205 protein-coding genes, 2 tRNA genes and 1 other RNA gene (2 of these 208 only partly in view) are annotated in these 230686 nt (G+C 42.8%); 179 read left to right on the top strand and 29 right to left on the bottom strand.

Annotated elements, in window-relative coordinates; genetic code table 11:
• Both NQ541_RS07840 and NQ541_RS07835 read left to right on the top strand, forming a co-directional pair.
• Positions 1–483 carry the 3' portion of a DUF6070 family protein gene (locus NQ541_RS07840; RefSeq protein WP_005610829.1) on the top strand. 525 nt of this gene lie to the left of the window's left edge, so only the last 483 of its 1008 coding nucleotides appear in the window; its start codon lies beyond the left edge, outside the window; its stop codon occupies positions 481–483.
• An 8-nt stretch (positions 484–491) separates the two neighbouring features.
• A complete protein-coding gene (locus tag NQ541_RS07835) occupies positions 492–1724 on the top strand; it encodes a DUF6070 family protein (RefSeq protein WP_005610830.1) in 1233 nt (410 codons plus the stop codon).
• 64 nt (positions 1725–1788) lie between these two features.
• On the opposite strand, the gene NQ541_RS07830 is transcribed toward NQ541_RS07835, so the two are convergent.
• The 4 genes from NQ541_RS07830 to NQ541_RS07815 form a co-directional block, all read right to left on the bottom strand.
• Positions 1789–3588 (bottom strand): BlaR1 family beta-lactam sensor/signal transducer, encoded by a 1800-nt coding sequence (locus NQ541_RS07830; protein WP_081442948.1) that lies wholly within the window; start codon positions 3586–3588, stop codon positions 1789–1791.
• A gap of 21 nt (positions 3589–3609) precedes the next feature.
• Complete coding sequence (locus tag NQ541_RS07825) at positions 3610–3978, bottom strand: BlaI/MecI/CopY family transcriptional regulator (RefSeq protein WP_005610833.1); 369 nt, start codon at positions 3976–3978, stop codon at positions 3610–3612.
• Between the two features lie 385 nt (positions 3979–4363).
• Entirely contained in the window at positions 4364–5203 is an 840-nt protein-coding gene (locus NQ541_RS07820; protein ID WP_005610834.1) for a patatin-like phospholipase family protein, read from the bottom strand.
• 23 nt (positions 5204–5226) lie between these two features.
• Positions 5227–5769: a TetR/AcrR family transcriptional regulator gene (locus tag NQ541_RS07815; RefSeq protein WP_023922855.1), complete on the bottom strand. Its 543-nt coding sequence runs from the start codon at positions 5767–5769 to the stop codon at positions 5227–5229.
• Positions 5770–6028: 259 nt separating this feature from the next.
• Here NQ541_RS07815 and NQ541_RS07810 point away from each other — a divergent pair, with 259 nt between their 5' ends.
• Both NQ541_RS07810 and NQ541_RS07805 read left to right on the top strand, forming a co-directional pair.
• Positions 6029–7027, top strand: a complete 999-nt coding sequence (locus NQ541_RS07810) for an alpha/beta hydrolase (protein WP_005610838.1) — start codon at positions 6029–6031, stop codon at positions 7025–7027.
• Positions 7028–7177: 150 nt separating this feature from the next.
• Positions 7178–8125 (top strand): alpha/beta hydrolase, encoded by a 948-nt coding sequence (locus tag NQ541_RS07805; RefSeq protein WP_005610839.1) that lies wholly within the window; start codon positions 7178–7180, stop codon positions 8123–8125.
• Here the strand turns inward: NQ541_RS07805 and NQ541_RS13370 are convergent.
• Positions 8087–8368 (bottom strand): TnpV protein, encoded by a 282-nt coding sequence (locus NQ541_RS13370; RefSeq protein ID WP_005610840.1) that lies wholly within the window; start codon positions 8366–8368, stop codon positions 8087–8089. The genes NQ541_RS07805 and NQ541_RS13370 overlap by 39 nt on opposite strands.
• 38 nt (positions 8369–8406) lie before the next feature.
• On the opposite strand from NQ541_RS13370, the gene NQ541_RS07795 reads away from it, so the two are divergent.
• The 40 genes from NQ541_RS07795 (at position 8407) to NQ541_RS07600 (ending at position 58599) form a co-directional block, all read left to right on the top strand.
• Positions 8407–8598, top strand: a complete 192-nt coding sequence (locus tag NQ541_RS07795) for a hypothetical protein (protein WP_005610842.1) — start codon at positions 8407–8409, stop codon at positions 8596–8598.
• A gap of 393 nt (positions 8599–8991) precedes the next feature.
• Positions 8992–11070, top strand: coding sequence for an excinuclease ABC subunit UvrB (gene uvrB / locus NQ541_RS07790; RefSeq protein WP_005610845.1), 2079 nt, complete (start codon positions 8992–8994; stop codon positions 11068–11070).
• A 242-nt stretch (positions 11071–11312) separates the two neighbouring features.
• A complete protein-coding gene (gene uvrA, locus NQ541_RS07785) occupies positions 11313–14219 on the top strand; it encodes an excinuclease ABC subunit UvrA (protein WP_005610847.1) in 2907 nt (968 codons plus the stop codon).
• A 100-nt stretch (positions 14220–14319) separates the two neighbouring features.
• A complete protein-coding gene (mreB, locus tag NQ541_RS07780) occupies positions 14320–15309 on the top strand; it encodes a rod shape-determining protein (protein WP_005610848.1) in 990 nt (329 codons plus the stop codon).
• Between the two features lie 86 nt (positions 15310–15395).
• Complete coding sequence (gene recD2, locus NQ541_RS07775) at positions 15396–17603, top strand: SF1B family DNA helicase RecD2 (protein ID WP_023922864.1); 2208 nt, start codon at positions 15396–15398, stop codon at positions 17601–17603.
• A 26-nt stretch (positions 17604–17629) separates the two neighbouring features.
• Positions 17630–18316, top strand: a complete 687-nt coding sequence (locus tag NQ541_RS07770) for a ComF family protein (protein ID WP_226978707.1) — start codon at positions 17630–17632, stop codon at positions 18314–18316.
• A 24-nt stretch (positions 18317–18340) separates the two neighbouring features.
• A complete protein-coding gene (locus NQ541_RS13170; RefSeq protein WP_081442950.1) occupies positions 18341–18523 on the top strand; it encodes a hypothetical protein in 183 nt (60 codons plus the stop codon).
• A gap of 51 nt (positions 18524–18574) precedes the next feature.
• The gene (locus NQ541_RS07760) at positions 18575–18991 is read left to right on the top strand and encodes a hypothetical protein (protein WP_005610851.1); all 417 of its coding nucleotides are present in this window, start codon (positions 18575–18577) and stop codon (positions 18989–18991) included.
• Complete coding sequence (locus NQ541_RS07755) at positions 18984–20054, top strand: hypothetical protein (RefSeq protein WP_005610852.1); 1071 nt, start codon at positions 18984–18986, stop codon at positions 20052–20054. Before NQ541_RS07760 ends, NQ541_RS07755 begins: the two co-directional genes overlap by 8 nt.
• Positions 20055–20095: 41 nt before the next feature.
• On the top strand, positions 20096–20962 hold the full coding sequence (gene cdaA, locus NQ541_RS07750) for a diadenylate cyclase CdaA (protein ID WP_005610853.1): 867 nt from the start codon (positions 20096–20098) through the stop codon (positions 20960–20962).
• Positions 20959–22251: a CdaR family protein gene (locus tag NQ541_RS07745; RefSeq protein WP_233417827.1), complete on the top strand. Its 1293-nt coding sequence runs from the start codon at positions 20959–20961 to the stop codon at positions 22249–22251. Before cdaA ends, NQ541_RS07745 begins: the two co-directional genes overlap by 4 nt.
• Positions 22252–22302: 51 nt before the next feature.
• The gene (locus tag NQ541_RS07740; RefSeq protein ID WP_005610856.1) at positions 22303–22578 is read left to right on the top strand and encodes an HPr family phosphocarrier protein; all 276 of its coding nucleotides are present in this window, start codon (positions 22303–22305) and stop codon (positions 22576–22578) included.
• 25 nt (positions 22579–22603) lie between these two features.
• Positions 22604–23524: a nucleotidyltransferase family protein gene (locus NQ541_RS07735; RefSeq protein ID WP_023922867.1), complete on the top strand. Its 921-nt coding sequence runs from the start codon at positions 22604–22606 to the stop codon at positions 23522–23524.
• Positions 23525–23546: 22 nt separating this feature from the next.
• Complete coding sequence (locus NQ541_RS07730; RefSeq protein ID WP_005610858.1) at positions 23547–25085, top strand: LCP family protein; 1539 nt, start codon at positions 23547–23549, stop codon at positions 25083–25085.
• A 253-nt stretch (positions 25086–25338) separates the two neighbouring features.
• A complete protein-coding gene (locus NQ541_RS07725) occupies positions 25339–27192 on the top strand; it encodes a sulfatase-like hydrolase/transferase (RefSeq protein ID WP_044940638.1) in 1854 nt (617 codons plus the stop codon).
• A gap of 274 nt (positions 27193–27466) precedes the next feature.
• Complete coding sequence (locus NQ541_RS07720; protein ID WP_005610860.1) at positions 27467–28879, top strand: sugar transferase; 1413 nt, start codon at positions 27467–27469, stop codon at positions 28877–28879.
• Between the two features lie 2 nt (positions 28880–28881).
• Complete coding sequence (gene pssD, locus NQ541_RS07715; protein ID WP_005610861.1) at positions 28882–29340, top strand: PssD/Cps14F family polysaccharide biosynthesis glycosyltransferase; 459 nt, start codon at positions 28882–28884, stop codon at positions 29338–29340.
• 19 nt (positions 29341–29359) lie between these two features.
• Positions 29360–29869: a glycosyltransferase gene (locus NQ541_RS07710; RefSeq protein WP_023922874.1), complete on the top strand. Its 510-nt coding sequence runs from the start codon at positions 29360–29362 to the stop codon at positions 29867–29869.
• Positions 29866–30987: a polysaccharide pyruvyl transferase family protein gene (locus NQ541_RS07705; RefSeq protein WP_005610863.1), complete on the top strand. Its 1122-nt coding sequence runs from the start codon at positions 29866–29868 to the stop codon at positions 30985–30987. The genes NQ541_RS07710 and NQ541_RS07705 overlap by 4 nt, the downstream gene beginning before the upstream one ends.
• Positions 30971–32149, top strand: coding sequence for a Coenzyme F420 hydrogenase/dehydrogenase, beta subunit C-terminal domain (locus NQ541_RS07700; RefSeq protein WP_005610864.1), 1179 nt, complete (start codon positions 30971–30973; stop codon positions 32147–32149). The genes NQ541_RS07705 and NQ541_RS07700 overlap by 17 nt, the downstream gene beginning before the upstream one ends.
• A complete protein-coding gene (locus NQ541_RS07695) occupies positions 32149–33249 on the top strand; it encodes a glycosyltransferase family 1 protein (RefSeq protein WP_005610866.1) in 1101 nt (366 codons plus the stop codon). The genes NQ541_RS07700 and NQ541_RS07695 overlap by 1 nt, the downstream gene beginning before the upstream one ends.
• A gap of 40 nt (positions 33250–33289) precedes the next feature.
• Positions 33290–34318, top strand: coding sequence for a glycosyltransferase family 2 protein (locus NQ541_RS07690; protein WP_005610867.1), 1029 nt, complete (start codon positions 33290–33292; stop codon positions 34316–34318).
• Positions 34319–34334: 16 nt separating this feature from the next.
• Positions 34335–35282 (top strand): glycosyltransferase family 2 protein, encoded by a 948-nt coding sequence (locus NQ541_RS07685; protein WP_005610869.1) that lies wholly within the window; start codon positions 34335–34337, stop codon positions 35280–35282.
• 137 nt (positions 35283–35419) lie between these two features.
• Positions 35420–37366 carry a GH25 family lysozyme gene (locus NQ541_RS07680; RefSeq protein ID WP_005610871.1) on the top strand — a complete coding sequence of 649 codons (1947 nt, stop codon included), beginning with the start codon at positions 35420–35422 and terminating at the stop codon, positions 37364–37366.
• 2 nt (positions 37367–37368) lie between these two features.
• Positions 37369–38442 carry a polysaccharide pyruvyl transferase family protein gene (locus NQ541_RS07675; protein WP_005610872.1) on the top strand — a complete coding sequence of 358 codons (1074 nt, stop codon included), beginning with the start codon at positions 37369–37371 and terminating at the stop codon, positions 38440–38442.
• Positions 38423–39574 (top strand): Coenzyme F420 hydrogenase/dehydrogenase, beta subunit C-terminal domain, encoded by a 1152-nt coding sequence (locus NQ541_RS07670; protein WP_005610873.1) that lies wholly within the window; start codon positions 38423–38425, stop codon positions 39572–39574. Before NQ541_RS07675 ends, NQ541_RS07670 begins: the two co-directional genes overlap by 20 nt.
• Positions 39575–40852 (top strand): hypothetical protein, encoded by a 1278-nt coding sequence (locus NQ541_RS07665; protein WP_005610875.1) that lies wholly within the window; start codon positions 39575–39577, stop codon positions 40850–40852.
• A 3-nt stretch (positions 40853–40855) separates the two neighbouring features.
• Positions 40856–42406 carry a lipopolysaccharide biosynthesis protein gene (locus tag NQ541_RS07660; RefSeq protein WP_005610876.1) on the top strand — a complete coding sequence of 517 codons (1551 nt, stop codon included), beginning with the start codon at positions 40856–40858 and terminating at the stop codon, positions 42404–42406.
• 6 nt (positions 42407–42412) lie between these two features.
• Positions 42413–44299, top strand: coding sequence for an NlpC/P60 family protein (locus NQ541_RS07655; RefSeq protein WP_005610877.1), 1887 nt, complete (start codon positions 42413–42415; stop codon positions 44297–44299).
• A 31-nt stretch (positions 44300–44330) separates the two neighbouring features.
• Complete coding sequence (locus NQ541_RS07650; protein ID WP_005610878.1) at positions 44331–45275, top strand: glycosyltransferase family 2 protein; 945 nt, start codon at positions 44331–44333, stop codon at positions 45273–45275.
• A 27-nt stretch (positions 45276–45302) separates the two neighbouring features.
• Positions 45303–46625 (top strand): DUF3329 domain-containing protein, encoded by a 1323-nt coding sequence (locus NQ541_RS07645; RefSeq protein WP_005610879.1) that lies wholly within the window; start codon positions 45303–45305, stop codon positions 46623–46625.
• The gene (locus tag NQ541_RS07640; RefSeq protein ID WP_005610880.1) at positions 46626–47051 is read left to right on the top strand and encodes a GtrA family protein; all 426 of its coding nucleotides are present in this window, start codon (positions 46626–46628) and stop codon (positions 47049–47051) included. It begins immediately after the preceding gene.
• Between the two features lie 124 nt (positions 47052–47175).
• On the top strand, positions 47176–47967 hold the full coding sequence (locus NQ541_RS07635) for an ABC transporter permease (protein ID WP_044940608.1): 792 nt from the start codon (positions 47176–47178) through the stop codon (positions 47965–47967).
• A gap of 20 nt (positions 47968–47987) precedes the next feature.
• Positions 47988–48734, top strand: coding sequence for an ABC transporter ATP-binding protein (locus tag NQ541_RS07630; RefSeq protein ID WP_044905628.1), 747 nt, complete (start codon positions 47988–47990; stop codon positions 48732–48734).
• A gap of 32 nt (positions 48735–48766) precedes the next feature.
• Positions 48767–51469 (top strand): glycosyltransferase, encoded by a 2703-nt coding sequence (locus NQ541_RS07625; protein WP_005610883.1) that lies wholly within the window; start codon positions 48767–48769, stop codon positions 51467–51469.
• Between the two features lie 8 nt (positions 51470–51477).
• Positions 51478–52512: a glycosyltransferase family 2 protein gene (locus NQ541_RS07620; RefSeq protein WP_005610884.1), complete on the top strand. Its 1035-nt coding sequence runs from the start codon at positions 51478–51480 to the stop codon at positions 52510–52512.
• Positions 52509–53780: a glycosyltransferase family protein gene (locus NQ541_RS07615; RefSeq protein ID WP_005610885.1), complete on the top strand. Its 1272-nt coding sequence runs from the start codon at positions 52509–52511 to the stop codon at positions 53778–53780. The genes NQ541_RS07620 and NQ541_RS07615 overlap by 4 nt, the downstream gene beginning before the upstream one ends.
• A 21-nt stretch (positions 53781–53801) precedes the next feature.
• Positions 53802–54917, top strand: coding sequence for a non-hydrolyzing UDP-N-acetylglucosamine 2-epimerase (wecB, locus tag NQ541_RS07610; RefSeq protein ID WP_005610886.1), 1116 nt, complete (start codon positions 53802–53804; stop codon positions 54915–54917).
• Positions 54918–54929: 12 nt separating this feature from the next.
• Positions 54930–56213 (top strand): protoporphyrinogen/coproporphyrinogen oxidase, encoded by a 1284-nt coding sequence (locus NQ541_RS07605; protein ID WP_005610887.1) that lies wholly within the window; start codon positions 54930–54932, stop codon positions 56211–56213.
• Positions 56214–56397: 184 nt separating this feature from the next.
• Positions 56398–58599, top strand: a complete 2202-nt coding sequence (locus NQ541_RS07600; RefSeq protein ID WP_023922892.1) for a VanW family protein — start codon at positions 56398–56400, stop codon at positions 58597–58599.
• A 56-nt stretch (positions 58600–58655) separates the two neighbouring features.
• On the opposite strand, the gene NQ541_RS07595 is transcribed toward NQ541_RS07600, so the two are convergent.
• Positions 58656–59876 (bottom strand): O-antigen ligase family protein, encoded by a 1221-nt coding sequence (locus NQ541_RS07595; protein WP_023922894.1) that lies wholly within the window; start codon positions 59874–59876, stop codon positions 58656–58658.
• A gap of 185 nt (positions 59877–60061) precedes the next feature.
• Here NQ541_RS07595 and NQ541_RS07590 point away from each other — a divergent pair, with 185 nt between their 5' ends.
• From NQ541_RS07590 to NQ541_RS07555, 8 genes are all read left to right on the top strand, one after another.
• Complete coding sequence (locus NQ541_RS07590) at positions 60062–61429, top strand: sugar transferase (RefSeq protein ID WP_005610890.1); 1368 nt, start codon at positions 60062–60064, stop codon at positions 61427–61429.
• Positions 61430–61450: 21 nt separating this feature from the next.
• On the top strand, positions 61451–62206 hold the full coding sequence (locus tag NQ541_RS07585; RefSeq protein WP_005610891.1) for a WecB/TagA/CpsF family glycosyltransferase: 756 nt from the start codon (positions 61451–61453) through the stop codon (positions 62204–62206).
• On the top strand, positions 62199–63470 hold the full coding sequence (locus NQ541_RS07580; protein ID WP_005610892.1) for a glycosyltransferase: 1272 nt from the start codon (positions 62199–62201) through the stop codon (positions 63468–63470). Before NQ541_RS07585 ends, NQ541_RS07580 begins: the two co-directional genes overlap by 8 nt.
• Positions 63460–64764, top strand: coding sequence for a glycosyltransferase (locus tag NQ541_RS07575; protein WP_005610893.1), 1305 nt, complete (start codon positions 63460–63462; stop codon positions 64762–64764). Before NQ541_RS07580 ends, NQ541_RS07575 begins: the two co-directional genes overlap by 11 nt.
• Positions 64695–65909 carry an immunoglobulin-like domain-containing protein gene (locus NQ541_RS07570; RefSeq protein ID WP_049905093.1) on the top strand — a complete coding sequence of 405 codons (1215 nt, stop codon included), beginning with the start codon at positions 64695–64697 and terminating at the stop codon, positions 65907–65909. Before NQ541_RS07575 ends, NQ541_RS07570 begins: the two co-directional genes overlap by 70 nt.
• A 25-nt stretch (positions 65910–65934) precedes the next feature.
• Positions 65935–67317, top strand: a complete 1383-nt coding sequence (locus tag NQ541_RS07565) for an LCP family protein (protein ID WP_005610896.1) — start codon at positions 65935–65937, stop codon at positions 67315–67317.
• A 60-nt stretch (positions 67318–67377) separates the two neighbouring features.
• Complete coding sequence (locus tag NQ541_RS07560) at positions 67378–68907, top strand: cohesin domain-containing protein (protein WP_005610897.1); 1530 nt, start codon at positions 67378–67380, stop codon at positions 68905–68907.
• A gap of 153 nt (positions 68908–69060) precedes the next feature.
• A complete protein-coding gene (locus tag NQ541_RS07555; protein ID WP_005610898.1) occupies positions 69061–70401 on the top strand; it encodes a S1C family serine protease in 1341 nt (446 codons plus the stop codon).
• A gap of 105 nt (positions 70402–70506) precedes the next feature.
• On the opposite strand, the gene NQ541_RS07550 is transcribed toward NQ541_RS07555, so the two are convergent.
• The 3 genes from NQ541_RS07550 to NQ541_RS07540 are packed head-to-tail and all read right to left on the bottom strand — an operon-like array spanning position 70507 to position 71680.
• Positions 70507–71103 carry a manganese catalase family protein gene (locus tag NQ541_RS07550; RefSeq protein ID WP_005610899.1) on the bottom strand — a complete coding sequence of 199 codons (597 nt, stop codon included), beginning with the start codon at positions 71101–71103 and terminating at the stop codon, positions 70507–70509.
• A 2-nt stretch (positions 71104–71105) separates the two neighbouring features.
• Complete coding sequence (locus tag NQ541_RS07545) at positions 71106–71384, bottom strand: spore coat protein CotJB (protein ID WP_023922908.1); 279 nt, start codon at positions 71382–71384, stop codon at positions 71106–71108.
• Positions 71375–71680, bottom strand: a complete 306-nt coding sequence (locus NQ541_RS07540; RefSeq protein ID WP_226978712.1) for a spore coat associated protein CotJA — start codon at positions 71678–71680, stop codon at positions 71375–71377. The genes NQ541_RS07545 and NQ541_RS07540 overlap by 10 nt, the downstream gene beginning before the upstream one ends.
• Before the next feature lie 113 nt (positions 71681–71793).
• Here NQ541_RS07540 and NQ541_RS07535 point away from each other — a divergent pair.
• From NQ541_RS07535 to NQ541_RS07435, 21 genes are all read left to right on the top strand, one after another.
• Positions 71794–71868 (top strand) — tRNA-Pro (locus NQ541_RS07535).
• Positions 71869–72047: 179 nt separating this feature from the next.
• Entirely contained in the window at positions 72048–73928 is a 1881-nt protein-coding gene (gene asnB, locus NQ541_RS07530) for an asparagine synthase (glutamine-hydrolyzing) (RefSeq protein ID WP_005610903.1), read from the top strand.
• Between the two features lie 18 nt (positions 73929–73946).
• Positions 73947–75338, top strand: coding sequence for an FtsW/RodA/SpoVE family cell cycle protein (locus NQ541_RS07525; protein ID WP_005610904.1), 1392 nt, complete (start codon positions 73947–73949; stop codon positions 75336–75338).
• A 205-nt stretch (positions 75339–75543) separates the two neighbouring features.
• The gene (locus NQ541_RS07520; protein ID WP_005610906.1) at positions 75544–76383 is read left to right on the top strand and encodes a DegV family protein; all 840 of its coding nucleotides are present in this window, start codon (positions 75544–75546) and stop codon (positions 76381–76383) included.
• Between the two features lie 49 nt (positions 76384–76432).
• On the top strand, positions 76433–76675 hold the full coding sequence (locus NQ541_RS07515) for a hypothetical protein (protein ID WP_005610907.1): 243 nt from the start codon (positions 76433–76435) through the stop codon (positions 76673–76675).
• 402 nt (positions 76676–77077) lie between these two features.
• The gene (gene mraZ, locus NQ541_RS07510) at positions 77078–77515 is read left to right on the top strand and encodes a division/cell wall cluster transcriptional repressor MraZ (RefSeq protein WP_005610911.1); all 438 of its coding nucleotides are present in this window, start codon (positions 77078–77080) and stop codon (positions 77513–77515) included.
• A 44-nt stretch (positions 77516–77559) separates the two neighbouring features.
• A complete protein-coding gene (gene rsmH / locus NQ541_RS07505; RefSeq protein ID WP_023922913.1) occupies positions 77560–78495 on the top strand; it encodes a 16S rRNA (cytosine(1402)-N(4))-methyltransferase RsmH in 936 nt (311 codons plus the stop codon).
• Positions 78496–78586: 91 nt separating this feature from the next.
• Positions 78587–79120: a hypothetical protein gene (locus tag NQ541_RS07500; RefSeq protein ID WP_005610913.1), complete on the top strand. Its 534-nt coding sequence runs from the start codon at positions 78587–78589 to the stop codon at positions 79118–79120.
• Positions 79121–79133: 13 nt separating this feature from the next.
• Positions 79134–81176 (top strand): peptidoglycan D,D-transpeptidase FtsI family protein, encoded by a 2043-nt coding sequence (locus NQ541_RS07495; RefSeq protein WP_005610914.1) that lies wholly within the window; start codon positions 79134–79136, stop codon positions 81174–81176.
• A 60-nt stretch (positions 81177–81236) separates the two neighbouring features.
• The gene (locus NQ541_RS07490; RefSeq protein WP_005610915.1) at positions 81237–82961 is read left to right on the top strand and encodes a peptidoglycan D,D-transpeptidase FtsI family protein; all 1725 of its coding nucleotides are present in this window, start codon (positions 81237–81239) and stop codon (positions 82959–82961) included.
• A gap of 99 nt (positions 82962–83060) precedes the next feature.
• On the top strand, positions 83061–84017 hold the full coding sequence (mraY, locus tag NQ541_RS07485) for a phospho-N-acetylmuramoyl-pentapeptide-transferase (RefSeq protein WP_005610916.1): 957 nt from the start codon (positions 83061–83063) through the stop codon (positions 84015–84017).
• Between the two features lie 3 nt (positions 84018–84020).
• Positions 84021–85394 (top strand): UDP-N-acetylmuramoyl-L-alanine--D-glutamate ligase, encoded by a 1374-nt coding sequence (gene murD, locus NQ541_RS07480; RefSeq protein WP_005610918.1) that lies wholly within the window; start codon positions 84021–84023, stop codon positions 85392–85394.
• A gap of 14 nt (positions 85395–85408) precedes the next feature.
• Complete coding sequence (locus NQ541_RS07475; protein WP_044940610.1) at positions 85409–86542, top strand: FtsW/RodA/SpoVE family cell cycle protein; 1134 nt, start codon at positions 85409–85411, stop codon at positions 86540–86542.
• Between the two features lie 15 nt (positions 86543–86557).
• Positions 86558–87328, top strand: coding sequence for a cell division protein FtsQ/DivIB (locus NQ541_RS07470; protein ID WP_005610921.1), 771 nt, complete (start codon positions 86558–86560; stop codon positions 87326–87328).
• A gap of 160 nt (positions 87329–87488) precedes the next feature.
• Entirely contained in the window at positions 87489–88667 is a 1179-nt protein-coding gene (ftsZ, locus tag NQ541_RS07465) for a cell division protein FtsZ (protein ID WP_005610923.1), read from the top strand.
• 239 nt (positions 88668–88906) lie between these two features.
• Entirely contained in the window at positions 88907–89716 is an 810-nt protein-coding gene (locus NQ541_RS07460) for a sigma-E processing peptidase SpoIIGA (protein ID WP_023922921.1), read from the top strand.
• Positions 89717–89729: 13 nt separating this feature from the next.
• The gene (gene sigE / locus NQ541_RS07455) at positions 89730–90470 is read left to right on the top strand and encodes an RNA polymerase sporulation sigma factor SigE (protein WP_044940613.1); all 741 of its coding nucleotides are present in this window, start codon (positions 89730–89732) and stop codon (positions 90468–90470) included.
• Positions 90471–90597: 127 nt separating this feature from the next.
• Positions 90598–92202: an MBL fold metallo-hydrolase RNA specificity domain-containing protein gene (locus tag NQ541_RS07450; protein WP_005610931.1), complete on the top strand. Its 1605-nt coding sequence runs from the start codon at positions 90598–90600 to the stop codon at positions 92200–92202.
• A gap of 164 nt (positions 92203–92366) precedes the next feature.
• Positions 92367–93146, top strand: coding sequence for an RNA polymerase sporulation sigma factor SigG (gene sigG, locus NQ541_RS07445; protein WP_005610935.1), 780 nt, complete (start codon positions 92367–92369; stop codon positions 93144–93146).
• A gap of 124 nt (positions 93147–93270) precedes the next feature.
• On the top strand, positions 93271–93921 hold the full coding sequence (locus tag NQ541_RS07440; RefSeq protein WP_023922925.1) for an HAD family hydrolase: 651 nt from the start codon (positions 93271–93273) through the stop codon (positions 93919–93921).
• Between the two features lie 15 nt (positions 93922–93936).
• Complete coding sequence (locus NQ541_RS07435) at positions 93937–94200, top strand: hypothetical protein (protein ID WP_005610942.1); 264 nt, start codon at positions 93937–93939, stop codon at positions 94198–94200.
• A gap of 52 nt (positions 94201–94252) precedes the next feature.
• On the opposite strand, the gene NQ541_RS07430 is transcribed toward NQ541_RS07435, so the two are convergent.
• Positions 94253–94687 carry an FMN-binding protein gene (locus NQ541_RS07430; protein WP_044940616.1) on the bottom strand — a complete coding sequence of 145 codons (435 nt, stop codon included), beginning with the start codon at positions 94685–94687 and terminating at the stop codon, positions 94253–94255.
• 209 nt (positions 94688–94896) lie between these two features.
• Here NQ541_RS07430 and pth point away from each other — a divergent pair, with 209 nt between their 5' ends.
• From pth to NQ541_RS07415, 3 genes are all read left to right on the top strand, one after another.
• Positions 94897–95475: an aminoacyl-tRNA hydrolase gene (pth, locus tag NQ541_RS07425; RefSeq protein ID WP_005610948.1), complete on the top strand. Its 579-nt coding sequence runs from the start codon at positions 94897–94899 to the stop codon at positions 95473–95475.
• Position 95476: 1 nt separating this feature from the next.
• The gene (gene mfd / locus NQ541_RS07420) at positions 95477–98830 is read left to right on the top strand and encodes a transcription-repair coupling factor (RefSeq protein WP_005610951.1); all 3354 of its coding nucleotides are present in this window, start codon (positions 95477–95479) and stop codon (positions 98828–98830) included.
• Between the two features lie 160 nt (positions 98831–98990).
• A complete protein-coding gene (locus NQ541_RS07415) occupies positions 98991–100097 on the top strand; it encodes a peptidyl-prolyl cis-trans isomerase (RefSeq protein ID WP_005610952.1) in 1107 nt (368 codons plus the stop codon).
• A 228-nt stretch (positions 100098–100325) separates the two neighbouring features.
• On the opposite strand, the gene NQ541_RS07410 is transcribed toward NQ541_RS07415, so the two are convergent.
• Positions 100326–100811, bottom strand: coding sequence for a cytidylate kinase-like family protein (locus NQ541_RS07410; protein WP_023922936.1), 486 nt, complete (start codon positions 100809–100811; stop codon positions 100326–100328).
• 176 nt (positions 100812–100987) lie between these two features.
• Between NQ541_RS07410 and NQ541_RS07405 the strand changes: the two genes are divergently transcribed.
• The 16 genes from NQ541_RS07405 to NQ541_RS07330 all read left to right on the top strand — a co-directional run bounded on the left by NQ541_RS07405 (position 100988) and on the right by NQ541_RS07330 (position 120996).
• Positions 100988–101938: an AAA family ATPase gene (locus tag NQ541_RS07405; protein ID WP_005610956.1), complete on the top strand. Its 951-nt coding sequence runs from the start codon at positions 100988–100990 to the stop codon at positions 101936–101938.
• Positions 101939–101942: 4 nt separating this feature from the next.
• A complete protein-coding gene (locus NQ541_RS07400) occupies positions 101943–102998 on the top strand; it encodes a DUF58 domain-containing protein (protein WP_005610958.1) in 1056 nt (351 codons plus the stop codon).
• A 22-nt stretch (positions 102999–103020) separates the two neighbouring features.
• Positions 103021–105210, top strand: a complete 2190-nt coding sequence (locus tag NQ541_RS07395) for a transglutaminase-like domain-containing protein (RefSeq protein WP_005610960.1) — start codon at positions 103021–103023, stop codon at positions 105208–105210.
• A 176-nt stretch (positions 105211–105386) separates the two neighbouring features.
• Complete coding sequence (locus tag NQ541_RS07390; protein ID WP_023922941.1) at positions 105387–108680, top strand: DUF5717 family protein; 3294 nt, start codon at positions 105387–105389, stop codon at positions 108678–108680.
• A 15-nt stretch (positions 108681–108695) separates the two neighbouring features.
• Positions 108696–109979, top strand: a complete 1284-nt coding sequence (locus NQ541_RS07385) for a DUF5716 family protein (RefSeq protein WP_005610964.1) — start codon at positions 108696–108698, stop codon at positions 109977–109979.
• Complete coding sequence (locus NQ541_RS07380; protein ID WP_023922943.1) at positions 109954–110721, top strand: hypothetical protein; 768 nt, start codon at positions 109954–109956, stop codon at positions 110719–110721. Before NQ541_RS07385 ends, NQ541_RS07380 begins: the two co-directional genes overlap by 26 nt.
• A 201-nt stretch (positions 110722–110922) precedes the next feature.
• On the top strand, positions 110923–111741 hold the full coding sequence (locus NQ541_RS07375; RefSeq protein ID WP_044905637.1) for a transporter substrate-binding domain-containing protein: 819 nt from the start codon (positions 110923–110925) through the stop codon (positions 111739–111741).
• Between the two features lie 25 nt (positions 111742–111766).
• Positions 111767–112453, top strand: coding sequence for an amino acid ABC transporter permease (locus NQ541_RS07370; RefSeq protein ID WP_005610974.1), 687 nt, complete (start codon positions 111767–111769; stop codon positions 112451–112453).
• Positions 112454–112466: 13 nt separating this feature from the next.
• Positions 112467–113255 (top strand): amino acid ABC transporter ATP-binding protein, encoded by a 789-nt coding sequence (locus NQ541_RS07365; protein ID WP_005610979.1) that lies wholly within the window; start codon positions 112467–112469, stop codon positions 113253–113255.
• Between the two features lies 1 nt (position 113256).
• Positions 113257–113442, top strand: a complete 186-nt coding sequence (locus NQ541_RS13165) for a hypothetical protein (protein WP_081717118.1) — start codon at positions 113257–113259, stop codon at positions 113440–113442.
• A gap of 177 nt (positions 113443–113619) precedes the next feature.
• Positions 113620–115047, top strand: a complete 1428-nt coding sequence (purF, locus tag NQ541_RS07355) for an amidophosphoribosyltransferase (RefSeq protein ID WP_005609175.1) — start codon at positions 113620–113622, stop codon at positions 115045–115047.
• Positions 115048–115075: 28 nt separating this feature from the next.
• A complete protein-coding gene (purB, locus tag NQ541_RS07350; protein WP_044939989.1) occupies positions 115076–116509 on the top strand; it encodes an adenylosuccinate lyase in 1434 nt (477 codons plus the stop codon).
• A 123-nt stretch (positions 116510–116632) separates the two neighbouring features.
• Positions 116633–117202, top strand: a complete 570-nt coding sequence (locus NQ541_RS07345; RefSeq protein ID WP_005609178.1) for a hypothetical protein — start codon at positions 116633–116635, stop codon at positions 117200–117202.
• On the top strand, positions 117171–117608 hold the full coding sequence (locus NQ541_RS07340) for a hypothetical protein (RefSeq protein ID WP_049931128.1): 438 nt from the start codon (positions 117171–117173) through the stop codon (positions 117606–117608). Before NQ541_RS07345 ends, NQ541_RS07340 begins: the two co-directional genes overlap by 32 nt.
• Before the next feature lie 87 nt (positions 117609–117695).
• The gene (gltX, locus tag NQ541_RS07335) at positions 117696–119153 is read left to right on the top strand and encodes a glutamate--tRNA ligase (RefSeq protein WP_005609182.1); all 1458 of its coding nucleotides are present in this window, start codon (positions 117696–117698) and stop codon (positions 119151–119153) included.
• Positions 119154–119166: 13 nt separating this feature from the next.
• Positions 119167–120996, top strand: a complete 1830-nt coding sequence (locus tag NQ541_RS07330; RefSeq protein WP_005609184.1) for an ATP-dependent helicase — start codon at positions 119167–119169, stop codon at positions 120994–120996.
• A 2-nt stretch (positions 120997–120998) separates the two neighbouring features.
• Here the strand turns inward: NQ541_RS07330 and NQ541_RS07325 are convergent, their stop codons facing one another.
• Entirely contained in the window at positions 120999–121301 is a 303-nt protein-coding gene (locus NQ541_RS07325) for a DUF1292 domain-containing protein (RefSeq protein WP_005609186.1), read from the bottom strand.
• 212 nt (positions 121302–121513) lie between these two features.
• Between NQ541_RS07325 and NQ541_RS07320 the strand changes: the two genes are divergently transcribed.
• From NQ541_RS07320 to NQ541_RS07280, 9 genes are all read left to right on the top strand, one after another.
• Positions 121514–122497: a substrate-binding domain-containing protein gene (locus NQ541_RS07320; RefSeq protein WP_226978720.1), complete on the top strand. Its 984-nt coding sequence runs from the start codon at positions 121514–121516 to the stop codon at positions 122495–122497.
• Between the two features lie 14 nt (positions 122498–122511).
• A complete protein-coding gene (locus NQ541_RS07315; RefSeq protein ID WP_005609193.1) occupies positions 122512–124335 on the top strand; it encodes a hypothetical protein in 1824 nt (607 codons plus the stop codon).
• Positions 124295–124843 carry a DUF5662 family protein gene (locus NQ541_RS07310; protein WP_005609194.1) on the top strand — a complete coding sequence of 183 codons (549 nt, stop codon included), beginning with the start codon at positions 124295–124297 and terminating at the stop codon, positions 124841–124843. Before NQ541_RS07315 ends, NQ541_RS07310 begins: the two co-directional genes overlap by 41 nt.
• 2 nt (positions 124844–124845) lie before the next feature.
• A complete protein-coding gene (locus tag NQ541_RS07305; protein WP_005609195.1) occupies positions 124846–125484 on the top strand; it encodes a histidine phosphatase family protein in 639 nt (212 codons plus the stop codon).
• Positions 125485–125785: 301 nt separating this feature from the next.
• A complete protein-coding gene (recA, locus tag NQ541_RS07300) occupies positions 125786–126907 on the top strand; it encodes a recombinase RecA (protein WP_005609198.1) in 1122 nt (373 codons plus the stop codon).
• A complete protein-coding gene (locus NQ541_RS07295; RefSeq protein WP_005609199.1) occupies positions 126904–127518 on the top strand; it encodes a regulatory protein RecX in 615 nt (204 codons plus the stop codon). Before recA ends, NQ541_RS07295 begins: the two co-directional genes overlap by 4 nt.
• An 80-nt stretch (positions 127519–127598) precedes the next feature.
• Positions 127599–129158: a ribonuclease Y gene (gene rny, locus NQ541_RS07290; RefSeq protein WP_005609201.1), complete on the top strand. Its 1560-nt coding sequence runs from the start codon at positions 127599–127601 to the stop codon at positions 129156–129158.
• A 143-nt stretch (positions 129159–129301) separates the two neighbouring features.
• Entirely contained in the window at positions 129302–129841 is a 540-nt protein-coding gene (locus NQ541_RS07285; protein WP_023922949.1) for an NUDIX hydrolase, read from the top strand.
• A gap of 69 nt (positions 129842–129910) precedes the next feature.
• Positions 129911–130450 (top strand): hypothetical protein, encoded by a 540-nt coding sequence (locus NQ541_RS07280; RefSeq protein WP_023922950.1) that lies wholly within the window; start codon positions 129911–129913, stop codon positions 130448–130450.
• Here the strand turns inward: NQ541_RS07280 and NQ541_RS07275 are convergent.
• Positions 130395–131798, bottom strand: coding sequence for an oligosaccharide flippase family protein (locus NQ541_RS07275; protein WP_005609204.1), 1404 nt, complete (start codon positions 131796–131798; stop codon positions 130395–130397). The two genes, NQ541_RS07280 and NQ541_RS07275, sit on opposite strands and share 56 nt — an antisense overlap.
• 140 nt (positions 131799–131938) lie before the next feature.
• On the opposite strand from NQ541_RS07275, the gene NQ541_RS07270 reads away from it, so the two are divergent.
• The 9 genes from NQ541_RS07270 (at position 131939) to NQ541_RS07230 (ending at position 140258) form a co-directional block, all read left to right on the top strand.
• Positions 131939–132394: an RrF2 family transcriptional regulator gene (locus NQ541_RS07270; protein WP_005609205.1), complete on the top strand. Its 456-nt coding sequence runs from the start codon at positions 131939–131941 to the stop codon at positions 132392–132394.
• 57 nt (positions 132395–132451) lie between these two features.
• Positions 132452–133633, top strand: a complete 1182-nt coding sequence (nifS, locus tag NQ541_RS07265; RefSeq protein ID WP_005609207.1) for a cysteine desulfurase NifS — start codon at positions 132452–132454, stop codon at positions 133631–133633.
• A gap of 83 nt (positions 133634–133716) precedes the next feature.
• Positions 133717–134160 (top strand): Fe-S cluster assembly scaffold protein NifU, encoded by a 444-nt coding sequence (nifU, locus tag NQ541_RS07260; protein WP_005609208.1) that lies wholly within the window; start codon positions 133717–133719, stop codon positions 134158–134160.
• Complete coding sequence (mnmA, locus tag NQ541_RS07255; protein WP_005609209.1) at positions 134160–135236, top strand: tRNA 2-thiouridine(34) synthase MnmA; 1077 nt, start codon at positions 134160–134162, stop codon at positions 135234–135236. The genes nifU and mnmA overlap by 1 nt, the downstream gene beginning before the upstream one ends.
• Positions 135233–136054: a histidinol-phosphatase HisJ family protein gene (locus tag NQ541_RS07250; protein WP_005609210.1), complete on the top strand. Its 822-nt coding sequence runs from the start codon at positions 135233–135235 to the stop codon at positions 136052–136054. Before mnmA ends, NQ541_RS07250 begins: the two co-directional genes overlap by 4 nt.
• A gap of 158 nt (positions 136055–136212) precedes the next feature.
• Positions 136213–137232 carry a type I glyceraldehyde-3-phosphate dehydrogenase gene (gene gap, locus NQ541_RS07245; protein ID WP_005609211.1) on the top strand — a complete coding sequence of 340 codons (1020 nt, stop codon included), beginning with the start codon at positions 136213–136215 and terminating at the stop codon, positions 137230–137232.
• 128 nt (positions 137233–137360) lie between these two features.
• Entirely contained in the window at positions 137361–138560 is a 1200-nt protein-coding gene (locus tag NQ541_RS07240; protein WP_005609212.1) for a phosphoglycerate kinase, read from the top strand.
• Between the two features lie 139 nt (positions 138561–138699).
• Positions 138700–139449, top strand: coding sequence for a triose-phosphate isomerase (tpiA, locus tag NQ541_RS07235; RefSeq protein ID WP_005609213.1), 750 nt, complete (start codon positions 138700–138702; stop codon positions 139447–139449).
• Between the two features lie 116 nt (positions 139450–139565).
• Positions 139566–140258: a 5'-methylthioadenosine/adenosylhomocysteine nucleosidase gene (locus NQ541_RS07230; RefSeq protein ID WP_005609214.1), complete on the top strand. Its 693-nt coding sequence runs from the start codon at positions 139566–139568 to the stop codon at positions 140256–140258.
• A 78-nt stretch (positions 140259–140336) separates the two neighbouring features.
• On the opposite strand, the gene NQ541_RS07225 is transcribed toward NQ541_RS07230, so the two are convergent.
• On the bottom strand, positions 140337–140663 hold the full coding sequence (locus tag NQ541_RS07225) for a helix-turn-helix domain-containing protein (protein WP_005609216.1): 327 nt from the start codon (positions 140661–140663) through the stop codon (positions 140337–140339).
• A 151-nt stretch (positions 140664–140814) separates the two neighbouring features.
• On the opposite strand from NQ541_RS07225, the gene NQ541_RS07220 reads away from it, so the two are divergent.
• The 11 genes from NQ541_RS07220 to NQ541_RS07170 all read left to right on the top strand — a co-directional run bounded on the left by NQ541_RS07220 (position 140815) and on the right by NQ541_RS07170 (position 150577).
• Positions 140815–141093 carry a hypothetical protein gene (locus NQ541_RS07220; protein ID WP_023923023.1) on the top strand — a complete coding sequence of 93 codons (279 nt, stop codon included), beginning with the start codon at positions 140815–140817 and terminating at the stop codon, positions 141091–141093.
• Positions 141094–141108: 15 nt separating this feature from the next.
• Positions 141109–141438 carry a DUF2500 domain-containing protein gene (locus NQ541_RS07215; protein WP_005609219.1) on the top strand — a complete coding sequence of 110 codons (330 nt, stop codon included), beginning with the start codon at positions 141109–141111 and terminating at the stop codon, positions 141436–141438.
• A 14-nt stretch (positions 141439–141452) separates the two neighbouring features.
• Positions 141453–142316, top strand: a complete 864-nt coding sequence (locus NQ541_RS07210) for a hypothetical protein (RefSeq protein ID WP_005609222.1) — start codon at positions 141453–141455, stop codon at positions 142314–142316.
• 230 nt (positions 142317–142546) lie between these two features.
• Positions 142547–143434: a ribokinase gene (gene rbsK / locus NQ541_RS07205; RefSeq protein ID WP_005609224.1), complete on the top strand. Its 888-nt coding sequence runs from the start codon at positions 142547–142549 to the stop codon at positions 143432–143434.
• Positions 143435–143564: 130 nt separating this feature from the next.
• The gene (locus NQ541_RS07200; RefSeq protein ID WP_005609226.1) at positions 143565–144548 is read left to right on the top strand and encodes a LacI family DNA-binding transcriptional regulator; all 984 of its coding nucleotides are present in this window, start codon (positions 143565–143567) and stop codon (positions 144546–144548) included.
• 141 nt (positions 144549–144689) lie between these two features.
• On the top strand, positions 144690–146228 hold the full coding sequence (gene gpmI, locus NQ541_RS07195; protein WP_044939991.1) for a 2,3-bisphosphoglycerate-independent phosphoglycerate mutase: 1539 nt from the start codon (positions 144690–144692) through the stop codon (positions 146226–146228).
• 851 nt (positions 146229–147079) lie between these two features.
• Positions 147080–147583, top strand: a complete 504-nt coding sequence (locus NQ541_RS07190) for a GreA/GreB family elongation factor (protein WP_005609233.1) — start codon at positions 147080–147082, stop codon at positions 147581–147583.
• Between the two features lie 54 nt (positions 147584–147637).
• Positions 147638–148300 carry an HAD family hydrolase gene (locus NQ541_RS07185; RefSeq protein WP_005609234.1) on the top strand — a complete coding sequence of 221 codons (663 nt, stop codon included), beginning with the start codon at positions 147638–147640 and terminating at the stop codon, positions 148298–148300.
• 89 nt (positions 148301–148389) lie between these two features.
• Positions 148390–149181 (top strand): TrmB family transcriptional regulator, encoded by a 792-nt coding sequence (locus NQ541_RS07180; RefSeq protein WP_005609236.1) that lies wholly within the window; start codon positions 148390–148392, stop codon positions 149179–149181.
• Entirely contained in the window at positions 149144–150415 is a 1272-nt protein-coding gene (locus tag NQ541_RS07175; RefSeq protein ID WP_005609238.1) for a diaminopimelate decarboxylase, read from the top strand. The genes NQ541_RS07180 and NQ541_RS07175 overlap by 38 nt, the downstream gene beginning before the upstream one ends.
• A gap of 79 nt (positions 150416–150494) precedes the next feature.
• A tRNA-Leu gene (locus tag NQ541_RS07170) sits at positions 150495–150577 on the top strand.
• Between the two features lie 105 nt (positions 150578–150682).
• Here the strand turns inward: NQ541_RS07170 and NQ541_RS07165 are convergent.
• Positions 150683–151306, bottom strand: a complete 624-nt coding sequence (locus NQ541_RS07165; RefSeq protein WP_023923037.1) for an HAD family hydrolase — start codon at positions 151304–151306, stop codon at positions 150683–150685.
• Between the two features lie 167 nt (positions 151307–151473).
• On the opposite strand from NQ541_RS07165, the gene polA reads away from it, so the two are divergent.
• The 6 genes from polA (at position 151474) to NQ541_RS07135 (ending at position 158125) form a co-directional block, all read left to right on the top strand.
• Positions 151474–154089, top strand: coding sequence for a DNA polymerase I (gene polA, locus NQ541_RS07160; RefSeq protein WP_005609242.1), 2616 nt, complete (start codon positions 151474–151476; stop codon positions 154087–154089).
• A gap of 1 nt (position 154090) precedes the next feature.
• Positions 154091–154669, top strand: coding sequence for a dephospho-CoA kinase (gene coaE, locus NQ541_RS07155; RefSeq protein ID WP_023923038.1), 579 nt, complete (start codon positions 154091–154093; stop codon positions 154667–154669).
• Position 154670: 1 nt separating this feature from the next.
• Positions 154671–155468, top strand: a complete 798-nt coding sequence (locus NQ541_RS07150) for an MBL fold metallo-hydrolase (protein WP_005609244.1) — start codon at positions 154671–154673, stop codon at positions 155466–155468.
• A gap of 35 nt (positions 155469–155503) precedes the next feature.
• Positions 155504–155776 carry an ACT domain-containing protein gene (locus NQ541_RS07145; RefSeq protein ID WP_023923040.1) on the top strand — a complete coding sequence of 91 codons (273 nt, stop codon included), beginning with the start codon at positions 155504–155506 and terminating at the stop codon, positions 155774–155776.
• Between the two features lie 47 nt (positions 155777–155823).
• Positions 155824–157188 carry a PFL family protein gene (locus tag NQ541_RS07140; RefSeq protein ID WP_005609246.1) on the top strand — a complete coding sequence of 455 codons (1365 nt, stop codon included), beginning with the start codon at positions 155824–155826 and terminating at the stop codon, positions 157186–157188.
• 79 nt (positions 157189–157267) lie between these two features.
• Complete coding sequence (locus NQ541_RS07135; protein ID WP_005609247.1) at positions 157268–158125, top strand: DegV family protein; 858 nt, start codon at positions 157268–157270, stop codon at positions 158123–158125.
• 753 nt (positions 158126–158878) lie between these two features.
• Here NQ541_RS07135 and NQ541_RS07130 read toward each other — a convergent pair.
• Positions 158879–160513 (bottom strand): ABC-F family ATP-binding cassette domain-containing protein, encoded by a 1635-nt coding sequence (locus tag NQ541_RS07130; RefSeq protein ID WP_023923042.1) that lies wholly within the window; start codon positions 160511–160513, stop codon positions 158879–158881.
• Between the two features lie 110 nt (positions 160514–160623).
• Here NQ541_RS07130 and NQ541_RS07125 point away from each other — a divergent pair, with 110 nt between their 5' ends.
• The 10 genes from NQ541_RS07125 to NQ541_RS07080 all read left to right on the top strand — a co-directional run bounded on the left by NQ541_RS07125 (position 160624) and on the right by NQ541_RS07080 (position 171529).
• Positions 160624–160773 carry a hypothetical protein gene (locus NQ541_RS07125; protein ID WP_167528443.1) on the top strand — a complete coding sequence of 50 codons (150 nt, stop codon included), beginning with the start codon at positions 160624–160626 and terminating at the stop codon, positions 160771–160773.
• Positions 160742–161605 carry a patatin-like phospholipase family protein gene (locus tag NQ541_RS07120; protein ID WP_005609812.1) on the top strand — a complete coding sequence of 288 codons (864 nt, stop codon included), beginning with the start codon at positions 160742–160744 and terminating at the stop codon, positions 161603–161605. The genes NQ541_RS07125 and NQ541_RS07120 overlap by 32 nt, the downstream gene beginning before the upstream one ends.
• A 1-nt stretch (position 161606) precedes the next feature.
• Positions 161607–161789 (top strand): hypothetical protein, encoded by a 183-nt coding sequence (locus NQ541_RS13160; protein ID WP_081442924.1) that lies wholly within the window; start codon positions 161607–161609, stop codon positions 161787–161789.
• A 50-nt stretch (positions 161790–161839) separates the two neighbouring features.
• Positions 161840–163990 (top strand): polyphosphate kinase 1, encoded by a 2151-nt coding sequence (gene ppk1 / locus NQ541_RS07110; RefSeq protein ID WP_005609811.1) that lies wholly within the window; start codon positions 161840–161842, stop codon positions 163988–163990.
• A 16-nt stretch (positions 163991–164006) separates the two neighbouring features.
• The gene (locus NQ541_RS07105; protein WP_005609810.1) at positions 164007–165053 is read left to right on the top strand and encodes an aldose epimerase family protein; all 1047 of its coding nucleotides are present in this window, start codon (positions 164007–164009) and stop codon (positions 165051–165053) included.
• A 23-nt stretch (positions 165054–165076) separates the two neighbouring features.
• Positions 165077–167146 carry a DNA topoisomerase gene (locus NQ541_RS07100; protein ID WP_005609809.1) on the top strand — a complete coding sequence of 690 codons (2070 nt, stop codon included), beginning with the start codon at positions 165077–165079 and terminating at the stop codon, positions 167144–167146.
• On the top strand, positions 167143–168108 hold the full coding sequence (locus NQ541_RS07095; protein WP_005609808.1) for a D-2-hydroxyacid dehydrogenase: 966 nt from the start codon (positions 167143–167145) through the stop codon (positions 168106–168108). Before NQ541_RS07100 ends, NQ541_RS07095 begins: the two co-directional genes overlap by 4 nt.
• 13 nt (positions 168109–168121) lie before the next feature.
• Positions 168122–168796 carry an acyltransferase gene (locus NQ541_RS07090; protein WP_005609807.1) on the top strand — a complete coding sequence of 225 codons (675 nt, stop codon included), beginning with the start codon at positions 168122–168124 and terminating at the stop codon, positions 168794–168796.
• A gap of 86 nt (positions 168797–168882) precedes the next feature.
• Positions 168883–169794: an NAD(P)-dependent oxidoreductase gene (locus NQ541_RS07085; RefSeq protein WP_005609806.1), complete on the top strand. Its 912-nt coding sequence runs from the start codon at positions 168883–168885 to the stop codon at positions 169792–169794.
• A gap of 211 nt (positions 169795–170005) precedes the next feature.
• Positions 170006–171529: a sodium:solute symporter family transporter gene (locus NQ541_RS07080; RefSeq protein ID WP_005609805.1), complete on the top strand. Its 1524-nt coding sequence runs from the start codon at positions 170006–170008 to the stop codon at positions 171527–171529.
• Between the two features lie 872 nt (positions 171530–172401).
• Here the strand turns inward: NQ541_RS07080 and NQ541_RS07075 are convergent.
• Together NQ541_RS07075 and NQ541_RS13155 are read right to left on the bottom strand one after the other, a co-directional pair.
• The gene (locus tag NQ541_RS07075; RefSeq protein ID WP_044940256.1) at positions 172402–173580 is read right to left on the bottom strand and encodes a ribose-phosphate pyrophosphokinase; all 1179 of its coding nucleotides are present in this window, start codon (positions 173578–173580) and stop codon (positions 172402–172404) included.
• Between the two features lie 62 nt (positions 173581–173642).
• Complete coding sequence (locus NQ541_RS13155; RefSeq protein WP_259935980.1) at positions 173643–173825, bottom strand: hypothetical protein; 183 nt, start codon at positions 173823–173825, stop codon at positions 173643–173645.
• A gap of 399 nt (positions 173826–174224) precedes the next feature.
• On the opposite strand from NQ541_RS13155, the gene NQ541_RS07065 reads away from it, so the two are divergent.
• From NQ541_RS07065 to rnhA, 8 genes are all read left to right on the top strand, one after another.
• Positions 174225–175595: a DUF512 domain-containing protein gene (locus NQ541_RS07065; protein ID WP_005611762.1), complete on the top strand. Its 1371-nt coding sequence runs from the start codon at positions 174225–174227 to the stop codon at positions 175593–175595.
• Between the two features lie 26 nt (positions 175596–175621).
• The gene (gene der, locus NQ541_RS07060; RefSeq protein ID WP_005611763.1) at positions 175622–176950 is read left to right on the top strand and encodes a ribosome biogenesis GTPase Der; all 1329 of its coding nucleotides are present in this window, start codon (positions 175622–175624) and stop codon (positions 176948–176950) included.
• Positions 176951–176954: 4 nt separating this feature from the next.
• Entirely contained in the window at positions 176955–177623 is a 669-nt protein-coding gene (gene plsY / locus NQ541_RS07055; RefSeq protein WP_005611766.1) for a glycerol-3-phosphate 1-O-acyltransferase PlsY, read from the top strand.
• 2 nt (positions 177624–177625) lie between these two features.
• A complete protein-coding gene (locus tag NQ541_RS07050) occupies positions 177626–178642 on the top strand; it encodes an NAD(P)H-dependent glycerol-3-phosphate dehydrogenase (protein ID WP_005611767.1) in 1017 nt (338 codons plus the stop codon).
• 65 nt (positions 178643–178707) lie between these two features.
• The gene (gene spoIVA, locus NQ541_RS07045; RefSeq protein ID WP_044940889.1) at positions 178708–180180 is read left to right on the top strand and encodes a stage IV sporulation protein A; all 1473 of its coding nucleotides are present in this window, start codon (positions 178708–178710) and stop codon (positions 180178–180180) included.
• Between the two features lie 80 nt (positions 180181–180260).
• Positions 180261–181082, top strand: coding sequence for a purine-nucleoside phosphorylase (locus tag NQ541_RS07040; RefSeq protein WP_044940872.1), 822 nt, complete (start codon positions 180261–180263; stop codon positions 181080–181082).
• A gap of 16 nt (positions 181083–181098) precedes the next feature.
• On the top strand, positions 181099–181839 hold the full coding sequence (locus tag NQ541_RS07035) for an MBL fold metallo-hydrolase (RefSeq protein ID WP_005611775.1): 741 nt from the start codon (positions 181099–181101) through the stop codon (positions 181837–181839).
• 23 nt (positions 181840–181862) lie between these two features.
• Positions 181863–182339, top strand: coding sequence for a ribonuclease HI (gene rnhA / locus NQ541_RS07030; RefSeq protein ID WP_005611777.1), 477 nt, complete (start codon positions 181863–181865; stop codon positions 182337–182339).
• 72 nt (positions 182340–182411) lie between these two features.
• Here rnhA and NQ541_RS07025 read toward each other — a convergent pair whose 3' ends face one another.
• Complete coding sequence (locus NQ541_RS07025; RefSeq protein ID WP_005611779.1) at positions 182412–186455, bottom strand: discoidin domain-containing protein; 4044 nt, start codon at positions 186453–186455, stop codon at positions 182412–182414.
• Between the two features lie 233 nt (positions 186456–186688).
• Between NQ541_RS07025 and rnpB the strand changes: the two genes are divergently transcribed.
• Positions 186689–187049: RNase P RNA component class A (gene rnpB, locus NQ541_RS07020), an RNA gene on the top strand.
• Between the two features lie 158 nt (positions 187050–187207).
• The gene (locus NQ541_RS07015; RefSeq protein ID WP_005611781.1) at positions 187208–188239 is read left to right on the top strand and encodes a 3-deoxy-7-phosphoheptulonate synthase; all 1032 of its coding nucleotides are present in this window, start codon (positions 187208–187210) and stop codon (positions 188237–188239) included.
• Between the two features lie 765 nt (positions 188240–189004).
• On the opposite strand, the gene NQ541_RS07010 is transcribed toward NQ541_RS07015, so the two are convergent.
• Genes NQ541_RS07010 through NQ541_RS07000 form a run of 3 tightly spaced genes read right to left on the bottom strand, consistent with a single transcriptional unit; the run spans position 189005 to position 190991 of the window.
• Positions 189005–189445, bottom strand: coding sequence for an aspartate carbamoyltransferase regulatory subunit (locus NQ541_RS07010; protein ID WP_023923067.1), 441 nt, complete (start codon positions 189443–189445; stop codon positions 189005–189007).
• 46 nt (positions 189446–189491) lie between these two features.
• Entirely contained in the window at positions 189492–190412 is a 921-nt protein-coding gene (gene pyrB, locus NQ541_RS07005) for an aspartate carbamoyltransferase (RefSeq protein WP_023923069.1), read from the bottom strand.
• 42 nt (positions 190413–190454) lie between these two features.
• On the bottom strand, positions 190455–190991 hold the full coding sequence (locus tag NQ541_RS07000) for a nitroreductase family protein (RefSeq protein ID WP_005611789.1): 537 nt from the start codon (positions 190989–190991) through the stop codon (positions 190455–190457).
• 271 nt (positions 190992–191262) lie between these two features.
• On the opposite strand from NQ541_RS07000, the gene pheA reads away from it, so the two are divergent.
• The 3 genes from pheA to NQ541_RS06985 all read left to right on the top strand — a co-directional run bounded on the left by pheA (position 191263) and on the right by NQ541_RS06985 (position 194706).
• Positions 191263–192411 carry a prephenate dehydratase gene (gene pheA, locus NQ541_RS06995; protein ID WP_005611791.1) on the top strand — a complete coding sequence of 383 codons (1149 nt, stop codon included), beginning with the start codon at positions 191263–191265 and terminating at the stop codon, positions 192409–192411.
• Between the two features lie 82 nt (positions 192412–192493).
• Entirely contained in the window at positions 192494–193786 is a 1293-nt protein-coding gene (locus NQ541_RS06990; protein ID WP_005611792.1) for an ATP-binding protein, read from the top strand.
• Positions 193787–193788: 2 nt separating this feature from the next.
• A complete protein-coding gene (locus tag NQ541_RS06985) occupies positions 193789–194706 on the top strand; it encodes a DUF6612 family protein (protein ID WP_005611794.1) in 918 nt (305 codons plus the stop codon).
• Between the two features lie 131 nt (positions 194707–194837).
• On the opposite strand, the gene NQ541_RS06980 is transcribed toward NQ541_RS06985, so the two are convergent.
• On the bottom strand, positions 194838–196577 hold the full coding sequence (locus NQ541_RS06980; protein WP_023923076.1) for an Rqc2 family fibronectin-binding protein: 1740 nt from the start codon (positions 196575–196577) through the stop codon (positions 194838–194840).
• A 198-nt stretch (positions 196578–196775) separates the two neighbouring features.
• Between NQ541_RS06980 and NQ541_RS06975 the strand changes: the two genes are divergently transcribed.
• From NQ541_RS06975 to NQ541_RS06940, 8 genes are all read left to right on the top strand, one after another.
• Positions 196776–197654, top strand: coding sequence for a YicC/YloC family endoribonuclease (locus tag NQ541_RS06975; protein WP_005611797.1), 879 nt, complete (start codon positions 196776–196778; stop codon positions 197652–197654).
• A gap of 24 nt (positions 197655–197678) precedes the next feature.
• On the top strand, positions 197679–198314 hold the full coding sequence (gene gmk, locus NQ541_RS06970) for a guanylate kinase (protein WP_005611799.1): 636 nt from the start codon (positions 197679–197681) through the stop codon (positions 198312–198314).
• Positions 198315–198316: 2 nt separating this feature from the next.
• Entirely contained in the window at positions 198317–198565 is a 249-nt protein-coding gene (gene rpoZ / locus NQ541_RS06965; protein WP_005611801.1) for a DNA-directed RNA polymerase subunit omega, read from the top strand.
• Between the two features lie 99 nt (positions 198566–198664).
• Positions 198665–199987, top strand: a complete 1323-nt coding sequence (gene rimO, locus NQ541_RS06960; RefSeq protein WP_005611803.1) for a 30S ribosomal protein S12 methylthiotransferase RimO — start codon at positions 198665–198667, stop codon at positions 199985–199987.
• Entirely contained in the window at positions 199984–200526 is a 543-nt protein-coding gene (gene pgsA, locus NQ541_RS06955) for a CDP-diacylglycerol--glycerol-3-phosphate 3-phosphatidyltransferase (protein WP_005611805.1), read from the top strand. The genes rimO and pgsA overlap by 4 nt, the downstream gene beginning before the upstream one ends.
• A gap of 3 nt (positions 200527–200529) precedes the next feature.
• The gene (locus NQ541_RS06950) at positions 200530–201048 is read left to right on the top strand and encodes a CinA family protein (RefSeq protein WP_005611807.1); all 519 of its coding nucleotides are present in this window, start codon (positions 200530–200532) and stop codon (positions 201046–201048) included.
• 295 nt (positions 201049–201343) lie between these two features.
• Positions 201344–202036: an iron-sulfur cluster assembly scaffold protein gene (locus NQ541_RS06945; protein WP_023923083.1), complete on the top strand. Its 693-nt coding sequence runs from the start codon at positions 201344–201346 to the stop codon at positions 202034–202036.
• A 14-nt stretch (positions 202037–202050) separates the two neighbouring features.
• A complete protein-coding gene (locus tag NQ541_RS06940; RefSeq protein WP_005611813.1) occupies positions 202051–203061 on the top strand; it encodes a GGGtGRT protein in 1011 nt (336 codons plus the stop codon).
• Between the two features lie 970 nt (positions 203062–204031).
• On the opposite strand, the gene NQ541_RS13150 is transcribed toward NQ541_RS06940, so the two are convergent.
• The gene (locus tag NQ541_RS13150; RefSeq protein WP_226968922.1) at positions 204032–204136 is read right to left on the bottom strand and encodes a zinc-ribbon domain-containing protein; all 105 of its coding nucleotides are present in this window, start codon (positions 204134–204136) and stop codon (positions 204032–204034) included.
• A gap of 35 nt (positions 204137–204171) precedes the next feature.
• On the opposite strand from NQ541_RS13150, the gene NQ541_RS06930 reads away from it, so the two are divergent.
• The 3 genes from NQ541_RS06930 to NQ541_RS06920 all read left to right on the top strand — a co-directional run bounded on the left by NQ541_RS06930 (position 204172) and on the right by NQ541_RS06920 (position 206420).
• Positions 204172–205599 carry a hypothetical protein gene (locus tag NQ541_RS06930; protein ID WP_005611815.1) on the top strand — a complete coding sequence of 476 codons (1428 nt, stop codon included), beginning with the start codon at positions 204172–204174 and terminating at the stop codon, positions 205597–205599.
• Between the two features lie 198 nt (positions 205600–205797).
• Positions 205798–206025: a type II toxin-antitoxin system HicA family toxin gene (locus tag NQ541_RS06925; RefSeq protein WP_005611816.1), complete on the top strand. Its 228-nt coding sequence runs from the start codon at positions 205798–205800 to the stop codon at positions 206023–206025.
• A gap of 50 nt (positions 206026–206075) precedes the next feature.
• Positions 206076–206420 (top strand): type II toxin-antitoxin system HicB family antitoxin, encoded by a 345-nt coding sequence (locus NQ541_RS06920; RefSeq protein WP_005611817.1) that lies wholly within the window; start codon positions 206076–206078, stop codon positions 206418–206420.
• Positions 206421–206670: 250 nt separating this feature from the next.
• On the opposite strand, the gene NQ541_RS06915 is transcribed toward NQ541_RS06920, so the two are convergent.
• From NQ541_RS06915 to NQ541_RS06905, 3 genes are all read right to left on the bottom strand, one after another.
• Complete coding sequence (locus tag NQ541_RS06915; protein WP_005611818.1) at positions 206671–207216, bottom strand: Uma2 family endonuclease; 546 nt, start codon at positions 207214–207216, stop codon at positions 206671–206673.
• A 206-nt stretch (positions 207217–207422) separates the two neighbouring features.
• Positions 207423–207797 carry a helix-turn-helix domain-containing protein gene (locus NQ541_RS06910; RefSeq protein WP_005611819.1) on the bottom strand — a complete coding sequence of 125 codons (375 nt, stop codon included), beginning with the start codon at positions 207795–207797 and terminating at the stop codon, positions 207423–207425.
• Positions 207798–208017: 220 nt separating this feature from the next.
• Entirely contained in the window at positions 208018–209289 is a 1272-nt protein-coding gene (locus NQ541_RS06905) for an MFS transporter (protein WP_005611820.1), read from the bottom strand.
• Between the two features lie 360 nt (positions 209290–209649).
• Between NQ541_RS06905 and NQ541_RS06900 the strand changes: the two genes are divergently transcribed.
• Positions 209650–209985, top strand: a complete 336-nt coding sequence (locus tag NQ541_RS06900) for a cupin domain-containing protein (protein ID WP_005611822.1) — start codon at positions 209650–209652, stop codon at positions 209983–209985.
• Positions 209986–210192: 207 nt separating this feature from the next.
• On the opposite strand, the gene NQ541_RS06895 is transcribed toward NQ541_RS06900, so the two are convergent.
• Positions 210193–211023 carry a hypothetical protein gene (locus tag NQ541_RS06895; protein ID WP_005611824.1) on the bottom strand — a complete coding sequence of 277 codons (831 nt, stop codon included), beginning with the start codon at positions 211021–211023 and terminating at the stop codon, positions 210193–210195.
• 175 nt (positions 211024–211198) lie between these two features.
• On the opposite strand from NQ541_RS06895, the gene NQ541_RS06890 reads away from it, so the two are divergent.
• From NQ541_RS06890 to NQ541_RS06875, 4 genes are all read left to right on the top strand, one after another.
• Complete coding sequence (locus NQ541_RS06890) at positions 211199–213043, top strand: ABC-F family ATP-binding cassette domain-containing protein (protein ID WP_005611825.1); 1845 nt, start codon at positions 211199–211201, stop codon at positions 213041–213043.
• 140 nt (positions 213044–213183) lie between these two features.
• Complete coding sequence (ilvN, locus tag NQ541_RS06885; RefSeq protein WP_005611826.1) at positions 213184–213681, top strand: acetolactate synthase small subunit; 498 nt, start codon at positions 213184–213186, stop codon at positions 213679–213681.
• Positions 213682–213817: 136 nt separating this feature from the next.
• A complete protein-coding gene (gene ilvC / locus NQ541_RS06880; protein ID WP_005611827.1) occupies positions 213818–214837 on the top strand; it encodes a ketol-acid reductoisomerase in 1020 nt (339 codons plus the stop codon).
• Positions 214838–214986: 149 nt separating this feature from the next.
• Positions 214987–215628, top strand: coding sequence for a type I phosphoribosyltransferase (locus tag NQ541_RS06875; protein WP_005611828.1), 642 nt, complete (start codon positions 214987–214989; stop codon positions 215626–215628).
• 86 nt (positions 215629–215714) lie between these two features.
• On the opposite strand, the gene rpsT is transcribed toward NQ541_RS06875, so the two are convergent.
• Complete coding sequence (gene rpsT, locus NQ541_RS06870; RefSeq protein WP_023923287.1) at positions 215715–215978, bottom strand: 30S ribosomal protein S20; 264 nt, start codon at positions 215976–215978, stop codon at positions 215715–215717.
• A gap of 189 nt (positions 215979–216167) precedes the next feature.
• Here rpsT and gpr point away from each other — a divergent pair, with 189 nt between their 5' ends.
• The 13 genes from gpr to NQ541_RS06805 form a co-directional block, all read left to right on the top strand.
• A complete protein-coding gene (gpr, locus tag NQ541_RS06865; RefSeq protein ID WP_005611831.1) occupies positions 216168–217160 on the top strand; it encodes a GPR endopeptidase in 993 nt (330 codons plus the stop codon).
• 47 nt (positions 217161–217207) lie between these two features.
• Positions 217208–218389, top strand: a complete 1182-nt coding sequence (spoIIP, locus tag NQ541_RS06860) for a stage II sporulation protein P (RefSeq protein ID WP_005611833.1) — start codon at positions 217208–217210, stop codon at positions 218387–218389.
• Positions 218390–218433: 44 nt separating this feature from the next.
• Positions 218434–220356, top strand: a complete 1923-nt coding sequence (locus NQ541_RS06855; protein ID WP_005611835.1) for a DNA gyrase/topoisomerase IV subunit B — start codon at positions 218434–218436, stop codon at positions 220354–220356.
• 11 nt (positions 220357–220367) lie between these two features.
• Positions 220368–222608 carry a DNA gyrase/topoisomerase IV subunit A gene (locus tag NQ541_RS06850; protein WP_044940879.1) on the top strand — a complete coding sequence of 747 codons (2241 nt, stop codon included), beginning with the start codon at positions 220368–220370 and terminating at the stop codon, positions 222606–222608.
• 293 nt (positions 222609–222901) lie between these two features.
• Entirely contained in the window at positions 222902–223369 is a 468-nt protein-coding gene (gene rimP / locus NQ541_RS06845; protein WP_005611839.1) for a ribosome maturation factor RimP, read from the top strand.
• Positions 223370–223386: 17 nt separating this feature from the next.
• The gene (gene nusA, locus NQ541_RS06840) at positions 223387–224580 is read left to right on the top strand and encodes a transcription termination factor NusA (protein ID WP_005611841.1); all 1194 of its coding nucleotides are present in this window, start codon (positions 223387–223389) and stop codon (positions 224578–224580) included.
• Between the two features lie 20 nt (positions 224581–224600).
• Entirely contained in the window at positions 224601–224876 is a 276-nt protein-coding gene (gene rnpM, locus NQ541_RS06835) for an RNase P modulator RnpM (RefSeq protein WP_044940882.1), read from the top strand.
• Positions 224863–225174 (top strand): L7Ae/L30e/S12e/Gadd45 family ribosomal protein, encoded by a 312-nt coding sequence (locus NQ541_RS06830; protein WP_005611844.1) that lies wholly within the window; start codon positions 224863–224865, stop codon positions 225172–225174. The genes rnpM and NQ541_RS06830 overlap by 14 nt, the downstream gene beginning before the upstream one ends.
• A 23-nt stretch (positions 225175–225197) precedes the next feature.
• Positions 225198–227924, top strand: a complete 2727-nt coding sequence (gene infB, locus NQ541_RS06825; protein WP_005611846.1) for a translation initiation factor IF-2 — start codon at positions 225198–225200, stop codon at positions 227922–227924.
• A gap of 11 nt (positions 227925–227935) precedes the next feature.
• Positions 227936–228319, top strand: coding sequence for a 30S ribosome-binding factor RbfA (rbfA, locus tag NQ541_RS06820; protein ID WP_005611847.1), 384 nt, complete (start codon positions 227936–227938; stop codon positions 228317–228319).
• Positions 228312–229283, top strand: coding sequence for a DHH family phosphoesterase (locus NQ541_RS06815; protein WP_005611849.1), 972 nt, complete (start codon positions 228312–228314; stop codon positions 229281–229283). Before rbfA ends, NQ541_RS06815 begins: the two co-directional genes overlap by 8 nt.
• Before the next feature lie 2 nt (positions 229284–229285).
• Positions 229286–230200, top strand: coding sequence for a tRNA pseudouridine(55) synthase TruB (truB, locus tag NQ541_RS06810; protein WP_005611850.1), 915 nt, complete (start codon positions 229286–229288; stop codon positions 230198–230200).
• A 2-nt stretch (positions 230201–230202) separates the two neighbouring features.
• Positions 230203–230686, top strand: partial view of a bifunctional riboflavin kinase/FAD synthetase gene (locus NQ541_RS06805; RefSeq protein WP_005611852.1) — the 5' portion only. Its footprint extends 425 nt past the window's final position; the window shows 484 of its 909 coding nt (coding positions 1–484); the start codon lies at positions 230203–230205; its stop codon lies off the right edge, out of view.

The raw sequence follows: 230686 nt of genomic DNA, 5'->3' as shown, positions 1-230686 counted from the left end.
TTTTATGATCTTTATGAAAAAATGTATTATATGAAATATGGAAAGCAAGTTCCATATGAAGCAAATTATGGTGGAGCAGAATATGAAGTTCCAAAAGATGAGTTTGAAGAGGTTATAAAGACCTATTTACCATTTAGTAATAGCGAGATTGAAAAAGGAACTTTTTATAACTCTGATAATAGAACTTTTAGATACAGACCGCGAGGGTTATATGATTGTGAATTCCCATATGAGCCATATCCGGAAGTTATCTCATATGAAAAATTACAAGATGGAACATTAAAACTTACGATAGAAGCAGTATGGGAAATCAGAATGTTAGATCAGGCAATCACCAGTGAATTGATGATAAAACCTATGGAAGACGGAAGTTTCCAGTATTTATCAAATAAGGTAATCAAGTCAGATCAAAATGCAAATGCAGGGTGGTATATGCCAAGGTTAACAGAAGAAGAGTGGGAAGAGAATTACAGTAATAATTAGGGGGCAATATGAAAAGAAAAAGTATTTTGTTAGTACTTTGTATAGGAATGATTCTGACTTCCTGTGAAAGTAAGATATCGTTAAACAGCACAGATGTAAAAAATGAGAAGAATCAGAAAAACACTACCATGGAAAATCCGGATAAGGGATATAATCTACCAATCGATGAAGACAAGAAAAAGGAAGCTGTGAACGATTGTGAAGAAATTATGGGCATTATCCGAGATATTTATTCTGAATATAATGGAATACAAGAAGCAGATCAGAACACTGCTGAGCAAATGATGAATCGGATGAAAGAAATTATCAAACAAAATGGGAATCCGGTCATTGGTTCCGATCATTATTCTGTTATGGATAATTATCAGAAGATGGAACAATTTTTAAAATCTGCAGAACAAGAAGAAAAAGGAAGTGTAATTTTATATGAAGCAGATACAGATGGTGGAATTACCAGAAAAGAATATAGTTATGATGGAAAAGAAATGAGTGTGATGTCCGCAAAAATGATCTGGAGTGAGGATACAGAGCCTGTACTTACATACATATCGCTATCAAAAATAAAAGAATGGGCATATACTGAAAATGGGAATTTCTGTTATGAATTATGCGTACCTGAACCACCGGAAGTGACAGAGATTGTAGATGGAAGTTGTATTATCCGGGTAAAGCCTTTGAGTGAGGAGTGTCGGGAATATTCAAAAAAATATGTGAGTACGTTCGGCTATCAGGGAAACAATCTGTTATGTTCAAACTGGAATGCGGAGGATATGCAGGGGTTGGATTATAATGGACTTTATGAATATTTTTATCAAATGAAATATGGAGAAAAATTTACGGCAGAAAAAGAGGTTGTGGGAATTCCAGCAGAAGAGTTCGAAAATGTAATTATGACATATCTTCCTGTTACAAAAGAAGAATTGAAAGAATGGGCGGTCTACGATGAACAAAGTAATATGTTTATCTGGGAACGATTGGGATGTGGTAATTATTCACCAACACATTTTGGCTTGTCTTTACCGGAAGTAACAGAAGTCAGGCATAATGAAGATGGAACCATTGTTTTGACAATTCATGCAGTATGTGATTCTGTTGTATGTAATGATGCTGTTATTACACACGAACTTACGATGAAAATTCAGGATGATGGAACGATTCAGTATGTTGGAAACAGGATTTTAGATAATGGTATTGATAATATACCGAGGTATCAGTACCGGTTAGGTAATTTGCAGAATTGATCAGTAGAGAAGAATGAAATAAAGAGAACTGATAACAGGAAATTATGCTATCAGTTCTCTTTATTTATTTCCAAATACCAAGATTAGAAAGTACAGATTCTGTTATTTCGGTAGCCTGACTTCCAGTTGCACCAGAAGAGGATTGAATATTTGTTGCGAAGTAGTAAGTATTATTCGCTGTTTCAATGTATCCGATAAACCAGCCATTGACATCTTTACCATTGACACGCCCGGTTCCTGTTTTCCCGTAAAGAGAACCGGAAGAAGTAGTGGAAAGCAGCAGGGCTTTTTTTACTGCCTGGATATTTTTACTGTCAAAATGAAAATTATTTTGATAGAAATCCTGTAACAATTCCACCTGTTCTATGGGTGATATCTTCAGAGAGAAATCTGTCCAATAGAGATTTAGATTTGTTCCAGTATTTTGATTCCCATAGTTTATTGTCTGTAAAAATGTTCTTACGGCTTCAAAACCTGCCTGTGAATCAATTGCCTGAAAATACCAGTTTACAGAATTATGTATAGCCGAGGTTAAATCTTGATCGGCTTCCCATGAATTAAAAGGATATGGTTCTCCATTCCATGTGAAAGTGGAATGTTCTGGTGTAATAATTCCAGATTCCAAGCCAAGTAATGCATCATATATTTTATAAGTCGAATTCGGTGATACACGTGTGGAAGCATGATCCATATTATAAATATTCCATTTATCAGCAGACTGATTATATAAAACAAAACTTCCGGTGTAGTCCCCAAAATTGGAAGAAAGATTTAGCTGAGTAATATTCTTTTCGGTTGTGTCAAAATGATAGCCAGTCTGATCAGAAGCATAAACAGAAAGTATGGGAATGCATCCAATGATGATAGTAGAGACGAATATGCATATAAGATATCCACGAATTTTTTGTTTAAAAGTAGGTTGGTGGAATGATGCAATATTTAAAATGCGTCCTTTTAACTGTTTTATATTTCCACTGATTCCCATAGTAAGAGGGAATGGAGACAGAGCTATTGTTTCGGCAAAGTTAATCAGTGTATTTCCATATGACTTGTATTCTGTTTCTTTCAATAATTGTAATACAGCACTGTCGCAGGCAAGTTCGCGTTCCTGCCGTATTCTTTTTAGAAAATACCAGATTAGGGGATTGAACCAGTAGAAAACATGTACTGTATTTATCAAATATCCAATTAGAATATCTTTATGCTTGTAGTGCTGCAGTTCATGAAGAAGCATATATCGAATATCAGTTGAGCTTATAGTTCCAGCGTTAAAATCTGAAATCAAGTGAATTGGAAGATAAATGCGAGGATGCAGGAAACCAGCCAAAACAGGAGATTTCAAAAATGCTGTACTATAAATCGGAATGGTATGCTTGCTGTTCACTTCGTTTAAACATTCTATATAAAGAGCGTTTAGTTCTTCATTTTGAAGAGGTAAAGCAGAACTATGTAAGGCTTTTACTTGTCTTACTGAGTGGTAGAGAAGAAAAAACATTATGAATATACCGATACTCCAGAAAAATACAAGTAATGTGTGAATAAAAGTTGGTATTTGGGTGCTGACAGAGACAGCAAAATCATTTATTTTATCCAAATTATAACCATTACCAGAAAGAAAAGTGGTTTGAATGTCACCATTGGTACTTGAACTGGCTGTCAGCAAATGGCTCCACGATATAGAAGATGGGGCAGAGCTTATTGGTAAAAAGGGAACAATTAGAACGGCAAGAAATATAATCGAAAGATTATATTGCATACGTGCGGATAATTGCCTTTGCAATAAATTTTTTAATCCCAGTAAACTACCTAAAAAAATACAAATGATGGCATTACACAGTAAAAATCGAAAACTAAAATATATCAAAATATGCTCCTCCTCCCATGGTTAATGATTGGAAAGAAGATTCCGTAAGCTGGCAATGTCTTCTTCAGACAATTTATCATCCTCAATGTAAGAGGCAAGCATAGAAGTGATATTACCATTATAATATCGTTTTAAAAAAGAATTACTTTCCTGCCGAATATATTCGTCTTCCTTGACCAATGGGGTATAGACAAAAACCCGGCCTTGTTTTTCGTAGGTTAGTGCTTTTTTAGAAACGAGACGTTTAATCAATGTCTGAATTGTTTTAGGACTCCAACGGGAAATTTGTGTTAATTTTTCAGTAATTTCATTGGTGCTGATTGGTGCGTATTTCCAAACGATTTTCATAACTTCAAATTCAGCTTCTGAAATTTGAGGCAGATTGCTCATGTGATATCCTCCAAATCTTACAAATGTAATAAAAATATTATATATCTTAAAAGGTTAGTCTGTCAACGAAATAAAAACTTGACTTTAAATCTTACAGACGTAATAATAGATAAAAATTACGCTTGTAAGATTTGGAATATGAAAGGTTTTTATAAAAATGGGAGGGGTAGTTGTTGTAACATTTGATGAAAATGAGGAAGAAAAAGCTATTTTTAGAGCCTATACTTTGAGGGGCAGGGTGTTTGTACCTTACCCCTCGGTTTTGCATATTGTGCCATTACGGTGCTATTTTCTTATCTTTATCATAAGTTCATCAACAGCTTCCGTGTATTTTGCTTGTGCTATCAGCTTGTTCCTCAAAGAGAGAAATAAGGAACCTCCGATTTTATTTTATAAAGTCTTTAATTTTTTGCAGATTGGCATTGCCGTCTTTTGCTCCAAGCTCATACACCGCTTGCAGTTTGTCGGGATTTTTCTCAATTCTCCCGATTTCAATAGGGCTTGACGGACGAATCACCATAGCTTTTCCACCGGCTTCCCATTTTCTCAATTCTTCCACGGCACGATTATAGTTATTGTGACGCTGTAATAATCTCTCCGCAATTTTGGGGTATTTTCGTCCGTACAACTTAACTAAGACCGGAGACATTGGTTTCTTTCGGTATTCCATATCACGAGTAAGAATTACAATCAGCTTGTCACAATCTTGACCGGCAAGCCATTCAAAAGGAATACTGTCAGCAATTCCTCCGTCAAGGTATTTCTTGTCACCGATTGCCACAGGCTTTGAAACAAAGGGCATAGAGCCGGACGCTCTTAAAGTGTCCATCTGTTCAAATACGCTGTGTATTTGTATGTATTCCGGGTTTCCGGTAGCAACATTTGTAACCACAGCATAAAAAGGAACATTGGACTTTTTGTACGCTTCATCATCAAAGGGGTCAAGGGTTTTCGGAACATCTTCGTAGGCATATTTTGTGCTGACAATATTACCCTCACGAAGCAAGGGGTGAAATCCCATATAGTTTTTGTCTTTGTTAAACCTCTTGTTATAGCGGATTACTCTGCCTTTTTGTCCTGACAGATAGTTTACACCGAACAATGCTCCGGCGGAAACACCGACCACGGAATCCATCTTGATGTCATTATCAAGAAATGTGTCTAAGACACCGGCGGTGAACATTCCACGCATAGCACCGCCTTCTAATACCAATCCGATTTTCATAATGGTTTCCTCACATATTTTGATTATTGTTTTGGTTGCTCTTTATTAAGTTGGGCGGTAAGCAAAACGATTTCCTCCGGCGTTTCGGGCATACCCTGACGCATCCATTCGTCAACCCATCCCCAAATCATTCCGGCTATCATTGACTTTGCATATCTTTCCAAATTGTTATTCGCTTCCTCGAGCTTGACTGAAACTCGGAGTGCTTCGAGAATCATATTGGATAAGCCCTGATTGTAAAGAAGCAGATAAAAGTCCTTGTGCTTATAGTAATGTCGCAATAGGCTTTCGGAAAAATAGGTTGGGTCATTTTTACCCTCATAATCCTTTTCCCACTCCTGTATCAGTTGCAGGAGTTGTTTTTTTATTACATCTTCTTTGCTTTCGTAATTGCGGTAAAAAGACATTCTTCCGACACCGGCAGTTTCGCATATCTCACTTATGGAAATTTCATTAAGGGATTTTTCTTTAAGCAGACCCAAAAGTGCTTCATTTATATGTTCAATCACATAGGCATTTCTACCTTCATTGCTCATCGGTGATACACTTTTTGACTTTTGTATCATTTTTGCTCCTCCTATTGACTGCATTAAAATTTGCAGATATAATTGTAACAGCGATACAAATGTATCATCGAAAAGATATCACAAAAATTGTGCAAAGTCAATAAACAAAGGAAAGGAAAGAAAAAATGACACTTATACCCAAAAGGCTGATTATTATATTTGTTCTCATCATTGCCGGTATCGTACTTGGCAGATTGGCAGTACGAGGATTTATGAACCTTTTATTGGGCGGCACTTTGTTTGGAGGCAACATATTGTGATGAAAGAAAAGAAGATAGATGAAAAGACAAAGAAAGGTCGAATGATTATGTGGGCATTTATTTATAGCGGTGTTTTTATTGCTGCATTGATAATTGGCGTGGTAAGCAAGTTTGTCCAACCGTCCTGGACAAAAGATTTTACGGCGGAGTGGAGCGATTCTGTCGGCACAGTTTATAAGGATATTACATACGGAGAGAAGGACGCTAACAAATTCGACCTCTATGTCCCGGCAGATAATACGAAAGAAAACTACGGATTGGTGGTTTATCTCCACGCAGGCGGATTTACTGCTGGTGATAAATCCGGAGACGAACAAATTCTCAAATGGCTGTGTTCAAAAGGCTATATAGCGGCAGGAATTAACTACACCTTGCGTGACGAAGCACACCCGGAAGCCAGCGTTTATTCCCAGTCAATGGAAATTAAAGAGAGTATGCCCGCAGTTATTGCAGAAGCGGAGAAACTCGGCTATCATATCGATGAGATGTCCATCGGTGGCGGTTCGGCAGGTCATTGTCTTGCAATGCTCTATGCCTATCGTGATGAAGAAACTTCTCCCGTTCCTGTGAAAATGGTGTTCGGTGCTGTCGGCCCTTCCAGTTTCTACCCGGAGGATTGGAAATGCTATGGCTTTGACAAGGAAACAGAAGAAAGCAGAGCTGCCGCCGCAGGACTGTTTAGCGTGATGGCTGGCAAAGAGATTTCTCCCGATATGTTTGGAACACCGGAATATGATGAAGCAATCAAGGACATTTCCGCTCTTTTGTGGATTGACGAAAACACAGTTCCGTCTGTTTTAGCGTATGGCAAGTTTGACAAGGTGCAATCCTTTGAAGCGTCTGTTCGTCTTGATAAGGCTTTGACGGAACACAACGTGCCGCACGAATATATCGCTTGCGAGCACTCCGGACACGGCTTGCAGAATGATAACAAGGAATTTCTTCTGCATAATCAAAAAATGGAAGAATATCTTGATAAATATATGCCTGTGAAATAATAATGAAAGCGTGAACATTGTATGGACAAGAAAAGAAAGAAAGTATTCATCAATATTGGCATAACCATTGCCGTAATAATCTTTGCCGCCATACTTGGCATCGTTGTCGGGGAATTATTGCTCGACAATTTGATATAAGGTGGTGGCGGTATGAAGAAAAGAACAAAAATAACACTTTGGAGTATACTATTCGTTATCGTGTTTACCGTCAGTGCTTTAATCAGAGTAAATTTGCTCGGTTCGGCACCTATGAGGCTGATGCAGGTCAAATGGGACGATACCGTAGGGACGATTTACAACGACTTAAACTATGAAAATGATTACGGACATAAATACGATTTGTATGTTCCTGCAAACCTTGATATAGGAAACGCACAGCAGCTTATTCTTTTTATCCACGGTGGCAGTTTTAATTCCGGTGCAAAAGAGGACGGAGAAGTTTGGTGCAAATATTACGCTTCAAAGGGGTATATTGCAGCTTCACTTGACTACTCTCTTCAAACTGTTCAAGAGGACGCAAGCCTTGTGAGAATGAACACGGAAATAAAAGAGTGTGTGAACGCAATCAACGAAAAGTGCAAAGAACTCGGTTATACCCTTGATGGTATGGCAACCTGCGGTGTTTCCGCAGGCGGAACGCTTGCAATGAATTATGCCTACACCTGTGCCGAAACCTCCGTCGTTCCTGTGAAATTTGTGTTTCAACTTGCTGCACCTGCTGACTTTGAACCGAGCGATTGGGATATACTAAAAAAGGTCAACAAGCTCGATACCGATGCTGAATTTCTTTCTATGATGACAGGCGTAAATATTACAGAGGAAATTATTAAAAGCGGCGAATATGAGAAGTATGTCGATATGATTTCTCCCGCAAGGCTGGTAAATGAAAACTCTGTTCCCACATTACTGGGATATGGACTGAAAGATCATCTTGTACCGAGAGAGTTAAAGTACAAATTGGTTTCTGCATTAGAAGATAACGGTGTAGAGTATGATTATTTTGAATTTCCCAACTGCAATCACGGTATGTACCGTGACCTCGATATGCTGAAGCAGTTTTTAGAACTGTCTCTTGAATACTGTGAAAGGTACTTTTGAAAAGCATAAAGTTTCAACATATTGTTTTTGAATAAATGTGTTAAACAGTAGCCTCTGGTCTTTTAATATAGCGGTGCTACGAACGGCGTTCATTTTTCCAACCCACAACATCGGCTTGGTTGCCTTTAACTGTTCGGTAACACCTTGCTTTTCCGCCATTTCATTTACCAGCCGAGAAAACATTTTCTCAGCCTGCTTGTCAATATCTGCAAGGTATGAGTTTAGTTTCCCGCTTGTCAGCAAGTTTATATCGCTTTAATTCAAAAGGTGTTTCGCATTTATTGGGACATGCCAAGGAAATCATATCAGTAGATGTCTATGGAGATACGCAGGAAATCATAGAAGACTGTCTGGATGTATTGGAACCATTTATTGAAGAAGTTATTCCAAAAGAGCGGAAAGATCAGCAATATGATTATTCAGAAGTGATTGAAATAGACTTAATCCTGGAGGAATATTTCAACGCAGCATGATAAAAAATAGAATAGTAGTAAGAGAGAAAAGTACAAATAAGAATCGAACATTTGTACTTTTTTCTTGCCTTCATCTATATACTTTCAAAAAAATGTCTGATATAATAGGGACTGTTACAAGAAAAAACAGTAAAAATATGACAGAACCGGAGCCTAGTATCATCAGGTATTTCCGAGTGCTGTTTTATCCGCAAATATGAATTTTGTGACTTTTATTCGTAACGAGGTGAGAAACACATCTATTCACTATAAAAATGAGATTTTCGTTACGAATCTGGATACGAATTTTTGGATGATAATGATCGTAATAAAAAAGTTCACAGAACTTTTTCAATCGCATTTATGCGATTGAAAGTCACATCTTATTGAACATTAGCAGTTCAATAAGCGTGAATGGAGGGATTTACCATGAATGCAGAAAAAGGACATTCGCAATCCGCTGACAATAGTCAGCTACTTGCTCATAAAAGCAGCTCGCAGGGCGGACATGCTTTTAAATTAAAAGCCCCATATAAGCCAACCGGAGACCAGCCACAGGCGATTGCAGAGCTTGTGAAAGGGTTCAAGGAAGGCAATCAATGCCAGACTTTACTAGGGGTTACGGGTTCGGGAAAGACTTTTACGATGGCAAATGTGATTCAGCAATTACAGAAGCCGACGCTTGTCATCGCTCATAATAAGACGTTAGCAGCTCAGTTGTATGGAGAATTCAAGGAGATGTTCCCTGACAACGCGGTGGAGTATTTTGTCTCCTACTACGATTATTACCAACCGGAGGCCTACGTTCCATCTTCAGATACTTACATTGCCAAGGATTCAGCCATCAATGATGAAATTGACAAGCTCCGTCTTTCCGCTACAATGGCACTGATGGAGAGGAGAGATGTGATCATCGTTGCCAGTGTTTCCTGCATTTATGGATTGGGTAACCCGGTGGATTATCAGAACATGGTGATCTCCCTTCGTCCCGGAATGATCAAAGACCGGGATGAGGTGATGGCAAAACTGATTGAGATCCAGTATGACCGCAATGATATGGATTTTCACCGTGGTACATTCCGGGTGCGCGGAGATGTGCTGGAGATCATTCCGGCTTACGAGAGCGATACGGCGATCCGTGTGGAATTTTTCGGGGATGAGATTGACCGGATTTCAGAGATTGATATTCTGACTGGCGAAGTTAAGGATGAACTGAAGCATATTGCAATCTTTCCGGCTTCTCACTATGTTGTTGACCGCGAGAACATTAAGCGTGCTGTGGCAGATATTGAGGAAGAGTTGGAAGAACGGGTGAAAGAGTTTAAGCGGAATGATAAACTGCTGGAGGCACAGCGTATCGCAGAGCGGACGAATTTTGATATTGAGATGCTCAAAGAGACAGGGTTTTGTTCCGGAATCGAGAATTATTCCCGGCATTTGTCAGGATTAAAGCCGGGACAGGCACCTTATACACTGATTGACTATTTCCCGGACGATTTCATTATGATGATCGATGAGTCACACAAGACGGTTCCGCAGATCGGAGGAATGTATCATGGAGATCAGTCAAGAAAGCAGACGCTGGTAGATTATGGATTTCGTCTTCCGTCGGCAAAGGACAACCGTCCGCTGAATTTTGAAGAGTTTGAAAGTAAGATTAATCAGGTCTTATTTGTGTCGGCAACGCCTGGGCAGTATGAGATGGATCACGAACTTCTCAGAGCAGAGCAGGTAATCCGACCGACAGGTCTTCTTGATCCTGAGGTTGAAGTCCGTCCGGTGGAAGGACAGATTGATGATCTTTTAGGTGAAATTAATAAAGAAATTGAAAAGAAAAATAAGGTTTTGGTCACTACTCTGACAAAGAAGATGGCGGAAGATCTGACGGATTATATGAGAGAGGTTGGTATCCGTGTGAAATATCTTCATTCTGATATTGATACCCTTGAGCGTACCGAGATCATCCGTGATATGAGACTGGATGTATTTGATGTCCTTGTAGGAATTAATCTGTTAAGGGAAGGACTAGACATTCCGGAGATTACACTGGTAGCGATCCTTGATGCCGACAAAGAAGGTTTCCTTCGTTCGGAAACGTCTCTGATCCAGACTATTGGACGTGCGGCACGAAATTCGGAAGGGCATGTTATCATGTATGCAGATACAATGACCGAATCCATGCAGCTTGCGATTGATGAGACACAGAGACGTCGTGAGATTCAGATGCAATATAATAAGGAGCATGGAATTACGCCAAAGACCATTCAGAAATCAGTACGTGATCTGATCAGCATTTCCAAAAAGGTGGCAGCACAAGAACTGAAGATGGAGAAAGATCCGGAATCTATGAGCCGCAAGGAACTGGAGAAGCTGGTCAGGGATTTGGAAAAACAGATGAAGAAGGCGGCAGCAGAGCTGAACTTCGAGGTGGCAGCAGAGCTGCGTGATAAGCTGATTGATCTGAAAAAGATGTTGAATGATATGGATAAATAATTTAATGATGCCAGGGTTAAAAGCCCCCGACTTTGATGCCTACGGATTGCTCCGTGCTACGCACTCCCACAATCCTACCCAATATTCGCATATCGTGGGATTATCATCCCACTTTTATGCTCATATCGGGGCGGTTCCTAAGGTCTTTCACCCACCTATGAGCAAGCTCATGTGGGCTTAGACCTTTTGACCCTGGCATCTATATTATTGAACTATGGACATGAAAATAAGGAGAAAAGAGAATGGCAAAGAAAATGGATGCCCGCCAGTATATCAGGATCAGGGGAGCAAATGAAAATAATCTGAAGAATATCGATGTGGATATTCCAAGGAATGAACTGGTTGTTTTGACGGGTCTGAGTGGTTCGGGAAAATCGTCTCTTGCATTTGATACGATTTATGCAGAGGGGCAGAGAAGATATATGGAGTCACTGTCTTCTTATGCAAGACAGTTCTTAGGACAGATGGAGAAACCGGATGTAGAGAGCATTGAAGGTCTTTCACCTGCAATTTCCATTGATCAGAAATCGACGAACCATAACCCGCGTTCTACCGTTGGAACTGTGACGGAGATTTATGATTATTTCCGTTTATTGTATGCGAGGGTAGGAATCCCTCACTGCCCGAAATGTGGACGTGAGATTGCAAAGCAGACGGTGGATCAGATGGTGGATCAGATCATGGCACTTCCGGAGCGGACGAAGATCCAGCTTCTGGCTCCGGTCGTAAGGGGAAGAAAGGGAACGCACGCTAAATTATTTGACAGAGCGAAGAAGAGTGGTTATGTGCGTGTCCGTGTAGATGGAAATCTGTATGAACTGTCAGAGGAGATCACACTGGACAAGAATATCAAGCATAATATTGAGATCATTGTGGATCGGCTTGTAGTTAAACCGGGGATTGAGAAGAGGCTGACAGATTCTGTGGAAAATGTGCTGCATCTGGCAGAAGGATTGCTGATCGTAGATGTAATCGGCGAAGAGTCTATGAATTTCAGCCAGAGTTTTTCCTGTCCTGATTGTGGGATCAGTATAGAAGAGATAGAGCCGAGAAGTTTTTCATTTAATAATCCGTTTGGAGCGTGCCCTGAATGTTTTGGACTTGGATATAAGATGGAATTTTCGGAGGAACTTATGATACCGGATCCGTCGCTGAGTATCAATGAAGGTGCAATCACGGTTCCTGGCTGGCAGTCCTGTGCGGATAAGACCAGCTTTACCAATGCAATCCTGCAGGCTCTTTGCAGGGAATATGATTTTGATCTGGATACACCTTTTCAGGACTACCCGAAAAAAGTACATGATGTTCTGATCTATGGAACCAATGGAAAAGAAGTGAAAGTGTATTATAAAGGGCAGCGGGGAGAAGGCGTTTATGATGTCGCATTTGACGGACTGATCAAGAATGTGGAACGCAGGTATCGTGAGACCGGTTCGGAGACAATGAAAGCAGAATATGAGACTTTCATGAATATCACCCCATGTTCGGCATGTGGTGGTCAGCGGTTAAAGGCAAGTGCATTGGCAGTAACCATAGGTGAAAAAAATATTTCAGAGGTCACAGCCCTTTCTATAGAGAAGCTTCAGAAATTTCTTCAGGAACTGCATTTGACGGAGACGCAGCAGATGATCGGTGGTCAGATCCTGAAAGAGATCCGTGCAAGGATTCAGTTTTTGATGGATGTAGGACTGGATTATCTGACGCTGGCGAGGGCAACAGGAACTTTGTCGGGGGGTGAAGCACAACGTATCCGTCTGGCGACCCAGATCGGTTCAGGACTGGTTGGAGTTGCTTATATCCTTGATGAACCAAGCATTGGACTGCATCAGAGAGATAATGATAAGCTTCTTGCGACATTGAAGCATTTGCGGGATCTGGGAAATTCTCTGATCGTGGTAGAACATGACGAGGATACTATGCTGGCAGCAGACTATATTGTAGATATTGGACCGGGAGCCGGAGAACATGGCGGACAGGTTGTTGCCACAGGAAATGCACAGGAAATCATGAAAAATCCGGCTTCTATAACAGGAGCTTATCTCAGCGGTAAGATTAAGATTCCGGTTCCGACGGAAAGAAAAGAGCCAAAAGGATGGTTAAAGGTGATTGGTGCAGAGGAAAATAATCTGAAGAAGATCAATGTCAGTTTTCCGGTCGGTGTACTGACCTGTGTGACGGGAGTATCAGGTTCAGGAAAAAGTTCGCTGGTGAATGAGATCCTTTATAAAAAGCTGGCAAGAGAACTGAATCGTGCCAGAACGATTCCGGGTAAGCATAAAAAGATAGAAGGACTGGAGCAGTTTGACAAGGTGATCAATATAGATCAGTCACCGATCGGACGCACGCCACGTTCCAATCCGGCAACTTACACCGGTGTATTTGACCTGATCCGTGATCTTTTTGCGTCTACACCGGATGCGAAGGCAAGAGGATATAAAAAAGGAAGATTCAGTTTCAATGTAAAAGGCGGACGATGTGAAGCCTGTGCAGGGGATGGAATCCTGAAGATTGAAATGCATTTCCTGCCGGATGTCTATGTGCCTTGTGAGGTGTGCGGGGGTAAGCGGTACAACCGGGAAACGCTGGAGGTAAAATATAAAGGAAAGAGTATTTATGATGTCCTAAATATGACGGTGGAAGAAGCGGTAGAATTTTTTGCACATGTACCGTCGATCCGGAGAAAGATGGAAACGCTGAATGATGTGGGACTTTCGTATATCCGTCTGGGTCAGCCATCCACGGAGTTATCGGGAGGAGAGGCACAGAGGATCAAACTTGCATCCGAGCTGAGTAAACGCAGTACCGGAAGAACGGTTTATATTTTAGACGAGCCGACAACAGGGTTACATTTTGCGGATGTTCATAAACTGACAGAGATATTACGCAGACTGACAGAGGAAGGAAATACAGTGATCGTAATTGAACATAATCTGGATGTGATAAAGACTGCGGACTATATTATAGATATCGGACCGGAGGGCGGAGACCGTGGTGGAACCGTTGTAGCATACGGAACACCGGAAGAGGTGGCAAAAAATAGCAGATCCTACACTGGAAAATACCTTGATGCAATTCTAAAGAAAAATAAAGACGAAATTAAAAGAAAAAAAAGTCCAAAATATATGCAAAAAATGACTACCAATTTTTGAAAAAGTTTATTATACTAGGTGGTACGGAATAAGACCCTTCAGGGGAAAAGGACACTTGAATGATAAAAAGTAAAAAGCGTTTTAGAAGGGAGATTAAATTATGTCAGTAGATCTTGGTATAGATTTAGGAACGGCCAGTGTACTGGTTTATGTAAAAGGAAAAGGGGTTGTGCTGAAAGAACCATCGGTAGTTGCATTTGACCGGGATTCAAATGTGATCAAAGCCATCGGAGAAGATGCAAGGCTGATGCTTGGACGCACACCGGGGAATATTGTTGCAGTGAGACCACTTCGTCAGGGAGTTATCTCTGATTATACAGTGACAGAGAAGATGATCAAATATTTTGTGCAGAAAGCATTGGGAAAGCGTCTGTTCAAAAAGCCGAGGATCAGTATCTGTGTGCCGAGCGGGGTGACAGAGGTGGAGAAGAAAGCAGTAGAAGAAGCAACTTTTGCTGCGGGAGCAAGAGAAGTACATCTGATTGAAGAACCGGTAGCAGCAGCAATCGGTGCGGGGATTGATATTTCCAAGCCATGCGGTAATATGATCGTAGATATCGGAGGTGGAACGGCAGATATTGCCGTGATCTCTTTGGGAGGAACAGTCGTCAATACATCAATCAAAGTGGCAGGAGATGATTTTGATGAAGCCATTGTCCGTTATATGAGGAAGAAGCATAATCTTCTGATCGGAGAGAGAACAGCCGAGGATATTAAGATTAAGATCGGTACAACGTATCCGCTTGCCGAGGAAGAAAAAATGGAAGTACGCGGAAGAAATCTGGTAACCGGACTTCCGAAGACGGTAACGGTAACTTCATCTGAGACGGAAGAGGCATTAAGAGAGTGTACGGGTCAGATTGTAGAGGCAGTCGTATCAGTATTGGAGCAGACACCTCCGGAACTTTCTGCCGATATTCTTGATCGTGGAATCGTGCTGACCGGAGGCGGATCACTTCTTCGTGGACTGGAAGAACTGATCGAAGAGAAGACCGGGATCAATACGATGACAGCAGAAGATCCGATGAAGGTAGTGGCGATCGGAACAGGAGAATTTGTTGAATTTATGAGCGGCAGAAAAGACTATTAAGTAGAAAAGCTGCTTTGAGTGAGGGGTGTGGACAGATACTGCACTCCTTTTTTGTTATTGAATGGAAAAGGAGAAAAGGAACGGACGTGGAAAAAGTAACAGGATATGTAGAGCACATCGTGTTTCGGAATGAGGAAAATGGATATACGGTATTTCATTTGGAAAATGAAGACGGAGAAGTAACGTGTGTGGGGAATCTGAATTTCATCACAGAAGGAGAAATGTTGGAATTAGAAGGAGAATACGTGAATCACAGCGTATATGGCAATCAGTTAAAAGTTTCGGCATATCGCGTGAAAGAACCGGAAGATCTGGTTTCCATCGAACGTTATCTTGGATCTGGTGCGATTAAGGGAATCGGTCAGACCATGGCTTCAAGGATCGTAAAAAAGTTCAGGGAGGATACATTCCGTATTATAGAAGAAGAACCGGAACGGCTCGCAGAGATCAAGGGAATCAGTGAACGGAAGGCGATGGAGATCGCTTCGCAGATGGAAGAAAAAAAGGATATGAGAAAATCCATGATCTATCTGCAAAAATATGGAATTTCGACCAAGCTTGCAGCAAAGATCTATCAACGGTATGGAATGAAGGTGCATCAAATTCTGGAGGAAAATCCGTATCGGCTTGCAGATGATATCGAGGGAGTCGGATTCAGAACCGCAGATGAGATCGCGGCAAGAATCGGGATTCATACGGATTCAGATTACAGGATCCGGAGTGGATTGTTTTACATTTTGCAGCAGGCAGTTGCAGAGGGGCATATCTATCTGCCTGAAGAATTACTTTTACGCAGGGCAAAGGTTCTGCTTGGAATTGAAATAGAAGATATTGAAAAGTATATTATGGATCTGTGCATGGAGCGGAAGACCGTGATGAAAGAGAAAGACGGAAAAGTGATTGTCTATCCTGCACATTATTATTATATGGAACTGAATACGGCAAAAATGCTCAACGATCTTGATATTGATTGCCAGATGCCAGAAGATATGATGGAAAAAAGACTGAGAGCTGTGGAAGAAAAGGAAAAGATAGAACTTGATCCGCTGCAGCATAAAGCGGTGATCGAGTCGATCAAGCATGGACTTCTGATCCTGACCGGAGGTCCGGGAACAGGAAAGACTACGACGATCAATACAATGATCCAGTTTTTCGAGAGCGAGGGATTGAGCATTCTTCTGGCGGCTCCGACGGGACGTGCGGCAAAGCGTATGACTGAGGCAACCGGATATGAGGCACAGACGATCCACAGACTGCTGGAAGTGAATGGAAATCCAGAGGAGGAGAGTACAGGCGGATTTTTGAGAAATCGGGAGAATCCACTGGAGGCAGATGTGATCATTATAGATGAAATGTCTATGGTGGATCTGAATCTGATGCATGCATTATTGTCTGCAGTAGTACAGGGAACAAGACTGATCCTGGTAGGAGATGTGGATCAGCTCCCATCCGTCGGACCGGGAAGTGTTCTGAAAGATATTATTTCTTCAGAACGATTTCATGTTGTGACGCTGACAAAGATTTTCCGGCAGGCAGGAGAGAGTGATATTATCATGAATGCACATAAGATCAATGCAGGAGAACCGGTAGAATTAAATAAAAAGAGCAGAGATTTTTTCTTTGTCAAATGTGATGAGGCAGATACGATCATAGGGGGAATCATTGCATTAATCCAGAGAAAACTGCCGCAATATGTGCAGGCACATCCCAATGAGATCCAGGTGATGACACCGACAAGAAAAGGTCTTCTGGGAGTAGAACGAATGAATGTGATCCTTCAGAAATACCTGAACCCGGCAGACGAAAAAAAGACGGAACGGGAGATTAACGGAAGGCTGTTCCGTGAAGGAGACAAAGTGATGCAGATAAAGAATAATTATCAACTGGAATGGGAAATCTGTACCAGGTTTGGTCTGACGGTAGATAAAGGAATGGGTGTTTTCAACGGTGACATGGGTGTGATCTCAGAAATCAATGAGTACAAAGAAACGGTAGAAGTAGAGTATGATGAAGGAAGAAAAGTGAAATATGGATTTGACATGGTGGATGAGCTGGAACTGGCATATGCGATCACAGTACATAAATCCCAGGGAAGTGAATATCCGGCAGTGATTCTTCCTCTTTTGCCGGGGCCTAAATTATTATATAACAGAAATCTTCTGTATACTGCTGTTACGAGAGCCAAGAAATGTCTTACAATTATAGGGAGTGATACAACATTTCAAGAAATGATCAGGAACAAAAGCGAACAGGAAAGATATACCAGTCTTGCAGAACGTATCGGAGAGTTCTGAAAAAGAGCGGGAAAAAAGTAAAGGCAGTGATTCTGAATCTGCTCTATCCCGGACGATGTATTTTTTGCGGAAAAGTCGGAGAGAGTATCTGCTGCCGTTGTGAAAAGAAAATGATATGGATCAGAGAACCACGTTGCATGCGTTGCGGGAAAATGCTGAAAGATGAAGTGGCAGAATATTGTGAGGACTGTGCAAAAAGGAAATCTTATATCACACAGGGAAGGAGCCTCTGGCTGCATCAGAAACCGGTATCGGATGCATTATACCGATTTAAGTATCATAATAAACGATGTTATGGATCAGTCTTTTCGGAAAAACTGGCGGAAAAATATGAAAAGAAACTGAAAGAGTGGAAGATTGGGCTGATCCTGCCGATTCCGCTTCACTGGAAAAGGAAAAGAAAAAGAGGCTATAATCAGGCGGAAATCCTGGCACGTGAACTGGGAAAGAGAACCGGGATTGCGGTGTGTACGGATCGGTTGCTGAGGATCAGGAATACCCGCCCACTGAAGCTGTTTGACAGAAAAGAGCGGATGGAAGTACTGCAGGGAGCATTTGCAGTGAGGAGCAGCAGCGATTTTCCTGAAAATATCCTGCTGATTGACGATATTTATACATCAGGAAGTACGATGGAACATGCTGCAGGAATATTAAAAAGAGCAGGTGTTCAAAATGTCTACTTTTTAACGGTAAGCATTGGACAAGAAAGATAGGTATATGATATACTAAAATATAAGATGCCAGGGTCAAAAGCCCCTGACTATGATACCTACGGATTGTTACGCACTACGTGCTCCCACAATCCTACCCAACATTCGCATATCGTGGTGCTTACGCCCCACTTTTATGCTCATATTGGGGCGGGTCACAAGGTCATTCTACCACTAGTGTGCGAGCACACGTGGTGTCAGACCTTTTGACCCTGGCATCAAATATAATTAAGAAAAGAACGGAATTATTTAAGAGAGGGCATGGACGCGGATATGTTGGATGAGAACAGGATACGTCTGATGACGAAACTTGCGATTTGCGAAAAAAAGGGGATAGAAAAGGATATACAGATCAGTGGATATTATAAAAAGGATTATGCGAGCCTGAAAAAATGGATTACGCTGATCGGGATCACAATCGGATATGGACTGGCAGCAGCATTATTTGCAGTATGTGCATCAGATACGTTATTAGAGGATCTTACGTTTATAAAGCTGGTATTGCTGGGTGTGATCGTGGTAGGAGTCTATCTTGCGTTACTGATTTTGTATGGAATCGGGGCTGGATCTTTTTATAAAAAGAAGCATCAGAAAGCAAAAGAGAATGTAAGAAGTTATTATAGAGGTTTGGTAAAACTGGAAAAGGTGAGCAAAAGGAGAAAAGCAGAGCATGAGTAGTATACTTGTATTAAGAGAACGGTTGAAGCAGATTTATGCTTCCTATTCTATTTATATCCAGAAGGCGGCACAGTTTCTGCTGGGACTGTTTGTGTTCTGGCAGATCAATTCCAATGTTGGATTTATGAAGAACGCCGCATCCATTTTCTGCACATTAGGGCTTGCAGTTGTCTGCACTTTTTTCCCTGTGATTATTATGGTACTTGCGGCTACGGCATTGATCCTGGTACATTTTTATACATTGTCATTGCCGATTGCAATCGTATCAGCCGTTATTTTCCTTCTGATGTATATTTTTTATTTCAGATTTACACCGGAAAAAGCGTGGCTGATCCTGGTGAGTGCATTGGCATGTGCGTTGAAGATTCCATTTATCATACCGGTTCTGTTTGGACTTCTTGGAACTCCGGTGTGGGTTGTACCTGCATCCTGTGGAGTGATATCTTATTATATGCTTCATTTTGTTAAGGGATCAGCTACGGCATTAAAAGAGACAGATGGGCTGACAAATGGTCTGATGAATTTTGCAAAGCAGGTGATTGCTGGAAAAGAGATGTGGCTGATGGTACTGGCTGTAGCAATCGGAGTACTGGTTGTGAATCTGATCCGCAGCCGTGCGGTGGATCATGCGTGGAAGATTGCATCTTTTGCAGGGGGAGCGGTATGCATAATCATTGCGACAGCGGGAAATATGGTATTAGAACTTCATATTTCTTATGGAACGATCATTCTGAGTTCGATTATCGGAATCCTTCTTGGATTTGTATTGGAACTGGTTTTCTTTTCGGTGGATTATTCAAGAACCGAGAGAGTACAGTTTGAGGATGACGAATACTATTATTATGTAAAGGCTGTTCCAAAGGTTGTTGTTGCAACCCCGGAGAAGACAGTAAAGCATATTACTGAGCATACGCAGGAAAAAGAAGATAAAGATGTGGGAGAGCAGGAGGAACAGGAAACGGAGTGGGAAGAAGTGAAACGAAGAACCGATGATCTCCTGCTTACGCAGAGCCTGAGCCGGGAATTAGGACTGGATAACGATCCAAATAAGAGACAGCCGTAATGAACCGGTAACCGGGAGAAAAGTAAGGCGGTGTAACTTTTATGTTAGCTGGAATTAGAACGTTTATAAGTAATTATACAAATGGAATGTATTTTCCACATATACAGATTATTGATATCATTGAAATTCTGATCATTACAGTGATCGTGTATGAGATCATGCTGTGGATCAAGAATACAAAAGCATGGATGCTGTTACGCGGCATCCTTATGCTTGGTGCGTTTATTCTTGTAGCGTGGATCTTTCAGATGAATACGATCCTGTACCTGGCAAAGGCATCGATCAATGTTCTGGCAGTTGCGGCGGTTGTTGTATTTCAGCCGGAACTGAGAAGGGCTTTGGAGAAACTTGGCGAAAAGAATCTGTTCAGTAATATTAATCCCTTTGATAAGAACAGGGAAAATGAACGGTTCTCAGATGAGACGATGGAAGGAATCGTACGTGCGTGTTATGAGATGGGAAGTGTCTGTACGGGTGCTTTGATCGTCGTAGAGCAGGCAATCCAGTTGACGGAATATGAAATGACGGGAATTGAGCTTGACTGTAAAGTGTCTTCCCAGGTGCTGATCAATATATTTGAACATAATACGCCACTGCATGACGGAGCCGTGATCATCAGAGGAAACCGTATTACTTCGGCAACCTGTTATCTGCCGTTGTCTGATAATATGACAATCAGTAAGGATCTTGGAACGAGACATCGTGCAGCTCTGGGTATGAGTGAGGTATGTGATGCACTGGTGATCGTAGTATCGGAAGAGACGGGACTGGTTTCAGTTGCAAGCGGCGGCAGATTATCCAGGGGAATCAATGCAGAGGAACTCAGAAAAGAACTGAGCCAGATTCAATATAGAAATTCCGATCCTAAAAAGAAGAAATTCACTATAAGGAAAGGATGGCACAGATGATCAAGAAGTATAAACTGACAACAAACCTTTCATTAAAAATAGTTGCATTTGTATTTGCTGCATTTCTCTGGCTGATTGTGGCGAATGTGGATAATCCGGTTGTACCCAATACGTATGCAAATATTCCGGTAACGATTGTGAATGAGGATGTGATCACGCAGGGCGGAGAAGTTTATTCGGTATTGGATGAGCAGAATGTCAATGTAGTAGTTTATGCGAAACGTTCTGTTATTCAGCAGATTTCATCAGATGAGATTGTGGCAACAGCGGATATTAAAGAAATGGATGCCCATACAGGACTGATTCCGATCAAGATCACGATTCCATCACACAGTGGGGAATATCAGTCAGCAGAAGCGTCTCCGAGAAATATCCAGATCAAGACAGAAAAGACCGGAAAAGCCGTATTTACGCTATCAGTCAGTGCGACAGGAGTTCCGAGAGATGGATATATGACCGGTGAAATGAAGGTGAATCCGGAAAAGATTACGATTACCGGTGCAGAATCCAAGATCAGTCAGATTAAAAAGGCAGAAGCAAAGATCAATGTGGACGGACTTTCAAAAGATACGGAAGTAGAGGCAGAACTGGTGCTTTATGATGCGGCAGAGAACGTCATCAGTCAGAGCCAGTTGAGTAATAACCTTGGAAGTGAGGGAATTACCGTGGATGTGGAAGTTCTTCAGAAAAAGAGCGTTCCGGTACAGTTCAGTGTGTCAGGAGAGCCGGCAGAGGGATATCGTTATACGGGATGCACCAGTGAACCTGCCAGTGTCCAGATCTGTGGAAAAAGTACGGCTCTTGCGAATGTAACGGAGATCACAGTTCCGGGTTCGGAAATGAACATACAGGGAGCTACTGAGAAAGTGGAGAAGACGATTGATATCAGCAAGTATCTTCCGGAAGGAGTTTCACTGGTAGACGATGCAGCTAAGAATGTGACGGCAACGGCAACCATCGAGGAAGATGGAACCCGGACAGTTGATTTTATGGTAGCTTCGATCAAAATCCGGAATCTGTCAGATTCCCTTCAGGTTTCTTATGAGCCGGATGCAGAAGTGATCCTCACGTTCAGAGGAAGTCCGAAACTGCTGGAGGCATTGGATGTGAGCAATGCGGTTTCAGTTAATCTGCAGAATTTTACAAAGCCGGGAACGTATGATGTTCCGGTTGATGTAGATCTGCCGACAGGAGTGAGCCTGAGCGAGAAAGCAGTAGTGAAACTGACGCTGACAGAGAAGGAAGAACAGGACAGTTCAGAAAGTCAGGATTTATTTAAGGAACAATAAGGGAAAGTTAAAAAAGTCATAAGAAAAGTCAGATAGAATAGGAGAATCAGGATGGTAAGCGGCAAAGTTGTAATTAAAAATCCGACGGGTCTGCATTTAAGACCGGCGGGACTTTTCTGCAAGACAGCAATGCAGTACAAGAGTAAGATAACGGTTCACAAAGAACTCCGCCATGAGGAGATCACCGCAAATGCAAAAAGCGTATTAAGCGTGCTTGGTGCATGCGTTAAAAGCGGAGATGAGATCGAGATCATCTGCGAAGGTGAAGATGAGGCAGAGGCACTGAAAGCAATGCTTCAACTGGTTATGGATGGTTTGGGAGAGTGAGAAAAGAAAGAGAGGATACAAGGAGATGAGTCAGGCAACTCTGGTAATCATGGCTGCGGGAATGGGAAGCAGGTTTGGCGGAGGTATCAAGCAGCTTGCACCGGTAGGCCCTAATGGTGAGATCATTATGGATTATTCGATTTACGATGCGATGGAAGCCGGATTTGATAAAGTGGTATTTGTCATCCGTAAAGATCTTGAGGAAGAATTTAAAAAAGTGATCGGCAACCGGATCGAGAAGCAGGTGGAAGTGACATATGCATATCAGGAATTAAAAGATATTCCTGAACAATATCAGGACAAGTTTGCTGAGAGAAAGAAACCATGGGGAACAGGACAGGCAATTCTTTGCTGCAAAGAGGTGGTTGATTCTCCGTTTCTGGTGATCAATGCAGATGATTATTATGGAAAAGAGGCATACAGAGAAGCTTTTGAATATTTGACAAAGAAAAGCCCGACTGATATAATGCAGATTTGTATGGTTAGTTTTGTTTTGAAGAATACATTGAGTGACAACGGGACAGTGACAAGAGGAATATGCAGGGTCAGTGAAAACGGAATGCTTACAGATATCAGAGAGACGCATGATATCGCCAGAACCGAACAGGGAGCAGGTGTGCTGACGGATGGAAGAATTGTGAAAGAACTTGATGCAGATGCAACTGTTTCCATGAATATGTGGGGGATGACTTCGGAGTTCTTTGAAGTTCTGAAGAGCAGGTTTGACAGTTTCCTCAATAAGACTGAAGCGGAGGATCTGAAAGCAGAGTATCTGTTGCCAACCCTGATCGGTGAGCTGCTGAGTGAACATCAACTGGAAGTCAGGGTATTAAAGTCTCATGACCAGTGGTTTGGTGTGACTTATCAGGAAGATAAAGCAACGGTAACAGAAGCAATTCAGAGATTGATTTCCAGGGGAATTTATCCATCCCGGTTGTTTAAATAGGAATAGGTGAAGGAATTCTAAGATGGAGAGACAACGAAAGACAGCGAAAAATACATCGCATAACAGAAGAGGCAGAGTGAAAGAGTCAAAAAGATCAAAGAGAAACCGGTTTGGAACGGTATGTATTGTGATTCAGACGATTGCAAGTATTGCTTTGATGATTGTACTGAATCTTTTGGGAATGATTCCGTTAAAATATCTCATTCTTGTAGCGGTATTACTTTTTTTCTTCTGGTGTATTACTTTAAATTCCCAGGTTGCGAGAAGAAAGAAAGGTACGTTTGGGAAAGTTTTTAGTTTATTATTAACGTTCTGCTTATTTATAGGATCTTATTATGTGGCAGAAGCCAATGATATGATCAGCAGGATCACCGGCGGAAATTATAAAGTTGATAAGATGATCGTTGCTGTAAGGGCAGATGATCCGGCAGAGACACTGGAAGATGCGGCTGATTATACGTTTGGTGTTCAGTTTAGCAAGGGATCTGACAATATGCAGGCAGCAGTATCTGATATTCAGAAGCAGATTGGTTCGGAGATACAGACAACAGAGTGTGATTCAGTACAGACTCAGGCACAGCAGCTTCTGGATGAGGAAGTGGATGCTATTATTTATAATGGAGCATACACCAGCCTGATGGAAGAAAATGTGACGGATTTCAGTAAGAAGATAAAGATCCTGTATACATTTGATATCCGTGTACAGCTTGATTTTGGAAATTCGGGTGCTACAGATGACAGTATTACCAAGGAACCATTTACCATTTATATCAGTGGAATTGATACCTATGGTGAAGTGAGTGAGACGAGCCGGAGTGATGTGAATCTGATCGCAGTTGTAAATCCAAAGACCTATCAGATTCTGCTTGTAACGACTCCGAGAGATTATTATGTTCCGATTCCTGGAGTTTCCGGTGGACAGAAAGATAAATTGACACATGCCGGAATTTACGGTATAGATGCCTCTATGCGTACCTTGGGTGAGTTATATGAGACAGATATTAACTATTATGCAAGACTGAACTTCACGTCCCTGATTGATATTGTAGATACGTTGGGTGGAGTTGATGTATATTCAGAACTTGCATTCCAGACGGGAACAGAGTCCGGTTGTATTGTGGATGTTCAGGAGGGGTGGAATCATCTGAATGGCGAACAGGCACTGGCATTCTCAAGAGAACGTCATGCACTTGCAGATGGAGATAATCAGAGAGGAAAGAACCAGCAGGCAGTTCTGACCGCGATGCTCAGAAAGTGTCTTTCCCCGACCATGCTTCTGAAAGCCGGTACGATCATGAATCAGGTAAGCAGTGAAGTGGAGACTAATTTATCCCAAGCACAGATTAATTCACTGATCAAGTATCAACTGAATAAGAATGCGACATGGACGATCCAGTCAGTTGCCGCTACGGGAACAAATGATAAAGGATATTGTTATTCCAGTGGAGATATACCGTTATTTATCATGGATCCGGATGAAGATGTTGTTCAGGAGATTATAGATCTGGCAAATGTTGTTGAAGAGGGTGGCACATTGAAAGACGGAGAATCCTTGAATTAGCAGGATTGAATAAAAAATCAGAGAGAGCTGTGAAAAAATGAAACTTTTCTCATTTTTTCATGGCGCTCTTCTTGTTATATCTGTGAACTTTCCAAAAACAAACTTTCCAAAAAAATAGTGCAAATGTTCAAAAATATGTTATAATGGCGGATAGTGTGTGAAAATTAAGTAAAAATTAAGAAAAACTAAAGAAAAGAGAACGGGAATGCAAAATAATAGTTCAAAAAGAAGGGAAAAAAGGCGGAAAAGAAAAATGGGAGAAAAGCAGCCGTCAAAATGGAAAGAGATTCTATTGAAGATTTTATACTGGGTGGGTGAAATACTGACTGTTTTTATAGCCGGACTTAGTGTACTCCTGGCATTAAGTGTAAGATGGATGTTTGCAACATGGACGAATTTGTCGATGGATGAACTGGTGTATCATCTGACAGCACCTTTAGACGGTACAAATACGGATATGATATGGGATTATGTCCGTGTCTGTGCTGTCCCGACAATTCTGGTGATTTTCTTCCTTATTTTGATCCTGATAGCATGGAGAAAAAAAGAAAAAGTACATCTGTTCAGAGGAATCATCAACCTGGTCGCACTGGTCGGGATTATTGTGATGTTGGGATATACCTGGACAGAACTGGGAGTCGGAGATTATCTGAAAGATCAGAATACAGAATCAAAGTTTATTGAGGATGAGTATGTAGATCCTACGGATGTTGAAGTGGTTTTCCCGGAACAGAAAAGAAATCTGATCTATATTTTCCTGGAATCAATGGAAACGACATATTCTGATGTTGATGATGGAGGAGCATTTGATGAGAATGTGATTCCTGAGCTTACAGAAATCGCACAGACCAATGAGGACTTCTCAGGAGCAGATCCAAAACTGAACGGAGGATATTCTCTGGCAGGAACTACATGGACAATGGGAGCGATGTTCGCACAGACATCAGGACTGCCGCTGAATATTTCTATTTCTGCAAATGATATGGACACGCAGGATAGCTTTTTCCCGGGAGTCACGACACTGGGAGATATTCTTTCAGATGCAGGATATACACAGACGCTGCTGATCGGGTCTGAAGCACAGTTTGGTGGCAGAAAGCTGTATTTCCAGGAACATGGAAATTATGAGATGGAAGATTACAGCTATGCAATAGAAAATGGTCTGATCCCGTCAGATTATAAAGTGTGGTGGGGATATGAAGACCAGAAATTATTTGAGTTCGCAAAAGAAAAGCTTTTGCAGCTTTCCCAGGGCGATGAGCCATTCAATCTGACTATGCTGACAGTCGATACTCATTTTGAAGATGGATATGTATGTGAGCAGTGTCCGACAGAATATGATACGCAGTATTCTAATGTTATGGCATGTTCCAGCCGTCAGGTAGGAGAATTTCTGAAATGGATTCAGCAGCAGGATTTTTATGAAAATACAACCATTGTGATCAGCGGAGATCATCCGACGATGGACAGTGATTATTGTGCGGAGATCGATCAGGAAGGAAATTATGACAGAAGGGTTTTTACGGCTTATATCAATGCAGCAGCCTATGCACAGGATCAGCAGGAAAGAACCTATTCAACCTTCGACAATTTCCCGACAACGCTGGCAGCACTGGGCGTACAGATTGATGGAGACCGGCTGGGACTTGGAACGAATCTTTTCTCGGGAACGAAGACGTTACTGGAAGAATTTGGCAATAGTAAAGTGAATGCCGAGTTGAAGAAAAAGTCTGAGTTTATTGAAAAATTATCCGCTATGGATAAGACGAATGATGCACTTCTGATCCGTGAAGGAAAAATGAATGGAGCGGATGCGGATATTGATATGACGCATGTTGCAGAGGGATATATTCCGGTAGCGGTCACAAATGTGTCTGATTCCATCGTTAATAACCTGCAGGGACTGGTTCTGACCGTATGGACGGAAGACGGACAGGCAGATGTGACATGGTATGAACTGAATCCGGATGAAGAAGGAAATTATGCAGGCGTTATAGATCTGAGCCGGTTTAATTATAAGCCAGGAACTTATTATGTAAATGTGCGGGCAGTAGAACAGTCCAAGCGAGAATATGATATTAATTGTATGGAGATCAATGTTCCCTGATCTTTCATAAAATTTTTCTAAAAGAGAGCGTGTTATGCTCTCTTTTATGTTATAGTAAGAAAAAAGACGGATGAACGGGCAGCAGTCAGAGGCGGTACTTTTTTTGAAAAAGTCAGAAAATGGATGGGGGATTACCGAAATCAGAGTGTGATGGAATAAGAAGCACCGGTTAGACAAATAAAGCAAGTTAGTATATAATAAAAAAGTTACAGTAAAAATTGCTTTTGAAAAGTATCAGTAAAGAAGAAAAGCGTGAAAGGCAGGAAGAAAAGTTATGGAAGCAAAGCAGATGCAACTACAGAATTTCTTCATTTTTTTGATGGACTGTATCTGTATCGTCCTTAGTTACATACTGGCAAGTTACCTGAGATTTGGAAATCTCTGGGGTGGATATACGAAAGGAATCGTACTGTTGCGTATGGGCATTCTGCTGATGTCCATTACTCTGGTTTATTTCATTTTTAATCCAAACCGTAACTTTTTCAGCAGAACGAAGAAGCAGGAGCTGATCGCTGTATTCAGAAATATACTGATCATGGGTGCTGCGATCAGTATGGCAGCCTTTTTGATGCAGGATGCACAGAAGTATTCCAGATTGGTATACGGATATTTTTGTGGGATCGATTTTGTTGTGATGTATGTAAGTCATTTATTGTATAAAAAATATATGAATGATATTTACAGTAAGGGGATTGGTGGAAGAAAGGTTCTGATCCTCACATCAGCAGACCGGGCGGAAGGAATCTGTCAGAATATTCAGGTAAATAATTCGTGGAATATCAAGATCGTCGGGATCGTGTTGGCAGATGAGCAGGAAAAGAAGGAAATTGCAGGTATTCCGGTCGTATGTGAATACAGCAATATGATGGAATATATCCGCCGGAATATGGTGGATGAAGTATTTGTACACCTGTCCTCTCAGACGAATCTTCCGATCAATAAGATTATCAAAGAACTGGAAGTAATGGGAGTTACCGTGGATCTGAACATCAATGTGTTTGAAATGGAAATCCCGGTTCAAAGAGAGATCGAGCGGATCGGAAATTATTATACCGTTTCGTTCAGTCCGAAGATCCATTCGTTTAAGCAGATCTTTTTTAAGCGGGTGATGGATATTGTCGGAGCGATCGTGGGACTCCTGATCACGGGGATCGTAACGGTGTTTCTTGCACCGGCACTGCTGATTGAATCACCCGGACCATTATTCTTCTCACAGGTGCGTGTTGGAAAGAATGGAAGAAGATTTAAAATATACAAATTCCGTTCCATGTATATGGATGCGGAAGAGCGGAAGAAAGAGCTGATGTCTCAGAATGAGATGGAGGGTCTGATGTTTAAAATGGAGAATGATCCGCGGGTGACAAAAGTTGGAAAATTCATCCGGAAGACAAGCATTGATGAACTCCCGCAGTTCTGGAATATCCTGAAAGGAGAGATGAGCCTGGTGGGAACAAGACCGCCTACGGAAGATGAATTTCTGCAATATGAAGGATATCACCGGAGAAGACTGAACATGACACCGGGACTGACCGGATTATGGCAGGTGAGCGGCAGAAGTGATACAAAGAATTTTGAAGAGATTGTCGCAATGGATGTAGAATATATCGATAACTGGTCACTGAAGGAAGATATCAAAATCTTATTCAAGACGGTCGGGGTCGTGCTGAAAGGAAAGGGTGCAAGTTAGTGATGGAATGTAAAAAAATCGGACTCGTAGGCTCAAGTGGAGGACATCTGACCCACTTATATATGCTGAAACCATTCTGGCAGAAAAAAGACCGTTTCTGGGTTACGTTTGATAAAGAAGATGCAAGAAGTCTTCTGGAGGGAGAAAGAGTGTACCCTTGCTATTATCCGACCAACCGGAATCTTAAAAATCTTCTGAAAAATACAGTGGTTGCATGGAAGGTACTCAGAAAGGAGAAGCCGGATCTGCTGATCTCTTCAGGAGCGGCGGTTGCAGTTCCTTTCTTTTATCTGGCAAAGCTGATGGGAAAGAAGCTGATCTATGTGGAAGTTTATGACCGGATTGATAAGCCGACTCTGACGGGAAGACTGGTTTATCCGATTGTAGACTGTTTTATTGTGCAGTGGGAAGAGCAGAAGCAGGTATATAAAAAGGCAGTAAATCTTGGAAGTATCTTTTAAGGTCGGAAGGAAGCAGAATATGATATTTGTTACAGTAGGAACTCATGAACAGCAGTTTGACCGGCTGGTCAGGTGTGTGGACAGACTGAAAGCGGAGGGAAAGATCACGGAAGAGGTCATGATACAGACCGGTTTTTCCTCCTATGAACCAAAGGCATGCAGGTGGAGTAAGTTATGTTCTTATCAGGAAATGAATGAATATATGGATCAGGCAAGGATCGTGATCACGCATGGCGGACCAAGCAGTATCATGATGGCTCTTCAGCGGGGAAAGATTCCGATTGTTGTTCCGAGACAGAAGCAGTATGAAGAGCATGTCAATGACCATCAGGTGGAATTTTCCAGATTTATCGAGGAAAAGCAGAAAAATATTATTGTTGTAGAAGAAATTGATACATTGGAAAAAGTGATTACTTCTTATGAAAAGACGGCTGCTGCCCTCGGTCAGAAGCAGAGCAGTAATAATCAGCGGTTTAACGAGAAATTTGAAGCAATCGTAGATAAACTATTTGAGGGAAAAAGAAGATGAAAAAAGCAGGAATCCTTTCCATGCAGAGAATCTATAATTATGGTTCGTTCCTGCAGGCATATGCATTGAAAAAGATGATGGAAGAGTGTGGTGCAGAAGTAGAATTTGTTGACTATCATCCTGGAGAATGTATCCTTCCGTCAAAAGAAACCACCGGAATGAAAAGGAAAATACAAAAAGGTCTGGAAATTCTTCGGATGAAAGGCAGATTGAGAGATAAGATCCAGTTTGTGAAATATAAAAAGAATTATGCCAGAAAGAATTATCCTGTATTGGGACTGAAAGAGACATATAATTATGCTCCGAAGCTGGATCTGCTGGTGATCGGAAGTGATGAGGTTTTTAACTGCATCCAGGATAATTCCAATGTCGGATTTGCACCGGAACTTTTCGGAGCAGGGCATCAGGCTAACCGGTTGATCAGCTATGCAGCTTCTTTTGGAAATACAACACTGGAAAGTCTGAAAAAGTATCAGGTGGCGGATCAGGTAGCACAATGGCTGCGGGCATTTGATGCACTATCGGTGAGAGATGAAAATTCCAGAAAGATCGTACAGGAACTGATCGGAAAAGATCCGGTCTGTCATTTAGATCCTGTGCTGGCTTATGATTATCCGGCAAAGCTGCCGGAGACAAAAGCAAAGATTCCTCATGATCCTTATATGATCCTTTATGGGTATTCAGGCAGGTTTAATAAAGAAGAGGCAGGAGAGATCCGTAAATATGCAAAAAGAAAAGGGTTGAAGATCTTGTGCATCGGAGGAATCCAGCGTTGTGGGGATAAATTTATTGATTGTTCTCCTTTTGAGATCTTTGAATATTTTAAGCATGCGGAATCGGTTGTGACGGATACATTTCACGGGACGATTTTTTCCGTAGTCACGCAGAAAAAATTTGCAACTTTTGTGAGAAAGAACGGGTATGGAAATTCTGAAAAGCTGACGGATCTTTTAAAAAGACTGGGGCTGGAGCGGCAGATCGTGACGGATACAAAGAAGCTTGGAAAAATCCTGAATCTGACGGTCGCATATGAGCCGGTTATGGAAAAGATAAAAAGGGAAAGGCAGCGGACATATTCATATTTAAAGGAAATGACAGGACATGGTGCAGAAGAGTAATCGCGAAAATATCATGATAACAGGCGGGGAATGTGTGGGATGCAGAAGCTGTGAGCAGGTCTGCCCGACCGGGTGCATTGTATTTAAGCCGGATGAGGAAGGATTTTTGTATCCGAAAGTGGAAGAAGAACAGTGCATCCGTTGTGGAAAATGTCTCAGGCATTGCCCGGTTCTTTTCAGAAGAGAAGAAGAGAGGCAGCCTGAAATGTATGGCGTGCGGAATAAAAATGCAGAGCATTGCAGCCGTTCGGCGTCTGCGGGGGTGGCAGATATGGCTGCACGTGAAATGATCGCGGCAGAAGGCAGTGTCTTTGGCTGTGCTTATACAGATGAATGGAAAGCAGAACATAGAGAGATTAAAGCGGAGAAAGATCTGTGGAAGATCCAGTCTTCCAAATATGTACAGTCTGATATCGGACGATGCTATGAGACTGCAAAAGCAAGGCTGAAAGAGGGGAAAAAGGTGCTGTTTACAGGAACTCCCTGTCAGATCGCAGGTCTTTATGCCTTTCTTGGTGCAGAAAAGGAGAATGCAAATCTGATTACCATCGATCTGATCTGCCATGGAGTACCGTCTCCGTTGCTGTGGAAAAAATATCTTGATTATCGGGAGCAGAAAATGGGAGGCAGGGTGACCGAGTGTAACTTCCGTTATAAAGGGAAAAAAGGCTGGGGAACGAATCTACGGATCCGGACAGAAAGGAAAGATTCTGTCCGGCCGCTGAGTTTAGACCGGTATGGAATCCATTTCCTGAATGGGGACTGCTACAGGGAAAGCTGCTATCAGTGCCGGTATGCCGATACGAACCGCGTAGGAGATCTTACCTGCGGGGATTTCTGGGGAGTGGAGAAAGTGAGGACGCAGTTTATGGATACCAAAGGAGTCTCAGTGGTTTTGGTCAACAGTGAAAAAGGAAAAGCCTTTTTTGAAAAAATAAAAGAGCAGGCGATCATACTGGAAGTGAAGCCGGAAGAGATCCTTCCATTTCAGGGAAATCTGGTTCATCCGACCAGAAGACCAAAGCTGCGGGATACCTTTTATCAGGGAATCAATGAAAATGGGTATATAGAAAAATTAAAGACAGGGCTGCAGTTATCAGAAAGGATTAAGGCTCTGCTGCCCCAAAAAGTGACGATATTTTTGAAAGGGAAATTAAAATAATGAAGATCCTGATCATTCATACAATGGCAATCGATTATAACGGTGTAACAGATTGTATTGTTCAGTATTTAAAGCATATGAATCGTGAAGGAATGGAAGCTACGATCCTTTCCACGGTAACAGTACATCCTGATTTTGAAAAATTATTTCAGGAGCTTGGATGCAGGCTGGAACGGATAGAAATAAGAAAAGAGCATCCGCTCAGATATATGTTCAGACTGGCGAAACTGGTCAGAAGGGAAAAGTTTGATCTTGTGCATGCCCATGGGAACAGTGCAACAATGTTTTTTGATATGGCAGGTGCAAAGCTGGGGGGCTGCAGGATCAGGATCGCACATGGACATAGTACCAGTTGTGGAAATCAGAAACTGGACAGACTTCTGAGACCCTTCTTTTATCATTCGTATACGCAGGCGGCTGCCTGTGGGAAAAAGGTGGGAGAATGGTTGTATGCTGGAAGAAAATTCCGGATTCTTCCAAATGGAAGAGAACTGGAGGCATATAGGTTCAGGAAAGATATAAGAAGAAAGATAAGAGAGACTTATCAGTTGGGAGAGACATTTACGATTGGTCATGTGGGAAGATTCAATGGACCGAAGAATCAGAAATTTGCCCTGGAAGTTTTTGCAGAGCTGCTGAAGGAAGAACCGGAAAGTCATCTTGTATTTATGGGAGACGGTGCTTTACTGGAAGAAGTGAAAGCACGGGCAGTCAGACTGGGAGTAGCGGAGAATGTGACGTTTACAGGAAGTGTGAAGAATATTCCTGAAATGCTCTCAGCTATGGATGCAATGATCTTTCCAAGCATGTATGAGGGAATGCCGCTGGTTGTGCTGGAATGGCAGGCAGCAGGACTGCCGTGTATTGTGTCCGATACGATCACGGATGAGTGTGATGTAACAGAACTGGTGTGCAGAGTATCTTTGAAAGCTGACAGAAAAGTGTGGGTTGAAAAGTTAAAAGAGATCCGTCAGAAAAGTGATGAGCGTAATTGCACTTTGTGGCAGCAGAAGCTTAAGTCAGCAGGATTTGATATCTGGGAAGATGCAGAAAAGCTGAGAGAATGGTATCAGGAGCTGAATAAAAAGTTGAGAGAATAATCGGGAACTGAAAAAAGCTGAGAGAAAGGGATCTGAATCTATGATAAGTGTGATCATGCCGGTTTATAATGTGGAAGATTATGTCGCAGAGGCAATCGAAAGCGTGAGGCAGCAAAGTTACGGAGAATGGGAACTGCTGCTGATTGATGACGGATCAACGGACGAAAGTTCAAAGATCTGTAAAGCATATGCTGAGAAAGAAGAAAAAATCCGCTATATCAGAAAAGAAAATGGAGGAGTATCCTCAGCGAGAAACCGGGGGCTGCAGGAAACGGCAGGAGAATGGATCTATTTCATGGATGCGGATGACTGGCTGGATCCGGAGTGTTTTAAGACCATTATGGAGTACCGGGAACTGGAAAGTGTGGATATTGTCAGTTGGAATTATTATCTGAAAGAGGAAGGATGCAGTACGAAAGCATCAGCAATCAGACCGGAGCGATTTGTTGAAACTGTGGATGAAGCGTTGATCCGTGAAATTTTATTTTATGGGTATGCAGAGAAGCGGGAAAGAAAGCACGGTTCAATGAGGACGTTGTGGACGCGGATGTTCCGTACTTTTGTGATAAAGGGATTGAGATTCTGTGAAGATGTTAAAATTGGTGAAGATGCTCTTTTCTGTGCAATGGCATATCAGAGAGCAGAAAAAGCCGCATTTCTGAATGAATATCTGTATAATTACCGGAAAGTGAGTTCTTCGGCAGACCGAAGATTCCGCCCGGATATAGAAGAGACATTTGAAAATCTGCTGAAGCACACTTATGAGTTCCTTGAGCAGGATACGTCCCTTTCCGGGAAAGACACCTGTTATACCGGACTTGTGTATGACTGTATGGCACGTGCTTTGGAAAAAAAGTTTGTCCATCGGGAAAATCCGGCAGGGTACCGAGAACGGATTTTACAGATCAGAAGATTTGCAGATAATCCCTGGGTAAGAGCAGGAATTACGCAGAAATTTGACAGAAGTATATTCAAAAAAAAACAGCAGGCAGTTCTTTTCTGTATGAAATTCAGATTGTATCAGGGATTGTATCTGCTGCAGAAAATGAAAGAACAAAAGAAAAATTAAAAGGAGCAGGTAGAAAATGCAGGATTTGATCAGTGTTATTGTCCCGGTATATAAAGTAGAAAAATACTTAAAGCGTTGTGTGGATTCGATCCTTGCACAGACCTATCCCTGTCTGGAAGTGATCCTGGTAGATGATGGTTCACCGGATGGATGTCCGGCAATCTGTGATGAATATGCCAGAGAGGACAGGAGAGTCCGGGTGATTCATAAAGAAAATGGAGGACTTTCGGATGCCAGAAATGCGGGAATTGATGCTGCAAAAGGAAAATTTCTCGGATTTGTTGATTCAGATGACTATGTGCATCCACGATTTTATGAATTGCTGCTTCAGGCTCTGAAAGAAGAAGGAGCGGATATTGCAGGATGCGATGTGAAGAAAGTCTGTAAGACAGAAAAGATCGAAGAGAAAGAACAGCAGCCAATTCAGAGAACAGTTTACAGCGGAAGAGAGGCAACGGCAAATCTGTATGATGCACAAATGTATCTGAAAAGTGTGGTTGCATGGAATAAACTGTATAAAAAAGAATTATTTGAAGAGATACGGTTTCCCAAAGGAAAGCTTCATGAAGATGAATTTACTTCTTATAAACTTCTGTATCAGAGTGAGTCTGTCGTATATATAAACCGGGCCTATTATTTTTATTTCCAGCGTGAGGATGGAATTATGGGAAAGGAACAGCGAAAGATCAGTCCGGCTGTACTGGAAGCATATGAGGAAATGGAACGTTTCTTTTCTGAAAAAGGAGAGAAAGATCTTCTTCAGATGATGATGTACCGGTATCTCAGCATGGTCCGCCGCTATGCTTCAGATGCGGTGAAAAGCGGAGATGAAGAAGAAATCAGGCTGGGAAGATATTATGATAAAAAATTCCGAAAAGATTATAGAAAATATATATGGAAAATAAAGAAACCTAAACGGAAATTCCGCCTGTGGATGTACTATCATTTCAAAATATGTGTCTGATCATGGGAAAACTGGAAAAAACTTCCAGGTATTATTAAGGATCAGGCCAGATTGCATTAAAAGAGGATATATGGTATTATAAAGATTAATGAAGTTTTGTTACAATGTATGATTATAGGAAAAATGAGGCATAAAGAATGAAATACAAAAAGATTACCTGCTTATTAGTAATGGTATGTCTGGCGGCAACATTGAATGGTTTTCCGGTCATTGCAATGGAAAATGATACTGCAATCCAAGGTGAATTAACGGATACTATAAGCTATGATGGCGTGAATGAGAAGCCAGAAGAAGCTTCAACAGATACAGAGGAGAGTTCCCCGAAAGCGGGGACACAAGAGATAGAAGAACCTGCAGATCAGGAAGAAATTCTGGAAGAGACAGCAGGATCGCAGGAGAATCTGAGAGAGAACAGCTGGCGGTATCAGAATGGTGAGCTGATCAGTAATTCCGTGTCAGCTTACAGTAATGAAAGAGCAGCTGCGAATGCGTGGTCAAAAGTGAACGGCAATTTTATCAGTTCTTCAGGTGAAATCATTCCGAATGCGATTGCAAAAGGAATTGACATCAGTTATCACAATGGAACGATCAATTGGGATAAAGTAAAAAATTCGGATGTAGATTTTGTGATCATCCGTTGTGGATATGGGGATAATTATACCAGTCAGGATGATAAGAAGTGGCTGGAGAATGTACAGGCATGTGAGAGCAGAGGCATTCCGTACGGTGTCTATATTTATTCCTATGCCGAGAATGTTGCACAGGCACAAAGTGAGGCAGACCATGTACTGCGTCTGATCAGAGGACATAAATTAAGTTATCCGGTTTTTTATGATCTGGAAGATGAACCGACAACCGGAAGGCATACGAATCAGGAAATACTGAATATGACCAGGACGTTCTGCACGGCAATTCAAAATGCCGGATATAATGTGGGGGTGTATGCGAACAAGTACTGGTTTACATCAAAGCTGACAGATTCTTATTATGATACCCTGCCAAAATGGGTAGCCCAGTACAACAGTAAGTGTACTTATGCAAAAGAATATATGATGTGGCAGTGTGCGGATAATGGAAGAGTGAATGGGATTGGCACAAATGTGGATATCAATTTCCTGATGAAAAGTTCCTGGAACAATAGCGGAAATAACAGCGGAAATAACAGCGGAAATAATAGCGGAAATAATAGCAGCGACAGTAAACTGAATGGCTGGCAGATGGAAGGAGGAAAAAGGTATTATTATCAGAATGGTTTCAAAGTCTGCAATCTGGGGATAAAGATCGATGGCTACTGGTATTATTTTGATGCCAGTGGAGTAATGAAGCAGAATTATTGGAGACAGAAGGATGGTCAGTTGTATTATTATGATGCAGACGGACATATGTATCAGAATGCCGGAGCACAGATCGATGGCTATTGGTATTATTTTGATGCCAATGGAGTCATGAAAAGAAATTCCTGGAGAGAGAAGGATGGCTTACAGTACTATTATGATGCAGACGGTCACTTAAGCATGAATATAGGATTGCTGCTCCATGGCTACTGGCATTATTTTGATGCCAGTGGAGTAATGAAGCAGAATTATTGGAGAGAGAAAGATGGTCAGTTGTATTATTATGATGCAGACGGACATATGTATCAAAATGCCGGAGCACAGATCGATGGCTATTGGTACTATTTTGATGCCAATGGAGTCATGAAAAGAAATTTCTGGAGAGAGAAGGATGGCTTACAGTACTATTATGATGCAGACGGTCACTTAAGCATGAATATAGGATTGCTGCTCCATGGTTACTGGCATTATTTTGATCAGAATGGAGTTATGAAGATAAATTACTGGCGTCAGAAAAATGGACAGCGGTATTATTATGATGCAGATGGACATATGTATCAGAATCAGGGCGTTGAGATTGGCGGTTACTGGTATTATTTTGACAACGATGGCATAATGAAGGCAAATTTCTGGAGAAAGAAAGATGGAGACAGATACTATTATGATGCTAATGGTCATCTGGTAACGAACAGGACGATGGTGATCAATGGTGTTACTTATAGATTTTCCAGTAGCGGAAAGGTAATCTGACTATGAAAATAGGAATTGTGACAGTAGAAAAATCAGCGAATGTAGGGTCTTTTCTGCAGGCGTATGCCCTGCAAAAGGTACTGGAAGCATGGGGGCATGAGGTGTATTTCGTATCAGCAGGGCAGGAAAGCTTTTTTAAAAGAGAATATTGCTGGTTTATACCTAAGAGAGGAAATTTGAAATATCCAGTCAAATTCATCAAAAGAAATCTGGACGGATTAAAAAAATATAAGCTCTTTGCTCAGGATCATAAAAAATTAAAGACCTGGGATAAAAAAGAAAAATTAGATCTTTTTATTTTGGGCAGTGACGAAATCTGGAATGTTCAAAGAAAAATTTTTCAGAATCCGATTTATTATGGAAAAGATCTTTCTCCGGTCATTTCCTATGCGGTCAGTGTCGGAGACTCAGAAGGAAAGGATTTTCTTCCTTTTCATGAGGTGACAGAGTGCATCAGAAAAATAGAATTTCTGTCAGTGAGGGATGAAAAAAGCTGTGAAGCAGTGAAAAGAATAACCGGAAAATACCCGGAAAAAGTATGTGATCCTACATTTTTACTGGACACAGAGGCATATACAGAGCCTTATGAGGACATTTATCTGAAAGAGAACCGTTATATACTGGTCTACTTTTATAATGGTTCCATTTCTGTGGAAATAAAGAAAAAGATTCGTGAGTATGCTCATGCGAAAGGACTGAAAGTAGTCTCAGCTGCATTGTATAATGACTGGTGTGATTATCATGTAACGTGCAGACCGACACAATATAATGATATAGTAAGAAGAGCGGAGTATGTGATCACAGGGACATTTCATGGAAATGTATTTGCAATACAGAACAGAAAAAGGTTTATCACAATTCCTTTATCTGAAAAGGTGAGAGATTTGATCTGTAATTTTGGATTGCAGGACAGAATCCTGGAGTTAGATGATCTGTCAGGGGAAACTATGGAAGCAATCCTGGAACATCAGAATATGGATTATGAAAAAATAGGAAAAAAAATTCAGAAGATGCGACAGTCATCTCTGGAATTTTTAAAAAATGCATTGGAGAATTATGATAGCTCAGATATGTGAAGAATCAAAATGCACAGGGTGCCTTGCGTGTATGAATCTTTGCCCGTGTGGGGCAATAACCTGTCAGGAAAGAGAAGATGGAAATGTAATTCCGCAGATTGATCCTGAAAAATGCATAGAGTGCCATCGTTGTGTCCAGGGATGCCCGGAGAATCATGTGAAAGAAAAGCATGAGCCAAGGCAATGTTACGCTACATGGCAAAAAGACAGGAAAGAAAGAAAGTACAGTGCATCAGGAGGAATTGCATTCGGTTTTTATAAAAGATGGATACAGAATGCAGGGATTGTGTATGGTGCTGCCTTTAATGAAAAAGGGATCCTAACCCAGCAGAAAGCAGAGACCCTGGAAGAGGCAAGAAAATTCAGAGGTTCAAAATATGTACAGAGTTACAATGGATTCAGTTATTCTGAGATAGGAAAAGAACTGAAAAAAGGGAAAAAAGTACTTTTTATCGGAACACCCTGCCAGATTGCCGGATTAAAAGCTTATCTGGGCAAAGCTTCAGACGCACTGGTGACGATAGATCTGATCTGTCACGGGACTCCTCCGATGAGTTATCTGGAAGAGTATATTAAGGAGATAGCAGGAGCAGAAAAAGTGGATCGTGTCTCATTTCGTGGCGAAAAAGATTACCATATGGTTTTTTATAGTCAGGATCGAGTAGTGTATTCGCAACGTTTCCGTAAGGATTTGTATTATACGGCATATTTGCAGGGAATTATCCACAGAGAAAATTGTTATAAATGTGAATATGCAGACAAAAGGAGAATTTCGGATCTGACAATTGGTGATTTTTGGGGGATTGACAGAAAATCTTTAAAAGTTCCATATAAGGGGAAAATTTCAGTCGTGCTGGTGAACAGTGAAAAGGGCAGAAAGTTTTGGGATCTTGTAAAAGATGAATTTATTTACGAAGAGCGTTCGCTTGAAGAGGCTGTCAAAGGGAATGTCCCACTTCAAAGACCGGCCGCACTTCCGAAGGATCGGATGAAATTCATTGAAGTTTACAAGGAAAAAGGCTTTATGTCTGCTGTAAAGACGCCAGGTGTACAAAAGGCGATAGAAGAGGCAAAAGTCAAAGATAATTTATTTTACCGGATTTTGGGAAAAATAAAAAGGAGATTCAGATAAATGATCAGTATAAAGCGACCCTATATTGAAAATGAAAATGGAAAAAGTCGTTTGTGTGCAGAGATTGCAATTGCTCCGGAGATTTATGAAAAGTGGAAAAAGCAGATTGGAAGCCGCAGAGAATATGCGGGATATGAAAAAGCGTACAGTTACGGGAAAGATAAATTTCAATTATGGTATGAAGTAGAAGACCGGTCAGAGCAGATCCTCTGCCAGGAACGAACAGATGCATTTGTAGTTGCAGTGTTGTATTTTGCGATGGTAACAGGTGAGGACATTGAATATGAAGGTGTTTTATCGAATGAGTTATATCATAATCTGAATACGAATCTGATCCCGATGCATTGCAATGAAAGAAGTGGGTTGAAACCGATTCGGATCATCGGGAGAACAGAAAGCAGGAAAATAGAAAGTCTTGATAAAAATGGTACAGGTGTAAGTCGCGGGGTTGATTCATTTGATACGATTTTCACCTATCTTGCTGAGAACATGGATGCAGAGCACAGATTAAACTGCCTTACTGTCTTTAATGTGGGATCCTACAATAATATGCCAGATCTGCGGGCGAGAAAAACCGGGATGATGACGCTTGATGAATATAACGAAAAAGCAGAAAATTTTTTCTCCCATGATGTTGAGAAGGGCAGGCAGATAGCAAAGGAACTTGGAACAGATTTTATTGCAGTAAATTCCAATATTAACAGTCTTTATCAGGGAGTTTTTCTGGAGTTACACGGCTATTCAAATAGCTCGGCTGTACTTGCAGTTCAGAAGTTGTTTTCCCATTATTATTATTCATCTGCAGGTGAACCTGAGAAAGCCAGATGGGGAGTTGAAGAAGATGCATCGGATAATGTGCAGTTCTTTTCGACGGAAAGTCTCCAATTCTATCTGGCACGTGAAAATGTGACAAGAATTGAAAAAATACAGCATATATCGCAGCATGAGACAGGAAGAAAAAGATTGCATGTCTGCTGCGATGAGACAGAGAACTGTGGTAAATGTGGGAAATGTTTCAGGACGCTGCTTATTTTGGAACTGATTGGAAAGCAGCCTGAATTTAAGGAAAGCTTCAAGGATACATCCGCCTATGAGAAAAAAGGATGGAAAAAATATGTCTGGATTTTAGATAAAAAAGATCAGGATTTTTTCGCAAAGGATATTTATGAATATATAAAAAGGGAAAAAATGAAAATTCCAATGATAGCAAAAGCCTATCATTATACATTACCTGTAAGAAAGGTGATTCATGCAATCAGAGGAGACTGGAAAGGATAGAGGATGTCTAAGTCTAGGGTAGTAAATTCAGCAGTTAATACGATATTTAATTTTTCAGTAAAATTATTTGATTTTGGAATAAAATTTGTATTACGTACAGTATTTATTTATACACTCGGAATGCAATATGTAGGAGTGTCGGGCCTGTTTACGGATATTTTATCAGTTTTGTCTTTCGTTGAGCTGGGGATAGGCAGTGCGATCACTTATGCGTTATATAAACCACTGGCAGAGAATGATGAAGAGAAGCTCGGCAAATTGATGCATTTTTACAAATGGGCATACCGGATCGTTGCACTGGTGATTCTGATCTGCGGTCTGCTTGTTGTTCCATTTTTATCGAAAATTGTTACCAATGTGCCGGATATTAAAGAAAGTATTACGATTATTTATATTCTTTATTTATCTAATACGGTCTGTTCGTATTTACTGATCTATCGTTCTACAATTTTATCTGCGAGCCAGAAGCAATATGAAATATCAAAAATTTCAATCTGCATTTCGATGATCAAGTGTACGATTGAAAGTATTTTACTGGTAGTTTTTAAGAATTTTATTTTCTATCTGCTGCTGGAAATTTTATTTTCTGTCAGTCAGAATATCTGGATTTCGAGAAAGGCAGAAAAATTATATCCAAATGCTTTTCAGAAGAGTAGTGGGAGACTAAGCAAAGCTGAGATCAAAAAGCTTTTTAAGGATATCAAGGCACTTTTTCTGTATAAAGTTTCAAATGTAGTTCTGAATGGAACAGACAGTGTGATCGTGTCTTCATTTCTTGGAACCGGAATGGTCGGTATATTAGCCAATTATAATATGATCGTAAAGAATATATATAATCTTGTGCTTCAGGTATTTACTTCTACTTCTGCCAGTATCGGAAATCTTGCAGCAACAGAGGATGGAAAGAAGCAGTTTAAAGTCTTTAACGCCATGCAGTTGATGTGCTTCTGGATTTTTGGGTTATGCACTACAGTATTATATGTAAATGTAAATACATTTATGAAAATCTGGGCAGGAAAAGAAAATTTATTTGGAACAGCTACAGTACTGGTTCTTATTATTGATTTTTATCTAACCGGGATGATGAGTACAGTCAGCCATTTCAGAACGTCCAATGGTCTGTTCGTACAGGGACAGTATCGTCCATTGATCATGTCGATCATCAATATTGTAGTGTCGGTGTTTCTTGTGAAAAAAATTGGAATTACAGGAGTGATTTTGGGAACTGTAATATCCAGACTGCTGACTCAGATATGGTATGATCCGTATCTGATCTATAAATATGTATTTAAACATTCATTTTCGCATTATCTGAGGCAGATTACGATATATACTGCAAGTACAGCAGTAAGCTGCCTGATATGTATTGAATTCAGAAATATGCTGATGATCCGGAACAGTTGGATCGATCTTATTGTAAACGGAATTTTTAATGTGATAGTTTTTAATGGAATTTTTCTTTTAATTTATGGAAGAAGTGCGGAATTTGTCTACTTAAAGAATATAGGAATAAATTTATCAGGGATGATTGTGAGGAAAATAAAAAGGAGATAAATCAAAATGAAAAATAAGGCAGTAATTTTTATGATGTCGATGGTACTTGCGATGGGGAGTGCAGTGCCAGCCCATGCAGATACAGAGATTTCGGAGAACAAGGATCTTGCAGAAAATGGACAAGGAGTTTCTGAGTATGCGAATGGCTGGGTAACAGGTGACAATGACACATTTTTTTATATTGACGGAATAAAGCTTTATGATGCCGGATGTGAAATTGACGGTTACTGGTACTATTTTGATGCAACAGGTGCAATGCAGAAAAATTACTGGAGAGAAAAAAATGGGGAATGGTATTATTATGATGCGAATGGGCATCTGGTAATGAACCAGGAGATGGATATTAATGGAAGACATTATAAATTTACAGAAAATGGTGCAATTTATAGAGGATGGTATACAGATGGAACAGATACTTACTATTATGAGACAAATGGAAGCCGTTTAGAAGATACCGGAAAGCAGATAGATGGTTACTGGTATTATTTCCAGAAGGATGGAAAGATACTAAGTTCTGGCTGGAGAGAAAAAGCAGGAAATTACTATTATTATGATGAAGCAGCCCATTTGGTGATGAATCGTGGAATAGGGATAAACGGACACTGGTATTATGTGGATGAAAACGGGAAAAAGTATGTGTCTCAGTTCCGCCAGAAAGACGATACGTGGTACTATTATGATGAAAATGGATATCTTGTGCTGAACAGAGAGCTGGATATCAATGGAAAGCACTATAAGTTTACAGGAAGTGGTGCAGTTTATACAGGCTGGTCTGTCGGTGAAGACGGAGCATATTATTATGATCAGCAGGGATCCTGCCTGACCGACATGGGAAGCCAGATAGATGGTTACTGGTATTATTTCCAGAAAGATGGAAAAATGCTGTATTCTGACTGGAGAGAGAAAGATACTGGATATTATTATTATGATGATCAGGGGCATCTGATCCTGAATGCAGGGATACAATTTAATGGTTACTGGTATTATCTGGATGGAAGTGGAAGACGTTATGAATCTCAGTTCCGTCAGAAAGGTGCAGACTGGTACTATTATGATGAGGAAGGTCATTTGGTGATGGATCGGGATTTGAAGATTGGAGGATACCGGTATATTTTCCAGAGCAACGGAGCAGCATATCGTGGATTGAAGACAGAGAATGAAAAAGTGATCGGCTTTACGCCGATGGGTCGACAGGCATTTGATGATAGTGTGCAAGATGGAACTGACTGGTATTATTTTGATGCTTCAGGTGATATGAAGAAAGATTACTGGCGTACAAAAGCGGGTGAAAAATACTATTATCAGGCGGATGGAAAACTTGCAAGAAATAAGGGTCTGGAGATTGATGGTATCTGGTATTATTTTGCAGATAGTGGAAAAATGTATACAGGCTGGAGAGAGAAGGATGGTAATCGCTACTATTATAACAGTTATGGATATTTGATTACAAATGATACAGTGATAATTGATGGAGTGAATTGCCGATTTGATACTTCTGGAAGACTGCTTAATGATGTTCCGGCTAAAATAGCGGAAATTTGTACTTATACATGGGTTCCATACCGCTGGGGCGGAGCAACAACCGGTGGATGGGACTGTAGTGGATTTACGCAGTGGGCTATGGCTCAGCTTGGTGTGTCAGTTCCGAGACTCGCTCATGAGCAGGCACAGGGAGGAACCTGGATCGATCCATGGGATATAAGTCAGTGGAAGCCGGGAGATCTGGTATGCTATACAGAAGGAAGTGGAGTCTCTCATATGGCATTATATATAGGGAATAACCAGATCATCCATGCATTAAGTCCAAAATACGGAACTATTATTCATGACGTGGATTATTATGAAAAATGGGACAGAGGAACCTGGAGAGTAGCTGTCAAGAGATATCTGTAAAGAAGATCTGCAAAAAGGAAGGAATCAGGCGATGAGAGAATTATTGTCAGTGATTGTTCCATGCTATAATGAAGGAGCAGTGATTGAGCGGACTGCAAAGGCAATCGTGGATACGTGTACGGGCAGGGCATTTGATTTTGAAATTATTTTTGTAAATGATGGAAGTAAGGATGATACGTTAGCTTTCCTGAAAAAACTTGCCGGAAGGTCAGAAAAAATAAAATACATTTCTTTTAGCAGGAACTTTGGAAAAGAGGCAGCAATGCTTTCCGGGCTGGAACATTGCAAGGGAAGTTGTGCAGTGATCATGGATGCGGATCTGCAGCATCCGCCGGAGCTGATCGTGCAGATGTACGAGAAATATCAGGAGGGATATGACCAGGTCATTGCGAAAAGGAACAGAAAAGGCGATTCGAGATTATCAATTGTTTTTGCAAAATTGTATTATAAGCTGGCGAACAAACTGGTGAATGTAGAAATGGTCGATGGAGCAGGTGATTTCAGGCTTTTATCCAGACGCACGATTCATGCGTTGTTGGAACTGAAGGAGAATAACCGGTTTTCAAAGGGATTATTTTCGTGGGTCGGCTTTAATCAGATCTACATCGAATACGAGAATCAGGAGCGTGCAGGAGGAAACAGCAAGTGGTCCTTTAAATCGCTTCTGTCATATGGAGTAGATGGGATTTTATCATTTAATAACCAGCCATTGCGGATCTGCATTTATCTTGGAGGGATTTTTATGGGGATCAGTATCCTTTATCTGCTGTATCTGCTGATAGAGATCCTGCTTCATGGGATCGATGCACCGGGATATTTTACGACGATCCTTCTAATCACGACGTTGGGAGGAATCCAGCTTTTTTCTATTGGTGTCATTGGAGAGTATATTGGAAGAATTTATTTTGAAGTAAAGAAAAGACCGGTTTATCTGATCCAGGAGACCAATATAAAAGAAGAAAGTGAGTCAGAATAATAGAAAAAGAAAGACGGGAAAAAGAAAATGAAGACGCTCAGAAAAATGAATGGGAACAAGTATTTATTTTACCTGCTTGTGGCAGGAATTTTTGGCATCATGTTCCTTCTGAACCATTATACCTTTTATGCAGCAGATGACTATTCTTATATGAACAGCTTTGCTACACATAAGAAGATACAGACGGTGTGGGATATTTTTCCATCCATGTATGCACATGCGAAAGGAATGAACGGAAGACTGGTGGCACATTTTTTTGTTCAGCTTTTTTTGCTGTTGCCGTCCGGGATTTTTGATGTGGTGAATGCAGTGATTTTTACCATGCTGATCCTGATTCTATATCGGTATTTATTCTGGAATAAAAAAAGAAATGCACTGGCACTGGTAAGCATTTTTGGTCTGGTCTGGTATTTTGCACCGGCATTTGGACAGACGATGCTCTGGCTGGACGGATCGTGTAATTATCTGTGGGGCTGTACTTTTTCACTTTACTATTTATATCCTTTTATGAAGCTGGCAAAGAATGAAAAAGTAATGGAAGGTAAGATTCAGAAAATTCTGTTTCTTGTTGCCGGATTTGCCATGGGAGATTATCTGGAGACAGCCTCCTTCGGGACAATCGTGCTTGCGGTCTTATTACTGGCATATCACAGGTGGATGAAGAAAGAAAAAATTCCGGTATGGGGAATGGGAAGTGTCTTGACGATGCTGGCAGGATTTCTTTTTATGATGACGGCACCGGGTACATTGAAAAATAAAGTTGCCACATCCGGTCTGCACGGCTATGTGGACAATTTTATCAATGCGATGGATCTTTATGTAGAACATCTGCTTATTTTATTGCTGATCCTGATTGTACTGATCGTATGTTCGGTGATTTTGGAATGGTATAAAAAAACATGGATTGCACTTTTCTTTTTAGCTGCAAGCCTGATTACAAATTTTATGCATACAGTTGCCTCTTATTACCCGGAGCGGAATATGCTTTCATCAGCCCTTTTCCTGATCGTCGGGATCTTGATCATGGTTGAGGAGTTCTGGCACAGAAAAATCGGAATAGCAGTTACCTGCTCCTGCTGGATTCTTCTTGTATTTTTTACTGTTCAGTTTTTCCACGGAAGCTGGGATATTTATAATACCTATGCAAAATGCATGGCGAGAGACAGGCTTGCAAAAGAGCAGATTGCGGCAGGTGAGAAGAATCTGACGCTTCCGGTAGTCATACCGGAGACGGAATATGCAGCATTGAAGGGGCTTGCAGATTTGGATGTGGCCAATCAGTATGTATGGAATAATGCAGCAATGGCTGCGTACTATCAAGTTGAATCGATAATCGGAGTGGCAGAGTAAATGAAAGAGAAGAAACAGAAGTTGATTGATATAACAACAGTGAAATTTTTACTGGTCGGAGTGATCAATACACTGGTTGGAACAGGAACAATGTTTGGATTATATAATTGTCTTGGCTGCAGTTATTGGGTGTCGAGTGCCGGAAATTATATAGTAGGCAGTATTGTGAGCTATTTTCTGAACAAGTATTTTACTTTTAAAAATCATCAGAAAAGTGCAAAGACTGTGCTGAAATTTGTTGTGAACATTGCGGGATGTTATCTGGTGGCATATGGACTGGCAAAACCGGTGGCAGCATGGATCTTTTCCGGATTTAGTGTGAAGACTCAGGAAAATATAGCCATGCTGGCGGGAATGTGTATTTTCGTGGGAATGAACTATTTAGGCCAGCGGTTTGTGGTATTCAGAGAAGAGAAAAGTGAATAAAGATCGACTCATGAAAACCTGCTGTTAAGGATTTTTTAATAAAAGCTGAATAGCCAGAATATTGACACTACAGGCAATTTAGTTTATCATAACAAAGATGTATACCAAGAGAAAGGAAGATAAGATGAAAACTGTTAAAAATATTTGTCTGAGTCTGAAGCGGTATTCTTTTTTGCTGGAACAGTTGATCTCCAGAGATTTTAAAGTTAAATATAAAAGATCTGTGCTGGGAGTGCTGTGGAGCTTACTGAATCCGATTCTGATGATGTGCGTTATGGCAATCGTATTTACCAATGTATTCAAGTTCTCGACACCGGGAGTAAATTACCTGACGTATTTGCTGACGGGTCTTGTATTTTTTAATTATTTTAATGAGGCAAGCAACCTTTCGATGAGTTCGGTCGTTGCAAACTTTTCACTGATTAATAAGATCTATATTCCAAAATATATTTTCCCGTTATCAAAGTGTTTATTTGTGGGGATTAATTTCCTGTTGACACTGATTCCTTTGTATGCGGTGATCATCCTGACAGGAACGGGGCTGAATATTTATCATTTTCTGCTTCCGCTTTCCTTTATTTTCTTATTTGTATTTACACTGGGAGTCAGTCTGTTCCTTGCGACAGTTTCAGTATTTCTGAGGGATATGTTCTATATTTATGGAATTATTATACAGATTTTATCTTATATGACCCCAATCATGTATGATATTAATATGTTAGATCCGAGATTGCAGATGGTTCTGAAGCTGAATCCGTTATATCATATTATTACTTTTGCAAGAACGATCATTTTGTATCATCAGATTCCGACGTCCATGGATTTTGCGGCATGTATTATTTCTTCGATCGCAAGTCTGATCATCGGAGCAGTCGTATTTAGAAAGAATCAGGACAAGTTTATTTATTATGTATAAAGAGGTGCAGTATGGACAGCATGATAAAAGTTGAAGATGTCTCGATGAAATTTAATCTTGGCATAGAGAAAAATTTTTCGCTGAAGTTATTTTTCATCAATATGTTTAAGCCGAAAAAGAAAGATGAGAAAAAGGGAAATAAAGATTTCTGGGCATTAAAGCATGTGAATTTTGAAGTGGAACGGGGCGAGGTTGTCGGATTCGTCGGTGGGAACGGTGCAGGAAAAAGTACGCTTCTGAAAGTGGTTTCCGGAGTTATGAAGCCGACAGAAGGAAAGATCACTGTAGCGGGAAATATCTGTCCTATGATCGAGCTGGGAGCAGGATTTGATATGGATCTTACGGCACGTGAGAATATTTATCTGAACGGCTCTATTCTGGGATATTCCAGAGAATTTATCGATCAGAAGTTTGATGAGATCGTTTCATTTTCAGAATTGCAGGACTTTTTGGAAGTTCCGGTGCGGAATTTTTCAAGTGGTATGGTTGCAAGACTTGCATTCTCGATTGCAACACAGGTAGATCCTGAAATTCTGATCGTGGATGAGATCCTGTCGGTAGGAGATCTGAATTTCCAGCAGAAGAGTGAGGCCAAGATGAGAAGTATGATTACTGGTGGTACGACGGTATTATATGTATCACATTCCATTGATTCGATCAGAAGTCTTTGTGACAAGGTAGTGTGGCTGGATCATGGAAAAGTTGTGATGAGCGGGAATACAGAAAAGGTTTGTCAGGCTTATTATGACAGTCAGGTTTCAAAATAATCATAGTATGGTGCGGATCAAAGGAGAAACTGATGATTAAGAAGATGACCGCCGGGACTTTTGGACTGACAGAGTCTGTGATAAAGAATGACTCTTCAGAAAGACTGGTACTTGAAGCGGGAGAAGCCATAGAATTTACAGATCCTGAAACTAAATATTGTAAGATTACTTTCAGAGGAAGCGGAGAAAATGCCGGGGGATACATCAATATTAATAAGTATTACCCGGTCTTAGCCGGTTCTACGGCTGTTATGGAGCTGACGACACCGGTTCGGCTGGAAGTGGAACTTGTGATTTCTGCGGAATCGACATTGAAGTTTGATGAGATTGAAATTGAGGAACTGAGTCAGCCTTATTATCTTGCATCGGAGTGCTCCGGGGCCAAAGATGTACTGGTGGTAGTTCCGAATTATCCATCATTTGCGAATCTGTATTTATGTGCATTTGCACATTCAAGAAATAAAGAATATCAGAAAAAGGGAATCCATATCCAGGTTGCATCCATTCTGGCATCCAACTGGTACGAGATGTCTTATGAGCTGGAGGGAATCCCGGTGCTGCAGGGAAATTACGGAACGTTGAAGCAGCTTTTAGATTCAAGGCAGTATCATGTGATCGTGACTCATTTTGTGGATGAAAATCTGATGTCGATCTATGATGGATATGTTTATCCGCCGGATCAGCTTATTTTTATCTGCCATGGGGCAGAGTCCATTTACAGGTATGTTGAAAATCTGGTAAGACCGTATTTCACAAGACCGCTTATAAGGACAAATTCAGCGGAAGTTTTTGACAGGCGGGATGCGTTCATTAAAAAATACTCACAGATGGATAATGCGGAATGGGTCTTTGTATCAAAGTGGCTGAAAGAGTTTGCGGAAGAGCAGCATCGCCTGAAATTTAAGAACAGCAGTGTGATCAATAATGTGATCAATGAACAGCGATTTCCATATCATGCAAAGAATGCAGAGGACAGGAAAAAGATCATTATTATCAGAAAATTTGACAACTGCATGGTACATTCCCTGGATCTGAGTGTGCGGGCAATCCTTGAATTATCGAGAAAAGAATTTTTCAAAGAACTGAGTTTTGAAATATATGGAGATGGGGATTTTTACGAAGTGCTGACAGAACCGCTCAGGCAGTTTGAAAATGTCCATTTTCACAGAACATTTATTCCGAACGATAAGCTTTCTGAGATTTATAAAGAGCAGGGAATCGCCCTGCTCCCGTCAAGGCATGATGCACATCCGGTATCCATGGGAGAGTGTGCTTCGTCGGGACTGGTCGTGATCGGATCCAGGGTAACGTCCAATGGATATTTTATGCAGGAGGAACGGTTTCATACACTGGCAGATCCGGAAGATCCGCTGGAACTTGCACAGATCATTGAAAGATTGTATTATAATCCGGAAGAGTATCTGAAGATCAGCAGAGAACTTTCAGAGTTTACGAGAGAAAATTTCTGCGTGGAGAAAACTGTAGAGAAAGAGATTGAACTGATCCGGCAGAGACAGGTCCTGAGCAGAACTCCAAGGGAATCGTTTCCTAAAAAAGTGGAACGCCCGCCGGTGCTTTCGGTACTTGTATTGAACCCGGCAGAACATAAAAAGACGAAAAAATGTCTTTTATCTTTGCTGAATCAGAAGTATAATGGAAAGATCGAGATTCTGCTCTCTGATACGGGAACGGAGCTGGAGGCAGAAGAAAAAGACGAATTTATGCGACTGGGAGGAGAGGTTCTGCGATTCGTGCATCCGGCAGAGACAGATGTGGGGTGTATGATAAAAGAGGGAATCCGAAGTGCAGCAGGAAAGTATACGGCTTTGATCCATGGAAATGACTGGGTAGACACTGAGCAGTTTGCAGAACTGATCGAAAGACTGCAAAAGGAAGAAGCGGATGTTGTTCTTTGCAGAGGCTCTTATGCAGATTATGAAAAAAGTCTTCTGGAAGAAATAGCTGATTATGATATGCTGATGGATGGAAGTCAGTACCGGTTTGAAGATCTTTTGTATCCGGGATATGGATTTAAAGATTCCGGTCCTCTGTTATCCACAGCAGTATACAGAACAGAGAAACTTGAGAGCATCTCGAAATTCTGTGCATCGGGTAAGGAGAGCGTTGACCGGCAGTGGCAGGCTCTCAGTATCAGGGAAATTGATACGATCCGATATTATGATCTGAACGTTTATCGGTATCTGAAAGGGGAACGGAAAAAAATCCAGGAGGAAAAACTTTCACTTGGACATGAGATCCATTCCATTTTAAGAACTATCATTAATGACGGATACACTGCAGGGAAAAAGGAATATGTATTCCGTTTCCTGATCGCTCCACTGGTATACAGGCAGTTGAACTGGTACTGTGACCGGCAGATGAGGCAGGAGGCGTGGGACTTTTTTGAAAGTCTCAGTCTGTATCCTGAGGCATACAGTTATGTGATGCAGTATCTCAGAAAGAAACCGGATGGGAAGTATGTGATTCCTGAGAAGCCGGTTGAAGAAAATGAGGGGGAGGCTGAACAGGAAATACCGGTTCAGGAAGAAAAAAGTAAGGCTTCTGCCAGAAAAAGGGACGGCAGGAAGTCTGAAAATAAAAATCCCGAAAATAAAAATCCCGAAAAGAAAAATACTGAAAAGAAGAAAAGCACGTATTACGTGAAAAAAGGTATTAAGTCGGTGATGCCGCACGGGATAGTAACATTGATTTCAAGCAGACGTAAGGAGGAGTAATAATTAATATGAAGGTATTAACAGTATTAGTTCCGACATATAACGTTGAAAAATATCTCAGAAGATGTCTTGATTCGTTATTGTTACCGGAAGTTTTGGAAGAGATAGAAGTACTGGTTGTGAATGACGGAAGTAAAGATGGCTCGGCTGACATTGCAAGAGCGTATGAGAAAAAATATCCGCAGACAGTTGTCTTTGTAGATAAAGAAAATGGCGGACATGGTTCTACGATCAATGTCGGAATCGAGAAAGCACAGGGAACTTATTTCAAAGTGCTGGACAGTGATGACTGGGTCAATATCGGAGATTTTATTGAATTTGTAAAGCGTTTAAAAGAAGAGACGGCAGATGCCGTGATCTGTGACTACAGAAAAGAGCATGTCTATAATGGAAAGTCCGAATATTTTGAATATAAGGATCTGGAAGACGGAAAAAAATATAATCTCAATGAGATCGATCTGAATATACTTCACGGAGAATATTTCATGATGGCAACGACGACCTACCGTACGGAAGTTCTGCGTGCATCCGGACTTAAAATGCTCGAAAAGACTTTTTATGTAGATATGCAGTATAATATTGTGCCGATCACAAAGGTGGATACATTTGCTTATTATCATCTGGATATTTACCGCTATTTTATCGGTCGTAAAGATCAGAGTATGAATATGGACAATTTCGTGAGAAATCAGGAACACCACAAGCGGATGATCAAATGGCTGATCGAGTATTATACCGGAATTGAAAAGGATCTGACTCCGAATAAGAGGGAGTACATTGAGATGATTCTGACTTATACATTGAATACACATTATTCAATTTATTGCGAATACGATAAGGATCATAAGCGGGCATATAATGAAATCCGAGAGTTTGATGCTTACCTGAAAAAGACGAATCAAAGGCTCTATGACCGTCTGAACTGTATGGCTTATGTGAGATATAACCGTGAGACGCAGTTTAAATTTGTAAAAGTAGATGGATCAAAATGGCACAAGGTGATGGTATTAGCAAGAAAAGTGAAAGGAAGATTCGCACGATGAAAAGAATATTAGTAATTAGTTGGTATTTTCCACCGATCAATTCTTCAGAGGGACTTGTAACATATAAGTTATTGAAAAATTCAAAGTATCAGTATGATGTATGTATGCAGGACAGCAATGATTCCTGGTCTTATGGAAAGAACGAGCAGCTCCCTGAGTGTGGGAATGTAAAGAAGATCTGTCTTCAGGGAGAGTCACTGGACACATGGAAGAGTGCTGCGGTTGAATATTTCAGAAAGCATCAGAACGAATATGATATTGTTATGACCCGTTCCATGCCGCCTGAGTCGCATGAGATCGGACTTGAGATCAAGAAAATGAAACCGGGGATTACCTGGATCGCATCATTTGGAGATCCGATTGCCAATAATCCGTTTGTGCTGAAAGGAATGCAGACGATGTCCCCATATTCTTTACAGATGCGGTATGTAAGAAAGATGGGAATCCGGGAAATGATCTCTCCGGTCCGGGAGATGAAGAATCTGCTCTGGAAGCGCAGACAGAAAGCTCCGCTTCAGGCACTGGAAAAGGAGAGAACACTGGAACATAATATTCTTTCCAACTGCGATAAGATCATTTTCAATAATCCTTATCAGAAAAAATATATGCTCAGTTCCTGTGGAAAAGAAATTGCAAAGAAGGCGGTCGTACTTCCACATAGTTTTGATGCGGAACTGTATGATGCGTCGATTGCACCGAGGAGCAGTGATAAGATCCAGATGGTTTATATCGGGCATCTGGATGCGACCAGGACTCCAAGACTGTTTCTGAAAGGAATTGCGGCACTGAAGAAAGAGCATCCGGACCTTGCAGAGCATCTGGAAGTACTGTTCTATGGACATATGGCAGCAAATGACAAAGTCTATCTGATCGACCATGAATTGCTGGATGTAGTGAAGATCAAGAAACCGGTAGATTATAAGACAAGTCTTTCTATTATGAGAAACAGTGACTGGCTGCTGCATGTAGATGCGAACCTGCATGGAATCCTGGATGAGAATATCTTTTTTGCCGCAAAGCTTGCAGATTATATCGGAGCAAACCGTCCGATCTTTGGAATGACGATGTTTGAAGGGGCAGGAGCAGATGTTGTACGTGCCGTGAATGGCGTGACAGTTTCTTATTCTGTAGATGAGATCAAGAACTATCTGTATCTGATCGCTTATGAAAATTATACAGTAGAAATAGATCAGGATGGCATGAATCAGTTTAATGCAACAGAGGTTGCAGAGAAATTTGATGCAATGGTAGAGAAACTGGACAGATAAAAGAAAAGAGAGGAAACGAAAATGGGCAAGATAAAAGTCATGACGGTTTTTGGAACCAGACCAGAGGCAATTAAAATGGCTCCACTTGTAAAAGAATTAAAATCCAGACCGGAGATCGAACAGATCACCTGTGTTACGGCACAGCACCGTCAGATGCTGGATCAGGTACTGGAGACTTTCCATATTGTACCGGAATATGATCTGGATATTATGAAGCAGGGACAGACCCTGAATGAAGTCGTACAGAGAGTGCTTGGAAGTATCGGGGAAGTGCTGGAGAAAGAAAGACCGGATATTGTACTTGTACATGGAGATACGACGACTACATTTGCCGGTGCACTGGCGGCATATCACAGTCAGATCGCGATCGGTCATGTCGAAGCAGGTCTCAGAACATGGAACAAGTATTCACCATTCCCGGAGGAGATGAACCGTCAGATGGTAGGATGTCTTGCAGATATGCATTTTGCACCGACAGAGGTAAGTGCCAAGAATCTCCGCGATGAAGGGAAAAAGGAAGAAAATATTTATATTACGGGAAATACAGCAATCGATGCCATGGCAACGACAGTTGATGAAAATTATGAAAATCCGATCTTTGACTGGATCGGGGATGACCGGATGATCCTTCTGACTGCACATAGAAGAGAAAATCTCGGTGAACCAATGTACCATATTTTCAGAGCGATCAAAAGGATCGTAGATGAATTTGCAGATGTGAAAGTTGTATATCCGATCCATATGAATCCGAAGGTACGTCAGATTGCAAAAGAAGTTTTTGATGACTGCGACAGAGTTCGCCTGATCGAGCCACTGGAAGTATTTGATTTCCATAATTTCCAGAATAAGAGTTATCTGATCATGACAGACAGCGGCGGAATCCAGGAGGAGGCTCCATCTCTTGGAAAACCGGTACTTGTCCTGCGTGATACGACGGAAAGACCGGAGGGAATCAAGGCAGGTACGCTGAAACTGACCGGAACAGATGAGGAAGTTATTTATAATGAGACGAAAAAGCTTCTCAGTGATAAAGAGGCTTATAATGCAATGAGTCATGCAAGCAATCCGTATGGAGACGGTCATGCGAGTGAAAGAATTGCAGATGCGATCATTGAGAAGTTTAAAGACAGATTATAAAGGAGCGGCCTTATGGAAAGAAATGTGAAATATCTGATCATCGGAGCAGGAATATCAGGACTTACGTTTGCAAATTATGCAGATGGGGATTATCTGATCGTAGAGAAGGAAGATGAAGTCGGTGGATATTGCCGTACGATCAAAGAAAAAGATTATGTATGGGATTATGCCGGACACTTTTTCCATTTCAGTACAGATGAGTTTAAAAAGCGGTTTATCGACAGTGTGGATGAGGATGAGATCATCTATAAAGATAAGAATACAAAGATCATCTACAAGGGAGAACTGGTAGATTATCCGTTCCAGACCAATATCCATCAACTGGAAAAAAGTGAGTTTATCGACTGCCTGTATGATCTTTTCCATAAAGAGGAAAAAGAAGAGTATGATAATTTCCTGGATATGCTGTACGGGAAGTTTGGAAAATCTATCGTTGAGAAATTCCTGAAGCCATATAATGAAAAGCTGTATGCGGTTGATCTGACCACTCTGGATAAAGATGCAATGGGAAGATTTTTCCCATATGCGGATATTCCGGCGATCATTGACAATATGAAGGCGAACAAAGACAGTACTTCTTACAATAATTCGTTTCTGTATCCACGTTCAGGAGCAGGATCTTTTATCCAGATCCTGTATGATGCACTGGATAAGGAGAAAGTACTGTTAAATCATGTGGTTGATAAGATCGACAGAGCGAATAAAAAAGTGATCCTGAATGATGGATCAGAGATTTCTTATGAATATCTGATCAATACGTCACCACTGAACCGGTTCCTTACTTTATTTGATGAAGAAAAGATGCATGAGCTTCAGTCCAGACTTTCTTACAATAAAGTACTGGTGTTCAATCTTGGATTTAATAAAAAATCGAAGTATACGAAAGAACACTGGTTCTATATCCCGGATAAAAAGATCAATTTTTACCGGATTGGATTTTATGATAATATTCTGGATGCGGATAAGCTCAGTATGTATATTGAGATCGGATACAGTAAAGATGCGGTTGTAACGCAGGGGATGATCGATGAGCAGTTAAGACTGACACTTGAGAATCTTCTGAAGCTGGGAATTATTGACGAAGAGACAAAATTAGAAGCACATTCCACCATTTTAATGGATCCGGCTTATGTGCATATTAATTCAGAGACAGACGCTCAGATCACAGAGCTGAAGAAAAATCTGGCAGATGAAAATATTTACACGATCGGAAGATATGGTGCATGGACTTATTGTTCCATGGAAGACTCTATGATCGCTGCCAAAAATCTTGCTGAAAAATTAAAAGATAATTAGTCAGACCGTGAGGGGAGAAAATGAAAGTTTTCTCCCTTTTCGTGCGTTTAAAATAAAAAAGCGTAGAAAATACAGAATATGGAAAAAGAAAGTAAATTTTTCTTTTTTTACTGGTCAGAAAAAGAATTTATTGGTACAATATTACTATAAGATTTTCAGAAAAGGAAAGGATGGAAGGGACATTATGAAAAAGAAATGGCTGACAGCCCTGGGGCTGACGTTTGTTCTCTCCCTGTCTGGGATGATGACTTCTTATGCAATGGATAATTCAGCAGAGAATGTGGCAGAAAGCTTTGTGGAAGAGAAGAATGCAGAGACGGAAAGTGCAGCAGCTATACAGCAGGAAAATGAACATGAGGCAGACGTAACGGATTCAGAGAAAAGTACAGAAGACGTGATAGATCCAGAGGAAAGTTCAGAAAATAGCGGAATAACGGAAGAGAAAAATGGCTGGGTGGAAGAGTCCGATGGAATCCACTATTATCAGGAGGGTAAGGATTTAAGAAATGCCGGATACAGTCTGGATGGTTACTGGTACTATTTTGATGCTGATGGTGTGATGAAGCAGAATAGTTTCAGGCAAAAGAACGGACAGAGCTTCTATTATGACGGGGAAGGACATCTTGTACTGAACGAGGAGTTGGACATCAATGGAAAGCACTATAAATTTACCGAAAGTGGTGCAGCTTATACAGGCTTGTATACAGACGGCACAGATACATATTATTATCAGGCAGACGGCAGCCGGGCAGAAGATGCAGGAATGCAGCTGAATGGCTACTGGTGTTATTTCCAGAAAGATGGAAAGCTGTTAAGCTCAGGCTGGAGAGAGAAGGCAGGAAATTATTACTATTATGATGAAGCAGCTCATTTAGTAACGAACCGTGGAATTGAGCTGGACGGTCACTGGTATTATGTCGATGGAAGCGGAAGAAGATATACGGCTCAGTTCCGTCAGAAGAACAATACGCAGTATTATTATGATGAAAATGGATATCTGGTGACAAATTGTGAACTGGATATCAATGGAAAGCATTATAAATTTACAGGAAGCGGTGCAGTTTATACAGGATGGTATGTTGGGGAGGACGGACTGTATTATTATGACCAGCAGGGATTCTGCCTGACAGATACAGGGAAAAAGCTGAGTGGTTACTGGTACTATTTCCAGAAAGATGGAAAGATGTTAAGCTCCGGGTGGAGAGAAAAAGATGGTAGTCACTATTATTATGATGCTCAGGGACATCTGATCCTGAATGCAGGGATGAAGATTGATGGCTACTGGTATTATCTGGATGGAAATGGCAGACGATATGAATCCCAGTTCCGTCAGAAAGGTGCTGACTGGTATTATTATGATGAGGAAGGTCATCTGGTACTGAACCGGGATATGAAGATTGGAAAATATCGTTATATTTTCCAGAATAACGGAGCAGCATACCGGGGACTGAAGACCGAGAATGGAAAAGTGATCGGTTTTACCCCGTTGGGCCGACAGGCATTTGATGATGGTGTAAAAGATGGAAATGACTGGTACTATTTTGATGCTGCGGGTAATATGAAGAAAGATTACTGGCGGACGAAAGATGGTGGAAAATACTATTATCAGGCAGATGGAACGCTTGCAAGGAATAAAGGATTAAAGATTGGCGGAAACTGGTATTATCTCACCGACAGCGGAAAGATGCATACAGGCTGGAGAAATAAGGACGGTTATCGTTATTATTATAATAGTTATGGTCATCTGGTAATGAATGGCACGATCACGATCAATGGTGTGACATACAGATTTGATGCGTATGGCCGGCTGATGAACAGTCCAAGACGTATTTCTGTATTTTCTACCGTATCTACCAATAATTATAATGGTACATACAATATGACGAAAGCATTGCTTTACTTTAACCAGGTTACGATCCAGCCGGGACAGACGCTTTCTTTCTTTGGAATAGCAGGTCCATGTGGAAAGGCTCAAGGCTTTCTTCCGGGAGGCGTTGTAGGCGGAGTCGGTTATGGCGGAGGAATCTGTCAGGCAAGTACGACGCTGTACGGTGCGGCATTGAGAGCAGGGCTTACGATCGTGCAGAGAAGGAATCATTCTGTACCATCTACCTATGTGCCGATCGGACAGGATGCGATGGTGAATTATGGATCGTCTGATCTGAAGATCAGAAATGATTACAATTATGCAGTGAAACTTGTAACATACGTGAGCGGAAATACACTTTATGCTGAAGTATGGGGCATCCAGCCGGACTGGTTTGATTCAGTAGACATTGTGTCATGGAAGACCGGAAGCAGAAGTGCTGTGGCATATCGTAAGTATATTAAAAACGGGCAGGTTGTAAAGACAGAGCAGCTTCCTTCTTCCTATTATTCAAGATAGGCGGAGAAAAAAGAAAAAGGCATTGGAGATAAAAATCCGATGCCTTTTTGTGATATTCAGTCAGAAATCTGTTCCTTTGTATTCGGAAGGAAAAAGATCATATAAAAGTAAAAGAAAGTCAGAGTAAATTCCCGCCCTAAAAGAGAATAATCCATTCCGAGAGAGATAAGGAAAGCAATCCAGATCCCGATATGAAGGAAAAAGAACTTCTTTTTCAGGGAGTAGATCAGGATGCTGACAAAAATCAGTGTGAATAATAATCCTACCGGCAGAGAAAATCTCCACATTTCATTCAGAAATACATTGTGGCAGTTATAGACCTGAAAAGAAATTCCCGGAACAGAGAATTTGGCAGGTCCAAAGCCGGTTCCAATCCCCAGAGGATTTTTCAGTATCTGTCGGATTCCTTCTGCCCAGATATAAGTACGGCTGCCAAGTGTCCAGATATTACGTTCACGGCTCATACGCCAGATAACAAATGCCAGGAGGATGACCGGTGGAATCAGGAGAAGAAAATACTTCTTATTGAGCGTCCGGAGTTTTGACCGGAGAGCATCAAGTGCAAGTCCTGCATAGATCAGCACGGCAGCAAAAAGTGCAGTATATGTATGGGAAATCACGATTCCAAAAAGGAAAACAAGATTGGAAACCGGGAAAAACCATTTATTCTTAAACTGCTTCCGGCAGATCACACTGAAAGCAATAAAGAGGAGAAGAACAAAGCAGTACTGGCTCTTATGGTAATAGATCCAACTGAAACGGGTCTCGTAATAATTCGGATCTTTTGCGACCGGTATGACCATGCCGTTTATGAAAGAAACGGAGGTGTATCCCAGATAGTATACGATAATACCAAGAATTGTTGTTACAACCTGAAAAACCAGCAGTACCGAAACAGCCAGAGGTTCTTGCCGGAAGAAAGCTGCCCCATGGATCAGAAGTACTATAAAAAACAAGACCGCCAGTGAAAAGTTGAACTGTTCCCATAACCACCGTGAATGTGTGAAGTTTATATACAGAGAAAAAAGGTTATACAGGACTAAAAGCACCAGGATCCAGCAGCAGAATCGTCGGTCAGACGGATCAGTCAGACGGACCGGACGATGATAGGCGAAAACGGTCCAAAGGATCAGCAAGCCGGCAAAAAGACCTGCAAAGGTAAATTCTGTATAGTAAGCACTGTCAAAGCTGACATACTGCATTGGATAAAATAATGCGATCAGAAAAAAGTAACTATATAGAAGGAATGATATTTTATTTTTGGTTTGTGGTTTCATATAGAGATCTCCTTTGATTAATCTGCCTTTCAGTTTAATATATTTGTCATAATTCGTCAAATTTTCTTAAAAAATTCTTATTTTGCTGTACAGAGCAGGTTTGCAGGGGTTGAATTGTTGAAAAAAAGGGAATTATATACTATAATCAAAATTGTATGATTATGAATTGATTGGAGCAAAGATAGATGAAGCAACAAAATAAACTGGATCCGTATAAATGTCTGATCCGATTCCTGACTGTGATGGTTCTTGTACTTGTGCTGACAGGGATGTTCATCGTTGTCTGGAAAAGATATCATAACTGGGGAATTGTATTTCCATTTTATCATAAAGGATATTGGCTGATGGGAGCATTTTACGCTTTCTTCTACTTTATCTTTATGTATCTTATGGGAGGAATGAATGTGGGGTCCCTGCGGATGAGTAATCTGTGCCTTTCCCATGGACTGGCAGCAGCGGCGGCCAATGTATGTATTTATCTGGAGACAGTGCTTCTTTCGGCAAGATTTGTAAGTGTCCTGCCATTGACATGTCTGACGTGTGTGGATATGCTGGTGATCCTGCTGTGGGTGATCTTTTCGGCAAAGCTGTTCCGGCGTCTGTTCCCGGCGAGAATTGTACTTTTGCTGTATCAGGAGTATGACCCGATGCCGTTCCGCAGGAAAGTGCGGATGAGAAGTGACCGTTATATCATTAAAGAATCATTTAATGTGGATGAGGAGTGGGACATGGTCGTAAAGAAGATTGATGATTATGATACCGTCTTTCTCTGCGATATTCATGCACCACTTCGCAACCGGCTTTTAAAATATTGTTACGCACATGGAATCAGAACGTATATCACACCAAAGATTTCCGATATCATTATCAGAAGTTCGGAAAATAACCATATGTTTGATACACCGTTATTGCTGGCAAAAAATGAAGGACTGACGTTTGACCAGCGGCTGGCAAAGAGAGTACTGGATCTGGTTGTATCGATTATTGCACTGGTCATTACTTCACCGGTCATGCTGGTGATCGCGATTGCCATTAAGGCATATGATGGCGGCCCAGTATTTTTTGTCCAGGATCGTTGTACGATCAACGGAAAGGTATTTAAGATCCATAAGTTCAGAAGTATGATCGAAAATGCAGAAAAGGACGGAGAAGTAATCCCGGCGACAGATGATGATGCAAGGATTACTCCGGTTGGAAAGATAATCCGCAAGACGAGGCTGGATGAACTTCCTCAGTTCTTTGATATTCTGATTGGAAATATGAGCGTGGTCGGTCCAAGACCGGAACGTGTGGAACATGTAGAAAAATACGTGGAGGAAGTACCGGAATTTACCTACAGAATGAAAGTGAAAGGTGGACTGACAGGGTATGCACAGATTTATGGAAAATACAATACTTCAGCTTATGACAAGCTGAAGCTGGATCTGATGTATATTCAGAATTATTCAATCCTGCTGGATCTGCGGCTGATCCTGATGACGGTAAAGATCATGTTTATCAAGGACAGTACAGAAGGGTTTGAGGAGATAAAGCCTTCAGAGAAAAAAGACTGAGAGATCGGAGAGGAGGCTTTCTTGTCTCTGATCATAAAGAACAGGATACAGGAGTTTGATGTGAAAGAGTATTATAAGAAGATCTATAAGGGTTCAAAAGCGGAGTTTATGAAAAAGCTGGAAGGGGAGATTGAGGCAGGGAAAAAGCAGTGCGTGGTGACTGCCAATCCTGAAATCTTTATGCTTGCCGACCGGATGAAAGAGGTAAGAGGACTGCTGATGGCGGAGGATACGACGATCGTTGCAGACGGGATTGGAATCCTCATAGGCGGGAAAAAGCTGGGATTTCATATAAAGGAAAGGATTCCGGGTGTTGAAATCTGCAGTGATCTTTTTGAATGGGCAGATAAAAACCGAAAAAGCCTGTTCCTTTTTGGAGCAAAGCCTGAGGTGGTAGAGACGCTGGCTAAAGAGATCGAAAGAGAATATCCGGGGATTTATTTATGCGGATATGAAAATGGATATGTGAAAGATAAGGATGCGGTTCTTGAACGGATCGCAGAAAAAGAGCCGGATATTTCACTGATTGCACTGGGAGCCCCAATGCAGGAACTCCTGATCCGCAGGCATATGGCGTCTTTTAAAAAAGGCGTACTGATCGGCGTCGGCGGAAGTTTTGATGTACTGAGTGGAATGAAAAAGAGAGCTCCGCAATTCTTCGTAAAATGTAATCTGGAATGGTTATACAGGATCGTAACAGAACCAAAGCGGCTGAAACGGTTCTGGAATAATAATATAAAATTTTTGTTTGTTCTGAGAAAGGAAAGCCATGAGTGAACTGATCGGAAAAATTAAAGAAAAAGGTATCAGGCAGAGTGTGCGCATGATTTCTGTCAAGATGAAAAAGCAGGAGAAGTGGGACGTAAAAAATCTTCGTGGGAAAAGAAAGAATGCGATAGATAAATTACTGAGCCGGGAATTTGATACAGTAATTATTTTTGAGAACCATTTTGGGTTTTACAATATCATGCTTCAGCGTCCCCAGCATCTGACAAAAAAGCTGGCAGATGAGAGAACGCTGGTCTTATACAATTCTTATTATGATGTGGACTATAAAAATCCATCCAGGATCACCCGGGTAGCCGGAAATTGTTTTGTACTGGATCTGTATTATTACAGGAATGAGATTCTCAGACAGTTACGTCAGAAAAGGGCGGACAGGTATCTGATGGTCTATTCTACCGATACAGTTCCAATGAGCCGGATTCGTCAGTATCAGCAAGAAGGATTCAAAATTTTATATGAGTATGTGGATGATATAAATCCTGACCTGATCGCACCGGGCAGACTGGATATGATCCTTGAAAGACATGAGTCTCTTATAAAAGATCCTGCGACTTATGTTATTGCAACGGCAACCCGCTTATATGAAAATGTCAGGAAGATTAATCCGGCTGCGAAGGCTGCATTGATCTCGAATGGTGCAGAGTGTGAAAAATTTCCACCGGATCAGAAGACAGGAGAGAAAGAGTACCTGTCCTGGCTCAGGCCGGATTCTGTGAAAGCAGGTTATTACGGGGCAATGGCAAGCTGGGTGGACTATGATCTGCTGAAGGCACTGGCAGACCATCCGGAGATACAGATCATCCTGATCGGGATCGAGCATGATGCAAGTCTGCAGGAAAGTGGCATTTTAGAATATAAAAATGTCAGATTTCTCGGAAAGAGACCATATGAAGAACTTGCCGGTTATGCACATTTTTTTGATGTATGTATGATCCCGTTTGTTGTGAATGATATTACGGAATCTACCTCTCCGGTGAAGTTATTTGAGTATATGGCTATGGGAAAACCGGTTGTTGCAACATCACTGCCGGAGTGCAAAAAGTATGAACTGGTAAAGATCGCTGATACAAAAGAAGATTTTGTGGAGGATGTTCTTAAGCTGGCAGAAAAAGGAAAGTCAGAAGAGTTCCAAAGCAGGTTGATGGAGTGTGCCAGAGCGAACGACTGGAAAGCAAAAGCGGCAGAGCTGAAGGATTTTATTAAAGAAGGCGGAATGCCGGACAGTGTGAAAAAGGAGCTGAAAAATGAAAGATAAGCTGAGCAAAGTGAAAAATCTTGTAAAAAAATATGGACTGACCGGAACAATAAAAAAAATGACCGGATATATTTATTCCAATTATATTGTGCGGATTTCGATGAAAGAGAAAATCTATGTGGCATTGAATAAAAAGGAGATCCGAAAGCGATTGAAGCGGATGCTGGAGAGAGAAGACTACGACCGCATTGTGGTATGGAGAAGTTCTTTTGGATGGGATGTGCCTCTGTATCAGAGACCGCAGCATATTTTTACTAACTTTGCAAAGCAGAGAACCCTGGTGCTGTATGAAGTGACAAGATTTACAGATGATGTAAAAAGGATCAAAAGACAGTCAGAAAATCTTTACCTTGTCAATTTTATGAATAAGGCATTTGCTAACTATATTTTTGAAGCCATTGAGCAGCAGGAAAAACCAAGATATGTTCAGTTCTATTCAACAGACTGGACACTGACCAAAGGGCAGATCGAGGAGTATGAGCGACGTGGATATAAGGTTGTATATGAATATATTGATGATCTGAATCCTCACCTTGCCGGAACGGATGAATTGCCGGTCAATGTCAGGGAAAAGTACGAGAAGACCATGAAGGAGAAAGACTCGATCGTGGTTGTAACAGCAGATGCACTGCAAAGGGATGTCCTGTCAAAAAGAGGGGATTCTCATCTGGTGTTTTCTTGTAACGGTGTGGATTATAACCATTTCCATAATGAAATTGATCCGGACTTTAAGTTTGAAAAAGAATTTGCAGAGATTCTTGAAAAGGGACAGCCGATGATCGGATATTACGGGGCATTGGCAAAGTGGTTTGATTATCAGCTTGTTAAAGAACTTGCAGAGACGGGAAAGTATCAGATCGTACTGTTTGGAATTAAATATGATGATTCTTATGAAAAGGCGGGGCTTGACAGACAGGAGAATGTCCATTTCCTGGGTTCAAGGGATTATCATGTATTGCAGAATTATGCTGCAAAGATGGATGTACTGACCATCCCGTTTTTGATCAATGAGATCACAAAAGCAACCTCTCCGGTCAAATTGTTTGAATATATGGCATTGAATAAGCCGATCGTCACGACTGACATGGATGAGTGCAGAAAGTATCAGTCAGTCCTGATCGGGCATGACCATAAGGAATTTGAAGCAAAACTGGATGAGGCATTGGGAAAAAGGTCAGATAAAGCGTATATAGAACTGTTAGACAGGGAAGCATTGGAGAATACATGGGAAGAAAAGGCAAAAGCAATCATAGAAGAAATGAAGCACTGCGAAGAAGCAGACGGGAACCGGTAAGTAGACAGCCGCATATGCAGACTTCAGGCAGAAGGCAGAGACATCGAAGAAGATCCAGAAGACTTCGGCGGAGAAGAAGGCTTTTTGGAATTGTTGTGGTACTGATCCTGGCAGCGGGGATGGCAGGAATTTTTCTGTGGAAAAGAAGTCATACTGCGGGAAGTCCCCCGACATCTGAAAATAAGGGGGGATCAAAGGATACAAAAAAGAAAGATGCTCAGAGCGGGACATCCGATTATACGATAGAACTTCAGGGTGACAGTGAAGTGACTGTCAGGCTTGGAGATCCGTATGAGGATGCCGGTGCAGTTGTGAAAGACCGGCAGGGGAATAGAACAGATATCAGCGTCAGTCTGGAGGAATATGATCTGAATACGGCAGGAGAACACCAGTTGGTTTATAAAGCCACCGATCCCAAAGGAAAAGAAATCTCAGCACAGAGAACCGTTACGGTGACTCCGAATAAAGAATATGGAGCAAAAGGTCTTCCGATTTGTATGTATCATTATGTATATGATGCTAACAGTGTCCCGGAGAATCTGAACTCCAATTATATAGAAGTGGGAACACTGGAAGAAGAATTGAAATATCTGCATGAGAATGACTATTATTTTCCGACCTGGAAAGAAGTGAGGGAATATCTGGACGGAGAGAGAATCCTTCCGGATAAAAGCATTGTACTTTCTTTTGATGATGGTCCGCTGTATATAGAACTGGCAATCCCTTTATTTGAAAAGTATCAGACACCTGCAACTTCTTTCGTGATCACCAGTTATTATAATGATAAAAGCATGTTGGATCCTTACCGAAATAATCAGTATCTGACACTGGAGTCGCATACAGATAATATGCACCGTGGTGGTGGAACTTACGGACACGGAGGTATTTTCCCGGCTTTATCGAAAGAAGAAGCCCTGGCAGATCTGAAGAAATCCATTGAGTATTGTGGAAATGGAGATGCACTTGCATATCCGTTCGGGGATTATACGGCAGAGTGTGAACAGACGGTGGAAGAGGCTGGATTTTTATGTGCAGTTACGACAGAACCGGGCAAATGTTATCCGGGAGATGATCCCTATGCTCTGACGAGAGTACGAATGTTAGGAAGTCAGTCATTAGATCAGTTTATTTCAGAGATCAACTAAAGAGGAATAAAGAGAGGTGCTTCTTATGGGCAGAGAAGTGAGAAGACGCGGTAGAAGGCGTGCAGCGGCAGCGAAAGAAAAAAATAAGAACTGGTTTATGAAGTTGAAAATGTGGCAGCGGGTCCTGCTCTGCACCGTAGGGGTGCTGATCTGTACTTTTTCTGCGGCAGCAATTTATGTCGCAGCAAAGTGGGGAAAGATCCAGACGCAGGATATTGAGGCAAAGGATCTGATTATCAATGAGGAAGTTCAGGAGAAGAACGGGGAGATCAATCTGGGAAAAGGTTATACCAATATCGCCCTCTTTGGTGTGGATTCCCGTGATGGAAATCTTGGAAAGGGAAACCGCACGGACTGTATTATTGTAGCCAGTCTGAATAATGAGACGAAGGAAGTAAAGATGATATCAGTTTACCGGGATACACTGCTGGATCTTTCTGACGGAACTCTTCAGAAATGTAATGCTGCTTACAGTTATGGAGGACCAACGCAGGCTGTCAATATGCTGAATTTGAATCTAGATCTTGATATCCAGAAATATGTGACCGTAGATTTCGGTGCCATTGCAGATGCGATTGATCTGCTGGGCGGAGTGGAGATCGAGATCAAAGAGGAAGAGATCCAGTATCTCAACAAGTTTGTTCAGGAAACTGCAGACTCTGCAGGAAAAGAGGCACACCGGGTAGAAACTGCAGGACTTCAGTTATTAGACGGAGTTCAGGCAACGACTTATGCAAGAATCCGGTCGACAGCCGGTGGTGACTTTACAAGAACAGAGCGACAGCGTCTGGTTATTGAAAAAATCGTAGAAAAGGCAAAAAATGCGGATCTTATGACTTTGAATGCGATCATCGACAAGGTATTTCCACAGGTTGCAACCAATTTTACACTTTCTGATATCCTTTATTATGCCCAGGCTTATACGGAGTATCAATTATCCGGTAATATGGGATTCCCACAGGATAAATCGACTGATACGATATCAGGACTTGGAAGTATTGTAATCCCGGAAGATCTGACATCGAATGTATCTGCACTTCATCAATTTCTATATGGGGTAAATGATTACAGTCCGTCTTCTAAAGTGAACAGTATCAGTGAAAAAATTGCTGCGAGGGTCGGCACAGGTGGAAATGCACAGGATTCAGGAAATTCATCGGGAAAAAGTGATTCATCATCCACGGGAGGGACGCAGGATCGGACCTATAATGAACCACAGCCATCGGCTCCTGATGACTATGAGCCGACAGTACCGGATCAGCCGTCAGATAATGGAAATAGTGGAACTGATCCCGGAACAGACAGTGGAACCGGTGATGGAAATCCGGGAGCAGATACCGGTGAAACCGATCCGGGAGACAGCAGTGGAGACAGCAGTGGAACTGGTGAAAATGGTGGACAATTATAGAAAAACCGTGTATGATAAGAGATAATGACTTAAATCTAATATGAACAAAGGGGTAGTTACATGAAGATGATGAAAAAAGCAGCAGCGATGATTTTATCGGTCTGCCTTACAGTACCAATGTTTGGCACGATTGTCAGTGCTGCACAGGGACAACTGATGTTCTCAGACCCGGAGACAAAGGTAGGAGAAACGGTAGATGTAAGCCTGGTTGTAAAGACCGGAGGAGATGCGATCGGAGATGCAGATATCACAATGAGCTATGATACATCTGCTCTTGAATTTGTCAGTGGTGATGGTGTTCAGGCAGATGGCTCAGGGAATCTGACTTACTCAGGCAGTGGAACAGGTTCTGAGAATGAACTGCGTACGACACTTCAGTTTAAAGCACTGAAAGCCGGAGATACAACGATCAGTGTTCAAAGCTCCAAAGCGTATCTTTACAATGACGAGACACTGACACTGGCAGAAGGTTCTTCCGCAGTAAAAGTAGCAGCAGGCGATGATGGCAGTACAGAGATTACGACAACTGCGGCAGAGGGAGGGACTCCCGTTGCCGGAGAGACAACCAATATCACAGTTTCAGTAAACGGGACAGATTATCTCTTCTCAGAGGCATTTACTGCAGCAGATCTTCCGGAGGGATATACAGAAACAAAGCTTACATTCAATGGTGAAGAAAGAAAATTTGCGAAGAATGGTGCAGGTGTATGTATCGGATATCTTGTAGATTCTGCGGGAACAGGAAAGTTTTTCCTTTATAATGAAGAGGATGCTACATTTTTACCGTATACGGAGATTCAGATTTCAGACAGTACCTCGATCATTCTTCTGAGTGATACAGGAGATGTATCGCTTCCGTCTTCTTATCAGCAGGGAGAACTGACAGTTGGAGACCAGAGTTATCCTTACTGGGCTGATCCGGAGAATGACCGGTATGATCTGATGTATGCTTTAAATACAAGAACCGGAGAAAAAGGATTTTATCAGTATGATTCATCAGATGGAACTTATCAGGCGGTTGAGACACCGACAGAGCAGGTAAAAGAGAAGACGAATGAGTCAGCTCTTTCTAAAATAGGAAATTTTATCGCAGATCATACTTTATTTGTCCTGATCGCAGCAGGAGCATTTGTTCTGATTCTTCTGATCCTCATGATCATTTTTGCAATCAAGCTTGTTCACAGAAATCAGGAACTGGATGATCTTTATGATGAGTACGATATCCCGTTTGAAGAGGAAGAAGAAAAGCCGGCAAAGAAGAAAAAAAACCGCAAGGCAGAGAAAGAGCCGGACGATGAGTATGAAGACGAGTATGACGATGAATACGACGATGAGTACGAAGACGAGTACGACGATGAATATGAAGACGAAGACGATGATGAGTATGAAGACGAAGACGATGATGAGTATGACGATGAATACGACGATGAGTATGAAGACGAGTATGACGATGAATACGACGAATATGATGACAGCGAGATAGAAGAAGATGAGAAGGCAGATCCTTTAAAAGGAGATACAAGAAATTTTAAGAGACCACGAAGAGGCAGAAAAAACCCGGAATATGATGTGGATTTTGTAGATCTGTAAGGAAAAGAGAGGCAGGCATATTATGAAATTGATCATAATGTGCCTGCTTTCAACATTTGTTAATCAAATGAACACACTTTCATCACAATCCTTTATTACTATATAACCATAAAAGAAATACAAAATAAATATAAGAGAAAGCGGGTATGAATCATGGATAATCAGTATAGTTATTATAATCCAAATGAGACAGAAGGAAATACATCAAACGGTACGACATTTTATAATAATGGACAGGGTGATGATGGAAAGACACCAAAAAAGAAAAAGGAGCATAAAAAAATGCCGAAGGCTGTTGCGGTAACAGGACTGGCACTGATGTTCGGAGTTGTATCAAGTGCTACATTCCTTACTACTAATTATGTGGGAACGAAAGTACTGAAGCTCGGAACAACGCAGAAAAGTACCAGTACTACATCGACCAGTGCAGTTACCAGTAATGCATCACTGACGAAGACATCCAGTGTGGTCACATCAGATGTATCCAGTGTGGTGGAAAATGTAATGCCATCCATCGTTTCTATTACGAATATGAGTGTGCAGGAGGTTCAGAACTATTTCGGAGGAACTTCCAAGCAGGAAAGTGAAAGTGCCGGTACAGGAATCATCATTTCACAGAATGATTCAGAACTTCTGGTTGTGACAAATAACCATGTGGTTGCCGGAAGTGATACACTGACAGTTACCTTTGCAGATGGCAACAGTGTTGAAGCAAATATTAAAGGAACGGATTCAGAATATGATGTTGCTGTGGTTGCAGTTCCGCTGGATTCTATTTCTGAAGATACGAAGAAGGCTATCTCAGTTGCAACGCTTGGTGATTCTACAGAGCTGAAAGTGGGAGAACCGGCGATCGCGATCGGAAATGCACTTGGATATGGACAGTCAGTTACAACAGGAGTCATCAGTGCTTTGAACCGTTCTGTATCAGAGACAGACCAGACAACCGGAGAAACGACAGAGAGCAGTGTGAAACTGATTCAGACAGATGCAGCGATCAATCCTGGAAATAGTGGCGGAGCTCTTGTCAATGCCAGTGGTGAAGTAATTGGAATTAATTCATCCAAGCTGGTAGGAGATTCTGTTGAGGGTGTTGGATATGCGATCCCGATCAGTGATGTATCAGATCTGATCGAGAACCTGATGAATCAGGAGACAAAGACCAAAGTTGCCGAAGCAGATCAGGGAGCAATCGGAATCAAGGGAATGAGCGTTTCTACAGAGTATTCCCAGCAGTTGAATATGCCAGAAGGTGTATATGTATCAGAAGTTACTAAAGGTGGCGGAGCAGAAAAAGCAGGCATGACAAGGGGATGCATCATTACAGGAATCAACGGAACAACGGTTTCAAGCATGGATGATCTTCAGGAACAACTGCAGTATTATGCAAAAGGTGATGAAGTAGAGCTTACGATCCAGGTACCACAGAGCAATGGAGAGTATCAGGAGCAGAGTGTGAATGTTACTTTAGGAGCAAAGCAGACAAGTAAATAAAAAGCATAAAAGCTGAGTTTGTGTTATAATATGCAAAGAGGCTGACACTTTTACGAGCAAGAATCGCAGAGTGTCAGCCTTTTTTCTCATCAGTGCCGGACAGAATTACCGGTCAAATTCAGGATTGACAGCATAAAAATTCTTACTGTCCAGTTTTTCCTGAACAATGCGGAGACTTTCACCGAATCTCTGGTAATGTACGATCTCCCGTTCCCTTAAGAAACGGATCGGATCACAGACTTCAGGATCTTTGATCAGCCGGAGAATATTATCATAGGTAGTGCGTGCTTTCTGTTCAGCACTGAGATCTTCATGGAGATCGGTGATCGGATCCCCTTTTGACTGAAATGTTGTTGCACTCCAGGGGACACCTCCTGCAGACTGTGGCCAGAGAGCAAGAGTGTGATCCACATAATAGGGAGCAAATCCGGAATGTTCGATCTCCTCAGGGGAAAGATTGCGGGTCAACTGGTGGACAATCGCACAGACGATCTCAAGGTGGGCAAGCTCTTCTGTTCCAATATCGGTCAGTATTCCGGTAACTTCTTTATATGGCATGGTATACCTTTGGGATAAATACCGCATAGATGCACCCAGTTCCCCGTCAGGACCGCCAAACTGGCTGATAATAACCTGTGCAAGACGGGGATTAGTCTGTGTAATCCTGACAGGGTACTGTAATCTTTTTTCATAATTCCACATATTCAGCAGCCTCCTTCCTGCCATGGCCATGGCTCATTGATCCAGGACCAGTAATCAGACTCACAGGCAGTTGCAGTATCGATCGTAAGCGGACCATAGGCAGAAGCATATTCCCGTAATGCTTCATTCCGCTTTCGGCTGCATTCATTAAAAAAGAGGAGTGCATTCTGATCCCATGGATGTGTATCCAGAAATAATTTTGTGTCATCTACGGCAAAGCTGATCTCATTGATATAATTTAAAAGTTCTCTGCGATTCATTTTCTGACAGGTCACTGACATACGCCTCCTTTTCCACAAAATGACTTATCAAGGTCCCGGAAAATCGTGCCACGGTGGAATCCTTTGTTGGAATCGTAAAGATCTCTCCAACGCTGCCATGGAACATAAGCCATTGCAATCGGAAGATCTTCCAGAGGATCTTTTATACCGCAGCCACAGTCAGGTTTTGCCGGTACAGGCTGGATTTTCTGACTGACAGGATGGCTGCAGGGTTCCGGGACAGGACGGCGGCAGTTGCAGCTATGTCCGGACTGACAGGAACGGTGCTGGTTTATTTGATTCTGATAAATTGGCAATGAAAAAACTCCTTTCCTGGTATCTACAGAATTATTGTATGGAATTTTAAACGAAATGTGAGAAAGTGTCCTCTTTACATTTGAATATAAATCATTTATAATGTACGAGTTGGCGGGGTGTGGCTCAGTTTGGTTAGAGTGCACGGCTGGGGGCCGTGAGGTCGCAGGTTCGAATCCTGTCACCCCGAGTGCAACGAACAGGACAGGACGGTCCGGGAAAGCCGGAGTGTTTTGCCTGAAAGACTGGAATTTAATAGAGTTATCAATGGGGATACTGTGAAACTTGAACGCTCACAGTATTTTTCAATTAAAAAGGAATTTCCCCGAACCTAGTAAAAAGAGAAATTATAAAAGGAGCGGATAGTATATGTGTGGATTTGCAGGATTTGTCGGAAGTGTTGATGACAGAGAACAGGTACTTGTTAATATGATGAATACCATCATACACCGTGGGCCGGACAGCGAGGGAAAATATGTGGATGAGGATGCTGCACTTGGATTCAGACGTCTGAGTATCATCGATCTTTCCTCAGTAGGAGATCAGCCTCTTTATAATGAAGACAAAAGCATGGTTCTTGTATTTAATGGAGAGATTTATAATTATCAGGAGCTGAAGAAAGAGCTTCAGGATGCGGGACATACTTTTGTATCCAATACAGATTCTGAGACATTGATCCACGGCTATGAAGAGTGGGGCGAAAGTCTGGTGGAAAGACTGCGTGGGATGTATGCCTTTGCCATTTGGGATACCAGGAAAAAGAAATTATTTGTGGCAAGGGATATTTTCGGAATCAAACCGCTGTATTATGCACAGATGAATGGAACGCTGATGTTTGCATCAGAGATCAAGGCATTTATGGAGCATCCGAAATTTGACAAGGTATTTAATGAGGATGCACTTGGAAATTATCTTTCTTTCCAGTTTGTCCCTACAAATGAGACTTTTTTCAAAGGGGTGTTCTGTCTACAGCCGGGACATTATTTTACTTATGAGAATGGTGAACTGAACATTACCCGTTATTTTGAACCGAATTTTACAGGGGATACAGAAAAATCTTTTGAAGAGATCGTGGATGATGTGGAAGCGGTTATGAAAGAATCGGTTGCCATGCATAAGATCAGTGATGTAGAGGTTGCCTCCTATCTGTCGAGCGGAGTAGATTCCAGTTATCTGACTTATCTGGGACAGGTGGATCGTACTTTTACAGTAGGATTTGATGAAGGAAAATACAGTGAGATCCAGGATGCAAAGGAATTTGCCGCAAGCATTAATATGAAGAATGATGCAAAAGTGATCACACCGGAAGAGTACTGGGACAGACTGTCTGATATTCAGTACTATATGGATGAGCCGGTGGCTGATCCGGCAGCGATTGCACTGTACTTTTTAAGTGAAGAGGCATCCAAAAAAGTAAAGGTTGTTCTTTCAGGAGAGGGATCGGACGAACTGTTTGGAGGGTATAATATTTACTGTGAGCCATTGGAGCATACGTCTTTTAATAAGATCCCAATGCCGATCCGTCGGTTCCTTGGAGCATTTGCAGAACGCTGCCTGCCTCGTGGAATGAAAGGAAGAGGTTTCCTGATGCGTCATGGCAAGACACTGGAAGAAAGATATTTTGCCAATGCAACGAATATTTTTACAGAGCGTGAAGCGAATAAGATCCTGAAAAACGGCTGTAAACCGGGCATTCAGAAGATCACGAAGCCTTTATATGACAGAGTGAAAGGAAAGGATCCGGTCACAAAGATGCAGTATGTAGATCTTCATTTATGGCTGGTACATGATATCCTCATGAAGGGAGATAAGATGGGAATGGCAAATTCCCTGGAAGTAAGAGTTCCGTTCCTTGATAAGAAGGTGCTGGAACTTGCAGAGACATTGCCGTTGGACTATAAGGTTCGTGCTCCGCAGACAAAAGTAGCTTTAAGAGCGGCAGCAGAAAGAAATATCCGTAGCAAGACTGCCGAAAAGAAGAAACTCGGATTCCCGATTCCGATCCGTGTATGGCTGAAAGAAGATCGTTATTATTCACGGGTAAAAGAGATGTTTCAGACGGATGCTGCAAAGAAATTTTTTGATACAAAGTTACTGATTAAAATGCTGGATGATCATAAGGCAGGAAAGAACAGCAATGAAAAGACCGATAACAGCCGTAAGATCTGGACAGTTTACATTTTCCTTGTATGGTATGACAGATATTTCGGACATGGTAAGCCGGTACATCCTGCCATGCATACAAGATAGGACAAAAGGCAGGTCAAGATGGGGAATAAAAGAAGAAATCTTGGGGATACGCAGCCGATGCAGCCGGTGAATCCGCAAAGAGCAGAGAGAGCGGAGCGAAGAACGCAGCGGGGGCAGAAAAATTACCGGGAAGCGTATGAGCGTGAACTGGAATACAGAAGAGCAGTATCAAGAACACCCGCACCGCAGAACCGCTCCGGACAGAGATCACGCAGCAGGCAGCAGGAAAGCAGCTTAAGTGCAATCATACAGCAGATGAGAAAAAAGAAGAAAAAAGAAGGAACGAAGTACTTTGACTATGATCTTTTACTGGTGATCATTTTCCTGATGTGTTTTGGACTGATCATGCTGTACAGTACAAGTGCATATACCGCACAGGTTGAGAACGGAAATGATATGTTCTATTTTACGAAGCAGGCGATCATCGGGGCAGTGGGGATTCTGATCATGCTTGCTGTATCGAAGATAGATTATCATATTTATGCTGCATTTCACACGGAGATTTTTCTGGTGGCAATGGTTCTGATGGCACTGGTAAAGACTCCTTTGGGAATGGAACTCAACGGTGCAAGGAGATGGATCCAGTTGCCTGGAAATATGTCCTTTCAGCCGGCAGAGGTGACGAAGATCGCAGTGATCCTTTTCATTTCATATAAATTGTGTGAATATGGAAAAAAAGCTTACGGCATCAGGGGCTGGCTTAAGATCGGGGCTTATGGGGTTGTGGCTGCAGGCGGTGTCTTTGTGCTTACGGATAATCTGAGTACAGCGATCATTGTCATGGCGATCACGGTTCTGCTCCTGTTTTTAGTACATCCAAAGACAAAACGGTTTGTCGTTTTTGCATGTGTGGTATTGGTTCTGGCAGTTATTGTGGTAGTTTATCTGAAAATACAGATCAGTGATATGGCAACGAGTACGGATTTCCGTATGCGGAGGATCATTGCATGGCTGAATCCGGAAGCAAATTCAGACAAGGACAGTTATCAGTTCCTTCAGGGCTTATATGCAATCGGATCAGGTGGATTTTTCGGGAAAGGTCTCGGGAACAGTACCCAGAAATTAAGTGCGATCCCGGAGGCACAGAATGATATGATCCTGACGGTGATCTGCGAAGAACTGGGAGTATTCGGAGCGATCCTGATCCTCTGTCTGTTTGGATTCATGCTTTACCGGCTGATGTTTATTGCAAGAAATGCACCGGATCTTTATGGATCTCTGATCGCAGCGGGCATCTTTTCGCATATTGCTCTGCAGGTGATCTTAAATATTGCAGTCGTGACCGGTCTGATCCCTACCACAGGAGTTACACTTCCATTTATCAGTTACGGAGGTACAGCAGTCGTCTTCCTTTTAGCAGAGATGGGGATTGCACTTGGGATCTCATCAAAAATAGAATTAAAAGATTAAAGCCGTTATCGGGGAATTTGAAGAAATATCAGAGACGCTGTCTGCTAGGTGCAGGCAGCGTCTCTGATATTTTGAACAAAAGGTTATAAACTATCGAATAAAAGGCTTTTCATTTCATGAGAAGTGTGATATATTTAAACGTAGTATTAAAAACTACATATAATGGAAGAAGATAATACGCGTTGTGACGCAGGAGGGATTATAAATGGAGTACAGAATAGTTGTAGATAGTTGTGGAGAACTGACTGATGAGATGAAGAAGAGTGGAATCTATAAGACGGCATCTCTGAGTATGGAGGTAGATGGTGTCCATATTCAGGATGATGAATCTTTTGATCAGGCAGATTTCCTGAAGCGGGTTGCCGAAAGTTCGGAATGCCCGAAGTCTTCCTGCCCATCACCGGAGAAATATATGGAGCTGTATCATTGCGAAGCGGAGCGGGTTTATGCCGTGACGCTTTCGGCAGAACTGAGCGGTTCTCATAACAGTGCAGAGCTTGGAAGAAAGTTATATGAAGAAGAGTATGGCAGGAAACAGATCCATGTCTTTAATTCAAGATCAGCATCGGTCGGAGAATCTCTGATCGCATTGAAGATTCAGGAATGTGAAGAAAAGGGAATGGAGTTTGAAGAAGTAATCGCAAGTGTTGACCGGTATATCGAGGAACAGCATACTTATTTTGTGCTTGAGAATCTTGATACGCTGCGGAAGAACGGAAGACTGACAGGACTGAAATCGCTGGCGGTGAGTGCCCTGAATATCAAGCCGGTCATGGGGGCGAACCCGGAAGGTCAGATCTGTCAGCTTGGACAGGGAAGAGGCATGAAGAAAGCTCTGGCGAAGATGGCAGAACAGATCGCCGCAGATGCGATCAATCCGACGGAAAAGATTCTTGCAATTTCTCATTGCAACTGTCCTGAACGTGCGATGGCTGTGGAAAAGCTGATCCGTGAGAAGATAAATGTAAAAGAAAGCTTTATTGTAGATACGGCAGGAATCAGCAGTATGTATGCAAATGACGGTGGAATAATAGTTGTACTTTAATACGCTTTGTGGTAGAATGAAAAAAGCGTATTGAAAGGAGCAGAAGAAGATGAGTCAGGCAAAAGTTGATCGTTATAAAAAGGAAAAAGAAAATCGGAAAAAGCTGATGCGTAAGCAGAAGATGATGGGAATCGTACGAAAGGGAGTTGTTGCAGTGATTGCAGTGGCACTGATTGGCTGGTTGGGATATTCAGTATATGATATGCATGAATCGAACAAAGAGAGAGCGGTTACAGAAGTGAATTATGACTCGATCACGGATTACCTGAATGGACTTTCCTCTGCAGAATAAAGTGGTGGGAAGTGGGAAACTTCCCGGATACCGGATCAGAAAGTGGGGGCTGGTGGAAGAAAGCCATCACGGGATGCGGAATAGAAGAATGAAAAGAAAAGTGAGAGATATAATGTATGGCAGAAGTTGTACATTATGTCTCTTTTTTTTGCCAAAGGATGCAGGAGAAGCCGCCGGTGGCAGATTCTCTGTATTTATACGGACAATGAGTTAAAAGCTGTGCTTGTACGAGGTCCGGGTGACTGAAGGTTCCTGTGCATGAAAAAGTATTGGAAAAGAATGAAAAAACTCTTGAAAAAGGGGGAAGAGTGGTTTACAATGGAGGCAAGTGGTAAGAAAGTGGTGAGAAGTGGCACATTGTGGAGGCTAATGGAGTCTTACGTTTGAGAGAAAGGGTTCCGGATGTTATTAGGAGAGTATAATCATAACATTGATGAAAAGGGCAGATTAATCATTCCGGCCAAATTAAGAGAAGGGCTGGGTGACAGCTTCGTTATCTGTAATGGACTGGAAGGCTGTCTTTTTGTGTACTCTCAGGAAGAATGGAACAAATTCGTTGCCGAACTCGAGTCTTTACCACGGATGAACAAGGATGCCAGAATGTTCAAGCGTTATTTTTTCGGAAGTGCAAATGAGGGAAGTTTTGACAGGCAGGGGAGAGTGCTTGTTCCTACGTCACTCAGAAAAGCAGCACATCTTGAGAAGGAAGTGGTACTTGTAGGAGTACAGGACCGCGTTGAGATCTGGGATAAAGCTCTTTGGGAAGAAAAGAGTCAGATCAGTGAAGAAGATTTGGATGCGATTGCGGAACGCATGGAAGCGATAGGAATACGCATCTGATGACAGAAGGCAGCCGGGGAGAAGGCAGCCAAAAGGAGGAAATTATGGCATTCGAGCATATATCAGTACTGTTGTATGAGACCGTGGACGGGCTGAACGTAAAACCGGATGGCATCTATGTGGATGCAACATTAGGTGGAGGCGGACATGCTTATGAAGTCTGCAGTCGACTGGGCAGTCAGGGGAGATTAATAGGAATAGATCAGGACGCCGATGCAATCAGGGCAGCGGGAAAACGTCTGGAATGCTTCGGGGAGAAAGTCACGATAGTCAGGAGCAACTATTGCGATATGAAGCAGCAGCTCCAGAAACTGGGCATTGATAAAGTGGATGGGATCACGGTGGATCTGGGAGTTTCATCGTATCAGTTAGATACTGCAGAAAGAGGATTTTCCTATCGGGTGGATGCACCGCTTGATATGAGGATGGATCAGAGACAGAAGATGACAGCCCGTGACATTATCAATGATTACAGTGAATCAGAACTTTATCGGGTGATACGCGACTACGGAGAAGACCGGTTTGCAAAGAACATTGCAAAGCATATTGTCGCAGAACGGAAAAAAGCACCGATAGAGACAACAGGACAACTGAATGAGATCATCAGCCATGCGATTCCGATGAAAGTCCGGAAAACGTCAGGACATCCGTCCAAAAGGACATTTCAGGCGATCAGGATTGAGCTGAATCATGAATTGGATGTATTGCGAGATACATTGGATGACATGATTGAACTGCTGAATCCGGGTGGAAGACTGTGCATTATTACGTTTCATTCACTGGAGGACAGAATCGTCAAGAGTTCTTTCAGAAAAAATGAGAATCCTTGTACCTGTCCGAGCCATTTCCCGGTTTGCGTATGTGGAAATGTATCAAAGGGAAAGGTGATCACCAGAAAGCCAATTCTTCCGTCGGAAGAAGAGCTGGAGGTAAACAGTCGTTCAAAAAGTGCGAAGCTCAGAATTTTTGAACGTGCTTAGGTAAAAAGGGAGTATTTAGAGTATAAAAGAACGTTCTTTCGGGAAGGGGAGAGCCTGAGAGAGCAAATTTCAGGGAAAGGGGCTGTATAGGATGGCAGCAGATAGAAGATACAGACAGCAGAACAGAGTCACTTCTGACAGAGAAAAGTTTTATGTATATGGAAATGCTGTACGTCAGGCAGAAGTTCAGCCCAAAAGAAGACAGGAAGTTCGTCCTGCAAAGACAGGGAAGACAAGCAGTCAGGTAATGAGAAACCGGAATCGTGCGATGAAGATCAGTCCGGCTTATGCGATATTTTTCATTCTTGCAGCGGTCTGTACAGTAGCGGTCTGTGTGGTGTACATCAGACTGCAGACAGAAGTTGTTACAAGATCAGCTCATGTTACTTCGATGCAGGAAGAACTTGCGGACTTGACAGAGGCAAATGATACAGCGTATAATGCGGCTGTTGACTCCGTGAATCTGGACACGGTGAGAGAAAAGGCCATGAACGAGATGGGAATGGTTTATGAATCCCAGGGAAATGTTGTGGAATACAAAAGTCCTACGAGTGATTATGTAAAGCAATATGAGGAGATCCCAAAGGACGGTGTTCTTGCCCAGTCCAGGGATGTATCAAAATAAGGATTAGTTTAAGATGGCAGGAAGAAAAAGAAAGAACAGATTTGAATTTCTGACAAGAAAATTTCCGGTAAGGATGCAACGAAAGCTGGTAATGCTATTTATGGCAGTTATACTGGCTTTTGTTGTTCTTATTGGAAGGATTACTTATATTAATGTGACCAAGGGCAGCAAATATACCAAAAAAGTACTGGATCAGCAAAATTATGGAAGCAGGGTCATCCCCTATAAAAGAGGAGATATTGTTGACCGAAACGGTACGAAGATCGCTACAAGCGAGAGGGTATATAACGTAATCCTGGATGTCAAAGTTATGACGGACAAAGATAAATACATAGAACCTACGATCCAGGTCCTGAAGGACTGCTTTGGAATTGATGAAGCACAGATCAGGGATCTGATCAGTACCAATCCGGAGAGCCGGTACAGTATTGTAAAAAAAGGGATTGATTATGCAGCTGCAAAGAAATTTAATGAGATCGATGCAGATGATGAGAATTATCCCAATGTAAAGGGAATCTGGCTGGAAGATGACTACACCCGGCTTTATCCGTATAACCGGCTGGCGAGCAGCACGATCGGTTTTACCAATTCAGAAGGCGAGGGCTCTTTTGGCATAGAGAATGCATATAATGCAGTACTGAGTGGTACAGATGGAAGAGAATATGGCTATTTTGATTCCGGGTCTTCCTCTTCAGCAGAGCATACAGTGAAAGCAGCAAAGAATGGAGATACGGTTGTGACGACCATTGATGTGAGCCTGCAGAAGATTGTGGAAGATAAGATCCTGGCATTTAATCAGGCCCATGCCGGTGAGGCAAGGAGCGGAGAGCCGGGAAGTAAAAATACAGCAGTCATGATCATGAATCCAAATACAGGTGAGATTCTGGCACAGGCATCTTACCCGGATTATGACCTGAACAATCCGGCAGATCTGTCTGCAATTTATTCAGAAGATACGATCAACGGAATGACTGAGGAAGAGAAGACGGAAAAAAGGAATCAGATGTGGAGAAACTTCTGCATCAGTGATACCTATGAGCCGGGTTCGACGATGAAACCGTTTACGGTTGCAGCCGGGCTGGAAAGCGGAACACTGACCGGAAATGAAACGTATTATTGTGGTGGATCACTGAGAGTGGCAGATTATGATATCGGATGCCATCTGCGGTCAGGACATGGAATGGAAACGATCCAGGATGCAATCGCAAATTCATGTAATGTGGCACTGATGACGATGGCAGAAAGTATCGGAGTGGATCATTTCACAAGATATCAGCATATTTTTGGTTTTGGGGAATATACAGGCATTGATCTTCCGGGGGAGGCCGGAACTGCGGGACTTCTATATACGGCAGACAATATGACAGCAGTGGATCTGGCTACCAACTCTTTTGGTCAGAGTTTTAATGTGACGATGGTACAGCTTATTACCGGATTTTCATCACTGATCAACGGCGGATATTATTATGAACCACATGTAGTAAAGCAGATCCAGGATCAGAATGGAAATGTGATCGAGACAAAAGATCCGGTTCTTTTACGAAAGACTGTTTCAGCGGAAACTTCCACGATGCTGAAATCCTATATGAAAGCAACCATGGAGTACGGTACCGGAAAAAAGGCGGCAGTAGAAGGATACGATATCGGAGCAAAAACCGGAACAGCACAGAAGATTCCGAGAAAAGAGGGAAAATATCTTCTGTCCTATATCGGATATGCACCACAGGAAAATCCGGAAGTAGTGGTGTATGTTGTGATTGATGAGCCGAATGTTTCGGCACAGGACAACAGTCTTCTTGTCCTGGAACTTGCAAAATCGATCATGGAAGAAGCATTCCCTTATCTTGGAATTACGACGATCCAGGAGAGTGAGCAGATCAAAGCAGCAGATGCGGCGGCTGCGGCACAGGCGGAAGGAAAGGATTTCGGAGATACGGAGTACTCTGATTTCGATGAAAATTATACAGATACATATGATAAAAAGACAGACTCTTCTGCAGATGAAAACTACAAACCGGATCTGGACAGTTGGGCAACTGTGAACAACGGAGATTAATGTATAACTCTGAAAAGGATGGAATAAGTTATAAAGACATTCTTTTCAGAGTTATTTTTTATGAAAAATAAGACCTATAATAAAAAGAAAATGCTGGTTGTATTTTCAATCGCAGTTGTGTTGATCGTTTCTCTTATGGCGAGATTATTTTATCTGATGGTATTTGATGCAGAACATTATCAGAAACTGGCAAAGGATCTTCATGAGCGGGAACGGAAGATCAAAGCAGCCAGAGGAGAGATCCTGGACCGTAATGGAGTTGTCCTGGCAGCCAACAAGACGGTCTGTACGATCTCCGTGATCCACAGCCAGGTGACCGAACCGGAAAAAGTAGCCAGGATCCTTGCAGAAGAACTGGAAATGGATGAGAGTAAAATCGCAGAGAAAATACAAAAAGTCACATCCATGGAGAAAATCAGGACAAATGTAGAAAAAGAGACAGGTGACAGAATCCGGGATTATGATCTGGACGGAGTGAAAGTGGATGAAGACTTTAAAAGATATTATCCTTATCGTGACCTGGCTTCCAGAGTCCTTGGATTTACCGGTGGAGATAATCAGGGAATCATTGGCCTGGAAGTGAAATATGAAGAGTATCTGAAAGGAATCAATGGAACGATCTTAACAGTGACAGACGCAAGAGGGATTGAACTGGAAGGAGTCGCTGAAGACCGGATCGAGCCGGTAGCAGGAGGAAATCTGCGGATCAGTATGGATTATAATATTCAGAGTTTCTGTCAGCAGGCGGCGGAAAAAGTCCTGGAAGAAAAGCAGGCAGACAGTGTCTCTGTCCTGCTCATGAATCCACAGAACGGAGAAATCCTGGCGATGGTGAATGTGCCGGAATTTAATCTGAATACACCCTATGAACTGAATACCGAAGTGGCAGAAGAACCTCTTTCTGATGTAGAATTACAGGAACGGCTGAACCGGATGTGGAGAAATGAATGTATTAATGATACCTATGAACCTGGATCTACTTTTAAGATCATTACATCATCAGCCTGCCTGGAGGAAGGAGTGGTGTCACTTTCTGATACATTTTCCTGCCCAGGATACCGGGTGGTGGAAGACCGCAGGATTCGGTGCCACAAGGTGGGCGGACATGGGCAGGAAACTTTTATACAGGGGATTCAGAATTCCTGTAATCCGGTTTTTATAGATATTGGTCTGCGGCTGGGGGCAGACCGTTTTTATGAATATTTTAAGCAGTTTGGCTTACTGGGGCTGACCAATGTGGATCTGCCGGGAGAAGCGGGAACGATTATGCATAAAAAGGAAGATATCGGACTGGTGGAACTTGCAACGATGTCTTTCGGCCAGTCTTTTCAGATCACACCGATTCAGATGGCAACGACAGTCAGTTCCCTGGTCAATGGTGGAAAAAGAGTCACGCCGCATTTTGGAATTTCCATTGAAGACGGAGAAGGAACGGTACTGGAACAGTTTCAGTATGAAGAGAAAAAAGGGATCGTATCAGAAAAAACTTCAGAAACCATGCGGATGCTTTTAAAGAGTGTGGTGGAAGAAGGATCCGGAAGAAACGGAGCGGTGGAGGGGTATTCTGTCGGAGGAAAAACTGCAACGTCCCAGACACTTCCAAGAAGTGCAAATAAATATATTTCTTCCTTTATAGGGTTTGCCCCGGCGGAAAATCCACAGGTTCTCGGAATCGTGGTGATCCGTAATCCACAGGGAGTTTATTATGGCGGTACGATCGCTGCACCGGTGTTACGCAGCATTTATGATAACGTGCTGCCGTATCTCGGGATTGAAAAAAGCTGACTGATAGGGTATACTGTAAAAGGCGTTTTGAAAGAGATACTTCTGAAAAGGGAGCGGAAATTTCCGGACGTACAACAAAAGAAATAAAGAGGTGTATGTATGAACAGTCATATAGTAATTCCGGTATTGATTTCATTTGCGATCAGTCTGATCCTCGGACCGGTCGTGATCCCGTTTTTAAGAAAGCTGAAGATGGGGCAGACAGAGAGGGTAGAAGGAGTCCAGTCGCATCTGAAGAAGGCAGGGACGCCTACCATGGGAGGCGTGATCATCCTTGCATCCGTTGCGGTCACATCTCTGATCTATGTAAAAGATTACCCGCAGATCATTCCGGTTCTGTTCCTTACCGTTGGGTTCGGACTGATCGGTTTTCTGGATGACTATCTGAAGGTAGTCATGAATCGTTCGGATGGACTTTATCCAATGCAGAAGATGGCATTGCAGATCGTAGTGACGGCGATCTTTGCATATTATCTCGTAAAAGTGGCAAAGGTTCCGCTGACCATGATCGTTCCGTTTACGCACGGGTACGAACTGAATCTTGGATGGCTTGCAATTCCGGTACTGTTCTTTGCAGTGATCGGTACTGTGAATGGTACGAATTTTACAGACGGACTGGACGGACTTGCCTCCAGCGTCACAGTACTGGTTGCAACATTTTTTACAGTTGTAGCGGTTGGAACAAAGAGTGGACTGGAACCGATCACCTGTGCGGTTGTAGGAGCATTGATGGGATTCCTGCTTTTTAATGTTTATCCGGCGAGTGTATTCATGGGCGATACAGGATCACTTGCACTGGGCGGTTTTGTAGCTGGAACTGCCTATATGATGAGAATGCCGTTATTTATTCTCATTGTGGGATTTATCTATCTTGCAGAGGTGATTTCAGTAATTCTGCAGGTAACATATTTTAAGAAGACAGGCGGAAAGAGACTCTTTAAGATGGCTCCGATCCATCATCACTTTGAGTTGTGCGGATGGTCTGAGACGAGAGTTGTAGCTGTATTTTCGATCATTACGGCAATCCTTTGCCTGATTGCTCTTATGGGGGTATAAAAGATGAAGATCAAAGAAAAAAAGGTACTTGTATTTGGTTCAGGAATCAGTGGAGAAGCGGCATGCAGTCTGTTGCTCCGGGAAGGTGCAGAAGTCGTACTTTATGATGGGAATGATAAGCTGGACAGAGAAGAGATCCTGTCAAAGATCCCGGAATCCGGGAATGGCAGTTTACAGATTCTTCTTGGTACACTTGCGGACGAAAAAAAGGCACAGCTGCTGAAGACACTGGATCTGGTTGTTATGAGTCCGGGAGTTCCGACCGATCTTCCGATTGTGAATGAGATGAGAGACCGGGGAATCCCGATCTGGGGGGAAATCGAACTGGCATATGAAGCAGGAAAGGGAGAGGTTCTTGCGATTACCGGAACCAACGGAAAGACGACGACAACTTCTCTGCTTGGTCAGATCATGAAGAACTATACAGAGAATACATATGTAGTTGGAAATATTGGAAATCCTTATACCAGTGTGGCACTTGAGACAACAGAAGATTCTGTGATCGTGGCAGAGATGAGCAGTTTTCAGCTTGAGACGATTGAGACATTCCGTCCGCGTGTCAGTGCGATCCTGAATATCACACCGGATCATCTGAACCGTCACCATACAATGGAAGCTTATATTGCAGCGAAAGAGAATATTGCAAAGAACCAGACGGAAGAGGATACGTGCGTTCTGAATTACGAAGATGCAGTGACACGTCAGTTTGGTGAGACATTGAAAGCAAAGGTTCTATATTTCAGCAGCCAGCGTATACTGGAAGAGGGAATCTATCTGGACGGAGAGAAGATCGTGCTGAGCCTGAATGGTGAAAAGACAGAGATCTGTACAGTCAATGAACTGAATATTCTCGGTACGCATAATCATGAAAATGCGATGGCAGCAGCAGCGATGGCAGCAGCTTATGGAGTACCGGTTGAGATCATCCGAAAGACCTTGAAGGAATTTCAGGGAGTAGAGCATCGGATTGAATTTGTGGCAGAAAAAGACGGCGTTGTTTATTATAATGATTCCAAGGGAACGAACCCGGATGCTGCGATCAAGGGAATCCAGGCAATGAACCGCCCAACGGTACTGATCGGTGGAGGATATGATAAAGATTCTGCATATGATGAATGGATCAATGCGTTTGACGGAAAGGTCAAAAAGCTGGTTCTGATCGGAGCTACAAGAGAAAAGATCGCACAGACGGCTGAGAAACTCGGATTTCATGAGATCGTAATGGCAGATACATTTGAAGAGGCATTTGAAAAATGCGTTGAGTATGCAGAACCGGGAGATGCAGTACTTCTTTCACCGGCATGTGCAAGCTGGGGAATGTTCAAAAATTATGAGCAGCGTGGAGATAAATTCAAAGAACTTGTAAATCAGTTATAAGGAGTGGATCTGGATTGAGGCATCCTGCAAAGCGATGCACCTATGATGATACATTACTTGTCACGGTACTTGTGCTGGTAATTGCAGGACTGGTTCTCCTAACCAGCATCAGTGCTTATAATGGAAATGTAAAGTTTCACGACTCTTTCTATTATTTAAAAAAGCAGGGCTTTGCCACAGGTCTCGGACTTGTCGGAATGGCGGTTATTTCGAGGATTGATTACCATAGATGGATTCCACTGGCAGTGCCGGGATATCTGCTGTCAATCCTGCTGGGGGTGGCAGTTCTGCTGTTTGGAGAGGAATATAACGGGTCCAAAAGATGGCTGTCTTTGGGCCCGGTTTCATTTCAGCCTTCAGAATTTGCAAAGGTAGCGGTGATCGTATTTCTTTCATGGCTGATTGAAAAGAATATAAAAAAGATGGGAAAATTCAAAAGTATTGTCCTTACTATGCTGACGATTCTTCCCATCGTGGGACTTGTAGGAGCGAGTAACTTAAGCACAGCGATCATTATTTTAGGAATTGGGGCAGTGATGATCTTCACGGCGAGTCCGAAATATCTGCAATTTTTCTGGATGATTGCAGGTGGAGCGGGATTTATGACGATCTTCCTTGCATTGGAGAGTTACAGGCTGGAACGGATCGCAATCTGGAGAAATCCGGAGAAATACGAAAAAGGTTATCAGACCCTGCAGGGATTGTATGCCATTGGAAGCGGAGGCTTATTTGGCAGAGGACTGGGGAACAGTGTCCAGAAGCTGGGGTTTCTTCCTGAGGCACAAAATGATATGATCTTTTCGATCATCTGCGAAGAACTGGGACTGGTGGGTGCGGGAATCCTGATCGGAGTTTTTCTGATCCTGATCTGGAGATTCTTTGTGATTGCTGCAAAGGCGGAGGATCTGACCGGTGCATTGATTGCAACAGGAGCGATGGCACATATGATGATCCAGATCATTTTAAATATTGCAGTGGTAACAAATTCCATTCCCAATACAGGAATCACGCTGCCATTTATCAGTTATGGAGGAACATCGGTTGTATTTTTATTACTGGAGATGGGACTTGTGCTGAGTGTTTCCGGGTATTCCGGCAGGAATCAGAAAAAAGAGATGCGTCCGGAAAACGGGGCAGGAGAACGTTAAGACAGAGGAGCATATATGAAGAGAAAAAAGCGAAAGAAAAATATAGGAAAAATGATTCTGATCCTGATCCTGACCGTGGCAGTTCTGGTGCTGATATGTATTTTCGGATTCCGCACCAGAAAGATCCAGGTCAGTGGAAATGTGTATTATGGAGAGGGAACAATCACGAACTGGATTGAAAAAGATCCATTGTCAGTAAATTCTCTGTATCTTTTAGGAAAATATACTTTTGACAAGGGAGAACTTCCGTCAGGAGTAGAGAGCCTGAAAGTGTCATTGAAGAATCCGTGGACGGTTGCTGTGACAGTGGTTGAAAAAAGTATGCTCGGCTATGTAGATTATGATGAGGCGATGCTGTATTTTGATGAACAGGGGATCGCAACGCTTCGGAGTGCAAAGCAGATCGAGGGAGTCCCGTATATTGAAGGACTTTCTTTTGATACAGCAGAGGTGGAAATCGGAAAAGTGCTTCCTGTGGAGGATGATGCGATTTTTGAGAAACTGGCAGAGACATCCAGATATCTCAGAAAAAATGCCCTGTCACCGGAGCGGATCGTCTGCAATACAGATGGAAGTGATGTCGTATTATATTTCGGAGCAGTGGAAGTACTGCTGGGAAATGAGAAGTATGAAGAGCGTCTGGCACAGGTAGGACCGATCCTGGAAGAACTGAAAAAGAAGTATCCTGACACCGCAGGAACACTCCATCTGGAGAATTTTGATTCGTCTTCCGCGTCCATCCGGTTTACACCACAGACTGCGGAGCAGACCGCTGACGTGCAATAAAAGGAAAAGAATGTAAATTGAGTAAAAAAATCAGAAAATAAGAAAAAATCTATTGATTATTTACGGAAAAGACTTTATTATATACTTATTGAATTGTATCGTTCAATTAAAATTAAGGGATGTATAAAAGATTAATGAGACGACAAAGGAGGAAATACTCTTGTTAGAAATTAAGACCAATGAATCTGAAGCGGCCGCAAGAATAATTGTTGTCGGAGTCGGCGGAGGCGGTAATAATGCCGTTAACCGAATGATCGACGAGCAGATTGCGGGTGTAGAATTTATAGCTGTAAATACAGATAAGCAGGCATTACAGCTTTGTAAAGCACCGACATTGATGCAGATCGGTGAAAAGCTTACAAAAGGACTTGGTGCAGGTGCACAGCCGGAGGTAGGGGAGAAAGCTGCGGAAGAAAGTTCAGAAGAGATCCAGGCAGCACTGAAAGGTGCAGACATGGTATTTGTTACCTGTGGAATGGGTGGAGGAACAGGAACAGGAGCAGCTCCTGTTATTGCACGTATTGCCAAAGAGCAGGGTGCATTGACGGTAGGTGTTGTCACAAAGCCGTTCCGTTTTGAATCCAAGACCAGAATGCAGAATGCCACAAGTGGTATTGATAAATTAAAAGAAAATGTAGATACGATCATCGTTATTCCAAATGATAAGCTTCTTGAGGTTGTAGACAGACGCACTACAATGCCGGAAGCCCTGAAGAAAGCAGATGAGGTTCTTCAGCAGGGTATTCAGGGTATCACTGACCTGATCAATGTTCCATCCCTGATTAACCTTGACTTTGCAGATATCCAGACGGTTATGAAGGACAAGGGTATTGCACATATCGGTATCGGTGCAGGACGCGGTGATGATAAGGCTCTTGAGGCTGTAAAGCAGGCTGTTGCAAGTCCGCTGCTTGAGACTACGATCCAGGGTGCATCAAACGTGATCGTCAATGTATCCGGTGATATTACGCTGATGGATGCATCTGATGCGGCTGATTATGTTCAGGAGCTGGCAGGCGAGAGTGCAAGTATTATCTTTGGTGCGATGTATGATGATACAAAATCTGACGAATGTACGATCACAGTTATTGCTACCGGCTTACATAATGTAGGCGGAAGTGCTTCTAAGTTAAAAGCAAGACTGGAAGGACAGCAGAAGGTTGGATCCATTCTTCCGTCCGGCGGAGAATCTCATGTGAGATCTACACTGGATCATGAGAGAAGAGCAGGTTCCACAGTAAGACCGCAGGGAGGAACAATGCCGACACTGCAGCCGAGAACACCTTCAAGCAATGTAAAAGAGCAGTCGATCAAGATTCCTGATTTCTTCAAAAAGTAAGCAGGGAAAGACAATCGCTGGATTCTGAAAGACAGAATGAATAGATTTTAGAAAAGAACTGGTTAAAGCCGGTTCTTTTTTTGTTGCACAAAATGCAATTTACAGAGTGCAGGAACAACGGGCTGTTAAGCAGGATGTTGTCGAAATATATTCTGATCTTTCTGTCAGTGTCCGACAAACTTCTGCTTTGGTGCAGGCATATAATGAGTCATGCATACAAAGGAGAAGGAAGGTGGAATATGCACTACGAATTGTATATTGATTTGTTGTTTCTGGAAAATTTCATGATGGACAGTCTGTTGCTTCTTGTACTGAATCGGGTTCTGAAATGCAAAAGTAACTGGCAGAGAATCTTTCTGGGCGGAGGGCTTGGAAGCGGGATGATGTGCCTTGGAATAGTCGTGGGGATCCCCGGAGTCTTTCAACTTATTTTTTTTCATGGAATTGTCAGCAGTTGTATGCTTATAACCGGTCTCCGTATCAGAACGAAAGCTCAATTTATAAAGGCCTACATATTATTATACCTATGTGCGGTTTTTATGGGAGGCATGATGACAGCATTCCGGCCGTATTTAAGGTATATCAGCCTTTTTTATGGGACGGCAGTGGGAACGGCATTTCTCTTTGTGAAATGCTGGAAACTGTTAAGAAAAATAAGCGGAAAAGAACAGGTGCGGTGTGAGGTGACGCTGTATTTGAACGAGAGAAAGATGAGCGTCATGGCACTGATGGATACGGGAAATCTTTTATGCGATCCGGTCAGTGGTGATCCGGTCAGTATTCTCGACCATGAATTCTATGAAAAGTTCAGAGAACAACAGCAGAAAGAAGGATCTGTCCTGAGGGATACGGAACCGAAAATGCGGTACATCCCTTATCAGAGTATCAGTGGAACCGGTGTAATAAAAATCTTCCGAATCGAGAAAATGTGTGTCAGCATGGACGGGGAAAAATGGATTGAAAAACCGTTGATCGGAATCAGTGAAGGAACGATTTCAGAGAAGCAGGAATACCAGTTGATCCTGAACCATGATTATCTGAATATTTAGGAGGAAAATGAAAATGATAGTAAAAGTAGCAGTGCCGGAGAAATTTAAACTGAAAGTAGTGCCTGATTTCAGGACGCTGATCTTCGGAGGGCAGAAAGAGATTCATTACATAGGAGGAACAGATGTTCTTCCACCGCCGCTTGAAAATGAAAAAGAAGAGGAAGTGATCGGACGGCTGGGAACAGAAGATGATCAGGAGGCGAAAAAGCTTCTGATTGAGCATAATCTGAGACTGGTCGTTTATATTGCAAAAAAATTCGACAATACAGGAGTAGGGGTTGAAGACCTCATCTCCATTGGAACGATTGGTCTGATCAAGGCGATCAATACATTCAATCCAACCAAAAAGATCAAACTTGCAACCTATGCATCCAGATGTATTGAAAATGAAATCCTGATGTATCTTCGCAGAAACAGCAAGACAAAGCTGGAGGTTTCCATAGATGAACCACTGAATGTGGACTGGGATGGAAATGAGCTCCTTTTATCTGACATTCTGGGGACGGATGAAGATACAATCTATAAAGATCTTGAAAATGAGGCAGAGAGAAAAATTTTGTTCCGGGCTTTGAACAAACTGTCCGGTCGGGAGAAAATGATCGTGCGGATGCGTTTCGGCCTGGATCATCCGGAAGGAAAAGAAATGACGCAGAAGGAAGTGGCAGATCTTCTGGGAATTTCCCAGTCGTATATTTCCCGGCTGGAAAAGAAAATCATGACAAGGCTCAGACGGGAAATGATCCGGTATGAATAACGTTCATCGAGTTATTAACATAAGTATTAAAATTTACTAAAATTTAAAGAGTACCGCTATATTTTTCGTGCATATTAAATAAATAAGTGCTACAATAAAAGAAAAAAGCGGAAGGGTTGGTGGACTTATGAAACTTACTTTTGTAGGAGCAGCCCACGAAGTTACTGGGAGCTGTCATTTCCTTCAGACTGCAGGGAAAAATATTCTGATTGATTGTGGAATGGAGCAGGGACCGGATCTGTATGAGAATCCGGGGCTTCCGATTCCGGCGAATGAAGTGGATTATGTGTTCCTGACGCATGCACATATAGATCATTCGGGGATGCTGCCAAGACTTGCAAAAGATGGATTTAAAGGTCAGATCTTTACCACGTATGCAACGGCTGACCTGTGTAATATCATGCTGCGTGACAGTGCACATATCCAGGAGTTTGAGGCTGAATGGAGAAACCGGAAGGGAAAGCGTGCAGGACAGCCGGAGTATGAGCCGGTTTATGTAATGCAGGATGCACTGGACGCGATTGAACTTCTTGTGCCATGTCAGTATGGCGAGCGGATCAGGATCTGTGAAGGCGTTGAGATCCGGTTTACCGATGTGGGGCATCTGCTGGGATCAGCCAGTATTGAAGTGTGGGCGACAGAAGATGGCGTGACAAAAAAGATTGTATTTTCAGGTGATATAGGGAATACGGATCAGCCGATCATCAAAGATCCGGCCTATACGGAGAATGCAGATTATATCGTCATGGAATCCACCTATGGAAATCGGGTACATGCACAGGAAAAGCCGGATTATCTTGGCGATTTTACAAGGATTCTGAAAGAGACCTTTGACCGGAAGGGAAATGTAGTGATCCCGTCATTTGCGGTAGGAAGAACGCAGGAGATGCTGTATTTTATCCGTGAGATCAAAGAAAAGGGACTGCTGAGTGAGTATCCTGATTTTGAAGTTTATCTGGACAGTCCGCTGGCAATCGAGGCGACAAAGGTATTTACTAAAAATATGCGGGAATGCTTTGATGAGGAGGCACTTGCTCTTGTGAATGCAGGGATCAATCCACTGGTATTTCCGGGACTGCATACTGCAATATCCAGTGAAGATTCTAAGATGATCAATTTTATAGAAAAGCCGAAAGTAATCATTTCCGCTTCAGGAATGTGCGATGCAGGAAGAATCCGGCATCATTTGAAGCATAATCTCTGGAGAGAAGAGTGTACGATCTTATTTGTCGGATATCAGGCAAACGGAACGCTGGGTCGGCGGCTGCTGGAGGGCGAGAAAAATGTGAAGCTGTTTGGAGAGTCGATCGAGGTACATGCAAGGATTGAAAGCCTTCATGGTGTCAGTGGGCATGCGGATATGAATGGTCTGCTGAAATGGGTAAAGGCATTTGATCCACCGATACAGCGAGTTTTTGTTGTACATGGTGAAGATACAGTAACTGAGGAGTTCGCAAAGACTGTGGAAGAGACATTTGATTATCAGGCGTTTGCACCATTTCCGTGTGCAGAAGTGGATCTTCTGAAAAATGAGATCCTCAGTGAGGGCGTGAAGATCCCTGTGAAAGCAAAGAAACCGGCACAGAAGAAAGCGGATGCAGCGTATGACCGGCTTACGCTGGCTGGTAAAAGGCTTATGGATATCATTTACAGCAATGCAGGACTTTCCAATAAAGATAAAGCAAAATTTGAAGCACAGATCAATAATCTTGCGGATAAGTGGGAACTGTAAGAGAATCCTGCAAAAGAGACAGAACTGTGAGAAAGTTCTGAAGAAAAGGCAGTCAGACAGATTGTCAAGGAGTAAAACTTTATTAAATTTTTCCCCGGACAGAATATCTTTGATTCAGATGGAGAATGATTCTAAGTAGAAAATGACTTAGGAGGATTCTTACGATGATGAATAAGGTGGAACTGTGCGGAGTGAATACGTCAAAGCTCCCGCTTCTCAGGGAAGATGAGAAGGAGGAGCTTTTTCGTCGGATTCAGAAAGGCGATGAAAAAGCGAGAGAAGAATATATTAAAGGAAATCTGCGACTGGTTCTGAGTGTGATCAAGAGATTTGACAGCAGCAGTGAAAGTGCAGATGATTTATTCCAGATCGGATGTGTGGGTCTGATGAAGGCAGTGGATAATTTTGATCCGGAGCGGCTGGTAAGATTTTCAACTTATGCAGTCCCGATGATCGTAGGTGAGATCCGGAGATATTTAAGAGATAACAGCAGCATCCGTGTGAGCCGTTCTTTGAGGGATACGGCTTATAAAGCTATTTATGCAAAGGAAGGATATGTACGCCGCTATATGAAAGAACCGACGGTGCAGGAAATTGCAGATGAGATCGGGATTGCCAAGGAGGATGTGGTTTTTGCCCTGGATGCGGTACAGACTCCGATGAGTCTTCATGAACCGGTATACAATGACGGAGGGGATGCATTGTATGTGATGGATCAGGTCAGTGATAAGAAAAACCGGGAAGAAAACTGGGTGGAGGAACTTTCGCTGGAGGCTGCGATGGAACGGCTCAATGAGCGGGAACGGTATATTATCAGTCTGCGGTTTTTTGAAGGGAAGACTCAGACGGAGGTGGCAGGACAGATCGGGATTTCTCAGGCACAGGTCAGCAGACTTGAGAAAAACGCCCTGAAGACGATGCGGCAGTATCTGCTGGGAGATTGAAAAATATGCCGATAAATGCGTTGTCAATACTTGCTTTTTAGAATGTATCATACTATGATAAGTGAGAAAGAAATACAATACAGAATGTCCTTACAGGATGAAGGATGGCAGGGAGGCAGCAGGGATGAAAGCATGTATTTTTGATCTCGACGGAACATTGACTGATACATTGGATTCACTGGAATATTCTGTGAATGAGACGATGAAACAGATCCATATGCCACAGATCACGAAAGAGCAGTGCAGAGATTTTGTCGGAAACGGAGCGAAGGTTCTCATAGAGAAGGCGTTGAAAGCCGGGGGAGATGAGGCTCTGGACAGGCTAGATGAGGCGATGGAAGTCTATGGCAGAGTGTTCGATGAGAACTGTACTTATAAGGTTGTTCCTTATAAGGGAATTGAAAGGATGCTCGAGACATTGAAAAAGCAGGGGATCAGGCTTGCAGTGCTTTCGAATAAGCCGGACCGCCAGGTCGGTCATGTGATTAAGGAGATTTTTGGAGAAGGGCTTTTTGACTGGATCCAGGGGCAGAAAGAGGGCGTTCCGAGAAAACCGGATCCCAGTGCGGCACTTGATATTGCGGACAGACTGGGAGCTGAGATCGCAGAGACAGCGTATATCGGAGATTCGGAAGTGGATCTTGCAACGGGAAAGGCAGCCGGCATGAAGACGATCCTGGTATCCTGGGGATTCCGTGGAAGAAAAGCACTGGAAGAAGACGGGGCAGACTGTATCGTAGATTCGGTTGATGAAATACTTGAGATAATGAGATAGCAGGAGGACGAGAAGATGGGTGAATATAGTGAAGAATGTCTGCGTACTTTTCTGAAGGATCAGGGACAACTGTTCGATGAACCGGTAGCAGAGACACTGGAAGAGGCAGAAGCATTTCTGGAAGACTGCATGGCAGTTGTTGTGGATTCACTGGAGGAGGTACGCGAGTATTTTGAGGAGAGCGGAGCGGATGTGGATCATATGACTGAGGAAGAGCTGGAGGAAGCATCGGAGGTCTTTGTACTCCCGGATGGAACATATCTGATTGTGGAAGGGTAGGCTTTCCGTCAGAAAAAGAACAGTTATGATAGGAAAGACAGAAAAGCCACGGTTATTGAACTGTGGCTTTTTCGACCGCCTGCGTGACCGCGTTAAGGATTAACTGGGATGTATAAGGGGCATCTTCCGGAAAAGAAATATTTTCCAGGGACTGAGTTCGGCAGATCTGATCTGCGATATCTTCCAGTGCAGGTTGAACCAGTGGGAACATAGTTGTTACGGTTTCATCAAGATTGGAAAAGCGGATGCTGCTGATTTCTGAATCTGTGACAGCAACTTCGACTTCCAGGTTTGTATTATTCAGTGTGAGTGTGGAAGTATAGACTCCCGGAGTGTACTGCTTTTTCTCTCCTGATGCAGCAGATTTCCCGGATGGCCGGAACATGACGATCAGAAGAATGATCAGCAGGATAGCAAGTGCAGCGAAGATTGCTGTGTAGATAATTTCTTTCATGTGTAGGACAACGATGCGTGTTCTGGAACTCATGGAAAACCCTCCTGATAGATTCTGGTAGCTTTTTGCCGAAAGATCCTGAAGTTCAGAATTTCCGGTATCTGTCTGTTCCCGGCAGTTGGGGGAACAGCAAGTTCTTTCTATCATTGTATGACGTGGAAAAGAGATTTATACGTGACAAATATCTGTGGATGGAGTAAAATAAATAGCAACGTTTTCAAAAGTAGAAAGGAGTCGTGAAGATGTTTATTATTGCAGGACTGGGAAATCCGACCAGGGAGTATGAAGGGACAAGGCATAATGTCGGATTTGATGTAATAGACAGACTGGCTGTGAGATATAATATAGATGTAGATGTAAAGAAGCACCGGGCTTTGATCGGGAAGGGAATGATCGCAGGGCAGAAAGTGATTCTTGCAAAGCCACAGACGTATATGAATCTGAGCGGAGAGAGTATCCGCAGTATCCTGGATTATTATAAAGTTGATCCTGAGACAGAACTGATCGTGATCTATGACGATATCAGTCTGGATGTAGGAAAATTGAGGATTCGTGCGAAAGGCAGTGCGGGAGGGCATAACGGAATCAAAAATATTATCGCCCATGTAGGCGGACCGGTTTTCCCGCGGATCAAAGTGGGCGTTGGAGAAAAGCCTCCGAAGTATGATCTGGCAGATTATGTCCTGGGGCATTTTTCAAAGGCAGAGCAGGAACTGATGGAGGAAGGATATGAGGATGCGGTCAAAGCGGTAGAGATGATCGTATCAGGCGATATCAGTGGTGCGATGAACGAGTATAATCGTAAGAAGAAGGAAGAATGATATGCTGGCTTTTTTGGAACCGTTGGAAGAACTGGCGGATTATCAGGAAATAGTTCAAAAGAGGGGAAAGGCAGAAGGAATTCTTCAGATTGCGGGCTGCGTCAGTTCGCAGAAGACGCATCTGATGTATGCATTGAGCGATGGCTTTGAGTACAGAGTCATCGTTTTTTCCAGTGAGGAAAAAGCAAAGCAGGCGTATGAAGAATACAAAATGCTGGAGGAGAATACCTTTCTGTATCCTGCAAAGGATCTTTTATTTTATCATGCGGATATCAAGGGCGCTGCCCTGACCGGAAAAAGAATGGAAGTTCTGAAAAAACTGACAGAAAAGAAGAACCGGGAGCCGGTTACGGTGATCACTACGGCAGATGCTTTTTTAGATGGACTTCCGTCAAAAGAAAAATTGTGGGAAAGCCGTATTGAAATAGAAGCGGGGGCTGTCATTGATTTTCAGAAACTGCAGGAAGAGCTGGTTCATCTTGGGTATGAGCGGGAAAGCCAGATCGAGGGACCGGGACAGTTTGCAGTCAGAGGAGGGATCCTGGATGTCTATCCGCTGACAGAAGAGATTCCGGTCAGGATCGAACTGTGGGGGGATGAAATTGATTCCATCAGAAGTTTTGATGTGGAAAGCCAGAGATCCGTGGAAAATATGGAGAAGGTCGTCATTTATCCGGCAACGGAGAATGTGGAAAAAAAAGAGCAGGCAGTTTCATTTTCAGAGTATTTTCCAAAAGAAGAAAGTCTGTTCTTCTTTGATGAACCGGTCAGATTGCAGGAGACGCTGGAGGCGGTAGAAAAAGAATATTTCCACAGCTTTGAGAGCAGGAAAAATGCAGGGATGACGGAAGAGGCAGATGAGATCCGGGTCTTTCAGACGAAGGAGATTATAGAAAAATTTAATACCAGATACGGGATCGGTCTTACCACGCTGGAGACAAGATGTGGTGGTTTTAAAGTGCGTGATGTCTACAGTATTCAGGCAGCCGGCGTCAATCCTTATAATAACAGTTTTGAAATGCTTACGCAGGATCTGAAAAAGCTGAAGCGGCAGGGCTACCGGGTAATCCTCGTTTCAGGATCCAGGACGAGAGCGAAGCGTCTTGCGGAGGATCTGAGAGATTATGACCTGAGCAGTTTTTACAGTGAAGATATGGTGCGGACGGTCAGACCGGGAGAGATCATGGTCGTTTATGGATGCGTGGCAGAGGGATATGAGTATCCCATGTTGAAATTTATGGTGATCTCAGAGTCGGACATTTTTGGGAAACGAAAGAAAAAAAGACGCAGGAAAGTTTACGAAGGACAGAAAATCCAGGAATTTGCAGAACTGAAGCCGGGAGACTACGTGGTGCATGAGAACCATGGACTTGGAGTCTATCAGGGAATTGAAAAAGTAGAAGTAGACAAAGTGACCAGGGATTATATGAAGATTTCCTATGCAGACGGAGGAATCCTTTATATTCTTGCAACGCAGATGGATCTGATCCAGAAATATGCCGGGGCAGATGCGAAACCGCCAAAGCTGAATAAACTTGGAACACCTCAGTGGAATAAGACGAAGAGCCAGGTAAAAAAGGCAGTGCAGGTGATTGCACAGGATCTGGTGGAACTGTATGCAGTAAGACAGCAGACCGAAGGATTTGTATACAGTCCGGATACAGTATGGCAGAAAGAGTTTGAGGAAATGTTCCCGTTTGAAGAGACTGAGGATCAGCTCCGGGCGATTGAAGATACCAAAAAGGATATGGAAAGCACAAAGGTGATGGATCGCCTGATCTGTGGAGATGTAGGGTATGGAAAGACGGAAGTAGCAATCCGGGCTGCCTTTAAAGCGGTTCAGGATGGAAAGCAGGTCGTTTATCTTGTCCCGACTACGATCCTTGCACAGCAGCATTATAATACCTTTATCCAGCGTCTGAAAGATTTCCCGGTCAGGATCGATCTGTTGTGCAGATTCCGTACACCGGCACAACAGAAGAAGACGATTGAAGATCTGAAAAAGGGACTGGTGGATATTGTGATCGGGACGCACCGGGTTTTGTCAAAGGATGTAACTTATAAAGACCTTGGTCTGCTGATCATAGATGAGGAGCAGCGTTTCGGTGTGACGCATAAAGAAAAAATTAAAAAAATGCGTGAAAATATCGATGTGCTGACGTTGACAGCCACCCCGATCCCACGGACGCTGCATATGAGCCTGATCGGGATCAGGGATATGAGCGTACTGGAAGAAGCTCCGATGGATCGTATGCCGATCCAGACTTATGTAATGGAATTTAATGATGAAATGATCCGTGAAGCAATCGAGAGAGAGCTTTCCCGGGGCGGGCAGGTTTATTATGTATATAACCGGGTGGAAGATATTGCGGATGTAGCCGGAAGGGTTCAGAAGCTTGTTCCGGGAGCAAGTGTATCTTTTGCACATGGGCAGATGAGTGAACGGGAACTGGAAGATATCATGTATGATTTTATTAATGGGGAGATCGATGTACTTGTATCCACTACGATCATAGAAACCGGACTGGACATTGCAAATGCAAATACGATGATCATCCAGGATGCAGACCGGTTCGGACTGTCCCAGTTATACCAGTTGCGCGGCCGGGTAGGAAGATCAAGCCGTATGGCATATGCATTCCTTTTGTACCGCAGAGATAAGCTTCTGAAAGAAGTTGCAGAAAAAAGGCTGGCTGCGATCCGGGAGTTTACGGATCTTGGTTCGGGGATCAAGATCGCAATGAGAGATCTTGAGATCCGAGGAGCGGGGAATCTGCTTGGTGAGGCACAGAGCGGTCATATGGCGGCAGTCGGATATGATCTGTACTGCAAGATGCTTAATGAAGCGGTAAAAGAACTGAAAGGTGAGAAGGAAGAAGATCAGTTCACGACAACAATGGATCTGAATATTGATGCATTTATTCCTGAATCTTATATTAAAAATGAATATCAGAAACTGGATATTTACAAGAGAATTGCTGCGATCACAACGGAGGAAGAAATGGATGATATGACGGAGGAACTGATCGACCGGTTTGGAGATATTCCGAAAAAGGTTCAGCAGCTTCTTCATATTGCGGCGTTAAAGAGCCTGGCACATGCAGCTTATGTAACTGCTGTGGAGCAGAAAGGCAGTGATTTTAAGTTTACCTTATATGAAAAGGCAAAATTAGATCCTCAGAAGATACCGGGACTGCTTCAGCGATATGGAAATAAATTAGTCTTCAGAGCAGAAGAACCACCTTACTTTTTCTATCAGAAAAAAGGACGAAGCGGAAAAGAGACCGGGGAAGATACGATCCAGCTCCTGAGAAAGATTCTTGAGGATATCCGGGAATTGCGGATCGTGCCGTGACGGGCAGCCGCAGGAAAATGTAAATTTTGTGAAATTACTTGTTCCTGATATGAAAATAAGTTATAATGTATAAATATATGCGGGTAATAAACCTGGAGCAGCATTCTTAAAGGAATGCAGAACAGCAGACAGTTAAGAATGCGAGAAAGAGGAGGCAATTATGGTACGATTTGGGAAAAAAGTTGCAGTGCTGACACTTGCAGGAGCGATTGCAGCTATGTCTGTGACCGGATGTGGTTCTATAAAAGAAGATGCAACAGTAGCAACGGTTGGAGAGGAAAAGATCACGCTTGGAGTGGCAAATTTCTATGCAAGACTGCAGCAGGGGCAGTATGAGACTTATTATGCCGGAATGATGGGAACGACCGGGGAGGCAATGTGGTCACAGGATGCATCCGACGGAAAGGATTACGAAGAGCAGACGAAGGATAATATTATGGAAAGCCTTGAGAATCTGTATCTGCTTTCCCAGCATGCATCAGAATATAATGTTTCCCTGAGTGATGATGAAAAGAAAGCGATCAAGGATGCAGCAGAGCAGTTTGGAAAAGATAATACGGATCAGGTAAAAGATGTTGTATCAGGAAGTACGGATACGATCGAGAAACTTCTGGAATTGCTGACGATCCAGAATAAGATGGATACAGCGATCAAAGATACTGAGACGGTGACGGCAGATGATATCACGGATGATGAGGCAGCTCAGAAGAGTATGCAGTATGTCTTATTCTCATATACGACAAAGGATGATTCCGGCAACAGCACGACTCTCTCGGACGACGAGAAAGAGACACTGAAGACAACCGCTCAGAATTTTGTGGACAGTGTAAAAGGCGGAGCAGATTTCGGAACAGCAGCAACAGAAGCCGGTGTAGAAGCACAGACAGCAACTTTTGATTCAGAGAGTACGAGCCCGAACAGTGATCTGATCGCAGCGGCAGATGCACTTGTAAATGAGGGTGATGTCACAGAAGTGATCGAGACGGACAACGGACTGTATGTAGCAAAGCTTACAAGTCTTCTTGACCGTGAGGCTACAGACAGCAAAAAGGCAAGCATCGTAACGGAGCGTAAGCAGGAAAAATATGATGAGGTACTGAAGGGCTGGAAAGAAGATACAAAGATCAAAGTTGTGAAGAAAGAATGGAAGAAGGTTGACTTCAAAGATCAGGGTATTACTATTACGACTTCAAAGACATCAGATACAGGTTCTGACTCAGGTTCAGATGCAGGATCTGATGCAGGAGCAGATTCCGGTTCCAATTAAGGAGTGGAGCCGGGCTTCAGTTAAAGCTCAGATTCAGATAAATACAACAAAAAAGAATGTGCGGATGCACATTCTTTTTTTGTTGCACAAACCCGGCAGACAGCATTCATGCTTTGCATAAAAGGCGATTTGCCAGGGGGCAGCAAGACCGGGCTGTTAGGTGAGGTGATGCGTGCAATGTCGAGTGAGGTATCAGCCTGCCTGATCTTGTTGAAAATACCGGGGAAATTAAATATATTCGAGTTTCTCAAAATAATGCATCAGAATATCGGCACAATTTTCAACTCCAAGTTCAGAAGTGTCAAGGATCATATGATAGTCATTGACATCGCCCCAGGTCTTTCCGGTATGTTCATAATAGTAGGCGGCTCTTTCTTCGTCAGTCTTTTCCACTTTCTCTCTGGCACTGTCGTGATCCAGATGATCTTTTTGCATGATACGCAGGATGCGGTCTTCTTTGTCTGCACATACAAAAATATTCAGGACATTCATACGGTCTTTAAGAATATCGGAAGCACAGCGTCCGAGGATGATACAGGGCTTTTCTGCCAGTTTGCGGATTGCTTCTGCCTCAGATTCATATTCATGATCGTTGATCTTTTCCTCGATATAGGCTTTATCGTATACCGGAACACCCAGTCTTTCGGAAAGCTCTGAGGCAATAATACTCGCTCCTGTTCCAAAACGTCGGCTCATTGTGATTACTAACTTCATAAGAATTCCTCCTTCGTAGAGATTCAATATAGTCGCACATTGACAATGTACTTTTTTATTATAACACTTAAATGACAATTTGTCTTCGTTTCTGTGGTATAATGAAAAAAAGCCAAAAAAGTAAAAAGATGTGAAAGAGAACCGATAAAAGCAGAATTGACAAAGGGGAAAAGAAGATGAGTGAAAGAAGAGAACTGGCTTTGCAGGTAATTGATGAAGTGGAAAAGGCTGTAGTCGGAAAGCGAAAAATCCTGGAAAAGATCATGACTGCGATCCTTGCAGGAGGACATATCCTGATCGAAGATATTCCCGGAACCGGAAAGACAACGATGGCACTTGCTTTTTCCAGGGCGATGCGTCTGAAAGAAACCAGGGTGCAGTTTACCCCGGATGTTCTTCCGGCAGACCTTACCGGATTTTCCATTTATCAGAAAGAAACCGGACAGTTTGTCTATCAGCCGGGAGCGGTTATGTGTAATATCCTTCTGGCAGATGAAATCAACCGTACTTCACCGAAGACGCAGTCGGCATTGCTGGAGGTTATGGAAGAAAAGCAGGTGACGATTGATGGAGTTACAAGACGGACAGGAGATCCTTTTATCGTGATCGCAACGGAAAACCCGGTTGGATCTGCAGGTACGCAGCTTTTGCCGGAATCTCAGTTGGACCGGTTTATGATCTGCGTGAAGATGGGATATCCGAGTGTGGAAGAGGAGATCGAAATCCTCAGAAGAGCGCAGAGCGGAGAGGCTGTGGAAAATGTTTTTCCGATTTTGGAACAGACGGTGCTGTTACTGTTACAGAAGGAAGTGAGAGAAGTCTTTGTGCATGAAAGGATATATCGTTACATTGCTGAGCTTGCAAAGGCGACAAGAGAGAATGAATGGACAGAACTGGGGATCAGTACACGTGGGACAGTTGCTCTGACAAAGATGGCGAAGGCTGCGGCATATCTGCAGGGGAGAAATTATGTGATCCCGGCAGATGTTATGGATGTATTTGAGGATGTGGCGATCCACAGGATCATATTGAATATGAAGGCAAAAGTGGGACATATCAGGACAGAAGAACTGATCCGGCGGATTGTTGAGCAGGTGCGACAGCCAAGTCTTCAGAAGAGGCGGTGAAAAAATGATAAAAAGATGCATTGCCTATGGAGCAGCGATGCTGGTAATTCTGTATACATTTCTGATCTATGATGCAGAAGTGCTGTCTGCAATTTTAATTCTCTCCATATTGTATCCAATTTTATCTCTGAGCTGGCTCACCCTGACCAGAAAATCCTTGCGGACAAAAAGGGACAGAGTGCCAGAAATGGGAGAAGAGGGAAAAGAAATCCGTGCAGGGATTCTTTTAAAAAATCTGAGTCGTTATTTTGCAATCCAGTATGAAGTGAAGATTGTGGTGACAGACAGGAACAGAGAAGAAAAGGCGGTAAAAATCTGCAGGGGAAACCTCGCACCGGAAAGCAGTGAGACAGTGTGGTGTGATTTTGAGACAACGGAGTGTGGCGTGCTTGAAGTGAGTGTGGAATCCATTCGGAGATATGACTGGTTTCGGATTTTTTATCTAACAGAGGAAAAAGAAGAACGATCCCTCATAAAGATTTTCCCTGAGTATGAACTGATCCCGATGGAGATTACCCGCAGGGTAAGAGAATTTCAGGCAGACGATACAGAATATGCACAGGATCGAAAAGGAGATGATGCATCGGAGACGTATCAGATCCGCTCTTACAGAGAGCAGGATAATATCAAAGATATCCATTGGAAGCAGACAGCAAGAGCGGGAAAGCTGATGATCCGGGAAAGAGGATTTCCCCTGGGCTGCGTTGTGCTGATCTGGATTGATTATCCTGAAGGGAAGAAGGAAAAGAACGATTTCTCGGGAATGGTAAAAAATGCAGCGTCCTTATCAGTTACGCTGGCAGAAGAAAAATGTATCCATTTAGTTGCGTGGTATGATGATCTGACCGGGAAGGTTGTAATGTGGCGTGTGAAGACAGTGCAGGATGCCTGTTATATGACCTGGAATCTGTTGGATATTCATCCATATAAAAGGACTGACTGGATGAACGAATGCAGAATGGAATGTTTTCGTGGAAGGGAATTTGCAGCAGTGATTGAGGTTGATGCATCAGGAAGATTCTGGCAGAACGGACAGAAAGCTGAACATCTCAGAATCTGATCCGGTGTAAAAGGAGAAATATATGGAGAAAAAGAAAACTTCCATTCGGATTGCACAGGAGAGCAGAAAGAAGAACAATGAGACCGGATATTTTACTGGATACATTACTGTGTTGAATGGAATGTCTGCATTTGCTTTGGCAGCAGCATGGGGCTGGGGAATGTCAGAAATATTTCGCATAGAAATGGATACAAAAGTGATCTTATTGGGGCTGCTTCTGATATCTATGCTGTTCTCTGCCGGATATGGAATGTCCCGCGTTGGCGGAATCGGTGCCGGACTGGGAGCAGCGGCAGCAGGAATCTGGTATAAGTGGGACATCTGTGTCGGGATGGGCAGAAGGGTGTTCGGACAACTTCGGCAAGGGACAGCCGGTGATGCAGAGCATCTGTATCAGAATATAGAAATGGATACAATTTCAGTTCTTGTTCTGATGCTCCCATTCCTTCTTGTTCTGATTGCAATTTTATATGAAGGAAAAGGAAGATGGGCAGCGGCAGTCTTTATCATTCTGCCGTTTGTATGTGCAGGGTGTGTGGATGAATTTCCGATGACCGAAATGGGAGTCCTGCTTTTTAATGGTGGAATGTATTTGCTGACCGGAATGATTGCGGCAGACAGAACTGCTTCGGGTGACATAACCCAAATGGTACAGATCCGGATGGAACTGCGAAGGCTGATCCGGGGCGGTATCGGTCTGGCGGTTCTCCTACTGGTTGCTTTTGGCAGCGGAAAGCAGTTGAATGTGGTAAAAGAAGAAAAAGATGGATGGTATATGACAGCCAGAAATACAGTCAGGGAACGACTGGACGAAGCGATCGCTGATGCGAAAGAACGTCTGACAGGACAAAAAACGGTTCGTGCAAAAGAAGAAAGTGAAAAGAAAAAAGAAGCACAGAAGGCAGCGAAAAGTACTGCAGAATCCCAAAAAGCCAAAAGCACAGATGATACCGATCCTGCCAGATTAAAAAGAAAGCTCCCTGTACTGGAAACGACAGGAGCATCAGGAACGACAGACAAATCAGGAACAGCAAATTCGATTCTAAAAGATGAAATAGGAAATCTGAATCAGATTACGGGCTTTGTTCCGGATGATTCTGTGGCGAAAAGCGTTACGATCACATACAGACCCGAATCAACGGTGTATGTGGCAGAACGGTACGGAGTCTTTTATGAGGATGATACATGGAAAGATATTGAACATTCCGGTAAAGATGATGAAGAAGAAATGTGGGAGCATATGGAAGATTATCTGTCCTGTCCCACAGACTTACAAAAACTGACCCGCTATTATATCGAAGAGATAGGTGGGATTGATGGGGAATGGAAAGATTCAAAGTCAGAGATTGAGGCAATCCGAAAAAAGATCTGCGAAGCTTTATGGGAACTTGCAGTCTATGATACAGAACCTGGTGCAACACCGGCAGGAAAAGATTTTGTGGAATATTTTCTTTTTGAAAACCGGAAGGGCTTCTGTGTCCATTTTGCATCAGCAGGAACTTTATTATTCCGGCTTGCCGGAAAAGAGGCAAGATATGCGGAAGGATATGCAGTTCCGGCGAGTGCATTTGAAGAACAGGAAGACGGAACTTATCAGGCACAGATCAGTGGAGCGATGGGACATGCCTGGTGTCAGGTATGGTGCCTTGATGACGGATACTGGGAAAATGTCGAAGTGACTCCGCCGGCCGGAATAGAACAGATTCAAAAAAGCGTGGAAGAAATGAAACTGCCAAAAGGGAGACTGGCAAGAATTTTATACCAGAATGCAGGCTGGCTGAAACCGGCTGGGGGAATACTGGCCGCAGGACTGATGCTTGCAGTTTTTTATTTGCAGGGGAAAAAGAGATGTCTTGCACTGAAAAAAAGAGTCGGGAAAATGACTGCAGGAGAATTATATGGCTGCGTACTGCGGGTGGCAAAGATCAAAGGAATCAAAATGGCAGAACCGACAGGACAGAGTACTTTAGAGATTCTGAAAGAAAAGTTTCCGGAGATTACCGCAGAACAATGGGAAAAGTTGTACGGGCAGGTGTTGCAGGAACTTTTTGGAAGAAAAGAAGAGCAAAGTCAGGAGCAGAGAAAAGAACAACAGATCTGGCAGAGAAAATTTTACAGCCGGTTTTCTGAAGCTGCGGAGCGGGATATGAACTGGTATCAGAAAATATTATTCAGATCCATTTTCTGTATGAAATATGAAAAGAAAATATAGTGCATACGTGTATACAATCAGATTTTATTTTCTTGCGTTCTCCCATTGCAAGAAACTGCAGGATGATGATATAATTCATAGTAGCGTCTTTCTGCTCTGAAGTCAGAGACAGATAAGATATCCGATACCATCTGCCCGATGGCAGAGAGATTAAGTATTATGAGTAGGTGACCGATTTGAAAAATAAGATCAAGCGATTTGCAAAAGGGGATTTTCATATCCCACAGCCGGAGATTATATTTCCGGAGACGCATATCATTATGCGTGTCGGGGAAGGAGAAAAGTATCAGGGGAGTTTTTCCCTGCAGAATGAAGGAGAGGGGACGATCCGCGGCCTGGTGTATCCATCTTCTTACAGAATCCAGTGTGTGGAGCAGGGCTTTGACGGAAATCCGGTAAATATTTATTATACATATGACGGAAGGGGACTTGTTCCGGGACATGTCGAGCATGGTAAGTTCACGATCGTCTGCAATGGTGGTGAGTACGATATTGCATTTACTGCAATTATTGAAAAACCATTTGTCATGACCAGATATGGAAAGATCCAGAGTCTGGAAGACTTTAAAAAGCTTTCATACCGGGATGCGGCTGAAGCAGTCAAGCTGTTCCGATCCAGGGATTTTTATGAAATCCTCAAGTATGAGGATCAGAGAATCCAGGCACTTTATGATAATATGCGTAAATGGGAACTGGATCAGCATGCACTGGAGGAATTTCTTGTAGGCTGTAAGCAGAAAGAAAAGATCTTTCTGACGCTGGAAGAGGAGAGCAGGGCATTTATCTCGCTGATCGAGGATCGGAAAGAGACGTTTACCGTCAAAAAAAATACCTGGGGATTTCTCGAAGTGGATGTCCGGGCGGAGGGAGATTTCCTCTCAGTGGAGCATACACATCTGACGACGGAAGAGTTCATTGGAAATTCTTACAGATTGGAATATTTTATTACGATGGACAAGCTTCATAAAGGAAGCAATTTCGGACAGATCATCCTGGAAACTCCATACGAGACCCTGAATTATGAAGTTGTGGTTGAGAAAGATATCAGCCGTGATGAGGAGTACCGGGAGAATGACCGGGAGTTTGCAGGGATTCTGAAGAGCTTTTTGCAGTATGAGGGAGGCAGAGTGGATCTGGATACCTGGACAGAAGATGCACTTCGCAGAATTTCGCGTCTGCGGGAGCGGGATGGCAATAATGAGTTCTATCTGCTTGCTCATGCACATATCTGTCTGCTGGGACAGCGGATGGAAGAAGCAAAATGGCTGTTGGAGTCGTACAATTATAACCGTTTTGCGATCGGCAAAGATGTGGAGTTGAGTTCTTATTATCTGTATCTGACAACACTGCTGAGCAATGATTCGATCGGACAGCGACGGGTTGCCGAGGAACTTTCAAGATCCTTTATGAAGCATCCTTCAAGCTGGAAGATTTTGTGTATGCTGGTGGAAGTAGATTCAGAATATAAGATCTACAGCGAAAGACTGCGGGTTCTTGAAAAGCAGTTTGAGGATTACCGATCCCACAGTATCTGGTTCTATCTGCAGGCATTCCGCTGCTACAGAGAGAAAAGTTCCTCTCTGAAAAAGCTCGGGACTTTTGAAGTGCAGGTGCTTGCATTTGCAGTGAAATATAAGCTGATGACCAAAGAACTTGCACTGTATACCGCAAATCTGGCGAGTCAGATGAAATATTTTGATGCCCATTTGTATGAGGTTCTTGTCCGGTGTTATGAGATGTATGGGGAATCAATGATCCTGACTTCCATCTGTACACTTCTGATCAAAGGGAGCTGTACGGAACAGAAGTATTTCAAATGGTATGAAAAGGCAGTGGAGTCTGAACTGAAGATTGCACAGCTTTATGAATATTATATGGCATCTGCAGAACCGGCACAGTTCCACAAGCAGTTGCCAAGATCGGTCTATCTGTATTTTATGCATGGAAATTCCCTGGATTATCATAAATGTGCATTCCTGTATGCAAATCTGATCACATATGAAGACGAGGGCAGTGAGATCTATGCACATTACCGTGATGAGATGGAAGTTTTTGCATGGAATCAGTTGGAACGGAGAAATATCGACGAGGATCTCAGGATTATCTACAAGAGATTTCTTGTAGAAGATGAGATGAAACAGGAGCGGATCAAAGCCCTGTATGATATCTGTCACGCCTACTGGATCACGACGAAAGTTCCGAATATGAAGTTTATCCATGTCATTGCAGACGACGGAACTGTGACACAGAAAGTGCCGTATACAGAAAAGGGAGCGAGAGTGTTCCTGTATTCCAAGACGGACCGCCTGGTGTGGGAAGCGAAAGACGGACGCCATTATACAGATTCTATCCCGTATGACAGCAAAAGACTGTTCTATGAACTGCGTTATATGGATATGTGCAGAAAGTATCTGGGTGGACTGCTGAGGGGAAGACAGAATGCGGAAGAGGAAGAACTGACACTGGAAGTAGTAAAGGAAAAAGGGCTGGAAAATTATCCTGAGGATGAAATCTTTACACTGTGCAGTAAGACGATCCGGGAAAGCAATTATGAAAATGATGATTTCCTGACGTATGTATGCTATGACTTATTCCAGAAGAATCAGTATGATAAAGTAATCCTGACATATCTTGCAAATTATTTCTGCGGTGCAACAATGGAAATGAAGAATCTGTGGAAAGTTGCAAGGGATTATGAAGTGCATACGCATAAACTCGCAGAACGGATACTGACGCAGATGCTGTTTTCGGAGGAGCTGTTCCAGGAGGCACAGGTATTTGAGGCATATTACGAAGAAGGTGCATATTTCCGTCTGGAGCAGGCATATCTTGCCTATATTTCCAGGGAATATGTAGTCGAAGAGCGTAAGATCGGAAAGAATGTGATCGATGTCATCTGCCAGGAATATGAAAAGGGAGAACCAACGATCGATATCTGCAAGATTGCGGTACTGAAATATTATTCTACCCGTGAGTATGGAACGCAGATAAGGAAGACTCTGAAGAAGTTTCTTCAGGAACTCTGCGGCAAGCAGATCTATTTCCCGTTCTTCCTTTCTTATGAGAAAGAATGGCTTGTGGAACTTCAGCTCTGGGATAAGACGCTGATCGAATATAAAGGTCAGAAAGGCAGCCGTGTCATGCTTTATTACCAACTGCAGAAAGGCAGCAGAGAGGCAGCGGATTATTCGACAGAAGTGCTGTCTCCGATGTATGAGAATCTTTATGTGAAGAAGTTTGTATTATTTGCAAATGAACGGCTGAAATACTATTTTAAAGAGACGATCGACGGCAATTCTTACAGAAGTGAAAAAGAAATGTGTATGCGGGAGATCGAAAAAGGAGAGCCGGGCAGATACGGAAGGCTCAACGATATCCTTTTGGAAGAGGATAAAGAAGAACAGGAGAAGAAGATGCGGAGTTACGCGTTGGAAGATGCCGTGGCGAACCACATGTTCATCCAGTATTAAGGAGGAGCTAATTTCATGGGACAGGGCAGTATAATTGGCTATGAAATAAATGAAAAGACGTGTCAGATCAGCTACTACAGTGAGGAGCAGATGGAACCACAGACACTCGAAGTCGATGAAGATAATTTTCAGATCCCGCTGATCATAGGAAGACTTCGCGATACATGGGCATATGGAAAAGAAGCAAAAAGACTGGCAACGGTAAAAGAAGGATTTACCGTGACCAGGCTTTTGAACCGAAGCCTTGCAGGGGAAAAAATCGAGTTTGGCGAAGAGACGTATGATGCAGTATGGCTTCTGTCAAAGTTTATCCAGATGTCACTGCATGACTTCCCGGAGATAGAGGGAATCGTATTTACGGTTCCTGCATTGACAGAGGAACTGGCACAGATGCTCAGAGGGATCGCAGTCCGTATGAATATTGACAAGCGGCATATTTTTATTCAGGATTATAAGGAGAGCTTCTGTAATTACCTGTTCTATCAGCCCAAAGAGCTGTGGCAGTATGATGCGGCATTATTCTGCTGTGACAGAAATGAGATCAAAGCCTATATGCTCCGCAGACTTAAGCCGGGACTTGGAGGAGGAAAGACGACCTTTGTTACGGTGGATGAAGTCGCAAGTGCACATATGAAAGAACTTGCGATGGTGTATCCGGTTCTGAATGAGGATAAAGCAAAAGAAGCAGACTCCATGTTCTGCAAGTTTATTGAGAGCGTCTTTGACAAGCGGATCGTTTCTTCGGTTTTCCTGACGGGAGAAGGATTTGAGAATGAGTGGTATCCAAAGTCTTTGCGGGTGCTGTGCAATGGACGCAGGGCGTTTATAGGAAATAATCTTTACAGCAAAGGAGCATGCTACACTGCATACCGAAAGCTGTATATGCACATTGAAAATCCGGTTTACCTGTCAGAGGACAAACTGACAGATCAGATCACGGTGAATATGCGGGTTGACGGGCAGGAAATGTGGTATCCGCTGGTGTCCTGGGGGGCTCACTGGTATGAATCGAACAACCAGTGGGAAGTGATCCTTGAAGATGTGGAAGATATAGAATTTCATATTGAATCACTGGTACAGGGCAATCTTAAGACGGAAAAGATCTCTCTTGCAAAGTTCCCGAAACGTGCGGAATATTCAATGAGGCTTCAGATCGAAACGTTATTCCTGGATGAAAAGACCTGCAAGATCACAGTACGGGATGTCGGATTCGGAGATTTCTTCCTGCCGACAGATTTCCAGGAAGAGAAGATAATTCATTTAGGAGGTAATGATGGGAAATTTAATTCTTTGTCATGATAAGCATGCGACACATCCGTATGAGATTACAAGAATCCACTGCAGGATCTTTACCATGGAAGAACTGTGTTATTACCTCTGCAATAATCTGTATCTGATTGATTATACGATTATGAATGAACAGATTTGTAACTGGCTGGAAGAAGAAATCGGAATGAAAGATCTGGCTGACCAGCTCAGAGATGTCCTCAGACTTCGCGGTTCAGTAGAGAAATTTGTATTGACGATCCTGAAAGCATCCAGGATCTACAGAGATCCTGAGATGATCCGCATCCAGAATGTACTGGAGCATCTAAAGAATCAGAAGGATATCGAACGCCAGAAATATAAAGGGGACAATCTCCTTGAGAGTGGTGAGATAGAAGAAGCGATCCTTGTATATCAGGAGATCCTGAACCGGGAGAAAGATGAGAGCGTGGATGAAAAATTTTACGGAAAGATCTATGCTGGACTGGGAGCGGCATATGGAAGGCTGTTTCTCTATCAGGAATCGGCAAGAATGTATGACCGGGCTTATCAGATCTGTGAAGATCCGCAGCTTTTAAAACCGTATCTTTATGCTTCTTATAAATATATGTCTTTGGAGGAATATCATATTCTTCTGACAAAGCATGAAGAATATCTGGAGGTTAATGCACAGATGCGTCAGGAGATGGACGATATCCGTAAAAATCTTCAGGTAGAACCAAATCAGCAACTGGTTGAAAAGTGGAAGAGAAGGCACAGAAGAAGTCATACCTGATGGTATGGCTTCTTCCGGCGATACCACGGAAAGGCGACTGACAAAAAAGCCGGAAGCAGAACAGGAGACAGCAGAACAGGAAAAAGACTGTTTGACATCCGAATATGGCTATGTTAGAATACAACAGTGACTTTACCATGGTGCAGTGACTCATTGGTAGAGAATAGAAGTTGTAATAATTGCTGATGGAGGAATGAAATGATGAAAAAGAAAGTATTAAGTGTATTTTTGTGTGCAGGTCTTGCAGTATCCATGCTTGCAGGATGCGGTTCAGGAAATTCTGATACAAAAGATAAAAAGGATGCGGCAGCAGACAGTGATCTTGAGTATGTAAAAGACAAGGGAACCCTTGTTGTCGGCATTACAGATTTTGAGCCGATGGATTATAAAGATGATAATGGAAACTGGATCGGATTTGATGCAGATATGGCTTCAGCATTTGCAGAAGAATTAGGTGTGGATGTTGAATTTGTTGAGATCGACTGGGACAATAAAGTTCTGGAACTGGATGGAAAGTCCATTGACTGTGTATGGAATGGAATGACACTGACAGACGAAGTGACAAGTTCCATGGAATGTACGGATGCTTATCTGAACAATGCACAGGTGGTGGTTGTTCCGGCAGAAAAAGCTGACAAGTATCAGGATACGGACAGCCTGAAGGATTTAAGTTTTGCAGTTGAAGCAGGAAGTGCGGGAGAAAAGCAGGTCAGTAATCTGAACCTGAACTATACACCTGTAAATGCACAGGCAGATGCACTGATGGAAGTTGCAGCAGGGACATCTGATGCGGCAGTCATTGATTCTCTGATGGCAGCAGCCATGATCGGAAAGGGAACAGGTTATGCAGATCTTACTTATACAGTAAGTCTGAACAGTGAGGAGTATGGAGTCGGCTTCCGAAAAGGATCTGATCTTGCAGCCGAACTGAACAAATTTTTTGAAAAGAGTATGAAAGACGGTACAATGAAGACTTGTGCTGAAAAGTATAAAGTACAGGCGGCATTGATCGAAGAGTAAAAAATAAGGACGGAGCAGTACGGACATGGAACTTATAATGGAACAATTTCCTATCGTTATTCAATCGCTGAATGTTGGTTTTTTACAGACATTGAAGCTTTTCTTTGTGACGCTTTTGGGGGCATTGCCTCTTGGGCTGATCATTGCATTTGGCTCAATGTCGCATTTCCGGCCATTGAAATATATCACGAACATTATTGTATGGGTAGTCAGAGGAACGCCGCTGATGATCCAGATGCTGATTATTTATTATTTCCCGGGACTGGTATTGAATAATGTAGTCTGGGGAGGAGGAGAATCGGGGCGTTTTGTGGCGGCTTCCGTTGCATTTATCTTTAATTATGCCTGTTATTTTTCTGTTATTTACCGCGGTGGAATCCAGAGTGTACCACAGGGACAGACAGAGGCAGGACTTGTACTCGGAATGACGAAGAGCCAGATCTTCTTTAAAATTACATTAATGCAGATGATCAAGAGAATTGTTCCACCGATGTCGAATGAGATCATTACACTGGTAAAAGATACTTCACTTGCACGGATCATTGCATTGCAGGAGATCATCTGGGCGGGACAGTCTTTCCTGAAAGGATCTCAGGGAATTTCAGGAGCAATCTGGCCGATGTTCTTTGCAGCAGTCTACTATCTGGTATTTAACGGAATTCTGACCGTACTGTTGGGACGGTTAGAGAAAAAACTGGATTATTTCAGATAGAGGAGGTGCAGAAATGGCAATTTTGGAAGTAGAACATATCAATAAAAAATTTGATCGTACAGAGGTACTGAAAGATATCAGCTTTTCCCTGGAACAGGGACAGGTTCTTTCAATCATCGGGTCATCAGGTAGTGGAAAGACAACGCTGCTTCGTTGTCTGAATTTCCTTGAGACACCGGATGTGGGAATCATCCGGGTGAATGGGGAGACATTATTTGATGCAGGAAATGAAATGACGAAGCAGGAAAATGAAATACGGAAGAAGCGTCTTCATTTTGGACTGGTGTTCCAGTCATTTAATCTTTTCCCACAATATACAGCCCTGGAAAATGTCATGTTGGCAAAAGAACTGCTGGCGAAGGCACAGCCGGATTATAAGAAAAATAAAAAGAAGATCCACAGTGAGATTGAAAAGCTTGGAAGGAAGCTCCTGACGCAGATGGGACTGGCAGAGCGGATGGACAATTATCCGCATCAGTTGTCAGGCGGTCAGTGTCAGCGTGTGGCGATTGCAAGAGCATTAGCGATGAAACCGGATATTCTTTGTTTTGACGAGCCAACTTCTGCACTGGATCCGGAGCTGACAGGCGAAGTACTGAAGGTCATTAAAGGGCTGGCAGATCAGAGGACAACCATGATCATCGTGACGCATGAAATGGCATTTGCGAGAGACGTATCGGACCAGGTACTTTTTATGGACGGAGGAACGATCCTTGAGCAGGGAACGCCCGAAGAGGTTTTTGAACATCCAAAAGAGGAACGGACAAGACAGTTCCTGTCGAGATTTACAAAAGAACAATAAAATGATGTTGGGGTCAAAAGCCCCCAACAATGATGTCAACGGATTGTTTCGTGCTACGCACTCCCACAATCCTACCCACTATTCGCATATCATGGTGCTTACGCCCCACTTTTATGCTCATATCGGGGCGGGTCTCAAGGTCATTCTACCACCAGTGTGCAAGCACACGTGGTTTCAGACCTTTTGACCCTGACATCATAAAATGATTATAAGCGAATCTAATAGATAAGCGGATAATAAAATAATGAACAGATCAGAGTACAAGGCAGAGGGAATGTTGATTTTCCATCTGCCTTATATTATAATCGGATTGGTAACGCTAGATTGATCAGTGACAATATAGAGGATAAGGAGCAGAAACTACATGAGTGAATTTGAAAAAGCTGTGACGGGATTAGGCGAAGAGTGTGGTGTGTTCGGAGCCTATGATATGGATGGACATGATGTGGCAGCATCCATTTATTACGGACTTTTTGCCCTGCAGCACAGAGGACAGGAAAGCTGTGGTATTGCAGTGACGGATACTGCAGGAAAGAGAAAGGTATTGTCCAGAAAAGGGCTTGGTCATGTGAATGATGTCTTTGATGAAAAAGTACTTTCAGAACTGAAAGGAAATCTGGGAGTCGGACATGTGAGATATTCTACAGCAGGAGGAACCCGTGTGGAAAATGCCCAGCCGCTTGTAATCAATTACGTGAAAGGAACGCTGGCAATCGCACATAACGGGAATCTGGTCAATGCGATTGAACTGAGAAAAGAACTGGAATATACAGGTGCTATTTTTCAGACGACGATCGACTCGGAAGTGATCGCTTATCATATTGCAAGGGAGCGGCTGGAGGCTGCAACTGCGGAGGAGGCAGTGAGACTTGCGATGAAAAAGATCAAAGGTGCTTATGCACTGGTCGTGAGCAGTCCGAGGAAAATGATCGGAGCGAGAGATCCTTTCGGATTAAAGCCTTTATGTATAGGAAAAAGAGAAAATACATACTTCCTGGCATCAGAAAGCTGTGCAATCGCTGCAGTGGATGCAGAGTTTGTGCGGGATGTGCTTCCGGGAGAGATCGTAACGATCACGAAGGACGGAATCGCATCGGATATGAGTATGGCGATGCCGGCGGAGAAGCAGGCGAGATGTATTTTTGAATATATTTATTTTGCAAGGACAGATTCAACGATTGACGGTGTGAATGTCTATCATTCCAGGATCATTGCAGGAAAAGCACTGGCAGAGTCTTATCCGGTGGAGGCCGATCTGGTAGTCGGAGTTCCGGATTCGGGACTGGTAGCGGCAAAGGGATATTCCGAGCAGTCAGGAATCCCTTACGGAATGGCATTCCACAAGAACAGTTATGTTGGAAGAACCTTCATCAAGCCGAAGCAGAGTGACAGAGAGTCCAGTGTCAAGATTAAATTAAATGTGATCCCGGAAGTTGTAAAGGGAAAGAGGATCGTTATGGTAGATGATTCCATCGTCAGAGGAACGACCTGTGCGAATATCATCAAGATGCTGAAAAAGGCCGGAGCAACGGAAGTGCATGTAAGGATCAGTTCACCACCGTTCCTGCATCCATGTTATTTTGGAACCGATGTGCCGTCGAATGAGCAGCTAATTGCCCATTCCCATACACCGGAGCAGATCCGGGATATGATCGGGGCAGATTCCCTTGGATATATGGAGATAGAAAAACTGAAAAATATGGTTGGAGATCTTCATTTCTGTGATGCATGCTTTACAGGAAATTATCCGATGGAAGTACCGGGAGAAGATATCAGTCAGGCATTTGAATAAATTGAACAAAATAAAAGGAGATAGAATTATGAGTAATGACCGTTATGTAAGTCCACTTTCAGACCGTTATGCAAGCAAGGAGATGCAGTATATTTTTTCACCGGACAAAAAGTTCCGTACGTGGAGAAAGCTGTGGATCGCCCTTGCGGAGACTGAGAAAGAGCTTGGACTTCATATTACCGATGAGCAGATTGCAGAATTGAAAGAACATGCAGATGATATTAATTTTGATGTGGCAAAAGAACGGGAAAAGGTAGTCCGCCACGATGTTATGTCCCACGTGTATGCATATGGTGTGCAGTGTCCGAAAGCAAAGGGAATTATCCATCTTGGAGCAACTTCCTGCTATGTCGGGGACAATACGGATATTATTATCATGGCAGAGGCACTGAAGTTGATCCGTACGAAGCTGATCAATGTGATCGCAGAACTGGCAAAATTCGCAGATGCACAGAAAGCCCAGCCAACACTTGCATTTACCCATTTCCAGCCGGCACAGCCGACAACTGTAGGAAAAAGAGCGACGCTGTGGCTGCAGGAGTTTGAGATGGATCTGGAAGATCTGGAATATGTACTCGGTAGTCTGAAGCTTTTAGGCTCGAAAGGAACGACAGGAACGCAGGCAAGTTTCCTGGAACTCTTTGACGGAGATCAGGAGACCATCGATAAGATCGATCCGATGATCGCAGAAAAGATGGGATTTAAGGCCTGCTATCCGGTATCGGGACAAACGTATTCGAGAAAAGTAGATACAAGAGTGATGAATATCCTTGCAGGGATCGCAGCCAGTGCACATAAATTTTCAAATGATATCCGGCTTCTCCAGCATCTGAAAGAAGTGGAAGAACCATTTGAAAAGACACAGATCGGTTCCTCTGCAATGGCATATAAGAGAAACCCTATGAGAAGTGAAAGAATTGCATCCCTTTCAAGATACGTTATGATCGATGCACTGAATCCGGCGATCACGTCTGCGACGCAGTGGTTTGAGAGAACGCTGGATGATTCAGCAAATAAGCGTCTGAGTATTCCGGAAGGTTTCCTGGCAATTGACGGGATTCTGGATCTCTGTCTGAATGTAGTAGACGGACTTGTAGTTTATCCGAAGGTGATCGAGAAGCGTCTTATGTCAGAACTTCCATTCATGGCAACAGAAAATATCATGATGGATGCCGTAAAAGCCGGTGGAGACAGACAGGAACTGCATGAGAGAATCCGTGAGCTTTCCATGGAAGCAGGAAAGAATGTGAAGGAAAAAGGTCTTGATAATAATCTGCTGGAACTGATTGCAGCAGACCCGGCATTCAACCTGACACTGGAAGATCTGCAGAAGACAATGCAGCCGGAGAAGTATGTAGGACGTGCAAAAGAGCAGGTTGAAGCATATCTGACCAATGTGATCAACCCGTTGCTGGAAAAGAATCAGGAAGTGCTTGGCGTAAAAGCAGAGATTAATGTGTAAGCTAAAATCCTGAAAATGCAAAGGAATGTTGCAATTCGTTGCGACATTCCTTTTTCTTTGGTATCTTACTACAGTCGACAAGATATGATCGAACAGGAAAAGTGGTGAAAGGAAAAGAAAAATATGGGATTGAACGAAAGATTTTTGGAAAATGAACAGAATATCTCTGCCCTGAAAATACACAGGACAGGTATATCGGTGCTGCTTCTGATCTGTATGTGGATTTCCCTGCTCGACTGTGGGACTGTCAGGATCATGGATGTGAAGATGGCTGCATATGAAATGAAAGATATGCCCTCTGCCGTTGAGGCAGAAAAGGGGATTCTGACAGCAGGACGTTGTTATCCGGCATGGGAGAAAATGAAAGATTCTATGGTTACAGATAAAAAGATACTGCCGGCTGTCAGTCAGACTTTGGAGACTGTAGAAGCCGGAATAGAAAAGAACGTGACCGAAAAATCAGACAGTAGACTGACAAAAACTGTAACTACAGATACAGGAGATGCCGGAATCATAAAGAAAGTTGTTACAGGAAAGAAAAATACAGAAGTCTCTCTCCCGGCAGAGATTGTTCCACCTGCGACAGATGACAGCAATCGGATTGAAAATGACAGCGAAAAGCCGGAAATGATGCTTGTGACAGAAGATGGATTTATCATAGATGGGAACCATCACAGGTGTGGCAGATTATGAAAAGGCAGTAAAAGAAGGACGGCTTACTCTGCCATCGTCAGATCAATGCAGCAAAATTGCGGCAACCACGTTTACTGATGCACCGGACGGAATCCTGGAGATTGTGATTCCGGCAAATATTATTTTTATTGAAGAAGGAACTTTTGCTGATCTGAAGGATGTAGAATGGTATGAGACAGAACCGGACAATCCGGTGTATGTAAGCAGAGATGGAGTTTTATTTTCGGAACAGGAGACCTGCCTTTTCGCATTTCCTGCAGGAAGAACAGGGATTTATCCAATTCCTGAAAATGTGGTGCGTCTGGCAAAGGATGCTTTCAGTGAAAGCAGATTGTTCAAAGTGATCGGAATGAAAGAGCGTGGAATGGAACAGACAGATCTTCCAGATACACTGGTGGTTGAATAATCCTGCCGGTTGCGATATAATAATTCATTGTAGATCCGCATGTGCGGAGACCAGAGCTTAAGAAGAAAATGAATTGGAGAAGATAATATGAGTAAGAAAGTAAGAACGAGATTTGCACCAAGCCCGACAGGAAGGATGCATGTAGGTAATTTAAGAACTGCACTTTATGCATATCTGATCGCAAAGCATGAGGGTGGAGATTTTATCCTGCGTGTGGAAGATACAGATCAGGAGCGTTTCGTGGAAGGTGCTTTGGATATCATTTACAGGACACTTGCAAAGACAGGCCTTGTACATGATGAGGGACCGGATAAAGATGCCGGATATGGACCTTATGTACAAAGTGAGAGAAATGCGGCAGGTCTTTATCTGAAATATGCGAAGCAGCTTGTAGAGCAGGGAGATGCATATTATTGCTTTTGTGATAAGGAACGTCTGGAATCGCTGAAGACGACCGTTTCAGAATCAGGAACAGAGATTTCTGTTTATGATAAGCATTGCCTGAGCCTGAGCAAGGAGGAAGTAGAGGCAAATCTTGCAGCCGGTAAGCCATGGGTCATCCGTCTGAATGTGCCGAATGAAGGTACGACAACCTTCCATGATGAGATCTATGGAGATATCACTGTACCGAATGCAGAACTGGATGATATGATCCTGATCAAGTCAGATGGGTATCCGACGTACAATTTTGCAAATGTAATTGACGATCATCTGATGGAGATCACGCATGTTGTCAGAGGGAATGAGTACCTTTCTTCAGCACCGAAATATAACCGTCTGTATGATGCATTTGGATGGGAAGTTCCGGTTTATGTTCATTGCCCGCTGATCACAGATGAGAACCATAAGAAGTTAAGTAAACGCTGTGGACATTCCTCTTATGAAGATCTGATCGAACAGGGATTTGTGTCAGAGGCTGTTGTCAACTACGTGGCACTGCTTGGATGGTGTCCTTCTGACAACCGGGAGATCTTCTCTCTGGAAGAGCTGGTAGAGGCATTTGATTATCATCATATGAATAAATCACCTGCAGTGTTCGATGTAGTGAAGCTGAAATGGATGAATGGTGAGTATCTGAAAGCAATGGATTTCGACAAATTCTTCGAGCTTGCAAAGCCGTATATCAGTGAAACTGTGACAAAGGATTATGATCTGAAAAAGATTGCAGCCCTGGTTAAGACGAGAATCGAGATCCTTCCGGATATTAAGGAGCAGATTGATTTCTTTGAAGAACTTCCGGATTATGATATTGCACTTTATACGCACAAAAAGATGAAAACGGATGCAGAGAAGTCACTTGCACTTCTGCAGGAGGTACTCCCGGTTCTTGAAGCACAGGAAGATTTCAGCAATGATGCACTTTTCGAGACATTAAAAGGTTTTGCAGCGGAAAAAGGATATAAGGTCGGTTATGTTATGTGGCCGCTGAGAACAGCCGTATCAGGAAAGCAGAGTACCCCGGGTGGTGCTACAGAGCTGATGGAAGTTTTCGGCAAAGAGGAGTCTCTGAGAAGAATCCGCCTTGGAATTGAGAAGCTTCAGTAGCAGGAAGGAAAGAATGGGGTTAAACGAAGCACAGAAAGATGCAGTTCTTCATAAAGACGGTCCCTGCCTGGTATTGGCAGGACCGGGATCAGGGAAGACGCTTACGATCGTGAACAGAGTAAAATATTTGATTGAAGGATATAAAGTAAGACCAGAAGAAATTCTGGTCGTTACTTTTACCCGTTTTGCAGCGGCGGAGATGAGATCCCGCCTCTGTTCACTTATGGGAAAAGAGAGACTTCCGGTGACGATCGGGACATTTCATGGGATTTATTATGGAATCCTTCGATGGACTTACCGGATCGGACAGAAGAATCTGCTCTCGGATAATGAAAAATATCAGATCCTCAGGCAGGTGATCAGGCATCAGAAACTGGAGATTTTTGATGAGGGGGATTTCCTGAAAGATATCGCTTTTGAGATCGGAAAGATTAAAAATCAGAGGATCAGACCGGAAGAGTTCATTTCAGAAAAATGCGAGGCTGCTGTGTTCCGGCAGATTTACAGAGAGTATGAAGAGCAGAGAAAAAGACGGAGAAAGATCGATTTTGATGATATGCTGGTACTTTGCTTTCAGCTTTTCCTTTCCAGACCGGATGTATTGAGAGGATGGCAGAAAAAGTTCCGTTATATTCTGATTGATGAGTTCCAGGATATCAATCAGATCCAGTATGACGTGATCCGTATGCTGGCATTGCCTGAAAGAAATCTTTTTGCAGTAGGGGACGATGATCAGGCAATTTATGGGTTTCGTGGTGCGGATTCAGAATTGATGCTCCGGTTTAAAAAAGATTTCCCGGACGCCAGTCAGATCCTGTTGGGGGTAAACTATCGTTCTACTTCCAATATTGTGACCAATTCCCTGAAAGTGATCATGCATAATACCAGACGGTATGAGAAGGAATTAAAGGCGGAACGTAAAGGTGGCCCGTGTCTGCATATCCAGGAAGTAAAGGATGTAAATGAAGAGGCAGAATATATTGCAGGAGAAATTGAAAAAAGCATCAGAAGCGGAACAAAGGCAGAGGACATTGCGGTGCTTTTCCGGACGCATACAGATGCAAGACCGGTTGTAGAAGCTCTGCTTGCCAGGAAACTCCCATTTGAGATGAAAGAGCATCTGCCTAATCTTTACGAACATTTTATAGCAAAAGATATTCAGGCGTATTTCCGGCTTGCAATGAAATGTGCAGGACGGCAGGATCTGCTACAGGTAATGAACCGCCCGAAACGTTATCTTTCCAGAGACAGTCTGCAGGGAAAGAGGGCATCTTTCGAGATACTGCGGGACTATTATCGGGATAAAGACTGGATGACAGACCGGATTGATCAGTTTGAATGGGACGTAAAAATGATGGAGAAAATGACTCCTTATGCTGCAATTACTTATCTGCGGAAAAGGGTTGGATATGATGAATATCTGAAAGAGTATTGTATTTCCCGTCATTTGAAAATTACGGACCTGAGCGAGATCCTTTCGGAGCTGGAAGAGGCAGCAAAACCATATGAGACAATGGAAGAGTGGTTTTCACATATTGAAGAATATACAGAAGCATTAAAGAAACGGGAAACGGGAAGGAATACGCCGGAGAAAGGCATCCGTCTGATGACGATCCATGCAGCCAAAGGACTGGAATTTGATACTGTGTTTGTGATACAGGCAAATGAAGGGCGGATTCCATACAAAAAGGCAGAGAAAGCCGAAGAGATAGAGGAAGAACGACGGCTTTTTTATGTGGCAATGACGAGGGCAAAGAACCGGCTGGTGTTCAGTTACGTGAAAATAAAAGGCGGGAAAGAAATCCTTCCTTCCCGCTTTGTGGACGAATTGTTGGAAAAATAAGCTTAATCCATGTCGTCCAGGTCGATATCACCGAAGTCCTGAGCGTCTGCCCATGCATTAAATGCATCAGAAACTGCTTCAAATTCCACATCAGCTTCGATATTTTCAAGACCAGGTTCTTCATCACCGTGATCGATGAAACGGTATAAATATACCGATCCATCTTCATCAGAGGCCTCATCAAAAAGAGGGTACAGGGCAATATACTGCTGTCCCTGAACTTCAAAAATGGTGATGACTTCACATTCAAGTTCTTCGTTATTCTCAAGGGTGAGTGTAACGGTGAGTACTTCGTTCTCGTTCATGGTTCCTCTCCTTTATATAATGAAATATTCTTTATGTGACCTGTTGGAGGATCACTGTTAAATAAAATGGTAGCAAAAAGCAGGGAAAATTGCAAGGAAAAGAAGCAGAAATCCGAAAAGAGTAACGGTTGACATTCGGAAGAAACCGGGTAGAATGGAAGAAGAGATAGCAAAAGAAATAGGGAAGGAACTGTAATATGAGAAAAAAAATTATGATATACATACTGATGGCAGTCGGTACACTTTTTCTGCTGACAGGATGTAAAAAAAATGTAGGGACACCGGAAGATAATGCAGTGACAGATGAGAGCGATGATAAGAAAGAAGATACGGATCAGGAGAAAAAAGTCTTCGGTTTCTGCGGGATCGATATGTCGAATCCGTTTTATGCAACACTGAAAGATTCAGTTCAGTCGGCATTGGAAGAACAGGGAGATAAGCTGCTCATAAAGGATCCGGCAGGAGATGCAGAGCGGCAGAATACTCAGATACAGGAACTGATCGAAGAAGATGTGGATGCTGTTTTTCTCTGCCCGGTGGACTGGAAGAAGATCGAACCGGCACTGGATGCTCTGGAGGAGGCTGATATTCCGGTGATCAACCTGGATACGAAAGTTTATGAGAGCGGAAAAGTGGCTGCGTTTGTTGGTTCTGATAACCGGAATGCGGGGTATGTATGCGGAGAGGATCTGGTAGAAAGAAAGCCGGACGGCGGACAGGTTGTGATTGTGGAAAATCTGAATGTCAATTCTGTATGTGAAAGGATCACGGGTTTTGAAGAGGCTGTGTCAAAAGGAGCATTTGAGGTTGTTAAGCGGATTCAGACAGGAAATGATGTCTCAGGTCTGAAGCAGCAGGTGGCACAGGTGCTGGCACAGAATCCAGATCTGGATGCGATCATGTGCGGAGATGATCAGATGGCAGAACAGGTGCGGGAGGCAATTACAGAAGCCGGACAGGAAAAGGTTTATGTATACAGTGTGGATGGTTCTCCGGCATCAAAAAAAGCACTGGTGGAGCATACAGGCGGAATGATGGGAATCGGGGCTCAGTCACCAATCAATCTTGGGAAAAAAGCGGTCAAAATTGCCAATGCAGTATTGAACGGGGAGGATTATGAGAAAGAGACTTATGAGGAGACGTTCTTTATAAATCGAGATAATGTTGAAATGTATGGAACGGACGGCTGGCAATAAGAAAGGAATAGAGTATGGAATGCGTGAAAGGAAGACCACAGCCTTTTGGGGTGGAGATCAGAAAGGATCATATTAATTTTGCAGTGCAGGTTCCGACAGGGAAGAAGTGCGAACTTCTGCTGTATAAAAAAGGAAGTATGAATCCGAAGTACAGGTTTGAAATGCCGGAAGAAAAGGGGATCGGAGAGGTACGGTTTCTTGCTTTGCAGGGATTAGATACGGAAAAATATGAATACAATTTTCAGATTGATGAAAGGGTGTGGATAGATCCTTACGTGAGAGAACTTGCCGGGACAAAGAAGTTCGGAGTCAGAATGGATGTGCAGAAGCATCAGGCACGAGGCAAATTTGTCCGGGATGCTTATGACTGGGAAGATGACAAAAGACCACATCTTGCGTGGAATGATGTGATTGCATACAGTCTGCATATACGTGGATTTACAAAGCACAGTTCTTCCCATGCAGTACATAAGGGAACCTATCTCGGTATCGTAGAAAAGATTCCTTATCTGCTACAGCTTGGTATTAATCAGATTCAGTGTATGCCGGTTTATGAATTTGATGAGTATGTGCAGAATAAGATCAATTTCTGGGGGTATGGAAAGGGATTTTATTTTGCTCCAAAAAGTTCCTACGCATCAGGCAGCAGTGCGGTGAAAGAGTTGAAAGATATGGTAAAGGCATGCCATCGGGCAGGGATTGAAGTAGTTCTGGAGATGCCGTTTGAAGCGGGAATTTCTGCACAGAAAGCGATGGAATGTCTGAAATTTTATCTGCTGGAATATCATGTGGACGGATTTGTGGTGAATCCCTATAATGTTCCGTGGGACGAACTGAATGCGGATCCACTTTTAAAAGAAGTAAAGATCATGAAAAAAGAAGAAGGATTCCAGACGATCATGCGTCGTTTCCTTAAAGGAGATGAAAATATGATTCGTGATGTCATGTGGGCGTTGAAGCATAATTCGTCCGCTGACGGGGTCTGCAATTCCATCACGGCACAGACGGGATTTACGTTATGGGATTTGGTTTCCTACGATGGAAAGCATAATGAGGAAAATGGAGAACGCAATCAGGACGGGCCGGATTATAATTATAGCTGGAACTGTGGTGCAGAAGGACCGAGCAGAAAAAAGAACATTATCAGACTGCGGAAAAACCAGGTAAAAAATGCCTATATGCTGCTCCTTACAGCACAGGGAACGCCATGTCTGCTGGCAGGGGATGAATTTTATAATTCGCAGAAAGGAAATAATAATGCCTATTGTCAGGACAATCCGGTTGGCTGGGTAAACTGGAGCCAGTGGAAAGAAGATGATCCGCTTTATCTCTATGTGCAGCAGTTGATCCGCTTCCGTAAGGAACATGCCTGTCTGCATCAGAAAGAAGAACTCAGAGGGATTGACCGTACCTCCTGCGGAATGCCGGATGTATCCTATCATGGAGAAAATGCATGGCAGGCAAAGGCAGAAGTTGCAAGCCGTCAGCTCGGGGTCATGTATGCGGCAGTGAAGGGAGAGGACGAATTATGTTTTCTGGCATATAATATGCATTGGGAAGTACATAAATTTGCACTTCCATCTGCCGGAAAGGGAAGAGAGTGGCTGCTTGCGGCTGATACGGAACAGGGAATGCTGACAGAAGCCGGCAGGATGGAAGATCAGAAAGAAATAGAGCTGGGAGCAAGGAGTATTGCCATTTTGATCAACCGGAAAATTTCAGGAATGACGGCAGGAAAGATTGTAGGGAAAGCAGTCAGAAAGACAGTAGAAAATAAGGTGAAAGGTGAAATGAAAGATGAAAGCGATCCGGCATTTTCAGACCATTACAAAGCATAAGATCTATGTGATGAGAGAATGTTTCCGTGTAGGACTGTACAGGCAGGGATTATTGCATGATCTGTCGAAATACAGTTGGACAGAATTTCGGATCGGGTGCAGATATTACCAGGGAACACGAAGCCCGAACAATGCAGAGCGGGAAGAAAAAGGATATTCATCTGCATGGCTGCATCATAAGGGAAGAAATAAGCATCATTACGAATACTGGATCGATTATAATGTCAATGCGGGAAAGGACGGAAGGATTCTGACCGGCATGAAGATGCCGGTCAGATATGTTGTGGAGATGTTCCTTGACCGGATTGCTGCAAGTAAAGTATATATTGGCGAGGCGTATAATGATTCAGATCCACTTCGGTATTATGAAAATGGAAGAGCAGGAGAACTGATGCATCCTGAGACAAGAGCATTGCTGGAAAAACTTCTGCATATGCTTGCAGAAAAGGGAGAAGAAGAAACTTACCGGTACATCCGCAGGGAAGTACTCAGAAAGAAAGAAGGCTGATTATGGTATTGTATGTTGTCCGGCATGGGGAAACGGACTGGAATAAAGTGAAACGGGTTCAGGGGCATACAGATATTCCGCTGAATGAATACGGAAGGCATCTCGCCCGGGAAACCGCAAAAGGTCTAAAAGAGACCAGGATTGATCTGGCGATTACAAGTCCTCTGATCCGTGCGAAAGAGACTGCACAGATCATTCTCGGAACAAGGCAGATCCCTCTTTTGGAAGACCCCAGGATCAAAGAGATCGGTTTTGGAGAGTATGAGGGAGTCTCATGTAACGGTGAAGACCCGGTCAGCAGGGCATTCCGTCTCTTTTTCAATGCTCCGGGGGAATATATTGCACCGAAGGGGGCAGAGACGATAGAAGAACTGTATGAAAGAACAGGAGATTTTCTGAAAGAATTATGCGAAAAGGAAGAGTGGCAGCAAAAGAATATTCTGATCTCGACGCATGGAGCAGCTATGACTGCACTTCTGAACCGGATCAGGGGGAGTCTGTCGGTGGAGTCATTCTGGCAGGAAAAAGTGCCGCCAAACTGTTCTGTGACAACGGTACAGATTGAAAATGGAGTCCCCTGTATTGTGAGGGAAAATGAAATTTTCTACAAAGAGAAAGTCAGACAGTGGAATACTGTATGATGGAAGGAGCAGTCCGGTTTATCTGCGGGTCAGGAAAGCCGGGCTGCTTCTTTTGCCTTGCAATCCGACGGTGGCTGTGCTATTCTGTATTTGTTCATTGAAGCAGCAGTTCATAGCTGCATAAAATTCTACATCAGGGAAAGATTCAAGATTCGTAAAAGGGGTGCTGTCCAGAGCGTCTGTGACGGGGAGCATAAAAGTTCTGAATCAAAATCCACAGGAAAAATAGGTTGACAATTTACAGGAAGTGTAATACTATAACTACAGATACGAACAACTGTTCGATAAAGGAGAAAGAATTATGGCAAGTGGAAAAGAAAGCGTTGTAAAAGTTACAAATAGTGAAGAAAAGAAAAAAGCCCTGGATGCGGCGATCGCCAAACTGGAGAAGGACTTCGGTAAGGGTGCAGTGATGAAGCTGGGAGAGTCAGGGGCACATGTGTCAGTAGAGACGGTTCCGACTGGATGCCTGAGTCTGGATCTTGCACTGGGACTGGGGGGAGTGCCAAAAGGAAGAGTGATCGAGGTTTATGGTCCTGAGTCCAGTGGTAAGACGACGGTTGCATTGCATATGATCTCAGAAGTGCAGAAACGTGGCGGAATTGCAGGCTTTATAGATGCAGAGCATGCATTGGATCCGGTTTATGCAAAGAATATCGGAGTGGATATTGATGAATTATATATTTCGCAGCCGGACAGCGGAGATCAGGCACTTGAGATTGCGGAGACGATGGTGCGTTCCGGTGCGATTGATATTATCGTTATTGACTCTGTTGCGGCACTTGTTCCAAAGCAGGAGATTGAAGGAGATATGGGAGACAGCCATGTAGGACTGCAGGCAAGACTGATGTCCCAGGCTTTGAGAAAACTGACACCGGTGATCAGCAAATCGAACTGTGTGGTTATTTTTATCAATCAGCTCCGTGAGAAAGTGGGAGTGATGTTTGGTAATCCGGAGACGACTACCGGAGGACGTGCGTTGAAGTTTTATGCCTCTGTCCGTATGGATGTAAGAAGAATCGAGACTCTGAAGCAGAATGGTGAGATCGTAGGAAACCGTACAAGGATCAAGATTGTAAAGAATAAGATTGCACCTCCGTTTAAAGAGGCAGAATTTGATATTATGTTCGGAAAAGGAATTTCAAGAGAAGGAGATATCCTGGATCTTGCGTCAAAGATTGATATTGTAAAGAAGAGCGGTGCATGGTATGCATACGAGGGTGATAAGATCGGACAGGGACGTGAAAATGCAAAGTCCTATCTGGAGTCACATCCGGAAGTGATGGAAGAGATTGAAAGAAAAGTACGTGCTTATTATCATCTGGATGGTACAGAGCCGGAAGATGAAAAGAAAAGTGATCTGAAGCTGACTGCAGAGAAGAAGACAGATAAAGAAAAGACTGATGCGGAGCAGGCAGAATGATCGTCACAAAAGTAGAGCCGCTTTCGAAGACGAAGTATAAGATTTATCTGAATCATCAGTTCGCATTTGTTCTTTATAAGGGGGAACTTCGCAGTTATAAGATTTCTGATGGAAGAGAGCTGAGTGAGGAAGAACTGGATGAGATCAGAGAAAAGATCCTGCTTAAACGTGCAAAAAAGAGAGCCATGCATTTGCTGGAGGATATGGACAGAAGTGAGGCGGGATTAAGGGAAAAGCTGAAAGCAGGGCTATATCCCGAAGATCTGATCGAGGCAGCGGTGACGTATGTGAAGTCTTTCGGATATCTGAATGATGTACGGTACGCCGAAAATTTTATCCTGGCCCGGAAAAGCACAAAGAGTAAAAGAGAGATCCTTGCACTTCTGAACAGGAAGGGAATCTGTTCTGCTGATATAGAGAAGGCATTTGAGAGCTGTTATGGTGAAAGCGAGGAAGTGGAGGCAGTCCGTCGGATTCTTGCAAAAAAGAAGGTGGATGTGAGGACAGCGGATGAGCGGGAGATGCAGAAAATATACGGATATTTGGGCAGAAAAGGTTTCCGTTATGATGTAGTCCGTCAAGTGATACAAAATAGTATTGAGAATGCTTGACATTGTTGTGGAAACAGTATAAAATTTAAGTGTTGTATTTAGATATACGTACAATGAAAATTAAATAAGGAGGTGCTCCTGTGCAGATAAGTCTAGGATTAGGAATAGGCATTGCCGTGGCCCTCGCGTTGATAGTCGGAGTTGTTACTCGTTTTGCGACAATTTCCAGTCTGAAGAATAATGCGGACAGCAAAATTGGAAATGCGGAAGCAAAAGCAAGAGAAATTATTGACGATGCAGTGAAAACTGCCGAGACTACTAAAAAGGAAGCTCTTTTAGAAGTGAAAGAGGAATCGATCAAGACGAAGAACGATCTTGAGAAAGAGACCAAAGAACGAAGAGCTGAACTGCAACGCTATGAAAAAAGAGTGCTTGCAAAAGAAGAGTCTGTTGATAAAAGATCCGATGCTTTAGAGCATCGTGAGAACAAACTCACGTCAAAAGAAGAACATCTTCGTCAACGTGAAGCCAAAGTAGAAGAACTTAGTCAGCAACGTGTACAGGAACTTGAACGAATCTCAGGACTTACCTCCGAACAGGCAAAAGAATATCTGTTAAAAACTGTTGAAGATGATGTCAAGCATGACACCGCCAAGATGGTGAGAGAGCTGGAGACGCAGGCAAAGGAAGATGCCGACAAGAAGGCAAAAGAGTATGTTGTCAATGCAATCCAGAGATGTGCGGCAGACCATGTGGCTGAAACTACAATTTCTGTAGTACAGTTACCAAGTGATGAAATGAAGGGACGGATCATTGGACGAGAGGGAAGAAATATCAGAACTCTTGAAACTCTTACGGGTGTAGAACTGATTATTGATGATACTCCGGAAGCGGTTGTATTGTCAGGATTTGATCCGATCCGCCGGGAAGTAGCAAGGATTGCTCTTGAAAGATTGATCGTTGACGGTCGTATCCATCCGGCAAGAATTGAGGAGATGGTAGAAAAGGCACAAAAAGAAGTTGAGACGATGATCCGTGAAGAGGGAGAGGCTGCAGCACTGGAAGTAGGTGTTACAGGTATCCATCCAGAATTGATCCGACTTCTTGGACGTATGAAATTCAGAACAAGCTATGGACAGAATGCGTTGAAGCATTCCGTTGAAGTGGCACAGTTATCAGGACTGCTGGCCGGTGAGATTGGACTGGATGTAAGGATTGCCAAGCGTGCCGGACTTTTACATGATATTGGTAAATCCATCGATCATGATGTAGAAGGATCACATATCCAGATTGGTGCTGATTTGTGCAGAAAGTACAAAGAATCGGCAACTATTATCAATGCAGTAGAAGCTCATCATGGAGATGTTGAGCCGGAAAGTTTGATTGCATGCGTTGTTCAGGCGGCTGATACGATTTCAGCGGCAAGACCGGGTGCGAGAAGAGAGACAATAGAGACATATACAAACAGATTGAAACAGTTAGAAGATATTACCAACCAGTTTAAAGGTGTGGATAAGTCTTTTGCCATTCAGGCGGGTAGAGAGATTCGTGTTATGGTAGTTCCAGAGCAGGTATCAGATGATGATATGGTGCTGATGGCCAGGGATATTGCGAAGCAGATTGAATTTGAGCTGGAATATCCGGGTCAGATTAAGGTCAATGTGATTCGCGAATCACGGGCGACAGATTATGCTAAATAATTAAGAACCGTAACAGAAGATGAAAATGCAGCCCTTGTCGAAAGACAGGGGCTTTTTTCGTTGTCAGGCATATGCCAAAAAGATCCACGGGATCTTTTTGGCTGACAGGAAAGTTTGTTGAAAGTGGAAAGGAAATGGATCAGATGAGTGATGAAATTAAGCGTGTAAAAAGAGAACTGAAGTTTAAAGGCAAAATTATAGATTTCTATCAGGATACAATGGAGATCAATGGGGATCATACCGTAATCTGGGATTTCATAAAGCATAAGGGAGCTGCTGCTGTAGTTCCGGTTACGGATGAGGGAAAGATCCTGATGGTAAGGCAGTACCGGAATGCTCTGGAACGTTATACACTGGAGATCCCGGCGGGAGCATTGGATACAGCGGATGAGCCTGGAATTACATGTGCTTCAAGAGAACTGGAAGAAGAAACCGGTTATCGCAGTGAGAATCTGGAATGGTTGATTAATTTAAGAACAACGGTTGCGTTCTGCAATGAAAAGATTGAAGTGTTTGTTGCAAAGAATCTGATCCCTTCAAAGCAGCATCTTGATGAAGATGAGTTTATTGATCTAGGTGCATATACGATGGAAGAATTAAAGGAAAAGATTTATTCCGGTGAAATTGAGGATGCAAAGACGGTTTCGGCATTGCTTGCGTATGAAGTGAAGTATTGTAAGTAAGATTGTAAGTAACGTATATTCATAATCCCCCGGCATATAATGAAATATCGGATGACAGGAGGAAGTGTCTTGAAGAAATTTCATACAGGAAAGCGTATCCTTACGCTTTTTATGCCGGGCTTTTTATTTGGTATCATTTATACAAATTTTATAGCGAGACAGTATGTCGCGGAACCTGAGGTTTTCAGCGACTATTTTTTACAGCAGTTTTTACAGACCAGGATCGTTGCACAGGAATTTATCTGGTATGTTTTAAAGGTAAGAGCGATTCCGTTTGCAGTTCTTCTTGGGCTGGCATTTACGAAAATGAGAAAAATGACTGCATCGCTTTTTGCAATTTGGACTGGCATATCAGGCGGAATCCTTCTCTCAATAGCCGTGACGGAACTGGGAATCAGAGGAAGTATCTTTTGCCTGCTGGGGATTTTTCCTCAGTTCCTCTTTTATATTCCTTCTTTTCTGATTGTTCTTTCCTACTGCTGGATGTATCCGAAAAGCAGATGGAGCAGAGAAAAAACCATTATGTCTGTCGGTATGCTTTTAAGTGGGATGATCATGGAAACTTATGTAAATCCGTTTTTGCTGCATGCTTTTCTGAAAAAATTTTAGTGGTATTTTTTAAGAACGGTTTTGCGGTTGTCAGACGCAGACAGAAGAGAAAAATAATACTCACTACCAACTGGCTGATAAGAAGTCCCCAGAGGTATCCCTGTATGCCAGATTCAGGGATCACAATATAAATACTAAAGAGGCGGATTGAAAGCCCGATGATATTGATCAGCAGGGTGAGGAAGCTTTTGCCCAGTCCGTTCAGGATGCTTGACAGAGCGGTATTGGTATAGAGAAATGGACAAAGCCATGCAAGTGTCAGAATAAATCTGGCCGCAAGCACACTGTGAAAAAGTGTATTACCGATAAAGTTTCCGGTAATCAGGAAAAAGAAGCAGCTTATAAGTCCCAGCGTGAAGCAGCCGCCAATGGCACGAAGAATCAGTCGGTGTAGAGATGAGACGGAACCGGAGCATTGTTCCTGGGCAACGGCGGGCATCAGCATAACACTGAGCGAATTAGTCAGTGCGGAAGGAAATAAAATGCAGGGCAAAGCCATTCCGGTCAGTACACCGTAAATACGAAGAGATTCTGAAGAAGTACAGCCGGAAAGTTTCAGACATACAGGAATGGAAGTCGCTTCAATCCCCTGGAGCAAGGCGATTGCTGTACGATTCATTGTAAGCGGGAAAGCAGTTGGCATCAGTTCGAGAGTATTTTGCGGAAGTGAACGAAAAAAATGACTGAATTTTCTCAGGGAAGGTAGTTGGGCAGGAGGAAGCTGATGTAAACACGCAAGAGAATAGAGTGCGGAACAATATTCTCCAACTACAATGCCAAGAACAGCAAGCAGGATGCCGGGAGTCTGCCCGTTCTTTTGAAACAGAAGGTGAAGTACTACGACAAAAGAAATGCGGACAAGTTGTTCTAAAAGCTGCGATAAAGCGGGAACTGAGGTTTTTTGCAGACCGTAACTATATCCTGAGATGCAGGTATGGATAGCAGCAGCGGGCAGAGCATAGGTAACCAGAAGAAGGAGATCGGCACATCTTGCATCCCCCATCCAGTGGATGGCAATCCAAAGGGCATACTTCTGAAGAAGCAGCATTTGTATTATGGAAAAAAGAACAGAAAAAAAGAGTCCGGTATATAGAATCGACTGAGCTTCAATATATTTGCCACGGGATGCCTTCTGGGCAACAGTCCGTGAAATTGCAGCTTCGATCCCGGCAGTACTCAGTGAAAGGCAGAAAAGATAAACCGGAAAGATCAGTTGGTAAAGACCGACATTTTCCTCACCAAAGATGTGACTTGTAAACATACGGAAGAAAAATCCCATAAACCGGCTGAGGATTCCAACGAAAGTAAGAATGAATGTTCCCTGAATCAATTTGGTTCTGGCAGGCATGAAAGAGCCTCCTGATGAATTGTTCTTTTAATATTTATTTCGGGAACAGCCTTGACAGAACAAAATACGAGTGATATCCTACTAAAGAAAATCCTAGTACAATACTAGGGATAATTAGCTGGATAAAAGAAGGTGAAAATTTGAAACTGTCAACGAAAGGCAGATATGGTCTGAGAGCCCTGATCGATCTTGCACAATATAGTGAGGAGACACCGGTATCTATCACAAGTATTTCAAAAAGGCAGGATATTTCTGAACGCTATCTCGAACAGCTTATGTCCATGCTGAAAAAAGCAGGAATAGTAAAGAGCATCCGGGGAGCAAATGGAGGTTATATCCTTGCAAGAGATGCAAAAGAAATCTCAGTAGGTGAAGTACTCCGGGCATTGGAAGGAAGTCTGGAACCGGTAGAGTGTGCAGGTCTTGATCCCAGGGGAGGCTGTCAGGCATCAGAAAGCTGCGTGACAAAGTATGTATGGAAACGGATCAATGACAGTATTAACCGGACAGTGGATGATATCTGGTTAAGTCAGTTGGTGGAGGAAGGACGTAATACTCCATGCGATGATAAAGATCGCTCGCAGTGCAAAAACTGAATAAAATACAGGAAAAGAATCAGAACAAAATCAGAACGGATACGGAGGCAAAGGACAATGGGAAAACTAATTTATCTTGATAATGCAGCAACGACAAAGACGGCACCGGAAGTTGTTGAGGCAATGCTGCCATATTTTACGGAGCATTTTGGAAATCCATCCAGTGTATACAGTGTGGGTTCATCAAATAAAGAAGTTATAACGAAGCAGAGAGAGACGATCGCCAAGGCTCTTGGAGCAAAGACGGATGAAATCTATTTTACAGCAGGAGGTTCAGAGTCGGATAACTGGGCTTTGAAAGCAACAGCAGAAGCTTATGAATCAAAAGGTAAGCATATTATTACGACTAAGATTGAGCATCATGCAATCCTTCATACAGGAGAGTATCTGGAGAAGCGTGGATATGAGGTGACTTATCTGGATGTGGATGAGAATGGTATTGTCAGTCCGGAAGCTGTGGAAGCTGCAATCCGCCCGGATACGATATTGATCAGTGTTATGTTTGCTAACAATGAAATCGGTACGATTGAACCGATTAAAGAAATCGGAGAGATCGCACATAAACATGGAATCTTATTCCATACAGATGCAGTTCAGGCATTTGGACAGGTTCCGATCAACGTAGATGAGATGAATATTGATATGCTCAGTTCCAGTGGACATAAGTTGAACGGACCAAAGGGAATCGGTTTCCTGTATATCAGAAAAGGAGTTAAGATCCGTTCTTTTGTACACGGCGGGGCTCAGGAGAGAAAGCGTCGTGCAGGAACAGAGAACGTTCCGGGAATCGTAGGATTTGGAAAAGCTGTGGAACTTGCAGTGGCTTCTATGGATGATCGGATCAGAAAAGAGACAGAACTGAGAGATTATGCGATTGCAAGAATTGAGAAAGAGATTCCATACTGCCGTCTGAACGGAGACCGGACAAGACGTCTTCCGAATAATATCAATTTCAGTTTCCGGTTTGTAGAGGGAGAGTCCCTTTTGATCATGCTGGATATGAAAGGAATCTGTGCATCCAGTGGTTCAGCCTGTACATCCGGTTCTCTGGATCCGTCACACGTACTTCTCGCCATCGGTCTGCCTCATGAGATTGCACATGGCTCACTTCGTATGACCTTAAGTGCAGAGACAACAAAAGAAGAGATTGATTATACGATTGACAATCTGAAAGAGATTGTGGCACATCTTCGCAGTATGTCTCCACTGTATGAAGACTTTATGAAAAAGCAGAAATAAGAGTTAAAGATCAGGACAATAAAAGATAAGAATAGAGGATAAAAATAAACGGTAAAATCAGAGATTAATGGAGGAAAGTCAGAATGTATACAGAAAAGGTAATGGATCATTTTCAGCACCCGAGAAATGTAGGGGAAATTGAGAATGCGAGCGGAGTAGGTACAGTAGGAAACGCAAAATGTGGAGATATCATGAGAATTTATCTGGATATCGATGAAAATCAGATCATCCAGGATGTAAAATTCAAGACTTTTGGATGCGGTGCAGCGGTTGCAACTTCCAGTATGGCAACAGAAATGGTAAAAGGAAAATCTGTTCAGGAGGCAATGGAAGTAACGAACAAAGCCGTTATGGAAGCGTTGGACGGACTGCCGCCGGTAAAGGTACATTGCTCCCTGCTTGCTGAAGAAGCAATCCATGCAGCACTTTGGGATTATGCTGAAAAGCATGGCATCAAAATTGAAGGTCTGAAGAAGCCGAAGTCAGATATTCATGAGGGAGAAGAGGCTGAAGAAGAGGAATATTAATGAGTAAAGGAAAAGTAGTTGTAGGAATGTCCGGAGGTGTGGATTCATCTGTGGCGGCATGGCTTTTGAAGGAGCAGGGATATGATGTCATAGGTGTGACCATGCAGATCTGGCAGGACGAAGAAAATACTGTGCAGGAAGAGAATGGTGGCTGTTGTGGACTGAGTGCGGTGGATGACGCAAGAAGAGTTGCGGCTGCGATCGGGATTCCTTATTATGTCATGAATTTTAAGGATGAGTTCCAAAAGAGCGTGATCGAATATTTTACAAAAGAATATCTTGCCGGAAGAACACCGAACCCCTGTATTGCATGCAATCGGTATGTGAAATGGGAGGCACTGCTTCAAAGAAGCCTTTCTATCGGTGCTGATTATATTGCCACAGGCCATTATGCAAGGATAGAACATCTTCCAAATGGAAGGTATGCGATCCGCCGTTCGGCTACAATGGAAAAAGATCAGACGTATGCACTGTATAATCTAACCCAGGAACAACTGGCACGTACCCTGATGCCTGTAGGAGAATATTCCAAAGACAGGATCCGGGAAATGGCGGATGAGATCGGACTTCTGGTTGCACATAAGCCGGACAGTCAGGATATCTGCTTTGTACCGGATGGTGATTACGCTTCGTTTATTGAAAACACAACAGATCAGGTATTGCCGACCGGTAATTTTGTTACCCCGGAGGGAAAGGTTCTTGGAAAGCATAAGGGGATCATCCATTATACGGTGGGGCAGCGGAAAGGGCTTGGATTGGCTTTGGGATACCCGGCATTCGTCCTTGAAATCCGTCCTGAAACCAACGAAGTTGTGATCGGAACTTACGAGGAATCCCTGACTTATACAGTGCGTGCAAATGAACTGAATTTTATGAGTGTGGAGCAGATCACAGAGCCGGTACGTATCTTTGCAAAGATCCGCTATAACCATAAAGGAGCATGGTGTACTGTGGAACGGACGGGAGAAGATGAAATCGTCTGTACATTTGACGAGCCGATCCGTGCAGCAACACCGGGGCAGGCAGTGGTATTATATGACGGAGAATATGTACTTGGAGGCGGAACAATATTATGATAAAAAGTGACTGCCACATGCATACGTGCTTTTCGGCTGACAGTGAAGCAACGGTTACTTCCATGCTGGATGCAGCGGTTGAAAAAGGACTGGAAGGAGTCTGTATCACAGATCATATGGATCTGGACTTTCCGGAGACCCCGGATTTTCCGGCAAATGCATTTCAATTTGACCTGGATGAGTATTTTGGACAGCTTAACCGTCTGAAGGAACAATATAAAGGAAAACTGGATCTGAGGATCGGAGTGGAGATTGGGCTTCAGAAGCATCTTGGAGAAGCGTATCACCGACTGACAGAAGCATATCCCTTTGATTTTGTAATTGGATCTGTTCATCTGGTTGGTGGACAGGATCCTTATTATCGTAAAATCTTTGAAGGAAGAACGGATGAAGAAGTCTACCGGATGGCTTTCCGGGAAATACTGGAGAATGTGGAGGCAGTGAAAGATTTTGATGCACTGGGACATCTGGATTATGTGGTCCGTTATGGAATCCATCAGGCAGCGGAATATTCTTATAGAAAATTTTCGGATGAGATTGATGCGGTCCTGAAAAAACTGATCGCAGAGGGAAAAGGACTGGAAATGAACCTGGCGGGTATAAAATACGGACTTGGATTCCCGAATCCCCACCCGGATGTACTGAAACGTTACCGGGAGCTTGGCGGGGAGATCATTACGATCGGGGCGGATGCCCATGAACCTGCCCATGTTGCTTATGAATTTGAAAAGGCAACGGAAATACTCCGGGAATGTGGCTTTAGTTATTATGCAGAATTTCATGGACGCAAACCTGTATTTCAAAGGATTGTTCCATAAAATTGTATTTAAATGGATTTAGTACTTGAATTTTTGTTCTTGTTTTAGTACAATTAATTTAGTTGATGAATTCTTAACAATCATCGCTTTGTAAAGAGTTTATCGCCATGGCTGAAGAACAGTCATAACTTTTTAAAAACTTTTAGGAGGAATTAATCATGGCAGTAAAAGTAGCGATCAATGGTTTTGGACGTATCGGACGTCTTGCTTTCAGACAGATGTTCGGAGCAGAAGGATATGAGGTAGTAGCAATCAACGACCTTACATCCCCTAAGATGCTTGCTCATCTGTTAAAATATGACTCAACTCAGGGAACATACGCTCTGGCTGATAAAGTAGAGGCAGGAGAGGATTCCATCACAGTTGACGGAAAAGAGATCAAAATCTACGCTAAGGCTAATGCAGCTGAACTTCCTTGGGGAGAGATCGGTGTTGACGTTGTTCTGGAGTGTACAGGATTCTATACATCCAAAGCAAAAGCTCAGGCTCACATCGATGCAGGTGCTAAGAAAGTAGTTATCTCCGCTCCGGCTGGAAATGACCTTCCGACAATCGTTTACAATGTAAACCACGAGACACTTACAAAAGATGACAACATCATCTCAGCAGCTTCTTGTACAACAAACTGCCTGGCTCCGATGGCAAAAGCTCTTAATGACCTTGCAGCAATCAAGTCCGGTATCATGTGTACAATCCATGCTTACACAGGAGATCAGATGACTCTTGATGGACCGCAGAGAAAAGGCGATCTCAGAAGATCCCGTGCAGCAGCAGTTAATATCGTTCCTAACAGCACAGGTGCTGCAAAGGCAATCGGTCTTGTTATCCCAGAACTGAATGGCAAGCTGATCGGATCTGCACAGCGTGTTCCTACACCAACAGGTTCTACAACAATCCTTACAGCAGTAGTTGATGGAGAAGTTACAGTAGATCAGATCAATGCAGCTATGAAGGCAGCAGCTAATGAGTCTTATGGATACAACGAAGATCAGATCGTTTCCAGCGATATCGTAGGAATGAGATTTGGTTCTCTGTTCGATTCAACTCAGACAATGGCTCTTCCGGTTGGCGATGGTACAACAGAGGTTCAGGTTGTTTCATGGTATGACAATGAGAACTCTTACACAAGCCAGATGGTAAGAACAATCAAATACTTCGGAAAACTTCTTGAGGCTTAATTCTCATAAGAGGATCATGACTTAATAAGCAATTTGAATTATTGACTCACAATGGGGTCCGGTCTTATTGTTGGACCGGACTCCATTTTTGCTATCAAGCAAAGAAAGATTAACAGGAGGCTATTATTATGGCAGCACTTAACAAAAAATCAGTAGATGATATTAATGTAAAAGGAAAGAGAGTCCTTGTAAGATGTGACTTCAATGTTCCACTTATCGATGGAAAAATTACAGATGAGAACCGTATCGTAGCAGCACTTCCGACGATCAAAAAGCTGATTGCAGACGGTGGAAAGGTAATCCTCTGCTCTCATCTTGGAAAGCCGAAGGGAGAGCCAAAACCGGAGCTGTCTCTTGCACCGGTTGCAGTAAGACTTTCCGAACTTCTTGGACAGGAAGTAAAATTTGCAGCAGATCCGGAAGTTGTAGGACCGAACGCAAAAGCGGCTGTTGAAGCAATGCAGGACGGAGACGTTATCCTTCTTGAGAATACACGTTACAGAGCAGAAGAGACAAAGAATGGTGAGGCATTCAGCAAAGATCTTGCATCTCTTTGCGATGTATTTGTGAATGATGCATTCGGAACAGCTCACAGAGCACACTGCTCTAACGTTGGAGTGACTCAGTTTGTTGATACAGCAGTTGTTGGATATCTGATGCAGAAAGAAATCGATTTCCTCGGAAATGCTGTAGAGAATCCGGAAAGACCATTTGTTGCAATCCTTGGTGGTGCAAAAGTATCCAGCAAAATCTCAGTTATCGAGAACTTGCTTGAGAAAGTTGATACACTGATCATTGGAGGTGGAATGGCTTATACATTCAGCAAAGCAATGGGTGGAAATGTTGGTACATCTCTCCTTGAGGAAGACTATTGCCAGTATGCACTTGATATGCTGAAAAAAGCAGAAGATAAAGGTGTAAAGCTGCTTCTTCCGGTTGATAATGTGATCGCTGATGATTTCTCAAATGATGCAAATATTCAGGTAGTTGCAAGTGGAGAAATCCCGGATGGATGGGAAGGTCTTGATATCGGACCGAAGACAGCAGAGTTATTTGCTGATGCTGTTAAGACAGCTAAGACAGTTGTATGGAACGGACCAATGGGATGCTTCGAGATGCCTAAATTTGCAGCAGGTACAAAAGCAGTAGCAGAAGCACTGGCTGCGACTGATGCAGTAACGATCATCGGTGGTGGAGATTCAGCAGCCGCTGTAAATCAGCTTGGATATGGTGACAAGATGACTCATATTTCAACAGGTGGCGGTGCATCACTTGAGTTCCTTGAAGGAAAAGAACTTCCGGGTGTTGCAGCAGCAAATGATAAATAATCACCTGACTAAAGTGGGCGTAAGCAAAAAATGAGTCCAGACAGGGATCACGTTCACCATATCTGATAAGTACGGGCGTATGCAACGGACAGGCATGATAGGGTGAATATCCCTGTAATATGGAAAAGGAGATAGAACAATGGCAAGAAAAAAAATTATTGCAGGAAACTGGAAAATGAATAAGACTCCAAGCGAGGCAGTAGCACTTGTAGAAGAGTTGAAGCCGCTCGTTGCGAACGAGGAAGTTGATGTAGTATTCTGTGTACCGGCTATCGACATTGTACCGGTTGTAGAGGCTGCAAAAGGAACCAATATTCAGGTTGGTGCTGAGAATATGTATTTTGAGGAAAGCGGAGCTTATACAGGCGAAATTTCTCCGAATATGCTTGTAGATGCAGGTGTTAAATATGTAGTTCTCGGTCATTCAGAGAGAAGAGATTACTTCGGTGAGACAAATGAGGATGTTAATAAGAAAGTCCTGAAAGCATTTGAGCATGGTATCACACCGATCATGTGCTGCGGAGAAACTCTTGAGCAGAGAGAGCAGGGCGTAACAATGGACTTCATCCGTCAGCAGGTTAAAGTTGGATTCCAGGGAGTCACAGCAGATCAGGCTAAGACAGCAGTAATCGCTTATGAGCCAATCTGGGCAATCGGAACAGGAAAGACAGCTACAACAGAGCAGGCACAGGAAGTTTGTGCAGGTATCCGTGCATGCATCGCAGAAGTTTATGATGAAGCTACAGCAGAAGCAATCCGTATCCAGTATGGCGGATCTGTAAATGCTGCTACAGCTCCGGAGTTATTTGCTCAGGCAGATATCGATGGTGGTCTTGTAGGTGGAGCATCTCTGAAGGCTGATTTTGGTAAGATCGTAAATTATAAATAAGCCGAATAATTTTGTGTAAAGTTAATAAAAAGTAAGCTTATATATAAGCAGAAAGGCTATTTGATTTGGTAAAGATTACCGGTTGAATAGCCTTTTATCAAAGGAGAAGCAAAAATATGATAGGAATTATCGGTGCAATGGAAGAGGAAGTCCGTGAGTTAATTGCGGATATGCAGGAATGTGAGATGAATGAAAAAGCATCTATGAAATTCTACAAAGGAAAGCTTTATGGAAAAGATGCTGTAGTTGTGCAGAGCGGAATTGGTAAAGTAAATGCGGCGATCTGTACGCAGATTCTTGCAGATTGTTATCATGTTGATGAGTTGATCAATACGGGCGTGGCAGGTTCTTTGGATGCAGAGATCAATATTGGCGATATCGTAATCTCTACAGATGCAGTGCATCATGACATGGATGTAAGTGCATTGGGCGATCCGGTCGGACAGGTTCCAAGAATGGATGTATTTGCATTTCCGGCAGATAAGGAACTTGCTGAAAAAGCAATGCAGGCAAATAAAAAGGCAAATCCGGAGATCCGCACCTTTATGGGAAGAGTTGCGAGTGGTGATCAGTTTATTTCCAAAAAGGAAGTAAAAGATCGGATTGTTGAAAATTTTCAGGCAAAATGTACTGAAATGGAAGGTGCAGCAATCGCACATGGAGCATATCTGAATCACATTCCGTATGTTATTATCAGAGCAATTTCAGATAAGGCAGACGGAACAGCACAGGTTGACTATCCGACCTTTGAGAAGCAGGCAATTACACATAGTGTAAATCTGATGAGAGAATTACTGCCGATGATCTAAGGACGGGAAAATAGACGGGAGAAATAAAATGTAAGGCGTAGTACTAATTTTGATTTAGTGCTACGCCTTACATTTTATTTAGCGGTTGTGAATATATTCTTGTAATAAAATTTTTAAGATATTTTTCTCATGAGAAGAAAGTTGAGCATAGAGTTCTTCGAAATCCTGAGCTAGATAGTGTTCAGTATTGGAATTAATTCCATCTATAAAGAAATCTATATTGCAATTAAAATATTCGGAAATGGAAACTAACCGCTCAAGACTGACTTTCGATATGCCTCGCTCTAACTGGCTGATATAGCCAACAGAAACGTCCATATGTTCTGCAAATTTTTCTTGAGTAATACCTTGAGAAATTCGCTTGGTTTTTATGCGATCTCCGAGAGTTTTGTAATTAATAGCCATGTTAATCACCTACTTTCGAATCATTATAATGTAGCTAAACACTAAAATTAAAGAAAGTAATAACTAAAACTTTAGTTATAAGTATTGAAAAAAGAAAAATAAAATGTATAATAAAGTAAGTACAAAAGTAAAAACGAAGGGAGGGGAAAAGATGAATAGAAAAATTATAGCAGTTCTTATGTTAGTTTTGACTATAAGTTTTCTCTTAATGGGAGCTTTGTATGGAAAAACTGCAGAAACCCAAAAAGGAATAGAAGTCAGTTTTGGAACAATGGTTGATGGAGAATTTGTATCGAATGAGACGGGAACACTTGGTGGAAATCAGCGAAAGTATGAAATATTGCAGTCAAGTGGAAAGCTTTTTTATGGTCTTAGTGGAGTAACTGGGATTGGATTTGTTTTGTCACTTGTAATAAGGAAAAAAGATTAAAGGGGAGAGAAGAAGATGACAGTTAGAATTGATAATTCAGGAGTAGATAAATTTGGAGAAGCTTTTCCTGTAATTTTTGCGATTTTGGTAATTCTTATGTTAGTAGTAATTGCAGCCAATTTTATATTGAGAACAAAAGATGATTCAAAAGAGGCAATTAGAAGAAAAGTAAAAATTTTAGAGAAGCAGTCAAATGCAGGAGCCGAATGGTATATCGTGGAATGTGAAAATGGAGAGCGTTTGCGATTAAGAAATTTTCAGGGATATAAGGTATTTATTACTGTTGGGGATGAAGGAATTTTAGAATATAAAGGCTTAACAATAAAATCTTTTCAAAAGCTGTAATAAAGGGATGAAAAATGAATAGAAAGGCATTAATCTTATATATAAGAGATTTAAGAGATCTGGAAATTGCTGCACGTAGGATAGAAAAGCTTTATCAAGAAGAAAAAAAGGATTATGAGCAGGTACTGGACAGTTTAGAAAACGGTAAATTCATGTCGGAAATTGAAGAACCGATTTTTGGAGTGTTGATGGGATGTGGAGTATGTTTTCTGATGGGATATTTTTGCAATTGGTTAAAGAAATTAGTTGCACTTCAGTTATGGAATTATTGTTTCTTTGGCGTTGCAATCTTTTTTTTGTTTATGGGGATAGTTTTCTTATTTGCAGTTATCAGTGGCGTACTTGAAAATAGTCGAAAAAGGGATGAAGCTCAAAAAAATAATGCAAGAGAGGAAAAAAGGATTGCTGATAATCAAGAGCTGATTAATCAGGTGAAAAGCAATTGGAAAAAGAAAGAAACTTATATCCAGTCAGAATATAGAAAAGTGTATGAGTTGAAAAAGAATTATTATGATCAGAATATTTTGGCAAAACCATATAGAAACTTGCCGGCACTTATTTATATATATGATTATATGTCTACATCATCTGCGTCATTATCAGAAACATTATTACATGAACATATAGATTATGGAATAAAGAAAATAGTAGAAAGATTGGATTATATTATAAAGCAAAATCAAGCTATTATTTTTAATCAACATAGACAGGAAGCCAGAAATCAAACTATGATTGACCAAAATCAAAAAATGTTATCTACATTGAGAAGAACAGAAGCGAATACAGAGCAAACTGCTCAATATGCAAAATTATCTGCTAACTATAGCAGGACATGTGCTTATTTTTCAATGGCAAACTATTTAGAAAAGAATTTTTAAAAACCATAGATTGTCGGCGAATGATGAACTGACAGTATTGTATTGAAAAGAATTACAATACTGTCAGTTTTTTCTATGTATAAAAGGAAAATATGCAAAGCCAACAAATATTACAAATCGTATTGACAAAAAAAGAAAAGGATACCTATAATGAAATTAGATATGAAATGGGTTTCAAAAAATGAAGAAAAAAGCTAGGAAATAGATTATAAAATGAAGGAGAAAGAAAAATGAGGCTTGCAGTTGTAGGAAGTATCAATACGGATATGACAGTTACTGCGGAGAGAATCCCTTTAAAGGGTGAGACGCTGATGGGAAGCTCCCTTTCTTATATTCCAGGAGGAAAAGGGGCGAATCAGGCAGTAGCAATGGCAAAGCTTGGTGCAGCGGTGGAGATGTTTGGATGTGTCGGAGACGACAGCAATGGAGAAAAAATGCTGGAAAATCTGAAAGCAGTCGGAGTCGGAACAGAACATATTCCGATTCTGAAAGGCGTTCCGACGGGTATCGCAATGATTACGGTCGGAGACAATGACAATACGATCATCGTTGTACCGGGAGCAAATGGCAAGGTAGACAGAGCCTATATTGACAGCATTAAATCAGAACTTGAGAAATTTGATATGGTAGTGCTTCAGCATGAAATTCCATTAGAGACGGTTCATTATGTGATCGAGTTTTGTTATGAAAAAGGGATCAAAATTGTTCTGAATCCCGCACCTGCTGCAGCAGTCCCGATGGAAATCATTGATAAGGTGACTTATGTGACACCAAATGAACATGAAGCAGTGCTGATTTTCGGTGATGAATTAAGTACAGAAGATCTGTTGAGAAAGTACCCGGAAAAACTGGTCATTACCCAGGGATCAAGAGGTGTTTCAACGTGTCTTAAGGATGGGCGGATTCTGAATATTCCGGCAAGAAAAGCACAGGTTGTAGATACGACAGGAGCTGGAGATACGCTGAATGGTGCTTTTTCGGTGCAGATCGCGGAAGGAAAGGCGATTGAAGATGCACTTACATATGCAAATGTGGCAGCAAGTCTGTCTACAGAAAAATTTGGAGCACAGACAGGAATGCCGACCGCAGAAGAAGTAGAGACAGAGTTAAAGAAATAGTCAGATCGGCAAAAGAAAAAAGAAAGACCGGATAACGACGGTGAAAGGTGTCGAAATGAAAAAGCAGGGAATTATAATAAAAGCCATGTAACGGGTTACAGACAGATGGATACGGGGGAAAATAAAAAGAATGACAAGTATCAGAGATGTGGCAAAGATCGCCGGAGTATCACCTGCGACCGTTTCCAGAGTCATGAATGGAACAGCAAATGTAAATGAAGAAAAGAGACAGCGGGTGGAGGCTGCGATAGAAAAGACGGGATTTTGTCCCAATGAACTTGCTCGTGCTTTATATAAAAAGTCCTCAAAGATTATCGGAGTAATCGTACCGGATATTGAAAATCCTTTTTTCAGTGAACTGGCAAAAGCCGTGGAAGATGAGGCGTTTCAGAATGGTTACAGAATGCTTCTGTGTAGTTCCGGGAATAATGCAGAAAAAGAGATGCAGAATATTCAGATGCTGGTACAGATGAAAGCAGATGGGGTAATTATCATGACCGACAGTGCAGATACAGGAAAAGTACTGAAGGCCTGTCAGGTTCCGGTTGTTCTTGTAGACCGGACTTTGCAGAATGTAAATGAAAAAGCGGTTGTTAAATCGGATCATTATAAGGGAGGATATCTGGCAGCAGAGCATCTGGTGCAGTGCGGATGCAAAAAGATTGTGTGTCTGAAAGAACCGTCAGGCTATTCCAGTGGAAATGAGCGATACAGAGGTTATCTTGCGGTCTGCGAAAAATACGGTCTGAAAGAGCAGTCTGTGGATTGCACCTATGTATATGAAGAGGGAATCCGGGCTGTGGGAAAAATGCTGGAACAATACCCTGATGTGGACGGGGTTATTGCAGGAAATGATATGATCGCGATGGCTGTGTATAAAGAACTTACCAGGATGGGCAAGAAAATTCCGCAGGAGGTCCAACTGATCGGATTTGATGATGTAAAATTCGGGCAGATATTTACCCCAGAACTGACGACGATCCATCAGTCAATCCGGGAAATGGGAACTGCTGCAGCACAGATCATAGAGAAATGTGTAGAAGGGCAGCCCTGTCAGAAGAAAAATATATTTGATGTAAGTCTTGTTGTAAGAGAGACAACGATGGAGTGGTGATTTTTACTTGAACCGGAATGAAATCCTGTTATTTTTCAGGTATATTTGTTCGGTGGTCCGTCTTGCAAAATTGTGCTAAAACTAGTACAATAGGCTGTGGAGTTAAAAATTAGACAATCTAAATGCAAAGGAGATTTTGGAATGAGCAAAAAACCAACCGTATTGATGATTTTAGATGGATATGGATTAAGAGATAAGACGGAGGGCAATGCAGTAGCACTTGCGAATACTCCGGTTATGGATAAACTGATGGCAGAGTGTCCGTTCGTAAAAGGAAATGCCAGCGGACTTGCTGTAGGTCTTCCGGATGGACAGATGGGTAACTCAGAGGTAGGACATATGAATATGGGTGCCGGACGTATCATTTACCAGGAACTTACAAAGATTACGAAGTCCATTGAAGATGGAGATTTCTTTGAGAATAAGGCACTTCTTGCAGCCTGCGAAAATGTTAAGAAAAATGATTCTGCACTGCATCTGATGGGACTGGTATCTGATGGAGGAGTCCACAGTCATATTACTCATATCTATGGAATCCTTGAACTGGCAAAGAGACAGGGAATCAAAAAGGTTTATGTACACTGTTTCCTAGATGGCCGTGATACACCACCGGCATCGGGTAAGGAGTATGTAGAGCAGCTTGAAGCAAAGATGAAAGAGATCGGTGTAGGTGAAGTTGCATCCGTATCCGGTCGTTATTATGCAATGGACCGTGATAATCGTTGGGATCGTGTGGAAAAAGCGTATAAAGCACTGGTCGCAGGAGAAGGAAATACAGCAGAGTCAGCAACAGCAGGAATCCAGGCTTCTTATGATGAAGATGTAACGGATGAGTTTGTTGTACCATTTGTTGTAACAAAAGACGGTGCTGCTAAAGCTACAGTAAAAGAGAATGATTCTGTAGTGTTCTTCAATTTCCGTCCTGACAGAGCAAGAGAGCTGACAAGAACATTCTGTGATGACAGCTTTGACGGATTTGACAGAGGAGAGAGAGTTAAGACAACCTTCGTATGCTTTACTGAGTATGATGCAACGATTGAAAATAAGATGGTAGCATTTGTGAAAGAGTCTATTACGAATACGTTCGGACAGTTCCTTGCAGATAATGGACTGAAGCAGGCACGTATTGCTGAGACAGAGAAGTATGCTCATGTAACGTTCTTCTTTAACGGTGGAGTGGAAGAGCCAAATGAGGGTGAGGACAGAATCCTTGTGAAATCTCCAAAGGTTGCTACTTATGATCTGAAGCCGGAGATGAGTGCGTATGAAGTATGTGACAAGCTGGTTGGAGCAATCAAGTCTGAGAAGTATGATGTGATTGTGATCAACTTTGCAAATCCTGATATGGTAGGACATACTGGTGTGCAGGCGGCAGCAATCAAAGCGGTAGAAGCGGTTGATGAGTGTGTAGGAAAAGCTGTGGAGGCTCTGAAAGAAGTAGACGGACAGATGTTTATCTGTGCAGACCACGGAAATGCAGAACAGTTGATTGATGAGGAGACAGGTGAGCCATTCACAGCTCATACAACAAACCCGGTACCGTTCATCCTTGTAAATGCTGATCCGGCTTATAAGCTGAGAGAGGGAGGATGCCTTGCAGATATCGCTCCGACACTGATTGAGCTGATGGGAATGCAGCAGCCAGAAGAAATGACTGGAAAATCTTTGTTAGTAAAATAAATTTGTAGTTGTTGGGGAGAAAATATCTCGGCAGTAGAAAGTATCTGATGAAAAAACGTTCATATCCGCCCTTGTTGTTGCATCGCAGTGCAGGACCCGCTTTACCTCAGCCCGTTGACAACTTGTAACAGGAACGTGGAAACACTCGTGCAGAGGCACTCCTGTTTACGTTCCTTAACAAGTTGAGCAAAGTGTCTTCGGAACGCTCCCTGTCAATGCACTGCTCACGCAACAGCAAAGGCGGATATTGGATTTTTCAAATCAGAATGCTTTTCTCGCACCGGGACATTTTCTTTCAACAAATACGAAATTTCAAATAAGAAGTAGAAAGCCGGATGGCTATCGACTAAGATAAATGATCTGTCCAATAGTAAAGATGTCGGGGGCAAAAGCCCCCGACTTTGATGCCTACGGATTGCTCCGTGCTACGGCACTCCCACAATCCTACCGAATATTCGCATATCGTGGGATTATCATCCCACTTTTATGCTCATATCGGGGCGGGTCCTAAGGTCTTTCACCCACCTATGAGCAAGCTCATGTGGGCTTAGACCTTTTGCCCCTGGCATCTAGTAAATACAATATCTACTGTCTAATATTTACGATCGAATATCTTAGTCAATAGCCATCCGGCTTTTTTCTATTCTTTTTAAATTTGCATTGTTGAGTGAATACGCTGTGGAGCTAAAAATTTCTTATCGAGATGGTCAGCGGGCTGAGGTAAAGCGGGCCTGCACCGCGAAGAAATATCCTGCTTTCCGCGTCCGCTTCGCCATAAAGAAGTCTTTTGCTTTACAAGCGTATCACCCCAACAAATACAAATCTTTAATTTCATACAGAAAGGACTCATTATGCGTGAAAGATTAACGAAAAGCGACGTTGAAAAAATTAAAGCCGAGATCGAACACCGTAAGCTGGTGGAACGAAAAGAATTGATCGAAGCGGTAAAAGAAGCAAGATCTCATGGGGATCTGAGTGAGAACTTTGAATATCATGCGGCAAAAAAAGCAAAAAATCAGAATGAAAGCAGAATCCGTTACCTGGAGAGAATGCTCAAGACTGCGGAAATTGTAGAAGATCATTCCAAAGCAGATGAAATTGGACTGAATAATACAGTGGAACTGTATTGCGAGGATGATGATGAAGTGGAAACTTACCGGATCGTCACTTCTGTCCGGGGAAGTTCATTGAATGGCCTTGTCAGTATAGAATCTCCGATTGGCAAGGCGTTACTGGGACATAAAGAGGGCGACCGGGTTTATATAAAAGTCAATGATGATTTTGGATATTATGTAGTGATACGCAAAGTGATCAAGACAGAAGATGAAGCTGAAGATCATATCAGAAGCTTTTAAAAAGATGGTTTCAAAAAGAAGAAAAGTACTGTGAGAGAGGAGATGTGAACAGAGATGGAAATCAGTACTGTATTGTTTGATCTGGACGGAACGCTCACTGATTCGGGATCAGGGATCATAAATTCAGTGAAGTATGCACTGAAAAAGGCTGGCAGAGAAATTCCACCGGAGGATGAATTACGCAAATTTATTGGACCTCCTTTGCAGGAACAGTTTATGAAATGCTGTGAGATAGAAGAGAAAGAGGCAGCAGAGATGGTGGGATTATACCGGGAATACTATCAGGAAAAAGGAATTTTTGACAACTGGGTCTATGAGGGAGTCATGGAAATGCTGAAGACTTTGAAAGAAGCCGGACTGACGATCGTAATGGCAACGTCAAAGCCTGAAAAATTTGCAAAAATGATTGCAGAACATTTTGGATTTGCGAAGTATTTTGACCTGATCGGTGGAGCCTGCATGAATGGAGCAAGAACAAAAAAGCAGGAAGTGATCCAATATGTCCTGGGACAGTGCGAAGAAAAAGACCTGGAAAAAATCAGAATGGTCGGAGACCGGTGCTATGATATTGAAGGTGCAAATAGAGAAGGAATCCGTGCCATCGGTGTTCTGTACGGGTACGGATCGAAAGAAGAACTGGAGGAAGCGGGAGCTGACGGGCTTGCAGAGACACCGGAAGAGGTTGTCAGAATGATTTTAAATGGCATGCATCCGTAAGGAACCTGCCAGTGATAGATAAAGCAAATGAAAAAGATTCTCAAAAATAACTTTTCAAAGGTATTTTCATTGACAGCAGACAGGCTGTGATGTATAGTGTTCCTGTAAAGAACTACTATGGAGAAGAGCAGAGAATGGATGAAAGCAGAGAAATTGAATACCTGATGCATTTCGGGTTATCCAGGCAGGAAGCTCTTATTTACAGAAAGCTTCTTGAAGGGGGAAAAAAGACCGGGTATGAGATTGCAAGAGATACCGGGATTTCCAGGTCGAATGCCTATGCTTCGCTTGCAGCAATGGTGGAAAAAGGTGCTGCATATCTGGTAGAGGGCGATGCAAAGCGTTATATCCCCATTGTTCCACAGGAGTTTTGTGGAAACCGGATCCGGAGACTTGAAAAAGAGCTGGAATGGCTTCAGCAGAATCTTCCCAGCGAGTCCGTGGAAGAGGATGGATATATTACGGTTGAAGGTAAGAAGAATATTGCAGACAAAATTCATCATTTATTGACCGGAGCAGAAGAACGGGTCTATTTTTCCTGTTCTAAAGGATGCCTGGAGGAATTTAAAGAGGAACTTCTACAACTGGTGAGAAGAGGAAAAAAGGTTGTTCTGATTACGGATGAATCTTTTCCGATGAAAGAAGTTATCGTTTATGTAACCAGGAAAAAAGAGCAGCAGATCGGACTGATTGTAGATTCCCGCTATGTTCTTTCAGGAGAATATGGAATGGGCAGCATGAATACGTGTGTCTATTCCGGTCAGAGAAATTTTGTGACAGTATTTAAAAATGCACTTGCAAATGAAATTGAACTGATAAAGATACGAAAAGGAGAGAAGAAAGATGAGCAAGAAACCATTTGTTACAAAGGAACAGGTTGAAGAGATCGTAAAGACCTACCCGACGCCGTTTCATCTTTATGATGAGAAAGGAATCCGTGCGAATGCAAAGGCATTAAAAGAAGCATTTTCATGGAATCCGGGATATAAAGAATATTTTGCAGTAAAGGCAACTCCAAATCCGTTCCTTCTGGATATCCTGAAGGAGTATGGTTGTGGATGTGACTGCTCATCTTATACGGAGCTGATGCTCTCAGAAGCAGTAGGTGTAACGGGACATAATATTATGTTCTCGTCAAATGATACTCCTGCAGAGGATTTCCGTCTGGCAGATAAACTTGGTGCGATCATCAATCTGGATGATATCAGCCATATTGAGTTCCTTGAAAGTGCGATCGGACATATTCCTGAGACGATCAGCTGCCGTTACAATCCAGGCGGCTTATTTAAGATCAGTAATGATATCATGGACAATCCGGGAGATGCCAAATATGGTATGACAACAGAACAGATCACGGAAGCATTTAAAATCCTGAAAAGCAAAGGTGCAAAAGAGTTTGGAATCCATGCATTTCTTGCCAGCAATACGGTGACAAATGACTATTATCCGATGCTTGCGAAAGTTTTGTTTGAGCAGGCAGTACGTCTTAAAAATGAGACAGGTGCAAATATTAAGTTTATCAATCTGTCAGGCGGAATTGGTATTCCGTACAGACCGGATCAGGAGCCGAATGATATTTATGCGATCGGAGAAGGCGTGCGTAAAGTCTATGAGGAAGTATTAGTCCCTGCTGGAATGGGTGATGTAGCAATCTTTACAGAACTGGGACGTTACATGATGGGACCTTACGGCTGCCTTGTTACAAAAGCGATTCACGAGAAAAAGACTTATAAAGATTATATTGGTGTAGATGCATGTGCAGTTAATCTGATGCGTCCGGCAATGTATGGAGCATATCATCATATTACGGTTCTTGGAAAAGAGAATGAACCATGTGACCATAAATACGATGTGACAGGATCTCTGTGCGAGAATAATGATAAATTTGCGATTGACAGAATGCTCCCAGAGATTGAAAGAGGAGATTACCTGGTGATTCATGATGCGGGGGCTCACGGCTTTTCCATGGGATACAATTACAATGGAAAATTAAAGTCAGCGGAGTTATTGCTGAAAGAAGATGGAAGCGTGCAGATGATCCGTCGTGCTGAGACACCGAAGGATTATTTCGCTACATTTGATTGCTTTGAGATAGGCAAAAAACTTGGTGAGTAATAAAAAAGTGGTTGAAATAAATAAGCAAATATGATATCATTAAAAAGTCGGTTCGGGGAATAATGAACCGACAAAATAAGCCGCTGTGGCGGAATTGGCAGACGCACTTGACTCAAAATCAAGCGGTTAGTAGCCGTGCCGGTTCGAGTCCGGCCAGCGGCATCAGACAGAATCTCTGAATCTCCTGTAAATCCAGTGTTTACAAGGAGTTCAGGGATTTTTTTGTGTTAAGAAAGATGCTCCCTCAATGCTGGTGGTATTTTATCCTTATTTATCGGCAATCTTCAGTAATTCCTCAAAGCGTGCAATCCGTACTTTTGCATCCGGGACATCGCCCAGTCCGTATTCAGCAAAAATAAAAGGAATACCAGCCCTGGAGCAGGAATCAGCATCGCCCTGCGTATCACCAACGTAAACCGGAGATTTCAGCCCATTTTTCCCAATCAACTGTAAAAGTGTCTGATCTTTTGAAAGCTGGGTTTCTCCAAAGCAGAGGTGATCTTTGATGTAAGGTTCGATCCCAGATGATTTCATCATGACTTCAATATATCCACACTGACAATTACTGACAATGAAGAGTGGATATCTGAGGGAAAGTTCTCTGATCGTATCAACAACACCATCATACATTTTCCCCGGGTGAGTTTCGAGATATCGGTTTTCATAATCAAAGCAGATCGTAAGGAGTCGCATTCTTTCGTCGAGTGGAATCTGGGGAAAAAGTGCATCGGCAATTTCAGTCATGGTTTTTCCAAAGAGCCATGCAAGAGAGTCCCGTGTCAGATCAGGTGTCATATCGGTATTTTCGGCGATCGCAAGATTCCACGATTCAGCCACGGGATCTACAGAATCCCATAAAGTGCCATCTACGTCAAATATAATACTATCCATATTTATTTCCTCTTTTATTTTTAATGATGCGTACATAATACCATAAAATGAGCCTTTTAAAAAGATAGTTTTTAGTGTATACTTTATTGTTGGGTTATAAAGAAACTGAGGGTTTCACGGGCAGTGGATCAGCAGTGTAAAGAGCAAAGATTGAGGAGAAGTTTCAGATGAGAGAGAAGATTGTACTGATCGATGGACATAGCATACTGAACCGGGCATTTTATGGCGTACCGGATCTGACAAATTCGGAAGGACTTCATACGAATGCGGTATATGGTTTCCTGAATATTATGTTCAAAATACTGGATGAGGAAAAACCAGAATATCTGACGGTGACATTTGATGTGCATGCACCGACTTTCCGGCATGAAATGTATCAGGAATATAAAGGAACAAGAAAGCCGATGGCAGAGGAACTGCGTCAGCAGGTTCCGGTGATCAAAGAGGTTCTGAAGGCAATGAATATCGAGATCATTGAACAGGCAGGACTGGAAGCAGATGATCTTCTTGGAACGATTTCTCATCAATGTGAAAAAGAGGGACTGGATGTCTCGATCATTTCAGGAGACCGTGATACACTTCAGCTTACCACGGAGCATATCAAGGTGCGGATTCCGAAGACAAAGCAGGGAAAGACAGAGATCGAAGATTATCTTGCGGCTGATGTGAAAGAGCGTTATGGAGTGACTCCGACAGAATTTATTGATGTAAAAGCTTTAATGGGCGATACATCGGATAATATTCCCGGAGTTCCGGGAATTGGAGAAAAGACGGCGACAAAGATCATCCAGGAATATAAGACGATTGAAAACGCATATGAGCATGTAGACGAATTAAAGCCGCCAAGAGCAAGCAAGAATCTGAAAGAGTTCTGGGAGCAGGCACAGATGAGTAAGACGCTGGCGACTATTAGGCTGGATGCGGAGACAGAATTTGATTTGAATGGAGCAAGACACGGTAACCCTTATACGAAAGAAGCACATGAGCTGTTTCAGAAGCTTCAGTTTAAGAATCTGCTGGGACGGTTCGATGTAGAAACTTCAGCAAATGATGTGGAAGCAACCTTTTGTGAAGTGACAGGAAAAGCTGCGATTGAAAAGATATTTAAAGAGGCAGAGAAGGCAGAGAAGGTCGGAGTTGCATTTTCCAAAGATAAGGGAAATGTATTGCCGCTGTTTGCACATCCATCAGGAATTGGCAGAATCGCACTTTGTTATACTGAGAAAAAGACGGTTACGATTCCGTGTGATATGGAGATGGATTTTGAAACTCTGGCAGGAATGATTTCTGGTCTGGCTGAGAAGGTGAAAGTATTTTCTATGTGTGGACTGAAAGAATCTCTCAATTATTTACCGCAGGCAAAGAGAGAGAACAGTTTTGACGTGATTGTGGCAGCTTATCTTTTGAATCCATTAAAGAGTGATTATGATTATGAGGATGTAGCGAGAGAACAACTGGGTCTTCTGATTGATGAAAAGACAGAGGAAAGTACAAAGGCATGCTACGAAGCTTATACGGCATATATGGCAGTAGAACCGTTGAACCGGAAAATGGAAGAAACCGGGATGACGAAATTGTTCCGGGAAATCGAGATGCCGCTGGTATTTACTCTGTATGAAATGGAACAGGCAGGAATCCATGTGGAAGGTGAAGCATTGAAGGCATATGGAGACCAGCTTGGAAACCGGATTGTAGAACTGGAAAAAGAAATCTATGATATGGCGGGAGAGACATTCAATATTAATTCTCCAAAGCAACTGGGAGTGATCCTTTTTGAAAAACTGGAAATGCCGCATGCCAAGAAGACCAAGACCGGGTATTCTACAGCAGCAGATGTGCTGGATAAGCTTGCACCGGAGTATCCAATCGTGGCAAAGATTCTGGAATACCGGCAGCTTACAAAGTTAAAATCGACTTATGCTGACGGGCTTGCCACATTTATCGGGCCGGATGGAAGGATTCATGGTAAATTTAACCAGACAATTACTGCAACAGGAAGAATCAGCAGTACAGAACCGAATCTTCAGAATATTCCGGTGAGAATGGAACTGGGGCGTCTGATCCGTAAAGTTTTTGTGCCGAAAGAAGGCTGCGTATTTGTGGATGCAGATTATTCTCAGATTGAACTGAGGATTCTTGCCCATTGTTCGGGGGATGAACAGTTGATTCAGGCATACCGGGAGGCAAGGGATATTCATCGGATGACGGCATCCCAGGTATTTCATGTACCGTTTGATGAGGTGACAGATCTTCAGAGAAGGAATGCCAAGGCAGTTAATTTTGGTATCGTTTATGGAATCAGTTCTTTTGGCTTAAGTCAGGATCTGAGTATTACAAGAAAAGAGGCAGCCAGGTATATTGAACATTATTTTGAGACCTATCCGGGGATCAAGACTTTTCTGGATCAGTGTGTGGCAGATGCAAAAGAAAAAGGCTATGCAGTGACATTATTCGGACGAAGAAGGCCGGTGCCGGAGCTGAAATCCAGCAATTTTATGCAGAGAAGTTTTGGAGAACGTGTGGCGATGAATGCACCGATTCAGGGAACTGCGGCAGATATCATCAAGATTGCGATGATCCGTGTAAGTGATGAGATGAAGAAGCAAAATATGAAGTCAAGAATGATCCTGCAGGTGCATGATGAGCTTCTGATCGAAGCGGCAGAAGAGGAAGTAGACGAAGTGAAAAAAATCTTAAAAGAAGAGATGGAACATGCAGCGAGTCTGTCAGTTCCGCTTCTGGCAGATATGCATACAGGAAAGAACTGGTATGAGGCAAAATAATATGAAAGTAATAGGAATCACTGGAGGGGTAGGCTCCGGAAAAAGTGCAGTACTTGCCTGGATGGAACAGGAGTATGGAGCGTGTATCTGTCAGATGGACGAAGTTGCAAAGCAGCTTCAGAAAAAAGGAACAGAATGTTTCAAAAAGATCGTAGATGAATTTGGTGATGCTGTCGTTGGAGAAGACGGGGAACTGGATCGGAAAGAACTGGGTAAAATGGTATTCTCAAGTGCGGAAAAATTGCAATGCCTGAATGCAATCGTGCATCCGGCAGTGCTGAAATGGGTGCAGAAGGATATTGTTGAGAAGAGAAAGCAGGGAAAGCCTCTGTATGTCGTAGAAGCGGCACTTCTGACAGATACAGGAAGAGAGCTGTGCGATGAGATGTGGTATATTTATACTTCTGAAAATATCCGCAGGCAGAGACTGAAAGCCTCCAGGCATTATACAGATGAGAAGATTACAGATATGATCGCTTCACAGCCATCGGAAGATACATTCCGGCAGGCATGTCAGGCAGTGATTGATAACAGTGGAGACTTTGAAGATACAAAAAGACAAATAGGAGATAAGTTATAAAATGAGAATGTGCAGCATTGCAAGTGGAAGCAGCGGGAACTGTATTTATGTGGGAAGTGATAATACGCATCTGCTTGTGGATACTGGAATCAGTAAAAAAAGAATCGAAGAAGGACTGAAGACCCTGGATCTGAAAGGGAATGATCTGAATGGAATCCTGATCACGCATGAACATTCAGATCATATTCAGGGACTGGGGGTATTCAGCAGAAAGTATCAGATCCCGATCTATGCCACAAAAGGTACATTAGAAGGAATAAAAAGTTATTCAGGACTCGGAAAGATGCCGGAGGGATTATATCATCCGATCCATACAGATGAGCCGTTTACGCTGGGGGATATTGATATTCATCCTTTTGAGATTTCACATGATGCGAACGAACCGGCAGGATACCGGCTGGAGTGCGGAGCAAAGTCCGTTGCTGTTGCAACAGATCTCGGCAAGTATGATTCGTATACAGTGAAAAATTTACAGAATCTGGATGCGGTTCTGCTGGAGGCAAATCATGATATCCATATGCTGGAGGTCGGTGGATATCCATATTATCTGAAGCAGAGGATTCTCGGAGACAGAGGTCATTTATCAAATGAATTGTCAGGACAGCTCCTTTGTGATATACTACATGATAATCTGAAACATATTATGCTGGGACATCTGAGCAAGGAGAATAATTATGCAAAGCTTGCTTATGAGACAGTAAAACTGGAAGTGACTCTGGCGGATAATGAGTATAAGGGAGAAAATCTTGATATGTTTGTTGCAAGCAGAGATTCAGTTTCAGAGATCATTACGGTATGATCAGATTTATAACAAAAAGCGGAGGTACAATGAAAATGAAAAAATGTATTGTCACAGTACTTGGAAAAGACACGGTGGGAATTATTGCGAGAGTGTGTACATATCTGGCGGAGAACGGGATCAATATTTTAGATATCTCTCAGACGATTGTGCAGGGATATTTTAATATGATGATGATTGTTGATGTTTCAAATCTGAAAAAAGACTTTACAGAGGTATGCGATGAAATGGATACACTCGGAAAAGAAATTGGAGTAAGTATCCGTTGCCAGAGAGAAGAGATTTTTGAGAAGATGCACAGATTATAGGATTTACCGTACAGCAGTGAAGAGACATAGAAGATGAGGATAAGATTATGATTAATATGTATGAAGTTTCAGAGACAAATAAGATGATCGAGCATGAGAACCTGGATGTCCGTACGATCACCCTGGGAATCAGCCTCCTGGATTGCATTGACTCTGATCTGGATCAGTTAAATCAGAATATTTATAATAAGATCACGACAGTTGCAAAGGATCTTGTATCTACAGGACAGGATATCGAAAAAGAATTTGGAATCCCGATCGTGAACAAGAGAATTTCCATTACTCCGGTTTCACTGGTTGGTGGCTCAGCCTGTAAGACTCCGGAAGATTATGTGACGATCGCAAGGACACTGGATAAGGCGGCGAAAGAAGTCGGTGTGAATTTTATTGGAGGATACTCAGCACTCGTTTCAAAAGGGATGACGAAGAGTGAAGAGAATCTGATCCGTTCCATTCCCCAGGCACTGGCTGAGACAGAACGGATCTGTAGTTCCGTAAATGTTGGATCGACGAAAACCGGGATCAATATGGATGCGGTACGACTCTGTGGTCAGATCGTAAAAGAAGCGGCAGAAGCCACAAAGGATAATGATTCCCTTGGATGTGCAAAGCTGGTGATTTTCTGTAATGCACCGGATGATAATCCGTTTATGGCGGGTGCATTCCTTGGAGTGACAGAGGCAGATGCAGTTATCAATGTAGGAGTCAGCGGACCAGGTGTAGTTAAGAAGGCACTGGAAAAAGTGCGTGGAAAAGGATTTGAGGACCTTTGTGAGACAATCAAGAAGACCGCATTCAAAGTCACGAGAGTGGGTCAGCTTGTGGCAGGAGAAGCTTCTGCAAGACTGGGAATCCCGTTTGGTATTGTGGATCTTTCCCTTGCACCAACTCCGGCAGTAGGGGACAGTGTTGCAGAGATTCTGGAGGAGATCGGACTTGAGCGGGTAGGTGCTCCGGGAACAACGGCAGCCCTTGCCATGCTGAACGACCAGGTGAAAAAAGGTGGTGTTATGGCATCTTCCTATGTGGGAGGTTTGAGTGGTGCATTTATTCCGGTCAGTGAAGATCAGGGCATGATTGATGCGGTTCATGCAGGATCGCTGACGCTGGAGAAACTCGAAGCAATGACCTGTGTATGCTCCGTAGGACTGGATATGATCGCAATTCCGGGTAAGACATCTGCTGCAACAATTTCCGGTATCATTGCAGATGAGATGGCGATTGGTATGGTGAACCAGAAGACAACGGCAGTCCGTCTGATTCCGGTGATCGGGAAAGATGTAGGGGATACGGCAGAGTTTGGAGGACTTCTCGGATATGCTCCGATCATGCCGGTAAATGAGTTTGGCTGTGATGCATTTATTAACAGAAAGGGAAGAATCCCTGCACCGATCCACAGTTTTAAAAATTAAAATACAAAAGTCCCGGGAATGGGATGCAAAGAAAGGAATGCGGACACTTCGGTATGCCCGCTTGAGAAGGAGAAGTTGAATGAGTAAAGTTGCAATAGTAACGGACAGCAATAGCGGAATTACGCAGAAGCGGGGTGAAGAACTGGGGATCTACGTGCTTCCGATGCCGTTTTTCATTGACGGTGAATTATATTTAGAAGATATTACACTTTCACAGGAACAGTTCTATGAAAAACTGGGAGCTGATTCTGAAATTTCCACATCTCAGCCATCGCCGGGAGATGTCATGGATCTGTGGGATAAGCTTTTAGAGGATTATGATGAAATTGTGTGCATTCCGATGTCAAGTGGTCTGAGCAGTACCTGCGAAACGGCTCTTTCACTGGCACAGGATTATGATGAAAAAGTGCAGGTTGTAAATAATCAGAGAATTTCCGTTACGCAGGAACAGTCAGTATACGATGCGATCAAGCTGCGTGATGAGGGAAAATCTGCCGCAGAGATCAGACAGGTGCTGGAAAAAGAAAAAATGCAGGCAAGTATCTATATCACAGTAGATACGTTGAAGTATCTGAAAAAGGGTGGAAGAATCACTCCGGCAGCAGCAGCTATAGGAACGGTATTGAATTTAAAGCCGGTTCTTCAGATCCAGGGAGAGAAGCTGGATGCATTTGCAAAAGTCAGAGGCTGGAAGGCAGCGAAGAAGACGATGCTCAATGCCATTGAAAAAGATCTGACAGACCGTTTTGCAGATGTAAAAGATCAGATGGTTCTCGGAATGGCATATACGTGCAGCAAAGAAGAAGCAGATGAGTGGAAAAATGAAATCCAGACCCGTTTTCCGGATTACGAACTGGTAGAAGGTCCGCTGTCACTGAGCATTGCATGCCATATTGGACCGGGAGCGATGGCGATTACCTGCATGAAGAGAGTATAAATTTGTAGTTGTTGGGGAGAAAATATCTCGGCAGTAGAAAGTATCTGATGAAAAAAACGTTCATATCCGCCCTTGTTGTTGCATCGCAGTGCAGGACCCGCTTTACCTCAGCCCGTTGACAACTTGTAACAGGAACGTGGAAACACTCGTGCAGAGGCACTCCTGTTTACGTTCCTTAACAAGTTGGGCAAAGTGTCTTCGGAACGCTCCCTGTCAATGCACTGCTCACGCAACAGCAAGGGCGGATATTGGATTTTTCAAATCAGAATGCTTTTCTCGCACCGGGACATTTCTCTCAACAAACACGAAATTTCAAATAAGAAGTAGAAAGCCGGATGGCTATCGACCAGGATAAAGGATTTGTCAAATAGTAAATATCATATCTACTGTCTAATATTTACTATCGAATATCTTAGTCAATAGCCATCCGGCTTTTTTGTCGTTTTTAAATTTGTATTATTGGGTGGATACGCTGTGGAGCTAAAAAACTTCTTATCGAGATGGTCAGCGGAAAGCAGGGTGTTCCTGAGCAGGTGCATTAGCAGGGAGCGTTCCGAAGACACTTTGCAGCGTTTGTTAGAGAAAGTAAATCGAGTGCCATTGCACGAAGATTTCCACTTTCGAGTTACAAACGGTCAACGGGCTGAGGTAAAGCGGGCCTGCACCGCGAAGGAATATCCCTACTTTCCGCGTCCGATTCGCTATAAAGAAGTCTTTTTCTTTACAAGCGTATCACCCCAACAACTACAAATTTTAATCTTCATCATCTGTCTGTACAGAATAGGTCTGTCTCTTTCTTGCCATCTCATCGCTTTCAAGATATTCATCGTAAGTCGTGATCTTATCAATAAGTTTACCACCCGGAACGATTTCCATAATGCGGTTTGCGGTCGTCTGTACGATCTGATGGTCACGGGATGTGAAGAGCAGGACTCCCGGGAACTTGATCAGTCCGTTATTGAGTGCAGTGATGGATTCCATGTCCAGGTGGTTGGTCGGCTCATCGAGGAGCAGGACATTTGCACCTGAGATCATCATTTTGGAGAGGAGGCAGCGAACTTTTTCGCCACCGGAAAGGACAGCAACCTTTTTCACTCCATCTTCCCCTGAAAAAAGCATTCTTCCGAGGAAACCACGGACATAAGTAACATCTTTCTCTTCAGAATACTGAGTCAGCCATTCTGTGATATTATAATCATTATCAAATTCTCCACCGAAATCTTTCGGGAAATAAGCCTGAGAGGTTGTAACGCCCCATTTGTAAGTCCCTTCATCCGGTTCCATTTCACCGATCAGGATCTTAAAGAGGATCGACTTTGCAAATTCATTGCCTCCGACAAAAGCAACTTTATCTTCACGTCCAAGAGTAAAGCTGATATTATCAAGGATTTTTTCTCCGTCGATGGTCTTGGAAAGTCCTTCTACGGTCAGGACTTCATTTCCAATTTCACGGTTCGGACGGAAGTCGATGTATGGATATTTACGGCTGGATGGCTTGATCTCATCAAGCTGGATCTTTTCAAGAGCACGTTTCCTGGATGTTGCCTGCTTGGATTTGGAAGCATTGGCACTGAACCGGGAAATAAAGTCCTGAAGTTCTTTGATCTTTTCTTCTTTTTTCTTATTAGCTTCTTTCATCTGACGGATGAGGAGCTGGCTGGATTCATACCAGAAATCATAGTTTCCGGCATAGAGCTGGATCTTACCGTAATCAATATCTGCAATCTGTGTACATACTTTATTCAGAAAATAACGGTCATGAGATACGACGATGACGGTATTATCAAAATTGATAAGAAATTCTTCCAGCCATGCAATGGCATCGAGATCCAGGTGGTTCGTTGGCTCGTCAAGAAGCAGGATGTCGGGATTTCCAAATAATGCCTGGGCAAGCAGAACCTTTACCTTTTCAGATCCGGTCAGTTCTTTCAGGTATTTGTAGTGAAGTTCGGTATCAATTCCGAGTCCGTTCAGAAGGTTGGCAGCATCCGATTCAGCCTCCCAGCCGTTCATGGTAGCAAACTCAGCTTCCAGTTCACTGGCTTTGATTCCGTCTTCATCAGTGAAATCTTCTTTTGCATAGATTTCTTCTTTTTCTTTCATAATCTCGTACAGGCGGGCATTTCCCATGATAACGGTATCAAGAACCGGAAATTCATCATATTTGAAATGATCCTGCTGCAGGAAAGAAAGACGCTCTCCCGGAGTGATCACGACATCTCCCTGAGTCGGCTCAAGCTGACCGGAAAGAATCTTAAGGAAAGTAGATTTTCCTGCACCATTGGCACCGATCATACCATAGCAGTTCCCTTCTGTAAATTTGATATTAACGTCTTCAAACAGCGCCTTTTTCCCGACGCGGAGGGTTACGTTATTTGCACTAATCATAATGATCTCCTTATCAGTCATACATTAAAATAAACATCAACGCTTATATTAACATGGGTGAAAGTAAAAAGGCAAGTATTTACACAAGTATTTACGGGAGAAAAGGAATCTTGACTGATAAAAAAGCAAGCTGCATTTCCGTAAGAAAACCGTTGTTCTTTCGGAATGAAAAAGATATAATAAACTATGGAAGACAAAAAGACATAGATTCAGGAAAAGAGGAAAATTATGGCGATAAAAAAAGCTACAATCGTACTTGAAGGCGGGGCGACAAGAGGAATCTTTACCTCAGGTGTGCTGGATTGCCTTATGGAGAAAGAAATTTATATGTCAGATGTGATCGGGGTATCGGCAGGAGCGTGCAATGCACTGGATTATGTATCCAGGCAGCCGGGGAGGACAAGAGACTGTATGATTCCCGATGAGCAGTATGGAAAATATATTTATGGGATCAGGGATACGATCCGTACAAAGAGCATGATGAATATGGATTTGATCTTTGACCGGTTTCCGAATGAACTGATCCCGTTTGATTTTGATACATATTTCAGTTCACCGATGAATTGTGAACTGGTTACGACAAACTGCCTGACCGGAAAGGCAGAATATATGTCAGAAGAGGAAGATCGGGACAGACTGATGAAAATCTGCCGGGCGTCGAGCAGTATGCCGCTTCTGACTCCGATCGTAAATATTGAGGATGTTCCGTATTTAGACGGAGGACTGGCTGATTCAGTACCGATCCGCAGGGCAAAGGAAATCGGGAATGAGAAGATTGTAGTTGTGCTGACAAAAAATGCCGGTTACAGGAAAAAAGTACTTTCTCCTGCAATGCAGAAGCTTTACAGAAAGGCTTACAGTTCTTATCCAAATGTGGTGCGGACGATTTTACGGAGAAGTTTTATGTATAATAAGACGATGAATTATCTGGATGTGCTGGAGCGGAAGGGAGAGATCTTTGTGATCCGTCCCCATGTGAAGCCGGTATCAAGGCTGGAACGGAACCGAGAGGCTCTTTACGCATTTTATGAGCATGGTTATCATTATATGGAAAGACAGTTGGAAGCGTTGGAGGAATATCTTGAAAAATAAGATGTCGGGGTCAAAAGCCCTCGACTATGATACCTACGGATTGTTACGCACTACGTGCTCCCACAATCCTACCCAACATTCGCATATCGTGGTGCTTACGTGCCACTTTTATGCTCATATTGGGGCGGGTCACAAGGTCATTCTACCACTAGTGTGCGAGCACACGTGGTGTCAGACCTTTTGACCCTGGTATCAAAATAATCGTATATCAGGACACATATATGGAAAAGGGGAATGAATATGAGCAAAAAGGAAATACCGGATTTTACGCAGAATCGGGAGTTATCGTGGCTTCGGTTTAATCAGAGAGTGCTGGAAGAAGCGAGAGATGAAAGTGTACCTCTGATGGAGCGGATGAAGTTTGTTGCAATCTTTACCAGCAATCTGGATGAGTTTTTTATGATCCGTGTAGGAAGTCTGTACGATCTGGCAGCAACAGATGATAAAAAGATCGATCAGCGTTCAGGTATGACAGCAAAGCAACAGCTTGATGCGATTTATCGTGCGGTTTCTCCGCTTTATAAGGAACGGGATAAGACTTATGCGGAGATTAAAAAGCAGCTTCATCCCTATGGTGTGTGTGGGCTGGATTTCAAAGAACTGGAGCAGCAGGAAAAGAAATTTGTAAAAAAGTATTTTAAAGAAGAGGTTCTGCCGGTGCTTTCACCTCAGATCGTAGACGCAAATCACCCGTTTCCGCATCTTCTGAGTAAAGAGATTTATGTGGTGGCAAATTTAAAGCAGGGAGATAAAGCAATGCTGGGAATTATTCCTGTTCCTCAGTATATTTCCAATATTCTGTATCTTCCAGGATATGATATCCGTTATATCAGAATGGAAAAGATCATTCTGGAATTTGCAGAACTGGTATTTAACCAGTATCAGGTTTCAGATAAGAATTATATCTGTGTGACGCGGAATGCAGATGTATCACCGGATGATGAGGCTTATGCAGACCATGGGGATTTCAGGCATATTATGAAAGAGACGCTTCATAAGCGAAAAAAAATGGCGGTTGTGCGTCTGGAGGCAGCTAATCCACTGAGCAAAGAGCTGGAAAAGTATTTCTGTGAAAAATTTAAGATCGGGCCGGAATGTATTTTCAGGACAAAGATGCCGATGAAGCTGGATTTTATCTTCGCGATTGCAGATAAACTGCCTGAGTCAATGAAGCGGACACTTGTGGATGAGCCATTTTCCCCACAGCCGGCGGCAATGCTCCATGAAGGCAGTGTGATGGAACAGGTAAAAAAGAAAGATGTACTTTTAAGCTATCCTTATGAGAGCATGGAGCCGTTCCTGCAGATGATCCGGGAGGCGGCGTCAGATCCGGATGTGCTGACGATCAAGATCACGATCTACCGTCTGGCAAAGAAGGCACGGCTGGTAGAATATCTTTGTGCCGCAGCGGAGAACGGAAAAGAGGTAACGGTACTGATCGAGTTGCGTGCGAGATTTGATGAACAGAATAATATCGAGTGGTCAGAACGTTTAGAAGAGGCAGGATGCCGGGTGTTATATGGATTTGAAGGCTATAAGGTACATTCCAAGATCTGCCTGATCACTTATAGAAGTAAGAGTGAGCCGAACAATAAAAATGAAATCCGTTACATTACCCAGATCGGAACAGGGAACTACAACGAAAAGACTGCAAAGATGTATACGGATTATTCCCTGATGACGGCGAATCAGGAGATTGGTACGGATGCGGCAGAATTTTTCAAAAATATGTCCATTGGAAATCTTCATGGTGCATACAGACACCTGATCGTTTCACCGGTCAGTTTAAAAGCAAGAGTTCTTGCCACGATGGATGAAGAGATTGAAAAGGGATCTGCAGGCAGGATCATCATGAAAATGAATTCCGTAACGGATGTAGATTTTATCAGAAAAGTGGAAGAGGCATCCTGTGCGGGTGTTAAAGTAGATCTGATCGTGCGGGGAATCTGCTGTATCTTACCGCAGGTACCGGGACATACGGAGAATGTCAGGGTGACAAGTATTGTCGGACGGTATTTAGAGCATCCGAGAGTATTTGTGTTTGGAAAAGGTGAAAAGACGAAGATCTACATTGGTTCGGCTGATATGATGACCAGAAATACAGAAAAGAGAGTTGAGGTAGCATGCCCGGTTTATGATGAGGCAGTCAAAAAACGTCTGCTCCATCAGTTAAAAGTGATGCTTGCAGATAATGTGAAAGCAAGAGAAATGGCAGAAGATGGCACTTACCATAAGAAAGCAGAAAGCGGAAGAAAGATCAATGCACAGGAGACATTTATGCAGGAGGCACTTCATGCAAGAAAGGAAGAAAGCAGGGAGATGCGTGAACAGAAAAATACAGGCGTAATAAAAAGAGTGTTAGGATTTTTCAGACGAAGAAAATAGGAGAAGAGAGAATAAAATGGAAAAACTTCAGATTCAGAAATTCGGGATAACGAAAGACGGCAGTAAACCTTATCTTTATAAAATGAAAAATGACGCAGGGATGGAAGTGCAGGTCTCTGACTTTGGAGCGACCCTTGTGAATGTGACTGTTTTGGATCAAGATAAAAATCCGGTAGAAGTGGTACTTGGGTATGAGGATGCAGCCGGTTATGAAAATGGAACGGCAGCGATCGGTGCAATTGTCGGAAGAAATGCAAACCGGATCGGTGGTGCGTGTGTGACGATTAACGGGATTGATTATAAGCTGGCAGAGAATGACGGAAAAAATAATCTGCACAGCGGACCGGATGTCTATCAGAAACGGATGTGGAGGGTCATCGAAAACGGGGATGACCATGTAACCTTTCTTCTGCACAGCCCGGATGGAGATCAGGGATATCCGGGAGCGTTGGACATGAAAGTTACCTATACGCTGGACGAGGAGAATGGGCTGACGATTCATTATGAAGCTGTACCGGATCAGGATACGGTAATTAATATGACAAACCACAGTTATTTCAATCTGAACGGTCATAAAAGCGGCTCTGTATTACATCATAGAATGCAGCTTTTATCTGATGCTTTTACCCCGGCTGATGCTCAGTCCATACCGACAGGAGAAATCTGTTCTGTAGATGGAACACCGATGGATTTCAGAAGTACAAAAGAACTGGGAGCGGAGATTGATGCAGCGTATGAACCACTGATACTTGGAACTGGTTACGACCATAACTGGGTATTGAAAAACGAGGGCAGATTTGATAAAGTAGCAGAAGTGACTGGAGATGAAAGCGGTATCGTCATGGAAGTATGGACAGACCGTCCGGGAGTTCAGGTTTATACAGCCAATTTCCTGGAAAATGAAGCAGGAAGGAATGGGGCAGTCTATCAGAAGCGGGATGCAGTGTGCCTGGAGACACAGAATTATCCGGATGCGGTTCATCAGAAAAATTTTCCTGAAGCAATCTGCAAAAAAGGGGAAACTTACGATACAAAGACCGCTTATCGTTTCCATATTGAATAGAAAGAGAAAAGACTGGCATATTTATGGGAAAATCAATCTACATAGCGGAAAAACCAAGTGTTGCAAGAGAGTTTGCAAAAGCTTTGAAATTAAATGCAAAGAACCGGGACGGATACATGGAGTCGGAGAATGCGATTGTTACGTGGTGTGTAGGACATCTTGTGACAATGAGTTATCCTGAGGAGTATGATCCGGCACTGAAAAAATGGAGTCTGGACACACTGCCGTTTATTCCGGATGATTTTAAATATGAGGTGATCCCGCAGGTTGCAAAGCAGTTTCAGATTGTCAGCGGGCTTTTGACGAGAGAGGATGTAGACCGGATTTATGTCTGTACCGACTCAGGACGTGAGGGAGAATACATTTACCGGCTGGTTGAACAGGAGGCTCATGTAAAGGGAAAGGAACGGCGAAGAGTCTGGATCGATTCGCAGACGGAAGAAGAAATCCTGCGTGGGATCCGTGAAGCAAAAGATCTTTCCGAATATGACAACCTGGCAGCTTCAGCTTATCTGAGAGCGAAAGAAGATTATCTGATGGGAATCAACTTTTCGAGGCTGCTGACATTAAAATATGGAAATAGCATTTCCAACTATCTCCATACGAAGTATTCGGTGATCTCAGTCGGTCGGGTTATGACATGTGTGCTGGGAATGGTGGTCAGGAGAGAAAGAGAAATCCGGGATTTTGTAAAGACTCCATTTTACAGAGTCGTCAGTACGATTGATGCACAGGGGCATCAGTTTGAGGGAGAATGGAAAGCAGTCAAAGGCTCACGATACTTTGAGTCATATGATCTCTATAAGGAAAATGGATTTAAGGAAAGAGAAAAAGCAGAAGAACTGATCCGGTTTTTGCTGGAAGGTGTGGATCAGAAAGAGGGTCCGGTCTGTCGGATCGAATCGATTGAGAAGAAAAAGGAAAAGAAAAATCCACCGCTTTTATATAATCTGGCAGAATTGCAGAATGACTGTTCCAAAAGATTTAAGATCAGTCCGGATGAGACGTTGCGGATTGTGCAGGAACTGTATGAAAAGAAGCTTGTAACCTATCCGAGAACAGATGCAAGGGTGCTTTCCACAGCAGTGGCAAAAGAGATATCCCGCAATCTGAACGGTCTGTCAAAATATCCGATGGCGGCACCTTATCTGAAAGATATCCAGGCATTTGGAAATTATAAGGAGCTTGCAAAGACCAGATATGTAAATGATAAGCAGATCACGGATCATTATGCTATCATTCCGACGGGGCAGGGACTGAATGCTTTAAGTTCTGTTGCACCGACAGCACACCGGGTCTATGATCTGATCGTACGGCGTTTTTTAAGTATTTTTTATCCGCCTGCCGTATATCAGAAAGTTGCAATCGTATCCTCCATCAAAGAAGAACGCTTTTTCTCCAACTTTAAAGTACTGGCAGAAGAGGGGTATCTGAAAGTGGCAGGAGTTCCGAAAGGCAGGAATACTTCCGCAAAAGGAAAACCGGAAGGCAGCATGAAAGAAGAGGAAGAAAAAGAAAGCGGAGCAGATGGAGCAGAGGAAGAACAGGGACTGGATACTGCATTGTTTGAGGTGATCAAATCACTGAAGAAGGGGGCAGTGCTTCCGGTCAGGGCATTGAATATCAAAGAGGGAGAAACGTCTCCACCGAAAAGATATAATTCCGGTTCGATCATTCTTGCGATGGAGAATGCAGGACAGTTGATTGAAGACGAGGAATTGCGGGCTCAGATCAAGGGCAGTGGAATCGGAACGAGTGCGACTCGTGCAGAAATCCTGAAAAAGCTGATCAATATTAAATATCTTTCTCTGAATAAGAAGACGCAGGTGATCACGCCGACGCTTCAGGGAGAGATGGTTTATGATGTGGTTGATCATTCAATCAAATCACTTTTGAATCCGGAGCTGACAGCAAGCTGGGAAAAAGGACTGAACTACGTGGCAGAAGGAACGATCACTTCCGAGGAATATATGCAGAAGCTGGATCATTTTGTAACGGTCAGGACTGTGGGCGTGAAAGGATTGAATAATCAGTATCAGCTACGTGCGTGTTATGACCATGCAGCTGCATTTTATAAAAGAGGTAGAAAATGAAAAAAATACTTGTAACCATTCCGGTACGGGAAAAAGACCGGAAGTTTCTGGAAGAAAAGGGGAAGGAATTTCAGTTCTGCTACAGGACAAAAGAGGAAATAACCGTCTCAGATGTGGTGGATGCGGAGATCATTCTGGGAAATATCCCTGTAGAGCTGGTCCCTAAGGCTAAAAAGTTAAAGTTTCTCCAGCTTGACAGTGCCGGATCGACAGAATATACGGCATCAGGAGTCCTCATGCCGGATACAAAGCTGGCAAATGCCACAGGAGCTTACGGGCTGGCAATTTCAGAATATATGCTGGCTGGAGTATTGATGCTGCGGAAAAAGCTGCATCTGTATCAGAAAAATATGGAGCAGCATCTGTGGAAGGACGAGGGAGAAGTGCTGTCAATCCGTGATTCGGTGACGCTTGTTGTGGGACTTGGTGATATTGGAAGTCAGTTTGCGGAAAAAATGCATGCACTGGGCAGTGAAGTGATCGGTGTGAGAAAGCATAAAGCAGCCAGACCGGATTATATAAAAGAAGTCTGTCAGCAGGAAGATTTAGACCGTCTGCTTCCGAAAGCGGATATCGTTGCGTGCTGTATGCCGGGAACAGGGGAGACAGCAGGGATGTTTGACCTGGAGCGGATGAAGAAAATGAAACCGGGAGCAATCCTCATCAATGTAGGGCGTGGAAGCCTGATCCCGGGAGAAGCATTGAAAAAAATGCTTGTTGAAGGTCATTTAGGAGGTGCAATTCTGGATGTGACGGAGGAGGAACCGCTTCCGGCAGATTCTCCTTTGTGGGATCTTCCCAATCTTCTGATCACACCACATGTATCGGGCAATTACCATATGAGGCAGATCCTTGATACAGTTGTAAAGATCGCGGGAGAGAATCTGGAGGCATTCCTTGATGGAAAAGAACTTGTCAATGAGGTAGATCTTTGTACCGGGTACAGAAAATTCAAAGCGTAGAAAGGAAAAAAAGATGACAGAAGCATTAACAGTAAAAAAACTTTATACATTGGATCAGACAATAGCAAAGGATATTTTTGAAGGAGTGACTTATCCATGGGAAGTACTTCCGAAGATCAGCAGCTTTATTCTGGAGCTGGGAAAGACGCTGAGTGAAGATGAGTATGAGAAGCGTGGAGAAAATGTGTGGATCGCAAAGAGTGCAAAAGTAGCACCAACTGCATTTATTAATGGACCGGCGATCATTGGGAAGGATGCAGAAGTCCGTCATTGTGCATTTATCCGTGGAAATGCGATCGTAGGAGAGGGTGCTGTTGTAGGCAATTCGACCGAGCTGAAAAATGTGATCTTATTTAATAAAGTACAGGTACCACATTATAATTATGTGGGAGATTCTGTACTGGGATATAAATCCCATATGGGAGCAGGCTCGATCACATCCAATGTGAAATCAGACAAGAAACTTGTTGTTGTAAAAGCAGGCGGAGAAAAGATCGAGACAGGCATGAAAAAGTTTGGTGCGATGCTGGGTGATGAAGTGGAAGTCGGATGTGGAAGTGTCCTGAATCCGGGAACTGTTGTTGGAAGTCACAGTAATATTTATCCACTTTCTTCTGTGCGTGGATTTGTACCTGCCCACAGCATTTATAAAAAGCAGGGCGAAGTAGTCGAAAAGCAGGGAGAATAAATATTGCATCAGTGCGAGGATGTTTTGCAGAGTTGTATTCTGATTCCGGATTGTAAAAACAGAGAGCAGACAGAGAGGAAAAAAGAGTGAAAAAGATTAGTTTTATTGGCGTAGGCATCATGGGGAAATCCATGGTAAGAAATCTTATGAAAGCAGGATTTGAACTTCATATCTATGCCCGGACAAAAGCAAAAGTGGAAGACGTTATCAGTGAAGGTGCGATCTTTCATGAATCGATCGGAGAGTGCGTCAGCGAATGTGATGCAGTGATTACGATCGTAGGATTCCCGCAGGATGTGGAAGAAGTTTATTTTGATGAGGAAAATATCCTTGACTGTGCATCGAAGGGTGCTTATCTGATCGACATGACAACAACCAGCCCTCAGATTGCAGAAAAGATTTATGCAGAGGGAACGAAGCGGGGATTCCATGTGCTGGATGCACCGGTGACAGGAGGCGATACAGGAGCGAAAGCAGGAACGTTATCCATTCTTGTCGGTGGAGATAAGGAAGATTTTGAAGCATGTATGCCGCTTTTTGAGGCGATGGGAACGAACATCAATTACCAGGGAGAAGCCGGAAAAGGTCAGCACTGTAAGCTGGCAAACCAGATCATGATCGCCGGAACGCTTTCCGGTGTATGTGAGGCTCTTACTTATGCCAAAGAACAGGGACTGGATCTGGATGTAGTGATGAGATCTGTTTCGACGGGGGCAGCAGGAAGTAAGCAGTTAGATACATTTGGACCAAAGATCATTGCAGGAGATTATGCACCGGGATTTTTCATGAAGCATTTTATTAAAGATATGAAGCTTGCCCTGATCGAAGCAAACCGGAAAGGCTTATCACTGGATGTCTTAAGCATGGTTCTTGCGAATTATGAAGAACTGGAGGCAGAAGGGTATGGAGAACTGGGAACGCAGGCATTGATCAAATTTTATGATGAAGAACATCGATATATGGAAGATGAGGAAGAACCGGAACAGGCAGAAGAATAGAAATCGTCCGGTATGGATATTGCTGAATGATCAGAAAGCAATATCGTTGAAATATTATTGAATATGGCTGAATCTTCAGAAAAGAATTGACACGGGCGATTGTCCCGTGTTATTCTATACAAAACCACTTTAATACTTTAAAGCGTTACGGTTTAAAGCAAAGAATAAGCAAGGGATAAAAAGGAAGAGGAAGAGAGGAAAAAGAAAAGAGATGGGGATTAAATTATTTTTGCTGATCCTATTTTTTGCAGTGATGGTTGGCGTCGGATTTTATTCCAGGAGACATGTGAACAGTGTAGACGGGTTTGTACTTGGAGGGCGTTCGGTAGGTCCGTGGCTGACTGCGTTTGCGTATGGAACCTCCTATTTTTCTGCAGTTGTATTTGTAGGATATGCGGGACAGTTTGGATGGAAATACGGAATTGCAAGTACCTGGATCGGAATCGGGAATGCATTGATCGGAAGTCTGCTGGCATGGGTTATTCTTGGAAGAAGAACGAAGGTTATGACGCAGCATCTGAGTGCAAAGACAATGCCGGATTTTTTTGGACAGAGGTATGGAAGCAAATCGTTAAAAATCGTAGCATCGGTGATTGTGTTTGTGTTCCTGATCCCGTATACAGCATCCGTCTATAATGGACTGTCCAGACTTTTTGGAATGGCATTTAACATTCCTTATACATGGTGCGTGATCGCAATGGCAGTGTTTACGGCGATTTATGTGATTCTGGGCGGATATATGGCAACAGCGATCAATGACTTTATTCAGGGAATTATTATGCTGTTCGGAATTGTTGCGGTGATTGCTGCTGTATTAAACGGTCAGGGCGGCTTTATGGAAGCAGTTTCTAAGATGGCACAGATTCCGAGTGATGTCCCTGCAACGATGGGACAGCCCGGAGCATTTACAGCCTTCTTCGGTCCGGATCCGCTGAATCTGCTTGGCGTAGTGATTTTAACTTCACTTGGAACATGGGGACTTCCGCAGATGATCGGAAAATTTTATGCAATCAAAGATGAAAAGTCTATTAATACGGGAACAGTGATCTCTACACTTTTTGCTATTGTGATTTCAGGAGGATGTTATTTCCTGGGTGGATTTGGAAGACTATTTGACAGTGCAGAAATTTATAATGCAGAAACCGGAGCGGTCGTTTACGATAGTATTATTCCTTCCATGCTTTCAAAACTGCCGGATATTCTGATCGGAATTGTGGTTGTCCTGGTGCTTTCCGCATCAATGTCAACACTTTCATCCCTGGTACTGACATCCAGTTCAACGATGACACTGGATCTGTTGAAAGACAATATCATGAAAAAGATGAGTGAGAAAAAGCAGATCATTACGATGCAGATCCTGATCGTATTTTTTATCGTTGTATCGGTGGTGATCGCACTGGATCCGCCGACTTTTATTGCTCAGCTTATGGGAATTTCATGGGGAGCTCTTGCAGGAGCATTTCTTGCACCGTTTCTGTATGGTCTGTACTGGAAAGGTGTGACAAGAGCAGGAGTCTGGGCAGGATTTATTGCCGGAGTCGGAATTACGGTTTCTAATATGTTCATAGGATATATTGCATCACCGATCAATGCCGGTGCTGTTGCGATGGTAGCAGGTCTGGTGATCGTTCCGCTGGTAAGCCTTGTGACACCGAAATTGAAGAAAGAAGATGTAGATGAGATCTTTACGTGCTATGAAGAAAAAGTGGTGAGTACGAAGAAGAGGAATTTGTAAATTTGTAGTTGTTGGGGTGAAAATATCTCGGCAGTAGAAAGTATCTGATGAAAAAACATTCATATCCGCCCTTGCTGTTGCATCGCAGTGCAGGACCCGCTTTACCTCAGCCCGTTGACAACTTGTAACAGGAACGTGGAAACACTCGTGCAGAGGCACTCCTGTTTACGTTCCTTAACAAGTTGGGCAAAGTGTCTTCGGAACACTCCCTGTCAATGCACTGCTCACGCAACAGCAAGGGCGGATATTGGATTTTTCAAATCAGAATGCTTTTCTCGCACCGGGACATTTTCTCTCAACAAATACGAAATTTCAAATAAGAAGTAGAAAGCCGGATGGCTATCGACCAGGATAAAGGATTTGTCAAATAGTAAATATCATATCTACTGTCTAATATTTACGAGATGCCAGGATCAAAAGGTCTAAGCCCACATGAGCTTGCTCATAGGTGGGTGAAAGACCTTAGGACCCGCCCCGATATGAGCATCAAAGTCGGGGGCTTTTGCCCCCGACATCTTTACGATCGAATATCTTAGTCAATAGCCATCCGGCTTTGTTTATCGTTTTTAAATTTGTATTATTGGGTGGATACGCTGTGGAGCTAAAAAACTTCTTATCGAGATGGTCAGCGGAAATCAGGATGTTCCTGAGCAGGTGCATTAGCAGGAGCGTTCCGAAGACACTTTGCAGCGTTTGTTAGAGAAAGTAAATCGAGTGCCATTGCACGAAGATTTCCACTTTCGAGTTACAAACGGTCAACGGGCTGAGGTAAAGCGGGCCTGCACCACGAAGGAATATCTCTGATTTCCGCGTCCGCTTCGCCATAAAGAAGTCTTTTGCTTTACAAGCGTATCACCCCAACAACTACAAATTTAAATCAATCCCTTTTTATGCTTCTCCAGTAATGCATGGATTTTATCTGTCGGATTCATAACGGAACCGATGGTTACATCATGGTTGAGAGAGTCAATAATCAGTGCAAGGAATTTACTCATATCTGCCTTTACGAAATATGGTTTTTCATAAAGTACCGGTGGCAGATAGGTCAGGTTGGTTGTGACCACTTTATTGATATATCCTTTTTCATAGTATTCATCAAACTTATCAAATCCATCTGTGAAAAGTCCGAAAGTCGTGCATACAAAAACGCGTCCGGCATTCCGTTCTTTTAACTGCTTGGCAACATCCAGCATACTTTCACCGGAGGAGATCATATCGTCTACGATGATGACATCTTTTCCGGTCACGTCATCTCCAAGAAATTCATGTGCAACGATCGGATTCTTTCCATTTACGACAGTTGAATAATCACGGCGTTTGTAGAACATACCCATGTCAACACCAAGTACGTTAGAAAAGTAAACCGCACGATGCATCGCTCCCTCATCAGGGCTGACGATCATCAGATGTTCTTTATCAGGCTTGATATCAGGAACTTCACGGAAAAGTGCCTTCAGGAACTGATACGGCGGGTCAAAGCTGTCAAAGCCACTTAACGGGATCGCATTCTGTACACGTGGGTCATGGGCATCAAAAGTAATGATATTGGCAACCCCCATTGCATTAAGCTCTTCAAGGGCAAGTGCACAGTCAAGAGATTCTCTTCTGGTACGTTTATGCTGTCTGCTTTCGTAAAGGAATGGCATGATCACATTGATACGGCGTGCCTTTCCGGTTGCAGCAGCAATGATCCTTTTGAGATCCTGATAATGGTCATCTGGGGACATATGGTTTACATGACCATTTACAGTATAGGTAAGGCTATAATTACATACATCGGTCATAATGAACAGATCTGTTCCCCGGATCGTCTCTTTTAATACACCTTTTGCTTCCCCGGATCCAAATCTCGGACAACTGCAGTCAACCAGATAATTGTTGGACTTATAATTGATATATAAGGGGGATTCGGTTACTTCGTTGATGGTGTTCTCCCTGAAAGATACAATATAATCATTGACCTTCTGTCCCAGAGCCTGACAGCTTTCCATTGCGATCAGCTTCAGTGGGGCAACCGGGAGAGTTTTTTCTAACATTTCGATATTTGTCATTTTTTTTCTCCTGTGCTGAATATTTATCTGAAATAGATTTGATATTTTGCATGATACCAGGGTTAAAAGGTCTGACACCATGTGTGCTCGCACACTGGTGGTAGAATGACCTTGTGACCCGCCCCAATATGAGCATAAAAGTGGGGCGTAAGCACCACGATATGCGAATGTTGGGTAGGATTGTGGGAGCACGTAGTGCGTAACAATCCGTAGGTATCATAGTCGGGGGCTTTTTCCTCCGACATCTTTTACATATATGGTTATAACATTTTTAATATCGAAATTCAAGCATAAAGGCTGTAGTTTCAGGTCAAAGTAATAAAACCAGGAAAGAAAATTGGAGCAGCCATTGAAAAAGGCATAGAACAAAGTCTTTTAAGCATGGAAAAATCATGCTATAATAATATGATGATGCCAGGGTCAAAAGGTCTAAGCCCACATGAGCTTGCTCATAGGTGGGTGAAAGACCTTAGGACCCGCCCCGATATGAGCATAAAAGTGGGATGATAATCCCACGATATGCGAATATTTGGCAGGATTGTGGGAGTGCGTAGCACGGAGCAATCCGTAGGCATCAAAGTCGGGGGCTTTTGACCCCGATATCATATGATCCACTAAGAGTACAAGGAGTTTTTAAATTATAGATGAAAAAGCATGAACATATCGTGAAAAAGGTTCAGTCCGGAAGTATTGCGGAGGAACTGGGGATTGAACCGGGAGATCAATTGCTGGAGATCGACGGGAATGTGATCGAGGACATTTTTGACTATCAGTTCTATGTAGAGGCAGAAGAACTGGTTGTTCTGGTTGAAAAACCGGATGGCGAACAGTGGGAGATGGAGATCGAGAAAGAGGCCGATGAGGGGCTTGGGATCGAATTTGAAGAGGGACTGATGGATGAGTATCATTCCTGCCATAATAAGTGTATTTTTTGCTTTATTGATCAGATGCCGCCGGGAATGCGTGAGACACTGTATTTCAAGGATGATGATTCCCGCCTTTCCTTTTTACAGGGAAATTATATCACGCTGACGAATATGAGTGATAAGGATGTTGAGAGAATTGTGAGGTACAGACTGGAACCGATCAATATTTCTTTTCAGACGACGAACCCGGAGCTTCGCTGCAAAATGCTCCACAACCGTTTTGCGGGGGAGGCACTGAAAAAGGTGGACATCCTGTATCAGGGCGGAATCGAGATGAATGGGCAGATCGTACTTTGCAAAGGGGTTAATGACGGGGAAGAACTAGAACGGAGCATCCGGGATCTGACGGGATATCTGCCGATGCTGAAAAGTGTGTCTGTTGTGCCGGTAGGTCTGACGAAGTACCGGGAAGGGCTTTATCCCATGACCCCTTTTACAAAAGAGGATGCGAGAGAAGTGATCCGGGTGATCCATAAGTGGCAGGAGAAGGTTTATAAAGAGTATGGAACGCATTTTATCCATGCAGGTGATGAATGGTATCTGCTGGCAGAGATGGAAGTTCCGCAGGAAGAAAGTTATGATGGTTATCTGCAGTTGGAGAATGGAGTTGGAATGCTGCGGCTTTTGTTCAATGAGTTTGAAGAAGCATTCGGAAAGCTGACAGGTGATGACCGGGTGGAAGAACTTTCCGTTGCAACAGCAAAGCTGGCGTATCCATATATAGACAGGATGGCACGGCGGATGCAGGAGAAATATCCGGGGTTGAAGATCCATACGTATTGTATCAGAAATGATTTCTTTGGTGAGAGGATCACGGTATCCGGGCTGATCACGGGGCAGGATCTGATGGCACAGTTAAAAGATCAGGAACTTGGGGAAAGACTTCTGATCCCATGTAATATGCTGAAGATGGATGAGGATATTTTTCTGGATGATTTTACATTGGATGAGGTGGCGGATACTTTACAAGTTCCGATTGATATTGTAAAATCAAGCGGGCAGGATTTCGTGAATGCCATTTTAGGAATTGATACAAGAAGAAATAGAGACAATCAGAATGTAAAAGACCGCAGGATCGAGTCGGTCTGAATCAGGAAAGAGAAAGGTAAGATAAGATGAGTAAACCGGTAGTTGCCATTGTAGGGCGTCCGAATGTAGGAAAATCCACACTTTTTAATGTGTTGGCAGGGGAGATGATCTCCATTGTAAAGGATACGCCTGGTGTGACAAGAGACAGAATTTATGCAGATGTGGACTGGCTTGACAGAGAATTTACCCTGATCGATACAGGAGGAATTGAGCCGGACAGCAGAGATATCATTCTCTCACAGATGCGGGAGCAGGCACAGATTGCAATTGATACGGCAGATGTCATTATATTTATTACAGATGTAAAGCAGGGCCTTGTGGACTCGGATTCCAAGGTTGCAGATATGCTGAGAAGATCGGGAAAACCGGTTGTTCTTGTTGTAAATAAGGTTGACAATTTTGACAAGTATATGGCAGATGTATATGAATTTTATAATCTGGGAATCGGAGATCCGATTCCGATCTCTGCTGCTTCAAGACTGGGACTGGGAGATATGCTGGATGCAGTGATCGCCCATTTTCCGGAAAGTGACGGAACAGAAGAGGATGATGACCGTCCGAGAGTGGCAATCGTAGGAAAGCCGAATGTAGGAAAATCTTCTATTATAAACCGTCTGCTGGGAGAGAACAGGGTGATTGTATCAGATATTGCAGGAACGACAAGAGATGCGATTGATACAGAGATTGTTCATAATGGAAAAGAATATGTATTTATTGATACGGCAGGTCTGAGAAGAAAAAATAAGATCAAAGAGGAACTGGAACGATACAGTATCATCCGTACCGTCAGTGCTGTAGAGCGTGCGGACGTCGTGCTGATGGTCATTGATGCTACAGAGGGCGTAACAGAGCAGGATGCAAAGATAGCCGGAATTGCCCATGAAAGGGGCAAGGGAGTTATCATTGTCGTGAATAAGTGGGATGCGATCGAGAAGAATGATAAGACCATGAGAGAGTATGAGGCGAAGATCCGTCAGGTACTTTCCTATATGCCATATGCGGAGATTATGTATGTATCTGCAATGACCGGTCAGAGACTTCCAAAGCTGTATGATATGATTGATATGGTGATAGAAAACCAGACACTCCGTATTGCAACCGGAGTCCTGAATGAGATCATGACGGAGGCAGTTGCGATGCAGCAGCCACCATCGGATAAAGGAAAGAGACTGAAGCTTTACTATATTACGCAGGTAGCGGTGAAACCACCGACCTTCGTTATTTTTGTAAATGATAAGGAACTGATGCACTTCTCATATACGAGATATCTGGAAAATAAGATCAGAGAGGCATTTGGATTCCGGGGAACTTCTTTGAAGTTCTTTATCAGAGAAAGAAAGGAAAAGGATCAGTAGAGTTATGGAACGGATCATTTGTCTGGCAATCGGATATGTCTGTGGACTTTTGCAGAGTGGGTATCTGGTTGGAAAATTACATCATATAGATATCAGAAAGTCCGGCAGTGGAAATGCAGGATCAACGAATGCACTCCGCGTGATGGGATGGAAAGCGGGACTTATGACTTTTACAGGGGATGTGCTGAAGTGTTTTGCAGCAGTACTGATCGTAAGAGGGCTGTATCATGGAAGTAATTGTCTGGCACTTCTGATGATGTATGCCGGAGCAGGAGTTACGCTGGGACATAATTTCCCGTTTTACATGAAGTTTAAAGGTGGAAAGGGAATTGCAGTCATGGCAGCACTGGCGGTAAGCAACTGTTTCTGGCATCTGCCGTACAGTGTGCTGATGTTCTTTATTACACTGGTATTTTTTGCTGTTCCTGTAGTAGTGACAAGATATATTTCACTTGGATCACTGCTGGCGTATGCCGCATTCTTTATAGAAATGGTTGTATTTGGGCAGTTAGGATGGTTTGGAATGGAACAGGCATACCTGTACGAGCTATACATACTGGTATTCCTTCTGACGGCACTTGCATGGTGGCGTCACCGTGCGAATATCAAAAGACTTCTGAACGGAACGGAGAATAAGTTCGGGTCAGGGAAAAGTAAAAGTAAGGAGGGCTGATTATGGCAAATGTAGGAGTACTTGGTGCCGGAAGCTGGGGTACGGCACTGTCCGTTCTTCTTCATGATAACGGACACGAAGTAACGATCTGGTCGATCGATCAGAAAGAAGTTGAAATGCTCAATACCAAAAGAGAGCATGAAGCAAAGCTTCCGGGAGTGAAGCTGGCAAAAGAGGTTGTGATCACGAATGAATTGAATCATGCGATCAATGGAAAAGATTTCCTTGTTCTTGCAGTTCCTTCAATATTCACAAGATCAACAGCAAGGAAAATGAGTCCTTTTGTGGCAGAGGGGCAGATGATTGTAGATGTTGCAAAAGGAATTGAAGAAGCTACATTGATGACACTTTCAGAGCAGATCCATCAGGAAATCCCACAGGCAGATGTTGCCGTTCTTTCAGGACCAAGCCATGCGGAAGAGGTCGGACGGAAACTGCCGACAACGTGTGTGATCGGAGCGAAAACGAAAAAGACAGCGGAGTATCTGCAGTCGATGTTCAACAGCCGTGTCTTTCGTGTTTATACAAGTCCTGATATCCTTGGAATCGAGTTGGGAGGAGCATTGAAGAATGTCATTGCACTTGCAGCCGGAATCGCAGACGGATTAGGCTATGGGGACAATACAAAGGCAGCATTGATTACCCGGGGCATTGCCGAGATAGCAAGACTGGGAATGAAAATGGGTGGAAAGCTTGAAACTTTTACAGGACTGACCGGAATCGGAGACCTGATCGTTACATGTGCCAGTGTCCACAGCAGAAACCGGAAGGCAGGTTATCTGATGGGACAGGGAAAGTCCATGCAGGAGGCAATGGATGAGGTGAACATGGTTGTGGAAGGTGTTTATTCAGCTAAGGCTGCTGCAAGTCTGGCAAAGAAATATGATGTTCCGATGCCGATCGTAGAAGAGATCAACCGAATCCTTTTTGAAGGCAAAGATCCGAAGAAGGCAGTGGATGATCTTATGCTGAGAGAATCAAAGATTGAGAACAGCTCTCTTTTATGGGAAAAAGAATAAAGAAAAATGCATACCTCCCTGCAGTGTGGCATACACTTGTATCAGCACAGCAAGGGGGTATTTTTATGGATTCATTTCAGGTATACAGAGATATAAAAGCACGGACAGACGGCGAGATCTATCTTGGCGTAGTCGGACCGGTACGGACAGGCAAATCAACATTTATTAAAAGATTTGCGGATCTTCTGATCCTGCCGAATCTGACGGATGTACATAAAAAAGAACGAACGAAAGATGAACTGCCACAATCCGCATCAGGTACTACGATCATGACTACAGAACCGAAATTTGTTCCGAAAGAGGCGGTCAGTGTAAAGCTGGGAGAAGATGTGGAAGTGAAGATCCGGCTGGTGGATTGTGTAGGGTATATGGTAGAGGGAGCATCCGGCCACATTGAAAATGGCACAGAACGGCAGGTGAAGACACCGTGGTTTGAGTATGAGATTCCATTTACAAAGGCTGCGGCAATCGGAACGCAAAAGGTGATTCATGACCATGCAACGATCGGACTGGTAGTGACTACGGATGGAAGTGTGACAGAGCTGGCAAGAGAAAATTATATCCCGGCAGAGGAAAAGACCGTTCGGGAATTGCAGGAGATCGGAAAACCGTTTCTGATTATATTGAACTGCCAGAAACCTTATGCAGAAGAGGCAAAATCTCTGAAGGAAGAGCTGCAGGAGAAGTATCAGGCTCCGGTGATCGCAATGAATTGTGAACAGATGAAAGCAGAGGATCTACATGAGATGATGCAGCAGATATTATATGAATTTCCGGTTACAGAAGTGGAATTTTATCTTCCAAAGTGGGTGGAAATGCTGTCGAGAGATCATCGGATCAAGCAAAATCTTCTTGAAAATGTAAAAACTGTCCTGGATGCATTAGGTGATATACGGAGTGCGGTGAACTTGAAAATCCAGCCTCAGGGAGAGTATATTGACCGGATGCAGGTCGAAAAAGTGGAAATGGACAGCGGAAAAGTCTGTGTCAGAATTGGTTTTGATCAGAAGTATTATTACGAAATACTCAGTGAACTGACGGGAACAACGATCAACGGAGAATATGAACTGATCTCAACGATGAAAGAACTTGCAGCGATGAAAGAGGAATTTTCGCAGATCCGGGATGCATTTACCGAAGTAAAAATGAAAGGATACGGGGTTGTATGTCCGAGAAAAGAGGAGATTACGCTGGATGAACCGGTCATGATCAAGCAGGGAAGTAAATTTGGCGTGAAGATACGTTCGGAAGCTCCGTCAATTCACATGATACGTGCGAATATAGAAACTGAGATCGCTCCGATTGTCGGAAATGAACAGCAGGCGGAAGATCTTGTGGAGTATATTAAAAAAGAGAGTGAGACACCACAGGGAGTCTGGGGAACAAATATTTTCGGAAAGTCGATCGAAGAACTGGTGATGGACGGAATGAAAAATAAGATTACTCTGATCGGGGATGAAAGCAGATCCAAGCTGCAGGATTCCATGCAGAAGATTGTAAATGATACAAATGGCGGGCTGATCTGTATTATTATCTGATCTGACCGGAGTGGACAGAACAGTCTGAGTCCGTTATAATAAAGAACAGAAGTTTCTTGTGGGATTTTAAGGAGGAAACGATGAGTATACAGTATGAAAAGCTTGAAAGATGCTATGAATATTATAGAAGTATTGCAGATTTTCACCCCAGAGTCGGTCTGATTCTCGGATCGGGGCTGGGAGGATATGCAAAGAATATGCATGTGGAAAAAGAAATTCCATACCGGGAGATCCCTGATTTCCCGGTTTCCACTGTACAGGGGCATGACGGAAGATTCTTACTGGGATGGATCGGGAAAGTACCGGTCGTTGTCATGAAAGGCAGAGTGCATTATTATGAAGGATATTCGATGGAAGAGGTAGTTCTTCCGGTCAGACTGATGAAAAAGATTGGGATAGAAATTCTGTTTCTGACGAATGCATCCGGTGGAATCAATCCAGAGTTTGCGGCAGGCGATTTTATGATGATCCGGGATCAGATTGCAAGCTTTGTTCCCTCTCCGCTGATCGGACAGAATATAGAGAAACTGGGAACCAGATTCCCTGATATGACTCATATTTATGATGAGGAACTTCAACATCTGATCAGAGAAACTGCAGAGGAAGAAAGAGTACCCCTCCGGGAAGGAGTCTATCTGCAGACTACAGGACCGAATTTTGAAAGCCCGGCAGAGGTTAAAATGTATGGACTTCTGGGGGCAGACGCCGTAGGAATGAGTACAGCCTGCGAGGCGGTTGCGGCAAGACATGCGGGAATCCGTGTATGTGGGATTTCCTGTGTGTCAAATATGGCAAGCGGGATTTCAGGAAAAGAACTGAGCCATCAGGAGGTACAGGCTGTTGCAGATCAGAGAAGTGCAGAATTTGAGCGGCTGGTTACGAAAATTATAGAAAAAATGTAAGGAAGTCAGGAACAGTATGATAAAAGTGACGTATTTAGACCACAGCGGTTTTCTGGTAGAATTAGAAGATGCTTATTTTTTATTTGATTATTATAAAGGCAGATTACCGCAGATTGATCTGGAGAAAAAGATGTTTGTGTTTGTGAGCCATGCACACCATGATCATTATAGAAAGGATATTTTTAATCTGAGAAAGCATTTCAGGGAGATCCGGTATGTTCTGTCATCTGATATCGAGATAAAAGCAGAAAAAGATATCGTTCAGATGCAGCCAAATGAGAAGAAGGAAGTGATGGGAGCAGAGATCAGAACACTTCGATCCACGGATGAGGGAGTAGCCTTTGTTGTTCATTATGCAGGCAAGACGATCTACCATGCTGGGGATCTGAACTGGTGGCACTGGGAAGGGGAACCGGATGAAAAAAATACAGAGATGCGTCGAGCTTATCAGGCAGAAATCAACCGTCTGATGGATGAGAAGATCGATATAGCTTTTGTCCCGGTAGACCCAAGACTGGGAGAACAGTATTGCTGGGGACTTGACTGTTTTATGAAGAGGACAGAAACAAAAGTAGTATTCCCAATGCATTTTTGGGGAAACTACAGTATTTTTAACCGGCTGGCACTGGAAAAATGTGCGAAAGATTATGAAGACCGTATTGTCAGGATTGAAAAGCCAGGGCAGGTATTTCTGTTGGATGAGATGGATGAAAATGACAGGATCCGAGTGAGGTACAGCAGCATTTTACAGCAATAGATAAAAGAAGGAGGAGCGGATAAATGCTTGTAAAAGTTTATACAGATGGTGCAGCAAGGGGAAATCCGGACGGACCGGGAGGTTATGGAGCTGTACTGGAGTATGTGGACGGAAAAGGACAGTTGCATACAAAAGAACTGTCGCAGGGCTATACGAAGACAACGAATAACCGGATGGAACTGATGGCTGTAATCGCAGGACTGGAAGCATTGAACCTGCCATGTACGGTTGAGGTTTATTCAGATTCACAATATGTGGTGAATGCATTTAACCAGCACTGGGTTGACGGATGGATCAAAAAAAGCTGGAAACGTGGAAAGAATGAACCGGTGAAAAATGTGGATCTCTGGAAAAGGCTTCTGGAAGTGAAAAGCCGACATCAGGTTACTTTCCATTGGGTAAAAGGACATGACGGACATCCTCAGAATGAAAGGTGTGACCAGCTTGCAACAACTGCGGCAGACGGGAATGAACTGATCGTGGATGAAGGATTGGAATAAAAAGATAGAAAAAGGGCGTGTGAAAAACTTTCGTTTGTTTCACACGCCCTTTCTGACGGGATCTAAAAGATCTTACTGTTCTTTTTTCTTTTTCAGAATCACGACAGCACTTCCAGATGCAAGCATCAGGAGCATATAAGGAAGAGCAGTGGATGCATCTCCGGTCTTTGCAGCTTTTGATGCAGTATCTTTCTTATCAGCTTTTCCATTTGTGGATGAAGAATTATCGTTCGTTCCATCCTCTTTTTTGCTGTCATCTTTTTTATTGTCGTCTTTCTTATCATCGTTTTTCTTATCGTCGTCTTTCTTGTCATCATCTTTCTTGCCATCATCCGATGTGTCTTTTACGAGTCTGGCAAGATCAAAAGCGGCGATTGCTTCGCTTACCTGTGCCGGAGTAGCATCTGTGTCGGCAAGTACTTCGTTGAGTCTTGCAAGGGCAGCTTTGTAAGCGGCTACAGAATCAGCAGTGTATCCGTCAAAATCAGTTACAGCCTGATCAATCTTCTCCTGAAGCTTAGATTTGTCAGTTACAAGAACTGCATTTGTAAGGGCGGCAATAGCTTCATCAACTTCTGCCTGGGTTGCATCTTCATTTGTAAGAACTTCTTTTGCATTGTCGAGAGCGACTTTGTAAGCAGTTACGGATTCTGATGTATAACCGGTGAAATCAGTTACAGCCTGATTCACGAGTTCCTGAAGAGCCGTCTTATCAGCTTCCGGCTGATCCGGATTCTGAGCAGTATTGGCAATGTCGAATTCAGAAACGGCTACCCATCCGTCACTGGAAGCTTTAGCAACGAATTTTACATACTGAACTTCCTGTGCATTAAAAGTGAATGTCTTCTGAGCTGCATCTGCTGCAAAGGTCTGATCCTGTGCGACAAGTGTCCATTCATCAGAATCGTTTGCTTTAATGTAAAGGTCTGCTTTTGTGACATATCCACTGGCTGTATCTGTTCTAGGAGTAAATGAAAACTGGTTGATCGTGTATTTCTGACCAAAGTTGATCTCTGCATAGAACGAATTGCTGCCTGTCAGTTTATCGGTAGCACCTTTCCAGTTAGAATGCCATCTGGAGGTGTAATCGTTGTCGAACGCATAGCGAAGAAGTCCCTCTACATTGTTATAGGTTGTCTCGGAGTTTGTTGTTCCGGTCCACTTGGACTTATTATACATATCTGCTGCGGTTACATTTACATTATCAATGGTTGCCTGAACCGCATTGGTTTCAGAACCGATACGCTGAAGCGGCAGAGCAAATGTGGCATTTGTAATACCGGATTTCTTGGTTGTACCATTATGGTTAAATTCTCCGGTCGCGTTAGATACGAACTGGCCATTGACATACAGCTTTGTTACCTGCTGCTGGGTCACAATCTTGATATTTACTTTTTCTCCGACCGGTAATGTATAATCGAAGTAATAATCATACAATTCGCGTGTAAATCCGAGTTTTCCGTTGCTCATGATACGGATATCATGAGTTCCGTATGCTGCGTCAGATTCAAACAGAATGTCACCGGATTCTGGTTCAGAAGAAAGTGTGATATCAAAGGAAAGTGCATTTCCATTACCAAGCTGTTCGATCGGTGTTTCTACATAACTCTTATCTCCGGAGAGAACCAGAGCTTTATTCTGTACTTTTGCAGTACTGTCAGAGGCAAGTGTGAGATCTCTGTCATTTTCAGATGTATCATCCAGTCCTTTACCACTGTTGAAATCATAAGATTCATAAATATTATCTACAGAAGACTCCTGATAATATGGGTTGGTGTTCGGACCTGTCCCCATAGATGTGGCAAGGGTATTGAGAGCATCTGCAGAGCCTTTTTCCTGTCCGGTAGCAGCCCATGTCTTTTCCGCGTAAAATGGAAGTGCATCGAAAAATCTCCAGTACAGATCAGATTCAGAAAGTCCGGAAGCACGTTTATCGATATTATCATTCCACAATGCAAAAGCAGCACCAAGCATCTGATCATCACCGGAAGGTACAGCAACGTAACCGCTGGAGGATCTCAGTTTATTTGGTTCAAAAGAACTGAAAATACGGCTTGTATTTAACAGATCTCCATAAGAATTTGCACGGGTTTTACTTCCATCAGGAACCATATAACCATAATCATCAATGGTATTGATCAGATCATATCCCATATTATACATTTCGATTCCATCAGCCCAGTCTTTCGACCAGAGATTCATTTCCACACCGTCGATGGCATCAGCATTGATCTGAGTAATCGGATTGTCTTTGATCCAGGTAAGACCACCCCACATACGGACTGTATTGGTCTGCTTTACATACGGGATGATCGTATTGATAAAGTTACGGTAAGCAGAATAATTGTCAAGAAATTCATCTGCACCGATATGAACGGTTGTCTCACTGTCAAAAGTAGCATCACTTCCGTGAGTATAGTCATCGAAAATCTCCTCGATCTTCTGAACGGTTTCCGTTTTGGAAATATCCAGATGGTCGATGAGAGGCCGGTTGGCACTGGTGGAAGAAGTCTTATTGGTTACTTTCAGTTCCGGCCATACCTTCGTAAAGGAATTTGCATGGGCAGGGACATCAATTTCAGGAACGATATTTACACCAACAGCACGTTCAGTCTGAATAAATTCTTTAAACTCCTTTTTAGAGAAAGAATAATCTTCCGCTGTCGGAGATTCACCGGCATCATTTGTGAGACTGGATTCCAGACGGAATGCATCATATGCATCGAATGCCTGATTTTCCTGATCCAGTTTGCCATAATCTTCCAGCCAGATGTAGTTGTCAGATAAATGCACCTGGAAGTCATTCATTTTATAGTAACGCATGGTTCTTGAGATTTCTTTGAGCATGTCCATGGAGACTGGTTTACGTGCAGCGTCCAGAACAAATCCTCTTGTTGAAAATCTTGGATAGTCCCGCATTGTTCCAATCGAAAATGCATCTGGATTGGATTTGTACATTTGCAGGATTGACTGCATACCATACATATTTCCGACTGTGCTTTCAGAAGCTACATTGATACGGTCAGAAAGAATATTCATAGTATATCCCTCATCACCGAGCAGTTCGTCAGGAGCGGAAAGAGAAAAGTTGAATGCATTTGCTTTTGCATTTCCTTTTACTTTCTGTAATTCAATGCCACTGAAATCTTTGTAATCAGCAATAAATTCATTAACAACATCTTCCAGTGCATTATTATCATAAGTAACAGCAGTGATACTGTCTGTTGCAACGGAATCAGTGCTGTCAGAATACCATTCTGCAATTTCAGGAATAATGGATGGCTTTGTATTTTTTGCAGCATTTGTGGTATGCTGTCCGGCAATCGTGTAGGTGAAATCATCTGTCACCAGTTCTTCACCGGTTTCCTCTTTGGTAATCACGTAGGATACCTTTACGGTCTTATCTGTCAGTGGGTGAACAATCTTTCCATCCCTGGAAATAATCTGCTCAAAATCTGCTCCGTTGATTCTGATGTTAAATCCTTCAGGTACTGTCGGCATTGGAAAATCTGCCACATCGGCAGCAATGGTTGTACCACCGGTGATCATACCGGCTACATCACTGAGAGAATAATCGTTGTTAATAGAACCGTAGATTCCGATTTCATTGATTCCGACATTGACCCAGTTGATCGTTCCTGCATCGGCAGAAAGAATGGTAACTTTCACGTCCGTAGCACTGACCGGAGATGTCAGTTTGATGACTTCTTTTTGCTTTGCTTTTTCCTCTTTCCTGTAAATTTCGGTATAAGTATCGTTGCCGTTGGCAATTTCAACTTTATAACCTAAAATGTTCTGAGCGTCATCGGTTCGCTCAAAGTTAATGTTGATCTGCTGGATCTGTTTGGAAGAACCAAGATTTACATTGATCCATTCATTCGCAGCCAGATTCTGAGCTGTTCCCCAGCGTGTGGTGAGGTCACCATCTACCGCTTTTGAAGGAGAAGTCTTTTCAGGATTATTCGTTGGCTGTTCATAAGAACTTGCAGTAACAGTCTGATTCAATGCAAGGTTTTCCGGTGCTGCAGCAGCAACGGGAATGGCAGGAATCTGAACCATACTGCAGGCAAGAACTGCTGCGAGCAGAGGCTTTTTCATGTCCTTCTTCTTTTTCATAAAACCCTTCCTTCCTTTCTTTTGAATGTACGATATGAAATGAGCAAAATGAGAGAGTTATATATTTACTCATAACAACACATACTTAATTTTATTATATAGGAAATTGGGAGAATGGTCTTGTTGATTTGTCTGTATCAGGCAGGAAAAATTGTATAATTCGGAACAAAATTGCAAGTGGTGAAAAAGTTATAGACTTTTTAATGCTTTCTTAGTATAATTATTTGATGTGCTGAGTAAGACAGACAATCGCGGAGGCAAATGCCGAAAGGCTGCAGACGAGGAAAGTCCGGGCTTCAAAGGGCAGGATGCCGGATAACGTCCGGTGGAGGTGACTCCAAGGCCAGTGCAACAGAAATAAACCGCCACAGTAAAGGTCACTTTTCTGTGGTAAGGGTGGAAAGGCAGTGTAAGAGACTACCGCCTCTCTGGTAACAGCGAGGGCATATGTAAACCCCATCCGAAGCAAGACCGGATAGAAACCATGTGGCTGCCCGTCACGTTTCAGGTAGGTCGCTTGAGCATTGCGGTAACGTGATGCCTAGACAGATGATTGTCCAACGACATAACCCGGCTTATCGTTTTGCTCGGCACGTAAGGAGTTTCAGCTTTGAAACTCCTTTTCTTACATAAGCGGCGATCAGTGGATGATCCTGTCAGAAAAGCAGGATACTGATGAACGCACAAAATCCAGGAATGTGCTTTCTTGGCACTTCTGATCATCAGATAAAATACAACAGGAGGACGATACAATGGGAATGAAGATCAATACGGAACTGCCTTTACCGGCATATCTGAAGGCAAAATATCCGCTGCCGGAAGAACTGGTGAAACTGAAAGCAGAAAGAGATGAGGAGATCAGGTCGATATTTGAAGGAAAATCAGACAAATTTGTTGTGATTGTCGGACCATGCTCAGCAGACAGGGAAGATTCTGTATGCGAATATGTAGACCGACTTGCAAAAGTCAATGAGAAAGTCAGTGATCGTTTGATGATTATTCCACGTATTTATACGAATAAGCCACGAACGACAGGAGAGGGCTATAAGGGAATGCTTCACCAGCCGGATCCTGATCAGGCTCCTAATTTATTAGAAGGAATCATTGCAATCAGAAAGATGCATATCCGTGCCATGAAAGAAAGCGGACTGACGGCAGCAGATGAGATGCTGTATCCAGAGAACAGAAGTTACCTGGATGATATTCTTTCATACGAAGCAATCGGTGCCAGGTCAGTTGAAAATCAGCAGCATCGTCTGACAGCCAGTGGAATGGACATCCCGGTAGGAATGAAAAATCCGACCAGTGGAGATTTTTCAGTCATGTTAAATTCAGTGATTGCGGCACAGAGTTCCCATAATTTTATTTACAGAGGAATGGATGTGTCAACGGATGGAAATGATCTGGCACATGTGATCCTGCGTGGAGGAGTAGACAAGTACGGAACGTGTATCCCGAACTACCATTATGAAGATCTTGTCCGACTTGTGGAAGTATATGGACAGAAAAATCTGAAGAATCCGGCTGCCATCATTGATGCAAATCATTCTAACTCAAATAAGCAGTTTAAAGAGCAGATCCGTATTGTAAGCGAGGTTCTCCACAGCAGAAGATATAACGAGGATGTAAAGAAGATGGTGAAAGGTGTGATGATCGAGAGCTACCTTGAAGAAGGAAATCAGAAAATCTCAGATCATATGACATATGGCAAGTCTATCACAGATCCATGCCTTGGATGGGAAGATACAGAGCAGTTGATCTATAAGATTGCGGAGGAGTGTTAAATTTGTATTTGTTGGAATGAAAATATCTCGGCAGTAGAAAGTATCTGATGAAAAAACGTTCATATCCGCCCTTGTTGTTGCATCGCAGTGCAGGACCCGCTTTACCTCAGCCCGTTGACAACTTGTAACAGGAACGTGGAAACACTCGTGCAGAGGCACTCCTGTTTACGTTCCTTAACAAGTTGGGCAAAGTGTCTTCGGAACGCTCCCTGTCAATGCACTGCTCACGCAACAGCAAGGGCGGATATTAGGCTTTTCAAATCAGAAAATTTTCCCTCATGCCAGAACATTTTCTCTCAACAAAGACGAAATTCCAATAAGAAATAAAGAGCCGGATGGCTATCGACTAGGATAAAGGATTTGTCAAATAGTAAATATCATATCTACTGTCTAATATTTACGATCGAATATCTTAGTCAATAGCCATCCGGCTTTTTTCTATTCTTTTTAAATTTGCATTGTTGAGTGAATACGCTGTGGAGCTAAAAACTTCTTATCGAGATGGTCAGCGGAAAGCAGGGTGTTCCTGAGCAGGTGCATTAGCAGGGAGCGTTCCGAAGACACTTTGCAGCGTTTGTTAGAGAAAGTAAATCGAGTGCCTTTGCACGAAGATTTCCACTTTCGAGTTACAAACGGTCAACGGGCTGAGGTAAAGCGGGCTTGCACCGCGAAGGAATATCCCTGCTTTCTGCGTCCGATTCGCCACAAAGAAGTCTTTTTCTTTACAAGCGTATCCCCCCAACAACTACAAATTTAATGAGCAATTTAATTCCTCTGATACTTCTCCTCGCAATATTTACACCGGTACACCTGGTTCTCTTCATCAGTCAGGACGAAAATATGATCCAGCCCCTGCTCGATAGAAGTGATGCAGCGGGGATTTTTACAGCGGATGATATTTTTGATCTCACGCGGAAGTTTCAACGGTTTTTTTGAAATAATCTTTCCATCTTCTATGATATTTACAGTGATATTATGATCGATGAAACCGAGAATATCCAGATCCATGAAGTCGATCGGGCATTCAATCTTCATGATATCCTTTTTCCCCATCTTATTACTTTTTGCATTTTTGATAATAGCAACGCAACAGTCCAGCTTGTCAAGGTGAAGATATTTATAAATCTCCATGCTCTTTCCGGCTTCAATATGATCCAGTACAAATCCCTCGGAAATCTTTCCTACAGTTAATGTATTTTCTACCATTTCAGGTACTCCTTTCATTATGTATGGTTGTCAGTCGTAAAATCGGTCAGTCTACGTGAATGTCCAGCAGGGTAAGGATCAGTGCCATACGCACATAGACACCATACTGTACCTGACGGAAATAAGCGGCACGCGGATCGTCATCGACTTCAACAGCAATTTCATTTACTCTTGGAAGTGGATGGAGAACATACATATCTTCCGGTGCAAGAGCCAATTTTTCCTGATCTAATACATAAAAATCTTTCATACGAACATAATCTTCTTCATTGAAAAAACGCTCTTTCTGTACGCGTGTCATATAGAGGATATCCAGTTTTGGAAGAGCGTCTTCAAGACGGACTACTTCCTCGTATGGGATCTGTTGTCTGTCCAGGACATCCTGACGGATATACTCGGGAAGTCTTAATTCTTCCGGAGAAATGAGGACAAATCGGATTCCTTCATATCGAACCAGTGCGTTGATCAGAGAATGGACAGTGCGTCCAAATTTCAGGTCTCCACAGAGACCGATCGTCATATTGTTAAGACGTCCCTTTAAATTGCGGATCGTCAAAAGGTCTGTCAGCGTCTGGGTTGGATGCTGGTGTCCGCCATCACCGGCATTGATGATCGGAATAGTAGAATACTGGCTTGCAACGATCGGTGCTCCTTCTTTTGGGTGACGCATGGCACAGATGTCTGCATAGCAGGAAATGACACGGATGGTATCAGAAACGCTCTCACCTTTTGATGCAGAGCTGGAGTCGGCAGAGGAAAATCCCATAACACTTCCACCAAGATTCAGCATTGCGGCTTCATGGCTCAGACGGGTACGGGTACTCGGTTCATAGAAGAGTGTAGCAAGTTTTTTCCCATCGCATGCATGGGCATATTTTTTTGGATTTGCTTCAATGTCCTGTGCCAGGTCAAGAAGCTGGTCTAATTCTTCCACTGAAAGATCAAGTGGGCTTATCAAATGTTTCATCAGGAAACCTCCTTGTATCATAGAATTGTAAAAATGTATATCTTATCGGAACTGTAATAAATCATCCACGCTCTTTCTTTTTGGAGCTTCCGGATCGATGTCAGGCCAACCAACAGCAATGAGTGCTGCAAGTTCGCGTTCTTCTGGAATCTCTAAAAGTTCTGTAATCTTGTCTTCATCAAAAATGCCCATAATGACAGTGCCAAGCCCTTTCTCTTTTGCAGCAAGGCAGAAAGTCTGACAGGCAGCTCCTGTATCGAACATCTGCCAACGGTCTTCTTTTTTTGTAGAATAAGAACCGTCACGCTCAAAACCGCACCTTCCTTTAATAAAAGTAACGGCAATCAGCATGGGAGACTGCTGTATGATATTGGAATTATATACCGGGGTACAATCATCTGCGATTTTTTTAAGAATAGAAGAATCATCAATTGCGATATAACGGGTGATCTGAGTATTTTTCCAAGAAGGAGAATAGGATGCCATAGATACGATCGATTCGATCAAAGAGTGATCGACGGGATCAGGCTTGTATTTTCGGATACTTCTGCGAGTTGTAATGCATTCATTCACATTCATAATATAACCCTCCTTTTTAATTGATATTGCATTGTGACCGGTTACAGGAGATCCACGGCGGAAACCTGTAAAGATCTGATCTATTTTCTGTATAATGATATACTAAATTGGCGGTGGTTTCAAGAGCAAATTAAAGTATATGAGAAAGAATATAAGGGGAGATTTTCCCTCATTTCAGGGAACGTTCATTCTCCGATTAGAAATCTGTCGTAGATTTTAAAGAAAAAATGTATTATACTAAAAATCAGTATGTGCAAAGGAGAAGAAAGATATGGCAACACTGGAAGAATTGAGAAACCAGCTTGATGAGATTGATAACCGTATGGCAGAGTTATATCAGATGAGAATGGATGTCTGCCAGCAGGTAGGTGAATATAAAGTAAAAGCCGGAAGAAAAGTCTATGACCGTCAGAGAGAAAAAGACAAACTGGCAGATGTGGCTTCAAAAGTGCAGGGAGAATTTAATAAGAAGGGAATTAAAGAACTGTATTCTCAAGTGATGTCGATGAGCCGGAAACTTCAGTACCAGAGACTGGTAGAGGCAGGAGCATTAGGGCGGTTACCGTTTATTCAGATTCATTCCCTGGATAAAGAAAATGCAAGAGTCGTATTTCAGGGAACAGAGGGGGCTTACGGGCAGGCTGCAATGAACCAGTTCTTCGGGGAGGATGTGAATTGCTTTCATGTAAGGACATTCCGGGATGCGATGGAGGCAATTGAAGAAGGCTCTGCGGATTTTGCAGTTCTTCCGATTGAAAATTCTTCGGCAGGTCCGGTGAACGAGATGTATGATCTGCTGGATGAATTTGAAAATTATATTGTAGCAGAGACGATCCTTCCGGTTGTTCATACTCTTTCAGGGCTTCCGGGAACAAGGTTAAGCGAGATTAAGAGGGTGTATTCTAAGGCAGAAGCACTGATGCAGACAACCCGATTCCTGGATGACCATTCAGACTGGCAGAGGATCAGTGTTGTAAATACAGCGATCGCAGCAAAAAAAGTACTGGAAGACCAGGATAAGGCACAGGCTGCAGTGTGCAGTACTTATGCAGCGAAAATTCATGGACTGGAAGTACTGGTGGATGAGATTAATGATGAGGCAGATAATTCAACCAGGTTTATCGTGGTTACAAACCAGAAGATCTTTCTGAAAGATGCAAGCAAGATCAGTATCGAGTTTGAACTCCCTCATGAAAGCGGTTCACTGTATAACATTCTTTCACATTTTATTTATAATGATCTGAATATGACAAAAATCGAGTCAAGACCGGTCGAGGGCAAGCAGTGGGAGTACCGTTTCTTTGTAGATTTTGATGGAAATCTGGAAGATGCGGCAGTGAAGAATGCAATCAGAGGTCTGCGGGAAGAGGCAAGAAATCTCCGGATTTTGGGAAATTATTCCATAGACGGACAGATCTGAGAAAAAGAGCCTGCTGATCAGAATACTATTTTAAGCACAGAGACACAAAAGAAAGACGGAAGCTGGAAAAGAGGTTATAAAAATGCGGACAAATGAACTGATGCTGTATAAGAACATGGAATATGGTGAGATTCTGAAAGATATTACCTTTCTGATCGACCATTATGAAAGTGAGTATTACAACAGGGAAGACTTAAGAGCATTGTTATTTGATTGTATCAATGAACTGCTGGAACTGTCAGTAAGTCATGGATTTGAGGGAAATCTCTGGCATACTTATCTTACCTTTCTTCTTGCCAGTGATGAGAATGCATACAGCACATCCTGTGAGATTGTGGGAGAAGTAAAAGGAAGTATCAATGAGATTGCATTGCATGATTTTAAAATATTTAAGGAATTATTTGACTATGATTTCAGTGCGATGGAAAAAAGTCTGGATGCAGAATGTCTGCAGGTCATTCTAGATTATCAGAAATGTAATGTCGGTGGGAAGGTTTTTAACCGCAGGATACGGGATCGGATCTGCACTTTGAGCTGCGACCTTGGTACAGCACAGGATGAAAAAGAGTTTAAAGTGATCCTGACACAGTTCTACAAAGAATTTGGTGTAGGTAAACTGGGTCTGCACAAGGCATTCCGGGTGGAGCATCCGGAGCATGAAGAAGTTCAGATCGTGCCGATCACGAATATTGCACATGTGCATCTGGATGATCTTGTTGGATATGAAAATGCAAAAAAGAAGCTGATCGATAATACAAAAGCATTTGTGGAAGGGAAAAAAGCAAATAACTGTCTTTTGTTCGGAGATGCGGGAACAGGAAAGTCCTCTTCAATTAAGGCAATCCTGAACCAGTATTATGATCAGGGACTGCGTATGATCGAAGTGTATAAGCATCAGTTTCAGGATCTGAATGATGTTATTGCTCAGATCAAGAACAGAAACTACAAGTTTATTATTTATATGGATGACCTTTCTTTTGAGGAGTTTGAGATTGAATATAAATATCTGAAAGCTGTGATCGAGGGAGGCCTTGAAAAAAAGCCGGAAAATGTACTGATCTATGCGACTTCCAACCGTCGTCATCTGATTCGCGAGACATTTAAAGACAAGCAGGATCGGGATGAAGACATGCATACAAATGATACGGTACAGGAAAAGCTGTCACTGGTAGCAAGATTCGGAGTAACGATTTATTTCGGTTCACCGGATAAAAAAGCATTTCAGGAGATTGTAAGGACGCTCGCCATTAAAAATGGAATCAGTCTGCCGGAAGAGGAACTTCTTCTGGAAGCAAATAAATGGGAGTTATCTCATGGAGGACTTTCAGGAAGAACAGCTCAGCAGTTTATTGATTATCTGTCCGGACAGGAGTGAGTATGACAGACAAAAAAATACCAGTATCCAGCAAAAGATATAAAAGGGAGTGCAGATATAAGACCGGGTATGAGGGCAGACTGGAATACAGAGGCGAAGGCAGACAGGAATATAGGTGCAAAGTGGCAGCCATTCTGCTGCTCTTTGTACTGACCGGGATGCTGGCAGGATGCAGCGGAAGGATGACACCGAAGAGGCTGCTGGCGGACATGGAAGAAAATATGCAGAACGTCACGTCATCAGCAAATCATGTTGAAGTAGCGATCCAGATGGAAGATGTGCTGGACATAAGAAATGTCAATATGGCACTGGATCTTGAGAATACGACACAGCCACCTGCCGGATATGCAAAGGGAACCGCCAAAGTAAAGATCAAGAATGCACAGGTTTCAGCCGACCTGGAGATCTATCAGGTTCAGGAAGATGGAAAAGCGGTAACGTACAGCAGAACCAATGATAGCTGGGTGAAGGAAACGACAGGGGACAGCTCCGAGAGTCATCTTGGAGTGGACGGTGATATTTTCAGGCAGGAAGGCAAAGCAATGGAATCTTTTCATCTTGCAAAGAAGACTGTGAAAGAAGATGGAAAAGAATGTTATCAGATGTACGGGGATGTGACCGGAACAGAGCTGATGGGCATTCTTGGAAAAGATATGGTCAATGCTTTTCACCTGGTAGAACTTCCGGATGAAGATGCAATCAGGGAGTTGAAAATCCCGGTGATTTTTGAAATTTATAAAGATGAGATGCTGCCGGCAAGGATCCTGGTGGATATGAGTGATGTCCTGAATGAACTCTATGAATCCTATGGAGAGACAAGCAAAGTGAATCTTTATTCGATCGATCTGAAGTTTACAGATTTTGATCAGGTGGATGCCATTGAAGTTCCTGAGGAAGTAAAAGAAGCAGCGGGAGAATAAAACCACAGAACAGAACCCGGAGAAAGACCGGGAATTTTGTTCTGTGGTTTTTATATGGCAGAAAAATGCCAGGATATGTTCTTCTTCAGATGGTAGATCGGAGAATCTCGGTATAGAACCGGTTGAAAAATTTAATCAGCACATAGCCGGATCTGACTGATGTTGCTGTCGATGACCATAGAATAATTCGTATAATATACGACAAATCCGGGCTTGCCTCCACCAGGCTTTTTGACCTGTTTCTTCTCAACATAGTCGATCTCTACTTTGTCAGAACCACGCATACTGGAATAATAAGCAGCAAGCCGTGCTGCTTCTTCAAAAGTAGTATCAGGCAGTTCAGCTCCATTGGTTCGGACGATGACGTGAGAACCCGGAGCCTGCTTTGCATGGAACCACCAGTCATTCCCAACTGCAAAATGGAAAGTGAGCTGGTCATTCTGCAGATTATTTTTACCGACATAGATATGGAAACCGTCACTGGAGATATAGTGGAGCGGTTTATTTTTTATTTTGACTTTCTTTTTTGTATATCTGCGGCGGATGTATCCTGAATTGGTCAGTTCTTCTTTGATCTCAGCGAGATCATTCTCAGTCAGGGCAATGTCCAGTGCAGTCTGTACAGATTCGAGATAGGAGATCTCTTCGGCAGTCTCTTTGCAAAGAACCGTCAGTGCTTCAAAAGTACGTTTCTGCTTATTGTATTTTGCAAAATACCGCTGTGCATTTTCCTGCGGTGTCCTGACGGGGTCTAACGGGATGGATACTATTTCATTTGTATAATAGTTGAGAGCTTCCAGTTTTTTTTCACCGGGAGCAACATTGTATCCATAAGTATTGATCAATTCCCCGTAAACCTTATACTTATCCCGGCTTTCGGTATCTTTTAACTGGCGGAGTTGGAGATCGTATTTTTTACGGTTCCGTTCCAGTGCAGTCTGTACGACATGACGCAGATCTGCGGATTTCTGGCGGATACGGGTAAGCTGGTTCCTGGTTGCATAATAGGTCTCAAGGACCTGTGAAATCGAAGAAAACTCCTTCGGCATATAATTGGAAAAATGGGACAGAGGGAGTGCTGCAAATTCCTTTGGCTCTGATCCGTTAAAATAAATAACCGGTGTGAAAGTATGCTCCTTTACAGCAGACAGATAAATAGAAAACTGCGTGTAAAGATGCAGCAGAAGATCCTCAGAATATTCTTTGGCGGCGATAGAGGAATCCATTTCTGCCAGAGAGCAGATCTCTTCTGCAGTGACCGGACTGATCCCGGTAAAGCTTGTATAGATTGCTTTTGACACAGGCATCGGTTTCCTGGTCAGATGTGAGGAAAATTCTTCAAAGGACACGGTCAGAGGATCTGCCTTGGACATCGTGTCTGGTACAAAATAATCCCGTCCGGGAAGAACCTCACGTACAGAACTCATCTGTGCGGAAACGTGCTTGATACTGTCAATGATCTTTCCGTCCTCTGAACAAAAGATAATATTGCTGTGCTTTCCCATGATCTCTATGATCAATTCCTTCCGGCAGAGATCACCCAGTTCGTCCAGATGCTCAATCTTAAAGTGAATGATCCGTTCCAGTCCCGGCTGATAAATGTCGACGATTCTGCCACCACTGATATGCTTTCGCAGTAACATGCAGAAATTAGGTGCGGTCATAGGACTTGGCTTGTTGGTATCAGTAAGATAAAGCAGCGGAAGAGAAGCATCGGCAGAAATCAGCAGACGATACTGCCCGGATGCTGACTTCACAGTGAGAAGAAGTTCATCTGTCTCAGGCTGTGCAATCTTGGAAATTCTTCCATTTATAAGTTTTTCTTTTAATTCATACGCGAGATTCGCGACAACGATTCCGTCAAATGCCATTTCAGATTCCTCATTTCTTATAAGTCTGAAATCAGTATAGCACAGAATCTGAAAAACTTCAAAAAAGACCTGTTGACCAATAAGGAAAAGTAGGAGTATAATAAATAAGATTATAGACATGAAGGCAGACGGATTTGAACGAGACGTTTAAACCGTTTCTTTTATGGGAAAAATGAGAATTACAGAGGATGAATAATTATGATCAAAAGCATGACCGGTTTTGGCAGATGCGAGGTTCAGAAGGAGAACAGAAAGTTTACCGTGGAACTGAAAAGTGTGAACCACCGTTATCTGGATGTAAATATCCGTATGCCAAAGAAACTGAATTTTTTTGAGACATCGATCCGTACTCTGCTGAAATCTTATGCGAGCAGAGGGAAAGTAGATATTTTTATTACTTATGAAGATGCATCGCAGTCCCAGGTTTCTGTCAGATATCATGCAGGAATTGCCGGAGAGTATCTGAAGTATCTTCAGCAGATGGAGACAGAATTTGGTCTGGAGAATGATATCCGTGTATCTTCACTTGCACGTTTCCCTGAAGTTTTTACAATGGAAGAGCAGGCAGAGGATGAGGATAAATTGTGGAATGGACTGAAAGAAGCATTAGAGGGAGCATTCCGTCAGTTTGTTGAAACCAGGACAGCAGAAGGCGAGAATCTGAAAAAGGATCTTCTTGAAAAACTGTCTTATCTTGAATGTCAGGTAGGAAAAGTGGAAGAGCGTTCTCCGCAGATCGTTGCAGAGTATCGTGCAAAGCTGGAGGCAAAGGTGAAAGAGCTTCTGGAAGATGTGCAGATCGATGAAAGCAGGATCGCAGCAGAGGTAATTTTATTTGCAGATAAGATCTGTACCGATGAAGAGGTAGTGAGACTGAAAAGCCACATTCAGCATATGAGGTCGACTTTGGAAGAAAAGGAAGGAATCGGAAGGAAACTTGATTTTATTGCACAGGAGATGAACCGTGAGGCGAATACGATTCTTTCCAAAGCCAATGATCTGGAAGTATCGAATCTAGCAATCGAACTGAAGACTGAGATTGAGAAGATCAGGGAGCAGATCCAGAATATAGAGTAGTTTGAGAAAAAGAGGAACGGGATTATGGACAAAAAAGGTATATTGATCGTTGTATCAGGATTTTCGGGTTCAGGGAAAGGAACTCTGATGAAAGCTCTTATGAAAAAATATCCTGAGAATTATGCACTTTCTATTTCGGCAACCACCAGGCAGCCAAGAGAAGGCGAGACAGATGGGAAAGAGTATTTTTTCATTTCAAAAGAGGAATTTGAAAAAATGATTGCCAACAGCGAACTGATAGAGTATGCTAAATATGTGGAAAATTACTACGGCACTCCGCGTGATTATGTAGAAAGGCAGTTGGAATCCGGAAAGGATGTGATCCTGGAGATTGAGATTCAGGGGGCATTGAAAGTAAAAAAGGCTTTCCCGGATACGTTGCTTTTATTCATCACTCCGCCGACAGCACAAGAGCTGAGAAGCCGTCTGGTCGGAAGGGGAACAGAGACGCTGGATGTGATCGAGTCAAGAATGGATCGTGCCTGTGAAGAAGCAGAAGGAATGGATCAATACGATTATCTGATCGTGAATGATGATCTGGACACCTGTGTGGAGGAGGTTCATCAGATTATCCGTGGCGAGCATCACCGTAGTACCAGAAATACAGGATTTATGGAAAAGATCAAAGAAGATCTGAACAGTTTGAAAGGAGAAAAATAAATATGCTGCATCCATCTTATACAGACCTGATGAAGGTCGTGAACAAAGACGTTGAAGAGGGAGAATCCAAGATCGTCAACAGCCGTTATTCTATCGTAATGGCTACATCCAAAAGAGCAAGACAGTTGATCGCCGGAGAGCTTCCATTAGTTCCTGCTAAGAATGGAGATAAACCACTTTCAATAGCGATTGAAGAGCTGAATGAAGGTAAATTAAAGATCATGGCTGAGAATGCGGAGGAAGAAGAGTAAGAAGGTCGGGGGCAGATGCGAAAAATGTATCTGCTCTTTTTACGCAGAACGCAGATGTGAAAATAAAAAATAGATACATCATGGAGGTTACAGATTTATATGAAGATACTTTTTATCTCTCTGGGATGCGACAAAAACCTGGTTGATACAGAGGTTATGCTGGGATTACTGGCATCCAAAGGATATGAGATGACAGATGATGAGCAGGAAGCGGATATTATCGTGATCAATACCTGCTGCTTTATTCATGATGCCAAGGAAGAAAGTATTCAGAATATCCTAGAGATGGCAGAACTGAAAAAAGAAGGAAAAGTAAAAGCACTGATCGTGACGGGGTGCATGGCAGAGCGTTATAAAGATGAGATTCTGGAAGAAATACCGGAAGTAGACGAAGTACTTGGAACGACGGCATATGATAAAATACTGGATGCGGTAGATGCAGCACTTGAAGGAAATCAGGAAGTGATCCTTTCGGATATTGATGCACTGCCACTGCCGGAGACAAAGCGTCTTGTTACAACCGGAGGACATTTTGCCTATCTGAAGATCGCAGAGGGATGTGACAAGCATTGCACATATTGTATTATTCCAAAAGTAAGAGGAAATTATAGGAGTGTTCCGATGGAGCGTCTTGTGAATGAAGCCAGGGAACTGGCAGAGCAGGGGGTAAAAGAGCTGATCCTTGTGGCACAGGAGACGACGCTGTATGGAAAGGATCTTTATGGAGAAAAGTCACTGCATAAGCTGGTCAAAGAATTGTGTAATATCAGCGGAATCCGATGGATCCGTATTTTATACTGTTATCCGGAAGAGATTACAGATGAACTGATCCAGGTGATGAAGGAAGAACCGAAAGTCTGCCATTATCTTGATCTTCCGATCCAGCATGCGAATGATACGATTCTGAAGCGGATGGGCAGAAGGACTACGAAGCAGGAACTGGTTCATATAGTGGAAAAGCTGAGAAGTGAGATTCCTGATATCTGTCTGCGTACAACACTGATCACAGGATTCCCGGGAGAAACCGCAGAACAGCATGAAGAACTGATGCAGTTTGTGGACGAGATGGAGTTTGACCGTCTGGGAGTCTTTACTTATTCGCCGGAAGAGGATACACCGGCAGCAGGAATGCCGGAGCAGATCGAAGAAGAAGTAAAAGAAGACCGGCAGGCAGAGATCATGGAACTGCAGCAGGAGATCGCATTTGACAAGGCGGAAGACATGATCGGAAGAGAGGTTCTGGTTATGATCGAAGGAAAAGTTGCTGATGAAAATGCATATGTCGGAAGAACTTACAGAGACGCTCCGAATGTTGACGGATTGATTTTTATCAATACAGATGAAGAGTTACTTTCAGGTGATTTCGCAAGAGTAAAAGTAACAGGTGCTTTGGATTATGATTTGATAGGAGAGTTATTATGAATTTACCAAATAAGCTGACAGTATTACGGGTGATCATGGTACCATTTTTTGTGTTTTTTATGCTGACGGACGTAGGAGGGGCGGCAAATAAGTGGATTGCTCTGGCAATTTTTGTGATTGCAAGTCTGACAGATATGCTGGACGGAAAGATTGCAAGAAAGTATAATCTTGTGACGAATTTTGGAAAATTTATGGATCCGCTGGCAGATAAGCTGCTGGTATGCTCCGCAATGATCTGCCTGATCCCTTCAGGAAAGCTGCCGACAGCGATCGTGATTGTTATCATTGCAAGAGAATTTATCATCAGTGGATTCCGGCTGGTTGCATCAGACAACGGAATTGTGATCGCAGCAAATTACTGGGGAAAATTTAAGACCGTATCTCAGATGGCGATGATCATTGTACTGATCGCGGATCTTGGAGGAGCTTTTGATCTGATCGGACAGATCCTGATCTGGCTGGCTCTTGCCCTGACGATCATTTCACTGATTGATTATGTATGGACGAACAGACAGGTTCTGACGCAGGGAGGCATGTAACAGATGTATCTGGAATGGTATTTAAAGGAGCAGGCTGCAGGAGAAAAGACGCTGGAAGAGACTGTGGTTGAACTTCTGGCAGAAAAAGGATTCCATATAACGACGGCAGAATCTTGTACCGGTGGGATGATCGCAGGCACTCTGGTCAATGTTGCCGGAGCATCGGAGGTACTGAATGAAGGATATGTTACTTATTCCAATGAGGCAAAAGAACGTCTGGTGAGGGTCTCACATCAGACTCTGGGGCAGTTTGGAGCAGTCAGTGAACAGACTGCACGGGAGATGGCAGAAGGGGCAGCAAGGGCAGCAAAAGCAGAAGCTGCACTGAGTGCCACCGGGATTGCCGGTCCGGGAGGCGGAACAGCGGAAAAACCGGTGGGACTGGTTTATATCGGCTGTTATCTGAATGGAAAGACTACAGTGAAAGAATGCCGGTTTACGGGAAACCGGATGGAAAACCGGCTGCATACAGTAGAAACGGCACTTGAAATATTAAAAGAAAGATTGCTTACAGAAGAGTAAGGGTGGAAAATGTCAGATTTATAAAAAATCTGGCATTTCTTAGTGAAAATCTTGTCAAAGTAATGATTGACGAATGAGGTAAATTGTGCGAAAATAAATACATATGGTGCAATGAGAAAAGTGTGCGGCAGGTGGCACACCTTTTTCTATGGTACAGGCATCCGGGGCAGACAGGTGTGCCACGGTGAACAGGAAGAGTATCATGCATAGGAAGAAAGGGTTCTCTGAGCCCTTTTTAGTGCGAAAAAGTGTACCGTATACGAAGAAAATCATACATATTGAAAGGAGTATTAACATGATTTATTCACACGAAGTAGAAATGATGTGTCCGGTAGCCCAGGGCGTAAACCATGGCGCAGCTCCAATTCCAGAAGAAGCTAAATGGGTAAAGGCAAAAGAAATCAAAGATATCTCCGGACTTACGCATGGTGTAGGCTGGTGTGCTCCACAGCAGGGTACTTGTAAGCTGACACTGAACGTAAAAGACGGAATCATCCAGGAGGCACTTGTTGAGACAATCGGATGTTCAGGAATGACTCATTCCGCAGCTATGGCTTCTGAGATCCTTCCGGGAAGAACACTTCTTGAAGCACTGAATACAGACCTTGTCTGTGATGCGATCAATACAGCTATGAGAGAACTGTTCCTTCAGATCGTTTACGGAAGAACTCAGAGTGCATTCTCAGAGGACGGACTTCCGATCGGAGCAGGACTGGAAGACCTTGGAAAAGGACTTCGTTCACAGGTTGGTACAATGTACGGTACACTGAAAAAGGGACCTCGTTATCTTGAGATGACAGATGGTTATGTAACAGGAATCGCACTGAATGAAGATGATGAGATCATCGGATATCAGTTCGTAAACTTTGGCAAGATGATGGATTTCATCAAAGCCGGAGACGAGCCTGCTGTTGCTCTTGAAAAAGCAAAAGGACAGTATGGACGTGTTGACGATGCTGTTAAGATCATTGACCCGAGAAAAGAGTAAGGAGGACTATTTCAATGGCATTATTTGAATCATATGAAAGAAGAGAGAAACAGATTCTTGCAAAACTTGCTGAGTATGGAATCAACTCCATCGAAGAAGCTGCTGAAGTAACGAAAGCAGCCGGTCTTGATGTTTACAAGATGATCGAGGGAATCCAGCCAATCTGTTTTGAGAACGCAAAATGGGCTTACACTGTAGGTGCAGCTATCGCAATCAAAAAGGGATGTACAAAGGCAGCAGACGCAGCAGCAGCAATCGGAGAGGGACTTCAGTCTTTCTGTATTCCGGGATCTGTTGCAGATCAGAGAAAAGTTGGTCTTGGACATGGTAACCTTGGAAAGATGCTTCTTGAAGAGGATACAGAGTGCTTCGCATTCCTGGCTGGACACGAGTCATTCGCAGCAGCAGAGGGTGCAATCGGTATCGCAGAGAAAGCAAATAAGGTTCGTAAGAAACCTCTTCGTGTTATCCTGAACGGTCTTGGAAAAGACGCTGCTCAGATCATTGCACGTATCAACGGATTTACATATGTTGAGACAGAGCTTGACTATCATACAGGAGAGCTGAAAGAAGTATTCCGTAAGGCTTATTCTGACGGACTTCGTGCAAAAGTTAACTGCTACGGAGCTAACGACGTAGTAGAAGGTGTTAAGATCATGTGGAAAGAGAACGTAGATGTATCCATCACAGGAAACTCTACAAACCCGACAAGATTCCAGCACCCGGTAGCAGGAACATATAAGAAAGAGCGTCTTGAAGCTGGAAAGAAATATTTCTCAGTTGCTTCAGGTGGTGGTACAGGACGTACACTTCACCCGGACAACATGGCAGCAGGACCGGCTTCTTACGGTATGACAGATACAATGGGACGTATGCATTCTGATGCACAGTTCGCTGGATCTTCATCTGTACCGGCTCATGTTGAGATGATGGGTCTGATCGGTGCTGGTAACAACCCGATGGTTGGTATGACTGTAGCCGTTGCAGTAGCTGTTGAGGAAGCTGCTAAGGCTGGTAAGTTCTAAGAAACCCAGTATTTATTGCATTTCTAGACTTGCAGAGAACTGACGAAACTTGATAAAAACTGGCATATCTATATGCTATGTGTATATTAAGTGTATACCACAAAGTGTATACTAAAAGAGGGAGTAGCGTTGTTGCTATTCCCTCATTTTTGGTCCAACTTTTCCAAATCTGTTCGTAGCCATTCTACGTCTCGAACCGTGTAAGTTGATTCTGTTATATCCTTTATGTTGTGTCCGACCAATTGCTGGGAAACTGGTTAAACCAATCATACTACAACGTAATTGGAAACAATAAGCGTGAATGTTGCGAAAGGCAGAAACAAATGATTGGATGGTATATGGTGATAGTAAGTCTAAGTACCTAGTAGAAATATTTCTACAGATAGGATAACATCAGCCGGACGAAAACTCACAGCTTCATCTTCAGAGACTACCCACCCTTTGAGCCGCTACTGCCTAGTGTAGCGACTTTTAATGTATAGTCCTCGTGTAGTGGCAACTTATCTTCCACTATAATCATGGTACGCATGTGTCTGCGTTGGTAAGATGACACAAATTATGGTTCCCATTTCCATCCACACTTACCACATCTATTGATAGTCTTTCCGCTACCGATAAATCCGGTAAGAAATGAAAATCCGTGCTGACCAGTTGTAATCTGGTTTGAACCGCAGTTCGGGCATATAATTGTGGAGCCGCCATTCATAATATAAGAATCCAATTCTGCGTTCGGTATGACTGCATTATACGTCTCTTGTAGAATGATTTTACACTGAAATGGATTCAACGTATTGAATATCCAGTCTGCCTGTTCTTTTGAAACTGAGCGAAAAAGTGTATACGGTGGATTGTCAATAATCCTTTTTGATGATGTTAAGTCTAACTTTAAAAGTGGTCTTATACATCCTATGAGCTTAGTCTGATTTTTATATTTTACTGTATTGCTCTCGTATCCGGCATAAATAACATCCTATGAAATATCAGTTTTATTATTAAGTGGGTATCCGCAGTGAATACACTGAACTGATTTGTCAGAAATTTCTTTGCCACATTCAGGGCATTTTATTAAAGACATAACCACACCTCCTATTGATTTTATTCAATTTTACCATGAAATCACCGATAAGTCTATTGTCTGTTGGTAAGGCAGCCAGTGGAATAAAATCTTTAGCGGATGCTGGTGCTGCGGCTCAATTAGCATTTGAAGGTATGCTTGGTGCAATCAGTCCTCTCACACTTGCGATTGCTGGTATCGGTGCCGCATTTCTTGTATGGAAAGCATACAACAACTATATTCAAGAACAAGTTCAAGCTGCTCAGGAAGCTGGAAACGCATGGCAGGAATCTAATCATTCTATCGAAGAATATAAGAACAGAGTCGTAGAATTGCGTGATCAGTTAGCATCTGGGTCACTAACAGAATCTGAAGCATATCAAGCAAAATCTGAGTTGCTATCAATTCAGGAAATGCTTACTGAGGCATATGGAAGTCAAGCTGAAGGTATTGACCTTGTAAATGGATCTCTGCGCGAGCAGATTGGTCTTATGGAACACTTAAGCCAATCAGATGCGAATAAATATCTGAATGAAAATCAAGAAGGCATCAACAAAGCAACAAAGGAAATGGAGAAGCAGCGTAATTATTTCCTTGGTGAATATTTTGAAGAGGCAGTAGACCCTGCGTCAGAAGCAATCAAGAAAGCATTAGCAGCATCTCAAGAAAAATATGGTGATCTAATCACATCAAGCAATGACATGATCTTCTTCAATGGAGATGCTTCACAAGCAGAAGCTGCTCTGAATGATTTTATGACTGATGTACGTAAGGCATCAGATGAGCTTGGTGGCGATTATGCATATGTACTGGATGCTATATTCAGCAATTCTGAAAGCGGTCTGAAAGATGCGAATGAAATTCTGGATAAATATCAAGAGGTGTATGAACAGGCAAAAGCTGCCGAATTAGCTGCTGATTCAACACAATATAAAGGTACTAATGGAGTGGTTCAGACAGCTGCGAAGTGGATGAGTGATTATTCAAAGGCAGTGCAAGAATATAATGATGCACTAGCGGGCGGAGATTCGTCTAAAATAGCTGAAGCAAAAACAAACTTTGATGCAGTAGATAAATCTGTGCAGTGCAGAAGGTATGAGCCAGGAAAGAGAAACTACGGCTTTAAGCATGAAGGAAAAGAGTATACGGTGTACTTCGATAACCGGGGATTTAACGTAGAAAGCCAGGACAAACAGCACAAAGAGTATCTTAGGGACTACGAACTAATGGAACTGCTGGAAGCTATGCTAGAAGCCGGGTACTTCGGAGTAGTGGAAACGCTGAAAAATACGATAAAGAAGACGGTTAAGAAGGTGTCAGAATCTGACACAAAGAAAGCAGAAAGACAGATCCAGGAAGCAGTAGAAAAGAGCCAGGCGGCAGTAGTCGAAGAAGTAGATATAGCAGAAGCTACGGGTATTCTTACGGCTGATCTATTCCAGTTACGGGAATACATAAACGAAGACGATTTTTACGCATTATAGGAAATCGTAATTAACTGTGAGTTAGCAGCAAGAAAGGGCGTGGAAAGATGAACAATAAGACAAAAGAAACTTGAAAGCAGCACCGGGAAATAAAAAACCATATTACGCACTATTAGAAGATATGATAGAGCCTATTATAAAAACATTGACAAATAGTACTATATATGGTACTATAATATCAAGAAAGGAAGTGACACAGTGCCAAGCGTAGAAAAGATAATTGAAAAAATGAAAAGACAGCCAAACGGAATACGCCCGGAAGAAGCTGACAAAGTATTAAGGGCTTACGGTTATGAAGGAGTAAGGCAGAAGGGAAGCCACAAGCAGTACTTGAACAAAGAAACAGGCGACTTAACAACAATCAAACAGGAAAGCCCATTAAAGAAAGCGTACATAGTAGATATTCTAAACAGGATAGGGGAGTAAATCCCCTAACATGGATATAATATAAGAGTAAGAAGGAAGGAGTGCGAGCAATGGAAGTTAAAGATTATATGAAGCTGCCATATACAAGATTAGTACAGGAAATGAACGACGAAAGCGGGCATTACTTTTACGGAAGAATCTTAGAACTGGACGGCTGCCAAAGTACAGGCGATACGTTAGACGAATTATACGAAAGCCTTAACGAAGCTATGGAAGGATATATAGAAGTTAAGTTAGAAAATAATTTAGCAATTCCTGTACCGGAATCAGTAAACAACTATAGCGGGAAGTTTGTTGTAAGGCTGCCTAAGTCATTACATCAGCGTTTAGCAATCGAAGCAGACAAAGAAGGCGTAAGCCTTAATCAATTAGCGTTATACAAATTGGCACTTTAAATATAAGGCTACAGTTTCTGTTGAGGAAGCTGCTAAGGCTGGTAAGTTCTAAAAAATAGATCAAGTAAATATGGAAAAACCCTTGAAAATACAACATTTCAAGGGCTTTTCTTTTATGTGAAAATATTGATTTGTTTTAATTTGAAAACCAGTAAAAACGGGTGAAAATCACATTATTTGTCGATTATTTGTATACCGAGATTTGTCGATAATATAATAATATTTAAAAAAGAGAACCGAGGCGTTTTTTTTATTTCAGTAAATCTGCAATACAGATCTTCAAATCATCGTAGATCCCAACAGAAATCTCATCATCAAAAGAATATTGATTGGAATCTTCTACGTCACCAAAGAAGTAGGTCTGAACCGTTTGCTTCATTGGATTCACAATCCAGTATTCACGAACACCGGCTGTACGGTATTTAAACAATTTTGTGAGGTAATCCATGCGTTGGCTGCTTGGTGATACGATCTCTATAATAAAATCAGGAGCACCATTACATCCTTTTTCATTAATCCGGTTAGGATCACAAATCACGGAGATATCTGGTTCTACATAATTGTGGTCGTCCTGATTAAGAAAAACGGCAAATGGAGCAGGGTAAACTTTGCACGGTCCGCTGTTCTTTTTGATGTAATCGCGAAGAGTTGCGGAAAGCTCCATTACCAGTTCCTGGTGGAAGGGACTCAGTGGAGCCATATTATAGATCTGTCCATCGATCAGCTCAGCACGCTGTCCATCAGGAAGAGAGTAGATATCTTCAATTGTATAGTTGTTTGATTTTGGTAATGGCATATGCTTACGTCCTTTCTAATCGAGTTTCTGAGTAGTGTTCACCATTTTGCCCAAGTGGGAAAATGGTCATTAAACAATTTATTCACCTATGTCAAAATTAAAATCCGAGTTCTTTCCTGAGGTCATCCTGTGAGCAGGATGGCTGATAATCAGGATCTCCGGATTTCAATACATACATAAGTACTTCATCAGAAAAGACGGGTGAATCACCCGCTTTTTTCGTCTTCGCAGAGACTTCTCAGGTAAGCTTTAATCACGTCACGCTGATCAGCACTCAGCTCCAGATACTTCTGAATAATCTTTTTATCTATATTATCAAGATCGTAATCATCGGCAAGATCATCCAAAGCAGTATCAGGGATATTAATGAAAGGCTCTCCTTTTTCTCCGGTGAGCCAAAAGTAATTTACTCGGAACTCACGGCAGATGGATTTAGCCATTTGTTCAGTTAAATTATTTTTTCCATTTTCAATTAAGCTAAGAGCAGATTTTTTGATTCCTAATTTTTCGCCAAACTTTTCTAACGTAAGATTGACATTAGGATGCTTTCTTATCATTCGCACTCTTTCACCCTGTGTCATAGTCTCACCTCCCTTGAATTGATGTTAACACTACTGAAAGATGAAGTCAATGCATAAAGTTTACAAAATAAACAAAAATGTTTTGTGATATTAATTAAACAAACCACAATATTTGCAAGACAAACGAAAGCGAGGTGAGATGAAAATTATACTGATCCTATTGCTTGTAGTAGCAAAGGTGATATACTTTCAGTGTATTCTTTTAAAAACCTGTATTATCTCAGAGCTGAGTCAGCTTTTTCTCTTCTCTTTTTATTCTGATAGTCAGGCAAAGGAAGAGAAAGGCTGCTCCCAGTATGGCAACAATAAGCATTGCATATCCCATAGACGGGTCAAGGAATACTGTTCTGCCTAAAAAGCGGTTGCTGAGCCTTGCAACGAGCGTATTTCCGACGACATTTACTAAAAAGTAATAGAGAATACCAAATAGTACAAAAGTTGCGGGATAGCTGAATCTCACAACGGTCAGGGGAGTTGTGACTATGCAGGCAATGACCATACCGATATACAGAAGTGCAATAAAAAGGATCATAAACTGTGAGGTCAGGATCCGGTATAGGTTGACAAGTCCTCCGAGGCGGTTACTGAAACCATCATAAATTCCCTCTGCATAAGTATTGATCGCCGACTGGGCAGATGCTGAATCGGATAAAAGAGAAGCAGTGATCAGCTTTTCCATTCCATCGGATAGCGGAATCTGCTTTTTTATTTCGGTCAATGCAGTGGAGGCAATCTGAACCAGTTCATTGCTGATATCAACATGGATCTCATCAAATTCTTTGCCGCTTGCAATTCCCTGAACCATAGCCTGGGCATATTTTTCAGCAAGAGCATCTACAGCAGGAGAATTTTGCAGTTTATCCTGGATCTGCCCCAGAATTTCAATATCATCTGATGGAAGAGAGTCAAATACAGTATCCATCATACGTTCGGAGATTGCGGAAGAAAGTCCGGCATCTTCGAGAATATAATTAACGTAATCCTTAGCATTCCATATAAGGCAGCCAAATGTCAGAAGAAGGATCAGAAGGGCATGGATTATAAAAAACCGTCTCTTTTTAAAGTCTCTTTTTAAGAGAGAACCGACACGCATTTTGTAAACTTCATTCCACGGAAGAGTAGATGTTTCTGCCGGAAGTTCCCGGAGTGTCTCGATTTCGTTGATCCTCAGGAAGTCTTCCATTGCCTGGCGGTGTTTTTCAGTGGCTGGTTTGAAAAGGACAAGTGACAGCCGGTCTTTGACCTGAAAGAAATAAAAATCTCCACTGACGGCACATTTCCGGAGGTTCTTTTTAGTCAGTATAATCTTGTCTGATACGGTCAGTGAATCCTCGTTGATTTGATATTCAAGAGGAGGTCTCCTTTGCCATTTCCAGTGCAGCCTCTGGGCAAGTTTTAATTTTTTCTTTTCAGATCTGTCAGGATAGAGAAGGCGACAGACATGATAGCAATCTTCTATAGTAAAAGAAACCACTTTTTGTTCTTCATTCATTTAATCATCTCCTCAGAATTATTCTATTATTAAGGTTACACAAAAGTATAGTTTCTTTCAGAACAGGAGTCAATGTTAAAATTCCACTGTTACTTCTTCTGACATTAATTTTGAAGCTCTTTTTTAATACAGGAATCCTTGCGATCATTGTTGCTGCAGGAATGTATCTGGTCATGACAGTAGCATATTCTAAAGCGTGCGTTCAGATAAGGAAAGAAAAATCTTCCGTTAAAATTTTTGATAAATGTTGCGAAAAAATATCAACAAGCTTATACTGTAAAAGTAATAAAAAAGCAGGGGCAGGGATACAGAACGGGTATCCTGTCCCGTAATAAAATACTGTAGCAGGAGGAGATAATCATGAGTGAACTGAAAGTCGAAAGAAAAGAAAATATGTGCGGTGGAGAAGGCCATATCCTGATCAAGCATATTCTCGGTGAAAAAGAGTTAAATGGAAAATGCGGATTATATGCAGAAGTGACGATCGAACCAGGATGTTCTCTTGGATATCATGAGCATCATAATGAAAGTGAGACATATTATATCCTGCGTGGAGAGGGAGATTATAATGATAATGGTGTGATCCGTCCGGTAAAAGCAGGAGATGTTACTTTTACTCCGGATGGAAAAGGACATGGGATGAAGAATATAGGCGATACAGATCTTGTATTTATGGCACTGATTATTTTTGATTAATTAACAGCAGGTAACGAGATTAAAAAAGACAGCAGATCCGAAAAGACGGGAGTAGATCAGAAGAATTTTCTGATTCCGTGGATCTGCTGTCTTTTTAAATGATGCAGGTAACGGACGGAAGTCCGTATCTGCACGAAAATCCGTACCTGTACGAGAGTCTGACAACGGCTACAATGGGCTTTGTGGAATATATTTCTCCGTGTAAAATCAGCTCATATGCCGCCGGATCAGGCAGGAAATGACTCCGGCGGCACAAAGTCCCAGCAATGCGTTATGGAGAGAACCGTATACATCGAAAGCACCTTTGATGCCATAGATGATCTCCGGACTGTCGGGAAGAAAATGACTGAATAAAAAGCAGAGGTAGGACGTGATAAATACCAGAAGAAAGGAAAAAAGACCTCTTCCAGTATCTTCTTTTATGGTTCGTTCGTTCTCTCTCACGCGTACCCGGGTCATTGTCCAGATCAGGGAGATAAATTCAAAGAAAAGGAAGATCGCTGCAATACACAGGTAGGCAGCCAGTGTCTGAGAAATACTTTTCTTCCGGATCGATTCCTGTATGTCGCCATAAGGGGTGCTTGCACGCCAGAAATTATATAATACAAAAATAGTTGTAGCAAGGATCAAAAGGACTGAGAGCTGCTGGAGCAGGAAACCGGTCAGCCTGGAAAGAGCTTTCCCACCCTTTTTTATCGGAGCTGCAAGAGGAACTCCACTTCTTTTCCGGGAGCGTGGATCACTTCTTTTTCCGGTTTCATATTCCGGTTCTTCTTCGGAAGGATGCCGCTTCTTACGCTTTCTGTCGGAAGGGCTGTAGATAGCATCGTCATATTCATTTTCTGCACCTTCGTCAGGGTATTCATCGCCGGGATATTCCTCTTCAAAATAATTTTCCTCAGAATCATCCTCATCAGAATCGTCGGTTTCATAAAATTTGCCGTTATCAAAATCATCCTCATCATAGACTGGATCTTCTTCATATGTAACTTCAAAATCATCATCAAAAATATCATCAAACTCTTTTTTCTGACTCATAAGAAATCCCTCGCTTTCTATTGATCCACAGATTTAATCTGTAGATTTTTAATTAAAGACTGTTAAGAAATAACTTTATCATGATATAATGTCTGTTGAGATTTAACAAGCAAATTTTGAAATCTTTAAAATAAAATTCAGAGTTTCTATAGAAAAAGCAGAGGAGTCAGTAGAAATGAATATAATCAATCTGGAACATATCAATAAAATCTACGGGGAGAAAGTGATTTTTGAGGATGCTTCTTTTGGAATACAGGAGAGAGATAAAATCGGGATTGTCGGAATCAACGGGACAGGAAAATCGACTTTACTGAAAGTAATCGCCGGTGAAGAAGTGCCGGACAGTGGACAGGTAATACGGCAGAATGGACTGAAGCTTGCATTTGTACCGCAGAACCCGGTTTTCCCGGACGGAGCGGATATCCGTTCTTATGCACTGGAAAGTGGGACAGATGAGAGCTGGCAGGTAGAGAGTAATCTGACAGAACTTGGAATCACAGATTTTGATCAGAAAATTGAGCAGCTTTCGGGTGGACAGAAAAGAAGAGTTGTACTTGCAAAGATCCTTGCCGGTCATTTTGATGTACTGTTGCTGGATGAGCCGACAAATCATCTGGACCAGGAAATGATCACCTGGCTGGAAGAGTATCTGCGTTCCTACAGAGGAACTGTTTTGATGGTAACGCATGACCGGTATTTCCTGGATCGTGTGACAAATCGGATCCTGGAACTGAGTCACGGAAAGATGTATGGATATGATGCGGACTATACCGGATTTCTGGAATTAAAGGCGGCAAGAGAGGAAAGGGAACTTGCGACAGAACGGAAGCGGCAGAGTGTACTGCGGATGGAACTGGAATGGGCGAAACGTGGCTGCCGGGCAAGGACTACAAAGCAGAAAGCAAGGCTAGAACGTCTCGAAGAATTGAAGAATGGAAAAGCACCGGTGAAGGATCAGACGGTGGAACTGGATTCAGTTGAGACAAGAATGGGGAAAAAGACGGTGGAACTGCATCATGTAAGCAAAGCATTTGGAGAAAAGAAGATTTTAAATGATTTTGATTATATTGTGCTGAAAAATCAGAGACTTGGGATTATTGGATCGAACGGATGCGGCAAATCCACGCTTTTAAAAATGATCGCAGGGATCGTACAGCCGGACAGTGGAACCATCGAGATTGGAGAAACCGTAAAGATCGGATATTTTGCACAGGAAGAGAAGCATATGGATGACAGCCAGAGAGTGATCGATTATGTAAAAGATATTGCAGAGTATATCACGACGAAGGATGGCAGGATCAGTGCAACACAGCTTCTGGAACGTTTTCTTTTCACGCCGGATATGCAGTACGCACCGATCGGAAAGCTTTCGGGAGGAGAAAAAAGACGGCTGTATCTTCTGGGTGTCCTGGCTGAAAATGCAAACGTACTTTTGTTTGATGAGGCAGGAAATAATCTGGATATTCCGACACTGACTATTTTGGAAGACTACCTGAATTCTTTTACCGGGATTGTGATCACGGTATCCCATGACCGCTATTTTCTGGATAATGTCGTAGACCGTATTTTTGAACTGGATGGAAAAGGCGGGATCCGTCAGTATGAAGGCGGGTACAGCGATTATCTGAATGCAAAAAGACAGCAGGAGGAATCTGCGGCAATGGTTTCTAAAATAAAAACTGGAAGTTCCACAGGGAAGGGAGAAAATAAAAAAGGAGAAGAAACCGCGACAGAAGAAAATAAGGAAGAGAAGGCTTCTAAAAAGACCTGGAAGCAGAACCGTCAGGAAAAAGTGAAATTTACTTATAAAGAACAGCGGGAGTATGAGACCATCGATGAAGATATTGCAAAGCTGGAGGAAAAGCTGGCATCAATCGAACGGCAGATCACTGCCAATGCCACTAATTCAGTGAAACTCCGGGAGCTGATGGAAAAGCAGGAAAATTGTGCGACAGAACTGGAAGAAAAAGAGGAACGGTGGATGTATTTAAATGAGCTTGCAGAACAGATGGGACTGTGAGACAACAGAAAAAATAAAAAACAGAATCCGCTCTAAAATATTCAAAAATACTCTTGACAAAGCCGCGTTAAGTTGTTAATATTAAGGAAAACAGAACGCACTCTGTTTTTGTAGATTCAAACTGGAAAGAGAGGATACGCATGAGAAGTCAGGTTTATTCACTGCTCGTGGACAACAATCCAGGTGTCCTTAGCAGAATCGCAGGACTGTTCAGCCGCCGTGGTTACAGTATTGACAGTATCACAGCCGGTATGACAGCAGATCCAAGATTTACAAGAATCACAGTTGTCTCATCAGGAGATGAGCTGATCTTATCTCAGATTGAAAAGCAGCTCCGCAAGCTGGAAGATGTAGTGGACATCAAGATGCTGAAAGAAAATGAGTCGGTCTGCAGAGAACTGATCATGGTGAAGTTAAGAGCGGATGCTTCACAGCGTGGTGAGATTATTTCTGTGGCGGATATCTTCAGGGCGAAGATCGTTGATGTCGAAGAAGATTGTCTGATGATCGAGCTGACAGGAACCAAGAGCAAACTGGAAGCGTTTTTAAATCTGCTGAAGGATTACGAGATACTGGAACTTGCGAGAACCGGAATCACAGGATTATCCAGAGGCAGTAAAGATGTAGCATTTTTCTAAAATATAAAAGAAAAATCTACAGGATTTATTTCATTCGTTAGTAAGAGGCATGGACCTTTCACTATACATAGATACCTCCGGCAGAGACCGGAAGATTTCTACGAATATTATTTTATGTATTTAGGAGGAATTTAAAATGGCAGCAAAAATTTATTATCAGGAAGACTGTAACCTTTCTCTTCTGGAAGGACAGAAGATCGCAATCATCGGATACGGCAGCCAGGGACATGCACATGCCCTGAACTTAAAAGAGTCCGGATGTGATGTTATCATCGGTCTGTATGAGGGAAGCCGTTCATGGAAGAAAGCGGAAGAACAGGGATTTAAAGTATATACAGCAGCAGAAGCAGCAAAGCAGGCAGATATCATCATGATTCTGATCAATGATGAGAAGCAGGCAAAACTTTACAAAGAAGATATCGAGCCAAACCTTGAAGAAGGTAATATGCTTATGTTCGCTCATGGATTCAACATTCATTTCGGAACAATCGTACCACCGAAGAATGTCGATGTTACAATGATCGCACCGAAAGCACCAGGACATACAGTAAGAAGTGAATATCAGGCTGGAAAGGGAACTCCTTGCCTCGTAGCTGTGGAGCAGGATTATACAGGAAAGGCTCTTGACAGAGCACTTGCTTATGGTCTTGGAATCGGTGGAGCAAGAGCCGGTGTCCTTGAGACAACATTCAGAACAGAGACAGAGACAGACCTCTTTGGAGAGCAGGCCGTACTTTGCGGTGGTGTATGTGCATTAATGCAGGCTGGATTTGAGACTTTGGTTGAGGCTGGATATGATCCGAGAAATGCTTATTTCGAGTGTATCCACGAGATGAAACTGATCGTTGACCTGATCTACCAGTCAGGATTCGCCGGAATGAGATATTCTATCTCCAATACAGCAGAGTATGGTGATTACATCACAGGATCTAAGATTGTAACAGCAGAGACAAAGAAAGCTATGAAACAGGTACTGAAAGATATTCAGGATGGTACATTTGCAAAAGATTTCCTGCTTGATATGTCTGAAGCAGGCGGTCAGGTTCACTTCAAGGCTATGAGAAAGCTTGCTGCTGAGCATCAGTCAGAGAAAGTCGGAGCTGAGATCAGAAAGCTTTACAGTTGGAGCGATGAGGATAAGTTGATCAACAACTAATCCAGATACGAGATAGTAAAAATAGTTAATAAAAAAGAAATTGCAGTAAGTTTTTTGTAAAAACTGCTGTAATTTCTTTTTTGTTGTGCTAAAATAAAACTATCTTGAAGCCAGATAAATGAACAACAGCAGAAGGGAGCAACAAAGCTATGGACAAGAGATTTGTGGACCTGAGGTCAGGAAAGAACGGAAAGGCACGTATTAAGATTCTGAAGGGGCATTTTGCAACGAAAAATTCACATGTGAATACTTATATTGATATGTCAACAGTTAAGACGCGTCATAATAATGCACGCGAGACTGCGAAGACACTTGCAGAAGAATATATGACAAATACACCGGTAGAAACAATCGTATGCCTGAAAAATACGGAAGTGATCGGAGCGTTTATGGCAGAATATCTGTCAGGAAGCGGAAATGCATCGGTCAGTGCGGGGAATAATATTTCCGTTGTAACTCCTGAATTTGATCCGGCAGGACAGATCCTTTTCAGAGATAATAACCAGCGTATGATCGAAGGTAAGCAGGTACTTGTACTGACGGATTCCATGTCTACAGGTTCTCTTGTAAGACAGGCAATTGAGTCTGTACTTTATTACGGAGGAAGAGTCAGCGGCATCTGTGCAGTGTTCAGTTCAATCTCGAAGGTGGCAGGCATGGAGGTGAAGACGATCTTTACAAGTGCGGATCTTCCGGATTATCAGGTTTATAATTCTCATGAGTGTGAACTCTGTAAAGAAGGACAGAAACTGACAGGACTGATCAACAGTTTTGGCTTTGTAGAATTATAAAGCACAGCTCCGGCTGGTTGCACGTATAAATAAAAAAGACATCCACCTGACGGCAGTGGATGTCTTTTTTATTATTTTATTTCTGATTAAGCGATAGCGTCTACAGCTTTGGAAAGACGTGCAATCTTTCTGGAAACTGTCTTTTTGTGGTAAACGCCCTTGGTTCCAGCCTTGGAAATCTCTACGATTGCTGTATGAAGAGCAGCCTTAGCAGCCTCTGTATCCTTTGCAGCAACAGCAGCCTCTACCTTTTTAACAGCAGTCTTAACTTTAGACTTAATTGCTTTATTTCTGGCAGCCTTTGTCTCGTTTACTAAAATTCTTTTCTTTGCAGATTTAATGTTAGCCAATGTGTACACCTCCAAAATGTATCATATGATTTTCAAATGTTATTCTGTTGGGACAGACTCGGACACGGACGTTCTGTCGAAACATACTCATTTATTTTATTCCATGAAATAGACGTTGTCAATACATATTTTGATAAAAAAGAAAAATAATATTATGGAACTATAACAGGCAACGGAGAGGAAAAAGCGATGACAAAAAATTACAGCGTAAGGACAGATCTTGCACTTGAAGAGAGGGAGAGGTTTGAATCTGACCAGGTGGAAATTTCGGGAGTGATTCTGGAAGAGGATTATGATGAAAGCAGTGAGACCAGGATCACACGGGTGATTATTGAAACGGAAAATGGAGCAAAGGCAATGGGAAAACCGGCAGGCACGTATCTGACACTGGAAAGTCCGGCCCTTGCAGTGCCGGATGAAGAAGAGCAGATGCGGATCTCAGAAAAGATCCGTGATTGTATCAGTGAACTGTTGAGAAAAAATTTTGAAGCGAAAGAGGGAAAAGAAGAGGAAGATCTGTCTATCCTGGTAGTCGGACTGGGAAACCGTAATATAACGCCGGATGCCCTGGGTCCCTGTGTGGCAGATCATCTGAACGTGACGAGACATATTATCAGGGAATATGGAAAATATGCAATGGGAGTGGAACATGCGAAACTGGTCAGTGCCATTGTCCCGGGGGTGATGGGGCAGACCGGGATGGAGACAACTGAAATAGTCAGAGGGATCGTCCGGGAAACCAGACCGGATCTTGTGATTGCGGTAGATGCACTGGCGGCACGCAACAGCAGGCGATTAAACCGGACGATCCAGATCGCAGATACAGGGATCCATCCGGGATCAGGTGTAGGCAATTATAGAAATGGAATGACAAAAGAATCTCTTGGAGTTCCGGTGATCGGAATCGGTGTGCCAACAGTTGTGGATGCTGCAACGATCGTAAATGATACGATGGAAAATTTCATTCATGCCCTGGAAGAATCGGAAACATTGAAAAGTGTAGGAGAAACACTGCGTTCTTATAATCAGGGGGAAAAGTACGAACTGGTGAAAGAGCTGATTGCACCTCATCTGAATGGAATGTTTGTGACACCAAAAGATGTAGATGAGATGATCCATCAGATCAGCCATACGATCGCAGAAGCATTGAACCTTCTTTGCTCTCATATAATAGAAAGATAGCAGAAAGCTACAGAAGAATCGTGGGACGGGAAGGGAGAGCAAAGAGAATGAAGAAGATAAAAAGCAGAAAATGGCAGTCGGGGAAGACAGGTGCAGTACTGGTTCTGTCGGTGTGCAGTATGCTTTTGATCCTGAATGGAATCAGAAAAAATGCAGCACAATTACAGTATCAGCTTCAACAGTATCTTCTCCGGTCTGCACAGGCTATGTATGTGCCTTCTCTTGTATGGAAAGAAGATTCGGTTTCATCGGGACCGGGGGAGTGGATCAGACAAAAAGCACTGGCGTGGATTCCAGTGGTTCAGTATGTGGAAGATCATGCAGAGTATGGATCGTCTCTTGAAGATGAGGAGACGATCGCAAAAATATTGGAAAGTCAGGCGAATGACGAAAATGCAGTCGATGAAAATGGAAAACTGATCGGTCAGCCGGATGAGCCGCAGCAGCCGGTCTCATCCGAGGTAGCGGCAGACCAGTCTATTGATAAACTGAGAGATTTTGAGTACCTTTTGAGCAATTTTTATACGGTAGACAGTTCTACGATGATCGGGGCGGAACAGCTCAATGTGGATGATCTGCTTGGAAGAAATATGAAGATCGGTCGGGAGGGAAATGAACCGAAAATTCTGATCTTTCATACCCATTCCCAGGAAACATTTGTAGATTCAGTCCCGGGAGATATTTCAACCGGGATCGTGGGAATCGGACAATATCTGACGGAACTTCTGAATGCGAAAGGGATCCCTACACTCCATGATTTTGGTGTCTATGATATTATTAACGGAAAACTGGATCGGAGTGAGGCATATGAAAATGCAGAAGCTTCGATCCGTCCGATCCTGGAGGCGAATCCTTCCATTGAAGTAGCCATTGACCTTCATCGGGACGGAGTGGCAGAGACAACGCATCTTGTCACGCAGATCAATGGAAAGCCGACAGCCAGGATCATGTATTTCAATGGATTGAGCCGTTCAAGAACCAATGGGGATATCACATATCTTTACAATCCGTACATACAGGATAATCTGGCATTCTCTCTGCAGATGCAGCTTGCCTCAGAAAGGATGTATCCGGGTTTTGTAAGGCATATCTATCTGAAAGCCTATCGCTACAACCTGCATCTTCTCCCAAAATCGCTTCTGATCGAAGCCGGAGCACAGACCAATACTGTTGAGGAAATGAAAAATGCAATGGAAGTGCTTGCAGATACGCTTTGTGAAGTGTTATAGTATCAAATGGATTATTCTGAAAATTTGACAAAGGAGAAGATGAAATGTCAAGAAAGACTACATACGATGCAGGCAGTATTGCAGTGCTGGAAGGTCTGGAAGCGGTACGTGTGCGTCCCGGAATGTATATCGGAAGCGTGTCCACAAAAGGACTGAACCACCTGGTTTATGAGATCGTGGACAATGCAGTGGACGAGCATCTGGCAGGATTCTGTACGGAAATCCATGTCACGCTGGAAAAAGACGGTTCTGCAACTGTATCTGACAACGGAAGAGGAGTTCCGGTGGATATGCATCAGAAAGGCATTTCCGCAGCACGTCTGGTCTATACGACACTTCATGCAGGGGGAAAATTTGATGATTCAGCATATAAGACCAGTGGAGGACTTCATGGAGTCGGATCTTCAGTCGTAAATGCACTTTCCGCTTACATGGATGTAAAGATCAGCCGTGATGGATATATTCATCATGATCGGTATGAGAGAGGAATCCCGGTCATTGAACTGGAAGACGGACTGCTGCCGAAGATCGGAAAGACGAGAAAGACCGGGACGACGGTGAATTTCCTTCCGGATGATACGATTTTTGAAAAGACGAGATTCAAAGCGGAAGAGATCAAGAGCCGTCTGCATGAGACTGCCTATCTGAATCCGAAGCTGACAATATTTTTTGAAGATAAAAGGCAGGGATCAGAAGAAAAGATCGAATACCATGAGCCGGAGGGGATTATCGGATTCATTACGGATATGAACCATAAGAAAGAGGTACTGCATGAGCCGATCTATTTTAAGGGAGAGGCAGACGGGATTGGGGTAGAAGTGGCACTTCAGTATGTCAATGAATTTCATGAGAATGTGGTCGGTTTCTGTAACAATATTTATAATGCAGAAGGAGGAACGCATCTCACGGGATTTAAGACGACTTTTACGACGGTGATGAACCAGTATGCAAGAGAGCTGGGAGTGCTGAAAGAAAAAGATGCGAATTTTACCGGTGCAGATATCCGTAATGGAATGACTGCGATCATATCGATCAAGCATCCTGATCCGAGATTTGAAGGTCAGACGAAGACGAAGCTGGACAACCCGGATGCAGCCAAGGCAGTCGGAAAAGTGACAGGAGAGGAAATCGTCCGGTTCTTTGACCGAAATATCGAGACATTGAAGACGGTTCTTTCCAGTGCGGAGAAAGCCGCAAAGATCCGTAAAACCGAGGAGCGGGCAAAGACGAATCTTCTGACAAAGCAGAAGTATTCTTTTGACAGTAACGGAAAGCTTGCAAACTGCGAGAGCAGAGATCCGAAAAAGTGCGAGATCTTTATTGTTGAGGGAGATTCTGCGGGTGGATCTGCCAAGACTGCCAGAGACAGAAATTATCAGGCAATCCTCCCGATCCGTGGTAAGATCTTAAATGTGGAGAAAGCAAGCATTGACAAAGTACTTGCAAATGCGGAGATCAAGACCATGATCAATGCGTTCGGATGCGGCTTTTCGGAAGGATATGGAAATGATTTTGATATCAGTAAGCTGCGGTATGATAAGATCATTATCATGGCAGATGCGGATGTAGACGGAGCCCATATCTCGACCCTGCTTCTGACATTATTTTACCGTTTCATGCCGGAACTGATTTATGAAGGACATGTCTATATTGCCATGCCGCCACTCTATAAAGCCATGCCAAAGAAAGGAGAAGAGGAATATCTGTATGATGACAAAGCACTGGAAAAATACAGGAAAAACCATACAGGTCCTTTCACACTGCAACGGTACAAAGGTCTTGGCGAGATGGATGCGGAGCAGTTGTGGGAGACGACACTTGATCCGGAGAGGCGTCTTCTGAAGCTGGTGGAGATCGAAGATGCGAGAATGGCATCCAGCGTTACAGAGATGCTGATGGGAACAGAAGTCCCGCCGCGAAAAGCATTTATTTATGAGAATGCAACGGAGGCAGAACTTGATATCTAAGGAGAATGAAAATGAACAGTGAATCTCAGATTATCAGAACCGAATATTCGGAATTGATGAAAAAATCTTATATCGACTATGCGATGAGTGTTATCATCGCCAGGGCACTTCCTGATGTCAGGGATGGACTGAAGCCGGTGCAGAGAAGGACTCTGTACGATATGTATGAGCTGGGGATCCGTTATGATAAGCCTTACCGGAAGTGTGCCCGTATTGTCGGAGATACCATGGGTAAATACCATCCGCATGGAGACAGTTCGATCTATGATGCACTTGCAGTCATGGCACAGGATTTTAAAAAAGGTCAGATCCTTGTAGACGGACATGGAAATTTTGGCTCGATCGAGGGAGACGGTGCGGCAGCAATGCGATATACGGAGGCAAGGCTGACAAAATTTACACAGGAAGTATGTCTTTCAGATCTGGATAAAAATGTGATTGATTTTGGACCAAACTTTGATGAGACAGAAAAAGAGCCGGTGGTTCTCCCAATGCGTGTACCGAATCTCCTTGTAAATGGAGCAGAAGGAATTGCAGTTGGTATGGCAACGAGTATCCCGACGCACAATCTCTGTGAAGTGATCGATGGTGTCAAAGCTTATATGAAAAATGACGGGGTCACGACCAGACAGCTCATGAAATATATTAAAGGACCGGATTTCCCGACCGGGGGGATCGTGGTCAATAAAGATGATCTGCTGAATATTTATGAGACAGGGCAGGGAAAGATCAAGCTCCGTGGTAAAGTGGAAGTAGAGGATTTGAAAGGCGGGAAAAAGCAGCTTGTCATAACGGAGATCCCGTATACGATGATCGGGGCTGGAATCGGAAAATTTCTGAATGATGTCTGCAATCTGGTAGAGACAAAAAAGACGACAGATATTGTAGATATTTCCAATCAGTCATCCAAAGAGGGAATCCGTATCGTCATTGAACTGAAGCGTGGAGCAGATGTAGAAAACCTGAAAAATATGCTCTATAAAAAGACGAGGCTGGAAGATACGTTCGGAGTTAATATGCTTGCAGTTGCGAACGGCCGTCCGGAGACGCTGGGGTTAAAGCAGATCATTGAGCATCATGTGGATTTCCAGTTTGAACTTGCAACGAGAAAGTATACGACACTTCTGGAAAGAGAACGGGAGAAGAGTGAAGTTCAGGAAGGACTGATCAAGGCATGCGATGTGATCGACCTGATCATCGAGATTCTCCGGGGAAGTAAATCGGTGAAGGATGCAAGAGCCTGTCTGGTTGAAGGAAAGACGGAGAATATCCGGTTTAAATTTTCCATTTCAAAGAAAATGGCAGCAATGCTGCGGTTTACAGAGCGTCAGGCCACTGCAATCCTTGAGATGCGTCTTTATCGTCTGATCGGACTGGAGATCGAGGCACTTCAGAAGGAGCATGAGCAGACACTGAACAATATCGCAAGATATGAAGATATCCTGAACAACTATGATTCCATGGCAGAAGTCATCATGGAAGAACTGGATTCTTATAAGAAAGAATTTGGAAGAAAACGCCGCACTGTTGTCGAAAATGCAGAAGAAGCCGTCTTTGAGGAAAAGAAGGTGGAAGAACAGGAAGTCGTGTTCCTGATGGATCGGTTTGGTTATGCGAAGACTGTTGATATGGCAGTATATGAGAGAAATAAAGAGGCTGCGGATTCTGAAAATAAATACATTGTACATTGTATGAATACCGGAAAGCTCTGCATCTTTACAGATACCGGAAAGATGCACCAGGTGAAGGTACTGGATCTTCCTTATGGAAAATTCCGTGAAAAAGGGACTCCGATTGATAATGTGAGCAATTATACAAGCAGTGAGGAAGAAATCGTGATGATCTGTGATGCAGAACAGATGCGGTTTGCAAAACTCCTCTTTGCCACAGCACAGGGAATGATCAAGCGGGTGGATGGAAAAGAATTTCAGGTTGCAAAGCGTACGATCGTGGCAACGAAACTTCAGGAAGATGACCGGCTGGTTTCTGTAAAAGTGGTGAACGAAACTCAGAATCTAGTATTGCAGACAAGAAATGGATATTTCTTAAGATTCCCGGCAGCAGATGTACCTGAGAAAAAGAAGGCGGCAGTCGGAGTAAGAGGAATCCGTCTGCAGAAAAAGGATGAGCTGGAGCATACTTATCTTTTTGAAGAAGGAACAGAGACGAAAGTAACCTATGGAGAAAAGACGGTGACTCTAAATCGTCTGAAAGCTGCGAAAAGAGATGGTGTTGGGAATAAAACCCGTTAAAAATGGAAAAAATAAGTAAAATCGGCAAAAAATAAAAGAAAACCCTTGATTTATCAAAAAAAAGGTGATAAGGTTAAAAAAGATACATAAAGGGAACGGCAGAAGAGTGGACGAAAGTTCACTCTTCTTTGATGATATAAGGATTTCTTTATGTAAAATATCATGATGCTAATCCCACGATATGCGAATATTGGGTAGGATTGTGGGAGTGCGTAGCACGGAGCAATCCGTAGGCATCAAAGTCGGGGGGGGTGCCCCCGACATCATATCATTTTAAAGAAAGGGAGTTTAGTGTGTCCAGAAGAGAAGAATATGAGCAGCAGACAGAGACACTTCTTGAGCCAATCGTAACAGAACTGGGATTTGAGCTTGTGGATGTGGAGTATGTAAAAGAAGGTGGTACGTGGTATTTAAGAGCGTACATTGACAAACCCGGCGGCATTGCTGTCGATGACTGTGAAGCAGTGAGCAGGAGATTTTCAGATATCCTTGACGAGAAGGATTACATTGCAGACTCCTATGTATTTGAAGTGAGTTCTCCGGGACTTGGAAGACCTCTGAAAAAAGAGAAAGATTTTAAACGGAGTCTTGGAGAAGAAGTGGAGATCCGCACGTATCGTGCGATTGACCGTCAGAAAGAATTTGTAGGATTACTGAAAGCATATGATGACAGTACGGTGACAATCACTTATGAAGATGATACAGAGCAGACATTTGACAGAGGAGACATCGCTCTGATCCGCCTTGCTTTGGATTTTTAATTTAGGAGGAAAAAATAATGAATACAGAATTACTTGAAGCACTGACGATTCTTGAGAAAGAAAAGAACATCAGCAAAGATGTCATGATGGAAGCAATTGAAAATTCTCTGCTCAGTGCCTGTAAGAACCATTTCGGGACATCCGATAATATTAAGATCGTGATGGACAGAGAGACCTGTGACTATTCCGTATTTGCAGAAAAAGAAGTTGTGGAAGAAGTTTTTGATCCGGCAATCGAGATCAGCCTGGAGGATGCAGAAAAGATCAATCCGTCCCTGCACATCGGTGATATCGCCCAGGTTCCGGTTTATTCAAAAGAATTCGGTCGTATTGCAACACAGAATGCAAAAAACCTGATCCTTCAGAAGATCAGAGAAGAAGAGAGAAAAGTTGTCTTTGATCAGTATTTTGAGAAAGAGAAAGATATTGTAACCGGTATTGTACAGCGTTATGTTGGAAAAAATATCAGTATCAACCTCGGAAGAGCAGATGCGATGCTGACAGAGAATGAGCAGGTTAAGGGAGAGCATTTTGAGCCGACAGAGCGTATCAAGCTTTATATTGTAGAAGTAAAGAATACGACAAAAGGACCAAAGATTCTTGTATCCCGTACACATCCGGAGCTTGTAAAGCGTCTGTTTGAGGCAGAAGTAGCCGAGGTCAAGGACGGAACGGTAGAAATCAAGAGTATTGCCCGTGAGGCAGGTTCCCGTACAAAGATGGCAGTATGGTCCAATGATCCAAATGTAGATCCGGTCGGAGCATGCGTGGGAATGAACGGTGCGAGAGTCAATGCAGTAGTACAGGAACTGCGTGGTGAAAAGATTGATATTATTAACTGGGATGAAAATCCGGCACTTCTGATCGAGAATGCATTGAGTCCGGCAAAAGTAATTTCTGTTATGGCTGACCCGGATGCAAAGGTAGCGAGTGTGATCGTACCGGATTATCAGTTGTCACTGGCAATCGGAAAAGAAGGTCAGAATGCAAGACTGGCAGCACGTCTGACAGGTTACAAGATTGATATCAAGAGTGAGACACAGGCAATCGAAAGTGGTGAACTTCCGGAAAATTATATGGAGCAGATGGGTATGGTCGGTGAAGAAGGCTATACAGTCGGTGAATATGATGAGGAAGAAGAGAATACAGAAGCTGCTGTGGATGAGACAGACAGCGATGAAATTGAGTTTGTGGAGACAGACGTAGAATAAGACTCGGAGGAGTGAAGCATTTGGCAGTGAATAAAAAGATTCCCATGCGTAAATGCGTGGGCTGCGGGGAAATGAAACCAAAAAAAGAATTGATCAGGATTCTCAGAACGGAAGAAGAATTTCTGGTTGATGTGACCGGGAAGAAGAACGGAAGAGGTGCTTACCTTTGTCCGTGTAAAGCATGCTTTGACCTGTCAGTGAAGAGTCATGGACTGGAGCGTTCCTTTAAGCAGGAAATTCCACAGGAAGTTTATGAAAAACTTGCAAAGGAGATGGAACAGATTGGCCAGAGATAAAGTACTTTCGCTGATCAGCCTTGCTACAAAAGCAGGACGCTGTGCAAGTGGTGAGTTCCTGACAGAGAGTGAAACGAAGTCAGGAAGAGCCGGACTTGTAGTTGTGGCAGAGGATGCATCAGAGAATACGAAAAAGAAGTTTCGGGATATGTGTGAATTTTATGATGTTCCCATTATTTTCTACAGCGATAAAGATACTCTGGGGCATGCAATGGGAAAGCAGTTCCGTGCATCCCTGGCAATATTGGACGAAGGATTTGCAAAAGGAATTTTAAAAGCATTAAAAGAGTGTTTTTGATTGCCTGAAGGAGGTTTTTTGATATGGCGAAAGCGAGGGTATATGAACTTGCAAAAGAGCTGGGAGTAGGGAATAAGGAGATCCTGGAACAGTTGAAAAAGAAAAATGTTGAAGTTAAGAATCATATGAGTACAGTGGAGGATAACGTGGCAGAAGAGATTAGAAGAGAAAATGCCGGAAGAAATGAAGAACCAGCAAAGGCAGAACCGGCAGCAGAAAAAGCAGGAGAAAAGGACAGCACAGTGCCAAAGAAGAAAAATCTTGCATTTGTAGTGCGTCCGCAGAATTCCAGAAATAGCAGCAGACTGCAGGGAAATAAGCGTCCGGGAGCAAACCAGGGACGAGGTGCCGCACAGGGAAATGCACGCGGAGGAGAGAACCGTCCGGTACGTGCAGCAGGTGCAGAGGGAAGACCGGTGCGTACAGAGAGAGCGGCTCAGGCAGGTACGCGTCAGGAGAAAACTGACCGGGCAGAGAGAACCGTACGCACAGAAAGACCGGCTCAGACAGCAGGACGTACCAGCGGAGAGGGAAGACCGGTACGTCAGGAGAGAAATGACAGACCACAGCGTCCAGGCAGTGACAGAGAGAACCGTCCGGTTCGTGACAGCCGTGATGCAAGAGGCGGACGTCCGAATGGAGACGGAAGAGGACCGCGTCAGGAAAGAGGACCGCGTGACAACCGTGATGCAAGAGGCGGACGCGAACAGGGGTTCGGAGGCCGCGATAACCGTGATGGAAGAAATGGTCAGGGATCTCGTCCTGACAGAAAAAATGATAACCGCAGAAATGACCGTGCGGACAGAGACGCAGCTCCAATCGTCGAGCAGCAGAAGAGCCAGAGAAATAAGGCGAAAGATAAAGAGAGAGATAATAAGAAGAAAGAATACAGAGACGAGGCATTTGAGGGCAAGGGCAAAAAAGGCAAAAAGCAGAAAAATGTGGTCGAAGTAAAGAAACCGCAGAATAAGCCGGAAGAAAAGAAGGAAGAGCAGATCAAGCAGATCGTGATTCCAGAAGTTCTTACGATCAAAGAACTTGCCGACAAGATGAAGAGTGTTCCGTCTGTGATCGTAAAGAAGCTGTTCCTGCAGGGAAAAGTTGTTACGGTAAATCAGGAGATTGATTACGATACTGCTGAAGAGATCGCAATGGAATTTGATGTTCTGTGTGAGAAGGAAGAGGTCGTGGATGTAATCGAAGAACTCCTGAAAGAGGATGAGGAAGATGAAAGCCTGATGGTGAAACGTCCTCCGGTTGTCTGCGTTATGGGACACGTTGACCATGGTAAGACTTCTCTTCTGGATGCGATCCGTGACAGTAATGTAACAGGACGTGAGGCCGGCGGTATTACACAGCACATCGGTGCATCCGTTGTCGAGATCAACGGAGAGAAGATCACATTCCTTGATACTCCGGGACATGAAGCATTTACAGCAATGCGTATGCGTGGAGCAAATTCTACGGATATCGCGATCCTTGTTGTAGCAGCGGATGATGGTGTTATGCCGCAGACGATCGAGGCGATCAACCACGCAAAAGCAGCCGGAATCGAGATTATTGTTGCCATTAACAAGATTGATAAGCCAAGTGCCAATATCGAACGGGTAAAGCAGGAGCTGACAGAGTATGAACTGATCCCGGAAGACTGGGGCGGAAGTACGATCTTCGTACCGGTATCTGCACACACAAAAGAAGGAATCCAGGAGCTTCTAGAAATGATCCTTCTGACAGCAGAAGTAATGGAACTGAAGGCAAATCCGAACCGTGCTGCCCGTGGTCTTGTGATCGAGGCAGAGCTGGATAAAGGAAAAGGAGCAGTTGCAACTGTACTGGTACAGAAAGGAACGCTTCATGTTGGTGATGCTATCGCAGCCGGAAGTGCACATGGCCGTGTAAGAGCGATGATGGATGATAAGGGAAGACGTGTCAAAGAAGCAGGTCCGTCCCAGCCGGTTGAGATCCTTGGTCTGAATGATGTGCCGAATGCAGGAGAAGTCTTTGTTGGATGTGCTTCTGATAAAGAGGCAAGAGCATTTGCTGAGACATTTATTTCACAGAACAAAGTAAAACTTCTGGAAGAGACAAAATCCAAAATGTCACTGGATGACCTGTTCAACCAGATCCAGGAGGGTAACCTGAAAGAACTGGATATCGTTGTAAAGGCAGATGTTCAGGGATCAGTAGAGGCAATCAAGCAGAGTCTGCTGAAGCTGAGCAATGATGAGGTTGTAGTAAAGATCATCCACGGTGGTGTCGGAGCAATCAACGAATCTGATGTCATCCTTGCATCGGCATCCAATGCGATCATTATCGGTTTCAATGTACGTCCGGATGCGACTGCAAAAGAAATTGCAGAACGCGAAGGTGTAGACTTAAGACTTTACAGAGTTATCTACAATGCAATCGAAGATGTAGAGGCAGCTATGAAGGGAATGCTGGATCCGGTATTTGAAGAGAAAGTGCTTGGTCATGCAGAAGTGCGTCAGACATTCAAGGCATCCGGTGTCGGAACGATCGCAGGTGCGTATGTGCTGGATGGTATTTTCGAGAGAAACTGTTCTGTACGTCTGGTGCGTGATGGCATTGTAGTATTCGACGGACCACTTGCATCCCTGAAGCGTTTCAAAGACGATGTGAAGGAAGTAAGAGCAGGTTACGAATGCGGATTTGTATTTGAAAATTATAATGATATTAAAGAGGGCGATCAGGTCGAGGCATATAAGATGGTCGAGACTGAGCGTAAGTAAAAGGAGCAGCAATGAGAAAGAACAGTATTAAAAATACTCGTGTCAATGCTGAAGTCCAGCGTGAGCTGAGCAATATCCTGCGTGCAGGGATCAAGGATCCCCGCGTTGCACCGATGACTTCTGTAGTTGCCGTGGAGGTAGCTCCGGATCTGAAGACCTGCAAGGCTTATATCAGTGTACTGGGTGATGAGAAAGCCCAGCAGGATACCATCCGGGGACTTCAGAGTGCGGAAGGCTATATCCGCCGCGAACTGGCACGTACGATCAATATGCGAAATACACCGGAAATCCGGTTTATCGTAGATCAGTCAATCGAATATGGTGTGAATATCAGTAAAAAAATCGATGAAGTGACAAGAGATTTAAAGGATGGAGCTGATGAGCAGGATGTTTAATCTGAAGGAATTGCTGGAGGGAAAACAGAGTGTTGCACTGGGCGGACATGTCCGCCCGGATGGCGACTGTGTAGGTTCTACGATGGGACTGTATCTTTATCTGAAAGAAAATTTTCCGCAGATTGAGACAGATCTGTATTTGGAATCAGTTCCGGAGGCTTACAGTATGATCCGTCATACCGATGAAGTCAAAAGTGAGCTCCCTGAAGGGAAAATCTATGATCTATTCATTTGTATGGACTGTGGGGATCTGCAGCGTCTTGGATTTTCCCAGAAATTATTCATAGAATCAAAGCAGACTGCGTGCATTGACCATCATGTGAGCAATGAGGCGTTTGCAGATGTCAATTATATTGTGCCGGATGCAAGTTCTACTTCTGAACTGGTATATAATCTGCTGGATTATGATAAAATGAGTCTTGAGACGGCAGAGGCTCTTTATATGGGAATTGCTCATGATACCGGAATTTTCCGCTATTCCTGCACCAGCCCGGAGACGATGGAGGCAGCGGCACAGCTCATGCGGAAAGGGGTCGATACTGCAAAGATCACGGATCGGACATATTATGAAAAGACGTATGTGCAGAATCAGATTCTTGGAAGGGCACTTTTGGAAAGCATTATGGTGCTGGATCAACGGTGCATTGTTTCAGTGGTGCGTCTGAAAGAAATGGAATTTTTCCAGGCAAAACCGTCTGATCTTGAGGGTATCGTCAGCCAGATGCGTCAGACAAAAGGAGTAGAGGTGGCGATGTTTCTTCATGAAACTGCTCCACAGACTTTCAAAGTGAGTCTGAGATCCAAAGAACGGGTTGATGTAAGCAGGATCGCAAAATATTTCGGTGGCGGAGGTCATGTCCGTGCAGCCGGAGTGACGATGAAAGGTTCCGTCCATGATGTCATCAATAATCTGACAGCATTGATCGAAAAGCAATTAGATGAAAAAATAGAACAGGAAGACTAAGAATGAACGGAATTATAAATGTATATAAAGAAAAAGGATATACATCCCATGATGTAGTTGCCGTTCTGCGTAAGATTGCCGGTCAGAAAAAGATCGGTCATACAGGCACCCTTGATCCTGATGCGACAGGGGTGCTTCCTGTTTGTCTGGGGCGTGCAACAAAGTTATGCGATCTTCTGACAGACCGCGATAAGACTTATGAGGCGGTACTGTTACTGGGAAAGACAACGGATACGCAGGATATTTCAGGGGCGATACTGAAAGAACAGCCGACAGACCATCTGAATGAAGCAGAAGTGACAAAAGTGATTGAAAGCTTCAAAGGCACATACGATCAGATCCCTCCCATGTATTCTGCACTGAAAGTCAATGGGAAAAAGCTGTATGAGCTTGCGAGAGAGGGAAAGACAGTAGAACGTAAAAGCAGAAAAGTAACCATTTATCAGATCCATATCAAAGAAATACAGTTGCCGAGAGTAAGGATGGAAGTGACATGTTCAAAGGGAACGTATATCCGCACTCTTTGTCATGATATAGGAAATCTGCTCGGAACAGGTGGCTGTATGGAAGAACTGACCAGGACAAAAGTCGGGAGATTCGAGTTGAAAGACAGTCTGAAATTAGAGGAACTAAGTGATCTTGCACAAAATGGCAGACTGGAAGATGCACTGATCCCACTGGATCAGATGTTCAGTGAATTACAGTCCGTTGTCCCTGCTGAGAAATATATTTCCAAAGCCTATAATGGAAATGATTTTTTCAAAAACCAGTTATCAGAAGACGGAAAATTCTGTTCCGGCGAAAAGGTCAGAGTATATGATGCACAGGGACATTTTATCGGGGTTTACCGGTATATGGAAGATAGAAAAATGTTCCATCTTGTAAAGATGTTCCTTGACCCGGAAGAATTGAGGTAATTATGCAGTATATAAAAGGAATTGATGCTTTCAGAGAGGGAAAAAGAACAGCCGTAACTCTTGGAAAATTTGACGGGCTTCACAGAGGACATCAGAAACTGATCGAAAAGATTTGTTCTTATGCGGGAAACGACTGTGTCAGTGTTGTATGTGCATTTGATATGCAGAGAAACTGTCTGATGACAAAAGAAGAAAGAAAAAAATTACTGGATGGAAAAGTGGATTATCTGATCGATTATCCATTTACCGGAGATCTGATGACAATGGAAGCTGAACGGTTTATTCAGAAAATCCTTTACGAAAAGCTTCATGCGGCACATATTGTCGTTGGTTCGGATTTTTCCTTCGGGTATCGGAAACGAGGGGATCATCAGATGCTGGAGCGATATGCACAGAAATATGATTATACTGTTGATGTGGTAGAAAAAGCACGTTTGGGAGACCGAGAGATCAGCAGTACCTATGTACGGGAGGCTTTGTCCCATG

Source organism: [Ruminococcus] lactaris ATCC 29176 (assembly GCF_025152405.1).
Taxonomy (GTDB): Bacteria; Bacillota; Clostridia; order Lachnospirales; family Lachnospiraceae; genus Mediterraneibacter; species Mediterraneibacter lactaris.
The sequence above is the reverse complement of the archived record's forward strand: the minus strand, read 5'-3'. Positions and strand labels throughout refer to the sequence as shown.

Excerpts from the sequence above, each read along its gene's own strand:
- NQ541_RS07220 (WP_023923023.1), top strand. The coding sequence starts at position 140,815 with ATGAATAGAAAAATTATAGCAGTTCTTATGTTAGTTTTGACTATAAGT.
- NQ541_RS07210 (WP_005609222.1), top strand. The coding sequence starts at position 141,453 with ATGAATAGAAAGGCATTAATCTTATATATAAGAGATTTAAGAGATCTG.
- NQ541_RS07405 (WP_005610956.1), top strand. The coding sequence starts at position 100,988 with ATGAGTGAAAGAAGAGAACTGGCTTTGCAGGTAATTGATGAAGTGGAA.
- gap (WP_005609211.1), top strand. The coding sequence starts at position 136,213 with ATGGCAGTAAAAGTAGCGATCAATGGTTTTGGACGTATCGGACGTCTT.
- NQ541_RS13165 (WP_081717118.1), top strand. The coding sequence starts at position 113,257 with ATGATGTTGGGGTCAAAAGCCCCCAACAATGATGTCAACGGATTGTTT.
- NQ541_RS07820 (WP_005610834.1), bottom strand. The coding sequence starts at position 5,203 with ATGAAAATCGGATTGGTATTAGAAGGCGGTGCTATGCGTGGAATGTTC.
- NQ541_RS07135 (WP_005609247.1), top strand. The coding sequence starts at position 157,268 with ATGAGTAAAGTTGCAATAGTAACGGACAGCAATAGCGGAATTACGCAG.
- rsmH (WP_023922913.1), top strand. The coding sequence starts at position 77,560 with ATGGCATTCGAGCATATATCAGTACTGTTGTATGAGACCGTGGACGGG.
- NQ541_RS07815 (WP_023922855.1), bottom strand. The coding sequence starts at position 5,769 with ATGATACAAAAGTCAAAAAGTGTATCACCGATGAGCAATGAAGGTAGA.
- uvrA (WP_005610847.1), top strand. The coding sequence starts at position 11,313 with ATGGCAAAGAAAATGGATGCCCGCCAGTATATCAGGATCAGGGGAGCA.
- rimO (WP_005611803.1), top strand. The coding sequence starts at position 198,665 with ATGAAGATACTTTTTATCTCTCTGGGATGCGACAAAAACCTGGTTGAT.
- NQ541_RS07495 (WP_005610914.1), top strand. The coding sequence starts at position 79,134 with ATGGCAGGAAGAAAAAGAAAGAACAGATTTGAATTTCTGACAAGAAAA.
- NQ541_RS07230 (WP_005609214.1), top strand. The coding sequence starts at position 139,566 with ATGATAGGAATTATCGGTGCAATGGAAGAGGAAGTCCGTGAGTTAATT.
- NQ541_RS07165 (WP_023923037.1), bottom strand. The coding sequence starts at position 151,306 with ATGGATAGTATTATATTTGACGTAGATGGCACTTTATGGGATTCTGTA.
- NQ541_RS07620 (WP_005610884.1), top strand. The coding sequence starts at position 51,478 with ATGAAGGTATTAACAGTATTAGTTCCGACATATAACGTTGAAAAATAT.
- NQ541_RS07695 (WP_005610866.1), top strand. The coding sequence starts at position 32,149 with ATGAAGATCCTGATCATTCATACAATGGCAATCGATTATAACGGTGTA.
- mfd (WP_005610951.1), top strand. The coding sequence starts at position 95,477 with ATGCTGGCTTTTTTGGAACCGTTGGAAGAACTGGCGGATTATCAGGAA.
- NQ541_RS07365 (WP_005610979.1), top strand. The coding sequence starts at position 112,467 with ATGGCAATTTTGGAAGTAGAACATATCAATAAAAAATTTGATCGTACA.
- NQ541_RS06980 (WP_023923076.1), bottom strand. The coding sequence starts at position 196,577 with ATGGCATTTGACGGAATCGTTGTCGCGAATCTCGCGTATGAATTAAAA.
- NQ541_RS07555 (WP_005610898.1), top strand. The coding sequence starts at position 69,061 with ATGGATAATCAGTATAGTTATTATAATCCAAATGAGACAGAAGGAAAT.
- NQ541_RS07240 (WP_005609212.1), top strand. The coding sequence starts at position 137,361 with ATGGCAGCACTTAACAAAAAATCAGTAGATGATATTAATGTAAAAGGA.
- NQ541_RS07000 (WP_005611789.1), bottom strand. The coding sequence starts at position 190,991 with ATGAATGTGAATGAATGCATTACAACTCGCAGAAGTATCCGAAAATAC.
- ilvC (WP_005611827.1), top strand. The coding sequence starts at position 213,818 with ATGGCAGCAAAAATTTATTATCAGGAAGACTGTAACCTTTCTCTTCTG.
- NQ541_RS06930 (WP_005611815.1), top strand. The coding sequence starts at position 204,172 with ATGAAATCACCGATAAGTCTATTGTCTGTTGGTAAGGCAGCCAGTGGA.
- spoIVA (WP_044940889.1), top strand. The coding sequence starts at position 178,708 with ATGGATTCATTTCAGGTATACAGAGATATAAAAGCACGGACAGACGGC.
- pgsA (WP_005611805.1), top strand. The coding sequence starts at position 199,984 with ATGAATTTACCAAATAAGCTGACAGTATTACGGGTGATCATGGTACCA.
- NQ541_RS07660 (WP_005610876.1), top strand. The coding sequence starts at position 40,856 with ATGTCTAAGTCTAGGGTAGTAAATTCAGCAGTTAATACGATATTTAAT.
- NQ541_RS07215 (WP_005609219.1), top strand. The coding sequence starts at position 141,109 with ATGACAGTTAGAATTGATAATTCAGGAGTAGATAAATTTGGAGAAGCT.
- pyrB (WP_023923069.1), bottom strand. The coding sequence starts at position 190,412 with ATGAAACATTTGATAAGCCCACTTGATCTTTCAGTGGAAGAATTAGAC.
- NQ541_RS06875 (WP_005611828.1), top strand. The coding sequence starts at position 214,987 with ATGGACAAGAGATTTGTGGACCTGAGGTCAGGAAAGAACGGAAAGGCA.
- NQ541_RS07320 (WP_226978720.1), top strand. The coding sequence starts at position 121,514 with ATGATATACATACTGATGGCAGTCGGTACACTTTTTCTGCTGACAGGA.
- purF (WP_005609175.1), top strand. The coding sequence starts at position 113,620 with ATGAGTGAATTTGAAAAAGCTGTGACGGGATTAGGCGAAGAGTGTGGT.
- NQ541_RS07655 (WP_005610877.1), top strand. The coding sequence starts at position 42,413 with ATGAAAAATAAGGCAGTAATTTTTATGATGTCGATGGTACTTGCGATG.
- NQ541_RS07250 (WP_005609210.1), top strand. The coding sequence starts at position 135,233 with ATGATAAAAAGTGACTGCCACATGCATACGTGCTTTTCGGCTGACAGT.
- NQ541_RS07735 (WP_023922867.1), top strand. The coding sequence starts at position 22,604 with ATGAGTCAGGCAACTCTGGTAATCATGGCTGCGGGAATGGGAAGCAGG.
- NQ541_RS07755 (WP_005610852.1), top strand. The coding sequence starts at position 18,984 with ATGAGTAGTATACTTGTATTAAGAGAACGGTTGAAGCAGATTTATGCT.
- NQ541_RS06950 (WP_005611807.1), top strand. The coding sequence starts at position 200,530 with ATGTATCTGGAATGGTATTTAAAGGAGCAGGCTGCAGGAGAAAAGACG.
- NQ541_RS07650 (WP_005610878.1), top strand. The coding sequence starts at position 44,331 with ATGAGAGAATTATTGTCAGTGATTGTTCCATGCTATAATGAAGGAGCA.
- NQ541_RS06940 (WP_005611813.1), top strand. The coding sequence starts at position 202,051 with ATGGCATTATTTGAATCATATGAAAGAAGAGAGAAACAGATTCTTGCA.
- mraZ (WP_005610911.1), top strand. The coding sequence starts at position 77,078 with ATGTTATTAGGAGAGTATAATCATAACATTGATGAAAAGGGCAGATTA.
- NQ541_RS07805 (WP_005610839.1), top strand. The coding sequence starts at position 7,178 with ATGAAGAAAAGAACAAAAATAACACTTTGGAGTATACTATTCGTTATC.
- NQ541_RS07150 (WP_005609244.1), top strand. The coding sequence starts at position 154,671 with ATGAGAATGTGCAGCATTGCAAGTGGAAGCAGCGGGAACTGTATTTAT.
- infB (WP_005611846.1), top strand. The coding sequence starts at position 225,198 with ATGGCGAAAGCGAGGGTATATGAACTTGCAAAAGAGCTGGGAGTAGGG.
- gltX (WP_005609182.1), top strand. The coding sequence starts at position 117,696 with ATGAGTAAGAAAGTAAGAACGAGATTTGCACCAAGCCCGACAGGAAGG.
- NQ541_RS07305 (WP_005609195.1), top strand. The coding sequence starts at position 124,846 with ATGGTATTGTATGTTGTCCGGCATGGGGAAACGGACTGGAATAAAGTG.
- sigG (WP_005610935.1), top strand. The coding sequence starts at position 92,367 with ATGATGAATAAGGTGGAACTGTGCGGAGTGAATACGTCAAAGCTCCCG.
- NQ541_RS07095 (WP_005609808.1), top strand. The coding sequence starts at position 167,143 with ATGAAAAAAATACTTGTAACCATTCCGGTACGGGAAAAAGACCGGAAG.
- ilvN (WP_005611826.1), top strand. The coding sequence starts at position 213,184 with ATGAGAAGTCAGGTTTATTCACTGCTCGTGGACAACAATCCAGGTGTC.
- NQ541_RS07090 (WP_005609807.1), top strand. The coding sequence starts at position 168,122 with ATGACAGAAGCATTAACAGTAAAAAAACTTTATACATTGGATCAGACA.
- NQ541_RS07825 (WP_005610833.1), bottom strand. The coding sequence starts at position 3,978 with ATGAGCAATCTGCCTCAAATTTCAGAAGCTGAATTTGAAGTTATGAAA.
- spoIIP (WP_005611833.1), top strand. The coding sequence starts at position 217,208 with ATGAAGAAGATAAAAAGCAGAAAATGGCAGTCGGGGAAGACAGGTGCA.
- NQ541_RS07400 (WP_005610958.1), top strand. The coding sequence starts at position 101,943 with ATGATAAAAAGATGCATTGCCTATGGAGCAGCGATGCTGGTAATTCTG.
- cdaA (WP_005610853.1), top strand. The coding sequence starts at position 20,096 with ATGTTAGCTGGAATTAGAACGTTTATAAGTAATTATACAAATGGAATG.
- coaE (WP_023923038.1), top strand. The coding sequence starts at position 154,091 with ATGAAAGTAATAGGAATCACTGGAGGGGTAGGCTCCGGAAAAAGTGCA.
- NQ541_RS07015 (WP_005611781.1), top strand. The coding sequence starts at position 187,208 with ATGGGAATGAAGATCAATACGGAACTGCCTTTACCGGCATATCTGAAG.
- NQ541_RS07545 (WP_023922908.1), bottom strand. The coding sequence starts at position 71,384 with ATGTCAGTGACCTGTCAGAAAATGAATCGCAGAGAACTTTTAAATTAT.
- NQ541_RS07380 (WP_023922943.1), top strand. The coding sequence starts at position 109,954 with ATGGGAAATTTAATTCTTTGTCATGATAAGCATGCGACACATCCGTAT.
- NQ541_RS07340 (WP_049931128.1), top strand. The coding sequence starts at position 117,171 with ATGGGAACCATCACAGGTGTGGCAGATTATGAAAAGGCAGTAAAAGAA.
- NQ541_RS07080 (WP_005609805.1), top strand. The coding sequence starts at position 170,006 with ATGGGGATTAAATTATTTTTGCTGATCCTATTTTTTGCAGTGATGGTT.
- NQ541_RS06900 (WP_005611822.1), top strand. The coding sequence starts at position 209,650 with ATGAGTGAACTGAAAGTCGAAAGAAAAGAAAATATGTGCGGTGGAGAA.
- NQ541_RS07190 (WP_005609233.1), top strand. The coding sequence starts at position 147,080 with ATGCGTGAAAGATTAACGAAAAGCGACGTTGAAAAAATTAAAGCCGAG.
- pssD (WP_005610861.1), top strand. The coding sequence starts at position 28,882 with ATGGAATGTAAAAAAATCGGACTCGTAGGCTCAAGTGGAGGACATCTG.
- NQ541_RS07175 (WP_005609238.1), top strand. The coding sequence starts at position 149,144 with ATGAGCAAGAAACCATTTGTTACAAAGGAACAGGTTGAAGAGATCGTA.
- NQ541_RS07675 (WP_005610872.1), top strand. The coding sequence starts at position 37,369 with ATGAAAATAGGAATTGTGACAGTAGAAAAATCAGCGAATGTAGGGTCT.
- NQ541_RS07050 (WP_005611767.1), top strand. The coding sequence starts at position 177,626 with ATGGCAAATGTAGGAGTACTTGGTGCCGGAAGCTGGGGTACGGCACTG.
- NQ541_RS07075 (WP_044940256.1), bottom strand. The coding sequence starts at position 173,580 with ATGACAAATATCGAAATGTTAGAAAAAACTCTCCCGGTTGCCCCACTG.
- NQ541_RS07635 (WP_044940608.1), top strand. The coding sequence starts at position 47,176 with ATGAAAACTGTTAAAAATATTTGTCTGAGTCTGAAGCGGTATTCTTTT.
- NQ541_RS06920 (WP_005611817.1), top strand. The coding sequence starts at position 206,076 with ATGGAAGTTAAAGATTATATGAAGCTGCCATATACAAGATTAGTACAG.
- NQ541_RS07180 (WP_005609236.1), top strand. The coding sequence starts at position 148,390 with ATGTATAGTGTTCCTGTAAAGAACTACTATGGAGAAGAGCAGAGAATG.
- NQ541_RS07025 (WP_005611779.1), bottom strand. The coding sequence starts at position 186,455 with ATGAAAAAGAAGAAGGACATGAAAAAGCCTCTGCTCGCAGCAGTTCTT.
- NQ541_RS06815 (WP_005611849.1), top strand. The coding sequence starts at position 228,312 with ATGTTTAATCTGAAGGAATTGCTGGAGGGAAAACAGAGTGTTGCACTG.
- NQ541_RS07600 (WP_023922892.1), top strand. The coding sequence starts at position 56,398 with ATGAAAAAGAAATGGCTGACAGCCCTGGGGCTGACGTTTGTTCTCTCC.
- NQ541_RS07680 (WP_005610871.1), top strand. The coding sequence starts at position 35,420 with ATGAAATACAAAAAGATTACCTGCTTATTAGTAATGGTATGTCTGGCG.
- NQ541_RS07685 (WP_005610869.1), top strand. The coding sequence starts at position 34,335 with ATGCAGGATTTGATCAGTGTTATTGTCCCGGTATATAAAGTAGAAAAA.
- NQ541_RS07370 (WP_005610974.1), top strand. The coding sequence starts at position 111,767 with ATGGAACTTATAATGGAACAATTTCCTATCGTTATTCAATCGCTGAAT.
- NQ541_RS07835 (WP_005610830.1), top strand. The coding sequence starts at position 492 with ATGAAAAGAAAAAGTATTTTGTTAGTACTTTGTATAGGAATGATTCTG.
- NQ541_RS07550 (WP_005610899.1), bottom strand. The coding sequence starts at position 71,103 with ATGTGGAATTATGAAAAAAGATTACAGTACCCTGTCAGGATTACACAG.
- NQ541_RS07105 (WP_005609810.1), top strand. The coding sequence starts at position 164,007 with ATGGAAAAACTTCAGATTCAGAAATTCGGGATAACGAAAGACGGCAGT.
- NQ541_RS07225 (WP_005609216.1), bottom strand. The coding sequence starts at position 140,663 with ATGGCTATTAATTACAAAACTCTCGGAGATCGCATAAAAACCAAGCGA.
- NQ541_RS07275 (WP_005609204.1), bottom strand. The coding sequence starts at position 131,798 with ATGCCTGCCAGAACCAAATTGATTCAGGGAACATTCATTCTTACTTTC.
- NQ541_RS06850 (WP_044940879.1), top strand. The coding sequence starts at position 220,368 with ATGAACAGTGAATCTCAGATTATCAGAACCGAATATTCGGAATTGATG.
- NQ541_RS07630 (WP_044905628.1), top strand. The coding sequence starts at position 47,988 with ATGATAAAAGTTGAAGATGTCTCGATGAAATTTAATCTTGGCATAGAG.
- NQ541_RS07410 (WP_023922936.1), bottom strand. The coding sequence starts at position 100,811 with ATGAAGTTAGTAATCACAATGAGCCGACGTTTTGGAACAGGAGCGAGT.
- NQ541_RS07035 (WP_005611775.1), top strand. The coding sequence starts at position 181,099 with ATGATAAAAGTGACGTATTTAGACCACAGCGGTTTTCTGGTAGAATTA.
- NQ541_RS13155 (WP_259935980.1), bottom strand. The coding sequence starts at position 173,825 with ATGTCGGAGGAAAAAGCCCCCGACTATGATACCTACGGATTGTTACGC.
- NQ541_RS13170 (WP_081442950.1), top strand. The coding sequence starts at position 18,341 with ATGCCAGGGTCAAAAGCCCCTGACTATGATACCTACGGATTGTTACGC.
- NQ541_RS07595 (WP_023922894.1), bottom strand. The coding sequence starts at position 59,876 with ATGAAACCACAAACCAAAAATAAAATATCATTCCTTCTATATAGTTAC.
- NQ541_RS07670 (WP_005610873.1), top strand. The coding sequence starts at position 38,423 with ATGATAGCTCAGATATGTGAAGAATCAAAATGCACAGGGTGCCTTGCG.
- NQ541_RS07740 (WP_005610856.1), top strand. The coding sequence starts at position 22,303 with ATGGTAAGCGGCAAAGTTGTAATTAAAAATCCGACGGGTCTGCATTTA.
- NQ541_RS06915 (WP_005611818.1), bottom strand. The coding sequence starts at position 207,216 with ATGCCATTACCAAAATCAAACAACTATACAATTGAAGATATCTACTCT.
- NQ541_RS07645 (WP_005610879.1), top strand. The coding sequence starts at position 45,303 with ATGAAGACGCTCAGAAAAATGAATGGGAACAAGTATTTATTTTACCTG.
- NQ541_RS06855 (WP_005611835.1), top strand. The coding sequence starts at position 218,434 with ATGTCAAGAAAGACTACATACGATGCAGGCAGTATTGCAGTGCTGGAA.
- NQ541_RS13160 (WP_081442924.1), top strand. The coding sequence starts at position 161,607 with ATGTCGGGGTCAAAAGCCCTCGACTATGATACCTACGGATTGTTACGC.
- NQ541_RS07450 (WP_005610931.1), top strand. The coding sequence starts at position 90,598 with ATGAAACTTACTTTTGTAGGAGCAGCCCACGAAGTTACTGGGAGCTGT.
- NQ541_RS07720 (WP_005610860.1), top strand. The coding sequence starts at position 27,467 with ATGGAAGCAAAGCAGATGCAACTACAGAATTTCTTCATTTTTTTGATG.
- NQ541_RS07285 (WP_023922949.1), top strand. The coding sequence starts at position 129,302 with ATGAGTGATGAAATTAAGCGTGTAAAAAGAGAACTGAAGTTTAAAGGC.
- NQ541_RS07615 (WP_005610885.1), top strand. The coding sequence starts at position 52,509 with ATGAAAAGAATATTAGTAATTAGTTGGTATTTTCCACCGATCAATTCT.
- NQ541_RS07730 (WP_005610858.1), top strand. The coding sequence starts at position 23,547 with ATGGAGAGACAACGAAAGACAGCGAAAAATACATCGCATAACAGAAGA.
- nusA (WP_005611841.1), top strand. The coding sequence starts at position 223,387 with ATGAATACAGAATTACTTGAAGCACTGACGATTCTTGAGAAAGAAAAG.
- NQ541_RS07200 (WP_005609226.1), top strand. The coding sequence starts at position 143,565 with ATGACAAGTATCAGAGATGTGGCAAAGATCGCCGGAGTATCACCTGCG.
- gmk (WP_005611799.1), top strand. The coding sequence starts at position 197,679 with ATGGACAAAAAAGGTATATTGATCGTTGTATCAGGATTTTCGGGTTCA.
- NQ541_RS07490 (WP_005610915.1), top strand. The coding sequence starts at position 81,237 with ATGAAAAATAAGACCTATAATAAAAAGAAAATGCTGGTTGTATTTTCA.
- nifU (WP_005609208.1), top strand. The coding sequence starts at position 133,717 with ATGTATACAGAAAAGGTAATGGATCATTTTCAGCACCCGAGAAATGTA.
- NQ541_RS07130 (WP_023923042.1), bottom strand. The coding sequence starts at position 160,513 with ATGATTAGTGCAAATAACGTAACCCTCCGCGTCGGGAAAAAGGCGCTG.
- NQ541_RS07525 (WP_005610904.1), top strand. The coding sequence starts at position 73,947 with ATGGGGAATAAAAGAAGAAATCTTGGGGATACGCAGCCGATGCAGCCG.
- der (WP_005611763.1), top strand. The coding sequence starts at position 175,622 with ATGAGTAAACCGGTAGTTGCCATTGTAGGGCGTCCGAATGTAGGAAAA.
- sigE (WP_044940613.1), top strand. The coding sequence starts at position 89,730 with ATGATAGTAAAAGTAGCAGTGCCGGAGAAATTTAAACTGAAAGTAGTG.
- uvrB (WP_005610845.1), top strand. The coding sequence starts at position 8,992 with ATGGAGGGATTTACCATGAATGCAGAAAAAGGACATTCGCAATCCGCT.
- NQ541_RS07565 (WP_005610896.1), top strand. The coding sequence starts at position 65,935 with ATGGGCAGAGAAGTGAGAAGACGCGGTAGAAGGCGTGCAGCGGCAGCG.
- NQ541_RS07665 (WP_005610875.1), top strand. The coding sequence starts at position 39,575 with ATGATCAGTATAAAGCGACCCTATATTGAAAATGAAAATGGAAAAAGT.
- NQ541_RS13150 (WP_226968922.1), bottom strand. The coding sequence starts at position 204,136 with ATGTCTTTAATAAAATGCCCTGAATGTGGCAAAGAAATTTCTGACAAA.
- ppk1 (WP_005609811.1), top strand. The coding sequence starts at position 161,840 with ATGAATATGAGCAAAAAGGAAATACCGGATTTTACGCAGAATCGGGAG.
- pheA (WP_005611791.1), top strand. The coding sequence starts at position 191,263 with ATGGCAACACTGGAAGAATTGAGAAACCAGCTTGATGAGATTGATAAC.
- NQ541_RS07330 (WP_005609184.1), top strand. The coding sequence starts at position 119,167 with ATGGGGTTAAACGAAGCACAGAAAGATGCAGTTCTTCATAAAGACGGT.
- NQ541_RS06895 (WP_005611824.1), bottom strand. The coding sequence starts at position 211,023 with ATGAGTCAGAAAAAAGAGTTTGATGATATTTTTGATGATGATTTTGAA.
- NQ541_RS07640 (WP_005610880.1), top strand. The coding sequence starts at position 46,626 with ATGAAAGAGAAGAAACAGAAGTTGATTGATATAACAACAGTGAAATTT.
- gpmI (WP_044939991.1), top strand. The coding sequence starts at position 144,690 with ATGAGCAAAAAACCAACCGTATTGATGATTTTAGATGGATATGGATTA.
- mraY (WP_005610916.1), top strand. The coding sequence starts at position 83,061 with ATGAACAGTCATATAGTAATTCCGGTATTGATTTCATTTGCGATCAGT.
- mreB (WP_005610848.1), top strand. The coding sequence starts at position 14,320 with ATGTCAGTAGATCTTGGTATAGATTTAGGAACGGCCAGTGTACTGGTT.
- NQ541_RS07310 (WP_005609194.1), top strand. The coding sequence starts at position 124,295 with ATGAAAGCGATCCGGCATTTTCAGACCATTACAAAGCATAAGATCTAT.
- NQ541_RS07440 (WP_023922925.1), top strand. The coding sequence starts at position 93,271 with ATGAAAGCATGTATTTTTGATCTCGACGGAACATTGACTGATACATTG.
- NQ541_RS07325 (WP_005609186.1), bottom strand. The coding sequence starts at position 121,301 with ATGAACGAGAACGAAGTACTCACCGTTACACTCACCCTTGAGAATAAC.
- NQ541_RS07745 (WP_233417827.1), top strand. The coding sequence starts at position 20,959 with ATGATCAAGAAGTATAAACTGACAACAAACCTTTCATTAAAAATAGTT.
- NQ541_RS07700 (WP_005610864.1), top strand. The coding sequence starts at position 30,971 with ATGGTGCAGAAGAGTAATCGCGAAAATATCATGATAACAGGCGGGGAA.
- rbfA (WP_005611847.1), top strand. The coding sequence starts at position 227,936 with ATGAGAAAGAACAGTATTAAAAATACTCGTGTCAATGCTGAAGTCCAG.
- NQ541_RS07575 (WP_005610893.1), top strand. The coding sequence starts at position 63,460 with ATGAAAGATAAGCTGAGCAAAGTGAAAAATCTTGTAAAAAAATATGGA.
- NQ541_RS06975 (WP_005611797.1), top strand. The coding sequence starts at position 196,776 with ATGATCAAAAGCATGACCGGTTTTGGCAGATGCGAGGTTCAGAAGGAG.
- NQ541_RS07010 (WP_023923067.1), bottom strand. The coding sequence starts at position 189,445 with ATGGTAGAAAATACATTAACTGTAGGAAAGATTTCCGAGGGATTTGTA.
- NQ541_RS07470 (WP_005610921.1), top strand. The coding sequence starts at position 86,558 with ATGAAGAGAAAAAAGCGAAAGAAAAATATAGGAAAAATGATTCTGATC.
- NQ541_RS06910 (WP_005611819.1), bottom strand. The coding sequence starts at position 207,797 with ATGACACAGGGTGAAAGAGTGCGAATGATAAGAAAGCATCCTAATGTC.
- NQ541_RS07040 (WP_044940872.1), top strand. The coding sequence starts at position 180,261 with ATGAGTATACAGTATGAAAAGCTTGAAAGATGCTATGAATATTATAGA.
- NQ541_RS06890 (WP_005611825.1), top strand. The coding sequence starts at position 211,199 with ATGAATATAATCAATCTGGAACATATCAATAAAATCTACGGGGAGAAA.
- NQ541_RS07705 (WP_005610863.1), top strand. The coding sequence starts at position 29,866 with ATGAAAAAAGCAGGAATCCTTTCCATGCAGAGAATCTATAATTATGGT.
- NQ541_RS06945 (WP_023923083.1), top strand. The coding sequence starts at position 201,344 with ATGATTTATTCACACGAAGTAGAAATGATGTGTCCGGTAGCCCAGGGC.
- NQ541_RS07295 (WP_005609199.1), top strand. The coding sequence starts at position 126,904 with ATGATCGTCACAAAAGTAGAGCCGCTTTCGAAGACGAAGTATAAGATT.
- rnhA (WP_005611777.1), top strand. The coding sequence starts at position 181,863 with ATGCTTGTAAAAGTTTATACAGATGGTGCAGCAAGGGGAAATCCGGAC.
- NQ541_RS07415 (WP_005610952.1), top strand. The coding sequence starts at position 98,991 with ATGGTACGATTTGGGAAAAAAGTTGCAGTGCTGACACTTGCAGGAGCG.
- NQ541_RS07120 (WP_005609812.1), top strand. The coding sequence starts at position 160,742 with ATGGCGATAAAAAAAGCTACAATCGTACTTGAAGGCGGGGCGACAAGA.
- NQ541_RS07460 (WP_023922921.1), top strand. The coding sequence starts at position 88,907 with ATGCACTACGAATTGTATATTGATTTGTTGTTTCTGGAAAATTTCATG.
- NQ541_RS07590 (WP_005610890.1), top strand. The coding sequence starts at position 60,062 with ATGAAGCAACAAAATAAACTGGATCCGTATAAATGTCTGATCCGATTC.
- pth (WP_005610948.1), top strand. The coding sequence starts at position 94,897 with ATGTTTATTATTGCAGGACTGGGAAATCCGACCAGGGAGTATGAAGGG.
- NQ541_RS06905 (WP_005611820.1), bottom strand. The coding sequence starts at position 209,289 with ATGAATGAAGAACAAAAAGTGGTTTCTTTTACTATAGAAGATTGCTAT.
- rpoZ (WP_005611801.1), top strand. The coding sequence starts at position 198,317 with ATGCTGCATCCATCTTATACAGACCTGATGAAGGTCGTGAACAAAGAC.
- rbsK (WP_005609224.1), top strand. The coding sequence starts at position 142,547 with ATGAGGCTTGCAGTTGTAGGAAGTATCAATACGGATATGACAGTTACT.
- wecB (WP_005610886.1), top strand. The coding sequence starts at position 53,802 with ATGGGCAAGATAAAAGTCATGACGGTTTTTGGAACCAGACCAGAGGCA.
- NQ541_RS07435 (WP_005610942.1), top strand. The coding sequence starts at position 93,937 with ATGGGTGAATATAGTGAAGAATGTCTGCGTACTTTTCTGAAGGATCAG.
- purB (WP_044939989.1), top strand. The coding sequence starts at position 115,076 with ATGAGTAATGACCGTTATGTAAGTCCACTTTCAGACCGTTATGCAAGC.
- NQ541_RS07625 (WP_005610883.1), top strand. The coding sequence starts at position 48,767 with ATGATTAAGAAGATGACCGCCGGGACTTTTGGACTGACAGAGTCTGTG.
- plsY (WP_005611766.1), top strand. The coding sequence starts at position 176,955 with ATGGAACGGATCATTTGTCTGGCAATCGGATATGTCTGTGGACTTTTG.
- NQ541_RS07520 (WP_005610906.1), top strand. The coding sequence starts at position 75,544 with ATGGAGTACAGAATAGTTGTAGATAGTTGTGGAGAACTGACTGATGAG.
- NQ541_RS07580 (WP_005610892.1), top strand. The coding sequence starts at position 62,199 with ATGAGTGAACTGATCGGAAAAATTAAAGAAAAAGGTATCAGGCAGAGT.
- murD (WP_005610918.1), top strand. The coding sequence starts at position 84,021 with ATGAAGATCAAAGAAAAAAAGGTACTTGTATTTGGTTCAGGAATCAGT.
- asnB (WP_005610903.1), top strand. The coding sequence starts at position 72,048 with ATGTGTGGATTTGCAGGATTTGTCGGAAGTGTTGATGACAGAGAACAG.
- truB (WP_005611850.1), top strand. The coding sequence starts at position 229,286 with ATGAACGGAATTATAAATGTATATAAAGAAAAAGGATATACATCCCAT.
- NQ541_RS06990 (WP_005611792.1), top strand. The coding sequence starts at position 192,494 with ATGCGGACAAATGAACTGATGCTGTATAAGAACATGGAATATGGTGAG.
- tpiA (WP_005609213.1), top strand. The coding sequence starts at position 138,700 with ATGGCAAGAAAAAAAATTATTGCAGGAAACTGGAAAATGAATAAGACT.
- nifS (WP_005609207.1), top strand. The coding sequence starts at position 132,452 with ATGGGAAAACTAATTTATCTTGATAATGCAGCAACGACAAAGACGGCA.
- NQ541_RS07500 (WP_005610913.1), top strand. The coding sequence starts at position 78,587 with ATGGCAGCAGATAGAAGATACAGACAGCAGAACAGAGTCACTTCTGAC.
- NQ541_RS07760 (WP_005610851.1), top strand. The coding sequence starts at position 18,575 with ATGGACGCGGATATGTTGGATGAGAACAGGATACGTCTGATGACGAAA.
- NQ541_RS07315 (WP_005609193.1), top strand. The coding sequence starts at position 122,512 with ATGGAATGCGTGAAAGGAAGACCACAGCCTTTTGGGGTGGAGATCAGA.
- NQ541_RS07100 (WP_005609809.1), top strand. The coding sequence starts at position 165,077 with ATGGGAAAATCAATCTACATAGCGGAAAAACCAAGTGTTGCAAGAGAG.
- NQ541_RS07375 (WP_044905637.1), top strand. The coding sequence starts at position 110,923 with ATGAAAAAGAAAGTATTAAGTGTATTTTTGTGTGCAGGTCTTGCAGTA.
- recA (WP_005609198.1), top strand. The coding sequence starts at position 125,786 with ATGGCAAGTGGAAAAGAAAGCGTTGTAAAAGTTACAAATAGTGAAGAA.
- NQ541_RS07810 (WP_005610838.1), top strand. The coding sequence starts at position 6,029 with ATGAAAGAAAAGAAGATAGATGAAAAGACAAAGAAAGGTCGAATGATT.
- NQ541_RS07185 (WP_005609234.1), top strand. The coding sequence starts at position 147,638 with ATGGAAATCAGTACTGTATTGTTTGATCTGGACGGAACGCTCACTGAT.
- NQ541_RS07395 (WP_005610960.1), top strand. The coding sequence starts at position 103,021 with ATGGAGAAAAAGAAAACTTCCATTCGGATTGCACAGGAGAGCAGAAAG.
- NQ541_RS07065 (WP_005611762.1), top strand. The coding sequence starts at position 174,225 with ATGAAAAAGCATGAACATATCGTGAAAAAGGTTCAGTCCGGAAGTATT.
- NQ541_RS07515 (WP_005610907.1), top strand. The coding sequence starts at position 76,433 with ATGAGTCAGGCAAAAGTTGATCGTTATAAAAAGGAAAAAGAAAATCGG.
- gpr (WP_005611831.1), top strand. The coding sequence starts at position 216,168 with ATGACAAAAAATTACAGCGTAAGGACAGATCTTGCACTTGAAGAGAGG.
- polA (WP_005609242.1), top strand. The coding sequence starts at position 151,474 with ATGAGAGAGAAGATTGTACTGATCGATGGACATAGCATACTGAACCGG.
- NQ541_RS07710 (WP_023922874.1), top strand. The coding sequence starts at position 29,360 with ATGATATTTGTTACAGTAGGAACTCATGAACAGCAGTTTGACCGGCTG.
- NQ541_RS07570 (WP_049905093.1), top strand. The coding sequence starts at position 64,695 with ATGGGAAGAAAAGGCAAAAGCAATCATAGAAGAAATGAAGCACTGCGA.
- NQ541_RS07345 (WP_005609178.1), top strand. The coding sequence starts at position 116,633 with ATGGGATTGAACGAAAGATTTTTGGAAAATGAACAGAATATCTCTGCC.
- NQ541_RS07145 (WP_023923040.1), top strand. The coding sequence starts at position 155,504 with ATGAAAAAATGTATTGTCACAGTACTTGGAAAAGACACGGTGGGAATT.
- NQ541_RS06985 (WP_005611794.1), top strand. The coding sequence starts at position 193,789 with ATGACAGACAAAAAAATACCAGTATCCAGCAAAAGATATAAAAGGGAG.
- NQ541_RS07725 (WP_044940638.1), top strand. The coding sequence starts at position 25,339 with ATGGGAGAAAAGCAGCCGTCAAAATGGAAAGAGATTCTATTGAAGATT.
- NQ541_RS07140 (WP_005609246.1), top strand. The coding sequence starts at position 155,824 with ATGATTAATATGTATGAAGTTTCAGAGACAAATAAGATGATCGAGCAT.
- NQ541_RS07605 (WP_005610887.1), top strand. The coding sequence starts at position 54,930 with ATGGAAAGAAATGTGAAATATCTGATCATCGGAGCAGGAATATCAGGA.
- NQ541_RS07385 (WP_005610964.1), top strand. The coding sequence starts at position 108,696 with ATGGGACAGGGCAGTATAATTGGCTATGAAATAAATGAAAAGACGTGT.
- NQ541_RS07690 (WP_005610867.1), top strand. The coding sequence starts at position 33,290 with ATGATAAGTGTGATCATGCCGGTTTATAATGTGGAAGATTATGTCGCA.
- mnmA (WP_005609209.1), top strand. The coding sequence starts at position 134,160 with ATGAGTAAAGGAAAAGTAGTTGTAGGAATGTCCGGAGGTGTGGATTCA.
- NQ541_RS07430 (WP_044940616.1), bottom strand. The coding sequence starts at position 94,687 with ATGAGTTCCAGAACACGCATCGTTGTCCTACACATGAAAGAAATTATC.
- NQ541_RS07560 (WP_005610897.1), top strand. The coding sequence starts at position 67,378 with ATGAAGATGATGAAAAAAGCAGCAGCGATGATTTTATCGGTCTGCCTT.